The sequence below is a fragment of the Micrococcus sp. M4NT genome (genome assembly GCF_033790745.1).
Classification (GTDB): Bacteria; Actinomycetota; Actinomycetes; order Actinomycetales; family Micrococcaceae; genus Micrococcus.
Genome location: NZ_JAMYEH010000005.1, coordinates 1 through 173,149, shown reverse-complemented (window position 1 = coordinate 173,149; position 173,149 = coordinate 1). Strand labels below are relative to the sequence as shown.

Below are 173,149 nucleotides of genomic sequence, written 5' to 3'. Positions count from 1 at the left end.
TCCCACCCCACCCCCACCTCCGCCTCCGCCCGCCCCGACGGCGCCCGTGTGGCCCGCGCCGCGCTCACCCGGCTCGTGGAGCCCGGGGACGAGCTTCCGGCGCACGCCGTGGCAGCGTTCGGCCCCGAGCGGGCCCTCGCGCTCCTCACCGGCCGCGCGGCACTGCACCCCGCCGAGCGGGACCTCCTGGCGGAGCACACCGGCGCGCCGGACGGCCTGGCGCGCCGGTGGTCCGCCGGGCTGCAGCGATGGGCGCCCCGCGCCGCCCATCTGGACCCCGAGCGCGACCTCGTCGCCCTGCACCGTCTGGGCGGCGGCCTGCTCATCCCGGAGGACGACGCCTGGCCGGCCGCACTGGAGGACCTCGGCGAGAGCGCCCCGCTGGGGTTGTGGTTCCGCGGGACGGGCGCGCTGCCCGCTGCCGGCCGCACCCTCGCCGTGGTGGGCAGCCGCGAGGCCACCGCCTACGGCCGCGCGGTGACGCGCCAGTTCGTGGGCCACGCTGTCCGAGCCGGCCTGTGCGTCGTCTCGGGTGGGGCATACGGGATCGACGGCGCCGCGCACCGCGCAGCCCTCGACGCGGCCCAGGAGCGGGGCGGGGCCGGGGGAGCGGAGGCGTCCGCCCCGACCATGGCCGTGCTGGCCAGCGGCCTCGACCGCTTCTATCCGGCAGGCCACGAGGAGCTGCTCCGAGACGTCATGGAGGCCGGGCTGCTCCTCTCGGAGATGCCGCCCGGAGCGAGTCCGACGCGCCACCGCTTCCTCCAGCGCAACCGGCTGATCGCCGCGCTCTCCGGCGCCGTGCTCGTGGTTGAGGCGCGCTGGCGCTCCGGCGCGCAGAACACCGCCGGCCACGCGATGGGCCTCGGCCGGGAGCTCGGCGTCGTCCCGGGGCCCGTCACCGCGCCCAGCTCCGCCGGCTGCCATCGCCTGCTGAAGGAGACCCCGGCGCGGCTCGTGATGGACGAGGACGACGCCCTCGCCCTGCTGGACGGCGTACGCCGTCCCGCTGGGAGGGGCGCCCCTGGCGGGACGGCCGCGGACACGGGCACGTCCCGGGCGCCCGAACCATCCGTGGCGCCCACGTCGGCGCCGGGGACGAGGGGGGAGCGCCGGCAGCGGCACGCCGAGCGGCCCACGGACGCCCTCACCGTGGAGGAGCTGCTCGTCGTCGACGCCCTCCCGCTGCGCAGCGCCGTGCCCGTGGACCGCCTCACCGTCACCGCGGGCCTGGCCCTGCCCACCGTGCTCGCCGTCCTCTCCCGCCTGCAGCGGGCCGGGCTGGCCGAGCGCGTGGAGGACCGCTGGCGGCGCGCACCGGGCGGGGGTGGCACAGTGGAGGGATGAGCACCCGTCCTCGCGCCACAGGCCCGGCGGCCGAGCCGTCCGCGGCCGTGCCCGCGCCCTCGCCCCGGGACGCGGCGTGGCTTGAGGCGTACGCGGAGCACCTGACCCACGAGCGCAATCGCAGCCCCCGGACCGTGTCCGCCTACCGTGCGGACCTGCGCCACCTGGCCGCGCACGTGGGCCCCGGTCAGGATGTCTTCGCGGAGGTGGACGTGGAGGACCTGCGCGGCTGGCTCGCCGCCATGGCCCACGCCGGCCTGGCCCGCACCACGCTGGCCCGCCGCGTGGCCGCCGTGCGCACGTTCATGGCGTGGCTGCGCCGCGAGGGCCTGCGCCACGACGATCCGGCGCTGCGCCTGCGCTCTCCCCGGCCGGACTCCTCCCTGCCGCACGTGCTGCAGGACCTGCAGACACGCCGCCTGCTGGACTGGGCCGAGGCCCGCGTCGCCGAAGCGGAGGAGGGCGACGACGCCGTCGCCCGCGCTGTCGCCCTGCGCGACGCGGCCGTGCTCGAGCTCCTCTACGCGACGGGAGCCCGCGTCGCCGAGGTCGTGGCCCTCGACCGGGACGACGTGGACCTGGAGCGCCGCGTGGCCACCCTCACCGGCAAGGGCGACCGGCAGCGCACCGTCCCGTTCGGCGGTCCCGCCGCGCGGGCGGTCCACCTCTGGTCCTCCGCCGGACGCCCCGCCCTGCTCACGGGGGAGTCCGGCCCCGCCCTCTTCCTCGGCGCGCGCGGCGGGCGGCTCGGCGTGCGGCAGGTGCGGGCCGTCGTCGACCGCGGGCTCGAGGCGCTCGGCGACACGGCGGCCCGCGGCCCGCACACCCTGCGCCACACCGCCGCCACCCACCTGCTCGACGGCGGTGCCGACCTCCGCACCGTCCAGGAGCTGCTCGGCCACTCGTCCCTGCGGACCACGCAGGTGTACACCCACGTGTCCATCGACCGCCTGCGGGAGGGCTACCGCCAGGCGCACCCCCGCGCCTGAGCGCGACACGCCCTCAAGCCGGGACCATTGCCCGCCCCCGGGCCCTCCGGCACAATGGCCACAGGAGTTCCGTCGTCCGCGGCGTGGTCGTAGGGGAAGACGCACCGCATCGCTCCCGGAGGAACCCATGGACACCATCACCACCCGCGGCGTGGTCCACATCCTCTCCGCACCCACCGCGCTGTGCCCCCACGTCGAGTGGGCCCTGAGCTCCGTGCTCGGCGGCCACACCGAGGTCGAGTGGCAGGCGCAGCCGGCCGCGCCCGGGCAGCACCGCACGGAGCTGCACTGGCGGGCCCCGCAGGGCACCGGAGCGTCGCTGGCCTCGGCGCTGCGTGGCTGGCCGCACCTGCGCTTCGAGATCACCGAGGAGCCCTCCGCCGGCGCAGACGGGTCCCGGTGGTCCCACACCCCGGACCTGGGCATCTTCCACGCGGCCACCGACGTCTCGGGCAACATCATGGTCTCCGAGGACCGGATCCGCTTCGCCTACGAGCAGGGCGCGGGCGACCCCACGGTCGTGTTCCACGAGCTCTCACTCGCCCTGGGCGAGGCCTGGGACGAGGAGCTGGAGCCCTTCCGCCTCGCCGCCGCGGGTGCGCCGGTGCGCTGGCTGCACCGCGCGGGCTGACACCGCCCCCCTCGCCCGCACCCCCTCACGACGACGGCGCCCGTCCCGCGTGGGGACGGGCGCCGTCGGGCGTGCGGGTCAGACCCCGCGGAACACGGCCACGGCATTGTGGCCGCCGAAGCCGAAGGAGTTGTTCACCGCCACGCGGTCCCCCGCGGGCAGGCGGCCCGGCTCGCCGGTCACGACGTTGAGCGGGATCTCGGGGTCCTGGTGCTCCAGGTTGATGGTCACGGGAGCGGTGCCGTGGTGCACGGCGAGCACGGTGAGGATCGACTCGATCGCGCCGGACGCCCCCAGCAGGTGGCCGGTCTGGGACTTCGTGGCCGAGACCAGGACGTCGTCGAGGTGGTCTCCGAGGACTGCCTTCAGCGCGAGGTACTCGGGGGCGTCTCCCTTGGGGGTCGAGGTGGCGTGCGCGTTCACGTGGCTCACCTCCGAGGGGTCCACGCTGGCACCGCGGAGGGCGGAGCGCAGGGCCCGGGTGGCGCCGAGGCCCTCGGGCTCCGGGGCGGTGATGTGATGCGCGTCGGAGGAGACGGCGGCGCCGATCAGCTCGGCGTACACGCGGGCGCCGCGGGCCTTCGCGTGCTCCCCGGACTCCACCACCATGACGCCGGCACCCTCGCCGAGGACGAAGCCGTCGCGGTCCACGTCGTAGGGGCGGGAGGCGGCCTGCGGGTCGTCGTTGCGCTTGGACAGCGCCTGCATCGCGGCGAACGCGGCCATCGGCAGCGGGTGCACGGCGGCCTCGGCGGCCCCGCACAGCACGACGTCGGCCTGGCCGGAACGGATGAGCAGCAGTGCGGTCTCGAGGGCCTCGGTGCCCGCGGCGCAGGCGGAGACCACGGTGCGGGCCCCGGCGCGGGCGCCGAACTCGAGGGAGAGGGCCCCGGCCGCGCCGTTGGGCATGAGCATGGGGACGGTCATGGGCAGCACACGGCGCGGCCCGCGCTCGCGCAGGGTGTCCCAGCCGTCGAGGAGGGTCCACACGCCGCCGATGCCCGTGCCGAAGGCGACGGCCAGGCGGTCGTGGTCGATCTCGGCGCCCTCGAGCCCGGCGTCCTTCCAGGCCTCGCGGGCGGCCACGGTGGCCATCTGCGTGCCGGGGTCCTGGCGCTTGGCCTCGACCCGGCTGAGCACCTCGGCGGTGGGCACCGCGAGCTCCGCGGCGAAGGTGACGGGCAGGTCGTACTGCTCCACCCAGTCGTGCTCCATGGTGGCGGCGCCCGAGACGCCCTTCAGCGCGTTGGCCCAGAACGTGGGCACGTCGCCGCCGATGGGGGTGGTGGCGCCGAGGCCGGTGATCACTGCGGTGCGGGTCATGGGTCTGCTGCCTTCGTCTCTCGGGGGCCGGGGTGCGGGTGCCCCGGGCGAGCGGGGGCCGGAGGCGCCCGGATCGGGCGCCTCCGGCACGGTCCTGCGAGGCACGGCGGGCCGAGGGGCCCTCCGCACGGGGTGGGCCTGGATCAGGCCTGGGCGCCGTCGATGAAGTCCACGGCGTCCTGGACGGTCTTGAGGTTCTTGACCTCCTCGTCCGGGATCTTCACCCCGAACCTGTCCTCGGCGTTGACCACGATGGTCATCATGGAGATCGAGTCGATGTCGAGGTCGTCGGTGAACGACTTCTCCGGCTGCACGTCGGCCGTGTCGAGGCCGGTCTCCTCGTTCACGATCTCGGCGAGGCCGGCGAGGATCTCTTCCTTGGAAGCCATGGGGCGTCTCCTTCAGGTAGGTGTTTCGGTGTACTGGGTCAGTGAATCAGATGCGCACGCCTCAGGGGAGGCGCACCACCTGGGCTCCGTAGACGAGGCCGGCGCCGAAGCCGATCTGGAGGGCGAGGCCGCCCGAGAGCTCGGGGTGCTCGGCGAGCAGGCGGTGCATGGCCAGCGGGATGGACGCGGCGGAGGTGTTGCCCGCGTCGGCGATGTCCCGGGCCACCACCACGGACTCCGGCAGCGCCAGCTGCTTGGCGAACTCGTCGATGATGCGCATGTTGGCCTGGTGCGGGATGAAGGCGGCCAGGTCGCCCGGCTCGACGCCGGCGCGGTCCAACGCCTCGCGGGCCACCTTCGCCATGGACCACACGGCCCAGCGGAACACGGAGGGCCCGTCCTGGCGCAGGGTCGGCCAGAGCATCTCCTCGGCGCCGGTGATCGCGGAGGCGTCGCCGGTGGTGCGGGCGTGCTCGACGGCGTCGCGCACGTCCAGCTGTGAGCGGGTCATGGAGATGGTCTCCCAGCGCTCGCCGTCCGAGCCCCACACCGAGGGGGAGATGCCGGGCTCGTCCGAGGCGGAGACGATCACCGCGCCCGCGCCGTCGCCCAGCAGGAAGGAGATGGAGCGGTCCGTGGGGTCGATGACGTCGGAGAGGCGCTCCACGCCCACCACGAGCACGTGGTTCGCGGTGCCGGCCCGCACCAGCGCGTCGGCCTGGGCCACCCCGTAGCAGTAGCCCGCGCACGCGGCGGAGACGTCGTAGGCGGGGGCGGGGGTCGCGCCGATCTCGTGGGCCACCAGGGCTGCGGCCGAGGGGGTGGCGTGGGGGAAGGTCACCGTGGAGACGATGACGGCGTCGAGGTCCGAGCCCTCCAGTCCGGCGGAGGCGAGGGCCTCCCGGGCCGCGTCGACGGACATCGAGACCACGGTCTGGTCCGCGGTCGCGCGCTGGCGCGTGACGATGCCCGTGCGCTGCCGGATCCACTCGTCGGAGGAGTTGATGGGCCCCACGAGGTCCTCGTTCGGCACGAGGTTCGCGGGACGGCAGGCGCCGACGGCGACGATGCGGCTCGCCGCGGGGCGGTCCAGCTGCTTCAGGGTGACGGTCATGATGCTCTTCTCTGCGTCTGTTCGTCTCTGCGCGGGAGGGGGGCGGCGGTGCTCAGGCTGAGTGCTCGGCGAGGAACGCGCGGGCCGCGTCCAGGTCCTCGGGGCTCTTCAGCGCCAGCGTGGCGGTGCCCTTCAGGCCGCGCTTGGCCAGTCCCGTCAGCGTACCGCCGGGCAGGAGCTCGAGGACGCCGGTGACGCCGCGCTCGGCGAGGGCGTCCATGCACCGGTCCCACCGCACCGGGCGCGTCACCTGGTCCACGATCCGCTCCAGGACCTCGGCGCCCGAGGCGACGGCGGCGCCGTCCCGGTTGGAGAGCAGGGGAAGCCGCGGATCGGCAGGGGAGAGCGTGCGCACGTGGGCCGCCAGGGCGTCCACGGCGGGGGACATGTGCTCGGTGTGGAACGCGCCGGCCACCTTCAGGGGGATCACGCGCGCCCGGGCCGGGGCGCTCAGGTCGGCGAGCGCCTCGAGGGTGCCCGCCGCCACCACCTGGCCGGCGCCGTTGACGTTGGCCGGGGTGAGGCCGGCGGCCTCGATGGCGGCCAGCACCTCCTCCTGGTCCCCGCCCACGACGGCGGCCATGCCGGTGGGCGTGGCGGCGGCGGCCTCGGCCATGCCCGTGGCGCGGACGCGGACGAGCGCGAGCGACTCGGCGGGGGAGAGGACGCCCGCCAGGCCGGCGGCAGTGATCTCGCCGACGGAGTGGCCGGCGAGGACGGTGGTGGCGGGGTCGGAGGCGTCCGCCTCGAGGATGGATCCGGCGACGAGCCCCGCCGCGACGATGAGCGGCTGGGCGACCGCGGTGTCCTTGATGGCCTCCTCGTCCGAGACCGTGCCGTGGCGGACCAGGTCCACGCCGGCGGCGTCGGAGAGCTCCTCCAGGAGCTCACGGGTCCCGTCCATCTCGAGCCAGGGGGCGAGGAAGCCGGGGGTCTGGGAGCCCTGTCCGGGGCACACGATCGCGAGCATGCCCTCCATCGTGTCAGGCGGGCGCGCCTCCCGCCTCCCGCTGCAGGCACGAACCCGCACGGAGACGTTTGGAGGGTTCCTACAAGAGTGGGCGGCCCTCGGCGAGGCGGGACACGGCGATCGCGGTCTGGAGCACGTAGGCGTCGCGCGGCACGAGCGGGTCCCACCCGGTCAGCTCGCTGACCCTCCGGAGCCGGTAGCGGACGGTGTTCGCGTGCACGTAGAGCTCGCGGGCGGTGGCCTCGAGGGACCGGCCGAGGGCCAGGTAGGTGTCCACGGTCTCGAGGAGCGAGGAGCCGGCGTCGGCGAGGGGTGCCCAGACACCGTCCACGAGCGCCTCGCGAGCGGAGGGGTCGCCCATCAGCACGCGCTCCGGCAGGAGGTCCCCGGACGGCGTCGGGCGGGGGGCGCGCGGGTGCGCCGCCGCGGCGCCGAGCCCGGCGAGCGTGTGGTGGGCGGAGACGTGCGCCTCCACGAGCGAGTCCACCACGGGGCCCGCGATCACGGGTCCGGCGGCGAACCACGGGGTGAGCGCCTCGGCGGCGGCCCGGGGGTCGGTGACCGAGCCGAGGACGAGGACGAGACGCTCGGCCTGCACGCCCACCAGGAGGTCGCAGTCGAGGCGGGCCGCCGCGCGGCGCAGCCCGGGCACGTAGGCGGGCTGGTCCTCGCCCGGGGCGGAGCCGGCCATGACCATCACGCAGTGGTCGTCGTGCCAGCCGAGCGCAGTGGCGCGGTGGCGGATCTCGTCCGGGTCCTGGCCGCGCAGCACGGCGTCGAGCAGGACCGCCTCGAGCCGGGAGTCCATGGCCCCGCGCATCTCCGCGGCCCGCGCGTAGACGTCCGCGAGGGCGAAGGCGATCTCCCGCGAGTAGTGCAGGATGTGCTCGCGCATCGCGGCCTGGTCCCGCTCCGCGACGAGGTCCGGGACGGTGGACTCGACGACCTCCACCATGGTGCGGATGAGCTGGAGGGCACGCTGGAGGGACACGGCGCGGCTGAGGTCGGTGGGGGCGGGCCCGAAGACGTCCTGGAGGACGGTGTCCGCGCCGGCCGTCGGCCGTTCGCACCACACCACGAGCCCCTGCAGGGCCCGCTGGGCCACGAGTCCGAGCGCGCTGCGCTCGTCCGGAGTGAGCTCGCGGTACCAGGGCAGGGTCGCGTCGAGGCGCTGCAGGACGGTGGTGTTGAGGGCCCCCAGGTGGCGGCGCAGCCGATCGACACCCTCGGCGCTGACGGGGCGGGGCGCGGCGGCGCGGGGTTCGGGCATGCACAGCATCCTAGGGGCCCGCGACGCGCCCGGTTGTGGGGTTCCTACAGCGGGGACGACGACGGCCGGCCGACCTTCCCGCGTGGGGAGGACGACCGGCCGTCGGGGCGGGCCGACGCACGGGCGCCGGCCGGGGACCTCAGGCGTCGCCGCCGGCGTTGCCGGTGGTGCCCGCGTTGACGTCGCTGAGCCGGTACATCGAGTGCGCCTTCGCCGCGGTGCCCTCCTCGACCGTGCCCTCCTGCTCGAGGAGCTGCAGGGCGCGCACCACCATGGAGTGCGTGTCGATGTGGAAGTAGCGGCGCGCCGCCGAGCGGGTGTCGGCGAAGCCGAACTCGTCGGCGCCCAGCGCGCTGAAGCGCTGGGTCACGAACGGCCGGATCTGGTTGGCCCAGGACGTGGTGTAGTCCGAGGTGGCCACCACGGGGCCCTCGGCGCCCGCGAGCTTCTCCGTCACGAACGGGGTCCGCACCGGGGCGCTGGGGTCCTTGAGGGCGTCCTTCTCGGCCGCGACGGCGTCGCGGTAGAGCTCGTTGTACGAGGTCACGGACCACACGTCGGCGCTCACGCCCCAGTCCTCGGCGAGGATGCGCTGCGCGTCGACCGCCCACGGCAGGGCCACGCCGGAGCCCAGGAGCTGGACCTTCGGCCCGTCGCCCTGGCCCTCGGAGAGGCGGTAGATGCCCTTGAGCAGGCCGTCCACGTCCAGGTCCTCCGGCTCGTCGATGTGAACGATCGGCTCGTTGTACACCGTGAGGTAGTAGATGACATTGCGCACCGCGTCGCCGCGGTCGTGGTCGCCGTACATGTCCTCGAGGCCCTGGCGCACGATGTGCGCGATCTCGTACGAGTACGCCGGGTCGTAGTGCTTCACGGCCGGGTTGGTGCCCGCCAGGACCGGCGAGTGGCCGTCCATGTGCTGGGTGCCCTCGCCCGCGAGCGTGGTGCGACCCGCGGTGGCGCCGATCATGAAGCCGCGAGCGAGCTGGTCGGCCGCCGCCCAGATGCTGTCCGCCGTCCGCTGGAACCCGAACATCGAGTAGAAGATGTAGATCGGGATCATGGGCTCGCCGTGCGTCGAGTACGCCGTGCCGAGGGCGTTGAAGGCCGCGGTGGCGCCGGCCTCGTTGATGCCCACGTGGTAGAGCTTGCCCTGCGGCGACTCCTTGTAGGAGAGGAACAGGTCGCGGTCCACGGACAGGTAGTTCTGGCCCTTGGGGTTGTAGATCTTCGCCGTCGGGAAGAACGAGTCCATGCCGAAGGTGCGGGCCTCGTCCGGGATGATCGGCACGAAGCGCGAGCCCAGGTTCTTGTCCCGCATCAGGTCCTTCAGCAGGCGCACGAAGGCCATGGTGGTGGCGGCCTGCTGCTTGCCCGAGCCCTTGCGGGCCTGCTTGTAGGCCGACTCCGGGGGCAGCGGGATGCGGTGGTAGTCCGCGCGGCGCTCGGGGACGAACCCTCCGAGCTCCTTGCGGCGCTCCATGAGGTACTTCATCTCCGGGGAGTCCGCGTCGGGCTTGTAGTACGGGATCTCGTACGGGTTCTTGTCGATGGCCTCGTCGGAGACCGGGATGCGGTGACGGTCGCGGAAGACCTTGATGTCGTCCGCCGTCATCTTCTTCATCTGGTGGGTGGAGTTGCGGCCCTCGAAGGACTTGCCGAGGCCGTAGCCCTTGATGGTGTGGGCCAGGATGACGGTGGGCTGGCCCTTGTGCTCCATCGCGGCCTTGTAGGCGGCGTACACCTTCTTGTAGTCGTGGCCGCCCCGCTTGAGGCCCCAGATCTCGTCGTCGCTCATGTCCGCCACCAGCTCCTTGGTGGTGGAGGAGCGGCCGAAGAAGTGCTCGCGCACGAAGGCGCCGGACTCGGCCTTGTAGGTCTGGAAGTCGCCGTCGAGCGTCTCGTTCATGATGCGCACGAGCTCGCCCTCGTCGTCGGCCTCGAGCAGCGGATCCCACTCGCGGCCCCAGAGGACCTTGATGACGTTCCAGCCCGCGCCGCGGAAGTAGGACTCCAGCTCCTGGACGATCTTCCCGTTGCCGCGCACGGGCCCGTCGAGGCGCTGAAGGTTGCAGTTGACCACGAAGGTGAGGTTGTCCAGCTTGTCGTTGGCGGCGATGTGCAGCTGGCCGCGCGACTCCGGCTCGTCCATCTCGCCGTCGCCGAGGAACGCCCACACGTGCTGCTCGGACGTGTCCTTGATGCCGTGGTGGTGGAGGTAGCGGTTGGTCTGCGCCTGGAAGATGGCGTTCATCGGGCCGAGGCCCATGGAGACCGTCGGGAACTGCCAGAAGTCCGGCTTCATGCGCGGGTGCGGGTAGGAGGGGAGCGCGTGGCCCTCCTTGGACTTCTCCTGACGGAAGCCGTCCAGGTCCTCCTCGGTGAGGCGGCCCTCGAGGAAGGCGCGCGCGTAGTTGCCCGGGGAGGAGTGCCCCTGGAAGAAGATGTGGTCGCCGCCGCCGGGGTGGTCCTGCCCGCGGAAGAAGTGGTTCAGGCCCACCTCGTACAGGGTGGCCTGGCCGGCGTAGGAGGAGATGTGGCCGCCCACGCCGATGCTCTCGCGCTGCGCGCGCTGCACGATCGCCGCGGCGTTCCAGCGCAGGTAGTTGCGGTAGCGGCGCTCCAGCTCCTCGTCGCCCGGGTACTCGGGCTCCTGGTCGGCCGGGATGGTGTTCACGTAGTCCGTGGTGGTCACGTGGGGCAGGGCGACCGACTGGGCGCCGGCGCGCTGCATGAGGGTGCGCATGATGTACTGCGCGCGCTCCGTCCCGCGCTCCTCCACGAGCCCGTCGAAGGACTCGATCCACTCCGCGGTCTCCTGCGGGTCCTTGTCCGGGAGCTGGTTGGTCAGACCGCTCAGGATCTGGGAGCTCTCTTCGGCTGCGCTCACGGTGCCTCCTGGTGTTCGTGCGGAGGGATGCTCCGCGTCGGTGCTGCTGCACTGGCGGGATACGCCCGCACTGCCGCGCCGCGCCCCCGGACTCGCTCCGGCGGACGGGCGCCTGTCGCGCCCAGCCTAGCGCCGTCCGTGGGCTGCGCGCGTGGTCTGGGACCCGGAGGCCCCGGACGCACGGGCGTAGGGTGGGCCGTGTCACGCACACGCACGGCGCGCGCCCCGCACGGGGCGCATGTCCCGTCCCGGAGGAGGACCGCACACGATGGAGGCAGGGCCGCAGGAGACCCCGGCTGCTCAGGCACGGCTCGAGGAGCTCGGCCTGGCGCCGGGCGACCTGGTGCAGGAGTGGGGGTTCGACGACGACGTCGACCACGGCTTCCGCGCCGCCCTCGAGGCGGCGCTCGGGGAGGAGCTGCTGACCGAGGAGGACCAGGAGCCCGCGGACGCCGTCCTCTTCTGGTGGCGCTCGGATGAGGGGGACGTCACAGACCTCGCCGACGCCCTGGTGGACGCCCAGCGCTCCCTCGACGCCGGCCCCCTCTGGATCATGACGCCCCGCACGGGCCGCCCGGGCCACGTGCCGCCGGCGGACGTGCAGGAGGCGGCCTCCACGGCCGGGCTGCACCCCACCACGGGCTCCGGCGTGAGCGCCGACTGGGCCGCCCAGAGGCTCGTGCAGAAGCGCGGTGGCTGAGGCCCCGGCGCTGCGGGACGACCACGGGCAGTCCTGGTCGTTCCCCCCGCTCGCCGCACCGGACGGCGTGCCGCATCCGGACGACGGAGTCGGCCAGCCCCGGGCGACCTGGCTGGCGTTCCTCCCCGGGGCGTTCACCCCGGTGTGCACCGGCGAGCTCGCCTGGCTCGCGGACCTCGCGCAGGAGCTCGCCGCGGTGGACGTCGCGGTGCGGGTGATCGCGTGCGACGCCGCTCCGGTGCTGCGCCGCGTGCGCGAGGACCTGGGCCTGGGGGAGCGGCTCACGCTGCTCTCCGACTTCTGGCCCCACGGGGCCGCGGCCGCTGCGTGCGATGCGTTCGACCCGGAGACGGGGCGGGCGCGACGGGTCTCCGTGCTCCTGGACGCGACCGGCGTCGAGGTTGCCAGGGTGGCCGCCGAGCCGGGCCGGGCGCGCTCGCGGAGCGCGCACGAGGCGGCGACGCGGGAGCACCTGCGCCGCACCGGTACCCTGGAGTGCAGCGCGGACCTATAGCTCAGTCGGCTAGAGCAGCTCGTTTACGCCGAGCAGGTCGGGGGTTCGAGTCCCTCTGGGTCCACTCGTGTCGATGCGCCGGGACCATGCGCCTGGTCCCGGGGCCGTGGTCGTCGGCCGCGCGGGCCTGCCGTCAGGCCTCGGCGTACCGGGGACGCACCCCGCCGGCGTCGTCGCGCTTGATGTTGATCTCCTGCAGCGTCTCGATGCAGACCGGTCGCCCCACGAAGGGGGCGTGGATGCCGTGCGAGCGCAGCACCGTGTAGGTGAAGCCGGAGCAGTCGATGCCGAACGGGCTGATGCCGCCCCACAGATACGGCGTCCCGTCGAAGGAACGCGCGGTCTCGAAGACCTGCTCGACCGTGCCGAGGGCGGGCTCGCCCACAGCCACGTCCGCGCGGGCGATCCAGCCCTCGCGCTCGTTCGGCAGCAGGATCTTCGAGGCCTTCTCGCCCTGCTCCAGCAGCGGCAGGCGGGTGCCGAAGGGCACGACCACGAGGGTCTGCTCCATGCCCTCGCCGTCGAACACGCCGGTGCTGTCCGCGGTCACGCGCACCACGTGGGCGCCGTCGGCCATCTGGGCGGAGAGGAAGCCGAGATCACGCACGACGTGGGCGCGCGGCACCCAGCTGGTCTGATGGCCGTCGTCGTCCGGCGCGGCCTGGTCCAGGAAGCTCACCTTCGCCCAGTCCCCGGAGAGCTCTCGGACGCTGACGCGGGAGCCGAGGGCGGCCTGGGTGTCGGTGCGGCCGAGCAGCCCTCGCTGCTGGGCCACGTCCACGCGGGAGAGCCGCTGGTCAGGCCGGGCGTCTGCCTTGATGACGGGCTCGTCCGTCCAGCCACGGCCCTGGCCGGGCTTGAGCCAGGCGGTCGTCATGGAGGTGCGCACCACGGCGTCCTCGCCCACGGCGAGGTCCTTGATCCCCGTCTCCGCGACGGGGGACGCCGACGGCTCCGGCGCCGCCGAGCCCCCGCAGCGTGCGGCGGCGGGTGAGCGGGCGTTCTGAGATGGCTTCCACGCGGTGGTTCTCCTCGTCTGTGGGCCGCCTCCGGACGTGACAGGACCCCTCGGCGTTCGGCTCGCGAGAGGTCCAGGGTGGTGCGGCACATCCGGTGGTGGAGGCCCGGCGGCGCGCTGCGCGGGCGGGCGGGTGTCATCAGCAACCGTAGCGGGTGGTCCGCCCCACCGCGCATTCCTCGGGAGGTGGCCCTGCGGGGCATCACCCGCGCCGCGCCGTCTCGTCACCGTGCGTCGTCGCGGCGGAGGGAGCGCACGGGCTGTGGCACGCTGGGCCGACCATGAGTGAGGTCACACCGTCATCGCGCGCGGCGTCCGGCGCGCCGGACGCCCCGCCGTCCCGCCGCGCCGAGGTGGCCGAGGGGATCCGCCTGTCCGGGCCGGCGGGGCTGGGACTGGTGCCGCTGGGCGTGGCCTTCGGGATGCTCGTCGTGCAGGCCGGCCTGCCTGGGTGGACGGCCCCGCTGCTGTCCCTGGTGGTGTTCGCCGGCTCGGTGGAGCTGCTCATGGTGAGCCTGCTCGTCGCCGGGACGTCCCTGGTGGGGATCGCCGTGACCGTGTTCCTGCTCAACTTCCGGCACGTGTTCTATGCGTTCAGCTTCCCGCTGCGTGTGGTGCGGAACCCGTTGGCGCGGCTGTACTCGATGGGCGGGCTCATCGACGAGGCCTATGCCATCACCGCCGCCCATCCCCGCGGCTGGACGGCCCCGCGCCTGCTCGCCACCCAGATCAGCCTCCACCTGTACTGGGTGGCCGGCGGTCTCGTGGGTGTCGCGGCGGCGGGGCTGCTGCCGGCGCCGGTGGAGGGCCTCGAGTTCGCGCTCACCGCGCTGTTCATCGTCCTCGCCCTCGACGCCGCCCGCACCCGCCGCCACGTCCCGCTCGTGCTCGCTGCGGCGGCCGCCGTCGGGGTGGGGCTCGTCGTCGCGCCGGGCGCGCTGCTGGTCGCCTCGTTCCTCGGGTTCGCGGCGGCGCTGGTGGCGGCGCACGTCGCCGCCGAGAGCGGCGTGGCCCTGCCGCTGCCGGCGGTCCATGCGCTCGGCGCCCCGGCTCCCCGGGCCGCGGGCGGGGAGCCGGGCGGGCCCACAGGGGCGGACGGGGAGGGGGGACGATGATCGACGGGGCCGTGCACCCCGGGTACATCGTGGCGGCGGCCCTGGTGTCCGGCGGCGTGACCTTCCTGCTGCGAGCCCTGCCGTTCGCCCTGCTGCGCCCGCTTCGCGAGTCCGGACTCGTGGCCCGCCTGGCCGTGTGGATGCCCGCCGGGATCCTGACGATCCTCGCGGTCGTGATGATCCTCGACTCCGCCGCCCTCGCCCCCGGCGACCCGGTCGACTGGCCGCGCATCCGCTGCGCGCTCGCGGCGAGCGCCGTGACCGTGCTCGTCCACCTGCTCGGCGGGCGGCGCACCCTGCTGTCCATCGGGGCGGGGACGCTGGCCTACGTGCTGCTCGTGAACCTGGCCCTCTGAGACGCCCGCCGAGCGGGACGCCGCCGACGTCGCCTGCCCAAGGAGGCCTCTGCCCGGCCGGTCCTCTCCGGTGCGACCGGCCGGGTCGCGGTCAATTCCCTGCGGTGTCGGTCGAGGGCTGCGCGGAGCCGCCGGCACCCGGGCCGACGCCGTCGGTGTCGTCGTAGACGTCGAGGGTGCCGCCGTAGTTGGCCACCCAGACCTGGCCGGTGGGCTTGTCGTAGGTGACGCCGACGGTGTTCTCGCCGGCCGGCTTCGTGTCGAGGATCTCGAGGGTCTCGGCATCGATCTTGGTCACCGTGGAGGCCTCGTAGTTGACGACGTACAGCGCCGTGCCGTCCGCGGAGATGTCCATGGAGCGCGGCTCATCCCCGGCCGACGCCGTGGCGAGGACCGTGCCGGTCGCGGCGTCCAGCTTCACGATCTGGTCGGCGCCGGCGACCGTCATGTAGAGGGTCTTCCCGTCCGGGGACAGGGTGAGGTGGCGCGGCTGGGGGCCGGTGTGCAGGACCACCTCGGCGGTGCCGGCCTCCAGGTCCACGCGGAAGAGCTTGTCCGCCCACATCGCGGTGACGTAGGCGGTCTTGTTGTCCGGCAGCACGACGGTGCCGCGAGGCATGGTGTCCAGGGGGATGGTGTGCTCGGTCTCCCCGGACCCGGTGTCGAGGACGGACAGGGTCGCGTCGCACCAGTTGGCGACCAGCAGGCGGGAATCGTCGGGGGACAGAGCCACGTACTTGGGCACCCGGCCCACCCGGTAGGCGGCGTCCCACTTCTTGTCCTTCACCGAGTACCGGTACACCAGGGAGGGGGCGATCGCCGAGCCGGCGGTGCAGTTGTCATCCGGCTTGGTGCCCGTGCCCACCCCGCCGGTCAGCTGGTAGTTGGTGACATAGGCGTACTGGCCGTCCTGGGTCCACGCTGCCTCCACCGGGGAGCCGCTGACCACGCCGGACAGACCGTCGATGCCCATCGTGTCAGTGTCCACGGTGTCCTCGAGGGTCTGGACCACCTCGCGGCTCCGGGTGTCGAGGAGCATGACGTTGTGCCGGTACATCATGTTGTTGGCGATCACGAGCCCGTGCTGGTTGGAGACCACCGACTTCGACGACAGGCCGGGGTCCTTGATGGTCTCCACGTGCGTCAGCGTGGTGGTGTTGGACGCCGGGAAGTCGGCCGGATCCTCGGAGGCCGACTCCTCGGCCTGGCCCTGCGCCTCACTGGTCTGGCCACGGGTGGAGGCGGCTGCGCCGGCGTCACCCTTCCCGGAGCCGTCGTCCTGGGTGGCGGAGGCGCTGGCTCCCTGCCCGTTCTCCGTCTGCCCGCCGTCCGTGCCGGCGCAGCCGGTGAGCAGCAGGCCCACGGCGAGCAGCGCGGCGGGCCGCAGCGCCCGGGGGCGGGCGGCGTCGACGCCGCGCGGAGCACGAGCGTCGGCGGCGATGTCGGCAGTCTCGTGGACGCGGTGCAGTCGAGGCATGGGGGGTCTCCAAGGGTGAGGTGGTCGGTCGGCACGTCCGACGGCGTCGCCGAACACAGCTCAATCATAGCGAGACGGCAGGGGCGAAGTGCCCTGGGTCTCGGTCCGACCCACGTCCTCCAGGAGGGTCGGACCATGCCCCAGGAGGACAGTCCCGAGCTCAAGGCCCACGCGGGTGCGGACGATGCGCCAGGCGATGGCGGCGGCCGCCGGGGCGACCGCCGGGGCGCCGTCGTCCGCGTAGGGTGGGAGGCCCCACCCCGCACGTCCCCCTGAAGAGGTGCCCCATGTCCGCCACGCCCCTCGGTTTCTGGAAGCTGCCCGCCGACGCCCAGGGCCGCGCGCGCCATCTCGCCATCGTGAGCGCACCGGAGGCCGCGCAGACGCTCCTGCTCCTCAACGACGACGGCGGCTGGCGCCGCCTGGCCGTCTTCCAGGACGAGCTCGCCGGGCGGGCCGCCGCGCGCACGGTGGACGCCCTGCTGCAGTCGGTCACCTACCTGCGGATGGGCGGGACGGACGTGCTCGACGGCGCCGACACCGCCCGGCCCGGCGTCGAGTGGGCCGGCTATGAGAAGGACTTCGAGGAGGACGACCTCGCGCAGGGCCGCGAGGTGGACGCGCGGGCCCGGCTCTGGATCCTCCCCGCCGTGGACGGTGCGAGCGTCGGCCTCAAGCTCCCCGGTCACGCGCGCTACGACGATGCGGTGGCCGAGTTCGCGGACGTCGACGCGGCTCGGGCCGCCGTGGCGGCCGTGGACGAGCTCGTCGGAGCCGTGCGCCGGCGCTGACCCTGCCCGGGCCGGCCGCTGTCGCCCTTCGACGGAGCGGCAGGGTTCACCGGCTGTTCATCTCGCGGGACGACCCACTCCACGGCCGTGTCCGGGCCCCGGACCATAATGGGAGCCAGAACGGTCCGCGCGAACCCCGCGCCGGAGCCCCGGAGCGGCGGCGCCGCCGCTCCGCGACCTCACCCCACCGAAGGAGAAGGCCCATGGAGCTGCTGCAGCCCGACGCCCCCCGCGAGAACCTCCGTGAGTTCATCGACAAGCTGCGGGACGGCGGCTACACGGTCACCGACGGTCACACCAACGACCCGGACCTGATCGACCCCCAGGGCCGCGCCGTGGAGACGTGGAAGGAGGACTACCCGTACGAGGAGCGGATGTCCCGCGAGGAGTACGAGCTGGAGAAGTACCGCCTCCAGATCGAGCTGCTGAAGCTGCAGTACTGGTCCGAGGACACGGGCCAGCGCCACATCCTCGTGTTCGAGGGCCGGGACGCCGCCGGCAAGGGCGGCACCATCAAGCGCTTCACGGAGCACCTCAACCCCCGCATGGCCCGGGTCGTCGCGCTCAACAAGCCCTCGGACCGCGAGCAGGGCCAGTGGTACTTCCAGCGCTACATCCAGCACTTCCCCACGGTGGGCGAGATGGTGCTCTTCGACCGCTCCTGGTACAACCGGGCCGGCGTCGAGCGCGTCATGGGCTTCTCCACGGACGAGCAGTACCGCCGCTTCATGAACCAGGTGCCCCTGTTCGAGAAGATGCTGGTGGACGACGGCATCCACCTCACGAAGTTCTGGTTCTCCGTGACCCAGACCGAGCAGCGCACCCGCTTCGCGATCCGGCAGATCGACCCCGTCCGCCAGTGGAAGCTCTCGCCCATGGACCTCGAGTCCCTGGACCGCTGGGAGGCCTACACGGACGCCAAGGAGGCGATGTTCCTGCACACGGACACGGACCACGCCCCGTGGATCTCCATCCGCTCGAACGACAAGAAGCGCGCCCGGCTCAACGCCATGCGCTACTTCCTCACGCAGTTCGAGTACGAGGGCAAGGACCACGAGGTCGTGGGTGAGCCGGACCCGCTGATCATCCGCCGCGGCCGCGACGCCGTCGGGGACTGACCCTCGGCCGCTAGGCTGGCGGGGGCGGGCGGGACTCCGCCCCCGCACGCATCCACCCCCGCACAGGAGGCTCCTCAGGCATGACCGAGCAGACGACCACCGCCCTCGCCGGCACCGCGGACATCGGCGTCACCGGGCTCGCAGTGATGGGGGCCAACCTGGCCCGCAACTTCGCGCGCAACGGCTACACCGTGGCCCTCCACAACCGCAGCCGCGGCCGGACGGACCAGCTCGTGGCCGAGCACGGCCACGAGGGCGAGTTCGTGGCCACGGGCTCGCTCGAGGAGCTCGTCGCCTCCCTCGCCGTGCCGCGCCGCGTGCTGATCATGGTCAAGGCCGGCGCCCCCGTCGACGCGGTCATCGACCAGCTCGTGCCCCTCCTGGAGGAGGGCGACATCGTCATCGACGCCGGCAACTCCCATTACGAGGACACGCGCCGCCGCGAGGCCGCGCTCGCCGCCCGGGGGCTGCACTTCGTCGGCGTCGGGGTCTCCGGCGGCGAGGAGGGCGCGCTGAACGGGCCCGCCATCATGCCGGGCGGCCCGAAGGAGTCCTACGCCGCGGTCGGCCCCATGCTGGAGCGGATCGCCGCCCAGTACGACGGCGAGCCCTGCTGCGCCTGGGTCGGCACGGACGGCGCCGGCCACTACGTGAAGATGGTCCACAACGGCATCGAGTACGCGGACATGCAGGTCATCGGCGAGGCCCACGACCTGCTGCGCCGCGTGGCCGGCATCGAGCCCGCCGCGCAGGCCGCCGTGTTCGATGCGTGGAACCGCACCGAGCTGTCCTCCTACCTCATCGAGATCACGGCCGAGGTGCTGCGCCAGACCGACGCCGCCACGGGCCGCCCGCTGATCGACGTGATCGTGGACGAGGCCGGCCAGAAGGGCACCGGCCGCTGGACCGCCATCTCGGGCCTCGACGTCGGCGCGCCCGTCGCGGCGATCGCCGAGTCGGTCTTCGCCCGCTCGCTCTCCTCGCAGCGAGAGGTCCGGGAGATCGCCCGCGAGACCCTCGTGGCGGGCGTCGACGGCGCGGGCGTGGCCGACGGCGCGGGCGTGGCCGACGGCGCGGGCGTGGCCGACGGCGCGGGCGTGGCCGACGCCGACCGCGAGCAGTTCGTGGAGGACGTGCGCCAGGCGCTCTTCGCCTCCAAGCTCGTGGCCTACGCGCAGGGCCTGGACATGCTCTCCGCCGCCGCGGCCGAGTACGGCTGGTCGCTGGACCTCGGCACCATCGCCTCCCTGTGGCGCGACGGCTGCATCATCCGCGCCGACCTGCTGGACGTCATCATGACGGCGTTCGGCGGCCGGGACACCGACCGCCACCCCGAGCCGGGCACCCGCGCGGAGGGCCAGCCGCTGAACCTGCTGTTCGCCCCCGAGTTCACCCGCGCGATCGCCGACGCGCTGCCCGCGTGGCGCCGCGTGGTGGGCGCCGCGATCTCCGCCGGCGTGCCCGTGCCGGTGTTCTCCTCCGCCCTCGCGTACTACGACGGCCTGCGCGCCGACCGCCTGCCCGCCGCCCTCATCCAGGGCCAGCGCGACTTCTTCGGCGCCCACACCTACCGCCGCACGGACCGCGAGGGCTCGTTCCACACCCTGTGGTCCGGGGACCGCACGGAGGTGGACGGCGACGACGTGCCCGTCGTCATGCCGCAGCCCGCCGAGGGCGACCCCACGGCCTGACGAGTCACGCCGCGGAATCGGCCGCGCCCTGCACCCCCGAGCCGGGGGTGCAGGGCGCCGTCATGAGCGGGCTCAGATGTAGAGGGCCGGCTCCACGAACTCGGCCGGGTCCACGAGGGGCACCGTCTCCTCCTTGCACGAGCGCAGCCGGTACGTGGCCGGGATGCCGGTGGCGATGGCGTCCGCCGGGGTGTCCTTCACGACGACGGCGTTCGCGCCCACCGCGGTGCCCTCGCCGATCTCCACGGGGCCGAGGATCTTCGCCCCCGCGCCGACCACCACGCCGTCGCGCAGGGTGGGGTGGCGCTTCACCCTCTCGAGCGAGCGGCCGCCGAGGGTGACGCCGTGGTAGAGCATCACGTCGTCGCCCACCTCGGCGGTCTCCCCGATGACCACGCCCATGCCGTGGTCGATGAAGAAGCGCCGGCCGATGGTCGCACCCGGGTGGATCTCGATCCCCGTCAGGGCGCGCGTCGCCTGGGAGAGCACGCGAGCCGGCGTCTTGAGGCGGTCGTGGCGCCACATCCGGTGGGCCACGCGGTGCGACCACACGGCGTGCAGCCCCGAGTACACGAGGGCCACCTCGAGATCGCCGCGCGCGGCCGGGTCGTGGCTGCGGACGGTGGCGATGTCTTCCTTCAAGCGGGAGATGAAGCCCAAGGGGTCAGGCCCTTTCGGTGACGGGGGAGCGGGGTGCGTGCGCAGAGGAGGGCGGCGGCGGTCAGCCGCGGATGTCCTCGAACAGGGGCGTGGAGATGTAGCGCTCGCCGAAGTCGCACACGACCGCGACGATCAGCTTGCCCTCGCTCTGCGGCTTGGCGGCCTCCTTCAGCGCGGCGGAGACGATCGCGCCGGTGGAGATGCCCCCGAGGATGCCCTCCTTGCGGCCCAGCTCGCGCGCGACCTCGAGGGACTCCTCGAAGGAGGCGGCGTACACCTCGTCGTACAGCTCGGTGTCCAGGATCTCCGGGACGAAGTTGGCGCCGATGCCCTGGATCTTGTGGGGGCCGGCCTTGCCGCCGGAGAGGATGGGCGAGTCGGCCGGCTCGACCGCGATGAGCTTCACGTCCGACTTCTGCTCGCGCAGGTAGCGGCCGGCGCCGGTGATGGTGCCGCCCGTGCCCACACCGGCGACGAACACGTCCACCGCGCCGTCCGAGGCGTCCCAGATCTCCGGGCCGGTGCCGGTGTAGTGCGCCTGCACGTTGGCCTCGTTGGCGAACTGCTGCGCCCAGATGGAGTTCGGGGTGGTGCGGACGATCTCCTGCGCGCGCTCGAGGGCGCCGCGCATCCCCTCGACGCCGGGGGTGAGCACGATCTCCGCGCCGAAGGCCTTGAGCATCACGCGTCGCTCCGTGGACATCGTCTCGGGCATCGTGAGGATCACACGGTAGCCGCGGGCGGCTCCCACCATGGCCAGGGCGATGCCGGTGTTGCCGGAGGTGCCCTCCACGATGGTCCCCCCGGGCGCCAGCGCGCCGGACGCCTCGGCGGCGTCCACGATGGCGGTGCCGATGCGGTCCTTGACCGAGTTGGCCGGGTTGTAGAACTCCACCTTGACGGCCACGTCGCCGGGCAGGCCCTCCGTCAGGCGGTTGAGACGGACGAGCGGCGTGCTGCCGACCGCCTGGGTGATGTCGTCGAGGATGCGGGCCATGGGGGACCTCCTGAGTGAGTGGAACGGGGTGGGACGGGTCGGGACCAGGCTATGCCGGGGGAGCGGGACTCAGCCCTCGGTGAGCCACGCGGCGTATCGTCGGCGGACGCGCGCGAGCTTCGGGTCGATGACCACCTGGCAGTAGCCGTTGCCGGGGCGACGGGTGTAGAAGCCCTGGTGGACGTCCTCGGCGGGGAACCACGGACCCGCGGGCTCGACGGTGGTGACGATCGGGCGATCGTAGTTCTCCTGCGCGCGGGCGACCTCGCGCTCGTAGAAGCGGGCCTCCTCCTCGTCGCGGGCGAACACCGCGGAGCGGTACTGCGTCCCGACGTCGTGGCCCTGGCGGTTCAGCGAGGTCGGGTCATGGCCCGTGAAGAAGAGGTCCATGATCACCTCGGCGGGCACGACGGCGGCGTCGAACCGCACGCGCACGGCCTCGGCATGGCCGGTGGTCCCGGTGCACACGGCCTCGTAGTCCGGCGCGGGAACGTGGCCGCCCGTGTACCCGGACTCGACCTCCAGGACGCCCCGCACGCGGCGGTACACGGCGTCGAGGCACCAGAAGCACCCTCCGGCCAGCGTGAGCTCGCGGGGGTCGGCGGGCGCGGCGGTGGGCTCGGGCGAGGGCGGTTCGAACGCGGTCATGTCCGGAGACAGCAACCCCGCTCCCGGGTTCATTCCCGCGCCCGCCGACTCGAGCGGGCGGGAGGGAGTGCGGGAGGGGGCGGCGGTGGTCCATCATGACCCCATGACCGGTCAGCGCACAGCTTCCCACAGCCCCCTCTTCGGCGAGCGGCGCGGACCCGACCGGCGGGCCGCGGACGACGCGGCGCCCACGCTCGCGGAGGTGCTCGAGCACGTCGAGCGGCTCTGGCCCCGTTCCCTCGCCGAATCCTGGGACGCCGTGGGGCCGGTGGCCGGCCGACCCGAGGCGCCTGTGCGGCGCATCCTGTGGGCCGTGGACCCCGTGCGCACGGTGGTGGACGAGGCCGTGGAGGCCGGTGCCGACCTCGTCATCACGCACCACCCCCTCCTGCTGCGCGGGGTGACCAGCGTGGCCGCCACGGGGCATGGTGCGGCGTACAAGGGAGAGCTCCTCCACACCCTGATCGAGCACGGCATCGGGCTCGTGGCCGCCCACACCAACGCGGACTCGGCCGTGGGCGGAGTCTCCGACGTGCTCGCCCAGGCGATCGGCCTTGAGGACCTGCGGCCACTGCAGCCGTCCGGGTCCGGCACGGACGCGGAGGGCATCGGCCGCGTCGGCGTGCTGCCCGCCCCCGTGAGCCTCGCGGAGCTGGCGGGCCGTGTGCACCGGGTGCTGCCCGGCGTCGCCGGCGGGGTGCGCGCAGCCGGGGACGCCGAGGGCGAGGTCCGCACCGTGGCGGTGTGCGGCGGTGCGGGGGACAGTCTGTTCGACGCCGTGCGCGCGAGCGGGGCAGACGCGTACGTGACCGCCGACCTGCGCCACCACCCGGCCTCCGAGGCGCGCGAGGCCGCCCGTCTCACGGGCGGCCGCCCGTTCCTGGTGGACGTCTCCCACTGGGCGAGCGAGTGGCTGTGGCTGCCCGTGGGCGCCCGCGCCCTCGAGGAGGCCCTGCACGCGGCGGGCCGCACCGTCGAGTCGATCGTGTCCACCCGGGTGACCGACCCGTGGGACTACGTCATCACCGAGAGGAACGCACCGTGACCGCTCTGACAGCGCCCCCCGCCGTCCAGGCAAGGCTCCTGGAGCTGCAGGACCTGGACACCCGGATCCTCCAGGCCAGGACCGCGCTTGCGCGCCTGCGCACCGACGCCGAGCACGCAGAGCGCCAGGAGGCGGCCCGCGCCGCCGAGGCGGCGCTCGCGGACGCCACCGCCGCGTCCGAGGAGGTCGACCGGCAGGCGGCCTCCGCCTCGGAGAAGGCCGCGGCCACGCGCGCCCGCCGTGACCGCACCCGGGAGCGGCTCGCCGCATCCGGCACCTCCTCCCGCGACCTCGAGGGCCTGGCCCATGAGGAGCAGACGCTCGAGGCCCTCCTGGCGGAGCATGAGGAGGCCGCCCTCGTGGCGATGCAGTCGGCGGACGCCGCCGAGCAGGCCGTCCGCGCGGCGCAGGCGAGCCTGGCGGAGGCCCGTCACGCCGTCGGCGAGCGGGTGGCCCACCTGCGCGCCACGGGCCAGCAGGTCACCCTCGAGGGGCGCGAGCTCACGGCCCGCCGTGTCGCCCTCGCGGGCCTGCTCCCCGCCCCGCTCCTCGCCCTCTACGAGAAGGCCCGCGAGGCCAACGGGGGCATCGGGGCCGCGCGCCTCATGGGACGCTGCTCCAGCGCGACCGGCATGGAGCTCTCCCCGGCCGACATCGCCCGGATCACGGCGCTGCCGCCCGAGGCCGTGGCGCGCTGCCCGGAGTCGGGCGCGATCCTTGTGCGCGGCTGAGCTCGCCGACGTCGGCGGGGTTCTGCACGGTGCGGCGCAGCGCTGCCCGGCGCGTGCCGACGCGCCCATCAGTACAGTGGAGGGTCGGCGCGCCGCCCGGCGCGCCCGGTGAGACGAGGAGGCCGTGGTGGCGGAACGAGTCCTGCAGGTGGAGGCCGACGGCGGCTCCCGCGGCAACCCCGGCGTGGCCGGCTACGGCGCGCTCGTGCGCGACCCCGCCACCGGCGAGGTCCTCATGACGGACGCGGCGCCGCTCGGCAGGGCCTCCAACAACGTGGCCGAGTACTCGGGCCTCGTGGCCGGTCTGCGGATGGCGGCGATGATCGACCCCACCGCGCGCGTGCACGTGCTCATGGACTCCAAGCTCGTGGTCGAGCAGATGTCCGGGCGCTGGAAGATCAAGCACGAGGACATGCGCCGCCTCGCCGCCGACGCCCGGGCGATCGCCCCGGCGGGCCGCGTGACGTACGAGTGGATCCCGCGGGCCAAGAACAAGGACGCCGACCAGCTCTCGAACGAGGCCATGGACGCGGGCGCGCGCGGCGGGTCCTGGGACGCCGGCGCCTCGAAGATCGCGGTCGCCGCGCCGCGGGCCGACGCCGACGAGCGCGCCGCCGCCCCGGAGGCCGCCGCGGACGAGCGTGCCGACGCCGCTCCCGCGACGGACTCGGGACCGCGTCCGACCGGCTCGCTGCACCACGTGGAGGTCTGGGTGGCGGACCTGGACGCCGCGACCCGGACCCTCGGCTGGCTGTTCACCCAGCTCGGCTACGTCCCGCACGGCGGCTGGGACGAGGGCCAGACCTACCAGGGTGCTGGCCACTACCTCGTGCTCGAGGCCGGGCCGGACGTGAGCGGCGGGGCGCACGAGCGCACCCGCCCGGGGCTGAACCACCTCGCCTTCCAGGCCGGTTCCCGCGCCCGCGTCGACGAGCTCACCGCCGCTGCGCGGGAAAGGGGCTTCCGTCTCCTGTTCGCGGACCGCCACCCCCATGCCGGCGGGCCCGACCACTACGCCACCTACCTCGAGACGGCCGACGGCTTCGAGGTGGAGCTCGTGGCCACGGGGGACTGAGCCGGCGTCAGGACTCGGGCAGCACCACGCGCAGGGAGCCGGCCCTCGCGTCCGTCGGGGCGTCGAGCTCCACCTCCCACCGCGGTCCGCCGTCGCCCGCCCCGGCCGCGGCCACCACGTCCGCCGCGCGCTCCGGCGTGGACGCGGCGCGGGGTCCCGCCTCGAGCAGCGCGCGGGCCACGAGGCCGCGGGTGTGCTTGGCGAAGTGGGAGACCACGGTGCGCCGACCCTCGCGCAGCTGCAGCACGTCCACGCCCACGGTCCGCGCGGCCGGGGCCTTCCAGAGGGCGGCGTAGCCCCCCGAGCGGCAGTCGACCACGGGGCCGCCGGCGCAGTCGGCCAGGGTGTCCAGGGCGGGCGTCAGCCGGGGCCGCCACCACGCGGCCAGGCCGGGCATCTCCGGCAGTCGCGCCCCGGCCGACAGGCGGTGGGCGGGGATGCGGTCCGCGAGGGCGGTGGCGCCGAAGAGCGCCGAGAACACCAGGACGTCCGTGCGGGCCCGCCGCTTGGCGGCGGGGGAGAGCGAGGCGTGGTCGAGGGCGTCGAAGAGCACGCCCGTGTACACGCGGTGCCCCGGCGCCGCGGGGGCGTCCCGCAGGGTGCGGTTCGCGGCCACCTCCGCCGCGAGCGACGCCCCGACGCCGAGCAGCTCCAGTGCGTCCGAACGCGCGGACGCCGCGGCGACGCGGTCCAGCAGCTCCTCGCGTGCGCCCGAGACGTCCGGCGAATCGGCGAGCGCGAGGGAGGCGAGGTCCAGGGGCGCCCCCGAGCGGGGCGGGGTCTTGCCCTCGGAGGGCGGCAGCAGGATCAGCACCGGTCCAGCCTAGTCAGCAGGACCCGTCGCCGGCCCGTCCGCCCACGGCGATTCCCGCCCACCCCGGTGGGCTCCGTCGTCGCGGACTGGCAGAGTGGGGGCGGACGGTCCGCAGACGGCGGGCCGGCGCCGCGACGAGCCCGGGAGGCCCCATGGAGACGATGGCCGTCTATGCGTGGGTCTTCCCCGCCGCCCTGCTGGCCATGGCCGCCGCGATCGCCGTCGGCGTGCGCTCGAGCGGACGCACGCGCACCCGCTCTTCGGAGGTGGAGACCCGCCTGCGGGAGCGCACCTTCACGGGCGCGGACCGGGTGAGCCTGGAGTGGCCGCGGGACCGCCGTCGGCCCACGCTGGCCACGGTCGTCTCCCTGGGCGAGATGTACGGGTACGGACTCGTGGACCGCATCGAGCGCGAGCACGTCATCGAGCTCCGCTTCGAACGTCTCCGCGACGACGACGCCCTCTGAACCGCCGCCCCGTTCCCCGATTCCAGGAGCCCCCGTGGAGATCCTCATCGCCCTCGTCGGCGGACTGCTCGTACTGTTCTTCCTCGCCGTCACGGTGTTCGGCGTGGCCAAGGCGCTGCAGCGTCGGAACCGGGCGCGCGCGGCGCGCCGGGGGATGGATGAGGGGACGGACCAGCTGTAAGCCGGGTTCTGTGTCCCCGCGCGGGTTGCCCCCCGCGGGGTGACGGCCATCCATCTGGGCCCGCCATTGCTGACGGGCTCGAGCGGCCAACCCGGACGCTGGGGCGAGCAGCCCTCGTGACGCGCCCTGTTCGGCCTTGCACCGGATGGGGTTTACCTAGCCGACCCCGTCACCGGGGCCGCTGGTGGTCTCTTACACCACCCTTTCACCCTCACCGCCGCGCCGAGGCGCGGAGGCGGTCTTCTCTCTGTGGCACTGGCCCGCGGGTCTCCCCGGGTGGGCGTTGCCCACCATCCTGCTCTGCGGTGCCCGGACTTTCCTCGCGCCCGCTCATGGAGCGGGCACGCGGCCGTCCGCTGATCCGTCCCGGCCTGCCACTCTACCCGCCCGGACGCCCCGGGCCCGTGCGCGCGGGCGGCTCCGCATAGAATGGGCGGTGTCCGCGGACGACGAGGTCCCGGAGGGTCCGTGCCCGCACGTGCCCGCACAGGCTTGAAGGAAGGACTCCCGTGGCAGACACCGCCTCGACCCAGACCCCCGAGTGGAACACGCAGCAGGAGCTCGCCGAGAAGATGGTGCCGCTGCTGGGCAGCCTCTACCGCGAGCACAACGTGGTCACCAGCATCCACGGGCGCACCCTCGTGAACCGCGGCGTGATCGACATCATCAAGGCGCACCGCTTCGCCCGTCGCATCGACGAGACCGTGCTCCCCGTGGAGGAGACGTACGCGCTGGTCCAGGGCCTGTCCTCCATGGATCTCGGTGCCGCCTCCGTGGACCTGGCCAAGCTGGCCGCCAAGTTCAAGAAGCAGGGCGGTGACCTCCAGGCCTTCCTCGACGCCGAGTTCGCGGACGTCAAGGGCAAGGGGGGCGAGGGCCTCGGCCGCGCGCAGGACGTCGTGCTCTACGGCTTCGGCCGCATCGGGCGCCTGCTGGCCCGCATCATCCTCGGCCAGGCCGGGGGCGGCTCCGCGCTGCGCCTGCGCGCCGTGGTGGTCCGCAAGAACTCGGACGACGACCTGATCAAGCGCGCCTCCCTGCTGCGCCGCGACTCCATCCACGGCGCCTTCGAGGGCACCATCACCGTGGACGAGGCCCGCAACGTCATCACCGCCAACGGCACCGAGATCCAGGTCATCTACTCGAACGACCCGACCACCGTGGACTACACGTCCTACGGCATCGAGGACGCGATCGTGGTGGACAACACCGGCCGCTGGCGCGACGACGAGGGGCTGTCCCAGCACCTCCAGGCCAAGGGCGTCAAGAAGGTCCTGCTCACCGCCCCGGGCAAGGGTGAGATGAAGAACATCGTCTACGGCGTGAACTCGGACGACATCCTCCCCGAGGACACCATCATCTCGGCGGCCTCCTGCACCACCAACGGCATCACCCCGGTGCTCAAGGTCATCCAGGACGAGTACGGCATCGACCACGGCCACGTGGAGACCGTGCACGCCTTCACCAACGACCAGAACCTGACGGACAACTTCCACAAGGGCTCTCGCCGCGGCCGCGCCGCCGGCCTGAACATGGTCATCACCGAGACGGGCGCCGCCAAGGCCGTGGCCAAGGCGCTGCCCGAGCTCAAGGGCAAGCTCTCCGGCAACGCCATCCGCGTCCCCACCCCGGACGTGTCCATGGCCATCCTGAACCTCGAGCTGAAGACGCCCACCTCGGTGGACGAGCTGAACGACCGCCTGCGTCAGGAGTCCCTGACCGGCGAGCTGCACAGCCAGATCGACTACATCGACTCCCCGGAGGTCGTCTCCACGGACTTCGTGGGCTCCAACCGCGCCGGCATCGTGGACGGCCTCGCGACCCTCGTGAACAACGCGGGCAAGAACGCGATCCTCTACGTCTGGTACGACAACGAGTACGGCTACTCGCACCAGGTGGTGCGCTGCGTGAAGAAGATGGCGGGCCAGGACCTGCCGGTCTTCCCCCAGGCCTGACCCGCCGCTGACCGACGGCCCGTCCCCGCAGGGGGGACGGGCCGTCGTCGTGTGCTGGCCGGGCTGGCCGTGGAGGAGAGGCTCAGGCCTCGTCGGCCCCGTGGTCGCAGTCGGGGCCGTGCTCATGGTCGTCGGCGTCGTGGCCGAAGGGGTCCTCGTCCGTTCCGGGCAGCCACGTCACTCCGGGCACGTTCATGCGCTCGGCCCGCTGTGCGCGCTTCCAGCGCCGCTGCCACTTCCCCTCGAGCCGGTTCACGTAGAGGGTGCCGTTCAGGTGGTCGTACTCGTGCTGCATGATGCGCGCGAACCAGCCCTCGGCCTCGAACTCGAACATCTCGCCGTCCACGCGCTGGCCGGACAGGCGCACGCGGGTCGGGCGCTGCAGGGGGAAGCCGAGCCCGGGCACCGAGAGGCAGCCCTCGCTGTCCTCGTCCGGGTGCGGGTCCTCCTGCGGCGCCTTGTCCAGGTGGGTCAGCACGGGGTTGATCACGTGGCCCACGTTCGGCGCGTCGCCGGTGTCCGGGAACGTCCACGTGAAGATCCGCAGCCCGACCCCGACCTGCGGGGCGGCCAGGCCCACGCCGTGCGCGGCGTCCTGCGTGAGGTACATGTCCTCGATCAGCTCGCGGATCTCGTCGTCGATCGCTTCCACCTCGGCCGCGCGCCTGTGCAGTACGGGCTCGCCGTAGACGGTGATGGGACGGATGGAGGCCATGGCGCTGCGCTTCCCGGCCCGGGCTGCGGGCCTGCGTGGGTCGGGGACGGGGGAGTGTCCAGCCTACCGCCGGGGACACCACGACGAGGGCGGTCACTCCGCGGCAAGCGCCTCCAGCGCATCCGGGTCCAGCAGCGTCACCCGCGGGCCCTCGATGGCGATCAGGCCGTCGTCGGCGAGGCGGCGCAGCCCGCGGCTGAACGCCTCGGGGGTGGTGCCCAGCAGTGAGGCGACGTCCTTCTTCGGCGCGGCCAGCACCACAACGAGGTCGGCCTCGTCCCGGACGGCCGGCAGGCCGAGCAGATGTCCGGCGATCCGCGCGGTGACAGGCTGACGCTCCCAGGCCAGCCGTTGTTCAGCCTCGGCCAGGCGGACGGCCAGCGTCCGCATCACGCGTCCCCCGATGCCCGGATGCTCGGCCAGGAGTCGGGCGACCTCGGCATGGGAGAAGGTGCACAGGCGGGTCGCGACCACGGCGCGCGCCCCGTGCCGGGCCGGCTCGCCCGTGAGGAACTCGTGCTCGCCCACGGAGTCGCCGGGCTCGACCATCCGCACCACGCGTTCCCGGCCGGTCGCTGAGCCGAGCGTCAGCGCCAGGCGGCCGGTGTGCACGACACACAGGCGGTCCGTGCGGTCGCCTGCCAGATGCAGGGCATCGCCGGCCTCGAACACGATCGGCCGCGCCAGGGCGGAGACCCGGCGCAGCTGTTCCAGGCCCAGCCCAGTGAACAGCGGGACCCGGGCCGCGCACGGCTCTGGTTCATCCACGGGGATGAGGGGCAGGTCGATACGCACACCATCAGCCTCCCACACGGCGGCTTGACCGCGGTCAAGGCGTACCCGCCGTCCCCTTCGTAGCGTCAGTGACATCCCCGGAGGACGGGGATCGGACCGGGCGCCCGCCCCGTCCGCTCAGCCTCACCGGCGGCCGCGCCGGTGACGACCGACTGGAGTGACCATGACCCCCACCACGCACACCCTGCTCCGCGCCGAGGGCTTCAGCTGCCCCTCGTGCGTCCGGAAGATCGAGAAGGCCCTCGACGCCCTGCCCGGCGTGACCGGCGCGCAGGTCCACTTCGAGACCCAGCGCATCGAGGTCGACCACGACCCGCAGACCACCACTGCCCAGGACCTCGTCGAGGCCGTCGCCAAGGTCGGCTACACCGCCCGGCCGTCGGCCTTCTGACACCGCCCCGCCCCCGACGAACGGAGCCCGCCATGTCCACCCTCGCCGTCACACGCCCGGGCCGCACCCGTGCCCGGTTCACGTTGTCCCGCCGCTGGCGGCGTCCCGTGGTGGCCGGCCTGCTGATCGCCGTCTCACTCGTGCTGGCGCCCGAGCAGCTGGCCCACGGGACCGGACACCTCGTGGCGGCGGGCCTGATGCTCGCCGCCGCCGTCGTGGCCGGCCTGCCGATCGCGCGCGACGCGATCGCCGCCCTGCGGGTGAAGACCGTCGGCATCGACCTGCTCGTCGCCACCGCCGCGATCGGCGCGTCCCTGCTCGGCAATTTCTGGGAGGCCGCCGCCGTGACCTTCCTCTTCGCCCTCGGCCACGGCCTCGAGGACGCGACCCTGTCTCAGACTCGCTCGGCGCTCGCGGACCTCGTGTCCACGGCGCCCGAGACCGCCGTCGTCGTGGACGCAGACGGGACGCAGCGCACCGTGCCCGCCCACGAGGTGGCCCCCGGAGCGACCGTCCTCGTCAAGGCCGGCGCCCGGGTGCCGGTGGACGGCGTGGTGCTCACCGGGGTCGGCGCCGTGGACGAGGCATCCATCACGGGCGAGTCCATCCCGGCGGAGAAGACCGACGGCGACGCCATGTACGCGGGCACCGTGGCCACGGCAGGCCTGCTGCAGGTGCAGGCCCGGGACGTGGGCGCCGACACCACGCTGGCGCGCATCATCCACCGCGTCGAGGCGGCGCAGGAGGCCCGTGCGCGGACCCAGCAGTTCATGGACCGCTTCTCCCGCTGGTACACCCCGGCGATCATGGTGCTGGCCTTCGCGACCGGCCTGATCACGCGGGACGTCCCCCTGGCCCTGACCCTGCTGGTCATCGGCTGCCCGGGCGCCCTCGTGATCTCCATCCCGGTCGCGATCGTGGCGGGGATCGGCCGCGGCGCCAAGGACGGCGTGCTCATCAAGGGAGGGGAGTTCCTTGAGCGCTCCGCGAAGGTCGACGCCGTCGCCGTCGACAAGACCGGCACCCTCACGTCGGGCACCCCCGAGCTGACAGACGTCGTCGCGTTCGAGCCCGGGGCCGAGGACGAGGTGCTGCGCTGGGCCGCACGGCTCGAGGCGGCCGCGGACCACCCGCTGGCCGCGCCGGTCGTCGCGGCGGGCCGGGACCGCGGCCTGCTGGACGGCCCGCTGGCCACCGATGTGGACGTCGTCCTCGGCCGCGGGCTCACCGGAGAGGTGGACGGCCGTGTCGTCGCCGTGGGCAACGTGGCGCTGCTGCGCGAGCGCGGCGTGGATCCGGCCGCGACCGACCGGGTCGAGACCGTCGCGGCCGAGCTCGCGGAGGCGGGCCGGACCCCGGTGGCGGTCGTCGTCGACGGCATCCCGCTCGGCGTCCTCGCCATCGCAGACACCCTCCGGCCCGAGGCCGCGGGCATGATCCGGGCGCTGCACGGGATCGGCGTCCGCGAGGTCGTGATGCTGACCGGCGACCAGCCCGGCGTCGCGCAGGCCGTGGCCCGGCAGGTGGGCGTCGACGACGTGCGGGCGGGCCTGCTGCCCCAGGACAAGCTCGAGGCGATCGAGGCCCTGCAGGCCGAGGGCCGCGTCGTCGCGATGGTCGGTGACGGTGTCAACGACGCCCCGGCCCTGGCGACGGCGGACATCGGCGTGGCCATGGGCGCGGCCGGCTCCGGTGTGGCCATCGAGACTGCGGACATCGCCCTGATGGGCGACCGGCTCGAGCGGCTGCCGCAGGCGCTCGATCTGGCTCGGCGCACGGTGCGGGTGATGCGGCAGAACATCGCGATCTCCCTCGTGACCGTCGTGGCCCTGCTGGCCGGCGTCTTCATCGGCGGCGTCACGATGGCCGTCGGCATGCTCGTGCACGAGGCGTCCGTGCTGCTGGTCATCGTGAACGCGATGCGCCTGCTGCGGCGCCCGGGTCAGCCCAGGTCCACGACCTCGAACTCGAGCAGGTCGGCGCCCGTGGCGACCGGCGCCGGGCGGCCGCCCTGCTCGGCGGCGTGAGCGGCGGGCATGCGACCGTCCCGCCAGCGCTGGAAGTCCTCCTCCGACGCCCACGTCGTGACCACGAAGTAGCGGTCCTCGCCCGCCGTGGGCCGCAGCAGCTGGAACCCCTCGAAGCCCGGCTCCTGGTCCACCGCGTGCTTGCGGGCAGCGAACCGCTTCTCAAGTTCCGGGCCGGCGCCCTCGGGGACGGTGATGGCGTTGATCTTCACGACGGACACGGTGGCCTCCTGGAGACGGGACGGTGGGGGAGGGCGGGTGCCCTCCTGCCCTGCCAGGGTAGACCCCCGCCCGGCACTACCAGGAGCGCAACCACGGACACGACAAGGCCCCCGGAATCTGCATGATTCCGGGGGCCTCGGTGGGGTGAGCGACGGGGATTGAACCCGCGACCTTCTGGACCACAACCAGACGCTCTGCCGACTGAGCTACGCCCACCATGCATGCTCCCGATGGGGGTGACCCGTGCGGAGCAGCGGGTACTACTGTACACGATCCTGAGGGCCGCCCGCGCCAGCGGCGATCCGGGCCGAGATCGAGCGGGCCTCGTCCGACGTCGGGCCGGGGGCCGGGAGCATGACCGCCTCGCGGTAGTAGCGCAGCTCGGTGATCGAGTCCCGGATGTCGCCGAGGGCGCGGTGGCCGCCCGTCTTCGCCGGCGCCTGGTAGTAGGCGCGCGGGTACCAGCGCCGCGCGAGCTCCTTGAGCGTGGAGACGTCCACGATCCGGTAGTGCAGGTGCTCCACGACGCGCGGCATGTACCGGGACAGGAACAGCTTGTCCTGGCCCACGGAGTTGCCGGCCAGCAGGGCCCTGCCCGCGGGCACGCGCTCGGCGATGTAGGCCAGCACCCGCTCGGCAGCCTCCTCGAGGGGGAGCCCGGACTCGAACTCCTCGATCAGTCCGGACGTGGTGTGCATGTCCCGGACGAACGGGTCCATCTGGGCGAGGGCGGCCGCGGTCGGGCGGATCACGAGGTCCAGCCCCTCGTCGAGGAGCTCGAGCTCGGAGTCCGTGATGAGCACGGCCACCTCCACCAGCACGTCGACGTCCGGGTCCAGGCCGGTCATCTCGCAGTCGATCCAGACCAGCGGGGCGCGCTCCGGCGCGGGGGTGTTCGTGTCGCTCATGGAATCCAGGCTACTCGTGGACCACGATGATAGATTCGCCGTCAGTCCCACCCCGGGTTCCGACCCGGCCCGCACGGAAGGACACGCCCCATGAGCGCGCCCACCCCGCCGCCGTCGTCCCCGTCGGGGGAGCGGCCGGCGCCCGGCGGCGCGAGCGCAGCTCCGCGGCCGCTCGGCCCGGGCGGCTCGCCGCGCGTCCCGCTCCTCGTCGGGCTCCTGGGGTCCCTCCTGGTGGTGGCGGGCTCCTACAGCGTGGGCTGGCTCGCGTCCGTCTCCCCCCTGAACCGCTGGCAGTGGCTCATCCCGTGGCGCACGGACGAGGCGGGCGTCCTCACCGGCATCACGCTCCTCACCCTCGGCTTCTGGCTCCTGTTCTGGGCCTGGATCCGTCTCGGCCAGACCGTGGACCCGCGCGGCGGCGGGACGGTGGGCACCATGACCTGGGCGTCGGCCCTGTGGAGCGCCCCCCTCCTGGTGGCGCTGCCCATCCTGAGCCGGGACATGTACGCGTACGTGGCCCAGGGGCGCATGATGGCGGCCGGGAAGAACCCCTACGAGGACAGCATCTCCGACGTCTCGAACTGGCTCCAGCTCGGTGCGGACTCCATGTGGGCCTACGACGGCACCCCCTACGGGCCCGTCTTCCTGTGGGTGGAGCAGGCGGTGGTGAACGCCAGCGGGGGAGAGAACCCGGACCTGGCCATCGTGCTCTTCCGCCTCGTGGCGGTGCTCGGCGTGGTCCTCACCGCGGTCTTCGTGCCCCTGCTCGCACGCCGCACGGGGACGCCGCCCGGCTGGGCGCAGTGGCTCACCACCGCCAACCCGCTCGTCATCATCCACTTCGTCGCCTCCGGCCACAACGACGCCCTCATGGTGGGCCTGGCGCTCGCCGGCACGTGGTGCGCCCTGCGCGCCGGGCGCCCGGAGCGGCCCCAGTCAGCGCTCGCCTCGGCCGGGTGGGGCCTGGCCGGCGTGCTCCTCGTGACCCTCTCGCTCGGCGTCAAGCCCATCACCGTGGTGCTCCTGCCGTTCATCGGCCTGCTGTGGGCGGGCCCCCGAGCCGGGTGGCCCCGTCGCTTCGCCTACTGGGCGACGACGGCGGTGACCTCCGCCCTCATCATGCTCGCGGTGGGGCACGCCAACGGCTACGGCTTCGGCTGGGTGTCCGTCATGGCGAGCACGGGTACGGGCACGTCCCCGTGGGCGCCCATCGGCATGCTCTCCAGCGTGACCATCGGGGTCCTGGAGGCGCTCGGGAACGATGTGGACCGCAGCGGCATCGAGGGCCTCTACAAGACGGCCGGACGCCTCCTCTCGGTGCTCGTGGTGGCCGTGCTCATGTTCCGGGGCCGCCAGGACCGGATCCTGCCTCGGATGACGTGGGCGTTCACTGCACTGGTGGTGCTCTCCCCGGTGATCCACCCGTGGTACCTGCTGTGGCTGCTGCCCTTCTTCGCCGTGATCGGCATCCCGGACGACTGGCGGCTGACGTGGGTGTTCTTCACCGTGTGCTTCTTCCTCACCTACGGCGCCCAGGACCAGCTGTTCACGTGGCCGTTCCTGGAGATCGCGGGCGAGGTGAAGGTCGTCTCGCTGGCGGTCTCGGCCCTGTGCCTCGTGTGGATCCTGCTCCTGGACCCGCACACGCGGCACGTCCTCCGCGGCAGGATGCCCGGCCGTCACGAGCTCCGGACGGTCGCCCGCAGCGTGAGGCGCCGGCCGGAGGTCCGGTGAAGCACGGTGCCGAGGCGCCGGATCCCCGTGCGGCCGTGCGGGAGGGGACCGTCGCCGCCGTGCTCATCATGGTCGCCTCGTGGGGCGTGGGGTGGCTGCCGATGACCACGGACACCGTCTTCGCCGGCACGCGGCTGCTCAACCCGCTGCGCGCCAACCTCGTGGGCGTGATCGGGTGCGCGGTCCTGCTGGCGGTCGGCTGCCTGCTGCTGGCCCGCGCGTGGCTGCGGCTCGGGCGCGCCCTGCGCGGCCGCTGGGACTCCCAGGGCTCAGCGGTGACGCGCGCGGCGTGGCAGTGGTCCCTCCCGATGCTGGGCGCCTTCCCCATCTTCTCCCGGGACGTCTACTCCTACCTCCAGCAGGGGCGGGTGGTGGCGCTCGGGCTGGACCCCTACCGGGAGGGCGTCTCCCGGCTGCCCGGGTGGTTCATGCAGGGGGCGGACTCCATCTGGGCCGAGTCCCCGTCTCCGTACGGCCCGCTGTTCCTGCTCTTCGCGGAGGGGGCGTGGCGGTTCTCCGGCGGGAACATCGAGCTCGGGGTGCTGTGCTTCCGGCTCCTCGCCCTGGCCGGGATGGCCCTGTGCCTGTGGGCCGTGCGCCGCCTCGCGGACGCGGCGGGCCGCGGCGGCCGCTGGGCCGCGTGGCTGTGCGTGGCGAACCCGCTGTTCCTGCTCTACATGGTGGCCGGCGCCCACAATGACGCCCTCATGAGCGGGCTCATGCTGGCCGGTCTCCTGTTGCTGGTGCGCCTTCCGCGCCGTCGCCTCCACGGACTGTGGGGCCTCGTGCTCATCTCGCTCTCGGTGGCCATCAAGCCGCTGACCGCGCTGGCCCTGCCGTTCGCCGCCCTCCTGCTGCCCGCCGGCTGGGCGCCCTTCCGCGCCGGCGGGCGGCCGCCTCGGCGCCGCGAGCGCCTCGGCCCCTGGATCACGACGGCGGCGACCGCCCTGGCCGTCCTGACGATCCTGGGAGCGGGCACGGGGCTGTGGTTCGGGTGGGCGGCCGCCATGCTCACGAGCGGCGACGCCGCCTTCCCCTATGCGCCGGTGGGACTGGTGGGGCTCGGCCTCGGCTGGCTCGTGGACGCGGTGAGCCCCGTGCCCGCCCGGTCGGCCGCGAACGCGTTCTACACGCTGATGACGCTGGCCGCGCTGGTCTTCACCGCCTGGATGGCGCTGCGCCGCCGCCCCGTGGACCCGGTGCTCTCCTCCGCCGCCGTGCTCGTCGTGGCCGTGCTCACGGCGCCCATCATCCAGCCGTGGTATCTGCTCTGGGTGCTGCCGCTGTTCGCGTGCGCCCTCCCCGGCACGCCCCGCGGACCGCTCCACCCGCGCTGGCTGGGCTGGGTGACGGCGTTGGCCGTCCTGCTGCTCATCGGCGTCGGCGTGGTGGACCAGATCTCCGTGGCCCAGTGGATGCCGCTCGCGGCCGTGCGCGGGGCGACGGCGCTCGCCGCCCTCGTCGGCATCCTCCTGATCGCGTTCCGCGACCCGTCCACCGCCGTGCTGTTCCCCGGCCGCGGCAGTGCCCCGCTCGAGATGATCGAGCCCCGCCCCGCCATCCCCCGGGAGGGACCATGAGCGACCGTGACCGCCCCGCCTCCGGCCCCGCTTCTCGCCGGGTCGCCGTCCTCCTCGGCGCGACGGCGCTGGCCGCCGTCCTCGGCCTGCTGAGCAAGCAGTGGTGCCGCGTGCACGGCTGGGCCGCCCCGGGCGTGCACGTGCACCTGTGCTATTCGGACTTCGCGCAGCTGTTCCCCACGCGGGGCCTGGCCGACGGGCACTTCCCCTTCTCCGCGTCGCTGCCGCCGGAGCAGTGGATGGAGTACCCGGCGCTGCTGGCCGTCGTCGCGGGGGTCACCTCCTGGCTCGTGCCCGCCGGCGGATCCCTGCACGAGCGCACCGTGGCCTACTTCGACGTGAACGCGGCCGGCGTGGTGCTCTGCTGGATGGTCACGGTGGTGGCGACGGCGTCCACGGCGCGCGGTCGGTCGCGGGACGCGCTCCTGGTGGCCCTCGCGCCGGGGGTCGTCCTGACCTCGATGCTCAACTGGGACCTGTGGGCGGTCATGCTCGCCGCCCTGGCCCTGTGGGCGTGGTCCGCGGACCGCCCCACGCTCTCGGGCGTGCTCCTCGGCCTGGGCGCCGCCGCGAAGCTCTACCCCCTGTTCTTCTTCGGCGCCCTCCTGGTCCTCGCGCTGCGCACGGGCCGGTGGGCGGGGTTCGGGAGGGCGCTCGCGGCCGGGACGGCGGCGTGGCTGGCCGTGAACCTCCCGTTCATGCTGACGGCGTTCGACCAGTGGGCGCGCTTCTACGCCTTCTCGGGCGAGCGCGCGGTCTCCTTCTCCTCGGTGTGGCTCGCGTTCGTGTGGACCGGATGGTCCGGGGAGACGTTCTCGCTGGTGTCGAACGGGCTGTTCGCGGTGTGCTGCGCGGGGATCGCGTGGCTGGGGCTGGCGGCCCCGGTGCGCCCTCGCCTGGCCCAGCTCTGCCTGCTGATCGTGGCGGCGTTCCTGCTCCTGGGGAAGGTGTACTCGCCGCAGTTCGTGATGTGGCTGATCCCGCTCGTCGTCCTCGCGACGCCGCGGCGCCGGATGTTCTGGGCCTGGCAGGTCGTGGAGGTCTACCACTGGGCCGGAGTCTGGATGGAGTCCGCGCGCATCACGTCCGGCGGGACGTTCGGCGGGGCCTGGGCCACCCTCTGGTACGGCTCGGGAGTGGTGCTGCACGTGGCCGCCGTCGCCTGGATCTGCGTCACCGTCATCCGTGACGTCCTTGACCCGGCGCGGGACCCGGTGCGACGCACCGCCCTCGAGCGGGGCGCGCCGTGCGTCGCCCCGGGCATCGCGGAGGACCCGAACGCGGGCCCGTTCTGGGGCGCGCCGGACGGCCCGCTGGCCGCCGCCGTTCAGCGGCGGAGGTAGTCCGAGCACGTCGGGTCCACCGCGCGCCCCGGGTGGTGGAGCACGATCACCCCGTCCTCGGACCACACCCGTTGGAAGCCGAGGGCGCGGGCGCGTTCCAGGACCTGCCCGGGTGTCAGCGGGTCCCACCCGCCGGGCTCCTCCTCCTGCAGGTCCACGATGGTCCAGGTGGCCAGCTCGTCGCCGATGTCCCCGGCGAGGCCCACGTACGTCCGCGTGGTCAGGTGGGGGATGACGTGGTCCGGGGCCTCGACGCACACGCCGTCCGGGATGAGGGAGACCGCGCGGTCGAGGCTGCGCGCGTGCGCCGTGACCGCCATGTCCCCCGTGAGGGTGCGGTGGAACGGGAAGACGAGCGGGAACACGGCCGTGCCGAGCAACGAGACGCCCAGGGCCGCGGCGACGAGCACCGTGGGCAGCCGCCGCAGCTCCTCCCGCCGGGCCGCCAGCCGGTGCGCCGCCTCGAGCGCGGCCATCAGGAGGATGGGCGCCAGGATGGCGTCGTACTGGAAGACGGGGCTCCACACGGTGAGCCGGTCGTTGAAGAGGCGAGAGAGCAGGACGGGCATCGCCAGCAGCGTCAACGGGCTGAGGAGCGGCAGGAGCAGCAGGGGCACGAGGTGCAGGAGCAGCAGGGCGATCTTCAACGGGTGGTCCACCAGCACCCCGACGGCGGAGAGCGGCCGCGTGAGGATGAACAGGAGGGAGGAGGGAAGGTCCGGGCCGAGCGCCGTGAACTGCCAGTAGCCGAAGCTCCCCGTGGGGGAGAAGCGGGGGATGGCGACGGACGTGGCGAACCAGTAGCCGGCCACGCCCAGGACCGCGGTGACGGCGGCCTGCACCCGGTGGCCGCGGATCGCGAGCACCAGCGCCACCGCCACGAGCGTGACGCCCATGTCCTCGCGCACCGTGAGGAGGCTCGCGGCGAGCGCCGTGACGGTCCACGGGCGGCCCCCGTCCAGGGCCCAGACCAGCCACCCCATGAGGGGCACGCCCAGGGTGATCTCGTGGAAGTCCCAGTTGACCATGGCCTGGAAGGGCCAGGAGAGCAGCAGCGCCGCGGCCGCGCCCAGGGCGAGGCCGTGGCCCGACCGGCGGCGGGCGAACAGGTACACCGGCACCGCGGCCAGCGCGAGGGCCAGCGCCATGACGATCCCGAGCACGCGGGGGTCGTCCCAGATCCAGTAGGCGGGCGCCAGCAGGGCGAGGACCGGGTGGAAGTGGTCGCCCAGGAGGTGGAAGCCCACCCCCTTGACCGGCACGATCGGTGGCTTGAAGAGGGCGTACTGCCGGATCGCCTGGTCGAAGATCCCGAGGTCGTAGCCCTTCGACTCGTAGGCCCGGTGGCGCAGGAACGAATGGGTCACGGCCAGGGCCGTGAACGCGGCCAGCAGCAGCGCGAGGTGCCATCGCTCCCGCGGAGCGGGCCACGCGCGCCGACGATCCAGGGGGGGCCTCCTCATGCTCGGGCCTCCTGACGCTCGGGACGACGACGACGGTGCGCGGCGGCAGGGCGCGGCACGGCGGTGCCCCAGGAGGGATTCGAACCCCCGACCGGCGGATTAGAAGGCCGCTGCTCTGTCCAGCTGAGCTACTGGGGCTGGGCCGTGCCATTCTACCGGCCGGGCTCGGCGTCGTTCCTGCACAGGCGACGTCCGCGCCCGGCGGGTCCCCAGCGCGGCGGACGCGCCGGACGCCGGCCGCTCCGGGGGCGTCTGATGGGGGTGGCGGATCGACCGATGCGCCGCAGACCCGCTCCGGGCCGGGCCCGGGGCCGCGCAGAGAAGGACCCATCATGCAGGACACCATCACCATCCGCGGCTTCGTCGCCACCGACCCCGCCGTCCGCCACACCGCCTCCGGCACCACGGTGGCGGGCTTCCGCCTGGCCACCACGGAGCGGCGCTTCGACCGGGACGCCGGCACGTGGGTGGACGCCCACACCAACTGGTACAGCGTCTCCGCATTCGGTCAGCTCGGCTCGAACACCGCGCAGTCGATCAAGAAGGGCAACCCCGTGATCGTCACCGGCCGCCTGCGGGTGCGGGACTGGTCCACGGAGGAGCGCTCGGGGACGTCCGTGGACGTCGTGGCGGACGCCGTCGGCCTGGACCTGGGCTACGGCTCGGGGGCCTTCGTGCGGAACCAGCGCGCCTCGGCGCCGCGGGAGGAGCCGCGCGAGGAGCGGGCCGCCGGCGCCGAGCCGGCCGAGGACTTCGGGGGTCCGGCCCATGACGCCTTCGCGCCGGCCCGCGCGGACCGCCCGGCCGACGACGGCGGCGAGGAGCAGGAGGGCGACGAGCGCGTGGGGGAGGAGGCGGCGCGCACCCCGGGCGTGCTCACGGCGGCCTGAGGCGAGCGGGGCGGCCGTCGGATGAGAGGAATCCGGCGGCCACCCACTAGCCTGGGACGCATGGCGGAATTCATCTACACGATGGTCAAGGCCCGGAAGAAGGTCGGCGACAAGCTGATCCTGGACGATGTGACGATGTCGTTCTATCCGGGCGCGAAGATCGGCATGGTCGGCCCCAACGGTGCCGGCAAGTCCACGATCCTGAAGATCATGGCGGGGCTCGACGAGCCCTCGAACGGCGACGCCCGGCTCTCGCCCGGGTACTCCGTCGGCATCCTCATGCAGGAGCCGAAGCTGGACGAGTCCAAGACCGTCCTGGAGAACGTCCAGGAGGGCGTGGGCGAGATCTACGGCAAGATCCAGCGCTACAACCAGATCTCCGAGGAGATGGCGAATCCGGACGCGGACTTCGACGCCCTGATGGAGGAGATGGGCTCGCTGCAGACGGACATCGACGCCGCCGACGCGTGGGACATCGACTCCCAGCTCGAGCAGGCCATGGACGCCCTTCGCACGCCCCCGGCCGACGAGCCCGTGACCAAGCTCTCCGGCGGTGAGCGCCGCCGCGTGGCCCTGTGCAAGCTCCTGCTCCAGAAGCCGGACCTGCTGCTCCTCGACGAGCCCACCAACCACCTGGACGCGGAGTCCGTGCTGTGGCTCGAGCAGCACCTGGCCGCCTACCCCGGCGCCGTCGTCGCCGTGACCCACGACCGCTACTTCCTGGACCACGTGGCCCAGTGGATCTGCGAGGTCGACCGCGGCCGCCTCTACCCCTACGAGGGCAACTACTCCACGTACCTGGAGACCAAGCGCGCGCGCCTCGAGGTGCAGGGCAAGAAGGACGCCAAGCTCGCCAAGCGCCTCGCCGAGGAGCTCGACTGGGTGCGCTCCAACTCGAAGGGCCGCCAGGCCAAGTCGAAGGCCCGCCTGGCCCGCTACGAGGAGATGGCCGCCGAGGCCGAGAAGACCCGGAAGCTCGACTTCGAGGAGATCCAGATCCCGCCGGGCCCGCGCCTGGGCAACACCGTCATCGAGGCCACGGACCTGAAGAAGGGCTTCGGGGACCGCGTGCTCATCGACGGCCTGTCCTTCTCCCTGCCGCGCAACGGCATCGTGGGCGTCATCGGCCCCAACGGCGTCGGCAAGACCACGCTGTTCAAGACCATCGTGGGGCTCGAGCCCCTCGACGGCGGCGACCTCAAGGTCGGCGAGACCGTGAAGATCTCCTACGTGGACCAGTCCCGCGCGAACATCGACCCCGAGAAGTCGCTGTGGGAGGTCGTCTCGGACGGCCTGGACTACATCAAGGTCGGCAACGTGGAGATGCCCTCCCGCGCCTACGTCTCCGCGTTCGGCTTCAAGGGCCCGGACCAGCAGAAGAAGGCCGGTGTGCTCTCCGGCGGTGAGCGCAACCGCCTCAACCTGGCGCTGACGCTCAAGGAGGGCGGCAACCTGCTGCTCCTCGACGAGCCCACCAACGACCTGGACGTCGAGACGCTGACCTCGCTCGAGAACGCGCTGCTCGAGTTCCCGGGGTGCGCCGTCGTGGTCTCGCACGACCGCTGGTTCCTCGACCGCGTGGCCACGCACATGCTCGCGTACGAGGGCACCGCCGAGGACCCGGCGAACTGGTACTGGTATGAGGGGAACTTCGAGTCCTATGAGGCGAACAAGGTGGACCGCCTCGGCCCGGACGCCGCGCGCCCGCACCGCGTGACCCACCGCAAGCTCACGCGCGACTGACCGTCCCGCCGGGACGACGACGGCCCGCCTCGGACGATCGAGGCGGGCCGTCGTCGTCTGCGCCCGAGGGCCTGGATGACGGGGGGTGTCTCAGCGGCGCCAGCTGCGGCGCAGCAGGGTCCGCATGGTCAGGCGCTGGGCGGCGTCCTGGACCTTCGCACGGGTCGCCGCATGGCCCTGCGGCAGGCGCACCATCCCCTCCTGGGCCACGGTGGCCACCAGCTCGCCCTCGCGGGTGAAGACCGAGCCCTGGCCGAGCCCGCGCGCGCCCTGGGCGCTGGGGGAGTGCTGGACGTAGAGCAGCCACTCGTCGACGCGGGCCGCACGGTGGAACCACATCGCGTGGTCCAGCGACGCGACGGACATGCCCGGCTGCACCCAGGCCACCCCGTGCTGGCGCAGGATCGGCTCGAGCAGCGTGTAGTCGGACGCGTACGTCAGGGCGGCCAGGTGCAGGCGCGGGTCGTCGGCCAGCGGCGTGAATGTCTTCATCCACACCATGTTCGTGTTCTGGGCCCGGGCCGCGCGGTCCACGTAGATGGGGGACTGGACGTGGCGGATGTCGAAGGGGCGGGACCAGGACCACTCCTGCGCCACGGGGTGGCGGATGTTGCCCAGGACGTCGGCGGTGGTGGGCAGCTCCTCCGGGGCCGGGACGTCCTCGGGCATGGCCACCTGGTGGTCCACTCCCTCGGCCGGCTCCTGGAAGGAGCACGTCAGGGCGAGGATGGCCTTCTCGTTCTGGGACGCGAGCACGCGCCGCACGGAGAAGGAGCGGCCGTCGCGGAGCGTCTCCACGGTGAAGGTGATCGGCTGCAGCGCGTCCCCGGGGCGGATGAAGTACCCGTGGATCGAGTGCGCGGGCCGGGTGCCCGCCACGGTCCGCGCGGCCGCGGCCAGCGCCTGGGCGAGCACCTGACCGCCGAAGACGCGGCCGTGCGCCTGCCGCGGCGTGGTGCCGGTGAACCGCGGCTCGCCGGTGACGGGGTCCGGGCCGGCGTCTGCCAGGTCGAGGATGCCACGCAGCAGGTCGGTGGGGTCCTTCGGCGCGGAGGCGGGGCGCTTCGGGGTGCGCGGCGTCATGGGGTGCTCCCTTTCCTGGAGTGGTCCGTGCGGCGCCCGGGCCGATTCCGGGCACGGGGCGGGTCCGGGCGGGGCCGAACCTGGGACAATGCTGTCATGAGCCAGCAGCCCCCCTCCACCGGCACCCCCCGCGACCGGGACGGCGTCCCCGTCCTGACCTTCGTCGACGAGCGCGCCGTCCGCGACCTCGAGCAGTTCGCCACGCGCGCCCGCCGCGTGGCCGACACGGGGATGCGCCTGGACGTCGTCGCGGAGGCGGGGTCCTCCCGCACGCCGATGCTCGCGCAGTGGGTCTCCGTGCTGCAGCCGCAGGGTCTCGGCGACCAGGTCCCCGTGGTCCTCGGCCTGCGCACCGTTCCGCTCGCGACGGCGGACGGGGTCGCCGGACTCGACGTCGTCGTCCCGCTCGGGGCCGTGACGGAGCGCACCGCCCGCATGCGCGGGCAGGACCCGGTGGACCTCGCGTTCCCCGTCCCGCCGACCCGTGAGCAGGTCTCCTGGACCGCGCTGACGCCGCCGCGCTCCGGCTGGACCCCGGCCGCCGAGGTGGCGGACGAGGAGCTGATCGAGGTGGCCTCCCGCGGCGTGGAGGCCGTGCGGGCGGCTCTGCCCGAGAACCCCGGCGAGGCCGTGGTGCGCCAGGTCCGTGCCCGCATGTGGGGCCCCACCCTCGGCGGGGACGCCCTCCAGTTCCCCGCGGGCATGGCGTTCGGCGCGCACGCGCTGGGCTTCCTGCTCCCGGGCAGCCACGCCCGCCTGAGCACCGCCGGCCCGTGGACCCGGCTCGACACCCCGGGTGGCTTCGTCCTGGGGAGGGCCGCCGTCGCGGTCTGAGAGAGTCAGGCGGAGTTCTGCAGCGAGTGCGCCGCCCGCTCGAGGTAGTCCCACAGTTCGGCCTCGTGCAGCGGGGACAGGTCCAGGGTGTCCAGGGCGGCGCGCATGTTCCGCAGCCAGGCGTCGCGGGCGGCAGGGTCGACCTTGTAGGGCGCGTGGCGCATGCGCAGGCGGGGGTGGCCCCGCTGCTCGGAGTACGTCCTCGGACCGCCCCAGTACTGCTCGAGGAACAGGCGCAGGCGCACCTCGGCGCCGGCGAAGTCCTCCTGCGGGTACATGGGCGCGAGCAGCTCGTCCTCGCGGACGCGCGAGTAGAACTCGTGCACGAGCTTCGAGAACGTCGCGTGCCCGCCGACCGCGTCGTAGAAGCTGGTCATCCGGTCGGGCGCGGTGGGCCCCGCCGTCGTCGGGCCCCTCTGCGCGTCGCGCGCGCGGACCTGGTCAACGGGCGCGGGGGCGCCGTCCTTCGTGATCGGCTCCACCTCGGTGGGCCGGTTCTCCATGCCGGTCACGGCGCTCGGCCGGTTCGCGCCGCGCGGGCGCAGCACCGCGAGCGGAGCGCCCAGGCGGGAGGACAGGTCGGGGAGCCCGGACGACGTCGCGGGCCCGGTGCCCGGGCCGTCGCCGGCGACCGGCTCCACCGTCACCGGCGCGGAGAGTGAATTCGCGATGAAGCAGAGCCGGTGCGCCTCGGCGTGCAGGGCGTCGGCCTCGCCGCGGTGGGACTCGTCGGCCAGGCGCACCTCGGGGCGCAGGGTGATCGAGGCGAAGCGCCCCGCGCCGTCGCCGTCCACCTCGATCTCGCCGGACGCCGTGCAGGCCATGCCGGTCACCACGAGTCCCGAGGTCGCGGCGGCGTGCAGGTAGGAGAGCGTGTGGCACTCGGCGAGCGCGCCGAGCAGGAGGGTCTCCGGATTCCACTTCGAGTCGTCTCCGCGGAAGGGCCGGGCCGCCGACGCGTGGATCTCCCCGACGCCGGCGTCCTGGATGACCACGGAGCGGTCGTAGTCGCGGACGCCGGACGTGCCGGTCCCGCGGTCGCCGGTCCACTCGGTGCGCAGCGTGAAGGTGTGCTTCATCCTCCCAGCCTAGTGCCGCACCAGGACGCGCCACGGGCCGAACCCGTCGAGGGTCCGGTCCCGTGCCGGGGAGGGGCCGCGTCAGCCCGCGGCGGACACCTCGTGCACGTTCTCCTCCGCATGCGCGCGAGCGGCGAGGGCGCGGACCATCTCGTCGCGGCCCTCGGCCACCACGCGGGACAGGCCCGCGCGGGAGCCCTTCACCCGCTCGGAGAGCTCGGTCGCCCGGTCCGCCACCTCCTGGCCCACCTGCGCCGCCGGGAACCCGAGGGTCGCCGCGGTCTCGGCCATCTCGTGCGAGCGCGAGTCCCACACCTGCTCGATGCGGGAGAAGTACTCCTCGGCGTAGGGGGCGATCAGGGAGCGGTCGTGCACCCGGCCGAAGCCGATGAGCGCCTGGCGCTGCTCCGTATTGGACAGCTCGCCGGCCACCACCCGGCGCCACGCCTCCTGCTTGGCCTCGGCGGTGGGCACGGCGGCGCGGGCCTGCAGCGCCGCGAGCGCGCCGGTGGCGGTGGCGTCGGCCTGCGCGGCCGCCGCGATCTGCTCCTCGCCCGCGCGGCCCGCGGCCACGAGCGCGGTGAGCAGCTCCCACTTCAGGTCCGTCGTGAGGTCCAGCCCGGGCAGCACGCTGCGCTCGTCCACGACGGCGTCGAGGGCGTCGAGCTGCGCGCCCGTCCGCGCGTGCAGGGCGAAGGCCTTGACGAACTGCAGCTGGTTGTCCGACCCGGCCTCGGCCTGCTCCGTCAGGGCCCACAGCCGGTCCGCCACGCGCTCGCGCGCCGGGCGGGACTGCGCCTCGGGCAGGTACTGGGACAGCGACGTCGCCAGCTGGCGCAGCAGGGTCTGCACCACGGTGGAGTCCCGCTCCTCGCCGATGTTCGCCAGGATGAGCTCGGCGAACCACGCGGCCGAGGCCTCGCCGTCGCGCACGGTGTCCCATGCGGCGCCCCACAGAAGGGTGCGCGGCAGGGAGCCGTCCACGTCCTTCAGGCGGGTGGACGCGGCCTCCCACGAGGCGTCGTCGAGGCGGATCTTGGCGTAGGCGAGGTCGTCGTCGTTGGGCAGGATCAGCGCGGGGCGACGGCGGCCCGCGGCCTCCGCCACCTCGGTCAGCTCGCCCGCCACGTCCAGCTCGAAGCGGTCGGTCCGGGTCAGGCGGCCGGTCGCCTCGTCGACGTCGTAGAAGCCGACCGCGAGGCGGTGCGGGCGCAGGATGTCGTCGCCGGGCGCGGTGGGGGAGCCGTCCGGCGCGGTCTGGCGCAGGCGCAGGGAGGCGATCGTGCCGCTCGCGTCCGTGTCCACCTCCACATGGAGGGTGTTCACGCCGGAGGTCTCGAGCCACTGGCGGGTCCACTCGGAGAGGTCCCGGCCGGAGGAGGCCTCGAGCTCCGTCATGAGGTCCGGCAGCTCGGTGTTGGACCACGCGTGCTTGGCGATGTACTCGCGCACGCCGGCCATGAAGTTCTCCTGACCCACCCACGCGACGAGCTGACGAAGCACCGAGGCCCCCTTGGCGTAGGTGATGCCGTCGAAGTTCACGAGCACGTCGTCGAGGTCGCGGATCTGCGCCGTGATCGGGTGCGTGGAGGAGAGCTGGTCCTGGCGGTACGCCCAGTTCTTCTCCATCGAGGAGAACGTGGTCCACGCGCCGGTGTACTCCGTGTTCTCGGCCGCGGCGAGCGTGGACATGAACTCGGCGAAGGACTCGTTGAGCCACAGGTCGTTCCACCAGCGCATGGTCACGAGGTCGCCGAACCACATGTGGGCGAGCTCATGCAGGATGGTGATGGCGCGGCGCTCGACGACGGCCTCCGTGACCGTGCCGCGGAAGACGTAGCTCTCGAGGAACGTCACGCAGCCGGCGTTCTCCATGGCGCCCGCGTTGAACTCCGGCACGAAGAGCTGGTCGTACTTCTCGAACGGGTAGGGGTGGCCGTACTGCGCCTCGAAGAACTCGAAGCCGCGACGGGTGAGGTCGAAGACGGCGTCCGCGTCGAGGTGCTCGAAGAGGGAGGCGCGGCAGTACACGCCGAGGGGGATGGTGCGGCCGTCCGCGCTGGTCAGCTCGGAATGCGTGGACCTGTACGGGCCGGCCACGAGGGCGGTGATGTAGGAGGAGATGCGCGGGGTGGGGGCGAACTCCCACACGGCGGCGTCCACGCCGCCGAGGTTGTCCTCGTTCTCGACGCGGCCCAGCGGGCGGCGGGACGTCTCCGGCTGGTTGGAGACGACGGCCCAGTGCGCCGGCGCCGTGACCCTGAACGCGAAGGACGCCTTCAGGTCCGGCTGCTCGAACACGGGGAACATGCGGCGGGAGTCCGGCACCTCGAACTGGGTGTAGAGGTACACCTCCTGGTCCACCGGGTCCACGAAGCGGTGCAGGCCCTCACCGGTGGTCGAGTAGTCGCCCTCGGCCTCCACCACGAGCGTGTTCTGCGCGGCCAGCGGGCCGACGGCCACGCGGGCGCCGTCGAAGTCCGCGACGTCAAGGCGTTCGCCGTTGAGCGTGACCGCGCGGGGCGCCGTCGTCGCCACCCAGTCGATCCAGGTGCTCGAGCCCACCGCGTCCTCGCTCGCCGCGAAGGTGACGGTGCTCGTCACGGCGAAGCGCTCGGCGCCGCGGGCGAGGTCCAGGCTCACCTCGTAGGCGTCCACGGTCAGGGCGGCGGCGCGCTGCGCGGCCTCCTCGCGGGTGATGTTCAGGCGTGCGGAGCTCACGGAACCTCCAGGGGTAGGGAAGGGACGACGACGGCCGGTGCGGGATGTGCCCCGGCTCACTGCCCGCCATTGTGTCACCTGAGCCGGACACCCCGCCCGGCGGCCGCGCTCCGGCTGTGGTGTGGATCGCCTGCCCCCGGTCACCCGGGCCGACGTCTCCGCTCGGTAGGCTGGTCGCCGACCCTCCGCCTACCTTCCGGGAGCCCCCATGCGCGTCCACATCGCCACCGACCACGCCGGGATGGAGCTGTCCGCCCACCTCGTGGAGCACCTGACCGCGCAGGGCTACGAGATGGTGGACCACGGCCCCGCCGAGTACGACGCCCTCGACGACTACCCGGGCTTCTGCATCAACGCGGCCGAGGCCGTCGCGGCGGAGCGCGCCGAGGGGAAGGACTCCCTCGGCATCGTCCTCGGCGGCTCCGGCAACGGTGAGCAGATCGCCGCGAACAAGGTGCAGGGCGTCCGCGCCGCGCTGGCCTGGAACCTCAGCACCGCGAAGCTCGCCCGCGAGCACAACGACGCGAACGTCGTCGCCGTGGGCGGCCGGCAGCACAGCCTCGAGGAGGCCACCGCGATCATCGAGGCGTTCCTCGCCGAGCCCTTCAGCGAGGACGAGCGCCACGTGCGCCGCATCGGCAAGATCGCGCGCTACGAGGTGACCGGCGAGGTCGTGATGTGAGTGCCTGAGGGGCACTCCATCCACCGTCTCGCGCGCCAGTTCACCGACGTCTTCGGCGGCGAGATCCTGGGCGCCTCGAGCCCGCAGGGGCGGTTCACCGAGGGCGCGGCGCTGATCGACGGGCGCGTCCTCGAGCGCGCGTGGGCGCACGGCAAGCACTTCTTCGCCGACGTCGAGGACGGTCTGTCGCTCAACGTCCACCTCGGCATGTACGGGGCATGGACCTTCGGCGGGGACGAGACGTTCGCCGCAGCCTCGTCCATCGGCGCGCCGCGGCGCATCGGGGAGCGGGAGGTGCAGGGCGGCCCGGCCACATCCGGCCTCGCCCACGACGACGGCTGGGTCGTCCCGCCGCCACCGGCCCCCACGGTGCGCTTGCGCCTGCGCTCCGCGCACGGCTGGGCGGATCTGATCGGGGCCGCGCAGTGCCGGCTGCTCACCGCCGACGAGGTGGAGCAGGTGACCGCGACGCTCGGTCCCGACCCCCTCAACGGTGACGACCCCACCCCCTTCCTGCGGCTCGCCGCCCGCACGAGGCGGCCGATCGGCGTCGTGCTCATGGACCAGTCGGCCGCGAGCGGGATCGGCAACATCTTCCGTGCCGAGGCCCTGTTCCGCGCCGGGATCGACCCGTGGAGACCCGCGAGGGACGTGGGGGAGGAGGCGCTGTGCGCCCTGTGGGACGACAACGCCGCGCTCATGTGCGAGGGCGTGCGTCTCGGACGCATCGTGACGACGCGCCCCGAGCACCGGCCCGGCGTTCCCGCCGAGGAGGCGTGGCCCGAGCATGCGACCTACGTCTACCACCGCCACGGCCGGCCGTGCCTGGTGTGCGGGCGGGATGCGATCGTGGTGGAGGAGATGGCCGCGCGGAAGCTGTACCGCTGCACCGTGTGCCAGACGTGACCGTGCCGAGGCCGACCGTCGTCCGTCCTGTGGGGCGGCGGTCGGCCCGCTCCGTCAGCGGGGCGTGTCGGCGCGCCGGCCGACCGGTCCGGCGGCCGCCCGCAGGGTGCGCTCCCCGCGGCGGGTGACGTAGGAGAACGCGTGCACCGGCTCGATGCCGCGCACGACGCGCGGATCGGGCACGGCCGCCGTCGGCAGCGGGGTCGGGTGCCAGTCGGCCTGCACGCGTTCCGGGGTGACGTCCACGCAGACCCAGCCGTGTCCGATCCCGTCCAGGTGCTTCACGTGGGGGTTCATGGCCTGGAGGGCGCCGGTGAGCTGACGGGTGCGTGTCACGCCGCCCACCGGGTCGGCCGTGCCGCCGCTGAACTCGAAGAAGCCGTCGCTGGAGACGGAGGGGCAGACGAACTCGACGCCGGTCGAGCGCTCGCCACGGTCGGCGACCAGCTCGTTCGCCCGCGAGGAGTGGGTGTCGCCCGTGAGGACCACGGCGTCGGCACGCGCCTGGCACAGGGAGTCGACCATGTCCCGCTGCGCCGGTCGATAGCCGTCCCACTGGTCGGCGTTGACGATCGTCGCGCCTGACGCCCCGAGCGCGGCCCCGGGCCACAGCACCCGCGTCATCACGATCTGCTGGCCGATCGGGTGCCACAGCTCCGCGGCGCGGCGCACGCCGTCCTGCAGCCACCGGGTCCGGGCGGGCTCGGTGAGCACGCGGGCCGGATCCTCCATGACCGCGTCGGTCACCGGATTCCCCAGGGGCAGGAAGCCGCAGGCCCGGCGGGACCGGTTCTGGCGGGTGTCGGCGATGCTGAGCTGGGCGAGGTCGCCGAAGGGGAACCGGCGGAAGCAGCGGGTCCCCTCGTGCGGCACCGACTGGTCGGGCAGCCGCACCGGCATCCACTCGAGGTAGGCCTGGAGCGTGGACGCCTTACGGGCCGCGTCGTCGCCCTCGCCCGGCTGGTGGTTCTGGGCGCCGTCGGCCCACGCGTCGTTCGTGATCTCGTGGTCGTCGACGATCGTGATCCAGGGAAGCGCCTGGTGCGCGGCCTGCTGGTCCGGGTCGGACTTCTGGAGGGCGTGGCGACGTCGGGGGCCGTCTGGGTGCGGCCGACCGGGCTGTGCTCGCCCCGCGCGCTGAACCGGTACCAGTAGCGCGTGCAGGGGCCCAGGCCGTCGACGTCGACCTTGACGGTGTGGTCGGAGGCGGCGCTCGTCTTGACGTGGCCGCGGCGAACCACGCGCTTCATGTCGGGGTCGCGGGCCACCTCCCTCTGCACCACGAGCGGCTTGCCCAGGCCCGAGCCGGGGGTGGCCGCCCGGCCTCCGCGGCCGGGATCGGGGGAGTGGCGCGGGTCCAGATGACCACGCGGTCCGCCAGGGGAACGCCGGAGGCCACGCCGTAGCCGAAGACGCCGGTGCGGGCGGGGGCCGTCGCCGCGGCGGCGTCGGTCTTCCGCAGGGTGATGGCGGCGGTGCCGGCGACGGCAGCGGCGCACTGGAGGAGACCGCGGCGGGAGACGGCGGAGACGAAGGAGAAGTCCATGGCGGCCGTTCTACGCGCGGGGTGCGATGACGGGGCGACCACGGCGTGAATGATGCAGGCCCACCGGGCGAACGGCGGGTGCCGCGCGCCCCTGCGGCACCGTCGTTCGCCTGGGATGGTGAACACCACCTCAAGCCACCGGTGACGTGAAGCCTGCGAAGGGGCGCGACCCCCCAGGTCAGCGGGGTATTCCTGGACGCAGAGGTGCCCAATTTGTTGTGCGGGGCTGTGCCTATACTGTTCTCGGCGTTGTCGGGAGGGCGAACCGGCTCTCAGTTGAAGCGCTGGCCCACCACCTCCCGTACACCAGCAGAGGACTTCGCATGCCGCACCCGGCCACTCCTGTCTCCCGCTCTTCCGTCGTCCGCGGCCTGGCCTGGAGCGTGCCCGCCGTGGCTGCCGTCGCCGCGGCCCCGTTCGCCGCCGCGTCACCGAGCGTCGTGTACACGGTGGCGTTCGCCGCCTCCGGCGCCGGCACCGCCACCCCCGTCGCGACCACGCCGCCTGTGACGCCCGCTCCGCCCACGCTGCTCGTCGGTGTCGCGGCATCGAGCGGGGGCACCATCAGCGGTGCGGGCAGCGCCCTCACGATTTCGGGCTCCACGACGGTGACCTTCACCTTCGACCGTGCGGTCACCAACATCACCTTCACCCTCTCCGGGATCAATGCCGTGCTGAACAGCGGCGCGAAGGGGTTCCAGGATGTGGTCGCGCTCACCCCGGCACCGACCAGGGCGACGCTCGCCAACGGCGCGACGGGCGCCGGCACCACCGCTTCGCCGTACACGGTCACTGCCGAGGGCGTGAACGGCACGGTGGCAGTGACCCTTGCCGGACCTATCCGCTCGTTCAGCCTGACGCTCTCCTCGGCCCGTGGCTCGGCCACTCCCAGCATCGATCTGCTCAACATGCGGTTCAACGCGGCGGTCTGACCTGCGCGCCAAGCCGACGTCGGCTGGCCCGTCCTGAACCGGCGCACACGACGAAGGGCCCGGCACACTGTGCCGGGCCCTTCGTCGTGTGCGCCGGGCGGGGCCGCACTCAGCGCGCCGAGTGCTCCACCGGCTCTGCATGGTCCGCGCTCCGGTGCGTCAGGCTCGCGGCAAGCGTGAGCCCGAGCAGCACCAGCATGCCCAGGGGGATCACGGCGCCCGTGGCCGCGTTGATCCACCCGTCCCCGAAGGCGTTCGCCAGGTGCTTGGACGTGTACGCGAGAGCGGCCAGCGTGAGGCCGGCGACCGTCACCGCGGCGATCCGCAGCGCACGGCTCCGCGCCCCGGCCGTCACCGCGAGCACCGCGTAGAGGAACACGGGCCACCACACGAAGTGATGCACCCAGCTGATGGGGGAGATCAGCAGCGGGACGGCACTGGTCAGGCCCAGGAGGACGATCCGGTCCTGTCCGCGCTCCCGCCGGAGCAGGACGGCCACGAGGCCGATCACCACGGCGACGCCGAGCAGCCACGGGAGCGTCTCGTGCTCCGTGAAGCGCGCGAGCATCCCGCGCACGGACGCGTTGTCGATGTAGTCGATCCCGCCCACGCGGGAGGGGTCCCGCAGCACCGAGGTCCAGAACCGCCAGGTGGGCTCCGGGGCCGCGAGGAATCCGATGGCCTGCGTGGCCAGGAAGGCGCCTCCGGCCAGCAGGATGGTGCGGAACCGGCCCAGCATGAGGGGCAGCAGGAGGAGGGCCAGCGGGGTCAGCTTGATGCCGGCGGTCACGCCCACGGCGACGGCGAACCACGCCCACGGATGCCGGCGCGAGGCGAGCGCGAGGTAGACCGAGGCCATGAGCACCACGTTGATCTGGCCATAGGTGAGCGTCTCACGGCCGGGCATGGCGAGGAGCGCCACGACGGTGAGCACCCAGGCGGGCACCCGCCACCGGGGCAGGGCCGCGCGCAGGCGTCCGGTCAGGTCGCGGCTGACCAGGTGCATCAGCACGGCGGTGAGCACCGTCAGCACTCCGAGGGAGACGGGCAGCGGGACCAGGGTCAGCGGGGTGAACAGCAGGGCCGCGAAGGTGGGGTACGTGAACGGCAGCCCCGGATCGCCCACCGGGCCCAGGATCGGGGCGTAGAGGTCCGCCTCCGGGTCCAGCAGGGCCAGGCCGCCCTCCCGGTACACGGCGAGGTCGAGCCCGCTCCCCGGCGTGAGGAGGACGATGAGCAGGGCGGCGGCGACGGGGATCGCCCAGGCCGCGGCACGGGCGGCCGGGGAGGACGGCGCGGGGGCGGTGTGCCGGTGGGACACGATCGGGTGCTCCTTCGCTCGGATCGGCTCACGACCTGGGCGGAGGACGCCGACATGAAGAAGTCCCGGTCGCCGCCGTGGAGACGACGGCGGGCCGGGACGGACGAGGGGATGACGGGAATCGAACCCGCGTAGCCAGTTTGGAAGACTGGGGCTCTACCATTGAGCTACATCCCCGGGCCATCCGCGAGGATCGCGGACCAGCGCCAGCCAGACTAGCACGGAGGCGCCATGCCGCTTCGTCCCCCCTCACCCGGTGCCGCCGCCCGCGGCCTCCGCTCCGTCGTCCCCGTCCGACGCCGCCTGCCGCTCGCCGGTCGCACCGTGCTCGTCACCGGTGCCGGCTCCGGGATCGGCCGCCTCATGGCCCTCGGTGCGGCGGAGCGGGGCGCGGCCCGCGTGCTCGTGTGGGATCGGGACGAGGCGGCCGCGCTCGCCGTCGCGCAGGAGGCCACGTCCCGGGGCGCCCAGGGCGTCGCCGAGCGGATCGACGTCACGGACGCCGCCGCCGTCGCCGCGGCCGCCGAGCGCGCGGGCGAGGTGGACGTGGCCGTCAACAACGCGGGCGTCGTGACCGGCGCGCGCCTCGAGGACGCCACGGAGGAGGGGATCCGCCGCACCTTCGAGGTGAACGCGCTGGCTCCCTATTGGCTCACCCGCGCGGTGCTCCCCGGGATGCGGGCGCGGGGGCGCGGGGCGATCGTCACGGTGGCCTCGGCCGCCGGGCTCGTGGGCGTCGCCCGGCAGACCGACTACTCGGCCTCCAAGCACGCCGCCGTCGGCTTCGCCGAGTCGCTGGGCGCCGAGCTCCGCAAGGAGGGCAGCCCCGTCACCTCGCTCGTCGTGTGCCCGTACTACGTCAGCACCGGCATGTTCGTCGGCGTCCGCACCCGCATCCCCGCGCTCCTGCCGATCCTGCGGCCGGAGGCGGTGGCCGACGCGGTGCTGGACGCGGTGGAGGCGGGCCGCCGTCGGCTCCTCCTGCCCCGGGCCGTGGGGCTCATCGCCCCCCTGCGCGCCCTGCCCGGCGGCGCCTTCGACGCCGCCATGGACGTCCTCGGCGTCAATGCCACCATGGACGCGTTCACGGGCCGGTCGACGCCGACGGCTCCGCCCCCGGTTTTCGCCCCGGACCGCGCGGCGCGCTAGGATTCCACAGTCTGCCCTGCAGGCAGCGTCTCGGGTGCCCGGCGTGCGATCGCGTGAGCCCGACCGGCGTCATCTCCAGACGACGGGGTGTAGCTCAGCTTGGTAGAGCGCGCGCTTTGGGAGCGTGAGGCCGCAGGTTCAAATCCTGTCACCCCGACACTGTCGTCACATCCATCCGTCATCCAGTGCAACAGGAGCCATCCGTGGTCAAGTCCACCGCAGAGAACCTCAGCCCGACCCGCGTCAAGCTGACCGTCGAGGTGCCGTTCGAGGAGGTGAAGCCCGCGCTGGACAAGGCGTTCAAGGACATCGCCCAGCAGGTCCAGATCCCCGGCTTCCGTGCCGGCAAGGTCCCCGCGCGCATGATCGAGCAGCGCTTCGGACTCGAGGCCGTGGTGGACCAGGCCGTCAACGAGGGCCTGAACACGTGGTTCACGCAGGCCGTCTCGGAGGCCGAGGTCACCCCGATCTCCCGCCCCGAGGTGGACGTGACCGCCTCCCCGGACTCCGCGAACCGCGAGGCCCCGGTGGCCTTCACCGCCGAGTTCGATGTGCGCCCCACCATCGAGCTGCCCGACTACAAGGGCCTCAAGGTCACCGTGGAGCCCGCCGCCGCCTCGGAGGAGGACGAGCAGAAGGCCCTCGACGCCCTGCGAGCCCGCTTCGGCACCCTCAAGGACGTGGACCGTCCCGCGGGCAAGGACGACTTCGTCACCGTCTCGCTGACCGCCACCGTGGACGGCGAGCAGGTCGACCAGGCCGAGGGCCTCTCCTACCAGGTGGGCGCCGGCACCATGCTCGACGGCATCGACGAGGCCCTCGACGGCCTGTCCGCCGGCGAGGACGCCACCTTCGAGACCACCCTCAACGGCGGCGAGCACGACGGCCGCACCGCCACCGTGAAGGTGCAGCTCACCGCCGTGAAGGACCGCGAGCTGCCCGAGGCCGACGACGACTTCGCCCAGCTGGCCTCCGAGTTCGACACGATCGAGGAGCTGAAGGCCGACCTCAAGAAGAAGGCCGCCGAGGACGCCGTGACCCGTCAGGGCGTCGAGGCGCGCGACAAGGTCCTCGAGGAGCTGGGCAAGCTCGTCGAGGTGCCCGTGCCGGACGGCGTGATCGCAGAGCAGCTCGAGCAGCACTTCTCCGCGGGCGGCCACGAGTCCGGTGACGACCACGACACCCCGGAGCACCGCGCCGAGCTGGAGAAGAACACCCGCGAGGCGTTCGCCAACGAGGTCCTCCTCGACGAGGTCGCCGAGGCAGAGTCCGTGACCGTGGACCAGGGCGAGCTGATCGAGTACATCATCGCCACGTCCTCCGAGTACGGCATGGACCCGAACCAGTTCGCCATGATGCTCGACCAGGCGGGCCAGATCCCGATGATCATGGGCGAGGTCCGCCGCCGCAAGGCGCTGGCCGAGGTGCTCAAGCACGCCGAGGTCACCGACACCGAGGGCAACGCCGTGGACCTCACGGCGTTCGTGACCCCGGGCGGCGCTGACGCCGTGGAGGCCCCGGTGGAGGACGCCCCCGCCGAGGAGCAGCCGGCCGAGAAGCCCGCGAAGAAGGCCCCGGCCAAGAAGGCGGCCGCCAAGAAGGCGGCGGCGAAGAAGGACGAGGCCGCGGCCGAGTCCGAGGAGCCCACCGAGGCCTGATCCTCCTGCGGGCCCGTGCCCGCCGTGCACCGGCGCCCCCGTCCCCTGTGGACGGGGGCGCCGGTGCGTCCGCCGCCGGGCGGCGTCGTCGACCTGCGCCAACAGCGAAACGCCCCCGGCACGTCCTCGCGCGGCGAGGGCGCCCGGATAGTGTCGACCTCGATCAGGGACCCGTCTCCGCGCCCGAAGCGGCGCACGGACGGGGGCCAGCGAAGCATCTCGACAGGAAGGCAGCAGTGATGACTGACATCACCCCCCGCATGACCTCGGTGGATCCCGAGCAGCGCGAGGACTACCTCTACAAGCGGCTGCTGCAGGAGCGCATCGTCTGGCTCGGTTCGGACGTGCGCGACGACAACGCGAACGCGATCTGCTCCCAGCTGCTCCTGCTCTCCGCGGAGGACCCGGAGAAGGACATCTACCTGTACATCAACTCGCCGGGCGGCTCCGTCACGGCGGGCATGGCGATCTACGACACCATGCAGTACATCCCGAACGACGTCGTGACCGTGGCCACCGGCCTCGCGGCGTCGATGGGCCAGTTCCTGCTCGCATCGGGCGCGAAGGGCAAGCGCTACGCCACCCCTCATGCCCGCATCCTCATGCACCAGCCCTCGGGCGGCATCGGCGGCACGGAGTCGGACATCCGCATCCAGGCACAGCTCATCCTGCACATGAAGCGGGTCATGGCCGAGCTCACCGCGGAGCAGACCGGCCAGTCCGTCGAGACCATCCTCGAGGACAACGCGCGTGACAAGTGGTTCACCGCCGCGGAGGCCCGGGAGTACGGCTTCATCGACCACATCGCCGAGCGGGCGTCGTCCGTGTCCGGCGGCGGCGGCGTCCAGGGCTGACTCCTTCCGCTCCCGGCCCCATCCAGACCCTCTCGAGGAGACCTTCCATGACCCCGTTCCCCGCCGGGCTCCCCACCGGGACGCCCTCCGCCACCGCTCCCAGCGCCCGCTACATCCTGCCGCAGTTCGAGGAGCGCACTCCCTACGGCTTCAAGCGCCAGGACCCCTACGCCAAGCTCTTCGAGGACCGCATCGTCTTCCTGGGCTCGCAGGTGGACGACGCGTCGGCCGACGACGTGATGGCGCAGCTGCTCGTCCTCGAGGCGATGGACTCCGAGCGTGACATCACGCTCTACATCAACTCCCCGGGCGGCTCGTTCACGGCCATGACGGCGATCTACGACACCATGCAGTTCATCCGGCCCGAGGTGCAGACCGTGTGCCTCGGCCAGGCTGCCTCCGCCGCGGCGGTGCTGCTGGCCGCCGGCGCCCCCGGCAAGCGCCTCGCGCTGCCCAACGCCCGCGTGCTGATCCACCAGCCGGCGATGCAGGGCGACCAGGGCACGGCCACGGACCTGGAGATCCACGCGCAGGAGATCAACCGCATGCGCGTCTGGATGGAGCAGACCCTGGCCTCGCTCACCAACCGGACCCCGGAGGAGGTCTCCCGGGACATCGACCGGGACAAGTTCCTCTCGGCCGACCAGGCCCTCGAGTACGGCCTGGTCGACGAGGTGCTCCCCTCCCGCAAGATCACCCGTCCGTCCGCCTGAGCCGACCGTCATGAGGGTCCGCCGCCGCATCGCGGGCGGGCCCTCGCGGCGTCCCGGGTGTCCGCCCCTTAACGCGTCCGGGTCCCCGCGTATCCTGGAGCGAGTCCGACAACGGAGTCGTCCGCCACGGGACACGACGCCGTCCATCCCGCCCATCTCGAGGAGACCACCATGGCGCGTATCGGAGAGAGCGCGGATCTGCTGAAGTGCTCGTTCTGCGGCAAGAGCCAGAAGCAGGTCCGCAAGCTCATCGCCGGCCCGGGGGTCTACATCTGCGACGAGTGCATCGAGCTCTGCAACGAGATCATCGAGGAGGAGCTGGGGGAGGCCGCCGAGTCGGACGAGCTGGTGCTCCCCACGCCGCAGGAGATCTTCGACCACCTGGAGCAGTTCGTGGTGGGTCAGGAGGCGGCCAAGCGCTCCCTCGCGGTGGCCGTCTACAACCACTACAAGCGCGTGCGCAGCCCGCAGGACCGCGGGGCGGACCTCGCGGAGCGGCTGTCGGGGCATGACGAGCTGGCGGATGTGGAGATCGGCAAGTCCAACATCCTCATGGTCGGGCCCACGGGCTCCGGCAAGACCTACCTGGCCCAGACCCTCGCGCGGAAGCTGAACGTGCCCTTCGCCGTCGCGGACGCCACGAGCCTCACCGAGGCCGGCTACGTGGGCGAGGACGTGGAGAACATCCTCCTCAAGCTCATCCAGGCCGCGGATCACGACGTGAAGCGCGCCGAGCAGGGGATCATCTACATCGACGAGATCGACAAGATCTCCCGCAAGTCCGAGAACCCCTCCATCACCCGGGACGTCTCGGGCGAGGGCGTGCAGCAGGCGCTCCTGAAGATCCTCGAGGGCACGGTGGCCTCCGTGCCGCCGCAGGGCGGTCGCAAGCACCCGCACCAGGAGTTCCTGCAGATCGACACGTCCAACGTCCTGTTCATCGTCGCCGGCGCCTTCGCCGGGCTGGACGAGATCATCGGCTCCCGGGCCGGCCGCAAGGGGATCGGGTTCGGCGCGCCGCTGAACCACCTGGGGGCGGGGGAGACCTCCTACGCGGACGTCCGCCCGGAGGACCTCCTCAAGTTCGGCCTCATCCCGGAGTTCATCGGCCGCCTGCCCGTCATCACCACGGTGGAGGACCTCACGCGGGAGCAGCTCGTCCGCGTCCTCACCGAGCCGAAGAACGCCCTGCTGAAGCAGTACCGGAAGATGTTCCTCATGGACGGCGTCGAGCTGGAGTTCGAGCCGGACGCGCTCGAGGCCGTCGTCGAGCTGGCCGAGGCCCGCGGCACCGGCGCACGAGGGCTGCGCTCCATCATGGAGAACGTCCTCAAGCCCGTGATGTTCGAGCTGCCCTCCCGCACGGACGTCGGGACCGTGGTGGTCACCGGGGACGCCGTGCGCGGAGACGCCGAGCCCCTGCTCATCCCGGCCGAGGTGGAGCGCCGCCGCCGCGGCCGCAGCGCCTGACGGCACCGCCTGACCCACCTCGTCCGCACCGCAGCACCGACACCGAGAGAGGCCCCTCATGACCGAGACCCCGCAGACCCCCGTCGTCGACTTCTACTTCGACCCCACGTGCCCGTTCGCCTGGATCACCTCCCGCTGGATGCTCGAGGTCGAGCAGGTCCGGGACGTCGAGGTGCGCTTCCACCAGATGTCCCTCTACATGCTCAACGAGGGCCGCGAGCTGGACCCGGACTACCGCCGCCACACGGACGAGGGGCTCATCCCCGGCCGCGCCACCCTGCACGTGGGCACCGAGCGCCCCGAGCTGCTCGCCGACTGGTACACGGCGCTGGGCACCCGTATCCACGAGCAGGGGAACAAGGACTACGAGGCGGTCATCGCCGAGGCCGCCGAGGAGCTCGGCCTGGACGCCACCGCCGTCCTGGAGTCCACCCGCACCGACGCCGCCGACGATCACCTCCGCGAGGCGCAGCGCAGGGCCGAGGAGCTGGTGGGGAACGACGTCGGCACCCCGGTCGTGGCCCTCGAGGGGACGGCGTTCTTCGGCCCCGTGATGACCCGCATCGCGCGCGGCGAGCAGGCCGGCCGCATCTTCGACGGCGCCGTGGCGCTGGCCGAGTTCCCGTACTTCTACGAGCTCAAGCGCGCCCGCACGACGAGCCCCGAGTTCGACTGATCCTGGGGCTCCTGCCGCGGAGCACCGCAGGCCCGGCAGCTGCTCCCTCGAGCAGAGGTCGGGCCTGCGGCGTGTGCGGGGTCCTCGCGGGCCTCAGAGCGCCCGGGCGATCCGTCCCGCCGAACGGATCATCGGGATCTGCAGGGGCAGGCGGCCGAAGGCCATGGCGCGGAAGGGAACCGAGGCGTGCCGGGCCCGCCAGGCCATCCACATGTTGCCCGGCCACACGGCCACGAACAGCGCCTGGGCGGCGCGCGCCCCCACCCTCCGCGTCCTGGGGGCGGCGAGCAGCCCGGCCACCGCCAGCTCGGCCACACCCGAGCCGAGGGTCCACACCCGCGCGGAGCCGGGCAGGGCCGGCGGGATGAGGCCGTCGAACGACTCGGGCTTCACGAAGTGCAGCACGCCCATGCCGGCGAGCACGCCGGCGGTGCGGCGGGCGGTGCGGTGCGCGCCGGCGGACCCGCGGCGAGGATCCGGCGGCGGGGTGGCGGTGGGGCGGGGGAGGAGTCGCATGCGGCCAGTCTCCCGCATCAGACCGCCCCGGCCGCTCACGCCGCCCCGAGCCACAAGAGCTGCGCCCCGGCGTGGCCTGCCTGGATCGCGACGACCACGCCCGCGAGAGCGGCCACGAGGGTGAGCACGGCCAGCACGGTGTGGACGACGGGTCGATTCTCACCGAACGCCCGCGTCGCCGCGGGGGAGCGGTGCCAGAAGAGAGCCACGTGGACCGCGAGGAGCATGAGGGTGAGGAAGGCCAGGTTGCGCGTCATCTCCCCGAGCTGGGCATGCTGCTCCAGCAGCGCCGAGCTCTCGCCGAGCCGTGCCTCCAGGTCCTCCCCTGACCACGTGGCGAACCACGAGCCGAGTGCGGCCAGCAGGGCCAGGCCGAGGGTGAAGGGGGCGGACCACTGGAACCAGCGGCGCGAGACCAGGGTCGGGACCGTCAGGAGTGCGACGAGGGGGATCAGCACGACGGGCAGGTGGACGAGGAGCGGGTGCAGGGGGAGGCCGCGGGCCCGGCACCCCGCCCCGGGTGGGACGGCGCGCCGGGCCCGTGGACGGGTCAGGCCTGCTCGGCCGGGGCCAGCTCCACATCGGTGACCTCGAGGTCGCCCTCGCCCTCGGCCTCGACGAGCACGACGTCGGCCACGTTGCCGGCCGCCTTCAGGTCGGCCAGCCCGCCGCGCAGCGCGTCGAGCTGCGCCGCGCCGGCCCGCACGGTCGCCGTGCGGACTTCGGTGCGCTGCTTGACCTTTGCCTCCGACTTCGACTTGCGGACGCCGCCGAGCACCTGCGCCACGACGGCGAGGACCCGCGGGTCGCCGCCCTCGGCCGCCGCGCGCAGCCCGCTGAGCTCGGCCTCGAGGCCGGGCCACGGGGCGCGGTGCACGGAGCCGGTGCGCCACCAGCTCCACACCTCCTCGGTCGCGAACGGCTGGAACGGGGCCAGGAGGCGCAGGAGCGCGTCCAGGGTGGTGGCGAGCGTCGCCACCACGGAGGCCTGCTCCGCCTCGCCGTGGCCGCCGTACGCGCGGTCCTTGACGAGCTCCACGTAGTCGTCCGTGAACTGCCAGAAGAACTGCTCGGTCACGTTCAGCGCCCGGGCGTAGTCGTACCCGGCGAACGCGGCGGTGGCCTGCTCGACGGTCTGGGCCAGGCGGGCCAGCAGCGCGGCGTCCAGGGCGTTGGTCACGACGGCGGCGTCGGCCTCCGAGCGCACCACGGCGTCGGAGGTGGCGCCCAGGTTGAGCACGAACTTCGCCGCGTTGAGCAGCTTGATCGCCAGTCGGCGGCCGATCTTCATCTGCGCCACCTCGTAGGCGGTGTCCGCGCCGAGGCGGGCCGAGGAGGCCCAATAGCGCACCGCATCCGCGCCGAACTCCTCGAGGATGTCGGTGGGGACCACCACGTTGCCCTTGGACTTGGACATCTTCTTGCGGTCCGGGTCCAGGATCCACCCGGAGAGGGCGGTGTCCGTCCACGGGACGGAGCCGTTGAGGGCGTCCGCGCGCACCACGGTGGAGAACAGCCACGTGCGGATGATGTCGTGGCCCTGCGGGCGCAGGTCGAACGGGAAGACGTTCTCGAAGAACGCGTCGTCGCGGCTCCAGCGGCCCACGATCTGCGGGGTCAGCGAGGAGGTCGCCCACGTGTCGAGCACGTCGGGGTCGCCCGTGAAGCCGCCGGGGACGTCGCGCTGGTCCTCGGTGAAGCCCGGCGCGGGCTCGGCCACGGGGTCCACCGGCAGGACGGAGTCCTCGGGGACGATCGGCGCGTCGTAGACCGGCTCGCCGTCCTCGTCGAGGCGGTACCAGACCGGGATCGGCACGCCGAAGAAGCGCTGGCGGCTGACGAGCCAGTCGCCGTTGAGCCCGTCCACCCAGTTCTCGTAGCGGTGGCGCATGTGCTCGGGGTGCCACGTCAGCTCGCGGCCGCGCTCGATGAGGGCGGCGCGGCGGTCGGCGTCGCGGCCTCCGTTGCGGACGTACCACTGGCGCGAGGTGACGACCTCGAGGGGCTTGTCGCCCTTCTCGTAGAAGTTCACGGCGTGCATGATCTTCTTCGGCTCGCCGTCCATGAGGCCGGCCTCGGTGAGGGCGTTCACCACGCCCTCCTTCGCGGAGAACACGGTCTTGCCGGCCACGGTCTCGGCGTAGGCGGCGCGGCCGGCCTCCGTGGTGATCCACTCGGGGGTGTCGGCGGCGAAGCGGCCGTCGCGCCCGATCAGCGTCCGGGTGGGCAGCTGCAGCTCGCGCCACCACGTGACGTCGGTCAGGTCGCCGAAGGTGCAGACCATCGCGATGCCCGAGCCCTTGTCCGGCTTGGCCAGCTCGTGGGCCTTGACCTCCACCTCGACGTCGAAGAGGGGCGAGCGCACCGTGGTGCCGAACAGCGGCTGGTACCGCTCGTCGTCGGGGTGGGCCACGAGGGCGGAGCACGAGGCGAGCAGCTCGGGGCGGGTGGTCTCGATGAAGACCTGCTCGCCGTCGGCCGTGAAGAACGGGTAGCGATGGTAGGCGCCGGCGACCTCGCGGTCCTCGAGCTCGGCCTGGGCCACGGCGGTGCGGAAGGTGACGTCCCACATGGTGGGGGCCTCGGAGAGGTAGGCGTCGCCCGCGGCGATGTTGCGCAGGAAGGCACGCTGGGAGACGGCGCGGGAGACGTCGTCGATGGTGCGGTAGGTCATGGACCAGTCCACGGAGAGGCCGAGGCGGGTGAAGAGGTCCTCGAAGACCTTCTCGTCCTGCACGGCGAGCTCCTCGCAGAGCTCGATGAAGTTCTTGCGGGAGACGACGTCCCAGTCGCGCTGGTTCTTCGCCGGCGTCTCCGGCGGGCGGTAGCCCTCGATGTAGGGCTTCGTGGGGTCGCAGCGCACGCCGTAGTAGTTCTGCACGCGACGCTCGGTGGGCAGGCCGTTGTCGTCCCAGCCCATGGGGTAGAACACGTTCTTGCCGGTCATGCGCTGGTAGCGGGCCAGCACGTCGGTCTGCGTGTAGGAGAACACGTGGCCCACGTGCAGGGAGCCGGAGGCGGTGGGCGGCGGGGTGTCGATCGAGTAGACCTGCTCGCGCGTGGTGTCCGGGTCGAAGGCGTAGGTGCCCTCCTCGGCCCAGCGGGCGGTCAGCTTGTCCTCGAGTCCCTCGAGGGCGGGGCGGTCCGGGACCGCCACGGCGGTCGTCGGAGCGGGGGATGCGTCGGTGGGCGTGTCTGTGCCCTGCGTGTTCTCAGCCATGCCGGCCATTCTCCCACGGCCGCACGGTGGGGCTGTGAGCACGCACGACCATCCCCGCCCCTCCCGCACGGTCCGCGTGCGGCGCGCCGACGAGGCCCGCTGCGGCCCTGTCCCCGTCGGCCCCGTGCCTACAGTGGACGCGTGACCGAGACCTCGCAGACCCCCGCCCCGTCCACCGTGGCCGACTCCTCGACGCCGCCCCGCACCGCCGTCGTGACCGGCGCGACCTCCGGCATCGGCCGCGCCACCGCCCTCGCGCTGGCCCGCCGCGGCTGGCGGGTGTACGCCGCCGGCCGCCGCGCCGAGCGCCTCGAGCAGCTCGCCGCGCAGGTGCGCGCCGAGGGCCTCATGGGGGAGGTCCGGCCCGCGCCCCTGGACGTGACGGACGCGGCGGCCGTCGGCGCGCTGGCCGACCGGGTGGCCGCGGAGGGCGGCGCGGACACGCTGCTCAACATCGCGGGCGGCGCGCAGGGCGTGGACGCCGTGGCCGACGGCGACCCGGCCGGCTGGGAGTGGATGTTCCGCGTCAACGTGCTCGGCACCCTGAACGCGTGCCGCGCCTTCCTTCCCCTGCTGCGCGCGCACGGGGAGGGCACCGTCCTGAACCTCACGTCGACGGCGGCGATCGTCGCCTATGAGGGAGGTGCGGGGTACAACGCGGCCAAGATGGGCGCCCACGGGCTGACCGGGGCCCTGCGCCTCGAGGAGGCCGAGCACAACGTGCGCGTGGTCGAGGTGCTGCCGGGCATGGTGCACACCGAGGAGTTCTCGAAGAACCGCCTCGGGGGAGACCAGTCGGCGGCCGACGCGGTCTACGCCGGCGTGGAGAAGCCCCTCACGGCGGAGGACGTCGCCGAGGTGTGCGTACACGCCGTCGAGCTGCCGCACCACGTGAACCTGGACCAGATCGTGATGCGGCCCGTCGCGCAGGCCGCCCAGCACAAGGTGATCCGCCGATGACCGGGTTCGCGCAGGACATGCCCTTCACGGAGCGGGCGCGCTTCGAGCGGGAGGTGCGCCGGGCGGAGCGGGCGATCCCCGATGCGCGGCTGCGGCTGGCCGCGGCCGCCGCCGCGGGCCTCGGCTGCGGAGTGGCCTCCCTGATCCCGCTGGGGCGGCTGCCGCACGTCCGGACCGCCGCGGCGTTCGGCGGCGCCGTGGCCCTGCTCATCCCGAGCGGTGCCTGGGCGGCCTCCGTCCGCGGGGGCGGCAGCGCGTCCTCGGCCGGCCCCGTCGTGGACGGCCCGCGTCAGGCGGTGGCGCTGGCGGCGGGGAGCGTCGGCATCGGGACGGTCCTGGGCGTGAGCCTGTGGCTCTCCCTGAAGGCGGACGCGGGCCTCGAGCGCCTGGCCGTCCGCCGCGGTGCGCGGCACCCGCGCCGGTGGATGGGCGTGGCCGGCGGCGTGCTCGGCGGACTCGTCGAGTTCGCAGAGCGCACCCCGCCCTCGGCCCCGCACTCCTCGCCGTCGCGGGTGTCCGCTCGCTAGCCTGGCGACCATGACCTTCGCCTCTGCCGAACGTGCCCGCCTGTCCGACCTCCTCCTCGAGAACGGCCCCGACGCCCCGACCCTCTGCGAGGGGTGGACCACCCGCGACATGGCCACGCACCTGTGGGTCCGCGAAAACCGCCCCGACGCCGCCGCCGGCATGATGGTCGGCCCGCTCAAGGCCCACCTGGGCAAGGTCTCGGACCAGGCCAAGTCGCGCGACTACCGCGAGCTGGTCCAGTCCTGGGCCAAGGGCCCCGGCACCCTGAACCCCATGCGCCTCGCCGACAAGCACGTGAACGCCGCCGAGCACTTCATCCACCTCGAGGACGTGCGTCGGGGCGAGGTCGCCCGCGGCGGAGAGCTCCCCGCGCCCCGCGCCTTCTCCGAGCGGGACACGGACGCGCTCTACCGCTCCCTGCGCCGCATGGCCCCGATGCTCCTGCGCTCCTCGACGGTCCCCGTCGTCCTGCAGGCCCCCGGCCGCGCGCCCGTGACGGTGGCCCGCGAGTCGGTGGCCGTCCACACCCCGGTCACCGTGTCGGGTGAGGTCGGCGAGCTGCTCCTCTGGGCCCACGGCCGCGACGCCGTGCACGTCACCGTGGATGGAGACCTCGCCGCGGTGAAGCGCGCCAGACTCTGACGCGCACCCCCTCACGCCTGTGCCCGCCGGTCCACTACACTGGCGGGCACAGGCGTCGATCCGGCCATCACCGGTGAGCCTCCGGAAGAACGGGCGTCCGCCGCAGGCGGCGCCTCAGTAGAACCGGACGGGCAGGCCCGTCACAGCCGTCACGAAGCGGTCGGTCCGCGCACCGCCCTCGCCTCCGCGCGCGGGCAGCAGGGACCGGCAAGCAAGGTGGTACCGCGCCGCCGGCGGCCCCACGGCCCCGGTGTGCGTCCTTGCACGGAACACCTCCCCGGACCGCAAAGGACCACCGTGTACCCCCTCGCCTCCTCTGACCCGAACGGCACCACGCCCGCCTCGCCGCGCCTGCCGGAGATCGAGCGCCGCATCCTGCAGTACTGGGACGAGGACGGCACGTTCCAGGCCTCCATCGACCAGCGCCCGCCGCTCACCGAGGACGGCGCGCAGAACGAGTTCGTCTTCTACGACGGCCCGCCCTTCGCGAACGGCCTGCCGCACTACGGCCACCTCCTCACGGGCTACGTGAAGGACCTCGTGGCCCGCTACCAGACGCAGCAGGGCCGCCGCGTGGAGCGCCGCTTCGGCTGGGACACCCACGGTCTGCCCGCCGAGCTCGAGGCGATGAAGCAGCTCGGCATGACGGACAAGGCCGAGATCGAAGCCATGGGCATCGACCGGTTCAACGACGCGTGCCGCGCCTCCGTGCTCAAGTACACGGACCAGTGGCAGGAGTACGTCACCCGCCAGGCCCGCTGGGTGGACTTCGAGAACGACTACAAGACCCTCACCCCGGACTTCATGGAGTCCGTGATCTGGGCGTTCTCCCAGCTGCATGAGAAGGGGCTCACCTACCGCGGGTTCCGCGTGCTGCCCTACTGCTGGAACGACGAGACCCCGCTCTCCAACCACGAGCTGCGCATGGACGACGACGTCTACCAGATGCGCCAGGACCCCTCCGTCACCGTCTCCTTCCCCGTCACGGGCCTGCCGGAGGACGCCGCGCTCATCCCCGACGGCGGCGCCGACGCCGACCTGGCCGAGCGTCTCCTCGGCGTGCACGTCCTCGCGTGGACCACCACGCCCTGGACCCTGCCGACCAACGCGGCCCTCGCCGTCGGGCCGGAGATCGCCTACGCCGTAGTGCCCGCCGGCCCCGAGGGCGCCTCCGTGGACGCGGAGCGCTTCCTCCTCGCCCTGGACCGCGTGCCCGCCCACGCCAAGGAGCTCGGCTACGCGGACGCGGAGGCCGCGCGCGCCGCCGTCGTGGAGACCATCCCCGGCGCCCGCCTGGGCGGGCTGCGCTACGCGCCCCTGTTCACGGACGTGTTCGACGCCCACCGCGGCGAGACGTTCACCGCGAACGGCCGCGAGCTCACCCTGGACGCCGCCCACCGCATCCTCGTGGACGACTACGTCTCCACCGACGACGGCACGGGCGTGGTCCACCAGGCCCCCGCCTACGGCGAGGACGACCAGCGGGTGTGCGAGGCGAACGGCATCCCCGTGCTGCTCTCCGTGGACTCGGGCGCGAAGTTCCTCCCGCTGTTCGCCCGCGAGGACACCGGACGCGGCGACATCGACGAGATCGCCGGCGTGCAGGTCTTCGAGGCCAACCGGACGATCGTGCGCGCGCTGCGTGACCTGGGCCGCGTGGCCCGCGAAGCCTCCTACGAGCACTCCTACCCGCACTGCTGGCGCTGCCGGAAGCCGCTGATCTACCGCGCGGTGACCTCCTGGTACGTCGCGGTCACGCAGGTCAAGGAGCGCATGCTCGAGCTGAACGAGGAGATCACCTGGATCCCCGGCAACGTGAAGCACGGGCAGTTCGGCACGTGGGTGGCCAACGCCCGCGACTGGTCGATCTCCCGCAACCGCTACTGGGGCTCGCCCATCCCGGTGTGGGAGTCCGACCACCCGGACTACCCGCGCCAGGAGGTCTACGGCTCGCTCGCCGAAATCGAGGAGGCCTTCGGGCGCCTGCCGCGCAACGCCGAGGGCGAGGTCGACCTGCACCGTCCGTGGATCGACGACCTCACCCGCCCGCACCCGGACCCCGAGGCCGCCGCGGCCGGGGCCGTGATGCGCCGCGTCGAGGACGTCCTGGACGTCTGGTTCGACTCCGGCTCCATGCCGTACGCGCAGGTGCACTACCCGTTCGAGCGGGCCGAGTGGTTCCCCACGCACAACCCGGCCGACTTCATCGTGGAGTACATCGGCCAGACCCGCGGCTGGTTCTACACGATGCACATCCTCGCCACCGCGCTGTTCGACCGCCCCGCGTTCTCCAACGTGATCTCGCACGGCATCGTGCTCGGCTCGGACGGCCAGAAGATGTCCAAGTCGCTGCGCAACTACCCGGACGTCAACGAGGTCCTGGACCGCGACGGCTCGGACGCCATGCGCTGGTTCCTCATGGCCAGCCCCATCCTGCGCGGCGGCAACCTGATCGTCACGGAGGAGGGCATCCGCGAGGCCACCCGCCAGGTGATCCTCCCGGCGTGGAACGCGTGGCACTTCTTCTCGCTCTACGCCAACACGGCCCATGACGGCGGCGCCCGCCCCGAGGGCTACCGCGCGAGCGAGCGCCACACTTCCGAGGACCCCCTGGACCAGTACGTCCTGGCCGCCACGGGGCAGATGCTGCGCGAGGTCAAGGCGGCGCTGGACTCCTATGAGGTCTCCGACGCCACGGAGGCGCTGCGCACCTTCATGGACACGCTGACCAACTGGTACATCCGGCGCTCCCGCGAGCGGTTCTTCGCCGAGGACACCGTGGCCATGGACGTCCTGTACACCGTGCTCGAGGCGTTCACGCGCGCCGCCGCGCCGCTGCTGCCCCTCGTGGCGGAGGAGATCTGGCGCGGCCTCACCGGCGGCCGCTCGGTGCACCTGACCGACTACCCGGATGCGGACCTGTTCCCGCACGGCCCTGAGGCGGAGACGCTCGTGGCCCGCATGGACGCCGTGCGCCGCATCAGCTCCGCCGGCTCGGCGCTGCGCAAGGGCGCCAAGCGCCGCGTGCGCCTGCCGCTCGCGCGCCTGTCCGTCGTCGTGCCGGACGCCGCCGGCCTCGAGGGCACCTACGCGCGGATCGTCGCGGACGAGCTCAACCTCAAGGAGGTGGCGCTCACCGAGCTCTCGGACGAGGCCATCGCCGAGTACGGGATCGGCACGAAGCTGACCCTGAACTTCCGCGAGCTCGGCAAGGCGTTCGGCAAGCAGGTCCCGCTCGTGAAGAAGGCCGTCGACGCCGGCGCGTACGCGGAGACCGCCGACGGGCTGGCGGTGGCCCTGGCCGACGGCGAGACCGTGACGCTGGCCCCCGAGCTCTACGAGCTGCGCACGGTGTCCACGGGCGCGCCCGCCGGCACCGCCGTCGGCGTGCTCTCCGGGGCGGCGGGCTTCCTCGTCCTCGAGACCGGGGTGAGCGCGGAGCTTGCCGCCGAGGGCGTGGCCCGCGACGTGATCCGCGCCGTCCAGGCGGCCCGCAAGGACGCCGGCCTCGAGGTCTCCGACCGGGTGCGCTCCCGGATCGAGGGCCCGGCGGCCGTGCTCGCGGCGCTCGAGTCGCACCGCGAGCTGATCGCGGGGGAGACGCTCTCGGCGGAGCTGGACCTCGTGGACTCCGGCGCGGAGGACACGCGCCAGGACCCGGCCGACGACGCCATGAAGGCCGTGGCCGTGACCGTGGAGAAGGTGGGCGCATGAGTGCGGATCAGAGGCCCGGCACGGTCGAGGCCGTCTACCGTGACCTGCTGGCCCGCGCGCCGGAGAACCGCATGGAGCCGCGGCTGGACCCCGTGCGTCGGGTGCTGGCCCTCCTGGGGGACCCGCAGGACGCCGCTCCCGTCATCCACCTGACCGGAACGAACGGCAAGACGTCCACGGCGCGCATGATCGAGGCCGTGCTGCGCGCCTACGGGCTGCGCACGGGCCGCTACACGTCGCCGCACCTGCAGAAGGTCACCGAGCGCATCAGCATCGACGGCGAACCGGTGTCCGACGAGACGTTCGTGCGCGTGTGGGGCGAGATCCTGCCGATCGTGCAGACCGTCGACGCCGAGCTGGAGGCCGCGGGCGAGCCGCGCCTGACGTACTTCGAGGCCGTCACCGTGCTCGGGTTCGCCGTCTTCGCGGACGAGCCCGTCGAGGTCGTCGTGCTCGAGGTGGGCCTGGGCGGCGTCACGGACGCGACCAACGTCGCCGACGGCGTCGTCTCCGTGGTCACCCCCATCTCCCTGGACCACACCGACCTGCTGGGGGACAGCGAGGCGGAGATCGCCGAGGAGAAGGCGGGGATCGTCAAGCCGGGCGGGTTCCTGGTGTCCGCGGTGCAGGAGCGCGACGCCGCCCAGGTGCTCCTGGAGGCCGCGCAGTCCGCGGGCGTGCCGTTCCGCTTCGAGGGCGTCGAGTTCGGCGTCGTTGAGCGTACGCTCGCGGTCGGCGGGCAGCAGGTCGCGGTGCGCGGCCTGGCCGGCGAGTACCCCGACCTCTTCCTGCCCCTGCTCGGCGAGCACCAGGCCCAGAATCTGGCCCTGGCCGTCGCCGCGCTCGAGGCGTTCCTCGGCGGGGGAGAGCGTCCCCTGGACGAGGAGCTGCTGCGGGAGGGCCTCGCGCAGGTCACCTCCCCGGGCCGCCTCGAGGTGCTGCGCACCGCCCCCACGGTGATCGTGGACGCCGCCCACAATCCCGACGGTGTGCGGGCCACCGTGCGCGCCGTGCAGGAGTCGTTCGGCTTCACGCGCCTCGTGCTCGTGGTGGGGGTGCTGCAGGAGAAGGACGCCCCCGCCATGCTGGAGGCGCTGCACCGCGCGTTCGGCGACGACGTCGCGGACCTGGCGCTCACCCAGTCGACGTCGCCGCGGGCCATCCCCGCGGCCGAGCTCGCGCGGATCGCCCTGGACGCCGGCTGGCCCGAGGACGACCTGTTCGCCACCGAGTCCGTGCCGGACGCGCTCGAGTGGGCCGTGGGCCGTGCCGAGGCGCTCGAGTCGAGCGCCGACGAGCTGGCCTCCGGCACGGGCGGTGGTGTGCTCGTCCTCGGGTCCATCACCCTCGCGGCCGAGGTCCGTGCGCTGCTCGGCGAGCCCCGCCGCGCCGGACCGGTGACGGTGGCCGCCCGCGGCCTCGACCCGGCCGATCTGCTGGACGCCGTGGGCCTGGCCGACGAGGACGAGGACGCCCTCGATCCCGAGATCCTCGAGCTGCTGGACGACGCCGACGAGACGGAGGACCACCGATGAGCCACGCGACGCCCCACCCGGCCGAGCCGGCCGAGACGTCCGGAACCGCCGCGACCGAGGGCGAGCACTTCGGTGCCGAGGCGTGGCGCCCCGAGCGTGAGACCAAGGCCCAGCGGTCCTGGACGCCCGGTCAACGCCGCCGTCGCCGTTCCACGCGCGCCATGTTCACGTCCGTGGTGCTGACCCTCGAGTCGGTCGTGATCTTCTTCCTGGGGATGACCCTGTTCGGGCTGAACCGCGGGGAGGAGCACGCCCTGTGGTTCGCGATCGGCTTCTCCGTCCTGGCTGTCGTCGCACTGCTGACGTGCGCGCTCGTGCAGAGGCCCGTGGGCATCTGGATCGGGTGGGCCATCCAGCTCGTGCTGATCGTGTCCGGGTTCTGGGAGTACTCGATGTTCGTGATCGGCCCGCTCTTCGCGCTCACGTGGTGGTACGCCGTGACCAAGGGCCGGGAGCTCGACCTCGAGAACGCCCGGCGTGACCGCCTCGAGGAGGAGTGGGCGGCGGAGCACGGGTCTTGAGGCGCGCCGCCCACTAGGGTGAGAGGAGACCGAGCTCGTCCACCCCTGAAGGAGCCGACCATGACCCGTCACCCCGAAGAGACCCTCGTGCTCGTCAAGCCCGATGGCGTGCAGCGCAACCTCGTGGGCGAGATCATCGCCCGGATCGAGCGCAAGGGCTACACGATCGTGGACCTGAAGATGGTCACGGCCACCCGCGGCATGCTGGAGAAGCACTACGAGGAGCATGAGGGCAAGCCGTTCTTCGAGCCGCTCGTCGAGTTCATGGGCTCCGGGCCGGTCGTGGCGATCCGCCTCGGCGGCGACCGCGTGATCGAGGGCTTCCGCGCTCTGGCCGGCAAGACCGACCCCACGGTGGCCGCACCCGGCACCATCCGCGGCGACCTCGGCCGCGACTGGGGCGCGGGCGTGCAGAAGAACCTCGTGCACGGCTCGGACTCCACGCTCTCCGCGGAGCGCGAGCTGGCCATCTGGTTCGGCTGATCCCACAGCCCGGCCGATCGTCGGAAGCACACGAGCCCAGAAGCACAGCCCCACGGCAGCGACGGGAGCCAGGACTCACGGCGAGGCAGCCCGACTCGTCCCCGGGCGCGATCGAGGAGACCGCCGGTCCTCCCGGCTCCCTCACGCCTCCTGCACACGCGACGCCGAGGAGGACGAGCACGATGAACGGCCACGTGAGGTCCCGGGCGAGGGCCGCGGCGCGCGGCGAGCCGCTCCCGAGGGCGCCCGTCTGGATGGTGCGCGACGTGATCAGCCCGAGCTGGATGGTCACCATGGTCCAGACCACCATGCAGTAGAGGCAGAGGGTCCCGATGTCGTACACGGCCGAGTGCCAGAGCCACACGCAGAAGGCGAAGCCGGCCAGGATGCACGCGTTCATCAGCAGCCAGTACCAGCGCGCGAAGCGAGCGCCGGCGAACAGCGACATGGCGACGGTGATGAGTACGGAGAAGGCCACGACGCCGATGAACGTGTTGGGGAAGCCGAACGTCTGCGCCTGCCAGGACTGCATGACCTGCCCGCACGAGACCCACGGGTTCAGGTCGCAGCTCGTGCGGTGGGTCGGGTCCGCGGCCAGGATGGAGCGCTCGATGATGATGACGACGGTCGCCGCCATCGCGATGAGCGACGTGACCAGCAGCATCCACGCGGTTCCCCGGGTGCGGGCGTACCAGGGTAGGGCGAGGTCGCGGTCGGCGTGGGGGGAGGCGGACGCGGTGGGGGCGTCGAGGGCGCCGCGGGTGGAGGAACCAGGCATGTCCCGAGTCTAGTTCCGCGCCGGTGTGAGAGAATCGGCTCGGCCGTCCCGTGCCCACACCACGGGCCGTCCCGCTGTGCGCCCGACGACGGGCCGCCGCCGTCGCGTCGGCCGCGGGGAGTGTCCCCGTGCCGAGGTCGGCTCGGTCGATCCGATGCCGCCCCTGCGCCGATCGGCGAACCAGCCATCGAGCAGGCCCGGTTCGGCGCACACAGCGGTTCAGGCCCAGGACCCCTCCCGGGGCCCCGGACCCGTTCACCAGACGACTTCTCTCGGTGACCGCCTCCCGGCGCACCCCGGGCGCGCGAGCGCCCGCGGGGCAACGCGGCCGGGGCGCGGTCCGTGACACGCCGTGCCGGCGGTGCGTGTGGCGCCGACGGGCGGCGGGAGGTGCTGCCATGGCGGCCAATGAGAACCAGACCCCCGCGGACGAACGCTCCGCATCCCAGCCCGTGTCGGGCGAGACCGTCCTGTTCGATCCCCGTGACCCCTTCGCGGTCCCCGAGAACGTGATGGAGGTGCTGCGGACGCGTCCCGCGCGTCCGCAGCACGCGGCGGACGACGACGAGGACCGCGGCCACGAGGACCACGACCAGGACGACCGTGACGAGTCCGAGGATCGCGGGGACCGCCCGGCCGTCTCCCGCCGCCGTCGCAAGCGCCGCCGCGGCGCCGTCGACATGGAGCTGGACGGCGGTGAGGACGGCGACCCGGAGCACACCGTGACCCGGGTGCGCGCCCCCCGCGCCGCCGCGGCCGAGGCCACGCGCTCGGACACCGTCCAGGGCGTCAAGGGCTCGACCCGCCTGGAGGCCAAGCGCCAGCGCCGCCGGGACTCCCGCTCGGGCGGCCGCCGCCGCACCGTGATCACCGAGGCCGAGTTCCTGGCCCGCCGCGAGTCCGTGGACCGCAAGATGCTCGTGCGCCAGCGGGACAGCCGCATCCAGATCGCCGTGCTCGAGGACGGCGTGCTCGCGGAGCACTTCGTCTCCAACACGACCCAGGACTCGATGATCGGCAACGTGTACCTCGGCAAGGTGCAGAACGTGCTGCCCTCGATGGAGGCCGCGTTCGTGGACATCGGCCGCGGCCGCAATGCCGTGCTGTATGCGGGCGAGGTCAACTGGGACGCCGCGCAGCTGGACGGCAGGCCGAAGAAGATCGAGAACGCGCTCAAGTCCGGGGACACCGTCCTGGTGCAGGTCACCAAGGACCCGGTGGGGCACAAGGGCGCCCGCCTGACGAGCCAGATCTCCCTGCCCGGCCGCTACCTCGTGTACGTGCCCGGCGGCTCCATGACCGGCATCTCCCGCAAGCTCCCCGACGTGGAGCGCGCCCGCCTGAAGAAGATCCTCAAGGACCACCTCCCGCAGGACGCGGGCGTGATCGTGCGCACGGCCGCGGAGGGCACCTCCGAGGAGGAGCTGCAGAACGACATCAACCGCCTCCGCGCGCAGTGGGAGGGCATCGAGGGCCGGGCCTCCGCCGGCAAGGTGCTGGCGCCCGAGCTGCTGTACGCCGAGCCGGACCTGACCATCAAGACCGTCCGCGACGTCTTCAACGAGGACTTCTCGGCGATGATCGTCCAGGGCGAGCAGACCTGGGACAACATCGAGGCCTACGTGACCTACGTGGCCCCGCACCTGCTGGACCGCCTCCACCACTGGGTCCCCGAGGACCTCGAGGGCGAGGACCTGTACGCCACGCACCGCGTGGACGAGCAGCTCCACAAGGCCCTGGACCGCAAGGTCTACCTGCCCTCCGGCGGCTCGCTCGTGATCGACCGCACCGAGGCCATGACGGTGGTGGACGTCAACACCGGGAAGTTCACGGGCTCGGGCGGCAACCTCGAGGAGACCGTCACCAAGAACAACCTCGAGGCGGCCGAGGAGATCGTCCGCCAGCTGCGTCTGCGGGACATCGGCGGCATCATCGTCATCGACTTCATCGACATGGTGCTCGAGGGCAACCGGGACCTGGTCCTGCGCCGCCTCGTCGAGTGCCTCGGCCGTGACCGCACCAAGCACCAGGTGGCCGAGGTCACCTCGCTCGGCCTCGTGCAGATGACGCGCAAGCGCATGGGCACCGGCCTCGTCGAGGTGTTCTCCGAGACCTGTGAGCACTGCGCCGGCCGCGGCATCCTCATCCACGACGCGCCGGTCGAGAAGGGCCGCGTCCAGGCGGAGCCGCGCTCCGAGGGCGAGGGCCGACGACGCAAGCGCCGTCGCGGCTCCGACGTGGACGCGCCGCACGACGAGTCGACCACGGGCGAGCCCGATGAGGAGGCCTCGGACGAGGCCCGTCAGCGCCGCGAGCGGGCGGCCGCCGCCCGCGCCGCCCTCCACTCCATCGCCAAGGCGTCCGGCAAGATCGAGCAGGCCCCCGTCGAGGCCGCCTCCGATGCCGCCCCGGCCTCCGACGACCAGCGAGGGCAGGAGCCGGAGGACGAGGAGTCCGCGCCGGCCGAGTCGGACCGCGGCACCCGGCCCGAGCGCGACAGCGCCGACGCCGAGACCGAGGGCGACGAGGAGAACGGCGGCCGCCGCCGTCGGCGCCGTGGAGGCCGCCGCGGCCGCGGGGGCGACGACGGCTCCCGCCCGTCCGGCGACGAGCGCACCGACTCCGGCCGGGACGCCCGCGAGGCCGCCCCGGAGCAGGAGTCCGCGACGACGGCGGACGTCCAGCCGGCCGGCGGCGTGCCCGCCCAGGCCGAGCCCGTCGAGTCGGAGCCTGCCGCAGAGCCCGTCCAGGCGGGGGCCCCGGAGGCCCCCGCCGCCGAGGAGGAGGGTGAGGGCCGTTCCGGAGGCCGCCGTCGTCGTGGCGGGCGCGGGCGTTCGCGCCGCGCGGACGCCGACCGCTCCGCCCCGGAGGCGCCGCGGGCTCCCCAGGATCCCGAGCAGACCGAGGCCGAGGCCTCGGCGGTCACGGACACCTCGGAGGAGCCGGAGACGGCTGCCCCGGCTCAGGCCGCACCGGCCCCCGACGCCCCCTCCGAGGCCGCTCGTGAGGTCTCCGGGGTCATCACGTTCGACGGCGAGGACGTCCCCGTGCCGCGTCGTCGGCGGTCCCGCCGGGCCTCGAGCGACGGTGCCGTGCGTCCCGCCGCAGAGCTGAAGAGCCTGGAGGATGCCCTCGAGCGCCGCGGCGCGGAGGCGCCCGAGCCGGTCGCCGAGCAGGCACCTGCCCAGGCGCCCGAGCCCGTCGTGCCCGAGCTGGCCGTCGTGCCCGTGCCCGAGCCCGCTGCGCCCGCTGCGCCCGCCGCCGAGCGTCCGGCCCGCCGTCGTTCGCGGCGTGCCGTCTCCTCGGACGGCGTCCAGGTGGAGGTGCAGGACGCCTCGGCCGCCGCCACCGGGAGCCGCTTCACCGCCTCGGCCGCCGCTGCGTCGACCGAGCGCACCGCCGCGGAGGCCCCGGCCCCGGTCATGCTGGGCGTGGGCGTGAAGGCCGCGGACCTGGCCCGACGCTGACGGGCCGCCGCTCGGCGCGTCGCCCCTCTCGGGGGCGCGACGCGCCGAGCGTGTCGCGATTGGTGCGGGTGCGAGGGACGCAGTATGATGAACAATCGGTGTTCACCGCCCGCACGCTCCTGCATGTCCCGGTGAGGGACCGTCGTACCCGGGCGCACGCTGCGGTCGAGGTACGGGTGTGAGAACTACAGCCGAATCCATTGAAACGTCGAGAGAAGTGAGTCCCAAGTGGTGTACGCGATTGTCCGCGCTGGCGGCCGCCAGGAGAAGGTTTCCGTCGGAGACCTCGTTACCCTTGACCGCGTCCCCGCTGAGACCGGTGGCTCCGTCGAGCTGCCCGCTCTGATGCTGGTGGACGGGGAGAAGGTCACGGCAGGCGCCGACGCCGCCGGTGTGAAGGTGACCGCCGAGGTGGTCTCCCACTCCCGCGGCAAGAAGATCGTCATCCAGAAGTACAAGAACAAGACCGGCTACAAGAAGCGCCAGGGCCACCGCTCTGAGCTGTCCACGGTCAAGATCACCGGGATCGCCTGAGCCGTCACCGGCTTCGCGCACCCCGAGCATCCGAGAGGTTAGGCAACAGCAATGGCACATAAGAAGGCCGGCAGTTCCTCCAAGAACGGCCGCGACTCGAATCCCCAGTACCTCGGCGTCAAGCGCTACGGCGGCGAGGACGTCAACGCCGGCGAGATCATCGTCCGCCAGCGCGGCACCAAGTTCCACCCGGGCCAGAACGTGGGCCGCGGCAAGGACGACACGCTCTTCGCGCTGTCGGCCGGCTCCGTGTCCTTCGGTCAGCGCCGCGGCCGCAAGGTCGTGGACGTGGTCGCCGCCGCCGAGTGATCCCACTCGCGGCCTGAGCGCGGGCCACGCCTCCCACCCGGAGGCGGTCCGCGCGGCTTGACGCCCCGGCGGGGGCGGGTCACTGTTCTCAGGACCCGCTCCCGCCGTCGTCGTCTCACCCCTTCTCTCCCACCGTCAGGATCCTCCCCATGGCAGCCTTCGTGGACCGCGTCGTCCTCCACCTCACCGCCGGCAACGGCGGGCACGGGTGCGTGTCCGTGCACCGTGAGAAGTTCAAGCCCCTCGGCGGTCCCGACGGCGGCAAGGGTGGCGACGGCGGCGACATCACCCTCGTGGTGGACTCGCAGACCACCACCCTGCTCAACTACCACCACGCCCCGCACCGCTCCGCGGAGAACGGCCAGCCCGGCATGGGCGACCACCGGGCGGGCAAGGACGGCACGTCCCTCGTGCTGCCCGTGCCGGACGGCACCGTGGTGAAGGACGAGAACGGGAACATCGTGGCGGACCTCGTGGGGGAGGGTGCCACCTACGTGGCCGCGGCGGGCGGTCAGGGTGGGCTCGGCAACGCGGCGCTGGCCTCCGTCAAGCGCAAGGCCCCGGGCTTCGCGCTCCTCGGCCTGCCGGGGGAGAGCCGCGAGCTCTCGCTCGAGATCAAGACGGTCGCGGACATCGCCCTGGTCGGGTTCCCCTCCGCGGGCAAGTCCTCGCTCATCGCGGCGATCTCGGCGGCGCGCCCCAAGATCGCGGACTACCCCTTCACCACGCTCGTGCCGAACCTCGGCGTTGTGCAGGCCGGGGAGGTCCGCTACACCGTGGCGGACGTGCCGGGCCTCATCCCCGGAGCCTCCGAGGGCCGCGGCCTCGGCCTCGAGTTCCTGCGCCACGTGGAGCGCTGCGCCGCGCTCGTGCACGTGCTGGACTGCGGCACGATCGAGCCGGACCGCGACCCGATCGCCGACTTCGAGGCCATCGAGGCCGAGCTCGAGGCGTACGCCGTGGAGCCCGTCTTCTCCCAGGGCGGCGACGGCGTGGTGCCGCTCAACGAGCGCCCCCGCCTCGTGGCGCTGAACAAGACCGACCTGCCGGACGGTGCCGAGATGGCGGACATGGTCCGCGCCGAGCTCGAGGGCCGCGGCCTGCGGGTCTTCGACATCTCCGCGCTGGCCCGCGAGGGCCTGGAGGCCCTCAAGTACGCCATGGCCGACCTGGTCACGCAGGCCCGCGAGCGGGTCCCCGAGCCGGAGGCGCCCGCGCCCGTCGAGGTGCCCCGCCGCTTCCACCGCAAGGGCGAGCGCGGGGAGTTCACCGTGGTCCGCGAGGAGCGCAACCTCAAGCCCCTGTTCCGCGTGCGCGGCGAGAAGCCGGAGAAGTGGGTCGCCCAGACCGACTTCGTCAACGACGAGGCCGTGGGCTACCTCGCGGACCGGCTGCAGCGCCTCGGCGTCGAGGACGGCCTGTTCAAGGCCGGCGCGACCCCGGGCGACGCCGTGGTGATCGGCGACGACGAGTCCGGTGTGCTCTTCGACTGGGAGCCCACCCTGTCCGCCGGCGCCGAGCTCCTCGCCGGCCCGCGCGGCACCGACCTCCGCCTCGACGAGCGCAGCCGCGCCACCCGCGCGGAGAAGCGTGCCGAGCAGGACCAGCGTCGGGCCGCCCGTGCCGCCACGCGGGCCGAGATGGAGGCGGAGCGGCGCACCGGCCTCTGGACCGTGGACGAGACCGAGGACCCCGACCGAGAGGACTGACCCATGTCTGCACGCCGCACCGTCGTCACCCGCTACGCCACTCCCGCCACGGGCGGGCCGGAGGACCCCAAGGCCAACCCCGTGACCACGCGGGAGACCCTGCCGGCCGCGCGGCGCGTGGTCATCAAGATCGGCTCGTCCTCCCTCACCACGCCGACCGGCCTGAACACCGAGGCGATCGATGCGCTCGTGGACGTGGTCGCGGACCTGCGCTCCCGCGGCACGCAGGTGGTGCTGGTCTCCTCGGGCGCGATCGCGGCGGGCTTCCCGCAGCTGGGTCTCACCCGCCGCCCCAAGGACACGGCCACGCAGCAGGCGGCCGCCTCGGTGGGCCAGGGGAGCCTCATGGCCCACTACTCCCAGAGCTTCGCCCGGCACGCCACCACCGTGGGCCAGGTGCTGCTCACGGCGGAGGAGCTCATGCGCCGCGGCCAGTACATCAACGCGCACCGCTCGCTGGCCCGCCTGCTCACGATGGACGTCATGCCGATCGTCAACGAGAACGACGCGGTGGCCACCCGCGAGATCCGCTTCGGCGACAACGACCGCCTCGCCGCCCTCACCGCCAACCTCGTGAAGGCGGACCTGCTCGTCCTCCTCTCGGACGTGGACGCGCTGTACACGGGGCACCCGTCGCTGCCGGACTCGCGGCGGATCGCCACCGTCTCCTCGGACGAGGACCTCGCGGGCGTGGACGTGCGCACCCCGGGCTCCGCCGGCGTCGGCACGGGCGGCATGGTCACCAAGGTGGACGCCGCCGGCATCGCGGCCACCACGGGCATCCCCACGCTGCTGACCTCGGCGCCCAACGCCGCCGCCGCCTTCGCGGGGGAGGACGTGGGCACGTGGTTCGAGGTGGCCGGCCGGCGGCGCTCGGCCCGCGCCGCGTGGCTCGGCCTCACGGCCGAGGTCCGGGGCCGCCTCACCATCGACGACGGCGCGGTCGCCGGCGCGATCGACCGCGGGCGCTCGCTCCTGGCCGCCGGCATCACGGACGTCTCCGGGCAGTTCACGGCCGGCGACGTCGTCGAGATCGCGGATCAGGACGGCCGGGTGCGGGCCCGCGGCCTCGTCCAGTACTCCGCGTCCCAGCTGCCGCACATGCTCGGCCGCTCCACGGCCGTCCTGAAGGAGGAGCTCGGCGCGGGCTACGACGGCGTCGTGGTCCACGCGGACGACTGGGTCCGGCTCGCCCCCTCGCACGCGGCCTACAGCTGAGCGCGAGCCGCGCCCTGCGTGCCCGCCGCCCCGTTCGCTAGGGTGGCGGTCATGGACACGGAGCAGAACGCCCAGCAGCAGCCCGCCCCCGACGTCGTGGAGGCGATCCGCAGCCGGTCCGCGTGGGCGCGGGCCGCGTGCGGCGAGCTCGCCCGCGCCGGCCGTGCCCGCAAGGACGAGATGCTCCTGGCCCTCGCCTCCGCCCTGCGCGCGAACGGCCCAGCCATCCTGGCGGCCAACGCGGAGGACGTGGAGCGCGGGAAGGCCACCGGCACGACGGCGGCCCTTCTGGACCGCCTCACCCTCGACGACGACCGCCTGGAGGGCCTCGCCGTCGCTCTGGAGGACCTCGCCGCGCTGCCCGATCCCGTGGGCGTGGTCGTGCGCGGCCGCAGCCTGCCCAACAGCGTCCGCATGCAGCAGGTGCGCGTGCCCCTCGGCGTCGTGGGCGCCGTCTACGAGGCGCGTCCCAACGTCACCGTGGACATCGCCGGCATCGCGCTGAAGTCCGGCAACGCCGTGATCCTGCGGGGCGGCTCCGCCGCGGAGCGCACGAACACCGTCCTGGTCCAGGTCCTGCGGGAGGCGGTCGGCGCCCAGGGGTTCGACCCCAACCTCATCCAGGGGATCGACGACCTGGGCCGGCCCGGCGTCGCCGCCCTCATGGAGGCACACGGCTCCGTGGACGTGCTCATCCCGCGCGGCGGCCGGGAGCTGATCCAGCGCGTGGTCCGCGAGTCGCGCGTCCCCGTCATCGAGACCGGTGAGGGCAACGTGCACCTCTACATCGACGCCTCCGCGCCCGTCGAGATGGCGGCGGACATCGCCCTGAACGCCAAGACGCACCGCACCTCCGTGTGCAACGCCGCCGAGACCCTGCTGCTGCACCAGGACGCCGAGGCGGCGGGCCGCGAGGTGCTGCGCGCCCTCACGCGTGCCGGGGTGCTGCTGCACGTGGACGCCGGGGCCCGCGCCTGGCTGCCGGACGCCGCGGACAGCGGGCCGGCCGCGCGCACGGCCCTGGACGCCACCGAGGAGGACTGGGGCCGCGAGTACCTGGACATGGAGATGGCCGTGAAGACGGTGGGCTCCCTGGACGAGGCCATGGAGCACATCCGCCGCTGGTCCACGGGGCACACCGAGGCCATCGTCACCAACGACCTCGCGAACGCGGACCGCTTCGTGACGGAGATCGACGCGGCCGCCGTGATCGTCAACGCCTCCACCCGGTTCACCGACGGCGGCGAGCTCGGCCTCGGCGCGGAGGTCGGCATCTCCACGCAGAAGATGCACGCCCGCGGACCCATGGGCCTCGAGGAGCTGACCACCACCAAGTGGATCCTGCGCGGCGACGGCCAGATCCGGCGCTGACCGCCGCTAGGATGGACTGAGGCACACCCTGGCCGGGGCATGGACCCGGCCGTCGCACCCACGCACCGAGGAGCACCCATGCTGAACAGCGCACTGATCCTGGCCGCCGCGGAGGGCCACCACGTGGTCCACGAGCTGCCCATTCCCGCCATCTGGTACGGGATCATCATGTTCCTGCTGCTGATGGCCTCCCTGCTGGCCATCATGTCCATGCGGTCCGTGTCCCTGCGCCACCCGGAGCCCACCACCACGGTGCAGCGCCACGGCGGGCACGGCTCCACTGGCTCGCACGGCGCCGGCCACTGATCGTGTCCGCCGACGCCGGACGGCGTCCCCGCCTCGGCATCATGGGCGGCACCTTCGACCCGATCCACCACGGCCACCTCGTGGCGGCCAGCGAGGTGGCCGCGGAGTTCGACCTCGACGAGGTCGTCTTCGTGCCCACCGGCCAGCCGTGGCAGAAGTCGGACAAAAAGGTCTCCCCGGCCGAGGACCGCTACCTCATGACCGTGGTCGCCACGGCCTCCAACCCGCGGTTCACGGTGTCCCGCGTGGACATCGACCGCCCGGGCGACACCTACACCGCGGACACCCTGCGCGACCTGCGTCGTCTGAACCCGGACGCCGAGCTCTTCTTCATCACGGGCGCCGACGTGCTCGCCCAGATCCTCACGTGGAAGAACGTGGACGAGCTGTGGGACCTCGCGCACTTCGTGGGCGTCACCCGGCCCGGCCACGACCTCACGGACCTCGGCCTCAAGGACGACATCTCCCTCATGGAGATCCCGGCCATGGCCATCTCCTCCACGGACTGCCGCGCGCGCGTGGCCCGTGGCCGTCCCGTCTGGTACCTCGTGCCCGACGGCGTGGTGCAGTACATCAACAAGTACGGGCTCTACCAGCCCGAGGACGACGCGCACCCCGCGTTCGCCATCGACCCCCAGGCTCAAGGAGCACCGTGACCGTTCCCCAGACCACCCTCGACGCCCTCACCGTGGCCGCCGCGGCCGCCGCGGAGAAGCTGGCCACGCACGTCGTGGCCGTGGACGTGGCCGAGCGCCTCGGCCTCACGGACGCGTTCCTCATCGCCTCGGGCGCCTCGGAGCGTCAGGTCAACGCCATCGTGGACGGCGTCGAGGAGGCCCTGCTGAAGGACGAGCAGCTCAAGCCGCTGCGCCGCGAGGGCCGTTCCGACGGGCACTGGGTGCTCCTCGACTACGGGCACTTCGTGGTGCACGTGCAGCACCGGGAGGACCGCGAGTTCTACGCGCTCGACCGCCTGTGGAAGGACAGCCCGGCCATCGACCTGGGCCTGCCCGAGGAGGCCACCCGGCCCGACGCCGCCGGTGAGGCCTCGGACGCCGCCCACCAGTACTGAGCCGTCCGTGCGCCTGATCCTCCTGCGTCACGGCGAGACCGACTGGAACGCCCTCGACCGGTACCAGGGCCGCACCGACGTCGACCTCAACGCCGTGGGCGAGCGGCAGGCCCGCTCGGCCGCCGCAGGAGCGGTGGGGGACCTCCTCCAGGACGCCGACGAACTCGTCGCCGTCTCCTCCCCGCTGTCCAGGGCGCAGCGGACCGCCCGCATCGTGCTCGAGGCCGCCGTCGGCGCGGTGGACCTGGCGCTGGATCCCGAGCTCATGGAGCTGCACGGCGGCGAGTGGGAGGGCCTCGAGCTCTCCGCGATCGCCGAGCGCTGGCCGGCGGAGCACGAAGCGTGGCGGCGCGTGCCGTCCCTCGACGCCGGGCCCGTGGGCGGCGAGGTGCTGCGCGACGGCGGCGCCCGGGTGCTCCGGGCCGTCGCCGCCCACGTGCCCGCCTCATGGACCACCGGCGCCGCGGGCGGTCGCGGGGCCGGTCCCGCGGCCGGGCCGGCGGACGACCCGACGCGGACCGTCCTGGTGGTCGCCCACGGTGCGGTGCTCCGCTCCGCGGTGGGGCAGCTGCTCGGCCTGGAGGGGGATCGCTTCGCCGCGCTCGCCCGCCTCGAGAACGCGCGGGCGGCCGTCCTCGAGGGATCCTTCGACGGGGGAGGCGTGCACGATCCTGCGGGCACTGCACGCGCGACAGGCGACGGCGCGTGGGAGCTGCTCGGCTACAACGTGTGATCCAGGGCGGGGCCGGGGCCGATTTGTCCCTCCGTCCCGGCCGGTGTACAGTGGTCGAGTTGCCAGCGAGGCGAACGGAACGGAAACGATTCGTGAACGTCGCGGGGAACACCCGCTCTCGGGGGTATGGCGCAGTTGGTAGCGCGTCTGCATGGCATGCAGAAGGTCAGGGGTTCGAATCCCCTTACCTCCACCGAAGAGCGACGGCCCGGTCCCTCAGGACCGGGCCTTCGTCGTCGTTGGGGCCCGGGGCAGACCGCCCGTTCGGCTCTCGCGGCCTGGAATGCCCGGACCGGCACGACTGCCCGCTCGCCGGCGCTGCCCCGTGGGCGTCGATTTGCAGCCGAGGTTCCAGGGCCGCTATGCTGTCCTGGTGCTTCTGGCGGTTCACCGCTGTGGGAACGCACCTGACTTGGGGGTATGGCGCAGTTGGTAGCGCGTCTGCATGGCATGCAGAAGGTCAGGGGTTCGAATCCCCTTACCTCCACCAGAGAAGGCCCCGGTCCACGTGGACCGGGGCCTTCGTCGTCTCAGAGCCCCGCCAGCAGCAGCTCGAGACCGGTCTCGAACGGATCGTCCGCGTAGGGGTTCACCCCGAGCGTCCCGACGGCGGGCCCCTCGTCGGTCGCGTGGCTCCGTCGATGCCGATGCCGCGCCGGCAGGCGGCGGCCGCCGCCTGGAACGCCGGCAGCTCTCCCGGCGCGGCGGCGACCTCGAAGAGGTGGGCCGGTGCGTGGACGTCGAAGGCGGAGCCCTAGATGAACGACTCCAGGGCGATGATGCGGGGGAGCACCTCGGTCTCGGCCACGCCTGCGGCGCCCAGGGCCGCCGCCACCGCGTCGTACATGCGCTGCGTCTGCTCGGCACCCGCGATGGGGAGGGTCGCGATCATCGGGATGAGCGGGGTGTGGCCGGCGAACACCCGCCGGTACGAGTGCGCCCAGTCGCGCACGGCCTCCCGCACGGGGACCTCTCCGGCGACGGCGGCGCGCAGCCCGTCCACCTCGACCTCGCCCATGACCTCGTCCTGCAGGAGCGCGAGCAGGTCCGCCTTGCCCGTCACGTGGTTGTACAGGGCGCTCGGCGCCACGCCGAGGCGACGGGCCACCGCGGCCATCGTGAGCCTCTCGTAGCCGTGTGACCGTGCGACCTCGAGGGCAGCCGTCGCGATGCCCTCGCGCGTGGCGGCCTGGTGCCGGGGGCGGCCTCGACGGCGGCCGGTGCCGGAGGCCGCGGCGGGGGCGTCGGGTTCCTCTCTCACTCGTCCACGCCGGACGTGCGACGTCGTCGTCATCGGCGCCGGCCCCGCCGGCCTCATGGCCGCCCGCACCGCGGCGGCGGCCGGCCTGTCCGTCACGGTCCTCGAAGCGCGCGAGCGCGTCGGCGGACGGACGTGGAACGGCCTCGTCGAGGACGAGCAGGGCCGCGACCACTTCATCGAGATCGGCGGTCAGTGGATCTCTCCTGACCAGACCCGACTGATCTCCCTCGTGGAGGAGCTGGGCCTGCCCACGTTCCAGCGGTACCGCGAGGGCAAGTCCGTGTACCTCTCCCCGGACGGCGAGCGTCACGTGCATGACGGCGACATGCCCGTCTCCGCGCGGACCCAGGCCGAGATGGACCGACTCATCGCCGAGCTGGACACGCTCGCGGCGGAGATCGGCGCCACGGAGCCGTGGGCCCATCCGCGGGCCGCTGAGCTGGACGCCATCCCGTTCCGCATGTGGCTGGCCTCGCTGAGCGATGACCAGGACGCGATCGACAACGTCTCGATCTACGTCGCCTCGGGCATGCTCACCAAGCCCTCCAGCACGTTCTCGCTGCTGCAGGCCGTGCTCATGGCCGCCTCCGCCGGCTCCTTCTCGAACCTCGTGGACGAGGACTTCATCCTGGACCGGCGTGTCGAAGGCGGAATGCAGTCCGTGTCCCGCGCGATGGCCGCGGCACTCGGGGACGACGTCGTCCTCGGCCAGCCCGTGCGCACCCTCCACTGGGCCGAGCCCGACGAGGCCACCGCGGACGCCAAGAACGCGGTGGCCGCGGACGTGCGCAACGGCGTCGAGCACGACGGCGGCCCCGGCCGCGTCCTGGCCGTCACCGACGGGCTCGAGGTCGAGGCCCGCTACGCCGTCCTGGCTGTGCCGCCGAACCTGTACTCGCGCATCTCCTATGTCCCGCCGCTGCCGCGTCGGCAGATGGTGGCCCACCAGCACCTCTCCATGGGCCTCGTGATCAAAGTGCACGCCGTGTACGAGACGCCGTTCTGGCGCGAGGAGGGGCTCTCCGGCACGTGCTTCGGCGGTGGCCGCCTCGTCCAGGAGCTCTACGACAACACCAACCGCGGCGTCAACGACGCCGGTGGCGAGGCGGGCATCGAGGACTCCTTCGGCACGATGGTGGGCTTCGTCTCCGACGTGCACGCCGAGCGCATGTGGGAGCTGCCCGAGGCCGAGCGCCGCGAGGAGATCCTGGCCGCGATGGCCGAGTACCTCGGCCCGAAGGCCAAGGAGCCGGTGGCGTTCTTCCTCTCCGACATGGCGGCGGAGGAGTGGACCCGCGGCGCGTACGCCACGAGCTATGACCTCGGCGGCCTCTCCCGCTGGGGCCACCTGCAGAACCAGCCGGTCGGGCCGATCCACTTCGCGTGCTCGGACATCGCGGCCGAGGGCTACCAGCACGTCGACGGGGCCGTCCGCATGGGCGAGGCTGCCGCGCAGGCCATCGTGCACCGGGAGGGTCAGGCATGAGCTCCTCCGCCCGCGGCCCCCGCGACGACGCCGACGGCAGCCACGCGGCGGACGGACCGGGCCACCACCACGAGCTCGCCTACCCCAGCACGAAGGAGGTGCAGCAGGTCTCCCTGCTGAACCCCGGCGCACCCGCCCAGACGGGCGTGGCCGAGAAGGGCCCGACCATCGGCACCGTCGGCACGTTCGTGCCGGCGATCCTGCTGCTCGGCTTCCTGCCGATGCTTCTGGTGGCCATCGGCTATCGGGAGCTCAACAACAAGGTCCCCGACTCCGGCACGTCCTTCACATGGGCCACCCAGGCCTTCGGCCCCTACGTCGGCTGGATGGGCGGCTGGGGGCTCGTGGCCGCGTCCGTGATCGTGCTGTCCAACCTCGCCGCCGTGGGCGTGGACTTCACGTTCCTGCTCCTGGCCGAGGTCACGGGCCGGCCCGAGATCGCGGACCTCACCACGAACCTGTGGATCAACATCCCGCTCACCCTGGTCTACCTGGCGGCCGCCGCATGGATCTCCTACCGCGGCATGGACGCCACCAAGAACCTGCAGTATGTGCTCGTGGTGTTCCAGCTCGTGGCCCTCGGCGGCTTCGCGATCGCCGCCATCGTGCAGGCCTCGAGCGGCACCGGCTTCGACGTGACCCCGTTCCAGTGGGAGTGGTTCAACCCCTTCGCCGTGGGCGACTTCTCCGTGGTGGCGGCCGGCGTCTCCCTCTCGATCTTCCTGTTCTGGGGCTGGGACGTCACCCTCACCATGAACGAGGAGACCAAGGACCCGGAGAAGACCCCGGGGCGCGCCGGGTCCCTCACGGTGGTCACCATCATCGCGATCTACGTGCTCGTGGCGCTCGGCGTGATCATGTGGGCCGGCGTCGGCACGGGAGAGCTGGGCGCGGGAAACCCGGACAACCAGGAGTCGCTCTTCGCGGTCCTGGGCGGACCGATCATGGGGCCGTTCGCGATCCTCATGTTCATGGCCGTCCTGGTGTCGTCCCTGGCCTCCCTGCAGTCCACGATGGTGGCCCCGGCCCGCACCTTGCTGGCCATGGGCTTCTACCACGCGGTCCCGCCGGCCCTGGCCCGCGTGAGCGCCAGGCACCGCAGCCCCTCCGTGGCCACCTGGGTCTGCGCCGCGTGCGCCGCCGTGTTCTACGCCGTCACGCGCCTCATCTCGGAGAACGCCCTGTGGGACACCATCACGGCGCTGGGCCTGATGATCTGCTTCTACTACGGGATCACCGCCCTGGCCTGCGTCTGGTACTTCCGCCGCGAGTGGTTCGCCTCCCCGCGCACCGTGTTCTACCGGCTCGTCGCGCCCCTGATCGGCGGCGTCACCCTCCTGGTGATGTTCCTGCGCACCGCGATGGACTCGATGGACCCGGACTACGGATCGGGCTCATCGGTGTTCGGAGTGGGTACGGTGTTCGTGCTGGGCACGGGCGTCCTGCTGATCGGCGTGGCGCTCATGCTCTGGACGCGCGTGCGCCACCCCGCCTACTTCCGCGGGGAGACGCTGCCGCGCACGGACTCCACCCAGTCGATCCCGGTCATCCACACCGACGCCGACCTCGGCTGATCCCACCCTTCTCCGAGAGGACTGACATGTCGCAGGACAAGACCCGCGCGGGCTACCGCGTGGAGGACCCGAGCACGGGCGAGGTCGTCGAGACCGTGCCCACCGACGACGCCGCGCGCGTCGACGCGGCGATCGCCCGCGCCGCGCAGGCCCAGCAGGAATGGGCGGCCCGCCCGATCGAGGAGCGCGCCGCCGTCGTGCAGCGCGTGGCCGACCTGTTCGAGGAGCGCAAGGAGGAGCTGGCCCGCATCATCTCCGCGGAGATGGGCAAGCGCCACGCCGAGGGCGTGGAGGAGGCCGAGTTCTCCCGGGACATCTTCGGCTACTACGCCCGCAAGGGACCGGAGCTGGCGGCGGACCGAGAGATCGAGACGTTCTCCGGCGGCACGGCGGTCATCCGCCATGCCGCCCTGGGCGTGCTGCTCGGGATCATGCCGTGGAACTTCCCGTACTACCAGGTGGCGCGGTTCGCGGCGCCGAACCTCATGACGGGCAATGCGATCCTGCTCAAGCACGCCGAGATCTGCCCCCGCTCCGCGCGGGCGATCCAGGACATCATGGACGAGGCGGGCGTGCCGGCGGGCGTGTACACCGCCCTGTTCGCGGACCACGACCAGATCGCGCAGATCATCGCGGACGACCGCGTGCGCGGCGTCTCCCTGACAGGGTCCGAGCGGGCCGGCGCGATCATCGGCGCACAGGCCGGCCAGCACCTCAAGAAGGCGGTGCTGGAGCTCGGCGGATCGGACCCGTACATCATCCTGGACTCGGTGGACCCCGCCGAGGACGCCCGCACCGCGTGGGCCACCCGCATGTACAACATGGGCCAGGCGTGCAACTCGAACAAGCGCATGATCGTGGCGGACGAGGTGTTCGACGACTTCGTGGCCGAGCTCGTCCGCCTCGCCTCGGCGATGACGCCGGGGGAGACCTCCTCCGACGACGCGACCGTCTACCAGCCGCTCTCCTCCCGCTCCGCGGCCGAGGGCCTCGCCGCCCAGGTCGCGAAGGCGACGGAGCAGGGCGCCACCGTCCACGTGGGCGGCACGCTGCGCGACGAGACCAGCGCGTACTTCGCCCCAGCCGTCATCACCGGCGTGACCGAGGAGATGGACGCGTACCGCGAGGAGCTCTTCGGCCCCGTGGCCGTCGTGTACCGCGTGAGCGACGCCGACGAGGCCCTGCGTCTCGCGAACGACTCCCCGTACGGCCTGGGCGGTGCCGTGTTCTCCGCGGACGAGGCGACGGCCCGCTCCGTGGCGGAGCGGCTCGAGGTGGGCATGGCCAACGTCAACACGCCCGCGGGCGAGGGTGCCGAGATCCCCTTCGGCGGCGTGAAGAACTCCGGCTTCGGCCGAGAGCTCGGTCCGCTCGGCATGGACGAGTTCGTGAACAAGCAGCTGCTCTACGTGGAGCGCTGAGGACTCCGGGACCACGCCGGCCCCGCCCCTCCGATCGGAGGGACGGGGCCGGCGCGGTCCCGGAGGCGGGGCCTGCGGCGTCAGGCGCTCTTCAGCGCCGCGCTCACCTCGGCCAGCCCCTCGCGCAGCAGCGCCTCGCCGATGGTCAGCGGGGGCAGGAAGCGGACCACGTTGCCGTAGGTGCCGCACGTGAGCAGGATGACGCCGGCCTGGCGCACGGCGGCCGCCACGGCGTTGGTGAGCTTCGCGTCGGGCTCGCCGGTGGCGGGGTCCACGAACTCGACGGCCATCATGGCGCCGCGGCCGCGGATCTCCCCGATGCGGGGGTCCGGGTTCTGCTCGAAGTGCTCGCGGATGATCGTCTCGATCTTCTGCGCCTCCGCGAGCAGCCCGTCCTCCTCGATGGCCTCGATGACGGCGAGTGCGGCGGCCGTGGCCACCGGGTTGCCGCCGTAGGTGCCGCCCAGGCCGCCCGGGTGCACGGTGTCCATGATCTCGGCGCGCCCGGTCACGGCGGAGAGCGGCATGCCGCCGGCGATGCCCTTGGCGGTGGTCATCAGGTCCGGCTCGATGCCCTCCAACTCGGAGGCGAACCACTGGCCGGTGCGCGCGTAGCCGGACTGCACCTCATCGGCGATGAACAGCACGCCGTTGTCCTTGCACCACTGCACCACGGCCTTCAGGAAGCCCTCGGCCGGGACGATGAAGCCGCCCTCGCCCTGGATGGGCTCCATGATGACGGCGGCCAGGTTGTCCGCGCCGATCTGCTTCTCGAGGGCGCTGATGGCGTGCTTCGCCGCCGTGGCGCCGTCCAGCCCGTCCCGGAACGGGTACGACCCCGGCACGCGGTAGACCTCGGGGGCGAACGGGCCGAAGTGCTGCTTGTACGGCATGTTCTTGGCGGTCAGCGCCATGGTGAGGGTGGTGCGGCCGTGGTAGGCGTGGTCGAACGCGGCCACCGCCTGCTTGCCGGTGAAGGAGCGGGCCACCTTGACGGCGTTCTCCACGGCCTCGGCGCCGGAGTTGAACAGGGCCGTGCGGGTCTCCCCGGAGATCGGCGCGATGCGCCCGAGGGCCTCTGCCACGGCGATGTAGCCCTCGTAGGGCGTGATCATGAACGAGGTGTGCGTGAACTGAGCCACCTGCTCCTGCACGGCCTTCACGACGCGCGGGTGGGCAGCGCCCACGGAGGTCACGGCGATGCCCGAGGCGAGGTCGATGAAGCGGTTGCCGTCCACGTCCTCGACGATGCCGCCGGCGGCACGGGCGGCGTACACGGGCATGGTGGTCGCGACGCCGGCGGGCACGGAGGCCGCCTGGCGCTCCGCGAGCGCCTGGGACCTGGGGCCGGGCACGGGGGTGGCCAGGAGACGGGACTGCTCGACGCCCTCGGCCGAGAGGGGGGACTGGGTCATGGGTGGCACCTCGCCTGTGAGGCTCCGCGCGAGGGGAGCTGGGGATGGGGGCGCGCCCCGTGCGGGGGGCGCGTGGCTCCATGATCCGGCGCACCCGGGCATGTCGTCCAATGAGCAGCGGGGATGGCCTCTATGCTCATCTGTCATGGACGCCCGCCTCCTCGCCACCTTCGTCGCCGTCGCTGAGTCCGGCACGGTGACCGCTGCCGCCGAGCGGAGGGGCCTGGTGCAGTCCGCCGTGAGCCGTCAGCTGCAGCGTCTCCAGCGCGAGGTGCGCCTGGACGTCGTGGCCCGTGCCGGCACGGGGATCGTCCTCACCCCCGCGGGAGAGGCGTTCCTCCCCGTCGCCCGGCGGGTCCTCGCCGAGCACGCGGCTGCCGAGCAGGCCGCGCGGACCATCGCCGCCGGGCGCCTCATGGACGTGCGCATCGCCGCGCCCGGCACCACGCTGATCGACGTCGTCATCCCGTTCGTGGCCACCCTCGGGGCGGGCCAGCCGCGGGCGAAGGTGGCCGAGACGCCTCTCGACGTGTCCCTGGAGGAGGCGGTGACGAACCACGACCTCGTCGTGATGCCCTCGAGCCCGCGGCCCACGATCGCCTCGACGGCCCTGGTCGACCTGCCCCTGTGGGCGTACGTGGCGCCCGGCCACCCGTGGGCCGCGCGGCGGTCCGTCGCCCTCGAGGAGCTGGCCGCGGAGCCGCTCGTGGCGCCCTCGCGCAGCTTCATGTCCCGGCGGGTGCTCGACGGCGCCCTCGACGTCGCAGGCCTCACGGCACCGGACCTGACCGAGGCGAACTCGGGCCGCGTCGCGCAGGCACTCGTGGCCACGGGCAGCGGGGTGGCGGTGGTGACCGACGACCCGGCGTTCGACCTCGTGCCCCTGCGGGTGGTGGCCCAGGGACGCGACCTCCTCGTTCGACTGCACGCTGCGTGGCAGCGGGACCACTACTCGGCCGAGACCCTCGAAGACCTGGCCGGCCGACTGCGCTCGTTCGCGCGCTCGCGGTATCCGGACCGGCCCGCCCCTGGCCCGCATCTCGCACCGTCGAGCATCAGGTGAGCGTGTGGCCCACCGCGCGGAACGGGGCCCAGACGCGTCCGATGCACCGCAGTCTCCATGTCGTGCACATCACCAGCCTCCGGAGGGGACCCATGAAGGCCACCGCCACCGCGCGTCTGACCGCTTCCGGCTGGTGGACAACGTCGACCCCGCCGACGTCACGATCATCGTCACCACGGCCGCCGGCGAGGAGGTGTCCGTGCCGTTCGAGTTCGACACGGTGACCGACACCGGCGTCCTCACGGCGGAGACCCTCGCGGAGGCCCTGGGCGACGAGCTGACCGCCGGGTTCGAGCTCTCCGTCTACGGCGACGGCCAGCTGGCCTTCGGGGGTGCGTTCGACGACGAGGGCAACTTCACCGACATCGAGGCGGATGAGCTCATCCCCTTCGAGGCGTGGGCGACCGTGGGCACCTGATCCGTGACCACCGACCAGAACGCCACGGTGGAGGAGCCGCTGACCGTCGATGACGCGGGTGTGCCGGTCGCGATCGACGCGACGCTCATCAAGAGGCCGGAGCACGGCACCGTCGTGATCGGCGCGTCCAGCGACGGCTACACCCCGGACGAGGACTTCCTGGGACGCGACACCTTCACCGTGCAGATGACCTCCGGCGACGTCACCCGCACGGTCGAGTTCACGGTGGACGTGCTGGACCTCCCCGGTGAGTCCACGCCGACCCCGATCGAGCCTGCCGATCCGGCCGATCCGGCCGATCCTGCCGAGCCGGCCGAGCCGGCCGTCGAGGGCGACGGTCACACCGTCCCCGAGAGGGTGGAGACGGGCGACGCCGCGCGTTCCCTGCTCGGCGGGTCGCGTCACGGTGTCGTGACGCTGCCGGCGGGACGCGGCGTCGGTGGCCCGGGCCTGACATGATCGACGCCGACACCACCACGCATGAGGGAGCGGTCGATGAGCACGAACGTCAAGCGGGGCCTCTGGGCCGTCCTGCTGCTGGCCTGCATCGCGGCCGTCTGGTTCGCGGTGCGCGGGGGCCTGGCCCTCGGCGACACCCCGATCAGCGCTCCGCCGAGTGCCGCATCCACCTCGGCCTCGTCGAGCGACACCGCCTCGGCCGGCCCGACGCCGACCGAACGATCGTCGTCCGCCTCTGCCACGGCATCGTCGGCGTCCGTCACGACGTCGTCGAGCGCCCCGGCCTCCACCGCGTCCACGGGCAACGCGGTGGCCTCGGCCCCCACGACCGCCCCGGCGTCCAGCGCCCCGGCCGCCACGAGCGCCCCGGCCCCCACGACCGCCCCGGCCACACCGACCCCGAATGAGGCCCCGTCCTCCTCCACGGCCTCCGCGTCGGGGCTGCTGACCGGGCCCGCCGCCCCCTGGGAGGACATCGCCGCCGCCCCCGTGCACGTGGCGGTGTACCGCGGGCCGGATCGCAGCGCCGAGCAGATCGTGGGCGCCTCGATCGAGCTCACCCAGATGCGGGACGACGGCGAGATCAACCCCACTCCGCAGACCGTCGGATGGTACGGGCCCCCGCAGTGGTCCACGACGCCGGGCGAGCGGTCGGGCTACCCCGGCGTGCTCGCCGGCCACATCATCCACTCCGGCTCCAAGGACGTCTTCTACCGGCTCCAGGAGGCGCGCGCGGGAGACGCCGTCGTGATCTCCTACGACGACGGCACCCAGGCGGCCTTCCGCATCCAGGACGACGCGGTCTCCGCGGACAAGACGGCCTTCACCCAGGACGAGGAATGGGCGTGGGCGTGGAAGCTGGACGTGCCCGGGAACGCGGTCACGCTGATCACATGCGAGCTGGTGGAGGGGTCCGGGATGACCGGATACTCGCTGAACAACTGGGTGGTGCAGGCGGACCGGGTCGCGTGAGAGCCGGGATCTGCGGGGGTACCCTGTGAGGGCCGGAGCGGGCTCCACCGCGCCGGAACGCCCGTGACTCCTGCGGGCGCCGCCCGCCGAGAGGACCGCCAGCCATGCACCGTGCCCCCCACGCCTCCGCCCCCGCACGACGGCGGCGCTGGACCGCGGCGGTCGCCGGCGCCGGCCTGGCCGTGGCGCTGGCCGGCTGCACGGCGAGCGAGGAGGTGCCCGCCGCGTCCGGCTCGGCCAACACCTACCTCGACGGCGTGCTCTCCACGCCCACCCACACGAGCCTGAACCCCCTGCAGGGGGACATCGACTTCGCCACCATGACGGTGCGCAACCACCGCCAGGCGGTCCGGCTGTCCGAGGCCTTCCTCGCCAAGGAGGACGTGGACCAGGAGGTGCGTGACATCGCCGAGGGAGTGCGGGACCAGCACGCCGCGCGCATCGATGAGCTGAGCCGCCTGCTCGAGGGCTGGGGCGCGGCCGTGCCCGAGGAGGAGCCGGAGCCGTCCGCCGAGGAGTCCTCGACCCTGTCCCCGGGGGAGGAGGAGGCCCAGCTGTCCGCTCAGGACACCGCGGACATGCGGGCCGGCCTGCTGACCGCCTCGGACAGGGCTGCACTGGAGAGCGTCGGGGGAGAGGACGCGGACCGCACCTACCTCCTTCAGCTGCACCGCCTGCTCCAGGGGGCCGTGACGGTCGCGGGCAACGAGCTGCAGTCCGGCACGGATGACTCGGGCAAGAAGGCGGCCCAGGGCATCCTGGACCAGAACCGGACGGCCATGCAGCGCCTGGTGGAGCTCCTCGCCCAGAAGGGCGCCATCGGCGCGGACGGCACGCCCACCGCGCGCCCGTCCGGATTCACCGGTCCCATCAAGATCGAGGGGGGCGGCGCCGACGGAGGGAACGTGGACCGCACGCCCTCGCTGCTGCAGTCCGTCCAGGCGGAGCAGTCCGCCTACGCCCGGACCAAGCCGTCGCCGTCCCCCACGCCCAGCCCCGCGGACACCGCCCGGCCCACGCCCGGCCCGTCGCCGTCCCCGTCGGCCACGGACGGCTGACCGCGCGCCCCGCCCCAGTGGCGGGGCACCTTTCCTTCCCGGTCGACGACCACATCGCCGCCGCCGGGCGTGCGCGGTTCGCGCAGCGCGGTGAAGGGTGCGGGTCAGCGCGGCCCGAGCAGGTGGGACTGCTCGGGGTGCTCATCGAACCACTGCGCCACGTACCAGCACAGCGGCACGACGCGTCGGCCGCCCGCGGCGCCCCCGCGTTCGGCGATGTCGGCCACAGCGCCTGCGGTGAGCGTGGCCGCGTGGCCCTGGCCGCGGAAGGTGGGGACCGTGAACGCACGGGTGAGGGCGACGTCCGTCCCGTTGTCCCGGTAGTCCAGGACCGCCAGGAGCGTGGTGCCGTCGTGCAGCTCGTAGCGGGAGGCGTCGTCGTCGCGGGTGATGGTGGGGGAGGTGGTCATGGTCCGTGCAACACGCCGCTCCATGAGGCGTATTCCATGCCGGGATTCATGGGTGAGTGGCAGGGCATGCAGCCTCAGGCCTGGCGATCCGTACGCCCGCGGGATCGATGATGACCGCCAGGCCGAGACCGTCGACCGGGTGCCCACGCCACGCCGGTGACGGTGCAGACCGGCGACGCCGCCGTGGGGTGGCTGGCCGGTGCCGGCGCACCCTCACACCACGACGGCGGCCGGGGTGAGCCGGGCGGGCCGTCAGCGGGTCAGGTCCGCGAGGATCCGCTCGGCGAGGGGCTCCGAGGACTGGGGGTTCTGCCCCGTGTAGAGGTTGCGGTCCACCACCACGTGGGGGCGGTAGGGGATGGTCGTCGTGGAGACGTCGGCGCCGCGGCGCTCCAGCTCGTCCTGGAGCAGCCACGGGGCCTTGTCCGCGAGGCCGGCGATCTTCTCCTCGGCGTTGGAGAAGCCGGTCATGGCGTAGCCGTGGAACGGCCAGTCCGCCCCCTCACCGGGGGCGGCGAGCATGGCGGCGGGGGAGTGGCACAGCAACGCGGTCGTGCGGCCGGCGGCCATGCGTGCCCGGAGCAGCTCCCCGGACACCGGGTCCTTCGCGAGGTCTTCGAGGGGGCCGTGGCCGCCCGGGTAGAAGACGACGTCGTACGCCGCCTCGTCCACGTCCGCGAGCGCCCGCGGGTGCTCCAGGAGGGGCGCGAGGCGCTCGAGGTCCTTCTTCAGCTGCGCGGTCTTCCAGGGCAGTCCGCCCATCACGCCGAGGCTGGTCCTGTCCACGGTGGGGGTGACGCCTCCGGGGGTGGCCAGGGTGATGTCCCACCCGGCCTCCGCGAAGACGTCGTGGGGAGCCACGAACTCCTCGGCCCAGAAGCCGGTGTCGTGGCGGGTGCCGTCCTTCAGGGTCCAGTGGTCGGAGGCGGAGAGGACGAAGAGCACGGAGGGCATGGCTGTTCCTTTCGGGTCGTGAGGTCAGTGCGTCCACCGTAGGTGCTCCGCGGGGCGGGGAGGCAGGTCCGGACCGCGCTGCCGGGATCTGAAGTTCCGGCAGGCCGCGTCCCCATCGAGCCCGATCCGAGGCCGCACCGGCCCGCTCAGGCGCCAGCCCTCTTCGCGGGGGGAGGGGGGGCACGGAGATGTCCGTCCGCACCGCCTCTCTCCGACCCCGCCCACATCTTGTGCCCTCCGGACCCCCGACACGCCGGGCCCGGATGTGGTGGACCAGACCTTCGGGCTGTGCGTTTCCCGGGCCGCTGAACCCACCGCCTGTGGACATCTCGCACAGCCTCTCGGCGTGTCCCGCATGCCCGCGCGGATCGCCGCCGGGTGCCCGCTGTGGACAGCTCTGGGGACAGTCCCACCCGTGGAATTACATCCGTGTCACTACTACATCTAGGGATGCGCAGGCTCCGGCATCACTAGATGTAGTATCGATCGGGACCGGACAGAACACCTCCCGTTCACCAGGGAGACGTCATTTCGGGCCCCTCACGGGCCCACGAGGATCGAAGGAACAGGGAAGCCGCATGACCGTCACCGTGTACACCAAGCCCGCCTGCGTGCAGTGCAACGCCACCTACCGCGCGCTGGACAAGAAGGGCATCGCCTACGAGGTCGTGGACATGTCCCAGGACCCGGCCGCCCTCGAGCGCGTGCGCGCCGCCGGCTTCATGCAGGCCCCCGTCGTGATGACGGAGACCGACTCCTGGTCCGGCTTCCGCCCGGACAAGATCGACGAGCTGGCCGCCTCCGTGGCCGCCTCGGTGGCCTGATCCCCACAGACCGCGCCATGAGCCCCACCCCTGCGGACCAGACCCACATCCGGTCCGCACAGGCGCAGGGCCTCACCCCCACCGACGCGGGGCTGATCTACTTCTCCTCCGCTTCCGCCTACACCCACCGCTTCGTCCAGAAGCTGGAGCTGCCCACCGGCCGCGCGGCACGACTGCCGCTGCACACCCGGGAGCCCACGCTGGGCGCCACCGCCCCGTTCGTCCTCCTCACCCCCACCTACGGCGGGGGAGATGGCGACGGGGCGGTGCCCAAGCAGGTGATCAAATTCCTGAACGTCCCGGGCAACCGCGCGCTGATCCGCGGGGTCATCGCCTCCGGGAACACCAACTTCCATGAGGGCTACTGCCTCGCGGGCTACATCATCGCCCGCAAGTGCCAGGTCCCCCTGATGTACAAGTTCGAACTCATGGGCACCCCCGACGACGTCACCGCCGTCCGGGAGGGCCTGAAAGGACTCCAGCCATGACCGTCACCGAACAGGACCTGATCCGCGGGGCCAAGAGCATGCCCCCCGAGTGGCAGGGGCTCGGCTACCACGAGCTGAACGCCATGCTGAACCTCTACGGGGCGGACGGGCGCATCCAGTTCGAGGCCGACCACGCCGCCGCGCGCCAGTACTTCCTGCAGCACGTGAACACCAACACGGTGTTCTTCCACGACCTCGAGGAGAAGCTCGAGTACCTGCAGAAGAACGACTACTACGAGACCGAGACGTTCGACCAGTACCCGTTCGAGTTCGTCCGCGAGCTCTTCGCCCGCGCGTACAAGGCGAAGTTCCGCTTCCCCACGTTCCTCGGCGCCTTCAAGTTCTACACGTCCTACGCGCTCAAGACCTTCGACGGCAAGCGCTACCTGGAGCGCTACGAGGACCGCGTGGCCGTCGTCGCGCTCCACCTGGCGCGCGGCGACCAGGAGCTGGCCACCCACCTGGTGGACGAGATGATCTCCGGCCGCTTCCAGCCGGCCACCCCCACGTTCCTCAACGCGGGCAAGAAGCAGCGCGGCGAGCTCGTCTCCTGCTTCCTGCTGCGCATCGAGGACAACATGGAGTCCATCGCGCGCGGCATCAACTCCGCCCTGCAGCTGTCCAAGCGCGGCGGCGGCGTGGCCCTCTCGCTCACCAACATCCGCGAGCACGGCGCGCCCATCAAGCAGATCGAGAACCAGTCCTCCGGCGTCATCCCCGTGATGAAGCTCCTCGAGGACTCCTTCTCCTACGCGAACCAGCTCGGCGCGCGCCAGGGCGCCGGCGCCGTGTACCTGCACGCGCACCACCCGGACATCCACCGCTTCCTCGACACCAAGCGCGAGAACGCGGACGAGAAGATCCGCATCAAGACCCTCTCGCTCGGCGTCGTCATCCCGGACATCACGTTCGAGCTGGCCAAGCGCAACGAGGACATGTACCTCTTCTCGCCCTACGACGTCGAGCGCGTCTACGGCGTGCCGTTCTCCGAGATCTCGGTGACGGAGAAGTACTACGAGATGGTCGACGACGCGCGGATCAAGAAGACCAAGATCAACGCGCGCGAGTTCTTCCAGACCATCGCGGAGATCCAGTTCGAGTCGGGCTACCCGTACGTGGTGTTCGAGGACACCGTGAACCGCGCGAACCCCATCAAGGGCCGCATCACGATGTCCAACCTCTGCTCCGAGATCCTCCAGGTCTCCGAGGCCTCCGCGTACAACGAGGACCTCACCTACGAGCACATCGGCCAGGACATCTCCTGCAACCTGGGCTCCATGAACATCGCCAAGACCATGGACTCGCCGGACTTCGGCCTCTCCGTGGAGACGGCCATCCGCGCGCTGACCGCCGTGTCCGTGATGAGCGACATCCAGTCGGTGCCGTCCATCGCCAAGGGCAACGCCGCCTCCCACGCGATCGGCCTGGGGCAGATGAACCTCCACGGCTACCTCGCCCGCGAGCGCGTGCACTACGGCTCGGAGGAGGGCGTGGACTTCACGAACATCTACTTCTACTCCGTGCTGTTCCACGCGCTGCGCGCCTCGAACCGGATCGCCATGGAGACCGGCCAGCGCTTCGGCGGCTTCGAGGACTCGACGTACGCCTCGGGGGAGTTCTTCGACACGTACACGGACGCCGAGTGGAAGCCGGCCACCGCCCGGGTGGCACAGCTCTTCGCCGACGCCGGGATCGCCGTCCCCACCCAGGAGGACTGGCGCGCGCTGAAGGCCGCCGTCATGGAGCACGGCATCTTCAACCGCAACCTGCAGGCGGTGCCGCCCACGGGCTCCATCTCCTACATCAACAACTCGACGTCCTCCATCCACCCGGTGGCCTCGAAGATCGAGATCCGCAAGGAGGGCAAGCTCGGGCGCGTGTACTACCCGGCACCGTTCCTCTCCAACGACAACCTCGAGTACTACGAGGACGCGTACGAGATCGGCTACGAGAAGATCATCGACACGTACGCCGCCGCCACGCAGCACGTGGACCAGGGCCTGTCCCTAACGCTGTTCTTCAAGGACACCGCCTCCACGCGTGACCTGAACCGCGCGCAGATCTACGCGTGGAAGAAGGGCATCAAGACGATCTACTACATCCGCCTGCGCCAGCTCGCGCTGGAGGGAACCGAGGTCGAGGGCTGCGTGTCCTGCATGCTCTGACCCACGGACGGGTGCACGCCGGAGGGCGGGGGCTCGGCCGGGCCGCTCACGCCCGCCAGTATGCCGAGCCGTCCGCCTCGCGGGCCAGGACGCCCAGGTCGCACGCGTGCCGCCGGAAGAACGCCGCGTCGGCGACGAACAGGGCGAGCCGGTCGTTGAGCCTCGCCTCGCCGATCCGCTCGCCGGGGGAGAGGACGCGCTCGGCGACGGCGCGCACCGCGCCGTCGACCACGTCGAGCGGGAGGTCGGGGACGTCGATGCGCTCGCCTTCGAGCACGGCCAGCGGGCCGAGACTGCGGTCCAGGGCGGCGACCGCGTCCGCGAGGAAGGCCTCGCGCAGCACGGGCGCGCCGTCGTCGTCGGGGGAGGCGAGGCCGACGGCGGCAGCCGCCTTCAGCGGCCCGCGGTGCTCCTCGGCGACGTCGGTCCCGGACAGCAGCGCCGCGACGGCGCGGCGGATCCTCGGATTGCGCAGCATGGCGACGAGCGAGCGGGTGGGGCGAAGGGAGTCGTGCATGAGGGGGAGCGTAGTCGTGGCGGCCGCCGGGGAGGTCGATCCTGGATTGACATGGGTGACGGCGGATCGGCCATGTCATTCGCCGGGACGTCTCCGGGCTCCCGAGGAGGTAGCGGAGGTCACCGGCCATCGCCGTCCTCGGGTAGGGCCGGAGAGAGCCGACACGGCTAGACTGGCTCATCGGAACGAGCCACTGGCGTCAAGCCCAGATGTGCCCGACAACGGCGTGAATCCGCCGATCTCTGCTCTAGAAGGACGTGAAGCGACATGACCGCGACCCAGGACCAGCACGCCCACGGACCCTCCGTGAAGCACCACCTCGTCGAGGCCGTGAACTGGAACCGCATCCAGGACGAGAAGGACGTGGAGGTCTGGAACCGCCTCGTCAACAACTTCTGGCTGCCGGAGAAGGTGCCGCTGTCCAACGACGTTCAGTCCTGGGCCCACCTGACCGACGACGAGCGCCTGCTCTCCATGCGCGTGTTCACCGGCCTCACCCTCCTGGACACCATCCAGGGCACCGTCGGTGCCGTGTCCCTCATCCCGGACGCGCTGACGCAGCACGAGGAGGCCGTCCTGACGAACATCGCGTTCATGGAGTCCGTGCACGCGAAGTCCTACTCCTCGATCTTCTCCACGCTCTCCTCCACGAAGGAGATCGACGAGGCCTTCCGCTGGTCCCGCGAGAACGAGAACCTGCAGCGCAAGGCGCAGATCGTCGTCGACCGCTACGACGGCGAGGACCCGTTCAAGAAGAAGATCGCCTCGACCCTGCTGGAGTCCTTCCTCTTCTACTCGGGCTTCTACTGGCCCATGTACCTCTCCTCCCGGGCGCGCCTGACCAACACGGCGGACCTGATCCGCCTGATCATCCGTGACGAGGCCGTGCACGGCTACTACATCGGCTACAAGTACCAGCGCGGCATCGAGGCGCTGCCCGCCGAGCGCCGCGAGGAGCTGAAGAACTTCACCTTCGAGCTGCTCTTCGAGCTGTACGAGAACGAGGTCGAGTACACCCACGACCTCTACGACGCCGTCGGCCTGGCCGAGGACGTGAAGAAGTTCCTCAACTACAACGCCAACAAGGCCCTGATGAACCTGGGCTACGAGCCGATGTTCCCGGCCGAGGTCACCAACGTGAACCCGGCCATCCTCTCGGCGCTCTCCCCGAACTCGGACGAGAACCACGACTTCTTCTCCGGCTCCGGCTCCTCCTACGTGATCGGCAAGGCCGAGAACACTGAGGACGAGGACTGGGACTTCTGATCCCGCGCTGACCCGCGGCGTCTCTCCGCACGGACCCACGACGCCGGCCGTCCGCCTCCTTCACGGAGGCGGGTGGCCGGCGTCGTCTGTGTCTCCGGTGGGCCGTCCGTGACGTTCTGCGACATCAGGTGACCACCTGCCGGAAAGGCCGGACCATCCTGCGATAGGATCGGCGTCAGCTTCAGGAGAAGCGGCTTTCGGCCCCGCCCCACCGGCGGGACCACGTGGTCCCACGACGAGCCGCTCGCCAACCCCATGTTCACGGGTGGCATCGGACCGAGAAGCGGCCCCCCTCCGCCGCACGGAGGCCCCTGACGGGGCACAGTGCGGTGGCTGGAGGACGGGCAAGAGCATCGTCGAAAGGAACCCCGGCCATCGGCCCGGGGCGAGCCACGCCCCTCCTGCGCCACGCGCTCCGGCCCCTCTGGCCCGCCGTGCCGCGCCCACAGCCGTCCCACCGCCCCCAGCGGGCGCCACCTCATCGAGGAGAACCCCATGACGCAGAACATCACCCGCCGCTCCTTCGCCGGCCTCTCCCTGGCCGCCGTCGGCGCCCTCGCTCTCACCGCGTGCAACTCCCAGTCCGAGAACAAGGGCTCCTCCGCCTCGGGCTCGGGCGACGCGAAGAAGGTGCGCATCGGCGTCGTCTCGGAGAACGAGACCCACCGCCTCCTGGCCAAGATCGCCAAGGAGGAGCACGGCATCGACGTCGAGATCCGCAACTTCACCGAGTACACGCAGCCCAACCCCGCGCTGGACAACGGCGACGTGGACATGAACTGGTTCCAGCACATCGCCTACCTGGCCGACTACAACCAGGCCTCCGGCAAGGACCTCACCCTCATCGGCACCACGGAGATCATCCCGCTGCCGCTCTACTCCAAGAAGTACAAGGACCTCAAGGAGTTCCAGAAGGGCGACGCCGTCGCGATCCCGAACGACACCGTCAATCAGGCGCGCGCGATCAACGTCCTGGTGGCAGCGGGCCTGCTGAAGCTCAAGAACGACACGATCCGCCCCGAGGTCCGTGACATCGACGAGGCCGCCTCCCTCGTGAAGGTCCAGCCCGTGGCGGCGCAGCAGACCGTCAACGCGCTCGAGTCGGTGGCCGGCTCGATCATCAACAACACCTTCTCCGCGGACGCGGGCATCGACACGACCACCGCCCTGTTCAAGGACGACCCGCAGGCCGACTCCGCCAAGCCCTTCGTCAACGGCTTCGCGGTGCGCCGCGCGGACCGCGAGAACGAGACCTACAAGATCGTCGCGGACCTGTACCACGACGAGCGCGTGCTCGCCGAGTCCGCCAAGCTCTCCTCGGACACCTCGGTGCCGGTGAAGCTGGACGAGGGGCAGATCGACGAGACCCTGAAGCAGTACCAGGATGCCATCGCGAAGCAGGGTGCCTGAGCCGGTGACCGGTTCGCACACCCCTGAGCACCCGGCGGCCGTCACGGCCGCCGGGGCCCCGGGGCGCGCCACGCAGGGCGCCCCGGGGGAGGACATCATCGTCTTCGACCACGTCAGTCGCGTGTTCGCCACCGGCGGCCGCGAGGTCACGGCGGTGGACGACGTCTCCCTGTCCGTCCGCCGCGGTGAGGTCTTCGGCGTCATCGGGTTCTCCGGTGCCGGCAAGTCCACCCTGATCCGCATGATCAACGGGCTGGAGAAGCCGACGTCGGGCACGGTCACCGTGCTCGGCGAGCAGGTCTCGCACCTCTCCGAGGCGCGCCTGCGACCCCTGCGCACACGGATCGGCATGGTGTTCCAGCAGTTCAACCTGCTCACCTCCCGCACCGTGGCGGGGAACGTGGAGTACGCCCTCGCCACGGCCGGGTGGCCGCGGGGCGACCGCAAGGCCCGCGTCGCGGAGCTCCTCGAGTTCGTCGGGCTGGCCGACAAGGCGCGGCACTACCCCGAGCAGCTCTCGGGCGGGCAGAAGCAGCGCGTGGGCATCGCCCGCGCGCTCGCCGCCGAGCCGGAGATCCTCCTGGCCGACGAGGCCACGAGCGCCCTCGACCCCTCCACCACCCAGGAGGTCCTCACCGTGCTGCGGCGCGTCAACGAGGAGCTCGGCGTGACGATCGTGGCCATCACCCACGAGATGGAGGTCATCCGCTCGATCGCCGACCGCGTGGCCGTGATGGACACCGGCCGTGTGGTGGAGTCGGGGAAGGTCTACGACCTCTTCTCCCGTCCGGCCCACTCGGCCGACGCCGCGTCCTTCGTGGCCACCGCCCTGAAGGACCGCCCCACGGCGGAGGAGGTCGCCCGCATCCGCGAGCGCACCGCCGGCCGCCTGGTGATGGTGTCCCTCAAGGACGCCGCCGCCGTGTCCGGGGTGCTCGGCACCGCCGCACAGCGCGGGGTGGGATTCGAGATCGTCCACGGCGGCATGTCCGCCACCAAGGACTCGGCCTACGGCCTGCTCACCGTGGCGCTCACGGGTGAGCCGGCCGCCGTCGAGGCGTTCGTCGCGGACCTGGCAGGCGCCGGGGACGTGCAGGAGGTGCAGCACCCGTGATCCAGGACATCCAGAACCTCGACTGGGACTACTACGGCCCCGAGCTGCTCTCCGCGATCGGCGACACCCTCTACATGGTGGGGTGGGCCTTCCTGCTCGGCGGCATCCTCGGCATGCTCGTCGGCATGGTGCTGTACACCACGCGGCCGGGCGGCATCTACGCCAACCGGGTGGCCTACGCCGCGATGAACTTCGTGGTCAACCTCATCCGGCCGATCCCGTTCGTCATCCTCATCGCCGCCCTGCAGCCGCTCACCATCCAGGTGGTCGGCATCGGCATCGGCAACACGGCGGTCGTGTTCTGCATGATCTGGGCCTCCACGTTCGGCATCGCCCGCATCGTGGAGCAGAACCTCGTCTCGCTGGACCCCGGCGTGATCGAGGCGGCCCGGGCCATGGGCGCCTCCCGGATGCGGATCATCCGCACCGTGGTGCTCCCCGAGGCCCTCGGCCCGCTGATCCTCGGCTTCACGTTCGTGATCATCTCCCTCGTGGACATGTCCGCCATGGCCGGCATCATCGGTGGCGGCGGCATCGGCAACTTCGCCATCGTCGAGGGGTACAACCGGTTCCGCCCCGAGATCACGTGGCTCGCCGTCGCGGTCGTCATCGTGCTCGTCCAGGCGCTGCAGCTGGCAGGCAACGGGATCGCCCGCCGGGTCATGCGCCGCTGAGCGGAGGCTCGTCGCGCGGTCCTGCCGCGCCCCACTCGACGCCGGCCGGTCGTCTCCCCACGGAGGCGACCGGCCGGCGTCGTTCTGGCAGACTGCCGGGCATGACCACTGATGCCCACGACGCCGGCGCCGAGACCGGCGCTGAGCCCCGCGCGTACTACGTCCGCACCGCCGATCCCCGCACCACCGAGGAGGGTGTGCGCATCGCCGACGTCCGCTCCACCGTGCACGCTCAGGGCGCGTGGCGGCCCGAGGAGATGCACATGGCGGCCGTGTCCGCGCTGCTCGTCCATGAGATCCAGGCGGAGTTCGGCAAGGACGGCCTGCGGATCGCTCGCCTGAGCTTCGAGATCCTCGGCACCCTCTGGTCCGGCGACCTGCACGTGGAGACCCGTGTGATCCGCCCGGGCAAGACGATCGAGCTCGTGGAGTCCGTGCTCACCGCCCGCGAGCGGGCCGTCCTGACCTGCCGCGCGTGGCTGCTCACGACGACGGACACGTCCGCCGCCCTGAACATCCCCGACGAGCTGCTCACCCCGCGCGAGGAGTGCGCCGGCAAGGGAGCCCTGTCCGGGTGGGGCGGCGGCTTCATCGCGAGCCTCGACGGACTCGAGGCCCCCGGCCACGAGCCCGGCCACGGCCGCGTCTGGCTGACCTCGGACGTCGCGATGGTGGACGGGGAGACCACCACGGACCTCGTGCGCCTGATCGGACTGGCGGACGCGGCGAACGGCATCGCGCCGGTGCTGCCGCCCAAGCCGGGCGGCTGGTTCTTCCCGAACGTGGATCTGCAGATCCACCTGTACCGCCAGCCGGCGGGCTCCTGGCTGGGCATCGCCAACCAGGTCACCGTGGGCCCGGACGGCGTGGGCCTCACCTCCTCCGTGCTCCACGACGACGGCGGCCCCTTCGCCCACGCCGAGCAGACCCTGACCGTGCGCCCGTGGCCAGAGGCGTGAGCGGGTCCGGACCGACGGACGGATCGAGGGACGAGGCGTCGGACGCCGCGGACGGTGGTCGCCTGAAGCAGCCCGGGGAGGGCGCGGCGCCCCAGGGGGTCCGCTGGTTCGTGCAGGGTGAGTCGTTGGGCGCGACCGAGGACCTCGACTGGGCCATGGACGCGCTCGGCCAGTTCCGGGCGGCCGCGGCGGCGGGCACGCCGATGGCCGACCTGATCCGGGTCTACGTGCCGGAGCCCACCGTGGCCTTCGGCCAGCGCGACACCCGGCTGACCGGGCACGCGTCCGCCGTCGACGCGTGCCGTGCCCATGGCTTCGCGCCCGTGACGCGCCGGGCCGGGGGACGGGCGGCGGCCTACCACCACGGCTGCGTGGTGGTGGACCACCTCGCCCTCGAGGAGGACGCCGGGGTGCGCCAGCAGGCACGGTTCTCCGAGTTCGCGGACCTGTTCGTGCGGGCGTTCGCGCGGATGGGGGTCGAGTCATCCGTGGGGGAGATCCCAAGGGAGTACTGCCCGGGCGAATTCTCCGTGCAGGGGCCGGCACCCGGGCATCCGGTGAAGCTGGCCGGCTCGGCGCAGCGCGTGGTCAAGGGGGCGTGGCTGTTCTCCACCCACGTGGTGGTCGCCGACGCCTCCCCGCTGCGCGCCGTGCTCACCGACGTCTACCGCGCGCTCGGGCTCGAGATGGACCCGCGGACCGTCGGCGGGGCGGACGACGTGCGACCCGGGGCCGCGGTGCCGGCGTTCACGGTCGCCCTGCGTGACGAGTACGCGGCGTGGGCGCAGGGGCAGGGGCGCGGCGTCGTGGACGTCTGAGCGCCGTCGACGCCCGCGAGGCGCGCCACGAGGGCGGTGTCGGCGGCGATCACGGTGGAGACGTGGCGGCTGCTCACGCGGAGCCCCCCACCCCGCCCACTGCGCCCGTCATGGCCAGCGCCGCGAGTTCGCGCTTCAGCCGTGCCTTTGACCGCGGCGCGAAACCGGCCGCGAGCGCATGCGCGCGGCGCTCCGCGTCCGTGCGGTACAGCGCCCAGCCCCGCTGCACCAGGAACGGGACCGGCTTGCGCCGTTCGGCGACGTCGCGGCCGAACCGGCGCACCGCCGTCGTCCCCCGCCACTGGTCGATGTACCAGGCCTCGAACGGGACGCCCGCGCGGGTGAGCGCCGCCGGCATCTCCTCCGCGAAGATGCCCTCGGCCACGATCACGCCGTCCGGTTCCAGCAAGACGGCGGTATGGCCGAGCACGGAGGACGTGGAGATGTCGTAGTCGGGGACGCGGGTGACGCCCTCCTCGAGGAGCTCGACGACGGCGTCCACCGCGGCCTGCTCGTTCCACGTTCCGGGGTGGTCCCAGTCGATCTCCCCGTAGGGGGTGCGCGGGAAGACGGGGCCGGAGCCGCCGCCGTCGTCGGACTGCTGGAAGTAGAACGCGTCCAGCGGGAGGTGGGGGCGCCCGTAGCGCCGGGCGAGGTAGGACTTGCCCGAGCCGGAGGCACCTCCGAGGAGGACGACGCGCGCGGCGTCCGTCAGGGTGTCCACGGGGCTCAGTGACCCCGCTCGATCCACTCCTTCAGGTGCGGCTTCTCGTCCCCGATGCGGGTCGAGCCGCCGTGGCCCGTGTGGACCACCGTGGACTCCGGCAGCGTGAGCAGGCGCTCGCGGATCGATTCGATGATCGTGTCGAAGTCCGAGTACGAGCGGCCCGTGGCGCCGGGCCCGCCCTGGAAGAGCGTGTCGCCGGAGAACAGCACGCCGGTGGGGGTGCCGTCGTCGTCCTGCTCGCCGAGGTCCGGGGCGTGGAGGCACACGGAGCCGGGGGAGTGCCCGGGCGTGTGGAGCACGCGCAGCTCGACGCCAGCCACACGCATCACGTCGCCGTCGGTCAGGTCGCCGTCGGGGGCGTCGTCGGGGAAGACGGCGTCCCACAGCATGCGGTCGGCCGGGTGCATCAGCACGGGGGCGTCCACCATCTGGCGGAACTCCTGGACCTGGCGGATGTGGTCGTCGTGGCCGTGGGTGAGGAGGATGGCCACCACCTGGCGGCCGGCCACCTTCCTCCACACGGCGGAGGCATCATGCGCCGGGTCGATGACGACGCACTCCTCCGCGCCGCCGACGACCCACACGTTGTTGTCCACCTGGTGCGTCTCGCCGTCGAGGGAGAACGTGCCGGAGGTGACGGCGTGGTCGATGCGCGCGGCCATCAGAGCACCACCACCGAGCGCAGGACGTCGCCGGACTTCATGGTCTCGAAGGCCTCGTCGACCTGGTCGAGGGCGACGGTCTCGGTGACGAACTCGTCCAGGGGCAGGCGGCCCAGGCGGTACTGCTCCACCAGCATGGGGAAGTCGCGCTCGGGCAGGCAGTCGCCGTACCACGAGGACTTCAGGGCGCCGCCGCGGCCGAACATCTCGAGCAGCGGCAGGGTGAGCTGCATGTCCGGGGTGGGCACGCCCACCAGCACCACGCGGCCGGCGAGGTCGCGCGCGTAGAACGCCTGCTCGTAGGTCTCGGGGCGGCCCACGGCCTCGATGACGACGTCGGCGCCGAAGCCGCCCGTCGCGGCGCGGATGGCCTCCACCGGGTCCTGCTCCTTGGAGTTCACCGTGTGGGTGGCGCCCAGCTCGGTGGCCTTGGCGAGCTTCTTGTCGTCGATGTCCACCGCGATGATCGTGGTGGCCCCGGCGAGCTTCGCGCCCGCGATCGAGGCGACGCCCACGCCGCCGCAGCCGATGACGGCCACGGACTCGCCGCGCTTGACCGCGCCGGTGTTCATGGCGGCGCCGATGCCGGCCATGACGCCGCAGCCCAGCAGGCCCACGGCGGCCTGCTCCTCGACGCCGTCCACGCCGTCCACCGTGGTGCACTGCTTGGCGTGGACGAGGGTCTTGTCAGCGAAGGCGCCGATGCCGAGGGCGGGGGAGAGCTCCGTGCCGTCCTCGAGGGTCATCTTCTGGGCGGCGTTGTGCGTGGCGAAGCAGTACTCGAGCTGGCCCTTCTTGCACGCGCGGCACTCGCCGCACACGGCGCGCCAGTTGAGGATCACGGTGTCGCCGACGGCCACGTGGGTGACGCCCTCGCCGATCGCCGAGACCACGCCGGTCGCCTCGTGGCCGAGCAGGTACGGGTACTCGTCGCCGATGCCGCCCTGCACATAGTGCAGGTCCGTGTGGCACACGCCGCACGTCTTGACGTCGACGACGGCCTCTCCCGGTCCCGGGTCGGGGATGATGATGGTCTCGATGCTGACGGGGGCGTCCTTCGCCATGGCGACGACGCCGCGGACCTTCTGTGGCACGCTGACTCCTTGTGCAGTGGGGGTGACTCGGTGTCCATCCCACCACACTCGAGGCCGGGGCGGCATCCGGTGGGGACCGGCGGCGACCCCGTTGTGGTGGGGCACACTGGGGGGCATGTGCGGACGGTATGTGATGGCCCGGGCGGCCGGTGACCTCGTCAGGCTGGGCGGCGGCATGCTGCCCGATGAGACGCTCGAACTGCGGCCCAACTGGAACGTGGCCCCGACGGCGGACGTGCCGATCCTACTGGAGCGGGCGGTGGACGGGGACGGCTCGGGGGCGTCTGGCGGGGGCGAGGCGCCCGACGGGGAGGTGCGGCGCGAGCTGCACGTGGCGCGGTGGGGACTCGTTCCGCCGTGGGCGAAGGAGCTGTCCGTGGGGTCGCGGGCGTTCAACGCCCGGTCCGAGACGGTGGCACAGAAGCCGACGTTCCGGGCGGCCGTGCGTTCGCGCCGTTGCGCGGTGCCGGTGGAGGGGTACTACGAGTGGAAGAAGCCGGAGCCCGGGGCGAAGGGAGCCGACGGGAAGGCCGCCGAGAAGCAGCCCTTCTACGTGCACCCGGCCGGCGCCGGTGACGGCGAGGGGCCCGTGATCTGGTTCGCCGGGCTCTACGAGTGGTGGCAGGACCCGGAAGCGAAAGCCGCGGGAGAGGACGCGTGGGTGCTCTCGACGTCGATCCTGACGATGGCGGCGCCGAACATGGAGGCGGAGGATCCGCTGCTGGCGGAGCTGGGGGAGCTGCACGACCGGCTGCCCGTGCCCTTGGGAGCCGAGGCGATGGCCCGCTGGCTGGAGCCCGGGAAGCTCGGGTCGGCAGAGGAGGCCGAACTGCTCGTGGACGAGGTGTGCGCGCAGGCGTACGGCGTGGCGTCGGGGTGGCGCCTGCGCCCGGTGGGCTCGGCCGTGGGGAACGTGCGGAACAACGGCCCGGAGCTGATCGAGGAGCCCGGCGAGGTGCAGGAGCGACTCCTCTGAGGTGGGCCGGGTGGGGCGCCCGGAGGTGAGCCGAGGAGCGGCCTTCAGCCGCCGTCCGGGGCGTCGATGGGCCCGGTGCAGCCCCACGCGGAGGCGTCGGCGCCGCAGTCTTCGGCGACGTTGCGCGTGACCGTGCGCCAGATGTCCGCGGTGACCGGGGCGGCGTCCAGGGTGATGGTGCCGGGGATCAGCTGCCACTCGCCGCCGGCCACCCGGTACTCGCCGACATACACCGTGGTCAGGCCGACCGTGTAGGACCCCGTGTCCTCGTAGACGTGGCTCGTGGGGGTGGGCACGTTGAACTCGGGCTGCGCGTGGCCTCCGTCGTGGGTGGTCACGGTGCCGGTGCCGTCACCGTAGGTCCAGTGGAAGGTGACGGGCGTGGCGCGGAGTTCGATGTCCTGGCCGGCGATGGTCGTGGTCAGGGAGACCGGCTGCGCGAGGGTGTAGAAGTTGGTCTCCGCGTTGCGGACGCCGCGGCCGGCGTTGTCCGACTCGATCGTCGGCTCCAGGACCAGGAGGGTGCGGACTTCGTCGATGGTGACCGGGGGAGCGGCGTCGCCTGCGGCGCCGATGGGAGCCGGGCCGGTGCCGGTGCCCGTGCAGATGGGGTTGCCGTAGTCCACCGGGCCGTCGGGTGCAGCGGTATCCGTGGTCTTCGACATGACCCACTCGCTCCCCTCGGGGCAGAACTTCTCGTTCTGCTCCTGGCAGGTGCCCAGGTCCGGATTGCCTGCCTGTCCGGGGTAGCACGCGGCCATTGTGACGGTGCGCGTGGTGGTGGGCTTGGATTCCACCGTTATCTTCGAATGGCTGGATTCGACCCCTGTTTTCTCACCAGATTGAGGTGATTGATTTTTATTTCCGCAGGTTTGGTAAAGGTTAACGCTGCGAGACTTCACGCGCGCTTCTCGAACCTGGTTTTCACATCCCGTCGTTGTTGCGTAAGAATTCTCGGGCGAAGAGGCCCCAATTATCGCGATCAGGAACATGGCTATCGCTATCTGGCGTGGATCAGCATAGGAGTTCATGGAGTCGGGTCTCCGTGGAAGGTCATTTCGTCAACGACCCAGTGGCCAAGGTCTTCGTCGTATGTCGTTTCTGCGATCCAAGGATCTCGGTCCGCAGGTGGCGCCTCCCCTTCTGGGTCTAGTGACCCATCCGGGTTATAAGCGAGACCTCCAGTCGAATTTATTAAGATTGTGGTTACGAAACCCGTGTCGGATGGTCGGCTGATGGATGAGTGAACCGTCGACCCTTCTGGTTCAAGCCAGGAACCAGACCCGTATATATCAGACAGATTTCTTGCGGATGCGGAGCAGAGTTCGCAGTATTTGCTCGATATCCTAGTCAAAAAATTTGGATCGCCCGTCTCTTCCGCGTAGTTCATCGTCTCCCAGAAGTACTTCACCGCCGCCTCGGCGCCCTCCTGGGTCTCTTCCTTCATGACCTCGGGCATCACCGGCTTCGGCACGTTCTGGGCGGGGCCTTCGGCGGAGGCGGGGACGTACGGACCGCTCGCCGTTGCGCTCGCGGGTCCGCTCCCGCTCCCGCTCCCGCTCGCGCTAGATGGCGCCGTGCCGCCGTCGGGGGTGGAGGGAGATGCGCCGGCCGTAGCCGTAGCCGTAGCCGTGGGGGTGTCAGCGGCCTGCGTGGACGAGGCGGGCGCCGTCGTCGTGGTCTCGGTCGGTGCCGGGTCTCCGCCGCCGCAGGCCGTGAGGGCCAGTGCGAGGGCGGCTGCCAGCGATGCGGCCTGGGCGGGGCGTCGGCGGGGCAGGGCGCGTGGGGGTGCGGTGATGGACAAGGTCCCCTCCTCAGAAGACATCCGTTCCGTCCGCCGCCACGGCTCTGATCCCGTGAAGACCACCGCGTGAGCGGCGTGTGAGTGGCGACACTGGCGAGTGTACGCATGCCCTCGCGACACGCGAGGGGTTCTCCACAGAGCGGACCGTGAACATCGTCAGACGCGCAGGTGTCGTGTTCGCGACCGTTCATCTGCTCGTTCCGTGGGCGTTCCGCGCCGGGCATCCCCGGGGTCATCTCAGTCTCCTAACGTCCAGGTCAGCGCCGCTTCCGCGACGTCATCGACCGCCGCATCAGCAGGAGAGAGCCATGACCGATCGCATCCCCGAGTCCCCGTCCGTCGACCGCCGCGGCATCCTCGCCGGAGGCGGAGCCTTCGCCGCGGCCGGCGTGCTGGCCGCAGCCCCCGCCGCCCAGGCCGCGCCTCCGGCCCACGCCCCTGCCCATGGACGTCGCCGTGACGCCGGCGCCCAGTCCATGCCGCTGGCGTTCGGCAAGAGCCGCCGCTTCAAGATCGTGCAGTTCAACGACACCCAGGGCGGCCACGCCGCGGACCGTCGCACCCTCGAGTTCATGGGCAAGGTCCTGGACCGGGAGAAGCCGGACTTCGCGCTCATCAACGGCGACGTCATCGACGGCTCGCCCACCACGGACCTGCAGGTGATGCAGGGGATCAACAACTTCGTCATGCCGATGGAGTCCCGCGGCGTGAAGTGGGCCATCACCTTCGGCAACCATGACGAGGACTCGGTCACGGAGCACGGCACCTCGATGACGGAATCCCGGATCGTGGACTTCGTGCGCCAGTACAAGCACAACCTCAACCCGGCCGTGGACCCGTCCAAGCCGGGCCACTCCGACGCCCAGCTGCTCGTGCGGGGGTCCCGCGGCGCCGCCCCCTCCTTCGCCATCTGGCTGCTCGACTCGGGCCGCTACGCCACCGCCCAGGACGCCGCCGGGCAGTCCACCGAGGGCGTCATGGACTACGACTGGATCCGTCCGCAGCAGATCCGCTGGTACGAGGAGGCCTCGGAGGCCACCGCGGAGCGCTTCGGCAAGGGCGTCCCCGGCCTCATGTTCTTCCACATCCCCACGTTCGAGCACTCCTACATGTGGTACGCCTCCCAGGGCGAGAAGGACGAGGCCCGCCACGCGGAGGCCGTGCGCCGTCACGCCATCGAGGGTGTGAAGCACGAGGACGTCTACCACGGTCTGATCAACTCGGGCATCTACGCCTCCGTGAAGGAGCGCGGCGAGGTCAAGGGCATCTACTGCGGCCACGACCACATCAACACCTACAAGGGGAACTACTACGGCGTCGAGCTCGGCTACGCGCCCGGCACCGGCTTCGACACCTACGGCCTCAACGACGGCACGTGGGATCAGCACACCCTCCGCGGCGCCCGCGTGTTCGAGCTCGACGAGCGCACCGAGGCCGTCTACACCGGCGACACCCGCATCGTCTGGGCCCGTGACCTCGGGATCGACATGAACCCGGAGGGCAAGCCGGTGGCCGCGCCTGCCGCCTTCCCGCGGTACGTGAAGGCCTGAGCGCGGCCCCGCCCCGCCCGGGGGCGTGAGCACGGCGACGTCGGCACCCGCGCGGGTGCCGACGTCGCCTTTTCCCCGGGCCCCCTTAACGTGTCCGCTGCCACCCGTAGTGTCCCTCCCATCGGGTTCGAACACATGTTCGGGTACGATCGAGAGTGCGACCTCCGGTCCTCGGTCCCATCGCGGGCCGCGGCTTCCCGACTCTTCCCCTGCCTGCCGTCGCGGGTGGGTCGCGCTCCCGCCGTCCGTCGGCGCCCGCCGGCGGATCCGTCCGCAGCGCACACAGGGAGAGAGCAGCATGGGAGTCTTCACGCAGTCCGTGGCGGTGGAGCGCGCCCCGGATGGCGCGCCGCAGGGCCTGCATTGGAACGGGCGGGACTACGTCATCGCCGAGCGGCCGATGCGCTGGTTCGAGCGTCGCCGCTGGTGGGCCGAGGAGGTGCGGGCCGAGAAGGGCCGCGGGCCGGGCCTGGTGGACCATGAGATCTGGCGCCTGCAGGTGCGCCTCGCCCGGGCCGGCTCCGCCCCCGTGCAGACCCTGGACGTCGCCCACCACCTCGACTCCGGGCGTTGGCGCCTCATTCGCGTCCACGAGGTCGCTCATGACCTGCGGAGGACGGCGTGAGGTCCCGTCCGCCCCTCCGGGGCCTGCCCCCCGCTTCCGTCATTCGAACATGTGTTCTATTGTGGGTGAGTGGCCGCCTCGGCGGCCACAGGCCGCCCCGACCGCCTCCTTCCCCTGGCTCGGACCCCCGCACGCTTCCCGGCTCGTGCACCCGCCGCGCTTCCCGCGCCGCCCCCGTCGGAGACCCCGGCGGGGTGGTCCAGCACGTCCAGGAGAGCTCCCCATGGGTGACCGCACGCCCCCGCCCGTCCCGTTCCCCCATCTGCACGTGGCCTCGGCCTTCAGCGCCCACTACGGGGTGAGCTGGCCCGAGGACCTCGCCGCGGCCGCCGCCGCGGCGGGCATGGACCTGCTCGCGTGCACCGATCGCGACGGCCTCTACGGCATGGCCAAGCACGTGGGCGCGTGCCTGCAGCACGGCATCGCGCCCGTGGTCGGGGTGGACCTCGCCCTGCGCTGGTCGGAGGAGGACGGCGACGCCGGCCGGGCCGTCATCCTCGCCCGGGGCGGCTCCCACGGGTCCGGCTACCGCGCCCTGTGCCAGGTGATCTCCGCGGCCCATGCCCGTACCACCGGGGGAGCGGGCGGAGGCAGCCCCTGGGCCGCCGTCGCCGAGCTGGCGGAGGCCGCCGGGGGGCGCGTGCCCACCGCCGCCAACCCCGCGAACCCGCCGAGCCCGGAACTGTTCGTGCTCCTCGGGCCGGACTCGGACCTCGGACGCCACCTCGCCCGCCGCCGCTACGCCGCGGGAGTGGGCGCCCTGCGCCGGTGGCGCTCGGCCCTGCCCGCCGGATCTGTGCACGTCGACGTCGTCACGCACCTCTCCGCGCCCGGCCGACGGCTGGACACGGGCCACGCCGTGAAGATGCTGCGCGCCGCCCGGGACACCCGCACGCCCGCCGTGCTGACCAACGCCGTGCGGTACGCCGCCCCGGACGGCGCGGCCACCGCGGACGTCCTCGACGCCGCCCGGGCGCTGAGCTCCCTCGACGCCCTGCACGACCTGCAGCCCAACGGACAGGGCTGGCTCAAGCCCACCGAGCACATGCACCGGATCGCCCGTGAGGTGTGCGAGGCCGCGGACGAGCCTGCCGCGCCCCTCCTGGAGTCCACCCGCCGCCTGGCCGAGGCCTGCGCCCTCGACCCCGAGAGCGATCTCGGCTGGGGCCGGCCCCGGGTGCCCGAGGCCTCCGTCATCGGGGTGGACGGGCCGCCCGACCGCGTGCTGCACGAGCGGACCCTCGCCGGCCTGGCCGCCCGCTACCCGCGTCTGCACACCGGCTCCGGGTTCGGCACCAGTCAGGAGGCCCGCGACCTGCAGGACCGGGTCGAGCACGAGCTCGGGATCATCTCGCGCCTCGGGTTCGCGAGCTACTTCCTCACGGTGTCCTCCGTGGTTGACCTGATCGAGGGGATGGGCGTGCGGGTCTCCGCGCGCGGCTCCGGGGCGTCGTCGCTGGTGAACCACGCGCTGCGGATCTCCAACGTGGACCCCATGGCCAACGGCCTGATCATGGAGCGCTTCCTCTCGGACGCGCGCTCCACCCTGCCGGACATCGACATCGACGTGGAGTCCGCGCGCCGCCACGAGATCTACCGTGCCGTGTTCGAGCGCTTCGGGGCCGAGCGGACCACGCTCATGAGCATGCAGAACGCCTACCGGGCCCGCGGCGCCGTCCGGGACGCGGGGATGGCCCTGGGCCTGCCGGACGAGGACGTGGACGTCATCGCCAAGCAGCTGTGGCGCTTCTCCGCCTCCAGCTTCCGCGAGGCGCTGCAGCGCATGCCCGAGTTGGGGGAGCTCTCCCGCCGCGTGGAGTCCGGCCGCCGGGCGGGGCGGCATCAGCTGGACCTGCTGGTGGACATCACGGAGCGTCTCGATCGCCTGCCCCGGCACATCTCTATGCACCCGTGCGGCGTCATCCTCGGCGACGCCACCCTCCTGCACCGCACGCCCGTGCAGCCCTCGGGCATGGGCCTGCCGATGAGCCAGTTCGACAAGCACGACATGGACCCCATGGGCTTCCTCAAGCTGGACATCCTCGGCGTGCGCATGCAGTCGGCGATCGCCTACACGCTGGCGGAGGTGGAGCGCATCACGGGGGAGAGGCCGGACCTCGAGCGGGTCCCCCTCGACGACGAGGCGACCTTCGAGATGATCCGCACCACCCACACTCTCGGCTGCTTCCAGATCGAGTCGCCGGGCCAGCGGGAGCTGATCGGCAAGCTCGCCCCCCGCGAGTTCAACGACCTCACGGTGGACATCTCCCTCTTCCGTCCCGGCCCCATGCAGTCGGACATGGTACGGCCCTTCCTGGAGCAGCGGCACGGCTGGGCGGCGGCCCGCTGCCCGCACCCGCACCTCGAGCCCGTGCTCGCCGAGACGCACGGCGTCACCGTGTTCCACGAGCAGGTGCTGCGCACCATGGACGTCATGACCGGCTGTGGCCTGGCCCGCGCGGACGAGTTCCGCCGGCTCCTCGGCGGGCCCGCCGAGCGCACGGTGGAGGAGTACTTCCGCTCCCACGCGCTGGAGAAGGGGTACGACCTCGACGTGATCGACGAGGTCTGGGGCACCCTCCACGCCTTCGGCTCGTTCGGCTTCTGCAAGGCCCACGGCGCCGCGTTCGCCGTGCCCACCTACCAGTCCGCCTGGCTCAAGACGCACCACCCCGAGGCCTTCATGGCCGCCATCCTCGAGCATGACCCCGGCATGTACCCGGCCCGCCTCATGGTGGCCGAGGCCCGCCGCATGGGCATCCCCGTGCTCCCGGTGGACGTCAACGCCTCCACTCGGCACGTGCGCGTCGAGTGGGTGCCCTCGCACCCGGAGGTGGACGGCCACGGCCTCCACGGGGAGGGCGCCCACGACGACGGCGCGCGTCACCCCGCGGACGGCGGATGCGTGGACGACGACGGCGCGCCCGGTCCTTCCAGGCCCAGCACACCCGGCCCTTCGACGCCCGGCCCACCCGCACCCGGCCCACCCGCACCCGGCAGCTCCGCGACCGCCAGCTCCGCGACCGGTCCCGACGGCCGCGCTCGCGGTCGCTGGGGGATCCGCCTGCCCTTGACGAGCCTGTCCGGGTTGAGCGAGGCGGAGGTCGAGCGCCTCGACGCGGGCCGCCCCTACCACTCCCTCGCCGACGTCCGGGACCGTGCCCGGCCCACCAGCCGCAACCTGGAGCGGCTCGCCCAGCTCGGCGCCCTCGACTGCCTGCTGCCGCCCGGCGGGGCGTCTCGCACCGACCTCGTGCACCACCTCGAGCTGCAGCACTCCAGTACGCGGGGCACCGGTCCGGGCCGCGGGGCCACCCGTTCGCGGCCCCCGCGGACCCGCCAGGTGGACGGTCAGCTGGCCCTGGACCTGCCGGACACCGAGCTCAGCGCCCTCACCCCGATGTTCCCGTCCCCGCCCACGGCCGCGCAGGTGCGCACCGAGCTGGACCTCACCGCTCTGGACGTGACCGCCCATCTCATGGACTCCCACGCGCCGTACCTCGACGCCCTCGGGATCACCCGCGCGAAGGACCTGCTGCGACTGCGCTCGCAGTCGCGCGTGCTCGTGGCGGGGGTGCGCGTGGCCACGCAGACCCCGCCCATGCGCAGCGGCAAGCGGGTGGTGTTCCTCTCCGTGGACGACGGGACGGGCTGCGTCGACGCGTCCTTCTTCACCGAGGCCCAGCACGCCTCGGGGGAGATGCTCTTCTCGGCGCGCCTCCTGCTGATCGAGGGGACCACGCGACGCACCGGCCCGCAGGCCGTCTCGGTGCAGGCCGTCCGCGCATGGGACCTGCACCGCTCCGAGACCCTGCCCGACCCCGACTACCTCGACGCCACCCGGGAGCAGTGGCGGCGCTGGCTGGCCGCCGACCGGAAGGCGGCCGCGGTCCGGCGTCGCGGCGGCACGCCGGGCGGGCCCGGCGGCGGGGCGTCCCTGCCGGACATCCCGCACCACGGCACCGGCGGCTGGCCGGTCAAGGTGCGCCCCGAGGCGCTCGTCGCCCAGGACGCCGAGCGCGTGGAGGCCGGGGCGAGCGCCGGGACGCCGCAGGCCACGGCCGAGGCCCCGGGGTGCAGCACGCCCATCCCGGTGCCCCACCCGGACACGTGGGAGCTGCTGCCCACGCCGGAGCGGTGAGCCGTCCGGCACGGATGAGGGGCTGCTTAACGTGTCCGGGCCCCGTGATGGACTGCATGAGGAAAGGGGGGAAGAGACATGGACGTGATCGGTGAGACCAGGCGCGTGATGAACCCGTCTGCGCGCCTCGGCAACGCCGCTGACGGCGCCGGCAGCGGCAGTGCAGACCGGAGTTCCGGCGAAGGCCTCGGCGAGGGTCCACGATCGCCTCTCGGCGCGCCGGTCGCGGACCTGCTCGGGGCCGCGCAGTCGGAGGTCCTGGCTCTGCTCGAACGGCTCGGGGACCCGGAGTGGCCCCCGGAGGTCGAGGACCTGCGGCTCCCGGCCCTGCTCCAGGAGGTGGAGCGGCTCGCGCGCACCGTCGCCGCGGTGCAGACCTCCCTCGCCGGGCACCTCGCCCAGGTCTACGGGCACGAGGCGGATCGTCATGAGCTCCTGGGCATCCCGCCGGGCAAGAGCCCCCACCGGGACGAGGCCGACTGCCTGCGCTCCCTCCTCCACATCGACCGCCGGGACGCCCAGCGCCGACTCCGCCGAGCCGAGGCCACCCGACCCCAGCGCGCCTTCGCCACGGCGCCGGTCGCGGAGCCGCAGCTGCCCGCCATCGCCCGTGTGGTGGCGGCCGGGGCCGCCGAGCCGGGGGCCTGCGACGTCGTGATCGAGACGCTGACGCGTGCACGCACCGACGCCCTGATCGCCGGCGTGCCTCGGGACGAGGTCGAGCACCTGGTCGACGCGGGAGAGGCCATCCTGGCGGACCAGCTCCAGCGGATCGAGCCGGACGGCATCCGTCGGCTCTGCGCCCGGTGGCGTCAGAACCTCGACGCCCTCGTCATGCCGGACACCGCCGCGCCCACGGAAGCGGAGCTGAACGCCGCCCAGGGACTGTTCCACCGGGGCCAGCGCCGTGGGCTGCACCGGTGGGACCTCCACCTCACCGACGCCCAGCATGAGGTCCTGCAGACCGTGGCATCCGCCGCGACGAACCCCCGCGCCGTTGCCGGCGTGCAGGACGCCGGCTCGGCCCCGGATCCCCGGACGCGCGGGCAGCGGCAGGCGGACACGCTGGTGAGCGCCCTCCAGGCGGCCCTCGCGCATGCCGGTGCGGAGGCATTGCCCTCCACCGGCGGGAACCGTCCGCAGGTGCTCGTCACGATCGACCATCGGACGCTCCTCGGGGAGCTGCGCGCCGCCGCCGACGGACGCATGGGGTCCGCCGTGTCCACGGCCGACCTCACTGGACCGATCGACCCCCGCGAGATCCGGCGCATCGCCTGCGACGCGGACATCATCCCCGCCGTCCTGGGCGGCGAGGGGGAGATCCTCGACCTCGGCCGGGCGCGTCGTCTCTTCACCCGTGCCCAGCGGCGGGCCGTGACGGCGCGGGACGGCGGATGCGCCGCACCCGGCTGCGCGCTGCCCGCCAGCTGGTGCGAGGTCCATCACATCGGCCACTGGGAGCACGGCGGGCCCACGGACGTGGCCAACGGCGTGCTGCTCTGCTCGCACCATCACCAGGCCGTGCACGCCGGGTGGTGGGAGGTGTCGGTCATCGAGGGCGTCCCGTGGTTCGTCCCGGCCCGCCACCTCGACCCGGACCGCACGCCGCGCCGGAACCAGCATCACCGGACACGCCCGGGCCCACCCGGGGCGGCTCCTGCTCCGGCGAGGCGGGAACCACTCCCTCCGCCGGAGCGACCAGCCCTCCCCGAGCCCTGGACCCGGCTTCAACCGCCCCTGCGGATCGGTCGCGCCCAACGGAGCCCCGGCGGGTGGGAGGAGTCCGCCGCGTCGACGCGGGTCGGCGCCCTCCTGCGTCGTCGCCGCCCTGTTCCCGCCCGCCCCTAGAATGGGGGCGGCTGGCGGTGGCCTCCGTATGCCACACGCCCAGAAGCCTGACCCGAGAAGGAGCACCGTGTCCGAGCCGAAGAACATCCTGCTGACCGTGGACGGCCAGATGCGGGAGGTGACGCACGGCATCACCGGCCTGGAGCTCTTCCGGGAGCAGCCCACCACGGTGGTCATGCGCGTGGACGGCCACCTGTGGGACCTCGCCCGCGCAATCCCGGCCGGCGCCAGCGTCGAGGCCGTGGACATCACCGAGCCCGAGGGCCTGAACGTGCTGCGCCACTCGACCGCCCACGTGATGGCCCAGGCGGTGCAGCAGCTGCGCCCCGACGCCAAGCTCGGCATCGGCCCGTACATCACGGACGGCTTCTACTTCGACTTCGACGTCGCCGAGCCCTTCACCCCGGAGGACCTCAAGCAGCTCGAGAAGATGATGCTGAAGATCGTCAACGCGAACCAGCAGTTCCGCCGCCGCGTGGTCACCGAGGACGAGGCCCGCGCCGAGATGGCGGAGGAGCCGTACAAGCTCGAGCTCCTGGGCAAGAAGAACGAGGCCGACACCGCGGGCGAGGGCGCCTCCGTGGAGGTCGGCGCCGGCGAGATCACGGTCTACGACAACGTGGACCGCAAGTCCGGCGACGCCGTGTGGTGCGACCTGTGCCGCGGCCCGCACCTGCCGAACACGAAGCTCATCTCCAACGCCTTCGCGCTGACCCGCTCCGCGGCCGCCTACTGGCTGGGCAACGAGAAGAACAAGCAGCTGCAGCGCATCTACGGCACCGCCTGGCCCACCAAGGCCGACCTGAAGGCCTATCAGGAGCGGCTTGCCGAGGCCGAGCGACGCGACCACCGCAAGCTGGGCGCGGAGATGGACCTCTTCTCCTTCCCGGACGAGCTCGGCTCGGGCCTGCCCGTGTTCCACCCGCGCGGCGGCATCATCCGCAAGACGATGGAGGACTACTCGCGCCGCCGCCATGAGGAGGCCGGCTACGAGTTCGTCTACACGCCGCACATCACGAAGCAGCACCTCTACGAGGTCTCCGGGCACCTGGACTGGTACGCGGACGGCATGTTCCCGCCCATGCAGATCGACGAGCAGCGCGACCCGGAGACCGGCGAGGTCACCCGGCAGGGGCAGAACTACTACCTCAAGCCGATGAACTGCCCCATGCACAACCTCGTGTTCCGCTCCCGCGGCCGCTCGTACCGCGAGCTGCCGCTGCGCCTCTTCGAGTTCGGCTCCGTGTACCGCTACGAGAAGTCCGGCGTGGTCCACGGCCTGACCCGCGTGCGCGGCATGACCCAGGACGACGCCCACATCTACTGCACGCGCGACCAGATGAAGGACGAGCTCACCACGACGCTCACCTTCGTCCTCGACCTGCTCAAGGACTACGGCCTGGACGACTTCTACCTCGAGCTGTCCACGCGTGACCCGGAGAAGTCGGTCGGCTCGGACGACATCTGGGAGGAGGCCACCCGCACCCTCGCCGAGGTCGCCGAGGGCTCCGGCCTCCAGCTCGTCCCGGATCCGGGCGGCGCCGCGTTCTACGGGCCGAAGATCTCCGTGCAGGCCAAGGACGCGATCGGCCGCACCTGGCAGATGTCCACCATCCAGCTGGACTTCAACCTGCCCGAGCGGTTCGACCTCGAGTACCAGGCCGCCGACGGCACGCGTCAGCGCCCCGTGATGATCCACCGCGCCCTCTTCGGCTCGATCGAGCGCTTCCTCGGCGTGCTCACCGAGCACTACGCGGGCGCCTTCCCGGCGTGGCTCGCCCCCGAGCAGGTCGTGGCCATCCCCGTGGCCGAGGCGTTCAACGACTACCTGGCCGACGTCGTCGCGAAGCTGCGCGCCGAGGGGATCCGGGCCCGCCTGGACGACTCCTCGGACCGCTTCCCGAAGAAGATCCGCACGGCCTCCAAGGAGAAGGTGCCGTTCGTGCTCATCGCGGGCGGCGAGGACGCCGAGGCCGGCGCGGTCAGCTTCCGCTTCCGCGACGGGTCGCAGGACAACGGCGTTCCCGTGGACGAGGCCATCGCCCGCATCGTGAAGGCGGTCCGGGAGCGCGAGGTCACGGCGTGAGCACCCCCGACGGCGACGCCGCGGCGACGGACGGCTTCGGGCTGCCCGGCGTCCCGGACGCCTTCGATCGGCTCTGGAACCCGCACCGCATGGCGTACATCAACGCCGGACCGGACCAGGTGAAGGACGAGCACACGTGCCCGTTCTGCGCGGCGCCGCATCGCACGGACGAGGAGTCGCTGATCGTGCACCGCGGGCGCACGGCCTTCGTGATCCTCAACCTGTTCCCGTACAACCCGGGGCACCTGCTGATCTGCCCGTACCGCCACGTGCCCATGTACACGGACATCACGGCGGAGGAGACGGCGGAGATGGCGGAGCTGGCCCAGACGGCCATGCTCGCCCTCGAGGGGGCCAGCCGCCCCAAGGGCTTCAACCTGGGCATGAACCAGGGCGTGGCCGGGGGAGCGGGCATCGCGGCACACCTGCACCAGCACGTGGTGCCGCGGTGGACCGGCGACGGCAACTTCCTGCCGATCATCGCGCACACCAAGAACATGTCCCAGACCCTGGGCCAGACCCGCGACCTCCTCGTGGCAGCCTGGCCCGCAGCGGCCGCCGAGCTCACCGCCCGCAGGAGGCGCGACGCCGGGGCAGAGCCCGACGCTCCCGGCGCTCCGGACGCTCCCGGCGACGCGACGCCCGCCGCGGCACCGCAGGGGGACGTGCGCTGATGCTGGACCGGCATGCCCGCGGGGTGACCACGCGCGTCTTCCTGCCCGTGGCCCGCGGGCTGCTGCGCGCCGGCGTCAGCCCGGACGCCGTGACGGTGACGGGCACCGTGGGCGTGAGCCTCGGCGCGCTCGTGTTCTACCCGCTCGGCGAGCTGTTCTGGGGGACGATCGTCATCACCCTGTTCGTGTTCTCGGACCTCGTGGACGGCATCATGGCCCGCGAGGCCGGGACCACGGGCCGCTGGGGATCCTTCCTGGACTCGACCCTGGACCGCGTGCAGGACGCCGCCGTGTTCCTCGGCGTGCTGTGGTGGGGCTTCGGCGTCGGGGACAACCCGACCGTGGGCGTCCTCGCCGCCTCCTGCCTGGCGCTCGGCATGCTCGTGTCCTACGCCCGGGCCAAGGCCGAGTCGCTCGGGTTCACCGCCAACGTGGGCATCGCCGAGCGCGCCGAGCGGCTCGTGGCCACGCTGGTGGCGGTGGGCCTCACGGGCCTGGGGCTGCCGCCCGTCCTGCTCACCGTGGTCCTCGCGCTGCTCGCGCTCGCCTCCGTGGTGACCGTGCTGCAGCGGGTCGCCGCGGTGCGTCGCCAGGCCCGCGCGTCCGCGGCCTGAAGCACCCTGCCGCCTCAGCCAGCAGTCACCTCAGTCGGCAGCGATCGCCGCCACGACGGCGCCGCTCACCGCGACGAGGTCGGCGGGGGCCAGCTCGACGTCGAGCCCACGCTGCCCGCCCGAGAGGTACATCACCTCTCCTGTGAGGGCGGACGCGTCCACCACCACGGGGTGCCGGTTCCGCTGTCCCAGCGGGGAGATGCCGCCCCGCACGTAGCCGGTGCGCCGCTCGGCCACCGCGAGGTCGGCCATCACCGCCTTTTTCACCCCCAGCGCTGCCGCGGCGGCGCGCAGGTCCAGCTTCCCGGACACGGGCACGACGCACGCGGCCAGCGAGCCGTCCGGCAGGGCCACCATCAGGGTCTTGAACAGACGCTCCGGGGGGACCTCCAGCGCGTGGGCCACCTGCGCGCCGAAGCTCTCGCCGCCGCCGTCGAGGGCCACCTCGAACGTGTGGAGCACGTGCGGCACCCCGGCCGCCACGAGCGCCGCGACGGCGGGGGTCGCCGTGTGCTTCAGCGCGCCCCGATCCGTGCCGCCCCGCCTCCGTGCCATGCCGGCCGTCCTCGCCGGCTCAGAGGCCGGCCTGCTCGCGCACGTTGCGCTTGATCCGCCCGAGCATGGCGGACATGCCGCGCAGCCGCAGCGGGGTCAGCGCCTTCTGCAGGCCCAGCTTCGCCGGGATGTCCTCGGGGACGTCCAGGACCTCGCGCGCCGTGGACCCGTCGAGCCCCTGGGAGAGGACGGAGGCGAATCCGCGCGTCGTGGGTGCCTCCCGCGGCGCCGTGATGTACAGGCGCACCACCGCGTCCGGGCCCGGCTCGCCCTCCAGCTCGACCGCGAGGAACAGGGGCGACTGGCACTCGACCACCTGCTCCATCTCGGCCTCGTGGCCGTGGAAGCGGGCGGGCAGCTCCGCCAGCTCGTCGGAGAACTCCAGCAGCAGCTCGAGCTTCTGCGGATCGGGCACCCCCGCGAAGTCGTCGATGATCTCGGACAGGGCGGCGGGGGTCGCGGTCGACTCGGTCATGGTCACCCAGTCTAGTGACGGCCGCCCGCACGGCGGTCAACGGTCCCGCCTGCCCCTTCCTAGACTGGAGCCCATGTCATCCGTCTCACACCAGTTCCACGACGCAGGGGATTCGTCAGCGCCCGCCGTCGCCATCGACCCCGACGCCGACCCCACACCGGACCGCCGTGTCGAGCGGGGGTGGGTCGTCTCGCTCTTCGGCACGGCCGTCGGCGCGGGAGTCCTGTTCCTGCCGATCAAGGCGGGCCTGGGCGGCGTGTGGCCGCTCATCATCGCCACCCTCCTGATCGCCCCCATGACGTACTTCTCCCACCGGGCGCTCTCCCGGTTCGTGTGCGCGTCCCCCAACCCGGGCGACGACATCACCGCCGTGGCCCGCAGCACGTTCGGACCCGGGGTCGGCGGGTTCATCTCCGTCCTGTACTTCCTGGCGATCTACCCGATCGTGCTGATCTACGGCGTCTCCATCACCAACACGGTGGACTCGTTCATGGTGAACCAGCTGGGCCTGGCCTCCCTGCCCCGCCCGCTGCTCTCGTTCGTGCTGATCGCCCTCATGATGGCCGTGATGATCGCCGGGCAGAAGCTCATGCTCGCGATCACCGGGTGGCTGGTCTACCCCCTGATCCTCATCCTCTTCGGGGCGAGCCTCTACCTCATCCCGTCCTGGAAGCCGGACGCCCTCTTCACCGGCGGCCCGGTGGACCTGGGCGGCATCCTGCTCTCCACGTGGCTGGTCATCCCCGTCCTGGTGTTCGCGTTCAACCACTCGCCGGCGATCTCCCAGTTCTCCCTGGCCATGCAGCGCCAGTACGGAGCGGGCGCGGCCACGCGCGCCTCGGCGGTGCTGGCCAAGGTCACGGGCCTGCTCGTCGTCTTCACCATGTTCTTCGTGTGGTCCTGCGTGCTGGCGCTCGGCCCGGACGGCATGGCCGAGGCCCAGGAGCAGAACCTCCCGGTGCTGTCCTACCTGGCCAACGTCCACGGCTCGCCGCTGATCTCGCTGCTCGGCCCGGTCGTCGCGTTCCTGGCGATCGTCTCCTCCTTCTTCGGCCACTACCTCGGCGCGGCCGAGGGCGCCGCCGGCGTCGTCCGCTCCCTGGTGGACAAGGACGGCTCCCGCATCAGCGCCCGCACCCTGCGCCTGGTCATCGCCGTCGTCATCTTCTTCACGACCTGGGCCGCGGCGATCGCCAACCCCAGCGTCCTCGGCCTCATCGAGACCGTCGGCGGGCCGGTGATCGCCATGATCCTGTTCCTCATGCCGATCTACGCGATCCACCGGCTGGACGCCCTCGCCCCCTACCGGGGGAAGGCCTCCAACGTGTTCGTGGTCCTCGCCGGCCTCGCAGCCGTGAGCGCCCTCGTCTACGGCATCGTCCGCAGCGTCACCGGCGCCTGAGGTCGCGCCGACGCGCCTCACGCCGACACGAGTCCGGCCCTCACCCCGCGGGGTGAGGGCCGGACTCGTCCAGGGCGGCGGGCGCCGCGCGTGCGACGGTTCCGTGACGGTTCAGCGGTGGATCAGCGCGCGGGCGCCGCGCCGGGCTCCTCGCCCAGGGCGATCGGCAGGCGGACGCCGTTGCCCCACTCGGTCCACGAGCCGTCGTAGTTGCGGACGTCCTCGTGGCCCAACAGGTGCTTGAGGACGAACCAGGTGTGGGACGAGCGCTCGCCGATGCGGCAGTAGGCGATCACGTCGTCGCCCTCCTTCAGGCCGGCGCCGTCGCGGTAGATCTCCTCGAGCTCGGCGCGGGACTTGAAGGTGCCGTCCTCGTTCGCGGCCTTCGCCCAGGGCACGGAGGCCGCGGTCGGGATGTGGCCGCCGCGCAGCGTGCCCTCCTGCGGGTAGCCGGCCATGTGGGTGGTCTCGCCCGTGTACTCGGCGGGGGAGCGGACGTCGATCAGCGGCGTGGTGCCGATCGCGGCGAGGACGTCCTCGCGGGCGGCGCGCTCAGTGGTGTCGTCGCGCTGCACCACGGGGTACTCGGCGCGCTCGACCTGCGGGACCTCGCGGGTGGTCTCGCGGCCCTCGGCGATCCACTTGTCGCGGCCGCCGTCCATGAGGCGCACGTCCTCGTGGCCGTAGAGGGTGAAGACCCAGAGGGCGTAGGCGGCCCACCAGTTGGACTTGTCGCCGTAGAAGACCACGGTGGTGTCGCGGGAGATGCCCTTCGAGGCGGCCAGCTCGGCGAACGCCTCGGGGCCCACCAAGTCGCGGGCCACGGGGTCGTTGAGCTCGGTGTGCCAGTCGATCCGCTGGGCGCCGGGGACGTGGCCGGTGGCGTACAGCAGGGCGTCCTCATTGGACTCCAGGACCACGACGTCCGCGTCGTGGACGTGGTCGGCGACCCACTGCGTGGAGACGAGCTTCTCGGGATGGGCGTACTCGGTGGTCTGCGCGGTGTTCTCGGTCATGGGTGCCACATTACGCCAGGCCGATGATGCGTAATGGGGAAGGCGAGCCTCAATCCGGACACGCGGGGTCACACGCCGGGCAGCAGACGGGGCCTCCCGACGCCGGGGGCGGGTCCGCCCGGCGCCGGGCCGGGGCGGGCACCCCCTGGGGCGGCCACGACCGCGCCGGTAGCATGGCCCGGTAGTCCGCCCCCCCACATCAAGGATGGAGCACCCCGTGGCCCAGACCGTCCACCTCGCCGACCGCTCGCCGCAGGTCACCCCGGACCAGCTGCTCGCCGGCTTCCATCCCTCCTACCGGTTCGGGGAGGTGTCCTTCGACTCCTACATCCCGGATCCCGCGCATCCCTCCCAGGCCGAGGCCGTGCAGCGGCTGCGCGACTTCGCCGCGTCGATCGGGCGCCCCGCGGCCGGGGGCGGCGGCGGCTTCTTCGGCGGGCTGTTCGGCGGCGGCCGTCCCAAGGCCTCGGCCCAGCCGGCCGGCATCTACCTCGACGGCGGCTTCGGCGTCGGCAAGACCCACCTGCTGGCCTCCACGTGGCACGCCGCCCCGGGGCCCAAGGCGTTCGGCACGTTCGTGGAGTACACCAACCTGGTGGGCGCGCTGGGCTTCCGCAACGCGGTGGACGTGCTCACGCAGTACACGCTCGTGTGCATCGACGAGTTCGAGCTCGACGACCCGGGGGACACGGTCCTGATGTCCCGCCTCATGCGCGAGCTGGCCGACGCGGGCGTGCGCCTCGTGGCCACCTCCAACACCCTGCCGGGCTCGCTCGGCGAGGGACGGTTCGCGGCGCAGGACTTCAAGCGCGAGATCCAGGTGCTCTCCGAGCAGTTCGACGTCATCCGCGTCGACGGCGAGGACTACCGCCACCGCGGGCTCGCCGCCGCCCCGGCCCCGCTGCCGGACGCCGAGGTGGAGCGCACCGTGCAGGCCAACTTCCCGCACGCCGGCGTCGTCGCGGTGGACGACTTCGATGCGCTCACCGCGATGCTCTCCCGCGTCCACCCCTCGCGCTATCGCGAGCTCGTCAAGGACGTCGACGTCGTCGCGCTCCACGGTGTGCGCACCATCACGGACCAGGCCACGGCCCTGCGGTTCGTGGTGTTCGCGGACCGGCTCTACGACAAGGACGTGCCCGTCGTCGCCTCCGGCGTGCCGTTCGACGACCTGTTCACCCAGGAGATGATGCACGGCGGGTACATGAAGAAGTACTTCCGCACCGTCTCCCGCATGACCGCGCTCGTGCGCGAGGGACAGCTGGGCGAGGTCGAGGCGAAGTGACCCGCTGAGCCGGGGCGGGCCGCGCGCCCGTCCCGGCATGGGCCGCGCTGGCCCCGGCCGCCGACGACGACGAAGGCCCCCTCCCGTGCGGGGAGGGGGCCTTCGAGGTGGAGCGGATGACGAGATTCGAACTCGCGACCTCCACCTTGGCAAGGTGGCGCTCTAGCCAGCTGAGCTACATCCGCGTGGCCTGCCCCGCGAGGGGGTCAGTCCGTGCGCGATACTGGGATCGAACCAGTGACCTCTTCCGTGTCAGGGAAGCGCGCTACCGCTGCGCTAATCGCGCTCATCCATTCCGAGGAACGGTGAACATGCCGCCACCCTCATGCCGGGGGACTGCGAGGTCGGGACGGGATTCGAACCCGCGTATACGGCTTTGCAGGCCGCTGCCTCGCCTCTCGGCCACCCGACCAGGGGTGAAGGTGGAGCGAGCGGATGACGAGATTCGAACTCGCGACCTCCACCTTGGCAAGGTGGCGCTCTAGCCAGCTGAGCTACATCCGCAGAAGGGAACCGGGAGCCCGTTCCGAAGAACCGAAACCGCGATTTCCAACGAGAAAGAACTCTAGACCATGCCGAGCCCTCCCGCCAAATCGGCCCCGTGCCGGCGTGTCCGGGCGGATCCTGACCGTCCCCGCCGCCCTGTCCCGTCCGGGGCGTTTGAGAGGATGTCTGACCATGACCCAGCCACGACTCGCGCACCAGACGCCGTCCGGACGCATGTACGCCCGCTCGCTCTCGGGCCTGCCCGAAGTCCCCTCCATCACGACGGTGATCGGCATGGAGAAGACGGACCTGGACGGCTGGATCGGATGGATGGCCGCGGACGCCGTGGTCAAGGACGAGCGCCTGGCCCAGGCGGTCGGCTCCTCCGCCCGCCTGCGGGAGGTCGCCCGCCAGTCGGCGGACGCGGCCGCGCGCTTCCGCGACGCCGCGGCCGAGCGCGGAGACCGCGTCCACGACTACGCGGAGCAGGTCTCGCGCCGCGCCCTCGGGCAGCCGCACACCATGGCCGAGGCCCGGGCCGCACTGATCGAGCAGGGGGAGGGGGCCTACGCAGACCGCTTCGACGAGTGGTGGGACCTCTACGACGTGAGGCCAGTGGCCGCAGAGATCACCGTGTGGAACCACACCGTGGGCTACGCCGGCACCCTGGACCTCGTGGCGCGGATCGGCGGTCGGCTGTGCCTGATCGACTACAAGACCAAGGGCACCGGCAGGGACGGCCGCGTCAAGGCGCTCGACCCGAAGGTGGTCATGCAGCTCACCGCGGGCCTCAAGGCGGAGGAGTCGCTCGTGGACGCCGAGGCCGGCACGTGGGAGCCCTGGCAGCACGGCGGCGCGGAGATGCTGCTCGGCGTCGCCCTGGGGGAGACGGAGGTGGCCGTCCACCAGGCCAACCCCGCCGTGCTGCCGCGGCACTGGCACAAGTTCTGGGCGCTGCGCCAGGTGTGGACGCACGCGCAGGCCGTCGCCGACGCCGGCCCGGCGCTGCGCGTGATCGGCCCGCCCCCGGTGGCGGTCCCGGCAGCGTCGGCGGGCGGCCTGGAGGCCGCCCGCGCGGCGGCCTTCGGCGGGGCGGCGGAGCCGACCGGCACCGGGTCCGCGGCCGCGGAGGCGGGCCCGGCCGATAGGGTGACCGCGTGACCGTCCTCCCCCTCCGCACCGTGCCCGATCCCGTGCTGCGCACCCCCGCCGCGCCCGTCCCCGCGGGCGTCGACGTGCGCCGCCTCGTCGCGGACATGGTCGAGACCATGCACGCCGTCGGCGGCGTGGGGCTCGCCGCCCCGCAGGTGGGCGTGGGCCTGCGGGTCTTCGTGTTCGACGTGGACGGCGTGGCCGGCCACGTGGTGAACCCCGTGCTGGTCCGGGGCGAGGAGACCAGCCGGGACCTCGGCGAGGGCTGCCTCTCCGTGCCCGGGCTGCGCTACCACCCCGCGCGCGCCGTCGAGGCCGTCGTGACCGGCGTCGACGTGGACGGGGCGCCCGTCGAGCACCGGGGGACGGGCCTGGTGGCCCGCTGCCTGCAGCACGAGGCCGACCACCTCGACGGCATGCTCTACATCGACCGGCTCGACGGCGACGAGCGCCGCGAGGCCCGCCGCCGCCTGCGGGCCGGCGAGGTCGACCGCACCGCCGCCCGGGTGAGCGCGGAGCGCGCCGCCGCCGTCGGCTCCGTCTTCGCCGGATCGGCCCGGGGAGGCGGCCGATGAGCGCCCCCCTGCGCGTCCTCTTCGCCGGCACGCCGGCCACCGCCGTGCCCGTGCTGCGCGCCCTGCTGGCCTCCGACCACGAGGTCGTGGGCGTCCTCACCCGCCCGGACGCTCCCGTCGGCCGCAAGCGGGTGCTCACGCCCTCGCCCGTCGCGGCGGCGGCGGCCGAGGCCGGGCTCCCCGCTGTCAAGGCGGATCGCCTGCGCGGCGAGGCCGGCGCCGAGGCGGTGGCCTCGATCCGCGGGCTGGACGCCGACGTCGCAGTGGTCGTCGCCTACGGGGCGCTCGTCCCCGCCGACGCGCTGCGGATCCCGCGCCTGGGGTGGCTCAACCTGCACTTCTCGCATCTGCCCGCCTACCGCGGCGCCGCCCCGGTGCAGCGCGCCGTGATGGACGGCGCCGCGGTGACGGGGGCGGACGTGTTCCAGCTCGAGGAGGGCCTGGACACCGGCCCGGTGTTCGCCCGCCTCACGCGCGAGGTGGCCCCCGACGAGACCTCGGGCGACCTGCTGGCGGACCTCGCCGAACGGGGCGGCCCGCTGGTGCTGGACGTGCTCGACGCGCTCGCGGACGGCACCGCCGTCGCCGCGCCCCAGGAGGGCGAGCCCACCCACGCCGCCAAGCTCACCGCCGCGGACGGCCTGGTGGACGCCGCCGCCCCCGCCGGCCGGGTGGCCGCGCGCATCAACGGTGTCACCCCCGAGCCGGGCGCCTGGGGCTGGCTGGCGGCCCGCGCAGACGCCGAGCCCGTGCGCTTCAAGCTCGGCGGCGTCGCCCCCGTGGCCGAGGACGACGCCGCCTGGCCGGCCGAGCTCGCGCCGCTGGCCCCGGGACGCATCGCCGTGGTGGCCAAGGGCGCCTGGCTGCGGACCGACGACGGCGCGGTGCGGCTGAGCACGGTCCAGCCGGCCGGCAAGACGACCATGCCCGCCCTCGACTGGGCGCGCGGCGCCGGCGAGGGCGCCACGCTCCTCTCCGGCGCCGCGCTCGCGGCCCACGGGGAGCGGGAGCAGCAGCGGGCGGCCGAACGGGCCGCCGCACGGCAGGAGGGACGAGCATGAGCGGAGCATCCGAGGGGACCGGCGGCCAGGGCCGCGGGCGCGGCGGCGCCGGAGGCGGAGAGCGCTCCGGCCGGCCGGCCGCAGCCGGCAAGGGCGGGCGCGGCGAGCCCCGCCGCGACGCGCAGGGGCGCACCCGCAGCCGCGGCCGCTCCGGAGCGGGACGGCAGTTCTCGTCCCAGGCGCCCTCGCAGCGCTCCCGCAGCGCCGACCCCGCGCGCCGGGTGGCGTTCGAGGCCGTGCGCGCCGTCCACGCCGAGGACGCCTACGCGAACCTCGTGCTGCCCCCGCGCATCCGCCAGGCCCGGCTGGACCGCCGCGACGCCGCCTTCGCCACGGAGCTGGCCTACGGCACCCTGCGCGGCCGCGGACTCTACGACGCCGTCCTGGCCCGCTGCGTGGACCGTCCCCTGGAGCAGATCGACCCGCCCGTGCTGGACGCGCTGCGCCTCGGCGCCCACCAGCTGCTCGCCATGCGCGTGCCCGCGCATGCCGCGCTCGACGCCACGGTCGCGCTCGTGCGCTCCGAGATCGGCGCCGGGCCGTCCGGCTTCGTCAACGCCGTCCTGCGCCGTGTCTCCGAGCGCCCGCTCGAGGACTGGCTGGCCGACGTCGCCCCGGCCGACGGCGGCGACGCCGCCCTGGCGGTGCGCACCTCCCATCCCGTGTGGATCGTGCGCGCACTGCGCCAGGCGCTCGCCGCCCACCCCGGCGCGGACGCCGACCAGATCGAGGAGCTGCTCGCCGCGGACAACGCGGCACCGGTGGTGAACCTCGTGGCCCTGCCCGTCGACGGCGGGGAGGAGGCGCTCGCCCGGGTGATCGCGGACGGCGCCGAGCCCGGCCCGCTGGCTCCCGGCTCCGCCCTGCACGCCGGCGGCGACGCCTCCCGCCTGCCCGGGGTGCGTGAGGGCCTCGTCCGGGTGCAGGACGTCGGCTCCCAGCTGACGGCCCGCGCCCTCGTGGCCGTGCCCCGCGAGTCCGACGCCTCCGAGCGGGCCGAGCGCTGGCTCGACCTGTGCGCGGGGCCCGGCGGCAAGGCCGCCCTGCTGGCCGCGCTGGCCGCCGAGCGCGGCGCCACGCTCACGGCCAACGAGCTCGCCCCGCACCGCACCGACCTGGTCCGCTCCGCCCTGGCCGCCGTGCCGCGGGAGGCCTGGACGGCGCACACGGGGGACGGGCGGCGGATCGCCGACGCGGTGGAGACCCCGGGGGACGGCTACGACCGGATCCTCGTGGACGCCCCCTGCACCGGCCTGGGCGCCCTGCGCCGCCGGCCCGAGTCCCGCTGGCGCCGCACGCCGGCCGACCTCGCCGAGCTCACCGGTCTGCAGGCCGAGCTCCTGGACGCCGCCGTCTCCGTCCTCGCTCCCGGCGGCGTGCTCGCCTACGTCACGTGCTCCCCGCACGTGGCCGAGACGACGGTCCAGGTCCAGGACCTGCTGCGCCGCCACCCGCGGCTCGAGCAGGTCGACGCCCCGGCGGCGCTCGCGGAGGTCGCGCTCGCGGACCTCGGGCTCGGCGGTGCCCCGGCCGGCGGCGGCGCCGGTGACGGCGGGGCGGACGACGGACCCCCGGCCGAGGAGGCCACGGCCCGCACCGCCCAGCTCTGGCCCCACCGCCACGGCACGGACGCGATGTTCCTCGCCCTGTTCCGGGCGCCGGCGGAGGGTGAGGACCGTGGCTGAGGGTCCGCACGCCCCGCGTCTGCACAGCCCCCGTCTCCACCCCTCGATCCTCTCGGCGGACTTCGCCCGGCTGGCGGAGGAGCTCGCCCGCATCCCGAGTGCGGACGCGGTGCACGTGGACGTGATGGACAGCCACTTCGTCCCGAACCTGACGCTCGGCCTGCCCGTCGTCCAGGCCATCCGGGCCGCCACGGCGCTTCCCCTGGACATCCACCTGATGATCGCCGACGCCGACCGGTGGGCCCCGGACTACGCCGAGGCCGGCGCCGAGTCCGTGACCTTCCACGCCGAGGCCTCCGGCGCCCCCGTACGCCTGGCCCGCGAGCTGCGCGCCCGCGGGTCCCGGGCGGGCATGGCGCTCAAGCCGGCCACCCCCGTCGAGCCGTACCTGGACATGCTCCCCGAGCTGGACATGCTCCTGCTGATGACGGTGGAGCCCGGCTTCGGGGGCCAAGCGTTCCTGGACGTCGTGCTGCCCAAGATCCGCCGCGCCCGCGCCGCCCTGGACGGCGCCGCGACTCCGCTCGCCCTCCAGGTGGACGGCGGCGTCAACCGGGACACGATCGAGCGCGCGGCCGAGGCCGGGGCGGACACCTTCGTGGCCGGCTCCGCCGTGTTCGGCGCCGACGATCCGGACGCGGCCGTCGTCGCCCTGCGGGACGCCGCGCGTCACGCCTGCGGCTGAACACCCTCGGCCCGCAGCGCCGGCCCCGCGAACCCTCGAGGCCGCGTGGCATACTGGCGCACGCAACGTGCTCCGAGATGCGGTGGAAGTCCGCACCGGCGGTGACAGCCCGCTAACCGCGCGCCCCGCCCTCACCCGAGGGTCCGGGACCGCGGCCTGACCGGTGGAATTCCGGTGCCGACCGTACAGTCGGGATGGGAGAGGCACGCGGCCGTGCCGTCCCGCGCGCTGACGCGGGAGGGCTGCGGAGCGCACCCCTCGGAGTCCCGAACCGAGGAGGTGGCGTCAGCCCCCATGCAGTGGCTCGTGGACGTCTTCACCTGGACCATCCCCGTCGCCGGCGGCGGCCTCCTGATGCGGGAGGTGATCGGCAACCTCTTCGGGCTGGCCTCCGCGCTCGGCGGCATGGCCCGCAAGGTCTGGGCATGGCCCGTCGGGATCATCGGCAACGCGCTCCTGCTCACGGTGTTCCTCGCCTCCCTCTTCGGCGGCGCCGACCACGCGACGCTCCTCGGCCAGGCCGGCCGCCAGGTCATGTTCATCGCGGTCTCCGTGTACGGCTGGGCCCGCTGGCGGGCCGCGAGCCGCGGCCGCGGCGACCACGCCCCCGCGATCACCCCCGAGTGGGCCGGCCGGGGCGGGCGGACGCTCCTCGTGCTGGGCATGCTGATCGGCACCCTCGCCCTCACCCCGGTGTTCCGCGCCCTCGGCTCGTGGGAGCCGGTGTGGGCGGACGCCTGGACCTTCGTCGGCTCCCTGCTCGCCACGTACGGCATGGCCCGCGGCTGGGTGGAGTTCTGGCTCGTGTGGGTGGCCGTCGACGTCGTCGGCGTCCCCCTGCTGTGGAGCAGCGGCTACTACGCCTCCGCGGTGATGTACGCGTTCTACGGGGTCTTCACCCTGATCGGCTTCTTCGTGTGGCTGCGCGCCAAGGACCGGGAGGGCACGCGATGAGCACCCCCTCGGGGAGCACCCCCATGGACCTCGCCGCCGCCGCGGCCCTGCGCGGCGTGCGCGGCGCCAACCCGCTCGTGGGCGCCGTCCTGACCGCCCCCGACGGCGCCGTGCTCGCCGTCGGTCACCACCGCGGCCGCGGCACGGCCCACGCCGAGGTGGACGCGATCGAGCGGTGGGAGGCGGCGCGGGCCGCGGACCCCGGGCTCGCCGCCCTCGACACAGCGGCGTTCGACCCCGCCGACCTCACGCTCCACGTGACCCTCGAGCCCTGCGACCACACCGGCACTACGGGCCCGTGCTCGGAGGCCGTCCTCCGCGCGGGCTTCGGCGCCCTGCGCTACGCCGTCGCCGACCCCACGGGTGACGACGGCGGGGGCGCCGCCCGCCTGTCCCGCCACGGGGTGCGCGTGGAGGGCCCGACGGGGGAGGCGGCCGCCGTCGCCCTCACGGCGCGCTGGCGGGCCGTGCGCGCCGCGGGACGCCCCTGGGTGACGGCGCACCTGGCCCAGTCCCTCGACGGGAACGCCGCCGCCGCCGACGGGACGAGCCGCTGGATCACGGGGGAGGCCTCCCGCCACCACGCCCACGAGGTGCGCGCCCGCGTGGACGCGATCGTGGTGGGCACGGGCACCGTCCTCGCCGACGACCCGCGCCTCACCGCCCGGGCCGCCGACGGCGCCGCGGCCGCGCGCCAGCCCGTCCCCGTGGTCCAGGGCCGCCGTCGGATCCCCGCCGACGCCGCGCTGCACGCCGCGCACCCCGTCGTGCTGCAGACGGGAGAGCGCGACCCCCACGACGTGCTCGCGGCGATCGCCGCCCACCCCGGGCCGTGGCCCCACGGCCGCCGCGCCGAGCACGTCCTCGTCGAGGGGGGCCCGCACGTCCTCGGCGCGTGGTTCTCCGCCGGCCTCGTGGACGAGGTCATGGCGTACACGGCGCCGCTGCTCCTGGGCGCGGGGCTGCCCGCCGTCGCCGGTCTGGATGTCGGCACGCTCGCCGACGGGATCCGCCTCGTCCCCGACCCCGCCGAGGGCGGCCCTGTGAAGGCCCTCGGCGAGGACGTCTGGACGCACCTCATGCCCGCACCCTGACCCGGGCCACCGCCCCCCCCCCTGCTGCCCCCTCGCCCCCACGACCAAAGGATCCGCATGTTCACCGGGATCATCACCCACCTCGGCACGGTGCGCGCCGTCGAGCCGCGCCCCGAGCAGGACACGCTCACGCTCGTCCTGGACGCCGGCGGCGCCCTCGACGGGCTCCCCGCGGGCGGCTCGCTCGCCGTCGACGGCGTGTGCCTCACCGCCCTCCGCTCCGGGGAGGAGTCCGACGCGCTCTTCCGCGCCGACCTCATGGGGCAGACCCTCGCGATGACGAGCCTCGGGGACCGCGTCCCCGGGGACCGCGTCAACCTCGAGCGCTGCCTGCGCCCCACGGACCACCTCGACGGGCACCTCGTGCTCGGCCACGTCGACGGCGTCGGGGTGGTCCTCTCCGTCACGCCCCAGGGCGCGTGGACCACGATCCGCATCGGCCTGCCCGCCTCGCTCGCGCGCTACGTCCCCGCCCAGGGCTCGATCGCCCTGCAGGGCGTCTCCCTCACCGTCACCGCGGTTTCCGAGCCCGGGGACGCCGAGCACTGGTTCGAGGTCGGGATCATCCCCGCCACCCTGCGGGCCACCACCCTCGGCGGGCTCGCCCCGGGGGACCGCGTCAACCTCGAGACGGACGTGATGGCCCGCTACGCCGAGCGCCTCGCCCTGATTCCCGCCACCCGCGCCGCCGAGGAGGACGCCCATGAGTGAGCACGGGAGTGAGCACATCCGCCTGGACGCCATTCCCGACGCCGTCGCCGCGATCGCCGCCGGACGTCCCGTCGTCGTCGTGGACGATGCGGACCGCGAGAACGAGGGCGACCTCATCTACGCCGCGGCCCTCGCCACCGACGCCGTCACCGCGTTCACCGTGCGGCACACCTCCGGCGTGATCTGCGCGCCGCTCCCGGGGGCCCTCGCGGACCGCCTCGAGCTGCCGCCCATGACCACCGTGAACGAGGACCCCAAGGGGACCGCGTACACCGTGAGCGTCGACGCCGTCGCGGGGACCACCACCGGCATCAGTGCCGCCGACCGCACCCGCACCCTGCGCGTGCTCGCCGGCGCGGACAGCGACCCGGCCGACCTCACCCGCCCCGGGCACGTCTTCCCGCTGCGCGCCGTCCCCGGGGGCGTGCGCGCCCGCCGCGGCCACACCGAGGCCGGCGTCGAGCTGTGCGCGCTCGCGGACCTGCCCCCGGTGGCCGCGATCGCCGAGCTCGTCCACGACGACGGCACGATGATGCGCCTGCCCGCCCTGCGCGCGTTCGCCGACGAGCACGGCCTCGTGCTCGTCTCCATCGCGGACCTCGCGGCGCATCTCGAGACGGAGAGCCCGCTGCCGGCCGACGTCGCCCCCGAGGCCACCCTGCCCACCCGCCACGGCGTCTTCCGCGTCAGCGTGCACCCCGACCCGCAGACGGGGGCGGAGCACGTGCTGCTCCTGGCCGACCCCGTGCCGGCGCCGGAGGACCCGCTCACGGTGCGCGTGCACTCCGAGTGCCTCACCGGCGACGTCTTCGGCTCCCTGCGCTGCGACTGCGGGCCGCAGCTCGAGGACGCCCTGGCGCACGCCGCAGCCGAGGGCGGCGCGGTGCTCTACCTGCGCGGCCACGAGGGGCGCGGGATCGGCCTGGCCTCCAAGATCCGCGCCTACCGCCTCCAGGAGGAGGGCCTGGACACCGTGGAGGCCAACCTCGCGCTCGGCCTGCCGGGGGAGGCGCGTGACTACGCCGGCGCCGCCCGGGTGCTGATCGAGTCCGGGCACCCGCGGGTGCGCCTCGTGACGAACAACCCCGCCAAGGTCGCGGGCCTGCGGGCCGGCGGGGTCGAGGTGGTGGAGCGCGTGCCCGCCCCGACGCCCGTCACCGAGCACAACGCCGCGTACCTGCGCACCAAGCGCGACCGCATGGCCCATGCCCTCGCGGACCGTGACCTCGGCGAACCGGCCCCCACGCCGACCCCCATGCACCCCACCCCGAGCCCCCAGGAGGAGACCGCATGAGCGGCCACGGAGCACCCCAGACCACCCTGTCCGCCCTGTCCGAGGCCGACCGCGCCACGGCCGCCGGGCTGCGCGCCGTGATCGTCGCCGCGCAGTGGCACACCGAGATCATGGACGGCCTCATCGCCGGCGCCCGCGCCGCCGCCGCGGAGATCGGCCTGGAACCGGCCCTCGTCCGCGTGCCCGGCACCGTCGAGCTGACCGTGGCGGCCGCCCGCCTGGCCGCGGACCACGACGTCGTGGTCGTGCTCGGCGTCGTGGTGCGCGGCGGCACCCCGCACTTCGAGTACGTGTGCCAGTCCGTGACCCAGGGCGTCACCGAGGTCTCCGTGCGCACCGGAGTGCCCGTCGGCTTCGGCGTCCTCACCGTGGACACCGAGGAGCAGGCCCGCGACCGCGCCGGGCTGCCCGGTTCGCGCGAGGACAAGGGCCGCGAGGCGCTCGAGGCCGCCGTGCTCACCGAGCTGGCGCTGCGCGGCGCCGGGGCCTGAGGCCGGCCCGGCCGGCCGACGAGGGAGCCGCGCGCACGCCGCCCCCGGAGGCCGGCCTCCTCGGGGCCCTGCTCCTGGCGGCCTCCCTGGTGGTGATGCTCGCCGTCGGAATCCATGCCGCCGGGCTCGGGCCGGACCCAGCGTTCCTCTGGGAATGCGACGACACCGGGCAGTGCGAGGATCTGTGGGCCGAGGCGCGCGAGCACGACCCCGTGGTCACGCTCCTCGCCGCCGCAGCGGCCGTCACGGGGTGGTTCCTGGCCGCGGAGGGTCGGCGTGCGGAGACGGAGACCGGCGACGCCCCGACCCCCGGCGGTCCCACCCCGCAGCGTCGGGGTGTCGACGTCCCCGTCGTGCTCCTGGGCTTCGTCGGCGGCGTGATCCTCGCGGTCTCGTTGCGGATCGGACCGGCCCTCACCGGGACCAGCGCCGGGGGACCACCAGGGAGGGACGGCCTCCTCATCGCGGCGCTCACGGGCGCCGTCGTGTCGATCCTCGTCCTCCTCGTCACCCCACGGCATGCCCCGGGGCGGCTGTGGGTGGCGGCGGTCCCGGTGATCGACCTCCTCGCGCTGCCCCTCCTCCTCCTGGCGCTCGGCCGGTCCCTCCACCTCGCGGCGGCGGTGACGGCGCTCGCGGCCGTGATCGCCGCGCTGATCGGCCGCACCTACCTCGAGGCGCACGGGCGCACGCCCCGGGATGCCCACCGCATCGCCGGTCTTGTCGCCCTGGCCCACATGGCGACCGTGCTGCTCGCCGTCCCGCTGGCCGCCGTGACGGTCGGCCTGGGACCGCTGGTCTTCGTCGTGGCCCTCCTTCCGCCCCTGCTCCACGGTCTGTGGTTCACGACTCTGGGGCGAGGCGGAGTCGACCGCGCGCCCGCGGCCCCCTGCTGCGGTCCGCCGGCACGGCGACGGGCCAGGCCGGCCGTCGTCCTGCCGGCTGCCGCGGCCATCGTCCTCATGGCCGCCTGGGCCGCCTGGCCGGTGCCCGCACCCCCGGCCGACGCCACACCGCAGGCCCGGCCGGCACGCCATCCTGCGGCTCAGAGCAGCTCGCACTCACGGTCGGCGGATTCGACTCCGCGATGGGCACGTCCTCGGCGGGGATCACGGCCGTGAACACGTCGGACGCCGCCTGCGCCCTGCGGGGCCGCCCGGACGTGGAGATCGTGCAGGGCGGCGACCCGATCGGCCTGCGCCTCGCACCGATGGACGCCCGGACCCTGACGCCCCCCCGGAGCAGGCGGCCCGGGAGGACCCCGATCTCGGCGTGGTCCTGGAGCCCGGGCAGCAGGCCGTGGCCGGGCTCCTGTGGCCGGGCTACCGCACTCTGGCCGACGGGAGGACTCCGCAGGCCGTCCGGGTCGGACTCGCCCCGGGAGACGCCGCGCTCCGGGCCCCCATCGGCGTGTCCGACGAGCCGGGAGGGAGTCCGGGCCCGGCACCCTTCGACCTCCAGGACGGCGTGCCGGGCGGAGCGGAGCTGCGCGTCGGACCGTGGACGTCACGCCGATAGGGCACGCCGGACGGTGCTGCCGCGTCACACGAGGACGACGACGGCGCGCCGCACCGGGGTGCCGCTAGGGTGACGGCCGTGAAGACCTTCGAAGAGCTGTTCGCCGAGCTGACCCGCACCGTGGCCGAGCGCCCTGAGGGCTCCCACACGGTCGCCCGCGTGGACGCCGGCGTCCACGCCATCGGCAAGAAGGTCGTCGAGGAGGCCGCCGAGGTCTGGATGGCGTGCGAGCACGAGTCCGACGACGCGGCGGCCATGGAGATCTCGCAGCTGCTCTACCACCTGCAGACGATGATGATCGCCAAGGGCCTCACCCTCGAGGACGTCTACCGCCACCTCTGAGCGGGACCGCGCGACGACCTCGCGCGTCCCCGCCGCCCGCCTGAACCCCCCACGAGGAGAGACCGTGCTGCGCATCGCCGTCCCCAACAAGGGCGCCCTGTCCGAGGCCGCCCGCGAGATCCTGCTGGAGGCCGGCTACCGCCAGCGGCGCGACTCCCGGGAGCTCGTGCTCGTCGACCCGGAGAACCAGGTGGAGTTCTTCTACCTGCGGCCGCGCGACATCGCGGTGTACGTCGGCCAGGGCACCCTCGACGTCGGCCTGACCGGCCGAGACCTGTTCTGCGACGCGCAGGTGGGAGACACCGCCGAGGAGGTCATGGCGCTCGGCTTCGGGAGGTCCGTGTTCCGCCTGGCCGCGCCGGTCGGCGCGTTCAGCGCGGCCGGCGAGCTCTCGGGCAGGCGCATCGCCACGAGCTACGACGGCCTGCTCACGGCGTACCTCGAGCGGACCGGCCTGGACGCCACCGTCGTCCACCTCGACGGCGCCGTCGAGTCCTCCGTGAAGCTCGGCGTGGCGGACGCGATCGCCGACGTCGTGGAGACCGGCAACACCCTGCGTGCCGCGGGCATGGAGGTCTTCGGCGAGCCGATCCTCGACTCCGAGGCGATCATGATCGGCCGCCGGGGCGCCCAGCCCGAGGGCCTCGACGTGCTGCTGCGCCGCCTCAACGGCGTCCTCGTGGCCCGCCGCTGGGTGATGATCGACTACGACATCCGCCGCGAGCTCCTGGACCGCGCCACCGCGGTCACGCCGGGACTGGAGTCCCCGACCGTCTCCCCGCTGCGCGACGAGTCGATGGTGGCCGTGCGCTCCATGGTGCTCAAGGGCGACGCCAACCGCGTCATGGACGAGCTGTACGACCTCGGAGCCCGCGGCATCCTCATCTCCGCCATCCACGCCATCCGCCTCTGACCCCCTCGGACCACACGGTCCGCACCCCCGTCGGCCTCGAAGGAGCCCCGCCATGACCGTCGCCGTCCGCGTCATCCCCTGCCTCGACGTCGACGCCGGGCGGGTGGTCAAGGGCGTCAACTTCGAGGACCTGCGCGACGCGGGCGACCCGGTCGAGCTCGCCCGCCGCTACAACGCCGCGGGGGCGGACGAGCTCACGTTCCTCGACGTCACCGCCTCCACCGCGGACCGCGCCACCACGTACGACGTCGTCACCCGCACGGCGGAGGAGGTCTTCATCCCGCTTACGGTGGGGGGCGGCGTCCGGACCGTGGACGACGTCGACCGCCTCCTGCGCACCGGTGCGGACAAGGCCTCGGTGAACACCGCCGCCGTCGCCCGCCCTGCGCTCATCACGGAGATCACCCGGCGCTTCGGCTCCCAGGTGCTCGTGCTCTCCCTCGACGCGCGGCGCACGCAGGACCCCGCGTGTGCGTCCGGCTATGAGGTCACCACCTACGGCGGGCGCACGGGCACCGGCATCGACGCGGTGCAGTGGTGCCGGGAGGCGTCCGAGCGCGGCGTGGGGGAGATCCTGCTGAACTCGATCGACGCGGACGGGACGCGGGCCGGCTTCGACCTCGAGATGATCCGCGACGTCCGGGCCGTGACCCGTGTGCCGCTGATCGCCTCGGGCGGCGCGGGGGAGCCCGCCCACTTCCCGGAGGCGGTGGCCGCGGGGGCGGACGCGGTGCTGGCCGCGTCCCTGTTCCACTTCGGCCCGGACGACATGCTCGCCCGCGTCAAGGACGCGCTGCGCGCCGCGGGGCACGTCGTCCGCTGAGGGGCACGGACCACCCCGCGCGGCTCAGGCCGCGCCGGTGACGCGGTCCGTGGTCACGAGCGCGGCGCGGCGTCGCCCGTGCGCGTGCAGGACGAGCTCGCCGGCGGCCCCCGTGACGCGCACGCTCACGCCGTCCTCGCCGGGCCGGCGCGCGACGATGGGCGCGTTGTCCACGCGCGAGGCGGGCCGGGGCCGGCGGGCGAGCACGATCCCGGTCTCGGCCCCGCGGTAGAGGAGCCGCGCGCGACCGCGCAGGCGGGTGTAGAGCGTGTCCGCGTAGGCGTCGGCGAGGATGCGCGGGGCCCAGCGCTCCTGCGCACGCCGCACGTCCTCGGTGTGCACGAAGAACTCGAGCAGCTGCACCTGGCCGGCCACGTGCCGTCCCGGGGCGGTCCGGCGGGCGGCCGCGGCCAGCCCCCGCAGCCGGGCCGCGACGCGGGGACCCTCGCCGTGCGCGCGCAGGGGTCCGCGCGCCACCAGCGCGACGAGCTCGGCGTAGCCCTCCTCGGAGGCGTGGGCGTCGCCGAGCTCCTGCGTGAGCTGGGCGAGCCGACGGCGGGCGACCCCGGGCAGGACGATCCCGGCGGCCGAGGGGGAGGTCTCGCGCAGGTGCACGTGGGCCGCCAGGCGCTCCGTGCGCCAGCCCTCACACAGCGTGGGCGCCCCCGGGCCCGCGGCGAGCAGCGCCTCCACCAGCGCGGCGCGCGAGGCCACCGCGAAGTCGGTGGCGGTGCGCTGCGCGGCGGCGGGGGTCTCGGCCATGGCCTCCACGCTACACGCGGCTCCCTAGAATGGACCTCCATGAGCACCCCCCAGACCGCCGGCCTCCCGGAGTCCCTGACCTTCGACGACCGGGGCCTCATCCCGGCCATCGCGCAGCAGCACGACACGGGCGAGGTGCTCATGATGGCGTGGATGGACGAGGAGTCCCTGCGCCTCACCCTCGAGTCCGGATGGGCCACCTACTGGTCCCGGTCCCGCGGGAGGCTGTGGCGCAAGGGCGAGAGCTCGGGCCACCGACAGCGCGTCCTCGCCGTCAGCGCGGACTGCGACGGCGACACGCTCCTGCTGCGCGTCGACCAGACCGGGCCCGCGTGCCACACCGGCACCGCCAGCTGCTTCACCGACCGCCGGATCGCGGACCTGACGGGCCGCACCCCCGAGGAGGACGCCCGATGACCCGCCCCCACGCCTCCGACGCCACCCCCGACCGCGCCGAGTTCCTGCGCCTGGCGGACACCGCGCGCGTGATCCCCGTGGTGCGCACCGTGCTCGCCGACGGCCTCACGCCCCTGGCCATCCACCGCCGCCTCGCCGCATCGCGTCCGGGCACCTTCCTCATGGAGTCCGCGTCCCAGGGCGCCGCGTGGTCCCGCTACAGCTTCATCGGCGCCGGCTCCGCGGCCACCCTCACGGCGCGCGACGGCGAGGCCCACTGGCAGGGCACGCCCCCCGAGGGGCTGCGCCGCGAGGGCCCGGCCCTCGAGGTCCTCGCCGACTCCCTGCGCCTGCTGCGCACGGACGTCCGGGACCGGGTGGGGGTGTCGCTGCCGCACCTGGTCTCGGGGCTCGTCGGCTTCCTGGGCTGGAACACGGTGCGCTCGTGGGAGCACCTGCCGCACCCGCCCGAGGACCACCTGCGCCTGCCCGACCTCGCCATGAACCTCGTCACGGACCTGGCCGTGCACGACGCGGTGGACGGCACCGTCACCCTCATCGCGAACGCGATCAACGGCAACGGCCTCGCCACCGGGGCCGAGCAGGCCCACGACGACGCCCTCGAGCGGCTGGACGCCATGGTCGAGCGGCTCCGCACGCCCGTGCCCGAGCCCGTGAGCGCCGTCTCCCGCCGCTGGCTGGACGCGTCCGCGGAGGACGTGGCGGCGCAGGCCGAGGACCGCTGGGGGGCCGAGGGCTTCCGAGCCGCCGTCGGGAAGGCCCAGCAGGCCATCCGGGACGGCGAGGTCTTCCAGGCGGTGCTCTCCCGCCGCCTCTCCGTGACCACGGACGTGAGCGGGGAGGACGTGTACCGCGTGCTGCGCACGGTCAACCCGAGCCCGTACATGTACCTCTTCTCCTTCGAGACGCCCGAGGGGGAGCCGTACGAGATCGTCGGCTCCTCGCCCGAGGCCCTCGTCACCGTCCAGGACCGGCGCGTCGTCACGCACCCGATCGCCGGCTCGCGCCGCCGCGGGGCGAGCGCCCAGGAGGACGCGCGCCTCGGCGAGGACCTGCTCCACGACCAGAAGGAGCGCGCCGAGCACCTCATGCTCGTGGACCTCTCCCGCAACGACCTCTCCCGCGTGTGCGAGGCCGGTTCCGTGGCGGTCACCCAGTTCATGGGCCTGGAGGCGTTCAGCCACATCCTGCACCTGGTCTCCCACGTGGAGGGGCGCCTGCGCGACGACGTCGACGCCCTCCAGGTGCTGCGGGCCGCCTTCCCGGCCGGCACCCTCTCCGGAGCCCCCAAGCCGCGCGCACTCCAGCTGTTGGACGAGTGGGAGCCCACCGAGCGCGGGCCGTACGGCGGCGTCGTCGGCTACTTCGACCTCGCCGGCAACATGGACATGGCCATCAACATCCGGTCCGTGACCCTGCACCGCGGACAGGCCCACGTGCAGGCCGGCGCCGGGATCGTGGCGGACTCGGACCCGCGGGCCGAGGCCGCCGAGACGGTGACCAAGGCCACCGCCCCGCTGCGTGCGGTGCTCGCGGCCGCCGAGCTGGAGGAGGCGTGATGCGCCGCCGCACGGCGGTGCTCCTCGCCCTCGCCTCCGGCGCGCTGGTCCTCGCGACCGCGGGGCAGACCTGGGTCGAGGCGTCGGGCCTGACGGGTGGGACGGCCGACCACGCGCGGGCCGTGGGCGCCTCCGCGGCGCCCGTGGCGACCGCGATGGCCGTCGTCGTGATGGCCGGGGCGCTCGCCCTGACCACGGCCCGCCGGGTCGGCGCCGTCGTCGTGGGCCTCCTGACGGTGCTGGCCGGCGTGGTCATCGCCTCGACCGCCGTCTTCGCCGCCCTGGACCCGGTGGCGACGGCGACCCCGGCCGTCGCCGCCGTCACGGGCACCACCGCTGACGCCGCCTCCTACGCCGTGACCGTGTGGCCGTGGGTGTGCGCGGCGGCCGGCGTCCTGGCCGCCCTCACGGGGGCGGCCGCCCTGGCCTCGGCCCGCTCGTGGCGCTCCGCCCGCCGCTACGAGGCGGCCGCCGGCACTCCCGCCGGCGCCCCCGCGGGCGCGACGGCCGCACCCGCCGCGACGGTGGACGAGATGGACGCGTGGGACGACCTCTCGCGCGGTCACGACCCGACCTGAGCGGCGTCCCGTGGCACAATGAGGGGCAGTCGTCATGCACACCACGTCGAGTGAGGGACACCCATGAGCCACACCGAGACCACCACCACCTCCGGTACCCGCCGTCGCGACCTGCGCGAGGAGCGCGTCGCGGACCGCGGCGTCGACGCGGGGGTCGTCGTCACCGAGGACGGCCGCGTGCTGGGCGACCCCACCCACGCGGAGGTCCCGGACCACGGCAACACCCCGGGCGGCTGGATCATGGCCGGTCTCGGCGTGCTCGGCGTCCTCGCCGGCTGCATCGGTGCGCTCACCGACCTGCAGATCCTCATCTGGATCGGCCTCGCCATGCTCGTGATCGGCGGCATCGTGGGCCTCGTGTCGGCCAAGCGCCAGTCGGCCCGGCCCGACTCCGCCCGCCGCGGCCACTGAGGCCCGCTCCGTGAGCGTCCTCGACGACATCGTCGAGGGAGTCCGCGAGGACCTCGCCGAGCGCCGCCGTTCGCTCCCTCAGGAGCGGCTCGCGGAGCTCGTCGCGGCCGCCCCGGCCCCCCTCGACGCGCACGCGGCGCTGACCGGCGGCCGCACCGACCCCGCGGGGATCCACGTGATCTCCGAGGTCAAGCGCGCCAGCCCGTCCAAGGGGCACCTCGCCGACATCCCCGAGCCCGCCGCCCTGGCCTCCGCCTACGAGCGCGGGGGAGCCTCCGCCGTCTCCGTGCTGACCGAGGCCCGACGCTTCGGCGGCAGCCTGGCCGACCTCGACGCCGTGCGCGCCGCCGTCGCCCTGCCCGTCCTGCGCAAGGACTTCACGGTGGAGGAGTACCAGGTCCACGAGGCCCGCGCCCACGGGGCGGACCTCGTGCTCCTCATCGTGGCCGCCCTCGACGACGCACGCCTGCGTAGCCTCCTGCAGCTGACGGAGTCGCTCGGGATGCACGCCCTCGTCGAGGCCCACACCCCCGGGGAGGTCGAGCGCGGCGTGGCCGCCGGCGCCCGGATCCTGGGCGTGAACGTGCGCAACCTGAAGACCCTCGACATCGACCCGGACCGCTACGCGGCCCTGGCCGCCGGGCTCCCCGAGGACGTCGTGCGCGTCGCCGAGTCCGGCGTGGAGTCCGAGGAGCAGATCCGCTCCTACGCTGCCGCCGGCGCCGACGCCGTCCTCGTGGGCGAGGCCCTCGTGCGCCACGGCCACCCCGAGGCGGCGCTGCGCGCGTTCCGCGCCGCCTCCCTCACCGTCCGCTGACCCCCCGACCGAAGGAAGTGGTCCGCCCATGAGCGCGGAGCGATCCAGCACCCAGCCGTCCATCGAGTTCGAGGGCGTGTTCCAGGGCCTGCCGGGCCCGTACTTCGGCCGGTACGGCGGGCAGTGGATGCCCGAGTCCCTCATGGCGGCGCTCAAGGAGGTCACGGAGACCTACGACGTGGCGCGCCGGGACCCGGCGTTCGAGGAGGAGCTGCGCGGCTACTTCCGGGACTACGTCAACCGGCCCTCGCTGCTCACCGAGGTGCCGCGCTTCGCTGCCGAGACCCCGGGCGTGCGCATCTTCCTCAAGCGCGAGGACCTCAACCACACCGGCTCGCACAAGATCAACAACGTGATCGGCCAGGCGCTGCTGGCCCGGCGCATGGGCAAGACCCGCCTGATCGCGGAGACCGGCGCCGGCCAGCACGGCGTGGCCACCGCCACCGCGGCCGCCCTCTTCGGGATGGAGTGCACCGTGTACATGGGGGAGGAGGACACGCGCCGCCAGGCCCTCAACGTGGCCCGCATGCAGATGCTCGGCGCGGAGGTCATCCCCGTGACCATCGGCGCCCGCACCCTGAAGGACGCCATCAACGAGGCGCTGCGCGACTGGGTGGCCTCGGTGGACACCACGCACTACCTGATCGGCACCGTCACCGGCCCGCACCCCTACCCCACCATGGTGCGGTACTTCCACTCCGTGATCGGGGAGGAGGCCCGCGAGCAGGTCCTCGCCCAGACCGGCCGCCTGCCCGACGCCGTCGCGGCGTGCGTGGGCGGCGGATCCAACGCGATGGGCCTCTTCCACGGGTTCCTGGACGACGAGGGCGTGGAGCTGTACGGCTTCGAGGCCGGCGGCGAGGGCCTCGAGTCCGGCCGCCACGCCGCCTCCATCACCCTGGGCCGCACCGGCGTGCTGCACGGCGCCCGCACCTACCTGATGCAGGACGAGGACGGGCAGACCATCGACTCGCACTCGATCTCCGCGGGCCTGGACTACCCCGCCGTGGGCCCCGAGCACGCCTTCCTGCACGACACCGGCCGGGCCGCGTACGAGCCCGTCACCGACGCCGAGTGCATGGCCGCGTTCCAGCGGCTCACCCGCACCGAGGGCATCCTGCCGGCGATCGAGTCCGCCCACGCCCTGGCCGGCGCGCTGCGCCTGGCCCGCCGCTGGGCCGACGAGGGCCTCGTGGGCGCGGACACCGCCGAGGGCGAGGAGCGGATCATCGTGGTCAGCCTCTCCGGCCGCGGCGACAAGGACGTGGCCACGGCCGCGGCCTGGTTCGGCCTCGGGGAGGCGGACGAGCAGAAGGACCCGCTGGACGAGCTGACCCCGGGAGAAGAGCAGTGAGCACAGACGTGACCTCCAAGACCGCCGCCGCGATCGCGGCCGCCCGCGACGCCGGGCGCACCGCCCTCGTGGCCTACCTGCCCGCCGGCTACCCCTCCGTGGCGGACTGCGTGGAGGCCGCCGTCGCCCTCGGGGAGAACGGCGCCGACGTGATCGAGATCGGCCTGCCCTACACCGACCCGGTGATGGACGGCCCCGTCATCCAGCGCGCCACGGCCGCCTCGCTCGCCGCCGGCTTCCGGGTGGCGGACGTGTTCGAGATCGTGCGGCAGGTGACCGCCCGCACCGACGCGGCCGTGCTCGTCATGACGTACTGGAACCTCGTGGACCGGATGGGCGTCGAGGAGTTCGCGGGCCGCCTGGCCGCGGCCGGGGGAGCGGGGCTCATCACGCCCGACCTCGTGCCCGAGGAGGCCGGGGAGTGGTTCGAGGCCTCGGACCGCCACGGCCTGGACCGCGTGTTCCTCACCGCCCCCTCGTCCTCGCCGGAGCGCGTGCGCCTCACGGTGGAGGCCTCGCGCGGATTCGTCTACGCCGTCTCCGTGATGGGCGTCACCGGCGCCCGCGACCAGGTCTCGGACGCGGCCGAGGCGGTCGTCCGGGCCGCCCGCGAGGCCGGTGCCGAGCACGTGTGCGTGGGCCTGGGCGTCTCCCAGGCCGAGCATGTCCGCGAGATCGGGGCGTTCGCGGACGGGGCGATCGTGGGGACCGCGCTGGTGCGCGCCCTCACCGACGGCGGCCCCGAGGCCGTCGCGGCCCTGACGCGCGAGCTGGCCGCCGGCACCGTGCGGGAGGCCTGAGCATGCTCGCCGGTGCCCTCGCCCCCCTCGCGGCGATCCCGTCCCCGTCGTGGGACGGCCTGCAGCTGGGCCCGCTGAAGGTCCACGCCTACGCGCTGTGCATCATCCTCGGCATCATCCTGGCCCTCTGGCTGGCCTCGCGCCGCTGGGAGGACCGGAACGGCCCCGAGGGCGCGGTCCTCGACGTCGCGATCTGGGCCATCCCGTTCGGGTTCGTGGGCGGCCGGCTCTACCACGTGCTCTCCTCCCCGGACCGGTACTTCGGCCCGGGCTTCGACGGCACGGGCGATCCGGTCCAGGCCTTCTACGTGTGGAACGGCGGCCTCGGGATCTGGGGCGCCGTCGCCCTCGGCGCGGTGGGCGCGTGGATCGCGTGCCGCCGCCGCGGCCTGCGGCTCTCGGCCTTCGCCGACGTCGTCGCCCCGGGCGTCCTGCTGGCCCAGGCCGTGGGCCGCTGGGGCAACTGGTTCAACCAGGAGCTCTTCGGCGCGCCCACCACGCTGCCGTGGGGTCTGCGGATCGACCCCTCGCACGCCAACTTCCCGGTGGGCACGCCCGCCGACACGCTGTTCCACCCCACGTTCCTCTACGAGAGCCTGTGGAACCTCGCCGGAGTGGCCCTCCTCCTGCTGCTGGACCGCCGCCTCCATCTGCGCCACGGCGCGATGCTGTGGGCCTACGTGGCCTGGTACACGCTCGGCCGCGTCTGGATCGAGATGCTCCGGATCGACGACGCCGAGATGATCACCCTCTTCGGGGTCACCCAGCGCCTGAACGTGTGGACCTCGCTGCTGCTCCTGCTCGTCGCGCTCGTCATGCTGGTCTGGGCCGTCGCAGCCCGCGGCGCCATCGGCCCCCGCACCCCCGAGCGGGACGACGTGTGGCTGCCCGGGCGGGCCCCCGCCGTCGCCGCCGACGCGCAGGGCCGGGCGGGAGTCTCTGGTCACACCGCGGACGATGAGGGCGGCTCCGCTCTCGGTGGGAGCCACGCCCGCCGCTAGTCTGGGCCGTATGCGCCACGCCAAGATCATCGCGACCTTCGGACCTGCCACCGCGAGCGACGAGGCCACCCGGGCGATCATCCGCGCCGGGGCCGACGTCGTCCGCATGAACATGAGCCACGGCGACCACACGGTCCATGCGGAGACCTACGAGCGGGTGCGTCGCCTCTCGGTCGAGGAGGAGCGCCCCGTCGCGATCTTCGCGGACCTGCAGGGCCCGAAGATCCGGCTGGGCCGCTTCGCGGACGGCCCCCATGAGCTGGCCGTGGGGGACCGGCTCACCATCACGACCCGCAGCGTGGAGGGCACCCGCGAGCTCGTCGGCACGACGCACCAGGGCCTGCCCGGCGACGTCTCGCCCGGCGACGTCCTCCTGATCGACGACGGCAAGGTGCGCGTCCGGGCCGTCGAGGTCACGGACACGGACGTGGTGACCGAGGTCGAGATCGCCGGCACGGTGTCCGACAACAAGGGCATCAACCTGCCGGGCGTGGCCGTGAACGTGCCCGCCCTGTCCGAGAAGGACGAGGACGACCTCCGCTGGGCGCTGCGCACCGGCGTGGACATGGTGGCCCTGTCCTTCGTGCGCGACGCCGCGGACGTCGAGCGCGTTCACGCGATCATGGACGAGGAGGAGCGCCGCGTCCCGGTGATCGCGAAGATCGAGAAGCCGCAGGCCGTGGAGAACCTCGAGGCGATCGTCGACGCGTTCGACATGATCATGGTGGCCCGTGGCGACCTCGGCGTGGAGCTGCCGCTCGAGGAGGTGCCCGTGGTGCAGAAGCGCGCCGTGGACCTCGCCCGCCGCTGGGCCAAGCCGGTGATCGTGGCCACCCAGGTGCTCGAGTCCATGATCGAGAACCCGCGCCCCACCCGCGCCGAGGCCTCGGACTGCGCGAACGCCGTGCTCGACGGCGCGGACGCCGTCATGCTCTCCGGCGAGACCTCGGTGGGCACGTACCCCGTGCTGACCGTGGAGACGATGGCGCGCATCATCGAGTCCACGGAGACGCACGGGCTCGAGATGATCCACCCGCTCGGCTCCCGCCCGCGCACGCGCGGCGGGGCGATCACGCGGGCGGCCGTCGACGTGGCCGACCAGCTGGACGTGCCGTTCCTCGCCACCTTCACGGAGTCGGGCGACACCGCCCGCCGCCTCTCCCGTCTGCGCCCGCGGCAGCCGATCTACGCGTACACGCACCGCGAGCACACCCACAACATCCTGTGCATCGCGTGGGGGGTGTACCCGAAGATGGTCCCCTTCGCGGAGACCACGGACCACATGACCCGCCTCGTGGAGGAGTCCCTCACCTCGGAGGGCATCGCCGAGCGCGGAGACCTCGTCGTGATCGCGGCCGGCTCGCCCCCCGGGCAGGTCGGCTCCACGAACACCCTGCGCGTGCACCGCGTGGGCGACGACGCGAGCGGGGTCGCCGTCCCGCCCTCCGAGCGCGAGCCCGTGGGCTTCTGGCCCGCGCACTCCCCGCGCTGAGCGGCGTGGCGGCCGCGGCGGCCAGCCGTCAGCCGTCAGCCGACCTGGTCGACGACCGTCTGCGCGACCTCGCGCATGGTGAGGCGCCGGTCCATGGAGGTCTTCTGGATCCATCGGAAGGCCTCCGCCTCCGTCAGGTCCATCCGCTCCTGGAGGAGCGACTTGGCGCGATCCACGACCTTGCGGGTCTCGAGGCGGTCGCCCAGGTCCCGGACCTCCGCCTCGAGGCTGCGCAGCTCGTCGAAGCGCGCGACCGCGAGCTCGATCGCGGGGACGATGTCGCTCTCCGTGAAGGGCTTCACCACGTAGGCCATCGCCCCGGCGGTGCGGGCCCGCTCCACCAGCTCGCGCTGCGAGAAGGCCGTGAGCATGACGACCGGTGCCAGGCGGTCCCGGGCGATCTCCCCGGCCGCCGCGATCCCGTCCATGACCGGCATCATCACGTCCATCACGACGATGTCCGGGCGGTGCTCGCGCACGGCGTCCACGGCGGCGCGGCCGTCGCCGGCCTCCGCCACCACGGTGTAGCCGGCCGCGGTGAGCAGCTCCACCACGTCGAGACGGATGAGGGCCTCGTCCTCGGCGACGACGGCGCGCAGGCGGGGGGTCTCGGCGTTGGGGCTCATGGGGACCTCCGGGTGAGGGGGCCGGGCCGGGTGCCCGGGCGCAAGAAGCGTACCGTGTGCGCCTGAGGCCCCCTGTTAGAGTGGTCGGGGCCGCCGTCGTGCGGACCTGCCCGAATGGTGGAATCGGTAGACACGCCGCACTCAAAATGCGGTGCCGCGAGGCGTGTGGGTTCGAGTCCCACTTCGGGCACCCCCATCGACCCGCCCGAAGGAGGCGCCTGCATGGAGTCTCCTGACACGCGCTGTGCCGACGTGAGCGCCCGTGGCACCAACGGGCAGGTCTCCTCGTGGGGGGCGCTCCACGCCGGCGTGCCGCCGAGCCGCCCCTGAGCCGGCCCGCCGCGGACCTCCCTCCGCCCGTGGGCCCCACCGGCCCACGTCCGACGTTCCTCGACCATGCGGGGTGTCCCACTTGCTCCTGATCAGCCTCTGCCTCACCGCCCTCGCGGTGGCGGCCGCCGTCCCGCTGGGCCGGTGGCTCGGCCGCGACGCGGGATGGGTGCTGGCCGTGCCCCTCCTCGCGGCCGCCGGCGTCCTCCTCTCCGCCTGGACGGGGGAGGCCGTCCGCGAGCACCACGCCTGGATCCCCGCGATCGGGGTGGACCTCGACCTGCGCCTGGACGGGCTCGCGCTCGTGTTCTCGCAGATCGTGCTCGTGATCGGCGCCGGCATCCTGGCGTACTCCAGCCGCTACCTCGGCCGGGACCGCGAGAAGGAGCGCCACGGGACCTTCTACCTGCTGATGACCGTCTTCGCCGCCTCGATGCTCCTCCTCGTCCTGGCGGACAACCTCGTCGTGCTGTTCGTCGCGTGGGAGTTCACCTCCTTCACCTCGTTCTTCCTGATCGGGCGGGCGGGGGAGAAGGGCCGCGAGCCGGCGATCCGCACGCTCCTCGTCACGGTCGCCGGCGGCCTCGCACTGCTGGGCGCGGTGGCCGTGATGATCGTCCAGGCCGGGACGGCGTCCCTGTCGGACGTGCTCACGGCCGACCTCTGGCGCGACCCGGCGGTGAGCACCCTCGTCGCGGTCCTGCTCGCGGTGGCGGCGTTCACCAAGTCGGCGCAGTTCCCCTTCCAGGCATGGCTGCCCGACTCGATGGTCGCGATCTCCCCGGTCTCGGCCTACCTGCACGCCGCCGCGATGGTGAAGGCCGGCGTGTTCCTGCTACTCGTCTTCAGCCCCGTGCTGGCCGGCACCGCCGTGTGGTCCACCCTGCTGATCGCCTCCGGCCTCACCACGGCGATCTTCGGAGCCGTCTCGGCCATCCGCCGCCATGACCTGAAGGGCCTGCTCGCCTACTCCACGATGAGCCAGCTCGGCCTGCTCGTGACCCTGATCGGCGTGGGCACCCCGGCCGCCCTCACGGCGGCGATCGTCCACACCGCGGCGCACGCGCTCTTCAAGAGCGCCCTGTTCATGCTCATCGGCATCGTCGACCACCAGGCGGGCGGGCGGGACCTGCGCGACCTCGCCGCCCGGAACGTCCGCATGCCCGTCACCGGGACGGCGATCGTGCTGGCCGCCGTCTCGATGGCCGGCGTGCCGCCGCTCTTCGGCTTCGTCTCGAAGGAGGGGCTGCTGGACGCGGCCCTCGACACGCCGGGGCCGGCGTGGACGGCCTGGGTCGTCACGGGCGGGATCGCCCTGGCCTCCGTCTTCACGTTCGCCTACTCCGGGCGTCTCGTGCTCGGCGCGCTCGGCATGTGGGGCAGCAGCCCCACGGTCGCGCGCCACACGTGGCAGTCCGGCCGGGGCGAGCCGGTGCACGACCCCTCGTTCACGTTCTGGGCCGTCCCGGCGCTGGGCGCGCTGGCCGGCGTCGTCCTGGGACTCGCCCCCGGGGTGCTGGACGAGCCGGTCGGGGAGGCGGCGACGGCCGCGGCGGGCCTGCCGGTCCACCCTCACCTGGCCCTGTGGCACGGGCTCACCCCCGCCCTGGGCGTCTCGGCCGCCGTGATCGCGTGCGGCCTGCTCCTCGTCGCACTGCGCCGCCCCGTCGAGCGGATCGCCTCCCACGTCGAGCTGCCCCTGTCCGGTCTCGCCGCCGTGGACGGCGTGCGCCACGCCCTCGTGGACATCGGCGCCTTCGTCAGCCGCGCCTCCGGGACCATCGCCCCGCGCGGCCACCTGCTGACGCCCGCACTCGTGCTCGGCGTCTTCGCGGTGGCGGGCGTCCTCACGGTCGAGGACCTCCCGGCTGTGGTGGGCCAGCCCTCGCGCTGGCACGACTGGGCCCTGGTCCTCCTCGTGGGCGCGGGCGTCGTCGCCACCATCCGCGCCAAGACGCGCATCGCGGCGATGGTCGTCGTGGGCGTCGTGGGCTTCGGCGTGACCCTGTGGTTCTTCACCCTCGGGGCCGTGGACGTCGCCCTCACCCAGCTCCTCGTCGAGGTCCTCACGGTGTGCGTCATGGTGCTGCTGCTGCGGCGCCTCCCGGCGCGGTTCCGCACGGACGGCACCCCCCGCCGGGCGGGGGCCGTGGTGGCGGCCCTCATCGCTGGCCTCGCGTCCATGCTGGGCGTCCTCGCCTTCACGGGCCGCGGCGGGGTCTCGGAGATCTCCCGCTACTACCTGGACCACTCCTACCACGACGCCGGCGGGTACAACGTCGTCAACGTCATCCTCGTGGACTTCCGAGCCCTGGACACCTACGGAGAGATGACGGTGCTGGGCGTCACCGGCCTGACGATCGCCGCCCTCCTGATGAACCGGCGCCCCGCGCCGCCGCGCCCCTCCGCCGTGGACCTGAACTCACCGCTGGCCTCCGTGCGGGAGAACCTCGTCTACGCCCGGACCTTCGGACGTGCGCTGAGCCCTGTCATCATCGCCCTGTCCCTCCTGCTGTTCTTCCGCGGGCACTACGAGCCCGGCGGCGGCTTCATCGCGGCGCTCGTGGGCGGTGCCGGGTACGCCCTGATGTACCTGGCCGCGGACACGGGGACGGCGCGTCGCCTGCAGTGGCCCTACATGAGCCTGATCGGCGGGGGCATCACCCTCGGCTCGCTCGCCGGCCTCGCCGGCTACCTCACCGGCAAGGGCTTCCTGGGCTCCGCGAGCGTCACGGTGCTCGGCTATGGCGTCTCGACGACGCTCGTGTTCGACCTGGGCGTCTATCTCTCCGTCATCGGGCTCGTCGTCGCCGCGTTCGCGCTGCTGGGCGGGGACGAGGCGGAGGAGGAGTCCGACGAGCACGGCCCGGTCGACGACGGCGCCCCGCCGGGAGTCCTCCCCGCGCCTCCCGGGGCACCGGTCACGGCCGTCGCCCCGACCACCACGATCACGACGACACGAGAGGGGGCCTCCCGATGACCATCGCCATCACCGTGGGCCTGCTGATGTTCGGGGCCGTGTACCTGTTCTCCAAGCGCGAGCTGCTGCGCGTGATCCTCGGCATGGTGCTGCTGGGCCACGCCGCCAACCTCGCGATCATCGCGGCCGGCGGCACCGACCGCCGGACACCCCCCTTCACCCCCGGGGGAGCGGTCCCCGAGGGGGCGGCCGATCCGCTGCCGCAGGCCTTCGTGCTCACGGCCATCGTGATCTCGTTCGCCATCACCGTGCTGCTGCTCGTGCTCGCCGTCACCGGCCGCACCGACGACGCCACGGCGGACCCCCACGAGACACCCGATGCGCTGGAGGCCGCGGCCTCCGACGCCCGCTTCCCCGCGGCGGAGCGCAGGGCCGCCGCCGAGGAGCTGCGCAGCGGCGCCATCCCGCGCGTGTCCGCGCGGGCCGCCGAGCCGTCCGCCCCGCACGGTCCGGGGGCACGCGCATGAGCGACCACGCCGTCGGACTGCTGCTGCCCCTGTTCGTCGCCCTTCCCCTGCTCGCGGCGGGCCTGCTCGTGATCGCCGGCGAGCACCGCCGACTGCATCGGGGGGCCCTCACGGCGCTCCTCGCGCTCACCGCCGTGGCCGGCACGGCCCTGCTCGTGCGGTCCCTCGACGGCTCCGTCGCGGCCGCCGGGGTGGGCGGCTGGCCGGACGGGGTCGCGATCCCGTTCGCCGCCGACACGCTCACCGCCCTCATGCTGACCCTCACGAGCGCCCTCACCCTCGTGGGCGCGGCCTTCGCCTACGGCTCCCGCGTGGCCAACTCGGTCCACTTCGCCCCGCTCATGCTCGTCCTCGTGGCCGGCGTGAGCGGCGCGCTGCTCACGGCGGACCTCTTCAACCTGTTCGTGTTCATCGAGGTCATGCTGCTGCCCTCGTACGGGCTCTTCGTCCTCTCAGCCAACCGCCGCGAGCCGCTGCGCCGCGTGGACGGCGCCCGTCTCTACGTGACGCTGAACCTGCTCACCTCCACGATCCTCGTGGCCGGCGTGGGCTTCGTGTACGCGCTCACCGGCACCGTCAACCTCGCGGCCCTCGCCGGGGCGGCCGCCCGGGACGAGCGCGTCGCCCTCGCCGCGGGGCTCGTGCTCTTCGCGCTGTCCATCAAGGCCTCGGTGCTCCCCCTCCACGGCTGGCTGGCCCGCGCCTACCCGTCCACCTCGCCCGCCGTCACGGCGATCTTCGCGAGCCTGCACACCAAGGTCGCGGTGTATGCGATCTACCGGATCTACTCCGTGGTGTACGACGGCGACCCGCGGCACCTCTGGTTGCTGCTCACCCTGAGCCTGCTCACGCTCGTGGTCGGCGCCGTCGCCTCCGTGGGCGAGCACGGCACGCGCTCGGTCCTCTCGTGGCAGATGGTCAGCGGCATCGGCGGGATCCTCCTGGGCGTCGCCCTCTCCAGTCAGGCCGGACTGTCCGCCGGGCTCTTCTACCTGATCCACCACATGGTGGTGATGGCCTGCCTGCTCACGGCCACCGGTGCGATCGAGGTGCGGTACGGGACCGGCCGCCTCGCGGACCTGCAGGGCCTCGCCCGGCGCGAGCCCCTGATCGCCACGGCGTTCTTCGTCGGCATGCTCTCCCTCATCGGCATCCCCCCGTTCTCCGGCTTCGTGGGGAAGCTGATGCTCGCGGTGGCCGGCGTCGAGGCGGGTCGGACCGTCATGGTGACCCTGCTGCTGGGCTCCTCGCTCGTCAGCCTGTGGGCGCTGTTGCGCGTGTGGAACGCGTGGTTCTGGGGCGAGCCCCGGGCCCCGCACGGACACCGCGAGCGGCTCGCGACGTCGGCGATGCCCGTCGTGAGGGCGGGGCAGAGCGCCCTCCCGGAGCCGGCCGGCTCCGCCGCGACGGGCCGCGGGTCGAGCACGGACACCGAGCGCACCGAGTCCTGGATGTCCTCCGAGGCCCTCGACGCGCCCACGGGCGTGCTGCCCGTGGTGCTCTCCCCGGACGAGGACGCCCACCGATCGCGTATCCCGGCGCGCCTGGCGGCCCCAGCCGTCCTGATGGCCGCCACGACGCTGGCCCTCGGCCTCGGCGCCCAGGGCCTGTGGACCCTCACGGACCAGGCCGCCGCCGGCCTCGTGGACCCGAGCGCCTACATCGAGGCGGTGCTCGGCCTGTGACCCCCACTCCGCAGACCTCAGGGAGGCCCAGCATGACCCCCACGGACGGGACGGTGGACCTGCGCCCGGGCACGAAGGGCGCGCTCTCCTGGCCGGTGCGCTGGCTCGTGTTCTGGTGCTGGTACGCCTGGGCGCTGGTGACGTCGTCCGGCGCCGTGCTGCACGACCTGATCACGCCCGGCGACCAGGCCCGCTCCGGGATCGCCCGCGTGCACAGCAACTGCCGCACGGACCCGGAGCTGACCCTGCTCTCGACGCTCATCACCCTCACCCCCGGCACCCTCACGCTGGGCACCCGCCGTGAGGCGGACGGCCGGCGCCTGCTCTACGTCCACGGCCTGTACGCGGACGACGCGGACGCACTCCGCGAGGAGATCCATGACATGGAGCGGCGCATGCTGCACGCGATGCGCCGCACGGGGGTGACCGCATGAGCGCGCTCGACTACGAGTGGTCCCACCTCGGCATCGACATCGCCCTGGTCCTCCTGCTGGTCTCCGCCGTCGTGTCGGCGGTCCGGATCCTGCGCGGGCCGCTCGATGCCGACCGCGCCGTCTCCGGCGACCTGCTCAGCTTCAGCGTGATCGGGATGGTGGTGCTGCTCGGCGTGCGCGCCGGGAATCCGTTCACGTTCGACCTGGTCCTCGTGGCGGCGATCGTGGGCTTCCTGTCCGGCATGTCCCTGGCCCGCGCACTCACGCGCGGAAAGCGATGAGGAGGTCCTGACGATGGACGCCTTCCTGACGGTTCTCGGCTCGATCATGGTGGTGGGGGGAGCCCTCGTGTTCCTCGGCGCCGCCGTCGGGCTGATCCGCTTCCCCGACCCCTACATGCGCATCTCGGCCACCGGCACCGCCGGCGGCGTGGGCATGATCCTGATCGTGGTCGGCGCCCTCCTGCACATGCCGAGCGTGTCGAACCTCGTGAAGGTGGTGCTGATCGTGGTGCTCCAGCTCGGCAGCGCCGCGGTGGCCACCATGGCCCTCGGGCGCTCGGCCTACCTCACGGGCGTGCCCATGGCCTCGGGCCACTACGACGAGCTCGCAGCGGACACCCCGGGGCGCGAGCACGGCGAGCCGGCGCCGCGGGCCGCCGACGCGGACTGAGGGGCTCCGGCGCGGTCGGAGCGGCCGTGGCGTGGTGCGTCAGCCCTGGCGGGCGAGCACGAGGTTCGTGATGCGGGCCGTCGAGAGGCGGCGCCCGTCCTCGCCCGTCATGACCACCTCGTGGGTGATGAGCGTGCGGCCCACGTGGACCGCCGTCGCCGTGCCGGTGACGGTTCCGGCGCGCGCCGCGGCGTGGTGCGTGGCGCCGATCTCGATGCCCACGACGTTGTGGTCCCGCCCGGCGGCGACCTTGGCGGCCACCGAGCCCAGCGTCTCGGCCAGCACGAGGTGGGCGCCGCCGTGCAGCAGGCCCACGGGCTGCTCGTTGCCGGCCACCGGCATGGTGGCGACGGCGCGCTCCGCGGTGAGCTCCGTGAACACGATGCCCATCTTCAGGGCCAGCGGGCTGACGCCGGCCCCGCCGAGGGCGTCCTGCAGCTCGGGCGGCAGGCCCGCCGCGGCGGAGAGCTCCGCGAGCTGCTCGGGCGTGAACCGCGGTCGCACCCCCGCCCGGAAGGTGAGGTCGGCGAGGGCGGCCGGGAGGTCGGGGCTGCAGGCGGGGGTGTCGGTCATGGGCACTAGGCTGGCACCTGGACCACGAGAGGAGCAACGAGACCATGGGTGAGACCGCCGCGGCCGAGACCGGCACCTCCGAGACCCGGCCGCGCCTGCTGGTGCTGGACGGCCATTCGATGGCGTTCCGCGCCTTCTACGCGCTGCCGGCCGAGAACTTCGCGACCGACACCGGTCAGCACACCAACGCGGTCTACGGCTTCACGGCGATGCTGCTGACGATGATCCGCCAGCAGGCGCCCACCCACGTGGCGGTCGCCTTCGACCTCTCCGGGCCCACGTTCCGCTCCGCCGAGTACGCGGAGTACAAGGCGGGCCGCTCGGAGACCCCCGCCGAGTTCGCGGGGCAGATCGAGCTGACCGTGAAGGTCATGGAGGCCCTCGGCATCCCCACCCTCACGGTGGAGGACTACGAGGCGGACGACATCGTGGCCACGCTCTCCGCCCGCGCCGAGGCCGCGGGGTGGGACGCCGTCGTCGTGTCCGGGGACCGGGACGCGTTCCAGCTCATCTCCGAGCACACCACGGTCCTGTACCCGAAGAAGGGCGTCTCTGACATCCCGCCGATGGACGCGGACGCCGTCATGGCCAAGTACGGCGTGAGCCCCGCCCAGTACCCGGACCTCGCCGCGCTCGTGGGGGAGTCCGCGGACAACCTGCCGGGCGTGCCCGGCGTCGGCCCCGGCTTCGCGGCCAAGTGGATCAACGCCTACGGCGGGCTCGAGGGCGTGCTGGAGAACGCGGACAGCATCACCGGCAAGAAGGGCGAGGCCCTGCGCGCCCACCTCGAGGACGTGCGGCGCAACCGCCGGCTCAACGCCCTCGTGCGGGACCTCGACCTGCCCGTCGACCTCGAGGCCATGGCGCTGACGATGCCGGACCACGACACCGTGTCCGAGCTCTTCGACGCCCTCCAGTTCAACCGCATCCGCGACCGCGTCTTCGAGGTGTTCTCCGAGCGCCTCGGCGCGGACGCCCCCGCCGCCGAGGTCGAGGAGGCCCCCGAGCACGTGGTCGCGACGACGGCCGCGGACCTGGGCGGGTTCCTCGCCGCCCACGCCGGCGCGCTGCTCGGGGTGCACGTCGTCGTGGACGGCCCGGACATGCTGCCGAAGCGCAAGGTGCCCGTGCCGGGCACCCACGGCACCCCCGTCGGGGTGGCGTTCGCCGCCGACGACGCCGCGCTCTACGTGGACCTCGACGCCGAGGGGCCGGACGCGGAGCTCATGGCGGCCGTGCGCGACGCGCTCGAGGACGCCGGCACCGCCAAGGCCGTGCACGACCTCAAGCGCACCGTGAAGGCGCTGGCCGCCCCGACCCGGCCGGCCGGCCTGGGGGAGGGAGCCGTGATCGGCGGGGTCGAGGACGACGTGCTCCTCTCGGCCTACCTGATCCAGCCCGACCGCCGGGACGTGGACCTGGCCTCGCTCGCCGAGGCGCACCTGCGCACTCCGCTCGCCGCGCCGGCCACGGGGCAACCCGCCTCCGCCCAGGGCGAGCTCGACCTCGACGGCGGAGGCGCCGCGGCCGAGCGCGCGCAGCGGGCCACGGACGCCGTCCGCGCCGCGTGGGTGGTCCGCCGCCTCTCCGCCGAGTTCACCCCCCAGGTGCTCGAACGCGGCGCCCAGCGGCTGCTCCAGGAGATGGAGATCCCGCTCGCGCGCCTGCTCGCGCGCATGGAGCTGGCCGGGATCGCCGTGGACCGCGACCACCTCGAGGCGCTGCGCGCCGACTTCGCCGAGCGCGCGGACGCCGCGAAGGAGTCCGCGTGGGCCTCGGTGGCGGAGGAGACCGGGGGCATGGAGGTCAACCTCGGCTCCCCGAAGCAGCTGCAGGAGGTCCTCTTCGAGCGCCTCAACATGCCGCGCACCCGCAAGACGAAGACCGGCTTCTCCACGGACGTGGACTCGCTGCAGGACCTGCTCGAGCAGACGCAGCACCCCTTCCTGGAGAACCTCATGGCGCACCGCGACGTCACGAAGCTCCGCCAGACCGTGGAGGGCCTGCTGGAGACCGTGGCGCCGGACGGGCGCATCCACACCACCTACTCGCAGACCGCCGCGGCCACGGGCCGCCTCTCCTCCCTGCATCCCAACCTGCAGAACATCCCTGTGCGCACCGAGGCCGGCCGACGCATCCGCGAGGCCTTCACGGCGGGCGAGGTGGACGGCACGGAGGCCGTGCTGCTCTCGGCGGACTACTCGCAGATCGAGATGCGCATCATGGCCCACCTCTCCGAGGACGCCGGCCTCATCGAGGCGTTCAACACGGGGGAGGACCTGCACAGCTTCGTCGGCTCGCAGGTGTTCGGCGTGGACCCGGACGAGGTGAGCGCGGAGCAGCGCTCCAAGGTCAAGGCGATGAGCTACGGGCTCGCGTACGGACTGAGCTCGTTCGGCCTGTCCAAGCAGCTGAAGATCTCGGTGGACGAGGCCCGCGGCCTGATGAAGGGCTACTTCGACCGCTTCGGCGGGGTGCGGGACTACCTGCGCGACGTCGTCGCCCAGGCCCGGCAGGACGGCTTCACCTCCACCATCGAGGGGCGGCGCCGCTACCTGCCGGACCTGAACTCGGACAACCGCCAGCTGCGGGACATGGCCGAGCGCGCCGCCCTCAACGCCCCGATCCAGGGCTCGGCGGCGGACATCATCAAGCGGGCCATGCTGGACGTGCAGGCCGGCCTCGAGGAGCAGGGCCTGCGCTCCCGCCTCCTGCTCCAGGTCCACGACGAGCTCATCCTCGAGGTCCCGCGCGACGAGCTCGCGGCCGCCACGGCCCTGCTCAAGGAGCGCATGGGGCGGGCCGCGGACCTCTCCGTGCCGCTGGACGTCCACGTCGGCGAAGGAAGGACCTGGCATGCCGCAGCCCACTGACACCACCGCCCCGCGAGAGTCCTCCGACCCCGCGGCGGCGCCCGATCCGGCCGGCGCGCTGGCCGAGCACGGGCTCGAGCTGCGCCCGGTGCCCTCCCCGTGGGAGGCCGGGCTGGCGGACCCTGAGGCGCCGTTCGACCTTGCGCGCCGCTGGGACGACGCCCCCGCCGTCCGCCGGCACACGGCCGTCCTGTAGCGCAACTTCCACGAGGTCGGCGACCCGGAGCTGCGCCTGGCCGACCGCTTCATCGGCGTCGAGCAGGGCGACCGCCGCCGGCTGGTGGGCGTCTACCCCGAGGGCGCCGACCCGGACGCCGTCGACCCGGTGGGCACTCTCGTGGACTTCACGAAGGACCTGAATGTGGGCGCCGGGCGCCTCCTGCCGGCCTGGTGCATCTCCGAGGTGACCGTCTCGCCCACGCACAGGCGCCGCGGGATCCTGCGCGCCATGATGTCGGACTCGCTGCGCCGCGCCCGTGAGGCGGGCGTGCCGATCGCCGCGCTCACCGCCACCGAGGCCACCATCTACCGCCGCTTCGGCTTCGGCGTCTCCACGTACTACCGCTCCGTGTGGCTCGACGTCACCCGGGGGATCCAGCTGCGCGGCGGCCGCCCCGAGGGCGGCTTCCGGTTCATCGAGCCCACCACGTCGGGCGAGCTGATCGAGGGCCTGTGGCGTCGGGCCTTCGAGGGACAGCTCGGCTCGGTCGAGCGCATCCGCTTCCACGCGGCCAAGGAGACGGACCGGGACCCGCGCGTGGACGAGGGCCGGCCGCAGGGGCTGCGCGGCGTCGTGTTCTCCGGCCCCGACGGCACGGACCGCGGCGTGGCCGTCTACCGGGTGACGGGGGAGGCCTCCGAGCTCGTGGCGGACGAGCCCGTGACCGCCACCGTGGTGGCCCTGTGGGCCGCCGACGCCGAGGCCTACCGGGCCCTGCTGGAGTTCCTCGGCAACCTCGACCTCGTGGTGCGGCTGCGCCTGCCCTCGGTCCCCAACGACCGCATGCTCGAGTTCCTCGTGCGCGACGAGTCCCGGATCTACACCCGCGGCGTCCACCACCACCTGTGGCACCGGATCCTGGACGTCGCCGCGTGCTTCGAGGCCCGGCCCTACCTCCACGACGGCGCCGTGGCCGTGACGGTCGAGGACGACCTCGGCCACGCGGCCGGCACGTGGGAGATCTCGGCGGCGGACGGCCGAGGGCGCGTCCGCCCGGCGGACGAGGGCCAGGCCGAGCTGACCCTCGACGTGGCGGAGCTGGGCTCCGTGCTCCTGGGCGGGGTGCAGGCCGAGGTCATGCGCGAGGCGGGCATCCTGCGCGAGCACCGCCCCGGCGCGGCCACGGACCTGGACACGCTCCTGCGCCAGCCCCGCCTGCCCTTCGCCCTGACCGGCTTCTGACGCGTCCCGACCCAGGAGGACCCATGCCCCCGCACCACGCCCACGACGACAGCCTCGCCGCGCACGGCCTGCAGCTGGTGGTGGCCCCGGGACGCGCCGGCGACCCGGCGTTCGAGCGGCACACCCTGGCCGTCGAGCGGGGGTTCTACGAGGAGCCGCCCGCGGGCGAGGCGCTCGCGCAGCTGCTCGAGGCGGGGGAGGCGGACGGCCGGCGCATGGTCGACGCGTACGCCGCCGGAGACGACCCGGCCGCGTCCCGCCCCGTCGCCACGTTCGAGGACTTCCCGTCCGAGCTGACCGTCTCGCCCGGCGTCACCGTCCCCGCCTGGCTCATCAGCGCCGTGACCGTGGACCCGGGGTTCCGCCGCCGGGGGATCCTCCGGGCGCTCATGGGCCGCAGCCTCGCGGACGCGGCGGCGGCCGGGATGCCCGTCGCGGCCCTCACCGCCTCCGAGGCCGCGATCTACGGACGCTTCGGGTTCGGCGCCGCGACCCGCTGGCGCCGCACGCACCTCGACGTCCGCGGCGAGGTGCGGCTGCGCGGCGACGCGCCGGCGGGACGGGTCACGCGGGAGGAGCCGCGCGAGATCGGCCCCCTCGCCGACGAGCTCTACCAGAGGGTCCGCCGCGCGACCCCCGGCGCCACTCAGCGACCGGCCATGACCGCGATCCGCTGGGAGGACCGCAGCCGGTTCAAGAACGACGGCAAGGGCACCGGCCTCTACGCCGCCGTGCATCGGGACGAGGCGGGGCGGGCGCAGGGGATCACGCTGTACCGTTTCAAGGGCTGGGACGTCGAGCCCCCCACGGTGACGATGGAGCTCTTCATCGCCCTCACCCCGGAGGCCCGCCGCGGCCTGCTCGCGCACCTCACGAGCCTCGACCTCGTCGAGCGGGTGGAGTGGGAGCGGGCCCCCGAGGCCGGATGGGTCGAGGCCCTCCTCGAGGACGAGCGCCGCATGCGCACCCAGCGCGACGGCGACGACCTCTACCTGCGGATCCTCGACGTGCCCGCCGCCCTCGGCGCCCGTGACGACCTGGGCGAGGGCGAGGTCGTCCTGACGGTGGCGGACCCGCTCGGCCACGCCGACGGAACGTGGCGGCTCGCGGTGCAGGAGGGCGCCGCGAGCGTGGCCGCGGCCGAGCCGGCGGAGGCCGATCTCGTGCTCGACGTGGCCGACCTGTCGGCGGTGTGGCTCGGCGGGCACGGGGCGGCGGGCGGGGCCGCGGCCCGCGTGGCGAGCGGCCTGGTGGAGGAGCGGGTGCCCGGCGCGGCGGACCGCCTGGACGCGATCCTGCGGCCCACGGCGCCCGTGCGGTCCCTGGTGGGTTTCTGATAGCCTGGAAGGGCACTTTCGTGCGCTCTTGAATCTGACCATCACAACCCATGCCGGGTGACGGACACGCGCGTGCCCGGGCCGCCTCGGCATGAACCCCAATCCCATCGGAGTCCCTCCTACATGACCACCACTTCCAACGCCCCCCAGGTTGCCGTCAACGACATCGGCACCGCCGAGGAGCTGCTCGCCGCGATCGACGCGACCATCAAGTACTTCAACGATGGCGACCTCGTCGAGGGCACCGTCGTCAAGGTGGACCGCGACGAGGTCCTGCTCGACATCGGGTACAAGACCGAGGGCGTCATCCCCTCCCGCGAGCTGTCCATCAAGCACGACGTGGACCCGGATGAGGTCGTGACCGTGGGCGACTCCGTCGAGGCCCTCGTCCTCACCAAGGAGGACAAGGAAGGCCGCCTGATCCTCTCCAAGAAGCGCGCGCAGTACGAGCGCGCCTGGGGCGACATCGAGAAGATCAAGGAGGAGGACGGCGTCGTCGAGGGCACCGTCATCGAGGTCGTCAAGGGCGGCCTCATCATCGACATCGGCCTCCGCGGCTTCCTCCCCGCCTCGCTGGTGGAGATGCGCCGCGTGCGCGACCTGGCCCCCTACATCGGCCAGAAGCTCGAGGCGAAGATCATCGAGCTGGACAAGAACCGCAACAACGTGGTGCTCTCCCGCCGTGCCTGGCTCGAGCAGACCCAGTCCGAGGTCCGCTCCAACTTCCTCCACAAGCTGGAGAAGGGCCAGGTCCGTCAGGGCGTCGTGTCCTCGATCGTCAACTTCGGCGCGTTCGTCGACCTGGGCGGCGTGGACGGCCTCGTGCACGTCTCCGAGCTCTCCTGGAAGCACATCGACCACCCGTCCGAGGTCGTCGAGGTCGGCAAGGAGGTCACCGTCGAGGTCCTCGAGGTCGACATGGACCGCGAGCGTGTCTCCCTGTCGCTGAAGGCGACCCAGGAGGATCCGTGGCAGCTCTTCGCCCGGACCCACGCCCTGGGCCAGGTCGTGCCCGGCAAGGTCACCAAGCTCGTCCCCTTCGGCGCGTTCGTGCGCGTCGAGGACGGCATCGAGGGCCTCGTGCACATCTCCGAGCTGGCCTCGCGCCACATCGACACCGCCGAGCAGGTCGTGTCGGTCAACGACGAGCTGTTCGTCAAGGTCATCGACATCGACCTCGAGCGTCGCCGCATCTCCCTCTCCCTCAAGCAGGCCAACGAGGGCGTGGACCCGGACGGTACCGAGTTCGACCCCGCGCTCTACGGCATGGCCGCCGAGTACGACGAGGAGGGGAACTACAAGTACCCCGAGGGCTTCGACGTCGAGACCAACGAGTGGATGGAGGGCTTCGAGTCCGAGCGCGCGGCGTGGGAGCAGCAGTACGCCGACGCCCAGACCCGCTGGGAGGCCCACAAGGAGCAGGTGCGTCGCTCCGTCGAGGAGGAGGCCCAGGCGGGCACCGAGTCCTCCTCCGCCGGCGCCGGCGCCTCCACGTACTCCTCCGAGGCCCCGGCCTCCGACGGCGGCACCCTCGCCTCCGACGAGGCCCTCGCCGCCCTGCGCGAGAAGCTGACCGGCAACTGATCCGGTGCGGTGAGCCGGTGACGGCCGCCGCCCGGGCGGACGCCCACCACGGACGAGCGCCCCGTCCCTCCATCACGGAGGGGCGGGGCGCTTCGTCGTGTCCGGGGTCAGCCGCGCCGCGTGGAGGCCGTCACCGTGAACGTGCGGTTCCGCGCGACCTGCCGGGTGGGCCCGACGACGGACTGCAGGATCCCGCGGTGGTGCAGGTGCGAGTTCCACACGCACCACAGCTCCCCCTCCGGAGCCAGGACGCGCGCGGCGGCCTCGAAGAGGCGGTGTGCGACCGTGGGGTCCACCGCGTTGCCGTCGTGGAACGGGGGGTTCAGCAGGATCCGCTCCTCGGAGGCGTCCGCCCACGAGGCGAGCGCGTCGTCCCGGACGGCCTCGATCCGCTCGGCCAGGCCGTTGGCCTCGGCCGTCGCCCGCGTCGAGGCGACCGCGACGGCGGACTGGTCCGTCGCGGTGATCCGGGCGTGGGGCCACAGGCGGGCCGCGCCGACCGCGATCAGGCCGTTGCCACAGCCCAGGTCCACGGCGCGGGCCGGGGGGCGCGGGTCCTCCGCCAGCGCCTCGAGGAGCAGGCGGGAGCCGGGGTCGGCGTGCGCCCCGCCGAACGTGCCGGCCTCGGCCACGAGCCGCACGGGGCCGATGCCCGGCAGGGCCGCCGTGGTCTCGTCGTGGGGCCGGGGCGCCACGCCCGCGCGGGGCGCGCGGGCCGTGAGCACGCGCGCCTTGCGGCGGCCCCGGTTCGCGACGACGTCCTGGAAGGACGCCGCCAGCACCGCGTTCATCCGCGGGCTCATGTGCTTGTCCCGGCCCCCGGCCAGCACGACGACGGAGGGGTCCGCGCCGCGCGCCAGGATCCGGGCGATCCGGTCCAGCTCGTCGAGGGAGCGGGGCAGGGGGAGCAGCACGGTCCGGGCGCCGCGGACGAGCCGATCGTCGAGCTCCGCGTGCGTCAGGGACCCGGCGGAGCCCCGCAGCAGGCCCTCCGCGCGCCAGCGCTCCAGGTTCGCCCGCACCGAGCGCTCGGCGGACGCGTCGTCCTGGGCCAGGCGGACGTCGTGCCCGGCCGCGAGCAGGGGGAGGGTGAGGGCGCCGTGCCGGTCCTCGAGGACCACCACGGGGCCGGCCGCGTGACCGCACGCCAGCCATCCGGCGAGGGTGTCGAGGAGCAGCACGTCCGCGGCGTCGTGGGCGGCGCGCCCCGCCTCGGCGGGCAGGGGCCAGCGCGTGAGGGACTCCCACGGCACGCCGCGGGTCAGGTCGTCCGGGAGCCTGCCCAGCACCACGTCGGGGGTCACCCCCACCGGGACGCGGCCGCGGTCATCGTGCGAGGTCGTCGTCATGGTCCACCCAGTCCTCTCCGACGCGCTCCACGCGTCCGCTGCCCGCGGTGATCCCCGCGAGGCTCTGCTCGAGATCCGCCCACGCGGCGGGGGAGTCCGCCACCGCGACGTGCAGCCACGCGGCGTCGGCGGCGTAGTCGGTGTCCGTGACGTGCACCCCGGCGGCACGCAGGTCGTTCTCCCAGCGCCCCGCGTCGGCATGGGGCGCGGCGATCGTTCCGAGCGCCATGCGCTCCCGGGAGAGCAGCGGCGCCGTGGCCAGGGCGGCGGAGACGGCGTCCGAGTATGCGCGCGCCAGGCCGCCCGCCCCGAGCTTCACGCCCCCGAACCAGCGCACGACGACGGCGCAGACGTCCGTGAGGTCGGCGTGGCCGGGGCGGGTCTCCCGCTGCACGAGGGCCTCCAGCATCGGGGTGCCCGCGGTGCCGGCCGGCTCGCCGTCGTCGGAGGAGCGCATGCGCTCCCGGCGCGGGCCCAGGACGAAGGCGCTGCACACGTGCCGCGCGTCGTGGTGGCGGCGCCGCAGCTCGGCGACCATCTCGCGGGCCTCGTCCTCGTCGGCGACGCGTCCCAGGTAGGCGCGGAAGCGGCTGCGCCGCACCTCCTGCTCGAGGCGGACCCAGCCCTCGGGGCGCCGTGCGCCGGCGGGGAGCACGGTGCACCGCGCGGCGTCGGCGGGCCCGAGCAGGCCCGGGGCGGGGTCGACAGACATGGGCACCAGCGTAGGCGCTCGGCATGCGCCGACCGCGGGCGCACGCTAGCCTGGTGACCCGTGCCACCCGGCACCGGCCCACCGGTGAGCGCACGAACCGCCGCCGCGGGCTGGACCCGACCCCGTCTGCGAGACCCATGACCTCCCCGCTCACGCGCCTGCACGACGCCCTCCGGCTCCGCACCAGCCCGGCGATCTTCTTCGGCTCCCTCGGCCTCATCGTCCTCTTCACCGCGGCCATGGGGCTCTTTCCGGGCCCGGTGCAGCGCACCTTCGGCATCGTCGCCACGTGGCTGCGCTACGACGCCGGCTGGATCTACACCCTGAGCCTCACCGTCCTCGTCGTCTTCATGCTCGGCCTGGCCTTCAGCCGCTATGGCCGGGTCAAGCTCGGCGACGACGACGCGGTCCCCGAGTACTCCGGCCTCGTCTGGTTCGCCATGATGTTCGCCGCCGGCGTCGGCGCCGTGCTCATGTTCTGGGGGATCGCGGAGCCGATCAACCACTACGCGAACCCGCCGCTGGCCGGCACCGAGCCCTTCTCCGACCAGGCGGCGTCGGAGGCGATGAGCATCGCCAACTTCCACTTCGGCATCCACATGTGGGCGATCCTGCTGGTGCCGGGGCTGTGCTTCGGCTACTTCACGTACAAGCGCAAGCTGCCCCCGCGCGTGTCGTCGGCGTTCCAGCCGCTGCTGGGCGACGGCATCCACGGCCCCGTCGGCAAGGCCATCGACATCATCGCGGTGGTCTCCACGGTCTTCGGCCTCGGCGTGTCCGTGGGCCTGGGTGCCCTGCAGCTGAACTCCGGCATGAACGAGGTGCTGGGCACGCCCGTCGCCCCCTGGGTCCAGGCCCTGATCCTCGCCGTGATCACCGCGGTGGGCGTCGCCTCCGTCCTCGCGGGCATGGACAAGGGCGTCAAGCGCCTCTCCTACGCCAACATCATCCTCGCGATCGCCCTCCTGGTGTACGTCCTCATGTGGGCGGGTTCGAGCATGGACGTCATCCGCGGGACGGTGCAGGCCGTCGGCGAGTACGTCACCGCACTGCCCCTGCTCTCCACCTACAACGACACCTACAACTCGGGCGCCTGGTCCGGCGACTGGACGGTCTTCTACTGGGCCTGGACCGTGACGTGGGCCCCGTTCGTCGGCATGTTCTTCGCGCGCATCTCCCGCGGCCGCACCATCCGCCAGTTCGTCGCCGCCGGACTCGGCCTGCCGACGGCGTTCGTGATCATCTGGATGGGTGTCTACGGCCACTCGGCGTTCCAGTCGGACCGGGCCACCGCCCCGTCTCCGGGGACGGGCGGAGACCTGACCCGGACCATCGTGGAGGAGGGCAACGTGCAGGCCGCGCTGTTCCAGCACCTGCAGGGCACCCCCCTCTCCCTCGGCGCCGCCGTCGTCGCGCTCGTGGTCATCTCGCTGTTCTTCATCACCTCGATCGACTCCGGCGCCCTGGTCATGGATGCCATGGTCAACGGCCACGAGGACCCTGCCCCGCGCATCCAGGGCGTCGTCTGGGCCGTGTCGATCGGCGCCGTGTGCGCCGCGATCATCCTCACGGCGGGGGAGGACGGCCTGGCCGCCCTCCAGGAGGTCATCATCGTGATCGGCCTGCCGATCCTCATGATCACCGTCGTCCAGGTGGTGCTCCTCGTTCAGGCGCTCCGTGAGGACGCCGGCACCGCCCGTCCGATGCGCACCCGCCAGTGGAAGAAGGTGCTCCCCGCCGAGGAGTACCGCCGCCGCGCCGCGGAGGACGGCGCCGACGTGTCCGACTACGTCGTGCGCCCCGAGTTCGAGGTGGGCACGGAGCCGGAGTACGACACCCACACGCCGAAGACGTGGCACCAGCAGCGTGCGGCCGCCAAACACGCCCTCCTGACGGTCGGCCTGACCGGCGGCGTCGCGGCCGGCCGGACCGCGGTGGGGGAGGAGCTCGAGCGGCTCGGTGCCGTCGTCGTCGAGTTCGACGACCTCATGGGCGAGGTCCTCGTGCCCGGCAGTGCCGTGCTCGACGAGCTGCGCGAGGTGTTCGGCGAGGAGATCGTGCACGCGGACGGCTCCCTCGACGTGCGCGCCCTCAACCGCCTGACCACGGAGAGCACGACGGCGCGCCGCCGCATGTACGAGATCGTCGCGCCGGCCGTGCGGACCGAAGCCGACGCCCGGGCCAGGGCCGTCGGGGAGGACGCCGTGCTGGTGATGGACCTCGCGCTCCTGACCGAGACCGGCTCCGCCCGCGAGTTCGACCAGGTGCTCGCGGTCTCCGCCCCGGCCGAGCTGCGCGTCGCCCGCCTCATGGACTCCCACGCGATGAGCCGCGAGCGGGCCTGGGCGTTCATCGACGAGGAGGCGGCGGACGAGGAGCGCGCCGAGGTCGCGGACACGGTGCTCGAGAACGCCGGCACCCTCGAGGAGCTCCGCGACGAGGTCCGGGCATACTGGGACGCGAGGATCCAGCCCGTCGTCGACGCCGCCGGCGCCTCCCACCCTGCCCGCTGAGTCCTCCAGGAGAGTCGATGTCCGAGCCACCCGCCCCCGTCGCCCACCGTCCCCGCGTCCACGTGGGGCTCACCGGGGGCATCGCGGCCGGCAAGTCGGCCGTGGCCCGGGTGCTCGAGGAGCGCGGCGCCCTGCTGGTGGACTCGGACGCACTGGCCCGCGCCGTCCTCGAGAAGGGGACGGAGGGCCTCGCCGCCGTCCAGGACGCGTTCGGGGACCGGGTGATCACCGCCGACGGGGAGCTCGACCGGGTCGCGCTGGCCCGCATCGTGTTCGGCGACGCGGGCGAGCGGGAGCGGCTCAACCGGATCGTGCACCCCCGGGTGCGGGAGATGGCCCGCGGGATCGTGGCCGAGGCGGGCCCGGACGCCGTCGTGGTCCAGGACGTGCCGCTGCTCGTGGAGACCGGCCAGGCGGACGCCTTCGACCTCGTCGTCGTCGTGGAGGCCCCGCTCGAGGAGCGGATCCGGCGCATGACGCAGGACCGGGGGATGAGCCGGGAGGACGCCGAGGCGCGCATCGCCGCGCAGGCGAGCGACGCGCAGCGCCGCGCGGCGGCCGACGTCGTGATCGTCAACGACGCCGACCTCACGCGCCTGGCCTCCGCCGCGAACCAGGTGTGGGACCGGTTCCTCGCTCCGCCCGCTGCGCCGTGACGCGCTGACGCGTCGGCGGCGCGCGTAGGGTTCTGCCCATGAGCCTGGCCAAGCAGATCAACCGCGTCGTCGCGCCGTTCGAGGTCGTCTCCCCGTTCGAGCCCTCAGGCGACCAGCCCGCCGCCATCGCGGAGCTCGCCGAGCGTGTCCAGGCGGGGGAGAAGGACGTCGTCCTCATGGGCGCCACCGGCACCGGCAAGTCGGCCACGTCCGCGTGGCTGATCGAGAGGCTGCAGCGGCCCACCCTCGTGATGGTGCAGAACAAGACGCTCGCGGCACAGCTGGCCAACGAGTTCCGTGAGCTGCTGCCGAACAACGCGGTCGAGTACTTCGTCTCCTACTACGACTACTACCAGCCCGAGGCCTACGTCCCGCAGTCGGACACCTTCATCGAGAAGGACTCCTCCGTCAACGAGGAGGTGGAGCGGCTGCGCCACTCCGCCACCAACGCCCTCCTCACACGCCGGGACGTGGTGGTGGTGGCCACCGTCTCCTGCATCTACGGCCTCGGCACGCCCGAGGAGTACATCGAGCAGATGGTCACCCTGCGCCGCGGCGGGGAGATGGACCGGGACGCCCTGCTGCGCCAGTTCGTGCAGATGCAGTACGTGCGCAACGACACGGACTTCCACCGCGGCACGTTCCGGGTGCGCGGGGACACGGTGGAGATCATCCCCATGTACGAGGAGCTCGCGGTGCGCATCGAGTTCTTCGGGGACGAGATCGAGTCCATCCAGACCCTCCACCCCCTCACCGGCCAGGTCGTGCGGGAGGAGACGGAGATGTACATCTTCCCGGCCTCCCACTACGTGGCCGGGGACACGCGCATGGGCAAGGCGATCACCTCGATCGAGGACGAGCTGCGCGAGCGCCTCCAGGAGCTGGAGTCCCAGGACAAGCTGCTCGAGGCCCAGCGCCTGCGGATGCGCACCACGTACGACCTCGAGATGATGCAGCAGATGGGCTACTGCAACGGGATCGAGAACTACTCCCGGCACATCGACGGGCGGCCCGCCGGCTCGGCCCCCCACTGCCTGCTGGACTACTTCCCGGACGACTTCCTGCTCGTGGTGGACGAGTCCCACGTGACCATCCCGCAGATCGGCGCGATGTACGAGGGGGACATGTCCCGCAAGCGCACGCTCGTGGAGCACGGCTTCCGCCTGCCCTCGGCCATGGACAACCGGCCGCTGAAGTGGGACGAGTTCCTCGAGCGGATCGGGCAGACCGTCTACATGTCCGCCACGCCCGGCACCTACGAGCTCTCCCAGGCGGACGGCTGCGTGGAGCAGATCATCCGCCCCACCGGGCTCGTGGACCCGAAGATCGTGGTCAAGCCGACGCAGGGCCAGATCGACGACCTGCTCGAGCAGATCCGCGTCCGCGTCGAGAAGGACGAGCGCGTCCTCGTGACCACGCTGACCAAGCGCATGGCCGAGGACCTCACCGACTACCTGCTCGAGGCGGGTGTGAAGGTCGAGTACCTCCACTCGGACGTGGACACCCTGCGCCGCGTGGAGCTGCTGCGCGAGCTGCGCCAGGGCGTGTTCGACGTCCTCGTGGGCATCAACCTGCTGCGCGAGGGCCTGGACCTGCCCGAGGTCTCGCTCGTGGCCATCCTGGACGCGGACAAGGAGGGCTTCCTGCGCTCCTCCACCTCGCTCATCCAGACCATCGGCCGCGCGGCCCGCAACGTCTCCGGCGAGGTGCACATGTACGCCGACCGCATCACGGACTCCATGCGGCAGGCCATCGAGGAGACCGACCGCCGGCGCGCCGTGCAGGTGGCGTACAACGAGGAGCACGGGATCGACCCGCAGCCGCTGCGCAAGAGGATCGCGGACATCACCGACCAGCTGGCCCGTGAGGACGCGGACACCGCCGACTTCCTCAAGGGCATGGGGGGCGTGAAGTCCGGCTTCGACTACGGCATGGGCCACCGCGGGCTCTCCTCCGTCCGCGAGGGCGCCGAGCGGGCGGGCACGGGCTCCGACGGCGACGCGCCCGCCGTCGGCGCCGGGTCCATCCCCGCCAAGGACCTCCAGGACCTCATCGAGCAGATGTCCGCCCAGATGCACCAGGCCGCCACCGAGCTGCAGTTCGAGCTCGCGGCGCGCCTGCGCGACGAGGTCGCGGAGCTGAAGAAGGAGCTGCGCCAGATGGAGCGCGAACGGTGACCCCCGCCGGGCTCCTCGACACCACCCCCCGCCGCGCCGCCCAACGCCGCACCGTCCGCACCCTCGCCGCCAGCCAGGTCTTGTCCGGCCTCGGCAACGGCTCCGCGCTCGCGGTCGGCTCGGTCGTGGCCGGCTACGGCGGCCTGGCGGTGCTGTCCGCGATGCTGGCCCTCGTCGTGGCCGCTGCCGCGCTGCGGGGGGGGGGGGGGGGGGGGCA

At 73.1% G+C, this 173,149-nt stretch carries 158 protein-coding genes, 12 tRNA genes, 1 other RNA gene and 4 pseudogenes; 120 read left to right on the top strand and 55 right to left on the bottom strand.

Features of this window, described 5'->3' with window-relative positions; translation table 11 throughout:
* From NJC10_RS05145 to NJC10_RS05135, 3 genes are all read left to right on the top strand, one after another.
* A partial coding sequence (locus NJC10_RS05145) for a DNA-processing protein DprA (RefSeq protein ID WP_413466395.1) occupies window positions 1-1,347 on the top strand: 1,347 nt, incomplete at its 5' end.
* Window positions 1,344-2,336 (top strand): tyrosine recombinase XerC, encoded by a 993-nt coding sequence (locus tag NJC10_RS05140; protein ID WP_298984511.1) that lies wholly within the window; start codon window positions 1,344-1,346, stop codon window positions 2,334-2,336. The genes NJC10_RS05145 and NJC10_RS05140, both read left to right, overlap by 4 nt.
* A 127-nt stretch (window positions 2,337-2,463) precedes the next feature.
* The gene (locus NJC10_RS05135) at window positions 2,464-2,967 is read left to right on the top strand and encodes a DUF3145 domain-containing protein (RefSeq protein WP_319075000.1); all 504 of its coding nucleotides are present in this window, start codon (window positions 2,464-2,466) and stop codon (window positions 2,965-2,967) included.
* Window positions 2,968-3,045: 78 nt separating this feature from the next.
* On the opposite strand, the gene NJC10_RS05130 is transcribed toward NJC10_RS05135, so the two are convergent.
* From NJC10_RS05130 to aceE, 6 genes are all read right to left on the bottom strand, one after another.
* On the bottom strand, window positions 3,046-4,290 hold the full coding sequence (locus NJC10_RS05130; protein WP_319074999.1) for a beta-ketoacyl-[acyl-carrier-protein] synthase II: 1,245 nt from the start codon (window positions 4,288-4,290) through the stop codon (window positions 3,046-3,048).
* A gap of 143 nt (window positions 4,291-4,433) precedes the next feature.
* Window positions 4,434-4,679: an acyl carrier protein gene (locus NJC10_RS05125; RefSeq protein ID WP_248115047.1), complete on the bottom strand. Its 246-nt coding sequence runs from the start codon at window positions 4,677-4,679 to the stop codon at window positions 4,434-4,436.
* Between the two features lie 61 nt (window positions 4,680-4,740).
* Window positions 4,741-5,793: a beta-ketoacyl-ACP synthase III gene (locus NJC10_RS05120; protein ID WP_319074996.1), complete on the bottom strand. Its 1,053-nt coding sequence runs from the start codon at window positions 5,791-5,793 to the stop codon at window positions 4,741-4,743.
* A 52-nt stretch (window positions 5,794-5,845) separates the two neighbouring features.
* Window positions 5,846-6,763 carry an ACP S-malonyltransferase gene (locus NJC10_RS05115; RefSeq protein ID WP_319074994.1) on the bottom strand — a complete coding sequence of 306 codons (918 nt, stop codon included), beginning with the start codon at window positions 6,761-6,763 and terminating at the stop codon, window positions 5,846-5,848.
* A 79-nt stretch (window positions 6,764-6,842) separates the two neighbouring features.
* Window positions 6,843-8,033, bottom strand: a complete 1,191-nt coding sequence (locus NJC10_RS05110; protein WP_319074992.1) for a helix-turn-helix domain-containing protein — start codon at window positions 8,031-8,033, stop codon at window positions 6,843-6,845.
* A 139-nt stretch (window positions 8,034-8,172) separates the two neighbouring features.
* Window positions 8,173-10,923 carry a pyruvate dehydrogenase (acetyl-transferring), homodimeric type gene (gene aceE / locus NJC10_RS05105; RefSeq protein WP_319074990.1) on the bottom strand — a complete coding sequence of 917 codons (2,751 nt, stop codon included), beginning with the start codon at window positions 10,921-10,923 and terminating at the stop codon, window positions 8,173-8,175.
* Window positions 10,924-11,191: 268 nt separating this feature from the next.
* Here aceE and NJC10_RS05100 point away from each other — a divergent pair, with 268 nt between their 5' ends.
* From NJC10_RS05100 to NJC10_RS05090, 3 genes are all read left to right on the top strand, one after another.
* Window positions 11,192-11,623 carry a DUF3052 domain-containing protein gene (locus NJC10_RS05100; protein ID WP_248115042.1) on the top strand — a complete coding sequence of 144 codons (432 nt, stop codon included), beginning with the start codon at window positions 11,192-11,194 and terminating at the stop codon, window positions 11,621-11,623.
* A complete protein-coding gene (locus NJC10_RS05095; protein ID WP_319074987.1) occupies window positions 11,616-12,137 on the top strand; it encodes a redoxin domain-containing protein in 522 nt (173 codons plus the stop codon). Before NJC10_RS05100 ends, NJC10_RS05095 begins: the two co-directional genes overlap by 8 nt.
* Window positions 12,128-12,201: transfer RNA gene (locus NJC10_RS05090), tRNA-Val, on the top strand. Before NJC10_RS05095 ends, NJC10_RS05090 begins: the two co-directional genes overlap by 10 nt.
* Before the next feature lie 69 nt (window positions 12,202-12,270).
* On the opposite strand, the gene NJC10_RS05085 is transcribed toward NJC10_RS05090, so the two are convergent.
* The gene (locus NJC10_RS05085) at window positions 12,271-13,044 is read right to left on the bottom strand and encodes a C40 family peptidase (protein WP_319074985.1); all 774 of its coding nucleotides are present in this window, start codon (window positions 13,042-13,044) and stop codon (window positions 12,271-12,273) included.
* 392 nt (window positions 13,045-13,436) lie between these two features.
* On the opposite strand from NJC10_RS05085, the gene NJC10_RS05080 reads away from it, so the two are divergent.
* Together NJC10_RS05080 and NJC10_RS05075 are read left to right on the top strand one after the other, a co-directional pair.
* On the top strand, window positions 13,437-14,270 hold the full coding sequence (locus NJC10_RS05080) for an AzlC family ABC transporter permease (RefSeq protein WP_319074983.1): 834 nt from the start codon (window positions 13,437-13,439) through the stop codon (window positions 14,268-14,270).
* Window positions 14,267-14,626: a branched-chain amino acid transporter permease gene (locus tag NJC10_RS05075; RefSeq protein WP_248115038.1), complete on the top strand. Its 360-nt coding sequence runs from the start codon at window positions 14,267-14,269 to the stop codon at window positions 14,624-14,626. The genes NJC10_RS05080 and NJC10_RS05075 overlap by 4 nt, the downstream gene beginning before the upstream one ends.
* A gap of 91 nt (window positions 14,627-14,717) precedes the next feature.
* Here NJC10_RS05075 and NJC10_RS05070 read toward each other — a convergent pair whose 3' ends face one another.
* Window positions 14,718-16,103, bottom strand: coding sequence for a YncE family protein (locus tag NJC10_RS05070; protein WP_319074981.1), 1,386 nt, complete (start codon window positions 16,101-16,103; stop codon window positions 14,718-14,720).
* A gap of 287 nt (window positions 16,104-16,390) precedes the next feature.
* Between NJC10_RS05070 and NJC10_RS05065 the strand changes: the two genes are divergently transcribed.
* The 3 genes from NJC10_RS05065 to gndA all read left to right on the top strand — a co-directional run bounded on the left by NJC10_RS05065 (window position 16,391) and on the right by gndA (window position 19,703).
* Complete coding sequence (locus tag NJC10_RS05065) at window positions 16,391-16,894, top strand: hypothetical protein (RefSeq protein WP_248115036.1); 504 nt, start codon at window positions 16,391-16,393, stop codon at window positions 16,892-16,894.
* Window positions 16,895-17,097: 203 nt separating this feature from the next.
* Window positions 17,098-18,012: a polyphosphate kinase 2 gene (gene ppk2 / locus NJC10_RS05060; protein ID WP_248115035.1), complete on the top strand. Its 915-nt coding sequence runs from the start codon at window positions 17,098-17,100 to the stop codon at window positions 18,010-18,012.
* A gap of 80 nt (window positions 18,013-18,092) precedes the next feature.
* Entirely contained in the window at window positions 18,093-19,703 is a 1,611-nt protein-coding gene (gene gndA, locus NJC10_RS05055) for an NADP-dependent phosphogluconate dehydrogenase (protein ID WP_319074978.1), read from the top strand.
* 72 nt (window positions 19,704-19,775) lie between these two features.
* Here gndA and epsC read toward each other — a convergent pair whose 3' ends face one another.
* From epsC to msrA, 3 genes are all read right to left on the bottom strand, one after another.
* Entirely contained in the window at window positions 19,776-20,363 is a 588-nt protein-coding gene (gene epsC / locus NJC10_RS05050; protein WP_319074977.1) for a serine O-acetyltransferase EpsC, read from the bottom strand.
* Between the two features lie 61 nt (window positions 20,364-20,424).
* Entirely contained in the window at window positions 20,425-21,360 is a 936-nt protein-coding gene (cysK, locus tag NJC10_RS05045; protein ID WP_319074976.1) for a cysteine synthase A, read from the bottom strand.
* A gap of 69 nt (window positions 21,361-21,429) precedes the next feature.
* Window positions 21,430-22,008, bottom strand: coding sequence for a peptide-methionine (S)-S-oxide reductase MsrA (gene msrA, locus NJC10_RS05040; protein WP_319074973.1), 579 nt, complete (start codon window positions 22,006-22,008; stop codon window positions 21,430-21,432).
* Window positions 22,009-22,111: 103 nt separating this feature from the next.
* Between msrA and NJC10_RS05035 the strand changes: the two genes are divergently transcribed.
* The 3 genes from NJC10_RS05035 (at window position 22,112) to NJC10_RS05025 (ending at window position 24,859) form a co-directional block, all read left to right on the top strand.
* Window positions 22,112-23,053: a Nif3-like dinuclear metal center hexameric protein gene (locus tag NJC10_RS05035; protein WP_319074972.1), complete on the top strand. Its 942-nt coding sequence runs from the start codon at window positions 22,112-22,114 to the stop codon at window positions 23,051-23,053.
* Complete coding sequence (locus tag NJC10_RS05030; protein ID WP_319074971.1) at window positions 23,050-23,784, top strand: DNA-binding protein; 735 nt, start codon at window positions 23,050-23,052, stop codon at window positions 23,782-23,784. The genes NJC10_RS05035 and NJC10_RS05030 overlap by 4 nt, the downstream gene beginning before the upstream one ends.
* A gap of 127 nt (window positions 23,785-23,911) precedes the next feature.
* Window positions 23,912-24,859, top strand: a complete 948-nt coding sequence (locus NJC10_RS05025; protein WP_319074970.1) for a reverse transcriptase-like protein — start codon at window positions 23,912-23,914, stop codon at window positions 24,857-24,859.
* Between the two features lie 7 nt (window positions 24,860-24,866).
* Here NJC10_RS05025 and NJC10_RS05020 read toward each other — a convergent pair whose 3' ends face one another.
* Entirely contained in the window at window positions 24,867-25,673 is an 807-nt protein-coding gene (locus tag NJC10_RS05020; RefSeq protein WP_319074969.1) for a peroxide stress protein YaaA, read from the bottom strand.
* Between the two features lie 152 nt (window positions 25,674-25,825).
* Here NJC10_RS05020 and NJC10_RS05015 point away from each other — a divergent pair, with 152 nt between their 5' ends.
* Entirely contained in the window at window positions 25,826-26,140 is a 315-nt protein-coding gene (locus NJC10_RS05015; RefSeq protein ID WP_248115017.1) for a hypothetical protein, read from the top strand.
* Between the two features lie 162 nt (window positions 26,141-26,302).
* On the opposite strand, the gene rnpB is transcribed toward NJC10_RS05015, so the two are convergent.
* An RNA gene (gene rnpB / locus NJC10_RS05010) (RNase P RNA component class A) lies at window positions 26,303-26,686 on the bottom strand.
* Between the two features lie 144 nt (window positions 26,687-26,830).
* On the opposite strand from rnpB, the gene NJC10_RS05005 reads away from it, so the two are divergent.
* Entirely contained in the window at window positions 26,831-28,276 is a 1,446-nt protein-coding gene (locus tag NJC10_RS05005; RefSeq protein WP_319074968.1) for a glyceraldehyde-3-phosphate dehydrogenase, read from the top strand.
* A gap of 82 nt (window positions 28,277-28,358) precedes the next feature.
* Here NJC10_RS05005 and def (NJC10_RS05000) read toward each other — a convergent pair whose 3' ends face one another.
* Complete coding sequence (def, locus tag NJC10_RS05000; RefSeq protein WP_319074967.1) at window positions 28,359-28,991, bottom strand: peptide deformylase; 633 nt, start codon at window positions 28,989-28,991, stop codon at window positions 28,359-28,361.
* 93 nt (window positions 28,992-29,084) lie between these two features.
* The gene (locus NJC10_RS04995) at window positions 29,085-29,786 is read right to left on the bottom strand and encodes a Crp/Fnr family transcriptional regulator (protein ID WP_319074966.1); all 702 of its coding nucleotides are present in this window, start codon (window positions 29,784-29,786) and stop codon (window positions 29,085-29,087) included.
* A gap of 163 nt (window positions 29,787-29,949) precedes the next feature.
* Between NJC10_RS04995 and NJC10_RS04990 the strand changes: the two genes are divergently transcribed.
* Window positions 29,950-30,177 (top strand): heavy-metal-associated domain-containing protein, encoded by a 228-nt coding sequence (locus NJC10_RS04990; RefSeq protein WP_036381311.1) that lies wholly within the window; start codon window positions 29,950-29,952, stop codon window positions 30,175-30,177.
* 32 nt (window positions 30,178-30,209) lie between these two features.
* Window positions 30,210-32,204: a heavy metal translocating P-type ATPase gene (locus NJC10_RS04985; RefSeq protein ID WP_413466393.1), complete on the top strand. Its 1,995-nt coding sequence runs from the start codon at window positions 30,210-30,212 to the stop codon at window positions 32,202-32,204.
* Here the strand turns inward: NJC10_RS04985 and NJC10_RS04980 are convergent.
* The 3 genes from NJC10_RS04980 to orn form a co-directional block, all read right to left on the bottom strand.
* Complete coding sequence (locus NJC10_RS04980) at window positions 32,120-32,425, bottom strand: antibiotic biosynthesis monooxygenase family protein (protein ID WP_126860527.1); 306 nt, start codon at window positions 32,423-32,425, stop codon at window positions 32,120-32,122. The two genes, NJC10_RS04985 and NJC10_RS04980, sit on opposite strands and share 85 nt — an antisense overlap.
* Window positions 32,426-32,566: 141 nt before the next feature.
* Window positions 32,567-32,642: transfer RNA gene (locus tag NJC10_RS04975), tRNA-His, on the bottom strand.
* Between the two features lie 44 nt (window positions 32,643-32,686).
* Window positions 32,687-33,334 (bottom strand): oligoribonuclease, encoded by a 648-nt coding sequence (gene orn, locus NJC10_RS04970; RefSeq protein ID WP_319074951.1) that lies wholly within the window; start codon window positions 33,332-33,334, stop codon window positions 32,687-32,689.
* Window positions 33,335-33,424: 90 nt separating this feature from the next.
* Here orn and mptB (NJC10_RS04965) point away from each other — a divergent pair, with 90 nt between their 5' ends.
* From mptB (NJC10_RS04965) to NJC10_RS04955, 3 genes are read left to right on the top strand one after another with little or no spacing between them, the layout of a single operon-like run.
* Window positions 33,425-35,068: a polyprenol phosphomannose-dependent alpha 1,6 mannosyltransferase MptB gene (gene mptB / locus NJC10_RS04965; RefSeq protein WP_319074950.1), complete on the top strand. Its 1,644-nt coding sequence runs from the start codon at window positions 33,425-33,427 to the stop codon at window positions 35,066-35,068.
* Complete coding sequence (gene mptB / locus NJC10_RS04960; protein WP_319074949.1) at window positions 35,065-36,648, top strand: polyprenol phosphomannose-dependent alpha 1,6 mannosyltransferase MptB; 1,584 nt, start codon at window positions 35,065-35,067, stop codon at window positions 36,646-36,648. Before mptB (NJC10_RS04965) ends, mptB (NJC10_RS04960) begins: the two co-directional genes overlap by 4 nt.
* Window positions 36,645-37,991, top strand: coding sequence for a glycosyltransferase family 87 protein (locus tag NJC10_RS04955; protein WP_319074948.1), 1,347 nt, complete (start codon window positions 36,645-36,647; stop codon window positions 37,989-37,991). The genes mptB (NJC10_RS04960) and NJC10_RS04955 overlap by 4 nt, the downstream gene beginning before the upstream one ends.
* Here the strand turns inward: NJC10_RS04955 and NJC10_RS04950 are convergent.
* Complete coding sequence (locus tag NJC10_RS04950; protein WP_319074947.1) at window positions 37,976-39,454, bottom strand: DUF2079 domain-containing protein; 1,479 nt, start codon at window positions 39,452-39,454, stop codon at window positions 37,976-37,978. The two genes, NJC10_RS04955 and NJC10_RS04950, sit on opposite strands and share 16 nt — an antisense overlap.
* A gap of 64 nt (window positions 39,455-39,518) precedes the next feature.
* A tRNA-Arg gene (locus NJC10_RS04945) sits at window positions 39,519-39,592 on the bottom strand.
* Between the two features lie 194 nt (window positions 39,593-39,786).
* On the opposite strand from NJC10_RS04945, the gene NJC10_RS04940 reads away from it, so the two are divergent.
* Both NJC10_RS04940 and ettA read left to right on the top strand, forming a co-directional pair.
* Complete coding sequence (locus tag NJC10_RS04940; RefSeq protein ID WP_298713365.1) at window positions 39,787-40,344, top strand: single-stranded DNA-binding protein; 558 nt, start codon at window positions 39,787-39,789, stop codon at window positions 40,342-40,344.
* A gap of 60 nt (window positions 40,345-40,404) precedes the next feature.
* Window positions 40,405-42,087, top strand: coding sequence for an energy-dependent translational throttle protein EttA (gene ettA, locus NJC10_RS04935; protein WP_248114994.1), 1,683 nt, complete (start codon window positions 40,405-40,407; stop codon window positions 42,085-42,087).
* A gap of 90 nt (window positions 42,088-42,177) precedes the next feature.
* Here ettA and NJC10_RS04930 read toward each other — a convergent pair whose 3' ends face one another.
* Window positions 42,178-43,170 carry an acyl-CoA thioesterase gene (locus NJC10_RS04930; RefSeq protein ID WP_298713368.1) on the bottom strand — a complete coding sequence of 331 codons (993 nt, stop codon included), beginning with the start codon at window positions 43,168-43,170 and terminating at the stop codon, window positions 42,178-42,180.
* A gap of 96 nt (window positions 43,171-43,266) precedes the next feature.
* On the opposite strand from NJC10_RS04930, the gene NJC10_RS04925 reads away from it, so the two are divergent.
* Window positions 43,267-44,004: a hypothetical protein gene (locus tag NJC10_RS04925; RefSeq protein WP_319074946.1), complete on the top strand. Its 738-nt coding sequence runs from the start codon at window positions 43,267-43,269 to the stop codon at window positions 44,002-44,004.
* A gap of 5 nt (window positions 44,005-44,009) precedes the next feature.
* Here the strand turns inward: NJC10_RS04925 and NJC10_RS04920 are convergent, their stop codons facing one another.
* From NJC10_RS04920 to pepN, 3 genes and pseudogenes are all read right to left on the bottom strand, one after another.
* Window positions 44,010-44,381: a globin gene (locus NJC10_RS04920; RefSeq protein ID WP_248115311.1), complete on the bottom strand. Its 372-nt coding sequence runs from the start codon at window positions 44,379-44,381 to the stop codon at window positions 44,010-44,012.
* Between the two features lie 270 nt (window positions 44,382-44,651).
* A pseudogene (locus tag NJC10_RS04915) lies at window positions 44,652-45,083 on the bottom strand (OsmC family protein); the annotation flags it as partial.
* 81 nt (window positions 45,084-45,164) lie between these two features.
* Window positions 45,165-47,804: an aminopeptidase N gene (gene pepN / locus NJC10_RS04910; protein ID WP_319074945.1), complete on the bottom strand. Its 2,640-nt coding sequence runs from the start codon at window positions 47,802-47,804 to the stop codon at window positions 45,165-45,167.
* 208 nt (window positions 47,805-48,012) lie between these two features.
* Here pepN and NJC10_RS04905 point away from each other — a divergent pair, with 208 nt between their 5' ends.
* Both NJC10_RS04905 and NJC10_RS04900 read left to right on the top strand, forming a co-directional pair.
* Window positions 48,013-48,486 (top strand): ribose-5-phosphate isomerase, encoded by a 474-nt coding sequence (locus NJC10_RS04905; protein WP_319074943.1) that lies wholly within the window; start codon window positions 48,013-48,015, stop codon window positions 48,484-48,486.
* Complete coding sequence (locus NJC10_RS04900; protein ID WP_319074942.1) at window positions 48,487-49,392, top strand: Fpg/Nei family DNA glycosylase; 906 nt, start codon at window positions 48,487-48,489, stop codon at window positions 49,390-49,392.
* Between the two features lie 54 nt (window positions 49,393-49,446).
* Here the strand turns inward: NJC10_RS04900 and NJC10_RS04895 are convergent, their stop codons facing one another.
* The 3 genes and pseudogenes from NJC10_RS04895 to NJC10_RS04890 all read right to left on the bottom strand — a co-directional run bounded on the left by NJC10_RS04895 (window position 49,447) and on the right by NJC10_RS04890 (window position 50,938).
* Window positions 49,447-50,544 carry an alkaline phosphatase D family protein gene (locus NJC10_RS04895; RefSeq protein ID WP_319075005.1) on the bottom strand — a complete coding sequence of 366 codons (1,098 nt, stop codon included), beginning with the start codon at window positions 50,542-50,544 and terminating at the stop codon, window positions 49,447-49,449.
* A 5-nt stretch (window positions 50,545-50,549) separates the two neighbouring features.
* Window positions 50,550-50,642 (bottom strand): annotated as a pseudogene (locus NJC10_RS11245) (hypothetical protein); the annotation flags it as partial.
* Complete coding sequence (locus NJC10_RS04890) at window positions 50,639-50,938, bottom strand: hypothetical protein (protein WP_319075009.1); 300 nt, start codon at window positions 50,936-50,938, stop codon at window positions 50,639-50,641. The gene NJC10_RS04890 and the pseudogene NJC10_RS11245, both read right to left, overlap by 4 nt.
* 392 nt (window positions 50,939-51,330) lie before the next feature.
* Between NJC10_RS04890 and NJC10_RS04885 the strand changes: the two genes are divergently transcribed.
* Complete coding sequence (locus NJC10_RS04885) at window positions 51,331-51,870, top strand: hypothetical protein (protein WP_319074940.1); 540 nt, start codon at window positions 51,331-51,333, stop codon at window positions 51,868-51,870.
* A gap of 109 nt (window positions 51,871-51,979) precedes the next feature.
* Here NJC10_RS04885 and NJC10_RS04880 read toward each other — a convergent pair whose 3' ends face one another.
* Together NJC10_RS04880 and NJC10_RS04875 are read right to left on the bottom strand one after the other, a co-directional pair.
* On the bottom strand, window positions 51,980-53,191 hold the full coding sequence (locus tag NJC10_RS04880; RefSeq protein ID WP_319074938.1) for a glycosyltransferase 87 family protein: 1,212 nt from the start codon (window positions 53,189-53,191) through the stop codon (window positions 51,980-51,982).
* Between the two features lie 106 nt (window positions 53,192-53,297).
* Window positions 53,298-53,368: transfer RNA gene (locus NJC10_RS04875), tRNA-Gly, on the bottom strand.
* Between the two features lie 54 nt (window positions 53,369-53,422).
* Between NJC10_RS04875 and NJC10_RS04870 the strand changes: the two genes are divergently transcribed.
* The 7 genes from NJC10_RS04870 to NJC10_RS04840 all read left to right on the top strand — a co-directional run bounded on the left by NJC10_RS04870 (window position 53,423) and on the right by NJC10_RS04840 (window position 59,711).
* Window positions 53,423-54,340, top strand: coding sequence for an SDR family oxidoreductase (locus NJC10_RS04870; protein ID WP_319074936.1), 918 nt, complete (start codon window positions 53,423-53,425; stop codon window positions 54,338-54,340).
* An 83-nt stretch (window positions 54,341-54,423) separates the two neighbouring features.
* Window positions 54,424-54,497, top strand: a tRNA-Pro gene (locus NJC10_RS04865).
* 46 nt (window positions 54,498-54,543) lie between these two features.
* On the top strand, window positions 54,544-55,998 hold the full coding sequence (tig, locus tag NJC10_RS04860; protein ID WP_319074935.1) for a trigger factor: 1,455 nt from the start codon (window positions 54,544-54,546) through the stop codon (window positions 55,996-55,998).
* A 260-nt stretch (window positions 55,999-56,258) separates the two neighbouring features.
* The gene (locus NJC10_RS04855; RefSeq protein WP_248115310.1) at window positions 56,259-56,852 is read left to right on the top strand and encodes a ClpP family protease; all 594 of its coding nucleotides are present in this window, start codon (window positions 56,259-56,261) and stop codon (window positions 56,850-56,852) included.
* A gap of 47 nt (window positions 56,853-56,899) precedes the next feature.
* A complete protein-coding gene (locus NJC10_RS04850; RefSeq protein ID WP_248114972.1) occupies window positions 56,900-57,565 on the top strand; it encodes an ATP-dependent Clp protease proteolytic subunit in 666 nt (221 codons plus the stop codon).
* A gap of 171 nt (window positions 57,566-57,736) precedes the next feature.
* The gene (gene clpX / locus NJC10_RS04845; protein ID WP_319074934.1) at window positions 57,737-59,035 is read left to right on the top strand and encodes an ATP-dependent Clp protease ATP-binding subunit ClpX; all 1,299 of its coding nucleotides are present in this window, start codon (window positions 57,737-57,739) and stop codon (window positions 59,033-59,035) included.
* A gap of 58 nt (window positions 59,036-59,093) precedes the next feature.
* Window positions 59,094-59,711, top strand: a complete 618-nt coding sequence (locus tag NJC10_RS04840; RefSeq protein ID WP_298713404.1) for a DsbA family protein — start codon at window positions 59,094-59,096, stop codon at window positions 59,709-59,711.
* A gap of 93 nt (window positions 59,712-59,804) precedes the next feature.
* Here the strand turns inward: NJC10_RS04840 and NJC10_RS04835 are convergent, their stop codons facing one another.
* The 3 genes from NJC10_RS04835 to valS all read right to left on the bottom strand — a co-directional run bounded on the left by NJC10_RS04835 (window position 59,805) and on the right by valS (window position 63,447).
* Window positions 59,805-60,122, bottom strand: a complete 318-nt coding sequence (locus NJC10_RS04835) for a hypothetical protein (protein WP_319075003.1) — start codon at window positions 60,120-60,122, stop codon at window positions 59,805-59,807.
* A gap of 140 nt (window positions 60,123-60,262) precedes the next feature.
* Window positions 60,263-60,715, bottom strand: coding sequence for a DUF2231 domain-containing protein (locus NJC10_RS04830; RefSeq protein ID WP_319075002.1), 453 nt, complete (start codon window positions 60,713-60,715; stop codon window positions 60,263-60,265).
* Between the two features lie 62 nt (window positions 60,716-60,777).
* Window positions 60,778-63,447 carry a valine--tRNA ligase gene (valS, locus tag NJC10_RS04825; protein WP_319074931.1) on the bottom strand — a complete coding sequence of 890 codons (2,670 nt, stop codon included), beginning with the start codon at window positions 63,445-63,447 and terminating at the stop codon, window positions 60,778-60,780.
* A gap of 141 nt (window positions 63,448-63,588) precedes the next feature.
* Between valS and NJC10_RS04820 the strand changes: the two genes are divergently transcribed.
* From NJC10_RS04820 to ndk, 7 genes are all read left to right on the top strand, one after another.
* Complete coding sequence (locus tag NJC10_RS04820) at window positions 63,589-64,407, top strand: SDR family oxidoreductase (protein ID WP_319074929.1); 819 nt, start codon at window positions 63,589-63,591, stop codon at window positions 64,405-64,407.
* A complete protein-coding gene (locus NJC10_RS04815) occupies window positions 64,404-64,934 on the top strand; it encodes a hypothetical protein (protein WP_298713416.1) in 531 nt (176 codons plus the stop codon). The genes NJC10_RS04820 and NJC10_RS04815 overlap by 4 nt, the downstream gene beginning before the upstream one ends.
* Before the next feature lie 10 nt (window positions 64,935-64,944).
* Window positions 64,945-65,577: a TIGR03085 family metal-binding protein gene (locus tag NJC10_RS04810; protein ID WP_319074928.1), complete on the top strand. Its 633-nt coding sequence runs from the start codon at window positions 64,945-64,947 to the stop codon at window positions 65,575-65,577.
* A 297-nt stretch (window positions 65,578-65,874) separates the two neighbouring features.
* Entirely contained in the window at window positions 65,875-69,291 is a 3,417-nt protein-coding gene (gene ileS / locus NJC10_RS04805; protein WP_319074927.1) for an isoleucine--tRNA ligase, read from the top strand.
* Window positions 69,288-70,826, top strand: coding sequence for a bifunctional folylpolyglutamate synthase/dihydrofolate synthase (locus NJC10_RS04800; protein WP_319074926.1), 1,539 nt, complete (start codon window positions 69,288-69,290; stop codon window positions 70,824-70,826). Before ileS ends, NJC10_RS04800 begins: the two co-directional genes overlap by 4 nt.
* Window positions 70,823-71,347 carry a DUF4233 domain-containing protein gene (locus tag NJC10_RS04795; protein ID WP_248114959.1) on the top strand — a complete coding sequence of 175 codons (525 nt, stop codon included), beginning with the start codon at window positions 70,823-70,825 and terminating at the stop codon, window positions 71,345-71,347. Before NJC10_RS04800 ends, NJC10_RS04795 begins: the two co-directional genes overlap by 4 nt.
* A gap of 60 nt (window positions 71,348-71,407) precedes the next feature.
* Entirely contained in the window at window positions 71,408-71,830 is a 423-nt protein-coding gene (ndk, locus tag NJC10_RS04790) for a nucleoside-diphosphate kinase (protein ID WP_319074925.1), read from the top strand.
* Window positions 71,831-72,161: 331 nt separating this feature from the next.
* Here ndk and NJC10_RS04785 read toward each other — a convergent pair.
* Window positions 72,162-72,467, bottom strand: a pseudogene (locus NJC10_RS04785) (vitamin K epoxide reductase family protein); the annotation flags it as partial.
* Window positions 72,468-72,658: 191 nt separating this feature from the next.
* Here NJC10_RS04785 and NJC10_RS04780 point away from each other — a divergent pair.
* From NJC10_RS04780 to NJC10_RS04725, 12 genes are all read left to right on the top strand, one after another.
* Window positions 72,659-76,075, top strand: a complete 3,417-nt coding sequence (locus NJC10_RS04780) for an Rne/Rng family ribonuclease (protein WP_413466391.1) — start codon at window positions 72,659-72,661, stop codon at window positions 76,073-76,075.
* A gap of 228 nt (window positions 76,076-76,303) precedes the next feature.
* A complete protein-coding gene (gene rplU / locus NJC10_RS04775) occupies window positions 76,304-76,609 on the top strand; it encodes a 50S ribosomal protein L21 (RefSeq protein WP_248114951.1) in 306 nt (101 codons plus the stop codon).
* 51 nt (window positions 76,610-76,660) lie between these two features.
* Window positions 76,661-76,918, top strand: coding sequence for a 50S ribosomal protein L27 (gene rpmA / locus NJC10_RS04770; RefSeq protein WP_319074922.1), 258 nt, complete (start codon window positions 76,661-76,663; stop codon window positions 76,916-76,918).
* A 149-nt stretch (window positions 76,919-77,067) separates the two neighbouring features.
* Window positions 77,068-78,627 carry a GTPase ObgE gene (obgE, locus tag NJC10_RS04765; RefSeq protein WP_298713436.1) on the top strand — a complete coding sequence of 520 codons (1,560 nt, stop codon included), beginning with the start codon at window positions 77,068-77,070 and terminating at the stop codon, window positions 78,625-78,627.
* A 3-nt stretch (window positions 78,628-78,630) separates the two neighbouring features.
* Window positions 78,631-79,845 carry a glutamate 5-kinase gene (proB, locus tag NJC10_RS04760; protein WP_319074921.1) on the top strand — a complete coding sequence of 405 codons (1,215 nt, stop codon included), beginning with the start codon at window positions 78,631-78,633 and terminating at the stop codon, window positions 79,843-79,845.
* Window positions 79,846-79,896: 51 nt separating this feature from the next.
* The gene (locus tag NJC10_RS04755) at window positions 79,897-81,216 is read left to right on the top strand and encodes a glutamate-5-semialdehyde dehydrogenase (RefSeq protein WP_319074919.1); all 1,320 of its coding nucleotides are present in this window, start codon (window positions 79,897-79,899) and stop codon (window positions 81,214-81,216) included.
* Between the two features lie 78 nt (window positions 81,217-81,294).
* Window positions 81,295-81,522 carry a hypothetical protein gene (locus tag NJC10_RS04750; RefSeq protein ID WP_248114942.1) on the top strand — a complete coding sequence of 76 codons (228 nt, stop codon included), beginning with the start codon at window positions 81,295-81,297 and terminating at the stop codon, window positions 81,520-81,522.
* 2 nt (window positions 81,523-81,524) lie between these two features.
* Complete coding sequence (gene nadD / locus NJC10_RS04745) at window positions 81,525-82,178, top strand: nicotinate-nucleotide adenylyltransferase (RefSeq protein ID WP_319074916.1); 654 nt, start codon at window positions 81,525-81,527, stop codon at window positions 82,176-82,178.
* Window positions 82,175-82,594, top strand: coding sequence for a ribosome silencing factor (gene rsfS / locus NJC10_RS04740; RefSeq protein WP_248114941.1), 420 nt, complete (start codon window positions 82,175-82,177; stop codon window positions 82,592-82,594). The genes nadD and rsfS overlap by 4 nt, the downstream gene beginning before the upstream one ends.
* Before the next feature lie 7 nt (window positions 82,595-82,601).
* Window positions 82,602-83,327, top strand: coding sequence for a histidine phosphatase family protein (locus NJC10_RS04735; RefSeq protein ID WP_319074915.1), 726 nt, complete (start codon window positions 82,602-82,604; stop codon window positions 83,325-83,327).
* Window positions 83,328-83,447: 120 nt separating this feature from the next.
* Window positions 83,448-83,520 (top strand) — tRNA-Ala (locus NJC10_RS04730).
* A 221-nt stretch (window positions 83,521-83,741) separates the two neighbouring features.
* Window positions 83,742-83,817 (top strand) — tRNA-Ala (locus NJC10_RS04725).
* A 264-nt stretch (window positions 83,818-84,081) separates the two neighbouring features.
* On the opposite strand, the gene NJC10_RS04720 is transcribed toward NJC10_RS04725, so the two are convergent.
* Entirely contained in the window at window positions 84,082-84,588 is a 507-nt protein-coding gene (locus tag NJC10_RS04720) for a helix-turn-helix domain-containing protein (RefSeq protein WP_319074914.1), read from the bottom strand.
* Here NJC10_RS04720 and NJC10_RS04715 point away from each other — a divergent pair.
* From NJC10_RS04715 to NJC10_RS04705, 3 genes are read left to right on the top strand one after another with little or no spacing between them, the layout of a single operon-like run.
* On the top strand, window positions 84,548-86,074 hold the full coding sequence (locus tag NJC10_RS04715) for a flavin monoamine oxidase family protein (protein ID WP_319074913.1): 1,527 nt from the start codon (window positions 84,548-84,550) through the stop codon (window positions 86,072-86,074). The genes NJC10_RS04720 and NJC10_RS04715 overlap by 41 nt on opposite strands.
* A complete protein-coding gene (locus NJC10_RS04710) occupies window positions 86,071-87,648 on the top strand; it encodes an APC family permease (RefSeq protein WP_319074912.1) in 1,578 nt (525 codons plus the stop codon). Before NJC10_RS04715 ends, NJC10_RS04710 begins: the two co-directional genes overlap by 4 nt.
* A gap of 26 nt (window positions 87,649-87,674) precedes the next feature.
* The gene (locus NJC10_RS04705; RefSeq protein ID WP_319074910.1) at window positions 87,675-89,069 is read left to right on the top strand and encodes an NAD-dependent succinate-semialdehyde dehydrogenase; all 1,395 of its coding nucleotides are present in this window, start codon (window positions 87,675-87,677) and stop codon (window positions 89,067-89,069) included.
* Window positions 89,070-89,149: 80 nt separating this feature from the next.
* On the opposite strand, the gene gabT is transcribed toward NJC10_RS04705, so the two are convergent.
* Window positions 89,150-90,484, bottom strand: a complete 1,335-nt coding sequence (gabT, locus tag NJC10_RS04700; RefSeq protein ID WP_319074909.1) for a 4-aminobutyrate--2-oxoglutarate transaminase — start codon at window positions 90,482-90,484, stop codon at window positions 89,150-89,152.
* A 145-nt stretch (window positions 90,485-90,629) separates the two neighbouring features.
* Between gabT and NJC10_RS04695 the strand changes: the two genes are divergently transcribed.
* The 5 genes from NJC10_RS04695 to NJC10_RS04675 all read left to right on the top strand — a co-directional run bounded on the left by NJC10_RS04695 (window position 90,630) and on the right by NJC10_RS04675 (window position 94,454).
* Window positions 90,630-91,547 (top strand): LysR family transcriptional regulator, encoded by a 918-nt coding sequence (locus tag NJC10_RS04695; RefSeq protein WP_319074907.1) that lies wholly within the window; start codon window positions 90,630-90,632, stop codon window positions 91,545-91,547.
* A 133-nt stretch (window positions 91,548-91,680) separates the two neighbouring features.
* Window positions 91,681-91,965: a hypothetical protein gene (locus tag NJC10_RS04690; RefSeq protein ID WP_319074905.1), complete on the top strand. Its 285-nt coding sequence runs from the start codon at window positions 91,681-91,683 to the stop codon at window positions 91,963-91,965.
* A 3-nt stretch (window positions 91,966-91,968) separates the two neighbouring features.
* Window positions 91,969-92,424 carry an Ig-like domain-containing protein gene (locus NJC10_RS04685; protein WP_319074903.1) on the top strand — a complete coding sequence of 152 codons (456 nt, stop codon included), beginning with the start codon at window positions 91,969-91,971 and terminating at the stop codon, window positions 92,422-92,424.
* Between the two features lie 36 nt (window positions 92,425-92,460).
* Window positions 92,461-93,396: a class F sortase gene (locus NJC10_RS04680; RefSeq protein WP_319074901.1), complete on the top strand. Its 936-nt coding sequence runs from the start codon at window positions 92,461-92,463 to the stop codon at window positions 93,394-93,396.
* A 104-nt stretch (window positions 93,397-93,500) separates the two neighbouring features.
* Entirely contained in the window at window positions 93,501-94,454 is a 954-nt protein-coding gene (locus tag NJC10_RS04675) for a DUF305 domain-containing protein (protein WP_319074899.1), read from the top strand.
* A 104-nt stretch (window positions 94,455-94,558) separates the two neighbouring features.
* On the opposite strand, the gene NJC10_RS04670 is transcribed toward NJC10_RS04675, so the two are convergent.
* Window positions 94,559-94,864 carry a GNAT family N-acetyltransferase gene (locus tag NJC10_RS04670; protein WP_319074897.1) on the bottom strand — a complete coding sequence of 102 codons (306 nt, stop codon included), beginning with the start codon at window positions 94,862-94,864 and terminating at the stop codon, window positions 94,559-94,561.
* 252 nt (window positions 94,865-95,116) lie between these two features.
* Complete coding sequence (locus NJC10_RS04665) at window positions 95,117-95,818, bottom strand: type 1 glutamine amidotransferase domain-containing protein (protein ID WP_319074895.1); 702 nt, start codon at window positions 95,816-95,818, stop codon at window positions 95,117-95,119.
* 578 nt (window positions 95,819-96,396) lie between these two features.
* Between NJC10_RS04665 and nrdH the strand changes: the two genes are divergently transcribed.
* The 3 genes from nrdH to nrdE are packed head-to-tail and all read left to right on the top strand — an operon-like array spanning window position 96,397 to window position 99,295.
* The gene (nrdH, locus tag NJC10_RS04660) at window positions 96,397-96,642 is read left to right on the top strand and encodes a glutaredoxin-like protein NrdH (protein WP_319074893.1); all 246 of its coding nucleotides are present in this window, start codon (window positions 96,397-96,399) and stop codon (window positions 96,640-96,642) included.
* 17 nt (window positions 96,643-96,659) lie between these two features.
* Window positions 96,660-97,130, top strand: a complete 471-nt coding sequence (nrdI, locus tag NJC10_RS04655) for a class Ib ribonucleoside-diphosphate reductase assembly flavoprotein NrdI (protein WP_319074892.1) — start codon at window positions 96,660-96,662, stop codon at window positions 97,128-97,130.
* 38 nt (window positions 97,131-97,168) lie between these two features.
* Window positions 97,169-99,295: a class 1b ribonucleoside-diphosphate reductase subunit alpha gene (gene nrdE / locus NJC10_RS04650; RefSeq protein WP_413466397.1), complete on the top strand. Its 2,127-nt coding sequence runs from the start codon at window positions 97,169-97,171 to the stop codon at window positions 99,293-99,295.
* A 46-nt stretch (window positions 99,296-99,341) separates the two neighbouring features.
* On the opposite strand, the gene NJC10_RS04645 is transcribed toward nrdE, so the two are convergent.
* On the bottom strand, window positions 99,342-99,812 hold the full coding sequence (locus NJC10_RS04645) for a DUF2087 domain-containing protein (RefSeq protein WP_319074890.1): 471 nt from the start codon (window positions 99,810-99,812) through the stop codon (window positions 99,342-99,344).
* Window positions 99,813-100,079: 267 nt separating this feature from the next.
* Between NJC10_RS04645 and nrdF the strand changes: the two genes are divergently transcribed.
* From nrdF to NJC10_RS04615, 6 genes are all read left to right on the top strand, one after another.
* Window positions 100,080-101,078, top strand: a complete 999-nt coding sequence (gene nrdF, locus NJC10_RS04640) for a class 1b ribonucleoside-diphosphate reductase subunit beta (protein ID WP_248116850.1) — start codon at window positions 100,080-100,082, stop codon at window positions 101,076-101,078.
* A gap of 495 nt (window positions 101,079-101,573) precedes the next feature.
* On the top strand, window positions 101,574-102,488 hold the full coding sequence (locus tag NJC10_RS04635; RefSeq protein ID WP_319074887.1) for a MetQ/NlpA family ABC transporter substrate-binding protein: 915 nt from the start codon (window positions 101,574-101,576) through the stop codon (window positions 102,486-102,488).
* 4 nt (window positions 102,489-102,492) lie between these two features.
* Window positions 102,493-103,602, top strand: a complete 1,110-nt coding sequence (locus tag NJC10_RS04630) for a methionine ABC transporter ATP-binding protein (RefSeq protein WP_319074885.1) — start codon at window positions 102,493-102,495, stop codon at window positions 103,600-103,602.
* On the top strand, window positions 103,599-104,276 hold the full coding sequence (locus tag NJC10_RS04625; RefSeq protein WP_319074883.1) for a methionine ABC transporter permease: 678 nt from the start codon (window positions 103,599-103,601) through the stop codon (window positions 104,274-104,276). Before NJC10_RS04630 ends, NJC10_RS04625 begins: the two co-directional genes overlap by 4 nt.
* Window positions 104,277-104,377: 101 nt before the next feature.
* Window positions 104,378-105,235 carry a thioesterase family protein gene (locus NJC10_RS04620; protein WP_319074882.1) on the top strand — a complete coding sequence of 286 codons (858 nt, stop codon included), beginning with the start codon at window positions 104,378-104,380 and terminating at the stop codon, window positions 105,233-105,235.
* Between the two features lie 62 nt (window positions 105,236-105,297).
* Window positions 105,298-106,053, top strand: coding sequence for a biotin/lipoate A/B protein ligase family protein (locus tag NJC10_RS04615; protein ID WP_413466396.1), 756 nt, complete (start codon window positions 105,298-105,300; stop codon window positions 106,051-106,053).
* 73 nt (window positions 106,054-106,126) lie between these two features.
* Here NJC10_RS04615 and NJC10_RS04610 read toward each other — a convergent pair whose 3' ends face one another.
* The 3 genes from NJC10_RS04610 to NJC10_RS04600 are packed head-to-tail and all read right to left on the bottom strand — an operon-like array spanning window position 106,127 to window position 108,536.
* Window positions 106,127-106,777 (bottom strand): uridine kinase, encoded by a 651-nt coding sequence (locus NJC10_RS04610; RefSeq protein ID WP_319074879.1) that lies wholly within the window; start codon window positions 106,775-106,777, stop codon window positions 106,127-106,129.
* A 5-nt stretch (window positions 106,778-106,782) separates the two neighbouring features.
* A complete protein-coding gene (locus NJC10_RS04605) occupies window positions 106,783-107,442 on the bottom strand; it encodes an MBL fold metallo-hydrolase (RefSeq protein WP_319074877.1) in 660 nt (219 codons plus the stop codon).
* Window positions 107,442-108,536 carry an S-(hydroxymethyl)mycothiol dehydrogenase gene (locus tag NJC10_RS04600; RefSeq protein WP_298986320.1) on the bottom strand — a complete coding sequence of 365 codons (1,095 nt, stop codon included), beginning with the start codon at window positions 108,534-108,536 and terminating at the stop codon, window positions 107,442-107,444. Before NJC10_RS04600 ends, NJC10_RS04605 begins: the two co-directional genes overlap by 1 nt.
* Before the next feature lie 115 nt (window positions 108,537-108,651).
* On the opposite strand from NJC10_RS04600, the gene NJC10_RS04595 reads away from it, so the two are divergent.
* On the top strand, window positions 108,652-109,512 hold the full coding sequence (locus NJC10_RS04595; RefSeq protein ID WP_319074874.1) for an SOS response-associated peptidase: 861 nt from the start codon (window positions 108,652-108,654) through the stop codon (window positions 109,510-109,512).
* A gap of 44 nt (window positions 109,513-109,556) precedes the next feature.
* Here NJC10_RS04595 and NJC10_RS04590 read toward each other — a convergent pair whose 3' ends face one another.
* A complete protein-coding gene (locus NJC10_RS04590; RefSeq protein ID WP_319074872.1) occupies window positions 109,557-110,309 on the bottom strand; it encodes a PKD domain-containing protein in 753 nt (250 codons plus the stop codon).
* A 230-nt stretch (window positions 110,310-110,539) separates the two neighbouring features.
* The gene (locus tag NJC10_RS04585; RefSeq protein ID WP_319074871.1) at window positions 110,540-111,337 is read right to left on the bottom strand and encodes a DUF6318 family protein; all 798 of its coding nucleotides are present in this window, start codon (window positions 111,335-111,337) and stop codon (window positions 110,540-110,542) included.
* A 287-nt stretch (window positions 111,338-111,624) separates the two neighbouring features.
* Between NJC10_RS04585 and NJC10_RS04580 the strand changes: the two genes are divergently transcribed.
* From NJC10_RS04580 to pgsA, 7 genes are all read left to right on the top strand, one after another.
* Window positions 111,625-112,866, top strand: a complete 1,242-nt coding sequence (locus NJC10_RS04580) for a metallophosphoesterase family protein (protein ID WP_319074869.1) — start codon at window positions 111,625-111,627, stop codon at window positions 112,864-112,866.
* Window positions 112,867-113,164: 298 nt separating this feature from the next.
* The gene (locus tag NJC10_RS04575; RefSeq protein WP_248116876.1) at window positions 113,165-113,491 is read left to right on the top strand and encodes a DUF6504 family protein; all 327 of its coding nucleotides are present in this window, start codon (window positions 113,165-113,167) and stop codon (window positions 113,489-113,491) included.
* A 223-nt stretch (window positions 113,492-113,714) separates the two neighbouring features.
* Window positions 113,715-117,632, top strand: coding sequence for a DNA polymerase III subunit alpha (locus NJC10_RS04570; protein WP_319074867.1), 3,918 nt, complete (start codon window positions 113,715-113,717; stop codon window positions 117,630-117,632).
* Between the two features lie 78 nt (window positions 117,633-117,710).
* Window positions 117,711-119,480 carry an HNH endonuclease signature motif containing protein gene (locus NJC10_RS04565; protein ID WP_319074866.1) on the top strand — a complete coding sequence of 590 codons (1,770 nt, stop codon included), beginning with the start codon at window positions 117,711-117,713 and terminating at the stop codon, window positions 119,478-119,480.
* 67 nt (window positions 119,481-119,547) lie between these two features.
* Window positions 119,548-121,566 (top strand): threonine--tRNA ligase, encoded by a 2,019-nt coding sequence (thrS, locus tag NJC10_RS04560; protein WP_319074864.1) that lies wholly within the window; start codon window positions 119,548-119,550, stop codon window positions 121,564-121,566.
* The gene (locus NJC10_RS04555; RefSeq protein ID WP_319074862.1) at window positions 121,563-122,240 is read left to right on the top strand and encodes an HIT domain-containing protein; all 678 of its coding nucleotides are present in this window, start codon (window positions 121,563-121,565) and stop codon (window positions 122,238-122,240) included. Before thrS ends, NJC10_RS04555 begins: the two co-directional genes overlap by 4 nt.
* Window positions 122,240-122,854 carry a phosphatidylinositol phosphate synthase gene (gene pgsA, locus NJC10_RS04550; protein WP_298710362.1) on the top strand — a complete coding sequence of 205 codons (615 nt, stop codon included), beginning with the start codon at window positions 122,240-122,242 and terminating at the stop codon, window positions 122,852-122,854. Before NJC10_RS04555 ends, pgsA begins: the two co-directional genes overlap by 1 nt.
* Before the next feature lie 30 nt (window positions 122,855-122,884).
* On the opposite strand, the gene NJC10_RS04545 is transcribed toward pgsA, so the two are convergent.
* Together NJC10_RS04545 and NJC10_RS04540 are read right to left on the bottom strand one after the other, a co-directional pair.
* Window positions 122,885-123,409, bottom strand: coding sequence for an aminoacyl-tRNA deacylase (locus NJC10_RS04545; RefSeq protein ID WP_248116889.1), 525 nt, complete (start codon window positions 123,407-123,409; stop codon window positions 122,885-122,887).
* 19 nt (window positions 123,410-123,428) lie between these two features.
* Window positions 123,429-123,884: a SufE family protein gene (locus NJC10_RS04540; RefSeq protein WP_319074860.1), complete on the bottom strand. Its 456-nt coding sequence runs from the start codon at window positions 123,882-123,884 to the stop codon at window positions 123,429-123,431.
* 73 nt (window positions 123,885-123,957) lie between these two features.
* On the opposite strand from NJC10_RS04540, the gene NJC10_RS04535 reads away from it, so the two are divergent.
* On the top strand, window positions 123,958-125,286 hold the full coding sequence (locus NJC10_RS04535) for an HAAAP family serine/threonine permease (RefSeq protein ID WP_319074859.1): 1,329 nt from the start codon (window positions 123,958-123,960) through the stop codon (window positions 125,284-125,286).
* A gap of 122 nt (window positions 125,287-125,408) precedes the next feature.
* Here NJC10_RS04535 and NJC10_RS04530 read toward each other — a convergent pair whose 3' ends face one another.
* The gene (locus NJC10_RS04530) at window positions 125,409-126,302 is read right to left on the bottom strand and encodes a sulfurtransferase (protein WP_319074858.1); all 894 of its coding nucleotides are present in this window, start codon (window positions 126,300-126,302) and stop codon (window positions 125,409-125,411) included.
* Between the two features lie 217 nt (window positions 126,303-126,519).
* Between NJC10_RS04530 and zapE the strand changes: the two genes are divergently transcribed.
* Window positions 126,520-127,587 (top strand): cell division protein ZapE, encoded by a 1,068-nt coding sequence (gene zapE / locus NJC10_RS04525; protein ID WP_319074857.1) that lies wholly within the window; start codon window positions 126,520-126,522, stop codon window positions 127,585-127,587.
* 108 nt (window positions 127,588-127,695) lie between these two features.
* Here the strand turns inward: zapE and NJC10_RS04520 are convergent.
* From NJC10_RS04520 to NJC10_RS04505, 4 genes are all read right to left on the bottom strand, one after another.
* Window positions 127,696-127,772: transfer RNA gene (locus tag NJC10_RS04520), tRNA-Gly, on the bottom strand.
* A 29-nt stretch (window positions 127,773-127,801) separates the two neighbouring features.
* Window positions 127,802-127,873 (bottom strand) — tRNA-Val (locus tag NJC10_RS04515).
* Between the two features lie 55 nt (window positions 127,874-127,928).
* Window positions 127,929-127,999 (bottom strand) — tRNA-Cys (locus NJC10_RS04510).
* 18 nt (window positions 128,000-128,017) lie between these two features.
* A tRNA-Gly gene (locus NJC10_RS04505) sits at window positions 128,018-128,091 on the bottom strand.
* Between the two features lie 174 nt (window positions 128,092-128,265).
* On the opposite strand from NJC10_RS04505, the gene NJC10_RS04500 reads away from it, so the two are divergent.
* The 15 genes from NJC10_RS04500 to hisF all read left to right on the top strand — a co-directional run bounded on the left by NJC10_RS04500 (window position 128,266) and on the right by hisF (window position 141,371).
* Window positions 128,266-129,234 (top strand): cytochrome, encoded by a 969-nt coding sequence (locus NJC10_RS04500; protein ID WP_319074854.1) that lies wholly within the window; start codon window positions 128,266-128,268, stop codon window positions 129,232-129,234.
* Window positions 129,231-129,800, top strand: a complete 570-nt coding sequence (gene def, locus NJC10_RS04495; protein ID WP_319074852.1) for a peptide deformylase — start codon at window positions 129,231-129,233, stop codon at window positions 129,798-129,800. The genes NJC10_RS04500 and def (NJC10_RS04495) overlap by 4 nt, the downstream gene beginning before the upstream one ends.
* Entirely contained in the window at window positions 129,797-130,861 is a 1,065-nt protein-coding gene (locus NJC10_RS04490) for a methionyl-tRNA formyltransferase (protein WP_319074850.1), read from the top strand. The genes def (NJC10_RS04495) and NJC10_RS04490 overlap by 4 nt, the downstream gene beginning before the upstream one ends.
* On the top strand, window positions 130,858-132,546 hold the full coding sequence (locus NJC10_RS04485) for an RsmB/NOP family class I SAM-dependent RNA methyltransferase (protein WP_319074848.1): 1,689 nt from the start codon (window positions 130,858-130,860) through the stop codon (window positions 132,544-132,546). Before NJC10_RS04490 ends, NJC10_RS04485 begins: the two co-directional genes overlap by 4 nt.
* Window positions 132,539-133,231, top strand: coding sequence for a ribulose-phosphate 3-epimerase (rpe, locus tag NJC10_RS04480; RefSeq protein ID WP_319074847.1), 693 nt, complete (start codon window positions 132,539-132,541; stop codon window positions 133,229-133,231). Before NJC10_RS04485 ends, rpe begins: the two co-directional genes overlap by 8 nt.
* A 294-nt stretch (window positions 133,232-133,525) precedes the next feature.
* Window positions 133,526-134,185 carry a nicotinamide riboside transporter PnuC gene (pnuC, locus tag NJC10_RS04475; protein ID WP_319074844.1) on the top strand — a complete coding sequence of 220 codons (660 nt, stop codon included), beginning with the start codon at window positions 133,526-133,528 and terminating at the stop codon, window positions 134,183-134,185.
* Entirely contained in the window at window positions 134,182-135,279 is a 1,098-nt protein-coding gene (gene ribD, locus NJC10_RS04470) for a bifunctional diaminohydroxyphosphoribosylaminopyrimidine deaminase/5-amino-6-(5-phosphoribosylamino)uracil reductase RibD (protein ID WP_319074843.1), read from the top strand. Before pnuC ends, ribD begins: the two co-directional genes overlap by 4 nt.
* 57 nt (window positions 135,280-135,336) lie before the next feature.
* Entirely contained in the window at window positions 135,337-135,990 is a 654-nt protein-coding gene (locus NJC10_RS04465) for a riboflavin synthase (RefSeq protein WP_319074842.1), read from the top strand.
* Window positions 135,983-137,284 carry a 3,4-dihydroxy-2-butanone-4-phosphate synthase gene (ribB, locus tag NJC10_RS04460; RefSeq protein WP_319074841.1) on the top strand — a complete coding sequence of 434 codons (1,302 nt, stop codon included), beginning with the start codon at window positions 135,983-135,985 and terminating at the stop codon, window positions 137,282-137,284. Before NJC10_RS04465 ends, ribB begins: the two co-directional genes overlap by 8 nt.
* Window positions 137,281-137,775, top strand: coding sequence for a 6,7-dimethyl-8-ribityllumazine synthase (gene ribH, locus NJC10_RS04455; RefSeq protein WP_319074840.1), 495 nt, complete (start codon window positions 137,281-137,283; stop codon window positions 137,773-137,775). The genes ribB and ribH overlap by 4 nt, the downstream gene beginning before the upstream one ends.
* A gap of 95 nt (window positions 137,776-137,870) precedes the next feature.
* On the top strand, window positions 137,871-138,896 hold the full coding sequence (locus NJC10_RS04450) for a hypothetical protein (protein WP_319074838.1): 1,026 nt from the start codon (window positions 137,871-137,873) through the stop codon (window positions 138,894-138,896).
* Entirely contained in the window at window positions 138,863-139,366 is a 504-nt protein-coding gene (locus tag NJC10_RS11240; protein WP_413466387.1) for a hypothetical protein, read from the top strand. Before NJC10_RS04450 ends, NJC10_RS11240 begins: the two co-directional genes overlap by 34 nt.
* 5 nt (window positions 139,367-139,371) lie before the next feature.
* Window positions 139,372-139,635, top strand: coding sequence for a phosphoribosyl-ATP diphosphatase (locus NJC10_RS04445; protein ID WP_248116922.1), 264 nt, complete (start codon window positions 139,372-139,374; stop codon window positions 139,633-139,635).
* A 64-nt stretch (window positions 139,636-139,699) separates the two neighbouring features.
* Window positions 139,700-140,548, top strand: a complete 849-nt coding sequence (hisG, locus tag NJC10_RS04440; RefSeq protein WP_298986245.1) for an ATP phosphoribosyltransferase — start codon at window positions 139,700-139,702, stop codon at window positions 140,546-140,548.
* 52 nt (window positions 140,549-140,600) lie between these two features.
* A complete protein-coding gene (hisF, locus tag NJC10_RS04435; RefSeq protein ID WP_319074833.1) occupies window positions 140,601-141,371 on the top strand; it encodes an imidazole glycerol phosphate synthase subunit HisF in 771 nt (256 codons plus the stop codon).
* 24 nt (window positions 141,372-141,395) lie between these two features.
* Here the strand turns inward: hisF and NJC10_RS04430 are convergent, their stop codons facing one another.
* Complete coding sequence (locus tag NJC10_RS04430) at window positions 141,396-142,133, bottom strand: TIGR03085 family metal-binding protein (protein ID WP_319074831.1); 738 nt, start codon at window positions 142,131-142,133, stop codon at window positions 141,396-141,398.
* Window positions 142,134-142,172: 39 nt separating this feature from the next.
* Between NJC10_RS04430 and hisI the strand changes: the two genes are divergently transcribed.
* From hisI to pyk, 9 genes are all read left to right on the top strand, one after another.
* Window positions 142,173-142,550: a phosphoribosyl-AMP cyclohydrolase gene (hisI, locus tag NJC10_RS04425; protein ID WP_248116931.1), complete on the top strand. Its 378-nt coding sequence runs from the start codon at window positions 142,173-142,175 to the stop codon at window positions 142,548-142,550.
* Entirely contained in the window at window positions 142,547-144,109 is a 1,563-nt protein-coding gene (locus tag NJC10_RS04420; protein ID WP_319074829.1) for a chorismate-binding protein, read from the top strand. Before hisI ends, NJC10_RS04420 begins: the two co-directional genes overlap by 4 nt.
* Window positions 144,109-144,687, top strand: a complete 579-nt coding sequence (locus NJC10_RS04415; RefSeq protein WP_319074827.1) for a Trp biosynthesis-associated membrane protein — start codon at window positions 144,109-144,111, stop codon at window positions 144,685-144,687. The genes NJC10_RS04420 and NJC10_RS04415 overlap by 1 nt, the downstream gene beginning before the upstream one ends.
* Window positions 144,688-144,750: 63 nt before the next feature.
* Window positions 144,751-145,098, top strand: coding sequence for an HGxxPAAW family protein (locus NJC10_RS04410; protein WP_319074825.1), 348 nt, complete (start codon window positions 144,751-144,753; stop codon window positions 145,096-145,098).
* A gap of 10 nt (window positions 145,099-145,108) precedes the next feature.
* Complete coding sequence (gene trpC / locus NJC10_RS04405) at window positions 145,109-145,915, top strand: indole-3-glycerol phosphate synthase TrpC (RefSeq protein ID WP_248116937.1); 807 nt, start codon at window positions 145,109-145,111, stop codon at window positions 145,913-145,915.
* A gap of 28 nt (window positions 145,916-145,943) precedes the next feature.
* Entirely contained in the window at window positions 145,944-147,269 is a 1,326-nt protein-coding gene (gene trpB, locus NJC10_RS04400; RefSeq protein ID WP_248116938.1) for a tryptophan synthase subunit beta, read from the top strand.
* A complete protein-coding gene (trpA, locus tag NJC10_RS04395) occupies window positions 147,266-148,069 on the top strand; it encodes a tryptophan synthase subunit alpha (protein ID WP_248116939.1) in 804 nt (267 codons plus the stop codon). Before trpB ends, trpA begins: the two co-directional genes overlap by 4 nt.
* Window positions 148,070-148,071: 2 nt before the next feature.
* The gene (lgt, locus tag NJC10_RS04390) at window positions 148,072-149,070 is read left to right on the top strand and encodes a prolipoprotein diacylglyceryl transferase (RefSeq protein ID WP_319074824.1); all 999 of its coding nucleotides are present in this window, start codon (window positions 148,072-148,074) and stop codon (window positions 149,068-149,070) included.
* A 10-nt stretch (window positions 149,071-149,080) separates the two neighbouring features.
* Window positions 149,081-150,562 carry a pyruvate kinase gene (gene pyk / locus NJC10_RS04385; RefSeq protein ID WP_319074822.1) on the top strand — a complete coding sequence of 494 codons (1,482 nt, stop codon included), beginning with the start codon at window positions 149,081-149,083 and terminating at the stop codon, window positions 150,560-150,562.
* A 35-nt stretch (window positions 150,563-150,597) separates the two neighbouring features.
* Here pyk and NJC10_RS04380 read toward each other — a convergent pair whose 3' ends face one another.
* Entirely contained in the window at window positions 150,598-151,188 is a 591-nt protein-coding gene (locus NJC10_RS04380) for an ANTAR domain-containing response regulator (RefSeq protein WP_248116944.1), read from the bottom strand.
* Between the two features lie 108 nt (window positions 151,189-151,296).
* Here NJC10_RS04380 and NJC10_RS04375 point away from each other — a divergent pair.
* From NJC10_RS04375 to NJC10_RS04345, 7 genes are all read left to right on the top strand, one after another.
* Window positions 151,297-151,378: transfer RNA gene (locus tag NJC10_RS04375), tRNA-Leu, on the top strand.
* A 213-nt stretch (window positions 151,379-151,591) separates the two neighbouring features.
* On the top strand, window positions 151,592-154,498 hold the full coding sequence (locus NJC10_RS04370; protein WP_319074820.1) for a DUF4040 family protein: 2,907 nt from the start codon (window positions 151,592-151,594) through the stop codon (window positions 154,496-154,498).
* Window positions 154,495-154,965, top strand: a complete 471-nt coding sequence (locus NJC10_RS04365; protein WP_248116948.1) for a sodium:proton antiporter — start codon at window positions 154,495-154,497, stop codon at window positions 154,963-154,965. The genes NJC10_RS04370 and NJC10_RS04365 overlap by 4 nt, the downstream gene beginning before the upstream one ends.
* Window positions 154,962-156,650 carry a monovalent cation/H+ antiporter subunit D family protein gene (locus NJC10_RS04360; RefSeq protein ID WP_319074819.1) on the top strand — a complete coding sequence of 563 codons (1,689 nt, stop codon included), beginning with the start codon at window positions 154,962-154,964 and terminating at the stop codon, window positions 156,648-156,650. The genes NJC10_RS04365 and NJC10_RS04360 overlap by 4 nt, the downstream gene beginning before the upstream one ends.
* Window positions 156,651-156,682: 32 nt before the next feature.
* Window positions 156,683-157,084, top strand: coding sequence for a Na+/H+ antiporter subunit E (locus NJC10_RS04355; protein WP_298710300.1), 402 nt, complete (start codon window positions 156,683-156,685; stop codon window positions 157,082-157,084).
* Window positions 157,081-157,365: an MrpF/PhaF family protein gene (locus NJC10_RS04350; protein ID WP_319074817.1), complete on the top strand. Its 285-nt coding sequence runs from the start codon at window positions 157,081-157,083 to the stop codon at window positions 157,363-157,365. Before NJC10_RS04355 ends, NJC10_RS04350 begins: the two co-directional genes overlap by 4 nt.
* A 13-nt stretch (window positions 157,366-157,378) precedes the next feature.
* Window positions 157,379-157,756, top strand: coding sequence for a cation:proton antiporter (locus NJC10_RS04345; RefSeq protein WP_248116955.1), 378 nt, complete (start codon window positions 157,379-157,381; stop codon window positions 157,754-157,756).
* Window positions 157,757-157,795: 39 nt separating this feature from the next.
* On the opposite strand, the gene NJC10_RS04340 is transcribed toward NJC10_RS04345, so the two are convergent.
* Complete coding sequence (locus tag NJC10_RS04340; RefSeq protein WP_298710296.1) at window positions 157,796-158,329, bottom strand: hotdog fold thioesterase; 534 nt, start codon at window positions 158,327-158,329, stop codon at window positions 157,796-157,798.
* 44 nt (window positions 158,330-158,373) lie between these two features.
* On the opposite strand from NJC10_RS04340, the gene polA reads away from it, so the two are divergent.
* The 5 genes from polA (at window position 158,374) to rpsA (ending at window position 165,525) form a co-directional block, all read left to right on the top strand.
* On the top strand, window positions 158,374-161,202 hold the full coding sequence (gene polA / locus NJC10_RS04335) for a DNA polymerase I (protein WP_319074813.1): 2,829 nt from the start codon (window positions 158,374-158,376) through the stop codon (window positions 161,200-161,202).
* Window positions 161,186-161,398, top strand: a complete 213-nt coding sequence (locus tag NJC10_RS04330; RefSeq protein ID WP_319074812.1) for a hypothetical protein — start codon at window positions 161,186-161,188, stop codon at window positions 161,396-161,398. Before polA ends, NJC10_RS04330 begins: the two co-directional genes overlap by 17 nt.
* A gap of 84 nt (window positions 161,399-161,482) precedes the next feature.
* A complete protein-coding gene (locus NJC10_RS04325) occupies window positions 161,483-162,604 on the top strand; it encodes a GNAT family N-acetyltransferase (protein ID WP_319074810.1) in 1,122 nt (373 codons plus the stop codon).
* A gap of 23 nt (window positions 162,605-162,627) precedes the next feature.
* On the top strand, window positions 162,628-163,941 hold the full coding sequence (locus tag NJC10_RS04320) for a GNAT family N-acetyltransferase (RefSeq protein ID WP_319074808.1): 1,314 nt from the start codon (window positions 162,628-162,630) through the stop codon (window positions 163,939-163,941).
* 123 nt (window positions 163,942-164,064) lie between these two features.
* Window positions 164,065-165,525 carry a 30S ribosomal protein S1 gene (gene rpsA, locus NJC10_RS04315; protein ID WP_319074806.1) on the top strand — a complete coding sequence of 487 codons (1,461 nt, stop codon included), beginning with the start codon at window positions 164,065-164,067 and terminating at the stop codon, window positions 165,523-165,525.
* 107 nt (window positions 165,526-165,632) lie between these two features.
* On the opposite strand, the gene NJC10_RS04310 is transcribed toward rpsA, so the two are convergent.
* The gene (locus NJC10_RS04310; RefSeq protein ID WP_319074804.1) at window positions 165,633-166,874 is read right to left on the bottom strand and encodes a class I SAM-dependent methyltransferase; all 1,242 of its coding nucleotides are present in this window, start codon (window positions 166,872-166,874) and stop codon (window positions 165,633-165,635) included.
* A complete protein-coding gene (locus NJC10_RS04305; protein ID WP_319074802.1) occupies window positions 166,852-167,586 on the bottom strand; it encodes a YigZ family protein in 735 nt (244 codons plus the stop codon). The genes NJC10_RS04310 and NJC10_RS04305 overlap by 23 nt, the downstream gene beginning before the upstream one ends.
* Window positions 167,587-167,723: 137 nt before the next feature.
* Between NJC10_RS04305 and coaE (NJC10_RS04300) the strand changes: the two genes are divergently transcribed.
* The 4 genes and pseudogenes from coaE (NJC10_RS04300) to NJC10_RS04285 form a co-directional block, all read left to right on the top strand.
* Entirely contained in the window at window positions 167,724-170,099 is a 2,376-nt protein-coding gene (gene coaE / locus NJC10_RS04300; protein WP_319075001.1) for a dephospho-CoA kinase, read from the top strand.
* Window positions 170,100-170,116: 17 nt separating this feature from the next.
* Entirely contained in the window at window positions 170,117-170,755 is a 639-nt protein-coding gene (coaE, locus tag NJC10_RS04295) for a dephospho-CoA kinase (RefSeq protein WP_248116971.1), read from the top strand.
* 38 nt (window positions 170,756-170,793) lie between these two features.
* Entirely contained in the window at window positions 170,794-172,932 is a 2,139-nt protein-coding gene (uvrB, locus tag NJC10_RS04290) for an excinuclease ABC subunit UvrB (protein ID WP_319074801.1), read from the top strand.
* Window positions 172,929-173,149, top strand: a pseudogene (locus NJC10_RS04285) (MFS transporter); the annotation flags it as partial. The gene uvrB and the pseudogene NJC10_RS04285, both read left to right, overlap by 4 nt.

What these genes read in the sequence shown, in the direction of transcription:
- NJC10_RS05140 (WP_298984511.1), top strand. Translation starts at nt 1,344, where the DNA reads ATGAGCACCCGTCCTCGCGCCACAGGCCCGGCGGCCGAGCCGTCCGCG.
- NJC10_RS05135 (WP_319075000.1), top strand. Translation starts at nt 2,464, where the DNA reads ATGGACACCATCACCACCCGCGGCGTGGTCCACATCCTCTCCGCACCC.
- NJC10_RS05130 (WP_319074999.1), bottom strand. Translation starts at nt 4,290, where the DNA reads ATGACCCGCACCGCAGTGATCACCGGCCTCGGCGCCACCACCCCCATC.
- NJC10_RS05125 (WP_248115047.1), bottom strand. Translation starts at nt 4,679, where the DNA reads ATGGCTTCCAAGGAAGAGATCCTCGCCGGCCTCGCCGAGATCGTGAAC.
- NJC10_RS05120 (WP_319074996.1), bottom strand. Translation starts at nt 5,793, where the DNA reads ATGACCGTCACCCTGAAGCAGCTGGACCGCCCCGCGGCGAGCCGCATC.
- NJC10_RS05115 (WP_319074994.1), bottom strand. Translation starts at nt 6,763, where the DNA reads ATGCTCGCGATCGTGTGCCCCGGACAGGGCTCCCAGACCCCCGGCTTC.
- NJC10_RS05110 (WP_319074992.1), bottom strand. Translation starts at nt 8,033, where the DNA reads ATGCCCGAACCCCGCGCCGCCGCGCCCCGCCCCGTCAGCGCCGAGGGT.
- NJC10_RS05100 (WP_248115042.1), top strand. Translation starts at nt 11,192, where the DNA reads ATGGAGGCAGGGCCGCAGGAGACCCCGGCTGCTCAGGCACGGCTCGAG.
- NJC10_RS05080 (WP_319074983.1), top strand. Translation starts at nt 13,437, where the DNA reads ATGAGTGAGGTCACACCGTCATCGCGCGCGGCGTCCGGCGCGCCGGAC.
- NJC10_RS05075 (WP_248115038.1), top strand. Translation starts at nt 14,267, where the DNA reads ATGATCGACGGGGCCGTGCACCCCGGGTACATCGTGGCGGCGGCCCTG.
- NJC10_RS05070 (WP_319074981.1), bottom strand. Translation starts at nt 16,103, where the DNA reads ATGCCTCGACTGCACCGCGTCCACGAGACTGCCGACATCGCCGCCGAC.
- NJC10_RS05065 (WP_248115036.1), top strand. Translation starts at nt 16,391, where the DNA reads ATGTCCGCCACGCCCCTCGGTTTCTGGAAGCTGCCCGCCGACGCCCAG.
- ppk2 (WP_248115035.1), top strand. Translation starts at nt 17,098, where the DNA reads ATGGAGCTGCTGCAGCCCGACGCCCCCCGCGAGAACCTCCGTGAGTTC.
- gndA (WP_319074978.1), top strand. Translation starts at nt 18,093, where the DNA reads ATGACCGAGCAGACGACCACCGCCCTCGCCGGCACCGCGGACATCGGC.
- cysK (WP_319074976.1), bottom strand. Translation starts at nt 21,360, where the DNA reads ATGGCCCGCATCCTCGACGACATCACCCAGGCGGTCGGCAGCACGCCG.
- msrA (WP_319074973.1), bottom strand. Translation starts at nt 22,008, where the DNA reads ATGACCGCGTTCGAACCGCCCTCGCCCGAGCCCACCGCCGCGCCCGCC.
- NJC10_RS05035 (WP_319074972.1), top strand. Translation starts at nt 22,112, where the DNA reads ATGACCGGTCAGCGCACAGCTTCCCACAGCCCCCTCTTCGGCGAGCGG.
- NJC10_RS05015 (WP_248115017.1), top strand. Translation starts at nt 25,826, where the DNA reads ATGGAGACGATGGCCGTCTATGCGTGGGTCTTCCCCGCCGCCCTGCTG.
- def (WP_319074967.1), bottom strand. Translation starts at nt 28,991, where the DNA reads ATGGCCTCCATCCGTCCCATCACCGTCTACGGCGAGCCCGTACTGCAC.
- NJC10_RS04990 (WP_036381311.1), top strand. Translation starts at nt 29,950, where the DNA reads ATGACCCCCACCACGCACACCCTGCTCCGCGCCGAGGGCTTCAGCTGC.
- NJC10_RS04985 (WP_413466393.1), top strand. Translation starts at nt 30,210, where the DNA reads ATGTCCACCCTCGCCGTCACACGCCCGGGCCGCACCCGTGCCCGGTTC.
- orn (WP_319074951.1), bottom strand. Translation starts at nt 33,334, where the DNA reads ATGAGCGACACGAACACCCCCGCGCCGGAGCGCGCCCCGCTGGTCTGG.
- mptB (WP_319074950.1), top strand. Translation starts at nt 33,425, where the DNA reads ATGAGCGCGCCCACCCCGCCGCCGTCGTCCCCGTCGGGGGAGCGGCCG.
- NJC10_RS04955 (WP_319074948.1), top strand. Translation starts at nt 36,645, where the DNA reads ATGAGCGACCGTGACCGCCCCGCCTCCGGCCCCGCTTCTCGCCGGGTC.
- NJC10_RS04950 (WP_319074947.1), bottom strand. Translation starts at nt 39,454, where the DNA reads ATGAGGAGGCCCCCCCTGGATCGTCGGCGCGCGTGGCCCGCTCCGCGG.
- NJC10_RS04940 (WP_298713365.1), top strand. Translation starts at nt 39,787, where the DNA reads ATGCAGGACACCATCACCATCCGCGGCTTCGTCGCCACCGACCCCGCC.
- ettA (WP_248114994.1), top strand. Translation starts at nt 40,405, where the DNA reads ATGGCGGAATTCATCTACACGATGGTCAAGGCCCGGAAGAAGGTCGGC.
- NJC10_RS04930 (WP_298713368.1), bottom strand. Translation starts at nt 43,170, where the DNA reads ATGACGCCGCGCACCCCGAAGCGCCCCGCCTCCGCGCCGAAGGACCCC.
- NJC10_RS04925 (WP_319074946.1), top strand. Translation starts at nt 43,267, where the DNA reads ATGAGCCAGCAGCCCCCCTCCACCGGCACCCCCCGCGACCGGGACGGC.
- NJC10_RS04920 (WP_248115311.1), bottom strand. Translation starts at nt 44,381, where the DNA reads ATGACCAGCTTCTACGACGCGGTCGGCGGGCACGCGACGTTCTCGAAG.
- NJC10_RS04905 (WP_319074943.1), top strand. Translation starts at nt 48,013, where the DNA reads ATGCGCGTCCACATCGCCACCGACCACGCCGGGATGGAGCTGTCCGCC.
- NJC10_RS04890 (WP_319075009.1), bottom strand. Translation starts at nt 50,938, where the DNA reads ATGGACTTCTCCTTCGTCTCCGCCGTCTCCCGCCGCGGTCTCCTCCAG.
- NJC10_RS04870 (WP_319074936.1), top strand. Translation starts at nt 53,423, where the DNA reads ATGCCGCTTCGTCCCCCCTCACCCGGTGCCGCCGCCCGCGGCCTCCGC.
- NJC10_RS04855 (WP_248115310.1), top strand. Translation starts at nt 56,259, where the DNA reads ATGACCTCGGTGGATCCCGAGCAGCGCGAGGACTACCTCTACAAGCGG.
- NJC10_RS04850 (WP_248114972.1), top strand. Translation starts at nt 56,900, where the DNA reads ATGACCCCGTTCCCCGCCGGGCTCCCCACCGGGACGCCCTCCGCCACC.
- clpX (WP_319074934.1), top strand. Translation starts at nt 57,737, where the DNA reads ATGGCGCGTATCGGAGAGAGCGCGGATCTGCTGAAGTGCTCGTTCTGC.
- NJC10_RS04840 (WP_298713404.1), top strand. Translation starts at nt 59,094, where the DNA reads ATGACCGAGACCCCGCAGACCCCCGTCGTCGACTTCTACTTCGACCCC.
- NJC10_RS04835 (WP_319075003.1), bottom strand. Translation starts at nt 60,122, where the DNA reads ATGGGCGTGCTGCACTTCGTGAAGCCCGAGTCGTTCGACGGCCTCATC.
- valS (WP_319074931.1), bottom strand. Translation starts at nt 63,447, where the DNA reads ATGGCTGAGAACACGCAGGGCACAGACACGCCCACCGACGCATCCCCC.
- NJC10_RS04815 (WP_298713416.1), top strand. Translation starts at nt 64,404, where the DNA reads ATGACCGGGTTCGCGCAGGACATGCCCTTCACGGAGCGGGCGCGCTTC.
- NJC10_RS04810 (WP_319074928.1), top strand. Translation starts at nt 64,945, where the DNA reads ATGACCTTCGCCTCTGCCGAACGTGCCCGCCTGTCCGACCTCCTCCTC.
- NJC10_RS04800 (WP_319074926.1), top strand. Translation starts at nt 69,288, where the DNA reads ATGAGTGCGGATCAGAGGCCCGGCACGGTCGAGGCCGTCTACCGTGAC.
- NJC10_RS04795 (WP_248114959.1), top strand. Translation starts at nt 70,823, where the DNA reads ATGAGCCACGCGACGCCCCACCCGGCCGAGCCGGCCGAGACGTCCGGA.
- ndk (WP_319074925.1), top strand. Translation starts at nt 71,408, where the DNA reads ATGACCCGTCACCCCGAAGAGACCCTCGTGCTCGTCAAGCCCGATGGC.
- rpmA (WP_319074922.1), top strand. Translation starts at nt 76,661, where the DNA reads ATGGCACATAAGAAGGCCGGCAGTTCCTCCAAGAACGGCCGCGACTCG.
- obgE (WP_298713436.1), top strand. Translation starts at nt 77,068, where the DNA reads ATGGCAGCCTTCGTGGACCGCGTCGTCCTCCACCTCACCGCCGGCAAC.
- proB (WP_319074921.1), top strand. Translation starts at nt 78,631, where the DNA reads ATGTCTGCACGCCGCACCGTCGTCACCCGCTACGCCACTCCCGCCACG.
- NJC10_RS04755 (WP_319074919.1), top strand. Translation starts at nt 79,897, where the DNA reads ATGGACACGGAGCAGAACGCCCAGCAGCAGCCCGCCCCCGACGTCGTG.
- NJC10_RS04750 (WP_248114942.1), top strand. Translation starts at nt 81,295, where the DNA reads ATGCTGAACAGCGCACTGATCCTGGCCGCCGCGGAGGGCCACCACGTG.
- NJC10_RS04710 (WP_319074912.1), top strand. Translation starts at nt 86,071, where the DNA reads ATGAGCTCCTCCGCCCGCGGCCCCCGCGACGACGCCGACGGCAGCCAC.
- NJC10_RS04705 (WP_319074910.1), top strand. Translation starts at nt 87,675, where the DNA reads ATGTCGCAGGACAAGACCCGCGCGGGCTACCGCGTGGAGGACCCGAGC.
- gabT (WP_319074909.1), bottom strand. Translation starts at nt 90,484, where the DNA reads ATGACCCAGTCCCCCCTCTCGGCCGAGGGCGTCGAGCAGTCCCGTCTC.
- NJC10_RS04695 (WP_319074907.1), top strand. Translation starts at nt 90,630, where the DNA reads ATGGACGCCCGCCTCCTCGCCACCTTCGTCGCCGTCGCTGAGTCCGGC.
- NJC10_RS04680 (WP_319074901.1), top strand. Translation starts at nt 92,461, where the DNA reads ATGAGCACGAACGTCAAGCGGGGCCTCTGGGCCGTCCTGCTGCTGGCC.
- NJC10_RS04675 (WP_319074899.1), top strand. Translation starts at nt 93,501, where the DNA reads ATGCACCGTGCCCCCCACGCCTCCGCCCCCGCACGACGGCGGCGCTGG.
- NJC10_RS04670 (WP_319074897.1), bottom strand. Translation starts at nt 94,864, where the DNA reads ATGACCACCTCCCCCACCATCACCCGCGACGACGACGCCTCCCGCTAC.
- NJC10_RS04665 (WP_319074895.1), bottom strand. Translation starts at nt 95,818, where the DNA reads ATGCCCTCCGTGCTCTTCGTCCTCTCCGCCTCCGACCACTGGACCCTG.
- nrdH (WP_319074893.1), top strand. Translation starts at nt 96,397, where the DNA reads ATGACCGTCACCGTGTACACCAAGCCCGCCTGCGTGCAGTGCAACGCC.
- nrdI (WP_319074892.1), top strand. Translation starts at nt 96,660, where the DNA reads ATGAGCCCCACCCCTGCGGACCAGACCCACATCCGGTCCGCACAGGCG.
- nrdE (WP_413466397.1), top strand. Translation starts at nt 97,169, where the DNA reads ATGCCCCCCGAGTGGCAGGGGCTCGGCTACCACGAGCTGAACGCCATG.
- NJC10_RS04645 (WP_319074890.1), bottom strand. Translation starts at nt 99,812, where the DNA reads ATGCACGACTCCCTTCGCCCCACCCGCTCGCTCGTCGCCATGCTGCGC.
- nrdF (WP_248116850.1), top strand. Translation starts at nt 100,080, where the DNA reads ATGACCGCGACCCAGGACCAGCACGCCCACGGACCCTCCGTGAAGCAC.
- NJC10_RS04635 (WP_319074887.1), top strand. Translation starts at nt 101,574, where the DNA reads ATGACGCAGAACATCACCCGCCGCTCCTTCGCCGGCCTCTCCCTGGCC.
- NJC10_RS04620 (WP_319074882.1), top strand. Translation starts at nt 104,378, where the DNA reads ATGACCACTGATGCCCACGACGCCGGCGCCGAGACCGGCGCTGAGCCC.
- NJC10_RS04605 (WP_319074877.1), bottom strand. Translation starts at nt 107,442, where the DNA reads ATGGCCGCGCGCATCGACCACGCCGTCACCTCCGGCACGTTCTCCCTC.
- NJC10_RS04595 (WP_319074874.1), top strand. Translation starts at nt 108,652, where the DNA reads ATGTGCGGACGGTATGTGATGGCCCGGGCGGCCGGTGACCTCGTCAGG.
- NJC10_RS04585 (WP_319074871.1), bottom strand. Translation starts at nt 111,337, where the DNA reads ATGTCTTCTGAGGAGGGGACCTTGTCCATCACCGCACCCCCACGCGCC.
- NJC10_RS04580 (WP_319074869.1), top strand. Translation starts at nt 111,625, where the DNA reads ATGACCGATCGCATCCCCGAGTCCCCGTCCGTCGACCGCCGCGGCATC.
- NJC10_RS04575 (WP_248116876.1), top strand. Translation starts at nt 113,165, where the DNA reads ATGGGAGTCTTCACGCAGTCCGTGGCGGTGGAGCGCGCCCCGGATGGC.
- NJC10_RS04570 (WP_319074867.1), top strand. Translation starts at nt 113,715, where the DNA reads ATGGGTGACCGCACGCCCCCGCCCGTCCCGTTCCCCCATCTGCACGTG.
- NJC10_RS04565 (WP_319074866.1), top strand. Translation starts at nt 117,711, where the DNA reads ATGGACGTGATCGGTGAGACCAGGCGCGTGATGAACCCGTCTGCGCGC.
- pgsA (WP_298710362.1), top strand. Translation starts at nt 122,240, where the DNA reads ATGCTGGACCGGCATGCCCGCGGGGTGACCACGCGCGTCTTCCTGCCC.
- NJC10_RS04545 (WP_248116889.1), bottom strand. Translation starts at nt 123,409, where the DNA reads ATGGCACGGAGGCGGGGCGGCACGGATCGGGGCGCGCTGAAGCACACG.
- NJC10_RS04540 (WP_319074860.1), bottom strand. Translation starts at nt 123,884, where the DNA reads ATGACCGAGTCGACCGCGACCCCCGCCGCCCTGTCCGAGATCATCGAC.
- NJC10_RS04535 (WP_319074859.1), top strand. Translation starts at nt 123,958, where the DNA reads ATGTCATCCGTCTCACACCAGTTCCACGACGCAGGGGATTCGTCAGCG.
- NJC10_RS04530 (WP_319074858.1), bottom strand. Translation starts at nt 126,302, where the DNA reads ATGACCGAGAACACCGCGCAGACCACCGAGTACGCCCATCCCGAGAAG.
- NJC10_RS04500 (WP_319074854.1), top strand. Translation starts at nt 128,266, where the DNA reads ATGACCCAGCCACGACTCGCGCACCAGACGCCGTCCGGACGCATGTAC.
- NJC10_RS04490 (WP_319074850.1), top strand. Translation starts at nt 129,797, where the DNA reads ATGAGCGCCCCCCTGCGCGTCCTCTTCGCCGGCACGCCGGCCACCGCC.
- NJC10_RS04485 (WP_319074848.1), top strand. Translation starts at nt 130,858, where the DNA reads ATGAGCGGAGCATCCGAGGGGACCGGCGGCCAGGGCCGCGGGCGCGGC.
- pnuC (WP_319074844.1), top strand. Translation starts at nt 133,526, where the DNA reads ATGCAGTGGCTCGTGGACGTCTTCACCTGGACCATCCCCGTCGCCGGC.
- ribD (WP_319074843.1), top strand. Translation starts at nt 134,182, where the DNA reads ATGAGCACCCCCTCGGGGAGCACCCCCATGGACCTCGCCGCCGCCGCG.
- NJC10_RS04465 (WP_319074842.1), top strand. Translation starts at nt 135,337, where the DNA reads ATGTTCACCGGGATCATCACCCACCTCGGCACGGTGCGCGCCGTCGAG.
- ribB (WP_319074841.1), top strand. Translation starts at nt 135,983, where the DNA reads ATGAGTGAGCACGGGAGTGAGCACATCCGCCTGGACGCCATTCCCGAC.
- ribH (WP_319074840.1), top strand. Translation starts at nt 137,281, where the DNA reads ATGAGCGGCCACGGAGCACCCCAGACCACCCTGTCCGCCCTGTCCGAG.
- NJC10_RS04450 (WP_319074838.1), top strand. Translation starts at nt 137,871, where the DNA reads ATGCTCGCCGTCGGAATCCATGCCGCCGGGCTCGGGCCGGACCCAGCG.
- NJC10_RS11240 (WP_413466387.1), top strand. Translation starts at nt 138,863, where the DNA reads ATGGGCACGTCCTCGGCGGGGATCACGGCCGTGAACACGTCGGACGCC.
- hisF (WP_319074833.1), top strand. Translation starts at nt 140,601, where the DNA reads ATGACCGTCGCCGTCCGCGTCATCCCCTGCCTCGACGTCGACGCCGGG.
- NJC10_RS04430 (WP_319074831.1), bottom strand. Translation starts at nt 142,133, where the DNA reads ATGGCCGAGACCCCCGCCGCCGCGCAGCGCACCGCCACCGACTTCGCG.
- hisI (WP_248116931.1), top strand. Translation starts at nt 142,173, where the DNA reads ATGAGCACCCCCCAGACCGCCGGCCTCCCGGAGTCCCTGACCTTCGAC.
- NJC10_RS04420 (WP_319074829.1), top strand. Translation starts at nt 142,547, where the DNA reads ATGACCCGCCCCCACGCCTCCGACGCCACCCCCGACCGCGCCGAGTTC.
- NJC10_RS04415 (WP_319074827.1), top strand. Translation starts at nt 144,109, where the DNA reads ATGCGCCGCCGCACGGCGGTGCTCCTCGCCCTCGCCTCCGGCGCGCTG.
- NJC10_RS04410 (WP_319074825.1), top strand. Translation starts at nt 144,751, where the DNA reads ATGAGCCACACCGAGACCACCACCACCTCCGGTACCCGCCGTCGCGAC.
- trpB (WP_248116938.1), top strand. Translation starts at nt 145,944, where the DNA reads ATGAGCGCGGAGCGATCCAGCACCCAGCCGTCCATCGAGTTCGAGGGC.
- lgt (WP_319074824.1), top strand. Translation starts at nt 148,072, where the DNA reads ATGCTCGCCGGTGCCCTCGCCCCCCTCGCGGCGATCCCGTCCCCGTCG.
- pyk (WP_319074822.1), top strand. Translation starts at nt 149,081, where the DNA reads ATGCGCCACGCCAAGATCATCGCGACCTTCGGACCTGCCACCGCGAGC.
- NJC10_RS04380 (WP_248116944.1), bottom strand. Translation starts at nt 151,188, where the DNA reads ATGAGCCCCAACGCCGAGACCCCCCGCCTGCGCGCCGTCGTCGCCGAG.
- NJC10_RS04365 (WP_248116948.1), top strand. Translation starts at nt 154,495, where the DNA reads ATGACCATCGCCATCACCGTGGGCCTGCTGATGTTCGGGGCCGTGTAC.
- NJC10_RS04360 (WP_319074819.1), top strand. Translation starts at nt 154,962, where the DNA reads ATGAGCGACCACGCCGTCGGACTGCTGCTGCCCCTGTTCGTCGCCCTT.
- NJC10_RS04355 (WP_298710300.1), top strand. Translation starts at nt 156,683, where the DNA reads ATGACCCCCACGGACGGGACGGTGGACCTGCGCCCGGGCACGAAGGGC.
- NJC10_RS04350 (WP_319074817.1), top strand. Translation starts at nt 157,081, where the DNA reads ATGAGCGCGCTCGACTACGAGTGGTCCCACCTCGGCATCGACATCGCC.
- NJC10_RS04345 (WP_248116955.1), top strand. Translation starts at nt 157,379, where the DNA reads ATGGACGCCTTCCTGACGGTTCTCGGCTCGATCATGGTGGTGGGGGGA.
- NJC10_RS04340 (WP_298710296.1), bottom strand. Translation starts at nt 158,329, where the DNA reads ATGACCGACACCCCCGCCTGCAGCCCCGACCTCCCGGCCGCCCTCGCC.
- polA (WP_319074813.1), top strand. Translation starts at nt 158,374, where the DNA reads ATGGGTGAGACCGCCGCGGCCGAGACCGGCACCTCCGAGACCCGGCCG.
- NJC10_RS04330 (WP_319074812.1), top strand. Translation starts at nt 161,186, where the DNA reads ATGCCGCAGCCCACTGACACCACCGCCCCGCGAGAGTCCTCCGACCCC.
- NJC10_RS04320 (WP_319074808.1), top strand. Translation starts at nt 162,628, where the DNA reads ATGCCCCCGCACCACGCCCACGACGACAGCCTCGCCGCGCACGGCCTG.
- rpsA (WP_319074806.1), top strand. Translation starts at nt 164,065, where the DNA reads ATGACCACCACTTCCAACGCCCCCCAGGTTGCCGTCAACGACATCGGC.
- NJC10_RS04310 (WP_319074804.1), bottom strand. Translation starts at nt 166,874, where the DNA reads ATGACGACGACCTCGCACGATGACCGCGGCCGCGTCCCGGTGGGGGTG.
- NJC10_RS04305 (WP_319074802.1), bottom strand. Translation starts at nt 167,586, where the DNA reads ATGTCTGTCGACCCCGCCCCGGGCCTGCTCGGGCCCGCCGACGCCGCG.
- coaE (WP_319075001.1), top strand. Translation starts at nt 167,724, where the DNA reads ATGACCTCCCCGCTCACGCGCCTGCACGACGCCCTCCGGCTCCGCACC.
- coaE (WP_248116971.1), top strand. Translation starts at nt 170,117, where the DNA reads ATGTCCGAGCCACCCGCCCCCGTCGCCCACCGTCCCCGCGTCCACGTG.
- uvrB (WP_319074801.1), top strand. Translation starts at nt 170,794, where the DNA reads ATGAGCCTGGCCAAGCAGATCAACCGCGTCGTCGCGCCGTTCGAGGTC.